Genomic DNA, 225,729 nt, shown 5'->3' with positions numbered 1-225,729 from the left:
GCGCGAGCCCGTGCCACCAGGCGACGTTGATCTCGTAGGCCAGCTCGCCGGAGAAGCTGATGCGGCACACCCTGGCCTCCATGCCGGCCACCTCGGCGTCGCGCCAGGTCATGAACGGGAAGCTCCGCGCGTCCACCGCCAGCCCGGGGGCGAGCCCGGCCAGAACGGCGCGCGAGCCGGGACCGGCCAGGGCGACCGTGGCCCACTGCTCGGTGACCGACGTGCAGCGCACCCGCAGGCCCGGCCACTCGGTCTGCAGCCATTCCTCCATCCAGTCCAGGACGGCGGCCGCGTTGCCGGTGGTCGTGGTGACCAGGAAGCGGTCGGGCGCCAGGCGGATGACGGTGCCGTCGTCGAACACCATGCCGTCGGCGCGGCACATGACGCCGTACCGGATCGCGCCGACCTTCAGGCCGCTCATGAGGTTGGTGTAGAGGCGGTCGAGGAACTCGGCCGCGTCCGGTCCCTGTACGTCGATCTTGCCGAGGGTGGAGGCGTCGAGCGCGCCCGCCGCCTCGCGCACGGCGCGGCACTCGCGCAGCACGGCGGCCTCCATGTCCTCCCCCGGCCGCGGGTAGTACCAGGGCCGTTTCCACTGGCCGACGTCCTCGAACCGCGCGCCGTGCTCGACGTGCCAGTCGTGGAGCGCGGTGACGCGTACGGGGTCGTGCAGGGCGCCGCGATCGCGCCCGGCGAGGGCGGCGAAGGACACCGGGACGTAGGGGGCGCGGAAGGTGGTGGTGCCGAGTTCGGCCAGCCCGGCGCCGAGCGTGTGGGCGATGACCGCCGTGGTGAGCGTGCCGGAGGTCTTGCCCTGGTCGTGGGCGGTCCCGGCGGTGGTGTACCGCTTGACGTGCTCGACGGAGCGCAGCCCGGCCCCGGTGGTGGCCAGCGCGATGTCGGCCACGGTCACGTCGCGTTGCAGGTCGACGAAGTGCCGCGTGTAATCCCCCGCGCCCGAGAGGGGCGGCACGATCCACACGTGTTCCGGGGGCGGCCCGGCGGGGACGGGGAGCGGCGGCGGTTCGGCGCCGGAGCCGGCGGCCTCGCCGTCGGCCAGGCATCCGGCGAGGGTGAACAGCCCGCGCGCCGCCCCGGCCACCCGCACGGCGCCGCCGGCGGCGAAGGGTTCCGCGGGACGGAAGGCCGCGAGGTGGTCGTCGTAGGCGAGGGCGCCGCCGGCCTGGCCGAACAGGTGGACCACGGGGTTCCAGCCGCCGGAGACCAGCAGCAGGTCGGCCTCGACCTCGCGGGCGCCGACCCGCACGGCGCGCACGCCGCCGTCGCCGCCGGGGCCGTCCGCGCCGAGCACTCCCGTGACCAGCCCGCCTTCCCGGGCGTCGGCGATCTCGGCGATCTCCACGCCGGCCGCCGCGAGGTCGCGTGCCGCGTCGTGGCCGCTGTCGCCGCAGGTGAAGACCACCGCGCGGCGGCCGGGCAGCACGCCGTGCCGGTTGGCGTACGCGCGGGCGGCGGAGGCGAGCATGACGCCGGGCAGGTCGTTGCCGTGGAAGGCGACCGACCGTTCGTGCGCGCCGGTGGCCAGCACGACTCTGCGGGCCCGGATGCGCCAGACCCGTTCCCGCGTGACCGCCTCCTCGCCGCGGCGCTCGACGGCGACCAGGTAGGTGTGGTCGTAGTAGCCGAGGACGCTGGTGCGGAGCAGTACGCGCACGTCCGGCAGGGCACGCAGTTCCCCGGCGACGGCCCGCGCCCACGCGGCGCCGGGACGGCCCTCCACGGCGCCGCCGGTGTCGGCGAGGGTGCCCCCGGGCTCGGGGCGGTCGTCGGCGAGGACGACGCGGGCGCCGGTGGCCGCGGCGGCCCGCGCCGCGGCGAGCCCGGCGGGTCCGGCGCCCACCACCAGGACGTCGCAGTGGGCGTGGGTGGCGTCGTAGCGCGCGGTGTCCGGTTCGGCGGACAGCCGTCCACGTCCGGCCAGGCCGGAGGCGGCCATGCCGTCGAGCAGCGGGACCGTGGTGGCCTGCGCCATGGGCTCGGAGTAGGGCCGGTCGATCTGGACGACCGCGCTGGGCTCCTCGGTCCAGGAGCCGAACACCCCGCGCGGGCGGCCGAGGGTGACGCTGGTGGCCACACGGCGCACTCCTGCGGCGAGCAGCGCCGAGGCCAGCGTGTCGCCCCGGCGGCCCTCGTAGGACCGGCCGTCGAAGGTGAACCGCAGCGTCTCCCCCGCGTGCCCGTCCTTGCGCCGCCCGGTCATCGCCCGCCTCCCGGAACGGAGGCGTCGGCGGAGGCGGGATCGCCACCAGGGGTGGGATCGCCGCCGGGGGTGGGATCGCCGCCGCCGAGGATCTCGTCGGTCGCGGTGTCCCTGGTGAGGGCGAACCAGCGGCGGCAGCCGGCGGCGTGGTGCCAGCGCTCCCGGAACGGGCCCTCGGGGTTGTCGCGGAAGAACAGGTAGCGCGCCCACTCCTCGTCGGTGAGCGCCGCGGGGTCGCCGGGGTAGGCGACGCCGGCCTGCCCGCCGTACCGGAACTCGGCCTCGTCGCGCGGCCCGCACCACGGGCAGGGGATCAGCAGCATCGGGAAAGGGAGCTCCTTCAGTGGGCCACGGCGGCGGCGCCGTGCTCGTCCACGAGCGCGCCTGTGGTGAATCGTGCGAGGTCGAAGGGCGCGTTGAGCGGGTGCGGCTCGTCGCGGGCGATGGTGTGCGCGTAGCACCAGCCGACGCCGGGCGTCGCCTTGAAGCCGCCGGTGCCCCAGCCGCAGTTGACGTACAGGCCGCCGACCGGGGTGAGCCCGACGATCGGCGAGGCGTCGGGGCTGACGTCGACCACGCCGCCCCAGGTGCGCAGGACGTGCGCCCTGGCGAAGATCGGGAACAGTTCGAGCGCGGCGGCCATCTGCCGTTCGATGATGTGGAAGGCGCCGCGCCTGCGGTAGGAGTTGGGCGCGTCGATGCCGGCGCCCATGACCAGCTCGCCCTTGTGGGCCTGGCTGACGTAGACGTGGACGGCGTTGGACATGACGACCGTCGGGTGCACCGGTTCGAGCAGTTCGGAGACCAGCGCCTGCAGGGTGTGGCTCTGCACCGGCAGCCGCACCCCGGCCAGGCCCGCGACGACCGAGGAGTGGCCGGCCGCGCTGAGCGCCACCCGGCCCGCCGCTACCCGCCCGCGGGTGGTCCGGACGGCCTGGACGCGTCCGCCGGCGACCTCGATGCCGGTGACCTCGCAGTGCTCGATGAAGTGGACGCCCATCGCGGAGGCGGCGCGGGCGTAGCCCCAGGCAACATGGTCGTGCTTGGCGATGCCGCCCCGGGGCTGGTAGGTGGCGCCGAGCACCGGATAGCGGGCGTCGGGCCGGACCTCGACGATGGGGCAGATCTCCTTGACCCGCTCGGGGCCGAGCCATTCGGCGTCCACGCCGTTCAGCCGGTTGGCGTTGACGCGGCGCACGCCGTCGCGCACGTCCTGGGCGCTGTGGGCGAGGTTGAGCACGCCGCGCCGGCTGAACATCAGCCGGTAGCCGAGTTCCTCCTCCAGCCCCTCCCACAGCTTGAGCGCGTGCTCGTAGATGCCGGCGCTCTGATCCCACAGGTAGTTGGAGCGGATGATCGTGGTGTTGCGCGCCATGTTGCCGCCGGCCAGCCAGCCCCGCTCAAGGACGGCCACGTTGGTGATGCCGTGGTTTCTGGCCAGGTAGTAGGCGGTGGCGATGCCGTGCCCGCCGCCGCCGACGATGACGACGTCGTAGGACCCGTCGGGCTCGCCGGGGCCGCGCCAGAGGGCGGCGCCGTCTCCGGGACCGGCCAGGCGGTCGGGGTCGGTCATGGTCCTCCCGTGCGGGGTCACGCGCGCAGCCGTTTCATCGCGGGGTCGAACAGCGGCTCCCGCGCGACGACGGCCGGGACGCGCCTGCCGAAGTAGCCGATGTGCACCTGCCGGCCGGGGACGGCCAGCTCGGCCGGCAGCCACGCGTAGGCGACGGCCTTGCCGACGGTGTACCCGTAGGCGGCGCTGGTGACGTATCCCACGCAGGAGTCGCCGTCGTACACCGGCTCCTTGCCCGTCACCACGTCGGCGGGGTCGTCGGAGGTCAGGCAGGTGAGGCGGCGCCGCACCGACGCCTCCCGCTCGGCGAGCGCGCTCTTGCCGATGAACCCGGGCTTGCGGGTCTTGACGGCGAAGCCGAGCCCGGCCTCGTACGGGTCGTGCTCGTAGGTCATGTCGGTGCCGAAGGAGCGGTAGCCCTTCTCCAGGCGCAGGCTGGTGAAGGCTCCGCGCCCGCCGGCGACGACGCCGTGCGCCCGCCCGGCCTCCCACAGCGTGTCCCACAGCTTCTGGCCCATGTCGGCCGTCGTGTAGAGCTCCCAGCCCAGCTCGCCGATGTAGGACAGGCGCAGCGCGGTGACCGGCACGGCGCCGATATAGGCGCGCTTGGCGCGGAAGTAGCCGAAGCCCTCGGCGGAGAAGTCGGCGGTGGTGAGCGGCGCGACGACGTCGCGGGCGAGCGGTCCCCAGACGCCGACGCAGCACGTGCCGGGGGTGATGTCCCTGACGGTGACCGAGCCGTCGGCGGGCAGGTGGCGGTGGAGCCAGTCGAGGTCGAGGTTGCCGTTGGCGCCGACCTGGAACAGCTCGCGGCCGAGCCGGGCGACGGTGATGTCGCTGCGGATGCCGCCGTCGTGGTCCAGCAGCAGGCAGTAGGTGACGGTGCCCACCCCCTTGTCGACCTCTCCGGTGGACAGGCGGGTGAGGAACGCCGCGGCGCCGGGGCCGGCGACCTCCAGCCGTTTGAGCGCGGTCATGTCGTACAGCGCCACGCCCTGCCGGGACGCCAGGGCCTCGGCGCCCACGATCGGGGACCAGTAGCGGGCCGCCCAGTCACCGGGCCGCGGGATGTCGCCGACCCCCGCCAGTGCGGCGTTGGCGGCGTACCACTGCGGGCGCTCCCACCCCGCGGCCTCCAGCGGGACCGCTCCCAGCTCGCGCTGCCGCGCGTGGAAGGGGCTGACCCGCAGCGGGCGCAGGTTCTCCGGCGGCTGGAGGGGGTGGATGATGTCGTACACCTCGACGAAGTTCTGGCAGTCGCGGGTGAGGACGTACTCGGGGGCCAGTTGGTGCGGCTCGAACCGGTTGACGTCGCACTCGTGCAGGTCGAACGACGAGCAGTGCCCGTCGACCAGCCATTCGGCCATGGCGCGGGCCACGCCCGCCGAGTGGGTGACCCAGACGGCCTCGGCCACCCAGAAGCCCTTGACCTCGGCCGACTCGCCGAGCAGCGGCATGTTGTCGGTGGTGAAGGAGAACAGCCCGTTGATGCCCCGCTCGATCTCGGCCTCGCGGGTCGCGGGGAGCAGCGCGCGGGTCTCCTCCCACGCGGGGGCGAAGTCGGCGGGGGTGAAGGGGGTCACCGAGGGCATCACCCCGGCGGCGGCGACGGCGGGGATGTCCTCGGGGCGCACGGGCATCGGGCGGTGGCCGTAGTAGCCGACGGCGAGCCGGTCGTGCCGCTCGCGGTAGTACAGGTCGGCGTCCTGGTGGCGCAGGATCGGGCGGGTCGCCTCCCTGGACGGCCGGTCCACCTCGCTCGCGGCGAGGGCGGGGACCGGGCCGGTCCAGGCGAGCTGGTGGGCGAGCGGGGTGAGCGGCAGCGTCATGCCGGCCATGGCGGCCACCTTGGGGCCCCAGATGCCCGCGCAGCACACGACGACGTCGGCGGGGATCTCGCCCCGGTCGGTGAGCACGGCGCTCACCCGGCCGTCCTCGGCGCGCACGTCGAGCACCTCGTGCCGGTCCAGGACGCGCACGCCGCGCTCGCGGGCGCGGGCGAGCTGCGCCTCGACGGCGGGGACGGCCTTGGCGATGCCGTCGGTCGGGACGTACAGGCCGCCCAGCACCCGGCCGGGGTCGAGCAGCGAGTGGCGCCGCAGGCACTCCTCGGGGGTGAGCAGGCGGGCTTCGAGGCCCCAGGAGGCGGCCCAGCCGTGCCGCCTGCGCAGGTCGGCGAGGCGTGCGGGGGTGGTGGCCACCTCCAGCCCGCCCACCTGGAGGAAGCAGCCGAGCGCCAGCAGCTTCTCGACGGTGTAGCGGGCCATCTCGGTCATGGTCTTGGACGGGTTGGTCTGGAACACCAGGCCGGGCGCGTGGGAGCTGGACCCGCCGGCGGCCGGGAGCGCTCCCTGGTCGACCACGGTAATGTCGTCCCAGCCGCGCGTGGACAGCTCGTCGGCCAGGGCCGCGCCCACCACACCGGCTCCGATGACCACGACCCGCGGGCCTGCCATACGCCGCTCCTCTGTTGCGCATGCCGAGATCGAATGCGCATTCCGCAACAAGCGTGACCGGCGGCCTGGGGGGTGTCAAGAGCGGGTCAGCCGGTCGGCAGCCAGGCCTTCACCTTGGCGGGGTTGTCGGCGACCCACTTCTTCGCGGCGTCCTCGGCGGACATCTTGTCCTCGGAGATGTACTTGGCCACGAGGTTCTGGTCGTCGTTGGTCCAGGTGAAGTTCTTCACCAGCTCGTAGGCCGGGCCGCCCGACTCGGCGAACCTCTTGCTCACGATCTTGTCGAGCTCGTACGGCGGGTAGTCGCAGGCCACCTTGGCGGCGTCGGCGTCGCAGCCGTCGGTGTAGGGCGGCAGGTTCACCTTGACGAGCTTGACCTCCGACAGGAACCACTGCGGCTCGTAGAAGTAGCCGAGCATGGGCTTCTGCTGCGCCTCGGCCTGCCGGAACCCGGTGATGAGCGCCGCCTCGCTGCCCGCGTAGACAACCTTGTAGTTCAGATGCAGGTTCTTCACCAGCGCGGCGTCGTTGGTGACGAACGAGGGGTCGCCGTCGAGCAGCTGCCCCTTGCCGCCGGACTCCGAGGTCGTGAACAGGCCGGCGTACTTGTCCAGGTTCTTGTAGTCGGTGATGCCGGGATACTTCTGGGCCATCCACGGCGGCACGTACCAGCCGATGACGCCCTTGTTGCCGGTCGGGCCGGCCTCGACGGCGACCTTCTGGTCCTCGATGTACTTCTTCTTCAGGTCGTCGTGGCCCCAGTTCTCCACGATCGCGTCGACCTCGCCGGTCGCGAAGCCCTGCCAGGCGACCTCCTCCTTGAGGTCCTTCTTGGTGACCTGGCAGCCGAGCTCCTTCTCGGCCACGTAGGCGATCACGGCCGCGTTGGCCTCGTACCCGACCCAGGGGTTGATCGCGAGGTTGACGGCGCCGCACGCCTTCTTCGCCGGGGCGGCGGCCTCCCCCGAGGCCGCCGGGGCCTCGCCGACCTTCGCCCCGCCGCACGCGGAGACGAGCAGGCCGGCCGCCGCCAGCAGCAGGGCCGCCTTCGGCCGCCCGGATCCGCAAACCGAAACACTCACCAGGGTCCTCCTGATCGCAGGGCCGCGCGGAGCGGCCGCCGTGCACCCGTGACGGGCGGCTGGTGAACTCCCCGACGCCGCGACCCCTTGGTGATCGCGGCGAGCATGGTGCCGAGCACGACGATGGCCAGGCCCGCGGCCAGGCCCTTGCCGCGCAGCTGGAGCTGCGAGAACCCCGACACGACGTCGTAGCCGAGCGCGCCCGCGCCGACCAGGCCGCCGACCACGACCATGGCCAGGACGTAGCACAGGCCCTGGCTCGCGGCCAGGGCGACCGCGCCGCGCGCCATCGGCACCTGCACCTTGGAGATGATCTGCCACGTGCTCGACCCGGCGGCCGTCGCGGCCTCCACCGCCCCGGCGGGGACTCCCCGGACGCCGTCGGCGACCAGCTTGATCGCCACGGGCGCGGCGTACACCACCGCGGCGATGATCGCCGTGAACCGGGTCGCGCCGAACAGCCCGAGGATCGGCACCAGGTACACGAACGCGGGCATGGTCTGGCCGGCGTCCAGCAGCGGGCGCATCACCCGGTCGGCGCGGTCGTCCCGGCCGATCCACACGCCCACCACGATGCCCAGCGCCATCACCAGCACGGTGGCGACCAGCGTGGAGGCCAGCGTCACCATCGCGTCCTGCCACAGGCCGAGCGCCACCAGCAGGGCCAGGCAGGCGGCGCACACGAGTGCGACGCGCGGGGTGGCGACCACCAGCGCGACCGCGGTGACCACCAGCAGCACCAGCCACCACGGCGACCCGGTGAGCACCGCCTCGAACGGGTTCAGCAGGCTGTAGGTGATCAGGTTCTTCAGGCCGTTGGTGGTGGCGTACAGGTCGGCCTGCGCCCACCGGCCGGCGGCGTCGGCGCCCCGGCGGACGTAGGAGCCGAGGTCGGCCTCGCCGGGGAACTCCGCCGCCCACACGTAGACGTGCGAGAGGTAGACCAGCACGGCGGTGACGGCGACGACGGCCGCCACCTGGAGTCTGCGCCACAGCGGCCGGCGGGCGCGCCCGGCGCGGCGGGCCGCCTCGACGCGGCGCCCGGCCGCCGAGACGCCGCGGTCCAGCACGATGGCCATGACCACGATGGCCAGGCCGGCGTTGAACGACGTGCCGACGTCCAGCGTCTCCAGCGCCTTGAGCACCGTCTTGCCCAGGCCGGGCGCGTCGATGAGCGCGGCGATCGTGACCATGGACAGCGCGGCCATGACGGTCTGGTTGACCCCGACGATGATGGTGCGCTTGGCCAGTGGCAGCCGCACCTTGGCCAGCAGCTGCCAGGACGTCGAGCCGAGCGAGACACCGGCCTCGACGCTCTCGCGGGGCACCTGCCTGATCGCGTGCGAGGTGATCCTGATCGCCGGCGGGATCGCGTAGATCATCGTGGCCACGGTGGCGCTGGCCGGCCCGATCAGGAAGAACAGCGTCAGCGGCGCCAGGTACACGAAGGTCGGCATGGTCTGCATGAAGTCCAGTACCGGGGTGACCAGGCGGTCGAACCGGTCGCTCAGCCCGGCCCAGACGCCGAGGGGGATGCCCGCGGCCAGCGACAGCAGGACGGCGGCCAGCGTCAGCGCCAGCGTGTCCATGCTCTCCTCCCACAGGCCGAGCAGCCCGAAGGAGACGAACCCGGCGACGGTCAGCGCCGCCACCCGGAGGTTGCCGTAGAGCAGGGTGAGCGCCCCGGCGATGCCGGTGACGCCGAGCCAGCCGACCACCGGCACCGGGCGGCCGAAGGAAGGCCGGCTGATCAGCGCCTGAACGAAGGTGACCAGGTCGTCGATGAACAACCGCACGTAGTTGACGAAGTAGAGGAACAGCGGGCTCTCGTTACGGCCGTTGTCGACGGCCTCGGCGATCCGGCCGATGCGCACGTGCAGCGGGGTGAGCTCGGCCCCGTCCAGCGGAAGGGTGGCCTGCCCGCGGAAGGCGGCCCACAGCGCCACCCAGACGGCCAGGATGCCGAGCAGCAGGTACGGCCGTGACCACGCCGGCCGGCGGCGGGGCGCCGTGGTCGCGGTCATCGCGCGGTCACCTCGCCGGCGCTCATCCGGCGATCACCTCCAGCATCTCGGCGCCGCCGACCAGGCCGAGCAGCGCCCCGTCCTGGACGACCCGCACGGGCCGGTCGGCGCGCAGGACGGTGCGCACGGCGTCCTTGATGACGACGTCCGGCCCGAGCTCGGGGCCGTCCAGCGCGTCGCCGTCCTCGGGCGGGCGCATGATCCAGCGCAGGGTGAGCACGTCGGCGCGGGACACGTCCCGCACGAACTCGCGGACGTAGTCGTCGGCGGGCGCCCCGACCACCTCGTCCGGGGTGCCGATCTGGACGATCTCGCCGTCGCGCATGACCAGGATGCGGTCGCCGAGCTTGAGCGCCTCGCTCAGGTCGTGGGTGATGAAGATCATCGTCTTGCCCACCTCGCGGTGCAGGCGGACGACCTCGTTCTGCATGTCGCGGCGGATCAGCGGGTCGAGGGCCGAGAACGGCTCGTCGAAGAACAGCACCTCGGGGTCCACCGCGAGGGCGCGGGCCAGGCCCACGCGCTGTTGCATGCCGCCGGAGAGCTGGTCGGGGTAGGACTCGCCGTACCCGGCCAGCCCGACCAGCTCCAGCATCCGCGTCGCGCGCGCGTAGCGCCCCTGCCTGCCCTGGCCCTGGATCTCCAGGCCGTAGGCGATGTTGTCCAGCACCCGGCGGTGCGGCAGCAGGCCGAAGTGCTGGAACACCATGGCGAACCGGTGGCGGCGCAGCTCGCGCAGCTCCCGGTCGCCGGCCTTGCGGATGTCCCGCCCGTCCAGCAGCACCTCGCCGGCGGTCGGCTCGACCAGCCGGGTAAGGCAGCGCACCAGCGTCGACTTGCCCGAGCCGGACAGGCCCATGACGACGAAGACCTCGCCGCGCCGCACGGAGAAGGAGACGTCGCGCACCGCGGCGACGCAGCCGGTGCGCTCCTTGAGCTCCGCCCGCGACAGCTCGGCGAGCGGCGTGCCCGCCACCCGGCCGGCCCGCGGGCCGAAGACCTTCCACAGGCCGCGCACGTCGAGGGTCACCGCCTCCGGGGGCGGGGAGGGCTCGGCCTGCGACGTCGCGGTCATGGTCACCTCGCGGTTCGAGGGGCGGGGGCCGGCTTCCGGGGACGGACGGCGGAACAGGGCTCCGGCACGGACCTCTCCGTTCGCGTATCTGGTTGCGTATCGCGCATCAGAATGCTCAACGAGGAACAGATCGTCCCTCCCGTACGCGCCCCGGTCAAGGCTTGCCGCGTTTCGCTTGGCGACCGGAAAACGCACCTCCACCCGGCCGCGCGCGTGAGTTCCGGCCCGGCGCTGGTCACCCCGGCGCTGGTCACCCGGCGCTGGTCACCCGGCGCTGGTCATCGGGCCCTGGTCATCCGGACGGAGCGGGCGCGGGACCGGGCGGCGCGCCGGCGCGGCCGGGGTGCCGGTAGAACTCCACCCGCTCCGGCGGCAGGGGCGTGTTGCCGAGCACGAGGTCGGCGGCCTTCTCGGCGACCATCATGACCGGCGCGTAGATGTTGCCGTTGGTCACGTACGGCATCACCGAGGCGTCCACGACCCGCAGTCCTTCCAGGCCGTGCACCCGCATGCTCAGCGGGTCCACCACGGCGCCCTCCCCGACGCCCATGCGGGCGGTGCAGGAGGGGTGCAGAGCGGTCTCGGCGTCGCGCGCGACCCAGTCGAGGATCTCCTGGTCGGTGCGCACGGACGGCCCCGGCGACAGCTCGCCCGCGTTGAACTCCTCCATGGCCGGCTGGTTGAGGATGTCCCTGGCCACCCGGACGGCCTCGACCCACTCACGGCGGTCCTGGCCGGTGGACAGGTAGTTGAAGCGCAGCGCCGGCCGCACCCGGGGGTCGGGGCTCTTGATCTTCACCGAGCCGCGCGCGTCGGAGTACATGGGCCCGATGTGCACCTGGTAGCCGTGGCCGCCGGCCGGGGCGGAGCCGTCGTAGCGCACCGCGACCGGCAGGAAGTGGAACATCAGGTTGGGGTAGGCCACCTCGTCGTTGCCCCGGACGAAGCCGCCCGCCTCGAAGTGGTTGGTGGCGCCCGGTCCGCTGCGCAGGAACAGCCACCGCGCGCCGATCCACGGCCGGTTGCGCCACTTCATCGCCGGCTGCATCGACACCGGCCGCCGGCAGCCGTACTGGACGTAGACCTCCAGGTGGTCCTGGAGGTTCTCCCCCACGCCGGGCAGGTCGTGGACGGGCCGCACGCCCGCGGCCCGCAGTTCGCCGGCGTCGCCCACGCCGGAGAGCTGGAGCAACTGCGGGGTGTTGATGGCGCCGCCGCACAGGATCACCTCGCCGGCCCGCACGGTGCGCCCGTCGCACTCCACGCCGACCGCGCGCCCGCCCTCGAACAGCACGCGGGTGACCAGGGCCCGGGTCCTGACCGTCAGGTTGGGGCGCCGTTTCACCGGGTGCAGGTACGCCCGCGCGGCCGACAGGCGGCGCCCGCGGCGGATGTTGCGGTCGAACGGCGCGAAGCCCTCCTGGCGGTAGCCGTTCACGTCGTCGGTGAGCGGGTACCCGGCCTGCCGCGCGGCCTCGAAGAAGGCGGTGAACAGCGGGCCGTCCGCCGGGCCGCGCTCCAGCGCCAACGGCCCGTCATGGCCGCGGAAGGCCGTGCCGGGGTCGGCGGTGCAGTTCTCCATGCGCTTGAAGTAGGGCAGGCAGTGGGCGTGGTCCCAGGTCTCCATTCCGGGGTCGGCCGCCCAGCGCTCGTAGTCCAGCGGGTTGCCGCGCTGGAAGATCATGCCGTTGATGCTGCTCGACCCGCCCAGCACCTTGCCGCGCGCGTGGTAGACGCGGCGGCCGTTCAGGTGGGGCTCGGGCTCGGACTCGTACTTCCAGTCGTAGAACCGGCTGCCGATGGGGAACATCAGCGCGGCGGGCATGTGGATGAAGACGTCCCAGGGGAAGTCGGAGCGTCCGGCTTCCAGGACCAGCACCCGGACGGACGGGTCGGCGGACAACCGGTTCGCGAGAACGCATCCGGCCGAGCCACCACCGACGATGACGAAGTCGTACATGTAAGCCCTCGTCTCGCTCTCAGCGCCAATATCCCGGCATATGCGGAGAAATGGCGCGCGTTGCGTTGTAGCGATTGACGCATAAGGTTGCGGCCTGCGCAACCATCGTCGGGCGGCGGCGTAAATGGACGGCGGTACGCCGACCCCCTACAGTCCGGGGCTATGGGCAACGAATCCTCGGCCGGCGTGCAGTCGGTCGACCGGGCCATCAGCGTGCTGGAGATCCTCTCCCAGCGCGGCGAGGCCGGCGTCAGCGAGATCGCCGCCGAGATCGGTGTCCACAAGTCCACCGCCTTCCGGCTGCTCGGCGCCCTGGAGGCCAGGAACCTCGTCGAACAGGCCGAGGACCGCGGCAAGTACCGCCTGAGCTTCGGCGTCATCCGCCTGGCCGGCGGCGTCGCCTCCCGGCTCGACCTCACCCAGCAGGGACGCCCCGTCTGCCGCCGCCTGGCCGAGGAGATCGGCGAGACCGTCAACATCGCCGTCGTGCGCTCCCACTACGCGGTCAACCTCGACCAGGTGCGCGGCCCGTCGGCGGTCACCGCCTACAACTGGGTCGGCCAGCTCACCCCCCTGCACGCCACCTCCAGCGGCAAGATGCTGCTCGCCCACCTCGACCAGCGCCACCGCGACCGGCTGCTGGCGGCGGCGGGCCTGGCGCGCTACACCCCCGCCACCATCACCTCGGCCGACGAGCTGCTGCCCCAGCTCGCCGAGGCCAGGACGCGCGGGTACGCCGTCACCGTGGAGGAGTACGAGATCGGGCTGAACGCCATGGCCGCCGCCGTCCGCTCCTATGACGGGGAGGTCGTGGCGGCGGTCAGCGCGTCCGGGCCCGCCTACCGGTTCAGCGAGGAGCGCATGCACGAGGTGGCCCCGGTGCTGGTCGGCGGCGCGGCCGACATCAGCCACCGGCTCGGCTACTCCGGCTGACCCGGGCCGGCCCCGCTCGGCTCGTCCGGTGACGCGGCCAGACTCGGCATCTCCCAGGCGCCCCGGGCCTACCCGGCGGGCCGGCCCGGCGGCTCGAGGCGCCCGGCGACCCACTGGTGGAACTCGGCGATGTGGTGCTCGCTCGGCACCAGGACGCCGCCGCGCGCGTAGGCCCGCGAGCCCATCGCCGGCTGGCAGCGCTCGCACGCGTCGAAGTCCTGCACGTTGACCTTGTGGAACAGCTCGACCGACGGCCCGATGTCCCGGCCGCCGGCCACGACCTCCGGCAGGAACAGCCAGTCGCACTCCACCACCGTGCGGTCGGCGGCCAGCGGGAACATGCGGTGCACGATGGCGTGGTCGGGGACGAGGTTGACGAACACCTGCGGCCTGATGGTGATCGCGTAGTAGCGGCGGTCCTGCTCCCGGCTCACCGTCGGAATGCGGTCGACCCCCGGCGAGCCGTCCACCGTGAACCCCTCGACGCCGCCGCCGAACGCGGCGCCGTGGCCCACGAAGTACTGGGCGGCGTACCCGTCGGCGAACTCCGGCAGCACCGCGGTCAGCTCGGGGTGGATGGTCGCGCAGTGGTAGCACTCCATGAAGTTCTCGACGATGAGCTTCCAGTTGGCCCGGACGTCGTAGACGATCCTGCGGCCGACCTTCAGCTTCTCCACCCCGTAGTTCTCGATCGAGGCCAGGTCGCCGAGCCGGGTCACCACCGCGCCGAGGACGTCCTGCTCGAAGGAGGGCGGCTCGTCGGCCAGGCACACCCACACGTATCCGAGCCATTCGCGCACGTGCGCCGTGACCAGGCCGTACTCGACGCGGTCGATGTCGGGCATCGTGCTGAGGTTCGGGGCGGCGATCAACGTGCCGTCCAGGTCGTAGGCCCAGGCGTGGTAGGGGCACTGGAAGGCCCGGCGGACCCGGCCGGACTCCTCGGTGCACAGCCGGGCGCCGCGGTGCCGGCAGACGTTCAGGAACGCGCGCGCCGATCCGTCCTTGGCGCGGCTGACGATGACGCTCTCGCGCCCCACCTGCACCGTGCGGAAGGCCCCGGGCCCGTCCAGGTCGTCGGCGCGGGCCGCGCAGAACCACATCGTCTCGAAGATCCGGCGCTGCTCCAGGGCGAAGACGTCCTGGTCGGTGTAGAAGCGGCCGGGCAGGGTGGCCAGCAGGCTGGGGGTGGTCACGCGCCGCTCCCCGTCCGCCGGGCCGCTGCCGCTGGGCCGATGTCGAGCCGGTGGGCCTCGCCCCGCGACGGCGCCGCGAGGGGGCAGGCGGGAATCACCGCGGTCACCCCTGAAGTTGATGATGACGGAACGGAACTCGCTATGCGCAACAGACTGCGTCCCGGGTGAGCCGCTGTCAATATGCCCGGCGACGCCTCCGCCGCGCCCGCGTCTCACCTTGGGTGACCCCCGGCGGGTCACCCTGCGTGACGCCCGCGGGGCCTCGCACGGCCGGAGTGCGGGCGCGCGTCCCTTGCTCCTGAGCCACCTTCCTGTTACCCAGGCCCGCCCGCCGCGCCCTTGATCAGGTGCCCACCGCGGCGGGCCATCCGCGAAAATGGCCCTCATGCGGCTCGAATGGCAGCTTTGGAGATATGTCGTAGTAGCCACACTTGTATTGCTGCCTGCCGCCGTCGCCGCGGCTCACCTGCTCGCCCGCCGGCGGGCGCGTCAGGGGCATCCCCACCCCGCGCGGACGGCCTACGCCGATGTGTTCATCGTCGCCGGGACCCTCCCCTGGGTGTGGATGATCCTCACCCCTGGCACCGCTCCGGGCGTCAGCCTGGTGCCGCTGCACGATCTCGCCGAGTTGGCGCGCGGGCCGTTCGGAGCGATGTTCGCGCAGGTCGGCGGCAATCTGCTGGTGTTCGCCGCGCTCGGCGCCCTGCTGCCGATCCGCTCGGCGCGCTTCGCCCCCCTCTGGCGGATCGGCCTGCTCGCCGCCGCGCTGTCGCTCACCGTCGAGGCACTGCAGTACGGCCTGCGCCTCGGCCGGGTCTCCTCCGCCGACGACGTCCTGCTCAACACCGCGGGCGCCGTGCTGGCCGCGCTGGCGACGCGGCCGTGGCGGGCCGGCCGGACGGCGGCCGGGACCGGTCCACGGTAAACGAGGCACGAAAGACCCCGGAGATCACCACACGGGCACGATTCGCTCAAAAGAAGCACGGGACCAACCTGAGTATCTGTGCGATCGTGGACAAGGCGGGGCAAGTTCTCTGGAGACGCGGACCGCGTTGGTGACTGAGGGTGATAGAGCGTGATGCAATCCCCGGTACCTCACGACCCCCCGATCTATCGCCGCATCGCCGATCGCCTGCGCCAGGCGATCCAGGCGGGCGAGTTGCGCGATGGGGATCGCCTACCGGGCGAGAACGCCCTCATGGCCGAGTACGGCATCGCCCGCGCGACGGCACGGCAGGCGCTGTCGGTGCTCATCAACGAGGGCGTGGCCGTGCCGCGCCGGGGCTCGGGGGTGTACGTGCGGCAGTTCCGGCCGATCCGCAGGCACGGCTCGCGCCGGCTGTCCCGCGAGCAGTGGGGGACGGGCCGGGCCATCTGGGACGGCGACGCCGGCGGCCGGCCGTACGCGGTGGACGACCTGCTGGTCGCCCGTGAGACGGCGGACGAGGACGCCGCGCGGGCGCTCGGCTGCGACGAGGTCTGGGTGCGGCGACGGCGCTACTCCGTCGACGGCCGGCCGGTGCAGCTCGCGGCCTCCTGCTTTCCGGCCGAGCTGGTCGCCGGGTCGGCGATCACGGAGCCGGACACCGGTCCGGGCGGGGTCTACGCGCGGCTGCGCGACCTCGGGCACGCGCCGGTGCACTTCACCGAGGAGGTGCGCGCCCGGATGCCCGCGCCGGAGGAGGCGGCCCGCCTCTCCCTGTCCGCCGGGACGCCGGTGATCGTCGTCTGCCGGACCGCGTACGCCGCCGGAGGCGCGGCTGTGGAGCTCAACACCATGATCATGGACGCCGCGTCGTACGTACTTCAGTACGACTTCGACGCCTGAGTCAAGGGGAAATGTCAAGCGTTAGGTTGACCTGTCCCACCCGAACATTGATTTCTCTAGAGATGTCCCGCAACGTGAAGGGGAAAGGTACCGACCTGGCCCCTCGCCGCGGGAAGGGTGGACGGGATGTCGTTCGACCGGCACCTCGCCGAAATCGCCCGGGAGTTCCCCGACTGGACGATCTGGAGGAGCGACGCGGGAAGGTGGTGGGCCACCCGGCACCACCTGCTCACCGAACATGAACGCGACGCGGGTGGCGCGATGACCATCGACGCCGACGACCCCGCCGGCCTGCGCGAGCGCCTGCTCGAACAGCGCCGGCTCATCCCCGGCTTCGACCAGCGGTCCGGCCTCACCGGCGAGGCGGGACCGACGCGGGCCACCACCGGCCAGGGAGGGACCGGCGAGCCCGGCGCCTCCCCGGCGTGGGGATCAGGACCGCCCGGGGCCCCCGGCGAGGGGGACCCGGGCACGGCCGCCGGCGCCGCCGACCAGGAGAGCTGATCGGCGGGCGCCGGCATGAGGGAAGCGGAAACCTCCGACCCGATCGGGGGCGGAGGTTTCCGCCACCTCAGCGCTGGTGACGATCGAGGGCGGAGGTTTCCGCCATCTCAGCGCTGGTGACCGCCGCCGGAGTGGACGTCGGAGTCCTCGAAGAAGCCGCGGATGCGGCCCTTCGGGGTCTCGTGGTCGTTGCCGCGCCGGGCGTCGTGCGCGTCATCGTCCCCCGCCGCGACCTGGACGCTCTGCTGAGCGTCCCGGACGCCGCCGTCGGCGTCGAAGACCGGGCGCCCGAACACGGCGTCCTCCGGCTGATCGTCGCCGCGGTGCCCGGCGAGGCCGCCGCGCGAGCCGCCGTGCGGAGCGAAGGCGTCCTGCGGGCCCGAGTGCGACGCGAAGACGTCCCGGGGGCCCTGCTCGGCCGCCGGGCCCTGCTCGGCGCCCAGGCCGCCCTCGTCGCGCCCGTGACGCTCGTCGCCCTTGTCATGCTCGCCGGCGCCCTCGGAGCCGTCCTGCGCGCTCTCGTGGCCCGCTGGGGCGTCCTCACCCTCGGCGGCGCCGCCCGGCCGCGCGGGGCCGTCGGGACCGTCGGCGTCGTCCAGGACGACGCGGACCGCGTCGATCTCCTCGGCGGCCGGGGCCCCGCTCTGGTGGAGGTCCTCGGCCGAGCCCACCGACGGCGCGGGCGGCAGCACGGCGGCCTCGTCGATCAGCGCCCCCGCGTTCCCCTCTCGCCGCAGCAGGTCGGTCAGCACCGAGCCCATCTCGTTGAGCCGGCGCATGACCTCGGTGTGGGTGTCGGTGAGGAAGGTCACCCTCGTGCCGGTGTGCTCGTCCAGCGACGCCGCCCGCTCGCGCGCGGCCTTCAGCGTGGCCTCGGACTCGGCCTTGGCCGAGCCGAGCGTGGCCTCGGCCTGGGCATTCGCCTCCGACACCAGCCGCTCGGCCTCGTGCTGCGCGGCGGTGAGCGCGCGGTCGGCCTCGGCCCGCGCGTTGCGCAGCGTCTCGTCGGACTCGGCGCGCGCGGCCCCCAGGGTCTCCTCGGCGTCCGACCCTGCCTGGGCCAGCAGCCGCTCGGCGGCGTTGGTGGCCTCGGCCACCCGGCGCTCGGCCTCGGCCTGGGCGGCGGTGAGGATGCGCTCGGCCTCGGCCGCGGCCTCCTCGCGCACCTTGGCGGCCTCGGTGTCGGCCGTCTCGCGCTTGGAGATCGCCTCCTCCTCGGCGAGCTTGAGGATCTGGCTCAGCCGCTGGCCGAGCTCGTCGTAGTCCTGCGGGGCCTCGGCCAGGCGGCGGCGGGCCTCGGCGAGCTCGACGCGGCCCTGCTCGGCCTGATCGATGGCGCGTGCCAGCCGTTCCTCCAGGTCACGAATCTGGTTGCGCGTTCGGACCATGTGATCGTGCACCTGGCGGCGGCTGTATCCACGCATCACCACCTCGAAGCCGAGGTCCTCGTGCATCATGTCGGGGAAGCTGTCGTGCTGGTTCGTCATGGCTGAGCCCTGGGGGTCTTGAATCGAGTGGGGGTCGTGCTTCGGTCACGTCACGTCAGGACACGACTTTCCTGCCATCTGCCCAAGTCCGCAACCCGAACGCCTGACCTGTTGCGGTCTGATGAGCGCCTGCCGCCGGTAAGGCGGGAAACCGGCCGAGCCGCACGTGAGATCATCGATGACATGAGCGAGCGTCCCCTCTCCGGTCCGGGGATCTCCCCGGCCGCGCCCTACATCGCGGCGCTCGGCGAGGCCGTGCCCGCCGTCCACCCCGAGGCCTACGTCGCCCCGACGGCCGTGGTGGTCGGCCGCGTGCGGCTCGGGCGGGGCACCAGCGTCTGGTACGGCTCGGTGCTGCGCGGCGACGCCGAGGCCATCGAGGTCGGCGACGAGTGCAACATCCAAGATCTGTGCTGCCTGCACGCCGACCCCGGCCTGCCCGCCGTGCTGGAGGACCGCGTGAGCCTCGGCCACCGCGCCGTCGTGCACGGCGCCCGCGTCGAGAGGGGCGCGCTGGTCGGCATCGGCGCGGTCGTGCTGAACGGCGCCACGATCGGCGCGGGCTCGCTGGTCGCGGCGGGCTGCGTGGTCACCCCCGGCAAGAAGATCCCCGCCGGGGTGCTGGTCGCCGGGGTGCCGGGGAAGATCGTGCGCGAGCTGACCGACGACGACCGGGCGGGCTTCGCCCGCACGCCCGACACCTACATGGCCAAGGCCGCCCGCCACCGCGCCGCCTCCCCCCTGCCCCCCGGAGCCTGAGCCGGCCTCGTCGCGCCGGGGGCGGACCGGGGTGCGACACTCGGGTCCCCGTGACCTGCCCCCAGTAGCATGGCGGCCGTGCAGTGGGACCCTTTCGAGGCGATCGAGCGGGATGTCCGCGCCATGGTCGCCGACCCGCGGTGGGCGGACGTCCCCGCACCCACGCAGGCGCAGGCGATGGCCGCGCGCCTGCTGCGCACCCCCGACGGCGCCTGCTGGCTGTTCGGGACGCACGCCCGCTGGCACCGCCACGACGCCCAGGACGGGCTGTGGCACCTGTCGGCCCCGCCCGCCGCCCCGCGCGTCCGCGCCGCCGCGACCCCGGCCCACCCGGCGCCGCCCGTTCCGCAGGAACTGCTGCCCTCCGCCGCCGACCTGGCCTTCGACCGCGGCTCCACGCAGGCGTTCGTCGGCCCCGACGTGCCGCGCGACATGACCGAGCGCCTGCGGGCGCTGCTGGACGTCGCCGGCGCGGCCAGGGAGGAGGAGGCCCCCTTCTCCACGGGGCCGCTGCGCGAGGTGTTCCACCCCGACGTCACGGCCCCGGTCGCCGCGATGTGGGGGACGATCATGTGGTGCGCGTACGCCCCCGCGTTCGACGGCAACGAGGTGCTGCTGTCGATGTTCGGGGAGTTCCTCTCCCGCCCGCTGCCGGGCGACGACTGGGTGCGCTGGCTGCCGCCGATGCCGCTCTCGGCGCTGACCGCCCTCTACATCGAGCGGCTGGCGCGCGGGGCGGGCGCGGCGGTGCGCGTGGCCGGGCAGCTCGCGGGCACCGCCCGCGTGCTGCTCGCCGACCCCCGCTTCGCGCCCCGCGCGGCCGCGCTGCTGGCGATGGTGGAGCCGCTGCGGGCGCGGCCGTGGCTGGACCACCCGGCGGGCGACGCCGAGGCGGCGCGGCGGGCGTGGCTCGCGCGCTGCCCGCCGCATCTCGGGGGCGCCCTGGAGGCGGAGTCCTCGCCCGGCCGGCACCTGCGCCACATGCTCTACGACCTGGTGGAGGCGCTGTCGTTCGTGGAGGTCCACGGCGCCGACCCGCGGGCGGTGGCCGCCTCGCTGCTCGCCGCGGACGTCCAGGCCGTGGCGCCGGGCGTGGCGCCCCAGCTCTATCCGTGGCTGGATCCGGAGTTGCGGCGCGCCTTCCACGCGGCGCTCACCGATCCGGGTCACCCGTTGCGGGGCTGCTGGCCGCGGGACGGCGAGCCGCCCGCCCCGCTTCGTCCGCCCGACCGGGCCTCGGCCGCGGCTCTGCTGGGAGCCGGGTACGCCGCGGGGCTCGCCTGGTGCCGTGTCACCGGAACGGCCCCGCCGCCGCGCGGCTTCCCCACGTCCTCGGCCACGGTGACCTGCCTGATCCACGAGCGGGACGACCCGGCGCCCTCCGTCCCAGCGACCTCAGCGGAATGGATACGCCACTCCTGATCCCGTCGGCCAGATCTAAACGGTTTATAGGGTTATTTCCTGCTTACCTCGCGTATATCATTCCCCGCCCCCTGATCTGCGGGTTTGACGGAATTGTGATCTCGGAACGGGGAAATGGTTCCACGGGGACACGGGCGGGTGTGACGAATGGTCCCGATGGGCCATGTCGTGGAAAGCCACCCGGCCGTAACCTCGAAGAGGGTGTGGGCTGCGGAAGGAAGGACGACGCGGTGGGGCACGATTATCTGGACTCAAGGGTCCATGACCGTGTCGCGTTGGACGAGATCGCGCTCTACGCGGAGGTGCTCAGCGCCGTCGCTGTCAGCGAGCGAGAGCTGACGCTGGATGAGCTCGACAACGCGCTCGGGTTGCGGACTTCGGTGAGCCACTGAAGTAGCTCTCAGAACTGGTCCCGGACTCCCCCGGAGTTCGGGACGGTTTTGTGAGCGGGCCCCTCGAGCCCCCTCACACGTCCCCCGCGGACTAGTCCACCCGGGCCGTGCGCCCACCCGCCGCACTAGCCTCACCCGTCCCGCGGACGGCCGCGTGGACGGCGCGCGGCGCCTCCGGCCGGTCTCCCCCACCCTGGACCGGGCGGGCCTTGCGCGGCGGCGCGTGCCGGTCGCCGGCCCGGCTAGGAGCGCACGAGCCGGGCGATGGCCGCCGACGCCTCCTTGACCTTCTCGTCGGCCTCGGGCCCCCCGGCGTCGATGGCGTCCCGCACGCAGTGCCCGATGTGGTCCTCCAGCAGCCCCAGCGCCACCGCCTGCAGAGCGCGCGTGGCCGCCGACACCTGGGTGAGGACGTCGATGCAGTAGGAGTCCTCCTCGACCATGCGCTGCAACCCGCGGATCTGGCCTTCGATGCGCCGGAGCCTGGTCAGATAGGCCTGCTTGTCACCGCTGTACCCATGCATACCGTCCACGATACCTGTTCGGGGTATGGCTCCCGCGCTGCTCAGACGCGGGCTCTCAGGCCCTCCACCAGCGACTCCCAGCGGGCGGCGATGGCCGGCGCGGCGTGCTCCGCGGCCGACTCGCGCGCCCCCGCCGCCAGCACCATGCGCCGGCGCTCGTCGTCGATCAGCGCCAGCAGCGCCGAGGCGTACGCGCCGATCTCGCCCTCGCCCGAGGGCACCAGCACGCTGTCGCGGCCGGGGGTCACGAACTCCCCGAACCCCCGGGCGCCCTCGAACCCCACCACCGGGACGCCGCAGGCGAGCGCCTCGATCACCGTCATGCCCGGCGTCTCGGCATGGGAGGTGACGGCCACGATGGACGCCTTGGCGAACTCCCCCTGCAGATCAGGGGTGGTGCCCATGAAGTACACGTTGTTGTGCAGGTTCAGCTCGCCGACCAGCGCCCGCAACCGCTTCTCCTCGGGGCCGCCGCCGTACAGGCGCAGCCGCCAGTCGGGGCGCTTGTCGGCCACGATGGCGAACGCGCGGATGAGCCGGTCGAACGACTTGCCCGGCAGCCACCGCCCGCCGGCCGAGACGATGCGGTTGTCCATGCGCGAGCGCGGCCAGGGCGCCGGCGGCAGCGCGTCGGGGACGACGAGCACCGGCGGATCGCCGGCGCCGTCCAGCAGGCGGATCATCTCTTCGCCGGTCGCCTCGGTGGAGGCCACCACGGCGTCCAGCTTGGGATAGAACCGCCGCACGGGCGCGGGCACCGCGGGGCGGCTCCACTCGCGGGCGATGCGCAAGGTCTCGCGGGGAACGTGCCGGGCGGCCTGGACGCTGAGGCCGGGCCTGGTGGTCACCAGCACATCGCCGCGCAGGCCGCGCAGAGTGCGCCACAGCGCCACCTCGGTGCGCATCTGGCCGCGGGGCAGCAGATGGCGCACCCCAGGGCGCGCGTCGATCAGCCAGCGCAGCGCGATGCGCGGATCCACCGGGAAGAACGGCGCCTCGCGCACCCTGCGGACGCTGATGATCTCGACCTCGTGGCGACCGGCCAGCTCGGTCGCGAGGTTGAGCACCGCGCGCGTGTCGCCGCGCATGCCGTACGCGGAGGGGACCAGAAAGCAGATCTTCACCCGCCCACCTCGAGACGGAGCTCGTCGTCCACGGTGTAGCACGGCCGGACCGGCACGCCGTCGACGCTGGTGTCGGGATACTGCACGCGGCGGCGCTTGCCGTCCACATCGTCGATGCGCGCCCCGAGCGGCAGCGGCGTCTCCAGCCCGTCCACCTCCAGGGACGGGGCCCACAGCCCCTCGTACTCGGGCGTGGCCGCGATCACGTCGCACAACGACAGCGCCGCGTGGAAACGCACGCCCTGCACGGTGGCGGCGGCGGTCACGGCCGTGTCGGGGCCGGAGGTGCTGCGCAGGGCGAGACGGGCGGTGCGGTGGGCGTCGTCGTCGTCGAAGCCGGTGTAGGCCAGCAGCCCGGTGACCTCGAAGCGGCCCTCGCGGAACCACACCGCGCGCACGTCGGCGACCGGCTCGGCGGGGGAGATCTTCAGCGCCAGGTAGCCGTTGAGGGTGCGGTAGGCGCGGTAGGCCATGGTGCGGCGGCTCAGCGCGTAGGCGTCCAGCCGGTCGAGCGAGAAGCCCGGATCGACGCAGTGCATGCGGGTGCGCCGGGCGGGCTCGCCGTCGGCGGGGCCGCCGTCGTGCTCGAGGTAGGTGTCCCACCGGCCGGGGGCCAGGCCGAGCGGGGTCAGCGACACCGCGACCGAGGCGTCGCGCGCCTCCGCTCCCGGCGTGCCGAGCACGACCTTGGCCTCGCTTCCGGTGCCCCGCTGGCGCAGGACGAGCCGCGTGCCCTCGGGGAGGGGGTGCTCGATGGACACGCGGAGGGAGAGGACGTCGGCCAAGGTGACCTCGGCATCGGTAACGACAACGCGCACCGTAGCCCCTCCCCGTCGATTGAGCCCCGCGCGTTGAGGTTACCGTGATTTCCCCGTTATGTGGAGAAAGGTTTTCCGGCCCCGCCTACCACCGGATGGGCAGGGCCGTTTCCGCAGGTCACGTCCCGGGTCGAGCGGCGTCAGGCCGTGACCGGCCGGCCCTTCACGGAGGTGACGAGGAGCTGCGCGACGTCGACCACCTCAAGGGACTCCTTGGCCTGGCCGTTGTTCTTCTTCTCGTTGATGGCGTCGCCCAGCATGACCAGGCAGAACGGGCACGCGGTCGAGACGGTGTCGGGGTCGGTGGTCAGCGCCTCGTCCACCCGCTCGGTGTTGATGCGCTTGCCGATGCGCTCCTCCATCCACATGCGCGCCCCGCCCGCGCCGCAGCAGAAGCCGCGGTCCTTGCAGCGGTGCATCTCCTGGGTCTGGACGCCCGGCACCTTGGCCATGATGTCGCGCGGCTGGGCGTACACCTTGTTGTGGCGGCCGAGGAAGCACGGGTCGTGGTAGGTGATCTTCTCCTCGATCGGGGTGATCGGGGTGAGCCTGCCCTCCTCGACCAGCTTGGCCAGCAGCTGGGTGTGGTGTACCACCTCGAACATGCCGCCGAGCTGCGGGTATTCGTTGGCCAGGGTGTTGAAGCAGTGCGGGCAGGTGGCGACGATCTTCTTGACCCCGGCCTCGTTCAGCGTCTCGATGTTCTGCTGTGCGAGCATGTTGAACAGGAACTCCATGCCCAGGCGGCGGGCCGGGTCGCCCGTGCAGGCCTCCATCGGGCCGAGCACGCCGAACTTCACCCCGGCGATGTGCAGCAGCTCGGCGACCGCCTTGGTGGTCTTCTTGGCGCGGTCCTCCAGGGCTCCGGCGCAGCCGACCCAGAAGAGGTACTCCAGGTCGTCGGGGACCTTCTCGTCGATGACCTGGACCTCGATCGGGTCGACCTCGCGCGCGGCCAGCTCCTCGATCCACTCGGCGCGCTTCATCTCGGACACGCCCCACGGGTTGCCCTTGTTCTCGAGGTTCTTGAGCATGACGCCCGCCTCGGAGGGGAAGCTCGACTCGATCATGACCTGGTAGCGGCGCATGTCGATGATGTGGTCGATGTGCTCGATGTCCACCGGGCACTGCTCGACGCACGCGCCGCAGTTGGTGCACGACCACAGCACGTCGGGGTGGATGACGCCCTCCTCGCCGACCAGCGGCTTGCCCGCCAGGGCCAGGACGTCCTCGGGCAGGTTCGCCCGCTCCTCCTCGGTGGCGAGCAGGTACGGGGCGATGGCCATGGCGTGGTCGCGCTGGTCGAGGATCAGCATCTTGGGCGAGAGCGGCTTGTCGGTGTTCCACGCCGGGCACTGCGACTGGCAGCGGCCGCACTCGGTGCAGGTGTAGAAGTCGAGGAAGCCCTTCCACGTGGTGTCCTCGATCTTGCCGCGGCCGAAGACGTCGGTGTCGGGGTCGGCCTCCTCGAAGTCGAGCGCCTTGCCGTTGCTGCGCATCTCGGGCACCGCGCCGAGGCCGTCGGGGCGCCGGGAGAACGCCACGTTCAGCGGGGCGGTGAAGATGTGCAGGTGCTTGGAGTTCACCACGATGACCAGGAACACCAGCATGACGCCGATGTGCAGCAGCAGACCGGCCTTCTCCAGCAGCTCGTTGGCGCCCGCGCCGAGGGGGCGGAGCAGGGCGGCCGCGGCGTCGGAGGCGAAGGCCCCCGACCGGTAGGGGAAGTTGCCGGTGTTGACCGCCGCGCCGCGGAACAGGAACAGCGACCAGATCACGTTGAAGATCATGAACAGGATGAGCCACGCGCCGCCGAGGTGGGAGCCGGAGAAGCGCGACTCACGCCCGAGCTTCTTCGGCGAGTTCCTGACGCGGATGACGGCGAAGGCGGCCAGGCCGGCCAAGCAGGCGACGGCGATGAGGTCCTGGAGGAAGCCGAGGACCGGCCAGGTGCCGACCAGCGGGATGTGGAAGTCGGGCCTGCCGGTCACCGCCCCCTGGATGAGCGCCCCGTACGCCTCCAGGTAGACCGTGGCGAGGATCACGAACGCCCAGAAGACCACGAAGTGCGCGACGCCCGACGGCGTCCACTTGAGCAGCTTCCGCTGGGCGAACACCTCGACGAGCTGCGCCCTGAGCTCGGCGCCGAGGTTCTCCTTGGCGTACCGCACCCGCTCCGGCGCGGGCTGGCCGCTGGTGGCGAGGCTGTAGAGCCAGCGCACGCGGCGACCTGCGAGCGTGACCGCCACGGCGGTCATCACCAGCCCGATGATCGCTACAAGGAGCACGGGTCCTCCAAACTATGGCGTCGGCTGCCCAGCGTAGACACACCGGTCATCCACGGTGACGGCATGGCCAACCCGAATGATACTCGCCGGTAACTTACCGTCGGTACGCAGGGGCCGGACATCCTTGGTGGACCCGATGCTAGAACAATGCTCTGGATAATGCTCTGCCGATCGCCGGTCAGTCGTCGCCCAGATAGCGCTGGAGCGTCGGGGCCAGGATCTCCACCAGCTCGTCGATCTCGGCCGAGGCCAGCGGTTCCAACCGGAGGACGTACCGCATCAGCACCACGCCAAACATCTGCGCGAACCCGACCTCCATGCGCACCGGCGAGATGCCGAGCCTCTCCACGACCCGGTTGAACACCGCCATGGTCATGAACTCGCGGATGGTCACCAGCACCTGCTCGTTGGTCATCGCGCTGCGCAGGATGGCCAGGATCGGCTCGCGGTTGGCGGGGTCGGCCGTCATGGTCAGCAGGAACCGCACCAGCCGCTCGCCGATCTCCTCGCGCGGCCCTTCGAGGATGAGGGGAATGATCGTGCCCGGGTCGACCGGCAGTTGCATCGCCTCGACGAAAATGCCCTCTTTGGTGTCGAAGTAGTGGTGGACCAGGGCCGGATCGACCTCGGCCTCGCGCGCGATGCCCCTGATCGTCGCCTTGTCGTACCCCTTCTCGGCGAAGATCTTGCGCGCGGCGGCCACGATCTGGCCGCGGGTGTCCGCCGAGCCGCGCCGCCGGCCCGGCCGCCGGCCGCCGGAGGCCGCGCCCTCGGCGCCCGCCTTACCCGTGGCCTCGGCACCCGGCTTCCGCGTGCCCACGGCGCCCGGTTTGCCCGTGGCCTCGGCACCCGGCTTCCGCGTGCCCACGGCGCCCGGCTTGCGCGTGCCCTCGGCGCCCGGCTTGCGCGTGCCCACGGGTTTGCCGTCCGCGCCGACCTCGCCGGCCACGCTCACCTCGGCCCCCCGCGGGGGTGGCCGGACGTTCTGTGACTCATGCCCCCCATGGAACCATCACGCGTTCGAGGAGGCGGCGAAGTGGAGCCGCGCGAAGGCCAGGCCCTCGGCCAGATCGTCGATGCGCTCGGTGCGCCCGGCCGCCTTGCGCGTGTTGATCTCAAGGACGATGAGGCCGCCGTACCCGGCGGTGGCCAGGCGTTCGAGGATGCGCGCGCAGGGCTGCGCTCCCCTGCCCGGCACCAGGTGCTCGTCCTTGTTGGTGGTGCCGACGCCGTCGGCCAGGTGGAGGTGCGCCAGGCGGTCGCCGAGCTTCTCGGCCATCTCCAGCGCGTCGGAACCGGAGACGGCGGTGTGCGAGAGGTCCAGCGTGACCTGCGGGTAGTCCTGGTCGATCGGGTTCCAGCCCGGGGAGTAGGGGACCACCTCGGCCCCGCGGGCGCGCAGCGGGAACATGTTCTCCACCGCGAAGACCACGTCGGTCTCCTCGCGGATGCGGGCCAGGCCCGTCTCGAAGTCGCGGGCGTAGTCGCGCTGCCACCGGAACGGCGGGTGGACCACGACGGTCTGCGCGCCGAGACGCTCGGCGGCCTTCTGGGCGCGCACGAGCTTGGCCCACGGGTCGCGGCCCCACACCCGCTGGGTGACCAGCAGGCAGGGGGCGTGCACGGCCAGCACCGGGATCTGGTAGTGGTCGACGAGCCGCTCGAGCACGTCGATGTCCTGGCTCACGGGGTCGGCGCCGACCATGACCTCGACACCGTCGTATCCCAGGCGCGCGGCCAGCTCGAAGGCGTCCGGAGTGCGCTCCGGATACACCGACGCGGTGGACAAGGCGATCTTGGCGTTCGGGACGCGGATGACGTCGGTCACAACTGCCAGCCTAAGCCGGGTCACGTCCAGGTGGCGCTCCGCAACCCGCGATGGAAGCAGGATCACAACGGTCCGGGGGACATCCTGCCTGGTCTACGGTGTCCCCATGGCGCGGATCGTCGAGGGGGCCATACCGAGCCCGAACATCTGGAACTCCCCCCGCACCTACGAACTGGAGAACCGCGCCGTCGACCCCGACGGGGCGGTGGACGCCGCCATCTCGGCCCTGCGGCCGTGGACCGGCGGCGTCGTGCTGGACATCGGCTGCGGCACCGGCTACCACCTGCCCGGCTACGCCGCCACCGCGAGCAAGGTCGTCGGCGTCGAGCCGCACTCAAGCCTGGCCGCGCTGGCCGCCGAACGCTGCCGCGGCCTGGACCGCGTGTCGGTCCGCACGGCCACCGCCCAGGCCCTGCCGGTGCCCGACGCCTGCGTCGACGTGGCGGTGGCGCGCTGGGCCTACTTCTTCGGGCCCGGCTGCGAGCCCGGCCTGCGCGAGCTGTCGCGGGTGGTCCGGCGGGGCGGCGCGGCGTTCGTGGTCGACCTGGACGCCACCCGCGGGGCGTTCGGCGACTGGTTCAGCCGCACGGTCCCCTCCTACTCCGCGCAGGACGTCGAGGCGTTCTGGTCGCGCCAGGGATGGCTGCGCCGCGAGCTCGACCTGCGCATGGTCTTCACCTCCCGCGCCGACCTGGAGGCGGTGCTGCGCATCGAGTTCGCGCCCGCCGTCGCCGAGGAGGCCATCGCGCGCACCCCCGGGCTGGAGCTCGACTACCCCAACGTCCTTCGCTGGCGCCTGTACTGACCCGGCCTCCGCGCCCGCGGCGACCCCTGGCCGGGACTGCCGGGCTTGACCTTGACGTTGGCGTCAAGGGTTAGCGTGAGCGCGGATCAGGGAGGGCCGATGCGCATCGGAGAACTGGCGAGGCGGGCGGGGGTCAGCACGCGGGCGCTGCGCTACTACGAGCAGCAGGGGCTGCTCGCGGCGCGGCGCGCGACCAACGGGTACCGGGAGTACGACGAGTCCGACCTGAGGCTCGTCACCGAGATCCGCTCGCTGCTGACCGTCGGGTTCACGCTGGAGGACGCCCGCCCGTTCGTGGAGTGCCTGCGGGCCGGCAACCGGTCCGGCGACGCCTGTCCCGAGTCCGTCGAGGTCTACCGGCGAAAGCTCGCCGAGATAGACGACCAGATCCGCACCCTGCTGGCGCGCCGCGCCGAGGTGGCGGCGCAGTTCGCCGAGGCGTGCCCGGGATGCGCGCTGAGAACCGGAGGAGCACGATCATGATCACATTGACCGCCGAGAACTTCGACGAGCAGGTCCTGCGCAGCGACAAGCCCGTGCTGGTGGACTTCTGGGCCGAGTGGTGCCCGCCGTGCCGCATGGTGGCCCCCATCCTGGAGGAGATCGCCGCCGAGTACGGCGAGCGGCTGACCGTGGCGAAGATCAATTTCGACGACCACCCCGAGATCGCCTCCCGATACGGGGTGCTGGGGCTTCCCACCCTGAACCTCTACCGGGACGGCGAGGTGGTGCGCCAGGTGATCGGCGCCAAGCCCAAGCGGCTCCTGCTCGCCGACCTCGAAGGCGAGTTCTGAGCCTCCACCTGTGGTGACGCGACGGGGGCCGGGGGACGGGAGACGCATCCGGTGAGGTTTGTCGGCCCCAGCCGATAACGTGCCCCGCATGACCAAGACGCAGAAGGCCGGCTACCGCTGCACCGAATGCGGCTGGCGCACCACCAAGTGGGTGGGCCGCTGCGGCGAGTGCCAGGCATGGGGCACGGTCGACGAAGAGGGCGCCCGCGCCGGGGTCCACGTCGTCCAGGGCGGCGCGGTCACCGCGCCCGCCGTGCCCATCGGCCAGGTCAAGGCCGAGTTCGCCCGCGCGCGCAGCACCGGCGTCGGCGAGCTCGACCGCGTGCTCGGCGGCGGCATGGTCCCGGGCGCCGTCGTCCTGCTCGCCGGCGAGCCGGGCATCGGCAAGTCCACTCTGCTGCTGGAGGCCGCGGCCAGCATCGCCCGCCACGAGACGGTGCTGTACATCACCGGCGAGGAGTCCTCGGCCCAGGTGCGCATGCGCGCCGACCGCATCGGCGCCATCCAGGACCAGCTCTACCTCGCCGCCGAGACCGATCTTTCCGCTCTGGTCAGCCACGTCGAGAAGGTCCAGCCGCGGCTGCTCATCGTCGACTCCGTGCAGACCATCGGCTCCTCCCAGGCCACCGGCGTGCCCGGCGGCGTCACCCAGGTGCGCGAGGTCACCGGCAACCTGGTCCGGCTGGCCAAAGAGCGCGGCATGTCCACGGTGCTGGTCGGCCACGTCACCAAGGACGGCTCGATCGCCGGCCCCCGCGTGCTCGAGCACCTGGTCGACGTCGTCCTGCACTTCGAGGGCGACCGCCACTCCCGGCTGCGCATGGTCAGGTGCATCAAGAACCGCTTCGGCCCCACCGACGAGGTCGGCTGCTTCGACCTCGACGAGGCCGGCATCCGCGGCCTGCCCGACCCGAGCGGCCTTTTCGTCTCGCGGCGCTCCGAGCCGGTCCCCGGCACCTGCGTCACCGTGACCGTCGAGGGCACCCGCCCGCTGCCCGCCGAGGTGCAGGCGCTCGTCGGCCCCACCGAGGCCCAGCAGCCCCGCCGCTCGTCCTCCGGCCTCGACCCCTTCCGCGTCACGATGATCCTCGCGGTGCTCGAACGCCGGCTCAACGCCAGGCTGAGCGGTTGCGACGTGTTCACCGCGACCGTCGGCGGCATCCGCCTGAACGACCCCGCGGTCGACCTTGCGGTGATGCTGGCCGTGGCCAGCGCGGCGGGCGACCGTCCGCTGCCGGCCGGCCTCGTCGTGCTGGGCGAGGTCGGCCTGGCCGGCGAGCTGCGCCCGGTCAGGGACGTCCGCCGGCGGGTCGCCGAGGCCGCCCGCCTGGGCTTCACCCGCGCCCTGATCCCCGCCGGCTCCCTCGACCAGGCCCCTTCCGCGATCGCCGCGGCCGGCAAGGAGTCCCTGCGGCCGGTGCCCGTCGCCCGCCCGCCCGTCCGCACGACCACCTTCTCCCAAGGTTTCGACGTCACCGAAGCCGAGAACGTATGGGACGCGCTCACCCACGTAACCTGAAGCGGCGTCCGGGTACGGCCGCCTCTTCGCCGGTAAACTGGGCGACGTCAGCGACCAGCGGGGGCCCTGTGGCAAACACCAACAAGGGGATCGACGAACGGCGAAGATCCACGCTTGCGATGCTCGCTCCGGGCACCGAGCTGCGCGACGGCCTGGAGCGCATCCTGCGTGGCCACACCGGCGGCCTGATCGTGCTCGGCCACGACCAGACGGTCGAGGAGGTCTGCACGGGAGGCTTCACCCTCGACGTGGAGTTCTCCGCGACGCGCCTGCGCGAGCTGGCCAAGATGGACGGCGCCATCGTCCTGGACCGCGCGGGCCGCAAGATCCTGCGGGCGGCCGTCCACCTCGTCCCCGACTCCTCGCTGCCGACCAACGAGTCCGGCACCCGCCACCGCACCGCCCAGCGGGTGGCGCGCCAGACCGGCTACCCGGTCATCACCATCAGCAAGTCCATGCGCATCATCGCCCTCTACCTCGAAGGCGTCCGCTACGTCCTTGAGGAGTCCGCGGCGATCCTCTCCAGGGCGAACCAGGCGCTCGCGACCCTCGAGCGCTACAAGATGCGTCTGGACGAGGTGTCCGGCACGCTGTCGGCCCTGGAGATCGAAGACCTCGTCACCGTGCGCGACGTGACGGCCGTCGTCCAGCGGCTGGAGATGGTGCGCCGCATCGCCGGCGAGATCGAGGGGTACGTCGTCGAGCTCGGCGTCGACGGCCGGCTGCTGTCGCTCCAGCTCGCCGAGCTGGTCGCCGGGGTCGAGGAGGACCGCGACCTGATCATGCGCGACTACCTGCCCGCCGGGCCTCACCGGGTCGGCGAGGCGCTGGCGGAGCTCGACCTGCTGTCCCCCTCCGACCTGCTCGACCTCACGGCGGTCGCCCACGTGCTCGGCCACACCGGTTCCGAGGCCCTGGAAAGCCCGGTGAGCCCCCGGGGGTTCCGCCTGCTGGCCAAGGTCCCCCGGCTGCCCGCGAGCGTCGTGGACCGGCTCGTGGACCATTTCGGCGGCCTCCAGAAGCTCCTGGCGGCCAGCACCGACGACCTGCAGTCGGTGGGCGGCGTCGGCGAGTCCCGTGCGCGCAGCGTACGCGAGGGCCTCTCCCGCCTGGCCGAAGCCTCCATCCTCGAACGCTACGTCTGACCCGCGCGTGGGCTCGGCGGCCGGGACGCCGAAGGGACCACTCAGCGCAGGTGGAAGACGACCTTGCGGCTTCTGAGCGCGCCCAGCCGCGCCGCCGCCACGTAGGTGCCGTTGCCGGCCCGCGAGCGGGTCGCGCGGCAGTCGGGCCCCGAGCGGCGCCGGTCCCAGCCGACCATGCGCACGTGCGGCACCCCGCGCGACAGTCGCCGCACGTCGGCGCCCTCGCCGCTCAGGCAGTCGGCGGTCGACCACACGCGGTCGGAGCCGGAGGTGACGCGCACCTCGACCTTGCGGGGCCCGACGTCCACCGTGCAGTCGAACCGGCCGATGTTGACGACGGTGAGCATGAACCTGGGGAAGCGCCCCCCGGAGTAGACCTCCGACCGCCCGCGCAGGCTGATCACCAGGTCGGCGTCGCCGCACCGGTCGCCCGGGCGGCGGGGACGGTGCGGGCTCGGCGAAGGCGTGCGCGGCCGCGAGACGTGCGGCGCTCCCGCCACCCGGGCGTCTCCCTCGTTCCCGCCGGCTCCGGCCGTCTTCCCCGCCGAACCCGGGACCGCCGCCGCCGTGGGCCAGGCCGTCGCGCTCGGGGATCGGCTCGGATCTCTGGACGCGGCCGTCACCGGCCGCCCGCCGGGACCCGCGCCCCCGGAGGCGCTGGAGCAGGCCCACGCGACCACGGCCACGACGACCAGCGCCCCGGTGAGCACCGACACCCGGCGGCGCCAGTAGACCTCCGGCCCCTCGACGCCGACATCGCCACGGAACGTGTCCGGATCCATACAGTCAGTATGGTGAGTTCAGACCCTCAGGTGGGTAACGACCCGCCGACACGGGCGGCCCCCGTACCGCACCACTCCGGGCGAACCACCCCAATCGCCCCGCGCTGGCGGCGCGAGCCGCCGCCCCCCGGGAGGGCCGTTAGGCTCGGTCCCGTGGCCACCGGACTGCACGCCCCCATCCTCGACTGGTACGCCGAGAACGCCAGGGACCTCCCCTGGCGGCGGCCGGACGCCGGCCCGTGGGCGATCCTGGTGAGCGAGATCATGCTGCAGCAGACGCCTGTGGTGCGCGTCCTGCCGGTGTGGGACGAGTGGATGCGGCGCTGGCCCACCCCCGCGGCGCTCGCCGCCGAGCCGCCCGGCGAGGCCGTGCGCCACTGGGGACGCCTCGGATATCCGCGCCGCGCCCTCAACCTGCACGCCTGCGCCCGGGCGATCACCGCCGAGCACGGCGGGCGGGTGCCGTCGAGCTACGAGTCGCTGCGCGCTCTGCCCGGCGTCGGCGACTACACCGCCGCCGCGGTCGCCAGCTTCGCCTTCGGCGGCAGCCACGCGGTGCTGGACACCAACGTGCGGCGGGTGCTGGCCCGGGCCGTACGCGGCGAGGAGTACCCGCCGAAGGCCACCACGACCGCCGAGCGCAAACTGGCCGAGTCGCTGCTCCCCCCTCTGGACGCGCCGCGCTGGGCGGTCGCGGTCATGGAGCTCGGCGCGCTGGTCTGCACGGCGCGCGCGCCCCGGTGCGCCGACTGCCCGGTCGCCGCCGCCTGCGCCTGGCGCCTGGCGGGCCGCCCCGCCTACCAGGGCCCCGAGCGCCGCGGCCAGACCTACGCCGGCACCGACCGGCAGTGCCGGGGACGCCTGCTCGCCGTCCTGCGGGAGGCACACGGCGCCGTGCCCAAGGCCGCCCTGGACGTGGTCTGGGACGACGCCGTACAGCGCGAGCGCGCCCTCGACGGCCTGGTCGCCGACGGCCTGGCCGAGGCCCTCCCCGACGACGCCTACCGCCTGCCCGCCTGACCACCGAGTCGCTCGACCACCCACCCGTAGCGGGGCTTGGAGGTCGAGGTCAGGCGGCGAGTTTGAGGCCGAGGGCGGTGAGGTTGCGGCGGGTCCAGTCGAGCTCGTCGGCGAGGGTGGCGACCAGGGCGGCGGGGCCCTTGCCCTTCGCGGGGCTGGCCAGCCCGTGCGCCTCCACCTCGATGTGGGCGCCGGCGGCCGCCGGGCCCGACAGGATGGCGGTCAGGGTGTCGGTGAGGATCGACTCGGTGGCCGGGGCCTCGCCGGTGTGGTTGTGCACGTGCCCGAGCTTGACCACCGAGGCGCCGGCCGCCGCGACCCCGCGCAGGGCCGCGCCGGGCTCCTCGACGCCGCAGGTCAGGTGGCAGGCGTCCAGGCAGACGCCGAGGTACTCGGAGTCGATGCCGCACACCCGCTCGACCGCCTGCTCGGTGGTCTCCAGCACGCAGCCCGGCCAGGGCTGGAAGCCGACCCTGATGGTCTTGCCGGTGACGCTGTGCAGGCCGCGCAGCTCGCGGGAGAGCCGGTCCAGCCGCCGCGAGGCGATGGCGTGCAGGTCGGCGGGCCAGTCGCGCCGCCAGCCGATCGGGATCGTGGAGATGCTGCCGAAGCGGACGTCCTCGGGGAGCAGGAAGGCCAGGATGCGCGCCAGGGACATCGTGTAGCGGTAGCGCTCGGGCTTGGCCCAGTCGGGCCCCGGGGTGTCCTGCCCCATGCCCCGGCCGCCCGCGCCGTTGAGGCTGACGACCTCCAGGCCGCGCTCCTCCAGCGAGCGGCGCAGCCGCACCAGCTCGATGCGGTCGGCGACGAGGTGGTCGGCCACCGCCGGGGCCAGCCACATGCCGATGCCGAGCCGGTCGACCCCGAGCCGTTTGCGCACGGGCACGGCGTACCGCGTGAGGTGGGCGATCAGGTTCTCCAGGTCCTCGGCGGGGTGTACGCCCGCGTTGTAGGACAGGTGAACGAGCGTGCCGTCCTCATGACACAGGCGCATCTCGGGTGCCTCCCAGGCGTACGTGCGTTCGCTTGTCGGGCCTCATGGCCACGGGGCGCCCGTTTCGGCGCGCGCGGCATTGCCCTCCCTGCCAGGAATCCGGCCCTGGCTCGCCCGAGTCTGCCCGGCCGGCACCCGCCGCCGCGTCCTCCCGGCAGCGGATCCCCCGCTACACCAGTGGGGGGATCTCGGCGGTGCTCACCGCACTCGGTCGATCTTGTGAGCCGTGTGGGCACGACTCTGACCCGATTCGCTCTACGGAGTGTAGTACTACTTGCGGTGGTGTCATAGCGGATACGGTCAAAGTGATCTCATGAAATGCGAAGGACCCCCCGTGAGGTGGTCTCACGAGGGGTCCCGCGGCGATGTCCTGCCTGGTGGCGGGTCGGCCCGTCACCAGATCCCGAAGCCGGCGCGCGACCGCGTGGCCGTCATGACCGGGTGGTCATCACGGCCGCGCGGTGCGAAGCCGAGCGGTCACTAGGCCGAGCGGTCCGCCGGGCGGGCGGAGGCTCCGGCGCGGCTGCTCGCCGGCTCGGCGATGGCCGCCGCGGAGTCGGGGATCTCGGGCTGTGCCTTCTGCTCACCGACGAAGGTGAACGTGGCCTCGTCACCCTCGCCCTCGGTCGCGATCTTGACGACCTGACCGGGACGGAGGTCGCCGTAGAGGATCTTCTCCGACAGCGTGTCCTCCAGCTCGCGCTGGATGGTGCGGCGCAGCGGCCGGGCGCCGAGCACGGGGTCGTACCCGCGGTCGGCCAGCAGCTGCTTGGCGGCGTCGGTGAGCTCCAGACCCATGTCGCGGTCCTTGAGGCGGGCGTCCACCTGGGCCAGCATCAGATCGACGATCTTGATGATCTCGGCCGGAGTGAGCTGGTGGAACACCACGACGTCGTCGACGCGGTTGAGGAACTCGGGCCGGAAGTGCTGCTTGAGCTCCTCCTGGACCTTGGACTTCATCCGGTCGTAGTTGCCCTCGACGTCGTTGCTCTTGGCGAACCCGACCCCGATGCCCTTGGAGATGTCGCGGGTGCCGAGGTTGGTCGTCATGATGATGACGGTGTTCTTGAAGTCCACGACGCGGCCCTGGGCGTCGGTCAGGCGACCGTCCTCCAGGATCTGCAGCAGCGAGTTGAAGATGTCCGGGTGGGCCTTCTCGATCTCGTCGAACAGGACCACGGAGAACGGCTTGCGCCGGACCTTCTCGGTGAGCTGGCCGCCCTCCTCGTACCCGACGTAGCCGGGCGGGGAGCCGAACAGCCGCGAGACGGTGTGCTTCTCCATGAACTCGGACATGTCCAACATGATCAGCGCGTCCTCGTCCCCGAAGAGGAACTCGGCGAGCGCCTTGGACAGCTCGGTCTTACCGACGCCGGACGGGCCGGCGAAGATGAACGAGCCACCGGGACGGCGCGGGTCCTTCAGGCCCGCACGCGTGCGGCGGATCGCCCGGGACAGGCCCTTGATGGCGTCGTCCTGGCCGATGATGCGCTTGTGGAGCTCGTCCTCCATGCGGAGCAGCCGCTGGGACTCCTCCTCGGTGAGCTTGAAGACCGGGATGCCGGTGGCCGTCGCGAGGACCTCGGCGATGAGCTCCTCGGTGACCTCGGCGACGACGTCCATGTCGCCGGCCTTCCACTCCTTCTCGCGGCGGTCGCGCTTGAGCTGGAGCTGCTTCTCCTGGTCGCGGAGGGCGGCGGCCTTCTCGAAGTCCTGCGCGTCGATCGCGGACTCCTTGTCGCGGCGCACCTGGGCGATCTTCTCGTCGAACTCGCGCAGGTCCGGCGGCGCGGTCATGCGGCGGATGCGCATGCGCGAGCCGGCCTCGTCGATGAGGTCGATCGCCTTGTCGGGCAGGAAGCGGTCGCTGATGTAGCGGTCGGCGAGCTGGGCCGCCGCCACGAGCGCCGCGTCGGTGATCGTCACGCGGTGGTGCGCCTCGTAACGGTCGCGCAGGCCCTTGAGGATCTCGATCGTGTGGCTCAGCGAGGGCTCGGCGACCTGGATGGGCTGGAAGCGGCGCTCGAGCGCGGCGTCCTTCTCCAGGTGCTTGCGGTACTCGTCGAGCGTCGTGGCGCCGATGGTCTGCAGCTCGCCGCGGGCCAGCATCGGCTTGAGGATGCTGGCGGCGTCGATCGCGCCCTCGGCGGCGCCCGCGCCGACGAGCGTGTGCAGCTCGTCGATGAACAGGATGATGTCGCCGCGCGTGCGGATCTCCTTGAGGACCTTCTTCAGGCGCTCTTCGAAGTCGCCGCGGTAGCGCGAGCCGGCCACCAGCGCGCCGAGGTCGAGCGTGTAGAGCTGCTTGTCCTTCAGCGTCTCGGGCACCTCGCCCTTGACGATCTTCTGGGACAGGCCCTCCACCACGGCGGTCTTGCCGACGCCGGGCTCGCCGACCAGAACGGGGTTGTTCTTGGTCCTGCGGGACAGGACCTGCATCACCCGCTCGATCTCCTTGTCGCGCCCGATCACCGGGTCGAGCTTGCCCTCACGCGCGGCCTGGGTCAGGTTGCGGCCGAACTGGTCCAGCACAAGAGAGGTGGAGGGGGCGGACTCCTGGGGACCTCCCGCCGCCGCCGGCTCCTTGCCCTGGTAGCCGTGGAGCAACTGGATGACCTGCTGGCGCACTCTGTTGAGATCTGCGCCAAGCTTCACCAGCACCTGAGCCGCAACGCCCTCGCCCTCGCGGATGAGGCCCAAGAGGATGTGCTCGGTGCCGATGTAGTTGTGACCCAGTTGCAAGGCCTCGCGGAGCGACAGCTCAAGGACCTTCTTGGCGCGCGGGGTGAACGGGATGTGCCCCGACGGCGCCGACTGCCCCTGGCCGATGATCTCCTCGACCTGCTGGCGCACACCTTCAAGACTGATGCCGAGGCTCTCAAGAGCCTTGGCGGCAACACCCTCACCCTCATGGATCAAGCCAAGAAGAATGTGCTCAGTGCCGATGTAGTTGTGGTTGAGCATCCGGGCCTCTTCTTGGGCCAGGACGACAACCCGCCGTGCGCGGTCAGTGAACCTTTCGAACATCTCGTCGCTCCTCACAGAGCGGTCAGGCAGCTCGGGATATCCGGGCCCGCCGCATCCGCATGCTAGCCCCGACCGGTGACCGCTCTAGACAGGAGACGTTCCCCGAGAGCAGGGCGTTCACGCTCCATCCAACTACTGTTGGGGGGTCACATGTTCCCGCTACGCCGCAAGCGAACGACGTTTAACATCGCCGTTTTACGTGTACCCCCGGGCCGCGCCCCGGACGATCACGCTCGGAAAACACGATCATGCGGCTATGGCGGCGATTCCTGACTGGTCACCGCCATAGCCGAGTGATCCACAAAGAGCTCGTCAGTGTGCCGCTTCGTACTGCTCGACCACAGAGGAGGCAATACGACCGCGCTCACTGACGGAGATCCCGTGGGCCTTCGCCCACGCCCTGATCTCCGAGCTCTTTTCCCGGGACGGACGCTGGCCGCCGCCCCGCTTGCGACCCCGGGTGGCGGCGCCCTCCGCCCGGCGGGCATTGGACACGAAAGCCGACAGCGCCTCGCGTAGCTTCTTGGCGTTGTCGCCGCTCAGGTCAATCTCGTAAGCGGAGCCATCAATCGCGAAGGTGACAGTCTCATTGGCCTCGCCACCATCGAGGTCGTCGATGAGTATCTTCTGGATCTGCGTGGCCATCTGGCAATCCTTTCGCAGAGCATTGTTCGATTCGCCAGCCAAAGATATACCCGGTAACCCCGGCTGACAATTCACGGAACCCACAGGTTCTCATGGAACCCACAGGTACAAGAGGAGCGGCGGCGCCGAGCCCTCCGGTCAGTCGGAAGAAGCCTCAGATGCCTCAGATGACTTCTCCGAGGACTCCGCCTCCTGACGCCGGCCCCCCGCTTCGGAACGGAACAGCTTGACGACCGCGATGATGACCACCGCGGCGACCACCAAGGGTGGTATCAACGCGGACAATACATCGTTCATTGATCCTCGCTCCACGCGGGGTGGGCATTCAGCGCCCCTCCCACGTTAATTGTCACACGAGACTCCCGCGCTCTGTACCACGGCCCGCTCATCCGGGAGTCACGGTCCGACTCTATCCCCACAGGAGGTCAGCGGGGGTTGCGGGGCCGGGGGCCAAAGCCGCGAAGGACCGTTCCACAGCATTCTCCGTCTCTCCAGGCGTCTTACCGGATGGCCCGGGAAAGGCGGATCCGCCGGAAAACACGGACGGGACGGCCGCGCCGCGGCCGTCCCGTCAATAAAGCTGATCTCAGCGGGGAGCCTTGACCACAACCGTGCCCGCGAGCTTGTCGTGCAGGCCCTGCTGTAGCGGCTTGTCGGTGAGGATAAGCACGCCGAGGACGAGGACGAAGATGCCCGACAGGACGCCGAGGAAGGGAATGCCGTACAGCACCAGCACGCCGGGGTAGATAGCCGAGCGCTTCATCAACGCCGACGAATCCACCGGAGCGCCGCCGACGCCGACGAGGCGGATCTTCATGACCTTCTTGCCGATGGTCTGCCCGTCCTTGGAATGCAGCACGTAGTCATAGGCGGCGTACGCGCCGTAGGCGATGATCGCCGAGACCAGGCCGGGGACGAAGGAGGAGGAGACCGCCACACCGGGGTTGGCGAGAATTTCCTCCGTCGACGGCACGAACATCGGGGAGAGGATGAGGTTCAGGATGAAGTAGACGACGCCGAAGATCAGCATGTCGATGATCCGGGCGACCCACCTCTCCCACCACTCGGCCAGCGGCGCGGGAGCGCCGGGAGGAAGCGGCGCGCCCTGGGGGCCGCCGTAGGGGGCGTTGTAGCCCTGGGGTGCGCCGTACCCGCTCTGGGGTGCACCGTAGCCCCCCTGGGGGGCGTCGTAGCCGCCCTGGGGAGCGCCATAGCCGCCCTGAGGGGCGCCATAGCCGCCACCCTGGGGGTTGCCGTATGGCTGGCCCGGGCCCTGCGGATCGTAACCGCCGGGGGGTGGTTCTGCCGTCATTTCGTCACCTTTCGCGACTGCGAAGGAAGCTGCGGTTCGTGCAAGGTCCTATCGCATGTAGGGGTATGTCCGTTACCTTTTCGCCGATTCGGCCGCCACGTGTGCGCCGGATCGGTCGCATATAGCAAACGAGGCCGGGGGATCACCCCCGGCCCCGATCGCGCGCCGCTTACTTGATCTTCACGACGACGGTCTTGGCGACCTTGTCGTGCAGACATTGCTGCAGCGGCTTGTCCCAGAACTGCCACAGGACGTTCACCAGGTAGAACACCCACGTGACCAGGCCCACGACCGGGACCCACGCGAGGAACTCGAAGCCCCACAGGACGCCGGCGCGCTTGATCGCGACGTCCGAGGCGAGCCCGCCCTCGACGCCGCCGCCCACTGGGACGATCTTGATGCCCATGACGATCTTGCCGACCGTCTGGCCACGCTGCTTGGTCATCAGGAACTCGTAGCCGACCCAGACCAGCCCGGCCAGGATCGCCGTCAGCAGGCTGGCCAGGAACACGCCGCCGCCCGGGCTGATCGCGCCCGTCGCGGGGTCGAAGCTCGGCGCGGTGACGATGAGCGCCGCCAGCACGGCGTTGAGGATCACATACGGGATCACGATGATGACGATGTCGATGATGCGGGCCACCAGGCGCTGCCACCACTCGGCCAGCGGGGCCGGGGCGCCCGGAGGCTGCGTGCCGGTGGCCGGGTAGCCCTGCTGGTAGCCGGCCGGGCCGTAGCCCTGCTGGCCGTACTGCTGCTGGCCGTAGCCCTGCTGGCCGTAGGCCGCCCCGTACGGCGGCGCCTGCTGGGCGTGCTGCTGCCCGTAGCCCTGCTGGTCGTGGCCGGCCTGCTGCCCATACTGCGGCTGGCCGTACCCCTGCTGCCCGTACTGCTGCTGCCCGTACTGGGCCTGCTGGCCGTACGCCTGCTGCGCGTCCTGCTGGCCGTAGCCCTGCTGGGCTTCCGGCTGGCCGTACTGGCCCTGCTGGCCGTAGCTTTGCTGGGCCTCCGGCTGGCCGTACTGCTGCTGGCCCTGCTGGGCCTGCTGGCCGTACTGCTGCTGCCCGTAGCCCTGCGGCTGGGCGTAGCCGCCGGTCTGCTGGCCGTACTGCGGCTGGCCATAGGACGACGACTGGCCCTGCTGGCCGTAGCCCTGCTGGGCCTCCTGCTGACCCTGCTGGCCGTACGCCTGCTGCCCGTACTGCTGGGGCTGCTGCCCGTACTGCTGCTGGCCCTGCTGACCGTGCTGGCCGTACTGCTGCTGCCCGTAGCCCTGCCCCTGCTGGGGGTGGGAAGGCTGGCCGTAGGCTCCGGTTCCACCCTGCTGGCCGTAGGCGCCCGGCTGGCCGTAGGCTCCCGTCCCTGCCTGCTGGCCGTAGGCTCCCTGCTGGCCATAGCCCTGCTGGGGGTAGGCGGAGTGCTCCGAGGCCGGCTGGGGACGGTGGACGACGGTCACCTCCGGATCGATGCCCGGGGGGTTCTGCTGCCCATATTGCGGAGAGCCGGTTGACGAATGACCCTCGTCCGGCTCGTCGCGTGGGTACGGCGGCTGTCCGGTGCTCACCGTGTCACCTCACTTCGGCTTCGCACGTGGCCTCTGTCAGGCGCACGTGCCGTGGTGTTGCCAAGGTAGCGACAGCGGGATCAACAGTCACCTTTCCATTCCGTCACCCCGAAGGTCAGGATCGCGGGTTCACATGCAGCAACATCCGCGTGTTGCCCAGGGTGTTCGGCTTGACGTGCTCCAGGTCGAGGAACTCGGCGACGCCCTCGTCGTAGGAGTCGAGGAGTTCGGCGTAGACCTCGGGGGAGACCGGCGTGCCCTGGATGGGGACGAAACCGTGCCTGCCGAAGAACTCGACCTCGAAGGTCAGGCAGAAGACCCGCTGGACCTCCAGCCGGCGGGCGGCGTCGATGAGCGCCGCGACGATCATGTGGCCGATGCCCATGCCGCGGCAGCCGGCGTCGACGGCGACCGTGCGGATCTCCGCCAGATCCTCCCAGAGCACGTGGAGCGCGCCGCAGCCCACGACCATGCCGTCTCGCTCGGCCACCCAGAACTCCTGGACGTCCTCGTACAGGGTCACGGTCGACTTGCGCAGCAGGCGCGGCCCGTCGCCGGAGTAGGTGTCGACCAATTTCCTGATCGTCCGCACGTCGGAGGTGCGGGCCCGCCGGACGGCGGGCGCGCCCTCGGCGGACGGGCGCTGCGCGGCCTGCCTCATGACGCGTCAGCGTATCCGCCCACCGGCGGGGCGGCGTTCGACGCCGTGCCGAGACCCCCCGATAACGGACTGTCCGAAATACCTGCCAATTCGCGCCGCCATCACGGAGCGTGATCCGGCGCACGCGGTCGGTGCGCGCCGCGGGAAGGTCTGGGAGCGTGGCGCGCGAGATGCTCTTTGACCTGCGGCTTTTCTTCGAGCCCCTGCCCCTGGGCCGGGTAACCGCAGCTCGGAACGGGTGCGGGACGTCCACCGGCGTGATCTTTCCGTGACGCGCCGGTTGTGGAACCTCAACAGAATTCGCAGTTCTGGTTGAGCAGGAACCTGAACTGGACTAATGTCCAGCGTCAATGTCGGTCGTCGTTCCGCGGCGACCGCACCGCCTAATTCCCGCCCCATCCGAACGGCGGGAAACCGGGGACCCAAAGGTGGGTCCGGGGGAGGTCCCCCGGCGACCCGCCACCCCTGGGGTGAATCCGAGAGGGAGGCATCGCGATCCTCCATGGTCACGTGCTCGGTAGGGCTGCTCCGGCCCGAACCCGTCAGCTAACCCGGTAGGCGTCCGAGGAGAGGAGCTTTTTGGTGCAGCCTAGGCGCACGCCTGGAAAGAGCGCGGGCAGGCACGCCCGCGGGCGAGAACGCGGTGCCCATTCCCGCTTCGGGAGCGCCTCCGGTGCATCCTCGCGCCTTCCCCGCCGCATCGCGCTGGTGACCGCCGCGCTGATGGCCGTGACCTTCGGCTCGCCGCTGGTGTCCGCGACGGCCGAGCCCAAGCCCAGCCTCAACGACCTGAAGAACCAGGTCGAGCACCTCTACAACCAGATCGAGTCGCTCACCGAGCAGTACAACGGCCAGAAGGAGCGCCTCAAGCAGGCGCAGCGGTCGGCCGAGCTCGCCAAGAAGACCCTCTCCAAGAGCGAGTCGGACCTGGAGGCCAAGCGCGCCAGAGCCGGCATGTACGCCCAGGACGCCTACATGACCGGCGGTCTCGGCTCGCCGCTGACCCTCGCCATGTCCGGCGACCCCGACGCCTACCTCGACCGCGTGGCCACGACCTACGCCCTGCAGCTGCAGCAGGGCGAGGAGGTCGCCCAGATCGGCAAGGCGATGGCGACCGCCGAGCGCGCCAAGGCCGGCGCCAAGGCCCGCGAGGCCGAGGTCAAGAAGCTCGTCTCCGACCTGTCCTCCCAGCGTGACAAGATCCGCGGCCTGGTCGCCAAGACCGAGGGCAGCCTGTTCAAGCGCGCGCTGTCGCAGGCCGGCGGGTACGGCCGCGCCACCAGGATCGAGATCCCGATCCCGGGCGAGGGCAAGGCCGCCCAGGCCGCCAAGTGGGCGCTGACGCAGCAGCTCAAGCCGTACGTGTGGGGTGCCGCGGGGCCGAGCACCTTCGACTGCTCCGGCCTGGTCCTGTGGGCCTACCAGAAGGTCGGCATCAGCCTGCCGCACTACACCGGCGACCAGTGGACCGCGGGGACCCACATCTCCCGCGAGGACCTGCGCCCCGGCGACCTGGTCTTCTTCTACAGCGACCTGCACCACGTCGGCATCTACATCGGCGGCGGCATGATGGTGCACGCACCGCGCACCGGCGATGTCGTGCGGGTGGTCCCGCTCGGCAACCGCCCGTTCGCCGGCGGCGTGCGCATCGCCGACTAGCGCCACGGCGCGCACGCCGGACGAGGCGGCCGTCGGTACGGTGACGCCGCCTCGCGCCGGGACGAGGTACCCCTGCCTCGGACGGTGCGACCTCAGATGAGGCGGCGCCGCGCCGCCCAGGCCACGGCCTCGATGGCCGTGGCGACGCCTATGCGGTCGCAGATGCCGCGCAGGCGGCGTCGTACGGTGCGGCCGCTCACGTCGAGCCTGCGTCCCACTCTGTCGACGGTCACGCCCTTGGCCAGTTCGGCGAGCAAGAGAAGATCATCGTCGCTCAGTCCCACACCGTCTGATCCCGAAGGAATGTCATTCCCTCGGGAAACCAGATCCGGATACGCCATCGGGTGTCCTCCCCCACGACGAACTCGGCAACATACTGAATGCTTCGGCCCGCCCCGTCAGGAACGTTAAACGCCGCGTTGAAAGGTCGTCAAGCACTGACCTCGATACCCATGACGTTTGTGATTGACATACCAGTGCATATGTGAACTACTCGTGACATGTCCCCGCACCTCCCGGTCCGGGGGGACATCGGCGATGATCATGGCCGTGGGCCGCATGATCCGCCATGGAAGACCATCGCGGCGCTGGTGGAGGCCCGGTTCCACGCGGGACGCCTCGCGGGCGCCCCGGCTCGGAGATATACGGTCGACACGCTATACGCCGAATTCGACCTGCGAAACCAGTACGCTTTCTGACTTTCTTCCGCCGGTCACGCCCGTGGGCGTAACACTCCGGCCACCCACGATTTGCCGTGGCGGATCACCGAGCCACGTCGTATTCGACGCGCGCCCCCTCCACGTCCCCGATATGGATCTCCCCGCCGCTTGATCGCGCGGGGCGCGCTCAGGCGGTGTTGCGGTTGTAGATCAGGCGCAGCCCGATGAGCGTCAGCCAGGGCTCGTGGACGTCTATCGAACGGGCCTCGTTCACCACCAGCGCGGCCATCGACCCGGTGGCCACGACGGTCACGTCGTCGGGGTCGGACGCGAGCTCGGGCGCCATGCGCTCGACGATGCCGTCCACCTGGCCGGCGAAACCGTAGATGATGCCCGCCTGCAGGGCTTCGACGGTGTTCTTGGCGATCACCGAGCGTGGGCGCACCAGCTCGACCTTGTGGAGCTGGGCCCCCGCGGCGGCCAGGGCGTCCACCGAGATCTCGATGCCGGGGGCGGTGACCGCGCCGACGTACTCGCCCTTGGCCGACACCGCGTCGAAGGAGGTGGCGGTGCCGAAGTCGACGATGATGCACGGCCCCCCGTACAGCGTGACGGCGGCGAGCGCGTTGACGATGCGGTCGCTGCCGACCTCCTTGGGGTTGTCCATGCGCACCGGCACCCCGGTGCGCACGCCCGGCTCCACGATGACGGCGGTCACGTCGCCGTAGTAGCGCCGGCACATCTCGCGCATCTCGTTCAGCACGGAGGGGACCGTCGAGCAGATGGCGATGCCGCCGATGTCGGCGTCCTTGAGCAGGGGGCTCTGACCGAGCAGCCCCTGCAGGACGACCGCGATCTCGTCGGCGGTGCGCCTGGCGTCGGTGGCCAGGCGCCAGTGCTCGATGACCTCCTCGCCCTCGAAGAGGCCGAGCACCGTGTGAGTGTTGCCGACGTCGATCGTGAGCAGCATCAAGCCCCCCGAAGGTCCAAAGCGATGTCCAGTGCGGGCGCCGAATGGGTCAGCGACCCCACAGCAAGGTAGTCAACACCGGTTTCGGCCACCTCACGAGCCGATTCCAGGCGGAGTCCGCCGCTGGACTCCAGCCGGGCCCTGCCGCCCACCAGGGCCACGGCGCGGGTCAGCTCCTCCACGGTGAAGTTGTCCAGCAGGATCTCCTCCGCTCCCTCGGCCAGCACCGGCTCGATCTGGTCCAGGCGGTCGACCTCCACCTCGATCGGCAGCTCCGGATAGGCCTGCCGGACGGCGCGGAACGCCTCGGCGACCCCGCCGGCCGCCACCACGTGATTGTCCTTGATCAAGGCCGCGTCCGACAGGGACATCCGATGATTGACCCCGCCGCCGCACCGCACGGCGTACTTCTCCAGCGCCCTGAGGCCGGGGAGGGTCTTGCGGCTGTCGCGGACCCGCGTGCCGGTGCCGCTCACCGCCTCGACCCAGCGGTGGGTCAGCGTGGCGATGCCCGACAGGTGGGTGAGCAGGTTGAGCGCGGTCCGCTCGGCGGTGAGCACGTCGCGCACAGGTCCGACGACGGTCATCAGCACGTCGCCGCGCGCGACGCGCTCGCCGTCCTTGACGTGACGCTCCACGGTCAGGCGGCCCTGGGAGGCGCCGTGGAAGACCGCCTGGGCGACCGCGAGACCGGCGACCACCCCGTCGGCCCTGGCCACCAGGTCGCCCACCGCCGCCTGGTCCGCGGGGACCGTGGCGATGGTCGTCACGTCGCCCTCCTCGGTGAGGTCCTCGGCGAGGGCGGCGCCGATCACGGCCATGACCCGCGCCGGGTCCAGGCCCGCCTCCGCCAGGTCGGCCTCGAGCTGCTGCGGCAGGCCGGCCGCCCGGTCGTCGTGGTGCTCGGCATAGCTCATGGTCAGTCCCTCCTCGGCCAGGGTCACGTCGAGATGTCCCAGCCACCAGGCGTCGTCGCGTTCGGGGAAGTCCTCCCGCCAGTGCGAGCCGCGCGTCTCCTCGCGGGCCCGGGCGGCCGCCACCACGGCGCTCGCCACGGTGAGCAGGTTCGTGGCCTCCCACGCCTCGGTGCACGGCTCGACGGCGACCGGGGTCCAGCGGGCGTCCAGCAGGCCGTGGCCCACCTCCGCCAGGCTGCGCCCGCTGCGCAGCACCCCTGCGCCGGCGCTCATGCGGCTCTGCACCCGCGGCCGGACCCGGGGGTCCACCAGGCCGGCGGCGCGGCCGTCGTCGACCGGCTCGCCCGGGGCCCGCCGCCGCGGGGAGGCGAGGTCGGCCGCGATGCGCTCGGCGAAGACCAGCCCTTCCAGCAGGGAGTTGGAGGCGAGCCGGTTGGCCCCGTGCACCCCTGTGCAGGCCGCCTCGCCGCAGGCGGACAGGCCGGGGACGCTGGTGCGTCCGCGCAGGTCGGTGTGGACGCCGCCGCTGGCGTAGTGCGCGGCGGGCGCGACGGGGATGGGCTCGCGGGCCGGGTCGATGCCGTGCTCCAGGCACACCGCGTAGATCGTCGGGAAGCGGGTGCGCCACTTGTCCTCGCCGAAGTGCCGGGCGTCCAGGCGCACGTGGCTCGCGCCGCTCTCCAGCATGCGGCGCATGATCGCCTTGGCGACGACGTCGCGGGGCGCCAGCTCGGCCAGCTCGTGCACGTCCACCATGAAGCGCTCCCCGGCCTCGTCGAGCAGGACGGCGCCCTCGCCGCGCACCGCCTCGGAGATGAGCGGCTGCTGGCCGGTGGAGTCCTCGCCGAGCCAAAGGACGGTCGGGTGGAACTGCACGAACTCCAGGTCGCGGACGACGGCGCCGGCCCGCAACGCCAGGGCCACCCCGTCGCCGGTGGACACCATGGGGTTGGTCGTGGCGGCGTACACCTGGCCCATGCCGCCGGTGGCCAGCACGACGGCGCCCGCGCGCACCGCGCCGACGCCGTCCCTGGCGCCCTCGCCCATGACGTGCAGCGTGACCCCGCAGGCGGCGCCGGAGGCGTCCTTGAGCAGGTCGAGCACCAGGGCGTGCTCGATGATCTCGATGCGGCCGCCCTCGGCGGCGCCGGCGCGGACCGCCTCGACCAGGGCGCGCTGCACCTCGGCGCCGGTGGCGTCCCCGCCCGCGTGGACGATGCGGTCGCGGCGGTGGCCGCCCTCCCGGGTGAGCTGGAGCCCGCCGCCGGGCTCCCGGTCGAACCGGGCCCCGTGCGCCATCAGCCGCCGCAGCGCGCCCGGTCCCTCGGTCACCAGCGCCTGGACGGCCCGGGCGTCGCACAGCCCCACACCGGCGATGAGCGTGTCGCTGAGGTGCTCGGACCAGGAGTCGGCCGGGTCCAGGACGGCGGCGATGCCGCCCTGCGCCCAGCGGGTGGACCCGGCCGACAGCACGTCTTTGGTGACGACGAGCACGCGCGCGTCGGGGGCCAGCTCGGCGTACCGCAGCGCCACGGTCAGACCGGCGATGCCCGAGCCGACGACGACGACATCGGCGGAGACCGTCCAGCCGGGCTCGGGCGCGGTCAACCGGCGGGGAATGGGCGGATGGGTCATGGGGGCTCCCTTATTTCGTCTATATGACGATAAGGCATCCCGCCGCACCCCCGCCACGCGGGGCTCACATAACAGGGGACAGGGTGAGCACCGCGTTGTCGATGAGGCGGGTGGTGCCCACCTTCGCGGCGACCGCGAGGATCGCCTCGCCCCGGTGGTCCTCGGCCACGGCGGTGAACGTCGCCGGGTCGACCAGGCTCAGGTAGTCCAGCAGCAGCGGCGGGTCGGCGCGGGCGGCCTCGTCCAGCACCGCGTGCGCGGCGTGCAGGATGTCCTTGGGCCGGGTGTGCCGGGTGCCCTCGCGCAGCGCCCGCGACAGCGCCAGGGCCGTGGCCCGGTCGGCCGGCGACAGGTAGCGGTTGCGGCTGGACAGGGCCAGCCCGTCCGGCTCCCGCACGGTGGGAGCCCCGACGACCTCGACCGGGACGTTCAGATCGGCCACCATCCGGCGGATCATCGCCAGTTGCTGGGCGTCCTTCTGCCCGAAGACGGCCACGTCCGGCCGCACGAGGTTGAAGAGCTTGAGCACGACGGTGAGCACGCCGTCGAAGTGGCCCGGCCGGAAGGCGCCCTCGACGATCGTGCCCATCTGCCCCGCGGAGACGCCGACCTGGCGGTCGGGAAGGTAGATCTCGTCGGCCGCCGGGGCGAACACCAGGCCGGCGCCCTCGGCGGCGCACACCTCGAGGTCGGCGTCGAACGTGCGCGGGTAGCGCGAGAAGTCCTCGTGCGGGCCGAACTGCAACGGGTTGACGAAGACGCTGACCGCCACGTGGTCGGCGCGCTCGCGGGCCAGGCGGATCAGCGAGCGGTGCCCCTCGTGCAGCGCCCCCATGGTCGGGACCAGCGCCAGCGTGCCCGCCCCGCCCGCGCGCCGGCCCGGCGCTCCGTCCAGGCCCAGGGCGGCCCGCGCGGCGAGCAGTTCTGAGCGGTCGGCGACGACGATCACGTCCATGTGTTGCCTCCCAGGGCGTCGAGCAGGCGTTCGGCCGTCTCGGGCTTGAGCAGGCCGGCGGCCAGCGCCCGGTCGGCGGTGAGCCGGGCGAGGGCCACGTAGGCGTCCGCCGCCTCCGGCGCGGCGAGGATGAGCGCGTCCACGTGTTTGCGCACCGTGCCGGCGTCGCCGCGCACCACCGGACCGGTCAGGCCGGCCAGGCCCAAGCGCAGCGCGTTGTCCAGGGCGGCCCCGAGCAGCGGGCCGAGCATGCGGCCCGGGTGCTCGACGCCGATCTTCTTCAGCAGTTCCTGCGACTCGGCGATCAGGGTGACCATGTGGTTGGCCGCCCCCGCGAGCGCCGCGTGGTACAGCGGGCGGTCCTCGTCGGCGATCCAGACCGGCTCGCCGCCCATCTCGATCACCAGGGCCTCGGCCACCGGGCGGAACGGGTCGGGGGCGGTGACGCCGAACGAGCAGCCGGTGAGGCGCCGCAGATCGTCGTCCCTGCCGGTGAAGGTCATCACCGGGTGCAGCGCGAACGGCAGCGCGCCGGCGGCCGTCGCGGGATTGAGCACGCCCAGGCCGTACGCGCCGCTGGTGTGCACGAGCATCTTGCCCCGCAGGTCCACCCCGGCGGCGGCCAGGCCCGCGACCAGGTCGGGCAGGGCGTCGTCGGGCACGGTGAGCAGCACCAGGTCGGCGGCGCCGATGACCTCCTCCGGCCCGGAGATGTCCACGCCGAGGCGGTCCAGAGCCCTGCGGCGCGAGGCGTCGGAGACCCCGGCGGCCGCGACGACGCCGTGCCCCGCCTGGGCGAGCGCCGCGCCGAGGACGGACCCCACTCGCCCGGCGCCGAGCACTCCGACCGCGAGGCGCCCGGGGCGGTCGCTTGTCTCCATCACTTTCCCGTTCAGCTTCGACGGATCAGACCAGCAGCCAGCGTAACGGTCGGCTCGCACCGGGCGCCCGACCGGCTCTACCGGCGCGTGTCCACAGCCTGTCATCGGGAGCGTCATGGGGCGGCGGCGCGGTTGGTAACGTCCGGTGTCGTGTGGGTCACGTGGCGGCAGGCCATGCAGCAGGCGCTCTACGGCGACGACGGGTTCTACATCCGCGAGCGGCCCTCGGGTCATTTCCGCACGTCGGTCGCCGCCTCTCCCGCGTTCGCGCGGGCGGTGCTGCGCCTGCTCGACACCGTCGACCAGGCCGTGGGCCATCCCCGCGAGCTCGACCTGGTGGACGTCGGCTCCGGCGACGGCGCCCTGGTGGCCCAGGTCCTCGACATCGCCGCCCCCGAGCTGGCCGAGCGGCTGCGGGTCACGGCCGTCGAGCTGTCGCCGCCGCCCGGCGATCTCGACAAGCGCGTCACCTGGGCCTGCTCCCCGCCCCCGGACGTCACCGGCCTGGTGATCGCCAACGAGTGGCTCGACAACGTCCCGCTGGAGGTCGCCGAGCAGACGCCCGAGGGGCCCCGCCTGGTGCTGGTCGATCCCGAGACCGGCGAAGAGCGGCTCGGCGGGCCGCCGGAGGAGGCCGACGCCCGGTGGCTTGCGCGGTGGTGGCCGCTGCGCCGCGCCGGGATGCGCGCCGAGATCGGCCGCCCGCGGGACGAGGCGTGGGCGTCGGTCGTCGGGCGGCTCACCCGGGGCCTGGCGGTGGCCGCCGATTATGCACACCCTGTGGATAACCGGCCGCCGTACGGCACCCTGATGGGGTACCGCGACGGGGCCTGTGTGCCCGCCATACCCGACGGGTCCTGCGATATCACCGCACACGTGGCGTTGGACGCCTGCGCGGCGGCGGGCGAGCGGGCCGGGGCGATATCCACAACCTTGACCACACAACGACAGGCGTTGCGCGATCTCGGGGTCAGCGGCGCACGCCCCGCGCTGACGCTGGCGACCACCGACCCGGCGGGTTACCTCCGCGCGCTCGCCCGCGCCTCCGAGGAGGCCGAGCTGATCGACCCCGCCGGACTCGGCGGCTTCGGCTGGCTCGCCCAGTGGAGACGCTGACGGCGCCCCCGCGCCGGCTCGGCCGGTGGACACCACGCCGGCATCCCCGGGTGCTCAGCCGATGGAGACGTTCAGGGCCTCGAGGCCACGGATGACGTAGTTCGGCTTCCAGACCGGCTCCTCGACCAGCTCGATCTTCGGGGCCGCCTTCAGCAGCGCGCCGAACGACTCGGCCAGCTCCACCCGCGCCAGCGGGGCGCCCAGGCAGAAGTGGATGCCCGCCCCGAACGAGATGTGCGGGTTGTCCCGGCGGCCGATGTCGAGCCGCCCCGGGTCGGCGAAGACCTCGGGGTCGTGGTTGGCCGAGCCGAACAGCAGGGCCACCTCGACGCCCTTCGGGATGTCCACCCCGCCGATGGTGACGTCCTCCAGCACCCAGCGCTCGAACAGCTGCAGCGGGGTGTCGTAGCGCATCAGCTCCTCGATCGCGGTGGGCAGCAGCGAGAGATCGTCCCGCAGCCGCTCCAGCTCGCCGGGATTGCGCAGCAGCGCCCACCAGCCGTTTCCCGTGACGTTCACGGTGGCCTCGTGCCCCGCGTTGAGCAGCAGGACGCACGTGCCGACGAGCTCGTCCTCGGTGAGCCGATCACCCTCGTCCACCACCTGCGCGAGCGCGCTGATCAGGTCGTCGCCCGGACGGGCTCGGCGCTCGGCGGCCAGCGCGCGCAGATAGGCGGCGAACTCCGACGCCGCGCGCACCGCCGTGTGCTGCGCCTCGACCGACGGCGCGAGCTCGTACATGCCGCACATGCCGGCCGACCACGGGCGCAGCAGGTGCCGGTCGGCCTCGGGGACGCCGAGCATCTCGGCGATCACCGTCACCGGCAGCGGCTCGGCCACCTCGGCGATCAGGTCGCCGCCCCCGCGCTCGACGAAGCCGTCCACCAGCTCCCCGGCGACGCGGCGCACCCTCGGGCGCAGCTCCTCGACCATGCGCGGCGTGAACGCCTTGGAGACCAGCCGGCGCAGCCGGGTGTGCACCGGCGGCTCGACGTCCAGCATCCCGCCGCGGGTCACCCGCCAGAACGGCTCCTGGAAGTCCGGCTCCGGCCGCCTGCCGAACTCCTCGTGCGAGGCGACGTGCAGGTACGAACGGCCGAGCCTGCGGTCGCGCAGCGCCGCGTTGACGTCCTGGTGCCGGGCCACGAGCCACTGGCCGGTCGGCTCGAAGAAGCTGACCGGCCGGCTGTCGCGGAGCTCCCCGTAGGCGTCGTAGGGATGGGCGACGAAGGCCGGATTCCACGGGTCGAAGCGCACGACGTCATGGTAATCGGGATATCCCACCACGTCTCACCTGCCCATCCAGGGATGAGCATCGCCACCGGCCAAGGGAGTGGCCGGCGCACCGCGCGGAACAGCCCTCGAGCCGCACGGAGCGCCGCCGGGGTCAGCGGGCTTCGGCGGGCGGCGCCGGGGCGGCGTCGGGCGCGCCGGTCTCCCCGTAGCGCTCGTGCAGCTCCACCGGCCGCTGGGCGCCCGCCTTCTTGCGCGCACGGATGTTGAGCAGCTCGACCACCAGCGAGAACGCCATCGCGAAGTAGATGTAGCCCTTGGAGATGTGCTGATCGAAGCCCTCGGCGATCAGCACGACCCCGATGAGCAGCAGGAACGACAGCGCCAGCATCTTGATGCTCGGGTACTTCTCCACGAACGCGCTGATCGTGCCGGACGCGAACAGCATGATCACCACCGACACGACCACCGCGGCGACCATGACGCCGATCTCGTCGACCATGCCCACGGCCGTGATCACCGAGTCCAGCGAGAAGACCACGTCCAGCAGCATGATCTGGATGATCACCGAGGTGAACGAGGCCGCCACCCGGCCGCCGGAGTGGCCCGAGGCGCCCTCCAGGCTGTCGCCGATCTCGAAGGCGCTCTTGCCGAGCAGGAACAGCCCGCCCAGGATCAGGATCAGATCGCGCCCGGATATGTCGTGCCCGAACACCGCGAACAGCGGCTCGGTCAGCCGCACGACCCACGACAGCGCGAGCAGCAGCGCCAGCCGGCTCACCATCGCCAGCCCCAGGCCGACCTTGCGGGCCAGGTCACGGCGCTCCGGCGGCAGCTTCCCCGCCAGGATGGAGATGAAGATGATGTTGTCGATGCCCAGGACGATCTCCAGGGCGACGAGGGTCAGGAACCCGATCCATATCTCCGGATTGAGCAGCCAGTCCATCGCGCCTCCTCGGGCCGGGCGTCGGTCACGTCACGGCCCCCGTCCCGGGGAGCCCGTCCCCTGTCAACGCGCGAGGGACGGTCAAAGTTCGCGATTCGTGAAACGTGTCACCCCTGCCTCATGAGGTTGCGGACAGGCGGGGGAGCCGGGTTATAGTCCCGGTAGGTCATGAGTGCCAGCGTCAAGCCCCGGCTCGCTGGCCGGCAACCCTCGCGCTCGCGGCGGGGTGCCCCGGGTGAGGACCAGGTCCGGCACGAGGTGTGCCGGGCAAGCGCGGGCTCCGTCACACCAACGCCGTGACCGGGTCCCATGACCTTAGGAGGCCGGCGTTGACCGCTCTCACCATCCTGCAGAGCTCCTCCCCCGCCGTTCACGGCACCACCCCGCCGCCCCCCGGCACCTCCCCGCTGCCCTCCGGTACTTTCTCGCCGACCTCCGGTACTTTCTCGTCGGCCGCCGGTACTTTCTCGCCGGCCGCCGGTGCCTTTTCGCCGGTCCCCGGCACGTCATCCCTGGTCCCCGGGGCGAGCGCGCGTCCGGACGCGCCCGCCGTGCTCGGCGCCGACCTGGAGGTGCCGGTCAAGGGCGGGCGCCTGCTGCCGTACGCCAACCTGGACTACGCGGCCAGCGCGCCGTGTCTGGCGCCGGTGAGCGCCGCCGTCGCCGCCGCGCTTCCGGCCTACTCCAGCGTGCACCGGGGCGCCGGGTACGCCTCCCAGCTGACCACCGCCCGCTACGAGCAGGCCCGCCACACGGTGCGCGCCTTCGTCGGCGCCCGCCCCGGGGACGCCGTGGTGTTCACCCGCAACACCACGGACGCGTCGAACCTGCTGGCCCGCTGCCTGCCCGGCGGCACCACCGTCGTGGTCTTCGAAACCGAGCACCACGCCTCGCTGCTCCCCTGGCCCGACGCCGTGCGGCTCGCGCCGCCCGCCTTCGCCGGCGAGGCGGTGCGCGCGGCCGACGAGGCCCTCGCGGCCATCGACGGGCCCGCGCTGCTGGTGGTCACCGCGGCCTCCAACGTCACCGGCGAGCTGTGGCCGATCGCGGCGCTCGCGCACATCGCCCACCGGCACGGCGCGCGCATCCTGGTGGACGCCGCCCAGCTCGTCCCGCACCGCCGGCTCAACCTGACCGCGCTCGACCTTGACTACGTGAGCTTCTCCGGGCACAAGCTGTACGCGCCCTTCGGCGCCGGCGCCCTGGTGGGACGGGCCGACTGGCTCGCCGAGGCCGAACCGTACCTGCGGGGCGGCGGCGCCTCCAAGGCCGTCACCGGAGGCGCGGGCCAGGGCGCGCCGCTGTCCACCGAGTGGAGCGCCGACCCCGAGCAGCGGCACGAGGCCGGCACGCCGAACGTCCTGGGCGCCATCGCGCTGGCCGCCGCCTGCGACGCGCTGTCGGCCACCGGCTGGACGCCCCTGGTCAAGCAGGAGGAACGCCTTCTCACGCTGCTGCGCGACGGCATCGCCGCCATCGACGGCGTCCACGAGCTGTCGCTGTGGGGGCCCGGCCACCCGCGCGTCGGCATCGTCTCCTTCGTCGTGGACGGCTGGACGGCGCGCGAGGTCGCCGAGGCGTTGTCCGCCGAGTACGGCATCGGCGTGCGCGACGGGAAGTTCTGCGCCCACCCCTTCGTCCGGCACCTGCTGGACGCCGTGGGCCGCTCCGCCGACGGTGACTGCGCGGACGGCACCACCGGCGCCGTCCGGGCGTCCATCGGCATCGGCACGACCGAGGAGCACGTGCTCCGCCTGGTCGCCGCCCTCTCAGATCTTGTCTCCCGCCGCTGACGTGACAGCATGGGGTTCATGACCGAACCTCGCGGAACCCGCGGAGGTCCCGGAGCCGGCGGCGCCGCCACGGGCGTCGAGCGGGTCGTCGCGGTCGGGACCGGCGCCAAGGAGCTCGCCACCGAGGACATGATCCTCAACATCGGGCCCCAGCACCCCTCGACCCACGGCGTCCTGCGCCTGCGGCTGACCGTGGACGGCGAGCGCATCGCCTCCGCCGAGCCGATCATCGGATACATGCACCGGGGCGCCGAGAAGCTCTTCGAGGTGCGCGACTACCGGCAGATCATCGTGCTGGCCAACCGGCACGACTGGCTCTCGGCGTTCGCCAACGAGCTCGGCGTGGTGCTCGCGGTCGAGCGCATGCTGGGCATGGAGGTCCCGGTGCGGGCGGTGTGGGCCCGCACGCTGCTCGCCGAGCTGAACCGCGTGCTCAACCACCTGATGTTCCTCGGCTCCTATCCGCTGGAGCTCGGCGCGATCACGCCGGTGTTCTACGCCTTCCGCGAGCGCGAGACGTTGCAGGCGGTCATGGAGGAGATCTCCGGCGGGCGCATGCACTACATGTTCAACCGGGTCGGCGGCCTGAAGGAGGATCTGCCGTACGGCTGGCTGGACCGCGTGAGGCGGGCGGTCGCCGAGGTGCGCGGGCGGCTGCCCGACATCGAGCGCCTCATCCACGGCAACGAGATCTTCATCGCGCGCACGCGCGGCGTCGGGGTGCTCGACCGCGAGACGATCATGCAGTACGGCGTCAGCGGCCCGATCGCGCGCGCGTCGGGCGTCGACCTCGACCTGCGCCGCGACGAGCCGTACCTGGCCTACGGCGAGCTGCCGGTCAAGGTCGTCACCCGCACGGCCGGCGACTGCCACGCCCGGTTCGAGGTGCTGCTCGACCAGGTGAAGGCCTCGCTCGACCTGGCCGACGCCTGTGTGGAGCGGCTGCGCTCGCTGCCGCCGGGCCCGGTCAACCAGCGGCTGCCCAAGGTGCTCAAGGTGCCCGAGGGGCACACCTACGCCTGGACCGAGAACCCCCTCGGCCTCAACGGCTACTACCTGGTCTCGCGGGGCGAGAAGACCCCGTGGCGGCTCAAGCTGCGCAGCGCGTCCTACAACAACGTCCAGGTGCTCAGGGAGATGCTGCCCGGGCAACTGATCGCCGACATGGTGGCCATCCTCGGCTCGATGTTCTTCGTCGTCGGCGACATCGACAAGTAGAAATCACGGCGCTGACCTGCGCGTTCGACGCGGGTTTCCGGCCGGGTGGTTTAACGGGCCTCCCTCTGCGCAGAAGGAGGGTGCGTTAAGGGACAGGGATTCAGGGGTGGCTCCGTGCGAGGCGGGGCCCGGCCGCAGGCCGGGCCCCGCCTCGTGCGTCCGGCCCCGCCTCGTGCGTCCGGCACGGTCGCGGGCGTCCGGATCCGTTCGGGACGGAGGGCGCCGCTTCGCAGCGGGCGTCCTGATCAGGCTCGGGTGTCCTCGCCGGGCTGCTTCGGCACCTTGCAGCAGTGCTCCAGGTACAGGGCCGCGCAGATGAGGATCACGCAGGCGAGCAGCGAGCCGCCCGCCAGGAAGAAGTCGCGCCGCGGCGTGTCCTGGTCCAGCATCTGCAGGACGTGGAGGACGACCCCGGCGAACATGCCGGCGAAGGCGGCCCCGACATAGGCCGACGCCTTGGCCAGGGCCGCCAGCCGGGCCACCGCGAGCGGCTCCACCGGCTTGGTGTCGGGCTTTCGCTCGATGCGCGCCCGGGTCATCCACCCGCTGTAGGCCTCGCCGACCGCGAGCAGCAGCACGGTGGGGATCGCCGTCCACGGGACGGTCGGCAGGTCGGAGTAGACCTTCTGCAGCAGAGCCCACGTCACGACCGCGAAAGCGACCAGCAGCAGGACGAGCACGCCGGGACGGCTCGGTTTCACACGATCCTCCTCGTTCGCCGGCGGCGGACCGGTCTCGGCCCCGCCGGTCGGTCCGCCGTCATCGCCGGCCGGCCCGCAACCGGGACACGACCCTGCCCACAACAACCCCGCACCATGGGGAAAACGTTCCGGCGCGCCCTGGCGGTGTCGCCACCGAGCCCAGGCGGACGCCCGCCCACCCTGTGAGAGGCGCGTGCACCACGCTCAGTCGGGCGGCTGGAGCGCCAGATCGGGGCGGAGCCGGACGCCCTTCTGGTCGAGGTCGGCGAGCAGGCCGGCGACCGACCCCCGGCCCGGGAGCACCGCCCCGGGGTCGGCCTGCGACCACGGGACGAGCACGAACGCGCGCTCGTGCGCCAGAGGGTGCGGAAGCGTGAGCTCGGGATCGTCCGACAGCAGCTCACCCACCATGATCAGATCGACGTCGAGGGTGCGCGGCCCCCATGGCTCGGTGCGCACCCGGCCGAACGCGGTCTCCACGCCGAGCGCGCGCTCGAGGATGGCACGGGGCCCGAGCGTCATGGTGCTCCCGATCACGACCGCGTTCAGATAGGGCCGCTGATCGGGCGGGCCGCCGACCGGGTCGGTCTCGTACACCGGGGACACCGCCACGAAGTCGAGCCCGGGCGCGTCGAACAGCGCGTCCACGGCGCCTTGCAGCGTCTCGAAACGGCGGCCGATGTTGCTGCCGAGCGCCAGAACGACCTTCATTACCGCCTCCTCCTGACTGTCACCACCACGTCGTCGAACGGAACGGGGATGGGCGCGGCGGGCTTGTGCACCTTGACCTCGGCCTCCTCGACCAGCTCGGCGGCCAGGCAGGCGTCCGCCAGGCGATGCGCCAGCGTCTCGATGAGGTTGACCGGCTCACCCTCGACGATGGCGGCCAGCCGCAGCGCCAGCTCGCCGTAGTCGACCGTCTTGGTCAGGTCGTCGCCGGCGGCGGCCGGGGCCGTGTCGAGGTGGAGCGTGACGTCCACCACGAACTCCTGGCCCAGCTCGCGCTCGGCGGGCAGGCACCCGTGCCTGCCACGTGCCCGCAGGCCGACCAGGCTCACGCTGTCCATGGTGCTCATCCCCCTGACCGATCGCCCATCACTATCCCCGCCACCCGGCCGCGGAACCGGCCCCGCGCGCGCCCGCCCGTGCACGACGGGACCCACGGGCGGAGGAACCCGGCAGAGCATGACGACACCCGCGCGCCGCGGAGCCCACCCGGACGCTCTGCCCGCGGCCCGCAGGCCCCCGCGGGGCCGCGAGGAGGGGGGAGGGCCGCGGGAAGGTCACTCGTCGCTCTCTTCTTCGTCGTCGTCGCCGTCGGCCTGCAGGACCGGGGACCCGTGGTGGAACCACAGCCGCCAGCCGCCGGTGGTGCGGACGAAGGTGTTGGTCGCCACCACCCGGCCCGCCGCGAAGGTGGCGTCCTCGGTGTCGGCGGCGGTCAGGATGTTCTCGGCGCAGGTCAACACCGCCACATCGCCGATCACCGTCGTGCGCACGTCGGTCAGCACGAACTGGATGTAGGGGGTGTTGGCCATGATGAGCGCCCACGAGCGCAGCACCTCGGCGCGCCCGGTGAGCATGGGCCAGCCCGGATGGACGCACATCGCCACCCGGCCCTCGCCGTCCTCGGCCCAGATCTCGGTCATGCGGTCGAGGTCGCCGCCCTCGATGGCGGTGTAGAACGCCTCGTTGAGCTTCTCGATCTCAGCGTGGGTCGTGCTCATCGAACCCCCTCCGCGCCCCGCCAGGCCGCCGCGACGCGGACGGCGTCGGCGTTGGGCCGCACCTGGTGGACCCGGACGCACCAGGCGCCGGCGTGGGCCGCCAGCGCCGTGACGGCGAGCGTGGCGTCGTCTGACCGGTCGAACGGCCTCGGCGTGCCGTCGGGACCGGCGAGCAGGCGGCCGAGGAACCGTTTGCGCGAGGCGCCGATGATGACCGGGTATCCGAGCTCGCCGAGCCTGCCGACGGCGGCGAGCAGCGGCCAGTTGTGCTCGGCCCGCTTGGCGAAGCCGAGCCCGGGATCGACGACGATCTGCCGCTCGTCGACGCCCTCGGCCAGCACGGAGTCGACGCGCTTGCGAAGCTCTTCGGTGACCTCGGTCACCACGTCGGAGTAGACGGCCCTGGCCTCCATCTCGTGGCTGTGGCCGCGCCAGTGCATCACGACGTAGGGCACCCCGGCGGCGGCGACCACGCGGGGCATCGCCGGGTCGGCCAGGCCGCCGCTGACGTCGTTGACCAGGGCGGCCCCGGCCCGCACGGCCGCCTCGGCGACCTCGGCGCGCATGGTGTCGACGCTGACCGTCACCCCGTGCTCGGCGAGCGTGCGGATGACGGGCTCGACCCGGCGCAGCTCCTCGGCCAGGGGGACGCGCGCGGCGCCGGGGCGGGTGGACTCGCCGCCCACGTCGACGATGTCGGCGCCCTGCTCGACCAGGTCGAGGCCGTGTCGCACCGCGACGTCGGGATCGAACCACTCGCCGCCGTCGGAGAAGGAGTCAGGGGTGACGTTGACCACGCCCATGACCAGACAGCGCCCCTCGTGGGGCAACCCCGGCACCCTCCATGCGGTCATGGCGTCAAGCCTAGGTGCTCCCCGATGACGATCTGTGCCATGGGTCCGGCTTGTGGATAACGAATCGACCCGACACGGACCCGCCCGGGATGTCCCCATCGTCACCTGCGCGCCGGGCGACGGCGCCAAGGGGCGGACAGCGACCCCAAGTGCCCCGCCTCGCCTGACGCGCCCGACCGGCCCGGCTGGCGTCACGCGGAAGCCTGGGTGGGCCGGAGGAAGGGATCAGTGACGGCCGAGGATGAGGGCCATGGCCTCGGCGCGGGTCTTGTCGCTCTCGCGGAAGTCGCCCCGCACCGCCGAGGTGATGGTCTTGGCGCCCGGCTTGCGCACGCCGCGCATCGTCATGCACAGGTGCTCGGCCTCGATCACGACGATGACGCCGCGCGGCGCGAGCACGCCCATCAGCGCGTCGGCGATCTGCGAGGTCATGCGCTCTTGCACCTGAGGGCGCCGGGCGTAGACGTCGACGAGCCTGGCGAGCTTGGACAGACCGGTGATCTGCCCCTTCTCGTTCGGGATGTAGCCGACGTGGGCGACCCCGTGGAAGGGCACCAGGTGATGCTCGCAGGTGGAGAAGACCTCGATGTCCTTGACCAGGACCATCTCGTCGTGGTCGGCGTCGAAGACGGTGGTCAGGACCTCTTCGGGACTCTGCCCCAGCCCGGCGAACTGCTCGGCGTACGCGCGGGCGACCCGGGCCGGGGTGTCGAGCAGGCCGTCTCGGTCCGGATCTTCACCGATCGCGAGCAGGATCTCGCGAACGGCCTTCTCGATCCGGTCCGAGTCGACCTTGAGCGGCTTCACGGACACCCGTCAGGCCTCGTCCTGGGGCGCCGGGTGGTGGTCGTTGGTCAGGCCCGTGCCCGGGACGGCCGGGGAGCCGGCCGGGAGCGCGGCCCCGTTGCCGTTGCCCGCGATCTCCTTGGGCGTCAGGATGGGCGGGCGGTCGGAGGGGAGCCGCTTGCCGTAACCGGAGTAGGACGGCCGCTTCTCGCGCACGACCACGGAGGCGAAGATCTGCAGCACCTGCTCGCGGGAGAGGGTCTCCTTCTCCATGAGCTCGAGCACCAGGTTGTCCAGCACGTCGCGGTACTGGACGAGGATCTCCCACGCCTGGTCGTGCCCGGCCTCGATGAGGCGCCGGACCTCCTCGTCGATCGTGGAGGCGATCTTCTCGGAGTAGTCGCGCTCGTGGCCCATGTCGCGGCCGAGGAAGACCTCGCTGTTGCCGGTGCCGAACTTGCGGGCGCCGAGGTGCTCGCTCATGCCGTACTCGGTGACCATGCGCCGGGCGATGGAGGTGGCCTTCTCGATGTCGTTGGCCGCGCCGGTCGTCGGCTCGTGGAAGACGAGCTCCTCGGCCGTGCGCCCGCCGAGCAGCATGGCGAGCTGGTCGAGCATCTCGGACCGGGTGGCGAGGAACTTGTCCTCCATGGGGAGGGTCATCGTGTAGCCCAGCGCCCGGCCCCGGGACAGGATGGTGATCTTGTGCACCGGGTCGGAGTTCGGCAGGGCGTGCGCCACCAGGGCGTGGCCGCCCTCGTGGTAGGCGATGATCTTCTTCTCCTGGTCGGACATGACCCGGCTCTTGCGCTCGGGACCCGCCATCACGCGGTCGATGGACTCCTCGAGGGTGTTCATCGTGATGAGCTTCTGGTCCTGGCGGGCGGTCAGCAGCGCCGCCTCGTTGATCACGTTGGCCAGGTCGGCGCCGGTGAACCCGGGCGTGCGCCGCGCGATGACGTCGAGGTCGACGTCCTGCGCGAACGGCTTGCCGCGCCCGTGGACCCGCAGGATGCCCTTGCGGCCCTCGAGGTCGGGACGGTCGATGACGACCTGGCGGTCGAACCGGCCGGGACGCAGCAGGGCCGGGTCGAGGATGTCGGGCCGGTTGGTGGCCGCGATGAGGATCACGCCGCCCTTGACGTCGAAGCCGTCCATCTCGACGAGGAGCTGGTTGAGGGTCTGCTCGCGCTCGTCGTGGCCGCCGCCGAGGCCCGCGCCGCGGTGCCGGCCGACGGCGTCGATCTCGTCGATGAAGATGATCGCGGGGGCGTTGGCCTTGGCCTGCTCGAACAGGTCACGGACCCGGGAGGCGCCGACGCCGACGAACATCTCGACGAAGTCGGAGCCGGAGATGGAGTAGAACGGCACGCCCGCCTCGCCCGCGACGGCGCGGGCCAGCAGGGTCTTGCCGGTGCCGGGCGGGCCGTAGAGCAGCACGCCCTTGGGGATCTTGGCGCCGATCGCCTGGAACTTGGCCGGGGCCTGCAGGAACTCCTTGATCTCCTGGAGCTCCTCGATGGCCTCGTCCGCGCCGGCGACGTCGGCGAAGGTGGTCTTGGGGGTGTCCTTGGTGATGAGCTTGGCCCGGGACTTCCCGAAGTTCATCACCCGGGAACCGCCGCCCTGCATCTGGTTCATGATGAACAGGAAGATCAGGACGATGATGACGATCGGCAGGAAGCTGATCAGCAGGCCGACGAGGAAGTTCTCGGTCGGCACCGTGATCTTGTAGCCGTTCGGCAGCTTCTTGGCGTCGACCTGGGCCTGGAGCTGCCGCTGCAGCTCGACGCCCTGACCCTGGACCCAGTACGCGTAGAAGCGGTCCTCTCCGTTGACCTTCTGGAGAGTCTTGATCTCTATGCGCTGGTCCTTGTCGACGATCACCGCGTTGTCGACATTGCCACTCTGGATCTGGCTGATGACGAACGAGGTGTCCTTCTGGGCATAGTTGCTGTTGCCGCTCCAGAATGTGGAGGCGAGCAGGAGCAGCACGACGATGCCCAGGATCCACAGCAGTGGCCCACGTGTAAATCGCTTGAGATCCATCCGATGCGGAACCCCTGCGGGCCCGTCCCTTCCTGAACACGGCCTGACGCCCCGGGCGAACCCGGGGTTAGCGGCATCCCGAACCGCTCCTGCAAATGACCACCCGGAGGCGATCACACCTCCGGAGACCTCCGAAGGTACACCGGGCCGCCGCGCAGGGTCACTGCTCCGGCGACACCGGCTTTGTCCTACCAACGTACGTCAGGCGGTCCCGTGTTCCCCACGGCGAGACCGATTGACGGTGTATTCCAGCACTTGGCGAGTTGGAACTTCGCTCAGGGCTTACTCGGCCCCGTAGACGTGGCGGGCGAGGGTGCCGATGAAGGGGAGATTGCGGAAGCGCTCGGCATAGTCCAGCCCATACCCGATCACGAATTCGTTGGGGATGTCGAAACCGACATATTTCACATCGATCGGCACCTTCACCGCGTCGGGCTTGCGGAGCAGGGTGCAGATCTCCACCGACGCCGGGTTGCGCGACTGCAGGTTGTGCACCAGCCACGACAGGGTCAGCCCCGAGTCGATGATGTCCTCCACCACCAGCACGTGCCGCCCGGCGATGTCGGTGTCGAGGTCCTTGAGGGTGCGGACCACGCCCGACGACTTGGTGCCCGCCCCGTACGACGAGACGGCCATCCAGTCCATCTGCACCTCGACGTGCAGGGCGCGCGCCAGATCGGCCATGATCATGACCGCACCCTTGAGCACCCCCACGATCAGCAGGTTCTTGCCCGCGTAGTCCGCGTCGATCTGTCCGGCGAGCTCCTTGATCTTCGCCTGAAGTTCTTCCTCGGGAATGAGGACCTTCTCCAGGTCCATGCCCATGTCGGCTGCGTCCACCTGCGGTTTTCCTTCATGTGAGGGTGCTGGCGAATATCAGGGTGCCATACCGCCGCACCACGCCCACCCCCCCGGGTAGCTCCACCATCCGCTGGCCCCGCCAGGCGGTGATCAGGCGGTCCACCTGCTCGATGTGCACGGCCGCCAGCGCCGAGCCCGCCGCGCCCGCCGCCAGGGCCGCCCGCTGGATCACCCGGCGGCGCACGGCGGCCGGCAGGCCGGCCAGCTCGGCGACGGCCAGCCCGGCGCCGGTGTCGCCGAGCCGCGCGCAGACCTCGTCGGCCCAGGCGTCCAGCGCGTCGGCGTCGTCCCTGCAGAGCCCTGCGGTGCGCGCCAGCGCCTCGGTGACGCCCGGCCCGAGCGCCCGTTCGAGCACCGGCAGCACGTCGTGGCGGACCCGGACCCGGGTGTAGGCGGGATCGGCGTTGTGCGGGTCCTCCCAGGGCACCAGGCCCAGCGCCTCGCACGCGGCACGGGTGGCGCGCCGGGCGACGCCGAGCAGCGGCCTGCGGTACAGCCCCGCGGCCGCCGGCATCCCCGCCAGCGACCGGGTGCCGCTTCCCCGCGCGAGCCGCAGCAGCACGGTCTCGGCCTGGTCCTCACGCGTGTGCCCCAGCAGCACGGCCGACGCGCCGAGCCGCTCCGCCGCCGACGACAGCGCCCCGTACCTGGCCTCCCGCGCGGCGGCCTCCGGGCCGCCCGCCGTGCCCACCGTCACCGTGAGCGCCTCGGCCGGCTCCAGCCCGAGCCCGGCCGCCAGGCGGGCGACCTCCTCGGCCCGCTCGCGGGAACCCTCCTGCAACCCGTGGTCGACCGTCAGCAGCCCGGCGCGCAGGCCCAGGCGCGGCGCGGCGAACCCCAGGCAGGCCGCGAGCGCCAGCGAGTCGGCGCCCCCGCTGCACGCCGCCAGCACCAGGGCTCCCCTCGGCAGGCCGGCCAGCGACAGGCGCAGCTCACGGCGGATCCGGGCGACGGCGGGATGAGGTCCCATGCGTCCTAGTGTGGTGCGCCCGGCCGGCGGCGCCGACCACCGGCCGGGTCAGGACACGCCGTGGTCAGGCGTGCCCGTTGGCGGAGGGCAGCTCGGGGGCGCGCACCACGCGCGCGATCCACGCCTCGGGGTTGCGGATCTCGCTGTGGTCGGGCAGCGTCGTGGGCGATCCCCACACGCGGTTGAACCCGTCGACGCCGACCTCCTCGACGACCTTGCGGACGAAGGCCGACCCCTCGGCGTACTGCTTGAGCTTGAGGTCGACGCCGAGCAGCCGCCTGACCGTCCTGTCGAACCGCGAGCCGCCGTGCCTGCGGTGCTGGAACTTGGCGCGGATGTCGGCCACCGAGGGCACCACGGCCGGCCCGACGGCGTCCATCACGTAGTCGCCGTGGCCCTCGACCAGGGTCATCACGGCCGTCAGCCGGTCGAGGATCTCCTTCTGCTCGGGGGTCTGGATGGCGTCGATGAGGTTGCCCTCGCCGCCCTTGATGGCGTCGGCGACGGCGTCGGAGGCCGCGCGCAGGCGCTCGAGCATGGTGCCGAGGTCGATGTCGGAGGCGAGCAGGAACTCGGTCATCTGGGCGCGCACGTACTCGCGCAGCCACGACACGCCGGTGAACTGCACCCGGTGGGTCTCTTCGTGCAGGCAGACCCACAGCCGGAAGTCACGGGGGTCGACGCCCAGCTCGCGCTCGGTGTGGACGATGTTGGGAGCGACCAGCGTGAGCCGGCCGGTGGGCGCCTGTCCGCTCGGGTCGGGCGGCAGGAACAGCTCGTACTGCCCGAGGACGCGCGTCGCCAGGAACGCCAGCACCGCGCCGACCTCGACGCCGGTGACCCGCGAGCCCACCGCGCCCACCAGGGCGGGGATCTGCGTGCGCCGGGCGTTCATGCGCTCGGTCAGGGGCTCCAGGACGACCCGGAACCCTTCCACGTTGGCGCGGATCCAGCCCGGCCGGTCGACGACCGTCGCCTCCTCGGGCTCTGCCGCGCCGTTGATGCGCGCGAATTCCTGTACGTGCCCCTCGGCCTCGCGCGAGAGCCGCCGGAGCTCGGTGACGGCGTGGCGGGCCTCCTCTCGGCTCACCTGCGGCCCGGGGCGCACAAGACGGACACCGGTCGAGACGGCCAGATCCCAGTCGATCACCTGCATGTTCACCACCGTACGTCGTGCGGTGCGATTATGGGCAACCGCATCCGCTGACGAGCGCGGCCAGCCGGTCGAGCGCCGCCACGGCCCCGTCGGGATCGCTCACCTTGTCGGCCATGAACGCGAAGGCCACCAGCCGGCCGTCGGCGGTCCTGGAGAGACCGGTCAGGGTGTTCACCCCGTTCAACGTGCCCGTTTTGGCCCGTACCACTCCCGCAGCCGACTTGCTGTCCTTTTTGTCGTACCGGTGGCCGAGCGTGCCGGTGAACCCGGCGATGGGCAACCCGCTGATGACGGCGTGCAGACGGGGATTGGCCGGGGAGGCCGACAGGGCGATCAGGCGGGCGAGCGCGGCGGGGGTGATGCGGTTGCGGGTGGACAGCCCGCTGCCGTCGAAGACCGTGACGCCTCCGGCGACGCCCAGCCGCTTCAGCGTCCCGGTGACGGCCCGGGCGACGCCCGTGAACGTGCCGGGCGCGCCTTCCTTGACCGCCACCAGGTGGGCGAGCCCCTCGGCCAGGTCGTTGTCGCTCTGGGTCAGCATGTGCTCGACCAGCTCGTACACCGGCGGCGACTCCACCCTGGCGACCTCGCGGGCGGCGGCCGGGGCGCCGGACCGCCCGGGCGACTTGGCGACCTTGATGCCGCCGCGGCGCAGCAGGGACGCGAACGCCTCGGTCGCCGAGCGCGGCGGGTCGGCGTACCGCGCCGAGCCCCGCGGGTCCTGGCGGCCCTCGTCGATGGTCAGCGCCGTCACCGGCGCGACGCTGCCCTCCGGCACGTACCCGGGCTTCCACCCCGGCGCGGTGCGGGGCCCGCTGAACAGCGAGTCGTCGTAGGACAGGCGCACGGAGGACACGCCCGCGGCCTTCAGCGCCTGCGCGGTGCGGGAGGCCAGCATGGCCAGCGAGGCGAAGCGGGGATAGGAGGCCGACAGGTTCGCCCTCGGCCCGGCGAGCGTCGGGTCGCCGCCGCCGACCAGGATGATCTCGCCGGGCTTGCGCTGGACGACGCGGGTGGCCACGCGGGTGTCGGGGCCGAGGGAGGTCAGCGCCGCGACGGCGGTCGCGACCTTGGTCGTGGAGGCCGGGGTGAGGCCGGTGTCGGCCCTGCTGCCGTACAGAGTGCCCCCGCCGACGACGTCGACCACGACCGCGCCCACGCTGCCGCCGAGCGCGGAGTCGCCGAGGGCACGGGACAGGCGGGAGGCCAAAGTACCCTTCGCGGGGAGAGGCCCGTCGGGGGCGGCGGCCAGCACCGGGCCCGCGGTCACGATGGCGGCGGGCGGGGAGGTGCGTGGCGAACCCGCGACCGGCGGCTTCACCCGAGGGGAGCCCGGCTCGCCGCGGGTGAGGAAGTACGCGCCCGCCGCGCACACGAAGAGCTGGAGCAGGGCGAGGGTCGTCACCGCGACCAAGCGCTCGCGCCGCACCACCTCACCGACCTCTTTCCCGAATGCGTCATCCTGGATATACGCCTACGAGACATTAACGCCGCCCCGGACCATCCGGGAGGCTTGAGCGGAGGAACCGCAGTGGAGTTCGACGTTGTCGTTGAGATCCCCAAGGGACAACGCAACAAGTACGAGGTCGATCACAAGACGGGCCGCATCCGGCTGGACCGCCTTCTTTTCACCTCCACGCAGTACCCCGCCGACTACGGCTTCATCGAGAACACCCTCGGCGAGGACGGCGACCCGCTCGACGCGCTGGTGCTCCTCCAGGAGCCGACGTTCCCCGGCTGCCTGATCAGCTGCCGGGCCGTGGGCATGTTCCGGATGACCGACGAGAAGGGCGGCGACGACAAGGTGCTGTGCGTCCCCGCCACCGACCCTCGCATGGAGCACATCCGCGACATCCACCACGTCCCGGAGTTCGACCGGCTGGAGATCCAGCACTTCTTCGAGGTCTACAAGGACCTCGAACCCGGCAAGTCGGTCGAGGGCGCCAACTGGGTCGGCCGCACGGAGGCCGAGATCGAGATCCAGCGCTCGATCAAGCGCCACCTCGACCACGAGGCCGCCTTCGGGAGCGAGCACCCCGGCGCCGACGGGCACTGACCGTCCCGGCACATCGCCCGGCACACGTCCCGGCGTAGGTCGCGGCACATGGCCCGGCTCGCGCCCCGGCCGCCGCGGCGGGCGGGCGCGCCCGGGCCCTCCCCGGGCGAGCGGCGGTCGCGGCGTCGTGTGGCACATCTCACGGGTTTTCCCCGCGCCGGTGGCGCACACACCCGGACGACTACGCTGAGTCACCATCCAGGCGGAGCAGGCGGGAGATCCACGGCCGCACCCCGGCCGGTGGGGGGAGCGGGGCGCGCGGGTAGGTGAAGACGGGGGCCGGGCGCCCGTACGCGGCGCCCAGCTCGGCGGCCTTGCACCAGTCGGCGAGCGTGCGGCACACGGCCCAGGCGGCGCCCAGGGCCGGCCTGGCCTCCGCGTGCCGCTCCCAGATGCGCATCAGCGTGACGGTGGCCTGGGCGGCGGTGTAGCCGTCGTCGGGATAGGCGGTGCCGGCCAGGTAGGGGGCGATGACCTGGCCGGCGAAGCGGGTGTCCAGCACCCAGGTCCAGTTGGCGACGACCAGGCCGAGCACGGGGCCGGGCACCGCGGAGGCGGCGCCGTACATGAGCTGCTGGCGCGGCCCGGCGAGGCGGCGGCCCGGCCACAGCCAGCTCACGTCGGCCGGGGATTCGCCGTCCGACAGCCAGGAGAGCACCGCGAGCCCGCGGGCGGTCTGCAGGCGGCACAGTTCGAGCACGTCGCGCAGCATGCGCGGCCCCGGGTCGAGCCAGACCGGCCAGTCGGCGCGGTGGACGCGAGGGACCAGGACGGTCAGGCCGGACGCGACGGGCCGCGGGAAGACCCGGCAACCCAGGGGTGAGTCGTCACTGACGGTGAACACGGCCCGTGCCCTGGGGCCGGGCCGCCCGGACGACCGTGCGCCCGGCCGGAGCGGACCGGCCCGACCCGGCCGACGCGGAGGAGGACGAGCCGCTCGAACCGGCCGACGCGGAGGAGGACGACCCGCTCGAACCGCTGGGCACGGAGGAGGACGACCCCGCCGAGCCGGTCGGCGCGGGGGACGACCCCCCGGTCGGCGCGGGGGACGACCCGCCCGAGCCGGTGGGCGTGGGGGTGGCGGTCGGCGCCGGGCGCGTCCTTTGGGGGCACGGGGTGCGCCTGGGGTGGTTCTGGTGGGTGTGCGACGGCCGGGGGACGGGGGGCCGCTCGCGCGGCGGGCGGGGAGGCGTGGGGGGCGCCGAGGGCGGGGCGGTGGGCGGGCCCTGCCCCGGAGGCGTGGCGGTCGGCGGGGCGGTCGGACGGGGGGTCGGGGCGGAGGGCCGGGCGGTCGGGGCGGGCGAGGACGGCCGCGGCGGCCGGGGGGCGCGCGTGGTCGGCGAGGCCGGGGAGGAGACGTGCGGCGGGGCGAAGGCGGCGGCCGTGGGCCCGATGGCCATGACCGGCGCCACCGGCAGGACCACCGACCGCCCGGGCGGGGCGGAGGAGGTGCCTGCGGCGATGGGCGTGAGCGAGGTGTGCGGCCGCGTGGAGGCGCCCGGCGAGGCGGGGACGGAGGAGGACGCGTCCGGAACGGGGAGAGCGACGAAGCCGGTGCTCACGGCCGGGCCTTCGGCGTCGCGCACCGCGCCGACCAGCGCGGCGGCGGCTACGACGATCGCCAGCGCCGCCACAGCGCCCGCAACCAGCGCAGGCGCCCGCCGAACCCTTCTGGTCTCGTGGACGGGAAACCCGGCGGGGTCGAGCAGGCCGGTGCGGCGGGCGACCAACCGGCGGTAGGGCACGAGCTCGGGATCGATGAAGCAGCTCATCACGCGCACGCGCAGCGTCTCGGGCAGCTCGGGGAGGGGCAGCAGGTTGAACACCTTGGCGGCCGAGACCTGGCGCTCGCGGTGGGGGGCGCAGACCGTGCAGTGATCGATGTGCTCCAGCAGCAGCTCGCGCGTCCGCTGGTCGAGCTCGCCGGTGAAGCCGTCCAGGACGCGCGCCCTGCCGTCGCAGTCGTGCGAGGCGTTGCGGGTGAGGATCTCGGTGGTGACGAGATCTTGCAGGCGGTGGCAGGCGGACTGGTGGAGCTGCTCTGCGTGCTCGGCCGTGGTGCCGAGCACGGCGGCGAGCTCGTCCTCGGGGATGCCGTGCCGGGTGAGCAGGTCGAGGACCTCCCGCTCGTCCTCGGGCAGGGCGGCGACGGCGTTCACGGCGACCAGCCGGAGATCGCCGTCCGCGCCGCCGGGAGCCGCCGGCGCGGCCTCGGTCTCGTCGCCGGCCTCCATCGCCCGCAGTGCCGACCGCCTGCGCACGCACTCGCCCCGCGCCAGCGCGTAGAGCCAGACGCGCAGCCGCCCGGGATCGGCCAGGGCGTGGACGTGGGCCTCCGCCGCGATCAGCGTGTCGCGCAGCGCGACCTGGGCGCTGTCGGGGCCTTCGAGCAGTGTCCGGGCGTATCTGTAGATGCTCTCGGCGTAGGTGTCGTAGAGGGCAGCGAGGGCCCCAGGATCGCGGGCGCGGAGCGCCTCGACCAGGACGCTGTCATTCATGTCACCGACAGTAAAGGCTTGGTAACTGCTCGCTCCACCGTTTCCCGGACAATGACCTGCGTTGTATTAATACCGTAATGAACACCGGCAAGATTGTCCGGGACTCCTGGCCGACGATATGCGCATCAAATTCGACAAATCACCATTAGATGGCCAGCACGGCGATGAGCTGGGCAGATGTTCGCCGCAGCGAGGTCACCCCGCGGCGCCGGACACCCTTTCATCACCTTATGACGGGTGATTTCCGGCACGGCCGAAAGACGCGTCGGGGACTCCAGGGACACGCCCGTTCAGGTCGCCGCACGCATCCCCGCCTCCTCGCAGCCGCGGGCGAGGGCGTCCAGGCCGAACGCCTCCGCCGGTCCCACCGCTCCACAGGCGCCCACGCCCCCTGTGGCCGCGGTGACGGCCGCCCACGCCAGCACGCGCGCGGTGAAGTCGTACGGGTCTCCGCCGTGCAACTCGACCTCGGCCAGCCGCCTGCCGCTGACGTCGTAGGCCTCGGCGACGATCTGCGAGGTGATCCCGTCGCCGCCCGGGACCGCCGCGCCGTGGCCCCCCGACCGGACGATCCGGTCGGCGGCCGCCTCGGTGACCCGCTTGGCGCCCGGGATCGCCGCGATGAACGGCGTCGCCTTGGACAGCACGCCCGCGGCCCTGGTCAGGCCGCCGAGCCACCCGAGATAGACGTTGACCTCCCGCAGCCCAGAATGCGTGCGAGGCAGGGCGAAGTGCTCGGAGGCGCCCACCGACAGCGCGTGCCTGTCCCGGCCGTCCACGGTGAACAGGCGGGTGCGCCCGTGCTCGCGCAGGATGCGGCCGTCACGGAAGCCGTACATCGGCTCCAGGACCATGCCGAGGGCCGAGGCCCGCGTCCCCGCACTCGCCCGGCGGGCCATGTTGCCGCGGACGAAGTACCCGACGTCGACCCGGACCGCTTCCGGGCCCGCCTTGCGCAACGCGAGCTCGGCCGCGAGGTTGCCCGGCACGTAGTCGTACCCGAAGGCCGTGAGCAGCGTGGCGCCCGACGCGGCCGCGGCCGGCCCGTACCGCTGGAAGATCCGCCGGATGAACGTCGGCTCTCCCGTGGAGTCCAGGTAGACGCCGCCCGCCTCGATGGCGGCCTCCACGGCGGGCTCGCCCCACCGGGCGAACGGCCCCACGGTCGAGATCAGCACCGTCCCCGGCTCGATGATGCGCCGCAGCGTCGCCGGCCGGTTCACGTCGGCGACCGCTGTGGGCAGTTCCACCGGCAAGGACGAGGCCAGTGCCGCCAGGCGCCGCGGGTCACGTCCGGCCAGGACCGGGTGGGCGCCGCCGGCGAGCAGGGCCTCGGCCGTGAGCCGGCCGGTGAACCCGGTGGCGCCGAAAAGGACTATCCGGGGGGATGTCATGTAAGTACCGTAACCCGCCGGTGATTTCAAGATCCATAGTGCGGCCGGGCGTCCGTCGCCGGGGACGGGTCCCGCCAGCCCGGCGCTCACGGCCGTCGGTCGACCGGCATCGCCTGGTATCCGCGATCCCTGGTGAAGGGCGGGGTCCGCGGACGGACGGTGCTCGCCGGGACGGCGCCGCTCAGGGCCAGCTCCTCGTAGGGCCTGCCGCTCGACCCCCACGTGCGGGCGGTGATGTCGGTGCTCGCCACCGCGCCGGCCCCGTTGAGGCTGTCCACGGTGAGCACGAACCGGCGGGGCGCGCCCGCGTGCACGTCGTCCACGTACGTGCTGGCGCCGCCGACCAGCTTGCCCGCCCTGTCGCGCAGGAGCGCGGTCACCACCAGGCTGGTCGCGGCCTTCGCGTACGGGTTGGCGACCGCGCCGGTCACCAGGTAGGAGCCGTTGCCGAGCTTCTCGGTGCCGGCCGAGGAGATCGGGAACGGCACGTACGCCGACGGCACGCGCGTGGCCCGCCGCCAGACGGCCGGCTTGTAGGTGAGCTTGACGTCGACGGGCCGGGCCGAGGCCGTGGCCTGGCCGGTGAACTTCAGCGCCCCCGACGGCGGCACGGCGTCCAGAGGCTGCTCCATGCGCACGACCTCCTTGCCGGCGGCGTCGCGGCCCACCACCGTCGCGGCGACGTTCTCGCCGAAGTACCAGCGGTTCGGGTTGGCGACGACGCCCGCCCACGTCACCACGTAGCCACCCGCCCCCTGGGTGACCGACGACGTCTGCTCCTTGATCACGAGTGGCTTGAGCCGGGGCCCCTCGGGCCCGCGCTCGTCGCCGCCGCACCCGCCGAGCGGCGCGGCCGCCGCCAGGACGAGTGCCAGTGCGAGTGCTGTCGTGTGTCGACTACGCTGGGTCACAAGGCCGTCATAGCCCGGCCAGTCGGGCGCGACTCCTCCGACACGCGCAAGCCGCACCAAATCTTTACGACCCGGCCACCCCGCCCACGCCTCAGCGCTCGCGGACCACCCTGGCCTCGTCCCAGACCGGCTCCGGCGCCTCGTACACCCGGCCGTCGGCGCCGAAGACCAGGAAGCGGTCGAAGTCGGCGGCGAACCACCGGTCGTGCGTCACGGCCATCACCGTGCCGTCGAAGTGGCCGAGCCCTTCCTGCAGCGCCTCCGCGCTCGCCAGGTCGAGGTTGTCGGTCGGCTCGTCCAGCAGCAGGAGCGTCGCGCCCGACAGCTCCAGCAGCAGGATCTGCAGGCGGGCCTGCTGGCCGCCCGACAGCGTCTCGAAGCGCTGCTCGGCGACGCCGCCGGCCAGCTCGTAGCGCGCCAGCGCCTTCATCGCCTCGTTCTTGAGCCTGGCGTGCTCGCTCATGACGATCTCGCAGGGCGTGCGCCCGCGCAGCTCGGGCCGGGCGTGCGTCTGGGCGAAGTGCCCAGGGACGACCCGCGCGCCCAGCCTGGCGACGCCGCTGTGCCCGACGTCGTCGCCGCCGAGCAGGCGCAGGAAGTGCGACTTGCCCGAGCCGTTCGAGCCGAGCACGGCGACGCGCTCGCCGTACCAGACCTCCAGGTCGAAGGGGCGCATGAGGCCGGTCAGCTCGAGCCCTTCGCAGATCACCGCCCGCTTGCCGGTGCGCCCGCCGCGCAGGCGCATGCTGATGAACTGGTCCTTGGGCGCGACCTCGGGCGGCCCGGCCTCCTCGAACCGCCGCAGGCGCGTCTGGGCCGCGTGGTAGGCCGGGGCCATGCCGTCGTTGTACATGGCCTTCTGCTTGAGCATCGCGACCAGGCGCTTGATCTTGGCGTGCTCCTCGTCCCAGCGGCGGCGCAGCTCGTCCAGGCGCTCGTTGCGCTCTTTGCGGGCGGCGGCGTAGGTGGCGAAGCCCCCGCCGTGGATCCACACGCTGCCCGACTCGACGGTGACGATGCGGTCGGCGGCGTTGGCCAGGAGCTGGCGGTCGTGCGAGACGAGCAGGACGGTCTTGGGCGTTTCCCTGAGCGCCTGTTCGAGCCACAGCTTGCCCGGCACGTCGAGGTAGTTGTCCGGCTCGTCCAGCAGGAGCACCTGGTCGGGCCCGCGCAGCAGGGCCTCCAGCACCAGGCGCTTCTGCTCGCCGCCGGACAGCGTGTTGACCTCGCGGTACTTGACGTTGTCGTACGGGGCGCCGAGCGCGGCCATCGTGCAGGTGTCCCACAGGACCTCGATGTCGTACCCGCCGGCGTCGGTGAAGTCGGTGATGGCCTGGGCGTAGCGCATCTGCGTCTTCTCGTCGTCGCGCTCCATCATGGCCAGCTCGGTCTCGTTGAGCCGGTGCGCGGCCTCGCGCACGCGCTCGGGGGCCACCGACAGCAGCAGATCCTGGACCGTGCGGCCGTCGCGGATGCCGCCGATGAACTGGCGCATGACGCCGAGGCCGCCGGAGGAGGCGACGCTGCCCTCGACCGGCCGCGCATCGCCGGCGATGAGCCGCATCAGCGTCGTCTTGCCCGCCCCGTTCGGCCCGACCAGGGCCGCCTTGACCCCCTCGCCGACGCGGAAGGACACCTCGTTGAGCAACGGGCGTCCGTCCGGCAGCACGTACGTCAGACGGCCGACCTCTACATGCGCCACGACGACCTCCCCAGCCTTCACCGCGGAGAGTATCCAGCGCGGGCCCGCCGGCGCACCTTCATTTCCCGCCGCCCGAATATCACTTCCGCCGGGCCCGCGCACGCGCGTATGGTCTGGGCATGAAGTGGCGACATTGATCCTCACCTGAGAACCGTCTTGCGGGAACGCTGTACGCCTACGCGTTCCTGGACGACTTCGTCCTTCTCTATCCGGTGTACGCCCTGCTGTTCGCGGACACCGGGCTGTCCACGGCCGAGATCTCCTCGCTGTTCGTGGTGTGGGCGCTCACCTCGATCCTGGTCGAGGTGCCGTCCGGAGTGTGGGCCGACGCCTACTCCCGCAGGCGGCTGCTGGCCCTGGCCCCGCTCGTCACCGCCGCCGGCTACGCCGCGTGGACGTTCTTCCCGTCCTACGGCTCCTTCGCGCTCGGCTTCGTGCTGTGGGGCGCCGGCGGGGCGATCAGGTCGGGCACGCTGCAGGCGCTGGTGTACGAGGAACTGGCCGCCCTGGGCCGGGCCGGCTCGTACGCGCGGCTGACCGGCCGCGCCGAGGCGGTCGGCATGATCGCCGTCATGGCGGCGACCGGCCTGGCGACCCCGGTGATGGCCGCGGGCGGCTACCTCGCGGTGGGCGTCGCCAGCGTGGCGGCCCTTCTCCTCGGCGCGCTCGTCGCGCGCCGCTTCCCCGAGTCCCGCGCCGCACCGGGCCCCGGCTCCTCCCCCTCCGCGGACGAGCCCGGGGCCGTACCCGCGGCCGAGCCCGGCGCCGATTCCGCGGTCGAGCCGAGCGGACTGCCCTCGGACGGGTCCGTCGCCAGGTCCGGGCACGAGGAGGGCCTTCGCGCGGTGCTGCGCGCCGGCCTCGCCGAGGTGCGCCACACGCCTGCGGTCAGGAGCGCCATGGTGCTCGTCGTGGTGCTCATGGGCGTGTACTCGCTCGACGAGTACCTCCCGCTGCTGGCCGGGGCGACCGGCGCCGGCGACGCCGCCGTGCCGCTGCTGGTGCTGCTGGTCACGGCGGCGACCGCGCTCGGCGGGTGGTTCGCCGGGCGCGGCACACGCTGGGCGGCGCCGGCGCTGGCCGTCGCCGCCGTGGCGCTGGCGGCCGGCGCCCTCAGCGGCCGTCCCGCCGGCATGGTGCTCGTCGCCGCCGCCTACGGGGTCTTCCAGTGGAGCATGACCGCCGCCGAGACCCGCCTGCAGGGACACCTCACCGACCGGTCCAGGGCGACGGTGACCTCGATCGCCGGCCTCGGCGCCGACCTGGTGACCACGCCGGTGTACGCCCTGTACGGCCTGGGGTCCACCTGGCTCGGCCCCGGCCCGCTGTTCGCCCTGGCGGCCGTGGTCTACGTGCTCATCGCCCTGGGCCTGTGGCTGGGCGGCCGGCGTCCCGCTAAGGAATGATCTCCATCTGGGCCATCATCCCGATCGAGGAGTGCTCCAGGTAGTGGCAGTGGTACACGTACCGCCCGACGTAGTCGGTGAAGGTGGCCTGGACGCGCACCGACCCGTTCGCGGGCAGGTGCACCGTGTCCTTCAGCCCGGCGTCCTGCGGCAGCGGCGCCGCCCCGTTGCGGTCGAGCACCCGGAACTGCACCAGGTGCATGTGGAAGGTGTGGTCGACGCCGATGGTGTCGGCGTTGCTGACCCGCCAGATCTCTGTGGAGCCGCGCTTGATCTGGAAGTCGACGCGGTTGGGGTCGAAGGGCTGGTTGTTGACCATGCCGATGGGGTTGGCCCCGGTCAGGTCGAAGCTCATCGCCACGTCCCGCGTGACCGTCGCCGCGGGCAGGGTGGGCAGCGGGCGCAGCGTGCCGGGCAGGCGGCTGTCGTCGGTCGCCGTCCGCGTCACGTCGAAGCGCAGCACCGGCGTGGAGCCGTTGGACAGCACGAGCTGCGAGCCGACCGGGTAGCGCGCGAAGTCGATCACGATCTCGGCGCGCTCGGCGGAGGCGAGCACCAGCTCGGTCAGCGGCACCGGCGCGGGCAGCAGGCCGCCGTCCGAGGCGATCTTCACCATCTCGCGGCCGCCCAGGTTGAGCTGGAAGACGTGCTCGTTGGAGGCGTTGAGCAGCCGGAACCGGTACTTGCGCGCGGCGACGGGGAAGTACGGCTGGATCGCGCCGTTGGCGAGGATGGTGGTGCGGTTGGCCGGGTCGTCGAAGAAGAGCAGCTCGCCGTTCTGCTCGAACTCGACGTCGCGCAGCATGATCGGCACGTCGTAGGCGCCGGAGGGCAGGCGCAGCGACCGCTCGGCCTCGTCCTCGATCAGGTAGAACCCGTGCAGCCCGCGGAAGACGTGCTCGGCCTCCGTGCCGTGGCTGTGGTCGTGGTACCACAGCGTCGCGCCCTGCTGGGTGTTGGGATAGTCGTACAGCCGCGCCTCGCCGGGCTGGATGAGGTCCATCGGGTGGCCGTCGCTGGTCGCGGGCACGTGGCCGCCGTGCAGGTGCACGTTCGCGGGCGCGTCCAGCCGGTTGCCGTACACGATCTTGACGGGGCGTCCCGTCCTGGCGCGGATGGTCGGGCCGACGAACTGGCCGCCGTAGGTGAGCACCGGGGTCTGCACCCCGGGAAGAATCTCGGCCACGGCGGGCTTGATGACCACCTTGTAGACGTCGGCGGAGCTGGTCGACTGCGCCGGCTGGAGCACCTGCGGCACCGGCATCCGCACCGAGAACGGGCTGACGGACGGGGTGAGGGCCTTGGCGGTCCCCCGGGCGCCGAAGCGGCGCGCCTTGACGGCGGGCGCCTTGACGTCGTTCGCTCCCGCCCCGGTCAGGCCGGTGAACGGGAGCAGCATCGCCCCGCCCACGGTCGTGGCACCGGCCGCGATCAATCGTCGTCGGTTCAGCATCGGTTCCCCAATCGCTGCGCGTCCGGGGCGGCCCCTGTGAACCGCCGCATCACCCCCGGCGAGACATTCGCCCACCAAGAACGTGCCATCCGCGGCTATTGGCGTGCTTCCTCCAAATTGCTCGTCCTGGCGGCCCGACGGAACGTCAACCCGGCGGTGAAGCCGGGGAACGCGGCGACGGCCCGCCGGGGCGGGCTTCGTAGGATGGAGAACGGCGGCCGCGCACGGCTTCGCAGGACGGAGAACAGCGGCCGCACACGAGCTTCGCAAGACGGAGAACAGCGGCCGCACACGGGCTCGCAGCACGGAGAACGGGCTTCGCCGGAACGCCCGGAGGGCGGCGATGCAGACCTTCCTTCCCTATCCCGACTTCACCGCCACGGCGCGGGTGCTGGACCCGCGCCGGCTCGGCAAGCAGCGGGTCGAGGCGCTCCAGGTGCTGCGCGCGCTCACCGTGCGCGGGTACGGCTGGCGCCACCACCCCGTCGTGCGCATGTGGGCCGGCTATGAGGAGGCCCTGGTCGCCTACGGCGTCGCCGTGTGCCATGAGTGGTGCTCCCTGGGCCGGGCCGACACCTGCCTGGGCACGATGACCCGCGAGCTGGCCGAGCACTGCGCCGTCGCCGCGCCCCGGCCGCAGTCGCTGCTGGGCGGGGCCGACGAGCTGCCGCCGTGGCTGGGGGACCGCGCCCTGCACCTGAGTCACCGCTCGGCGCTGCTGCGCAAGGCCCCGGAGTTCTACCGGCCGATCTTCGGCGACGAGCCCGACGATCTTCCTTATGTCTGGCCCGCCTCCGACCGGCTCCCGGCCTGCCTTCCGCCGGAGTGACCTGGCTTCCGCCGGAGTGACCTGGTCTCCGCCGGAGTGACCTGGCGCGAACGGAGCCGGGTGTGACCGCCCATCACCGCCCGCGCAGGGCGGTTGTGCTGAAAGTTTCAGCTGCGATAACGGTCCTGGAGGCGTTCTTCCTGCGGGTATGAGGGCGGGAGGCCGCCCGCGCCATATGGGGCCTTCTGGGAGGGGCACGCGGCTACCTACCATCCGGACAAAGCGGTGGGAGCGCTCCCACCTTAGACGGGAGTTATCGCATGGCTCGCAGAAAGCCCCTGTGGACGACCGTCCTGGGCGCGGCCACCACGGTCGCGGCCGGGGCGGTCGTCCTCGCCTCACCCCCCGCCCAGGCCGCCGACTCCGCCTTCTACGTCGACCCGCAGACCAACGCCGCCAAATGGGTGGCCGCCAACCCCAATGACAGCAAGACCGCGGTGATCAGGGACCGCATCGCCGCCGTCCCGCAGGGCCGCTGGTTCGCCAGCTACAACCCCAGCACCGTGCGGAGCCAGGTCGACGCCTACGTCGGCGCCGCCGCCTCGGCGGGCAAGATCCCGATCGTGGTCGTGTACGAGATGCCGAACCGCGACTGCGGCGGCGCCAGCGCGGGCGGCGCGCCCGACCACTCCTCCTACCGGGCCTGGATCGACCAGGTCGCGGCCGGCCTCGGCGGCCGCCCGGCGACGATCGTCCTGGAGCCCGACGCCCTGGCGATCATGCCCAACTGCATGAACTCCTCGCAGCAGGCCGAGGTCCAGGCGTCCATGGCCTACGCCGGCAAGAAGTTCAGGGCCACCTCCTCGCAGGTCAAGGTGTACTTCGACATCGGCCACGACGCGTGGCTGTCGCCCTCCGAGGCCGCCAACCGGCTGAGGGGCGCCGACGTCGCCAACAGCGCCAACGGCATCGCCGTCAACACCTCCAACTACCGGGCGACCTCCGGCCTGGTGTCCTACGCCAAGAGCATCATCTCGGCGACCGGCGTCTCGGGGCTGAAGGCCGTCGTCGACACCAGCCGCAACGGCAACGGCCCTGCGGGCAGCGAGTGGTGCGACCCGGGCGGGCGCGCCACCGGCACCTGGAGCACGACCAACACCGGCGACTCCGCGATCGACGCCTATCTGTGGACCAAGCCGCCGGGCGAGTCGGACGGCTGCATCGCCCCCGCCGGGCAGTTCGTGCCGCAGCGGGCCTACGACCTGGCCATCGCCGCGCCGCCGCCCACCAACACCCCGACGCCGACCCCGACGCGGACTCCCACTCCCACTCCCACGCCTACTCCGACGCCGACGCCGACGCCGACCCCCACGCCGACCCCGACCCCGACCCCGACTCCCACTCCCACCCCGACTCCCACCCCGCAGCCCGGAGGATGCTCGGCGGCCTACAAGCTGACCAACAGCTGGTCGGGCGGCTTCCAGGGTGAGGTGACGGTGACGGCGGGCAACGCCGCCATCCGCGGCTGGCGGGTCCAGTGGACCTTCTCCGGCGGCCAGTCGATCACGCAGGTGTGGAACGGCACCCTGTCGGCGAGCGGCGCCAACGTCAGCGTCACCAACGCGAGCTACAACGGCAGTCTGGGGGCCGGCGGGAACACCAACTTCGGCTTCCTGGCCAACGGCAGCGCCTCGGGCACGCCTTCCCTGACCTGCACCGCCTCCTGAACCCGGGCGGGTCCCGGCCCGTCCCGTGAACCGCCGAGCCTCTGCGCACCGCCCGCCGCGCAGAGGCTCGGTCACGTCCGGGGCCGGGCGGGCCCGGGACCCCTTCCGCGGGAGAATCGGGCGGCGCCTACGTCCGCCAGGCGGACCGCCCTTCCGCGAGCCTCCGTCAGGAGGCGCTGGGCCGGGCCGGGCCGGGGGTGTCGTAGTGGTCCGGCTTGACGGGCTCGTCGTCGGTCCATCCGGCCTTGGTGATGGCGTGCCACCAGGTGGCGGTGCCGGGCTCGGCCCAGGCGTAGGCGCCGCCGGGGTGGACGGCGACGATCTGGTCGGTCAGCAGGACCCCCGTCGCGGGGTCGATGATGATCTGCCGCTCGAAGTCGCCGCCCGACCAGTTCTCGGCCCGCGCGATGCCCTGGCCCTCGCGGCCCAGCGCGTCGGTGACCTCTCCCAGCGACCGGACGCCGCCCAGCCCGGCGAGCACCTTGTACGCCGCCGCCCGCACCGCGGGCTTCACCGGCATGTCGCTGAGCAGGCCGGAGGTGACCTGGTAGAGCCAGGAGTCGGCGTCCATCTTGTCCCCGGACTCGGTGCCGTGACCGGCGTAGCCCTGGAGCAGGCGCCGCTTCAGCGCGTCCGCGGTCGTGGGCAGTGCCTGCAGTTCGGCCACCGACACGTTGCGGCCGGCCAGGTCGGCGACCTTGTCCCCGACGTTGATGGGGTTGCCGAACGGCTTGCGCGGTTCGCCGCCGAGCTCCAGTCGCTTGGTCGCGGACTTGTCGCCCTTCTTGGGGACGGGCAGCTCGACCGTCCATCTGGACGGCGAGCCGTCCCGCTTCCACGCGTCCTCGGCGCCGGGGGCGGGCCGGGTGCCGAGGTCCTGGCTCACCCACCAGCTCGTGCCCCGCGGTGAGCGGGCCACCCAGGTGCGGCCGCGGCCGGTGCTGTGCACGATGTACCGGACGGCGTCGCCGGCCTCGTAGGCGCTGCCGTCCTCGGACTCGACGTACCAGTACGCCCCGGTCGTGGCCGGGGCCTTCAGCGACGACTCGGCCGCGGCGAGCAGCACCTGCTCGGCCGACAGCCGGACGACCGGCCCGCCGCTCGAGGTCGAGGGAGCGGGCAGGGCGAGGCTCGGCGCCGGCGCGGAGCCGCCGGCGCCCGCCACGGCGACGGCGACGGCCGTGGCGGCGGCCGCGGCGGCCAGACCGCCCAGGACCCACGCCGGCCTGCCGTCACGTGCTCGGCGCGTCCGGCCGGCCGCACGCCGCGGCGCGCGTCCCGCCATGGCGGCGGAGAGCTCGGCGGCCCGGGTGCGCGCGTCCACCGGCGCGTCGTCGAGGTGCACCGGGCGCGCCGCCCGCAGCTGATCCATCGGGTTCATGACCACTCCTCACTGAGATTGCGCACCCGGGTGGGACGGTGGGGCGCCGGCGCCGTCCTCATCGCCTGGACCAGCCGTTTGCGGGCCCGGTGCAGCCGCACGCGGTAGGTCGCCTGCGAGCATCCGACGACCCGCGCCGCGTCGCGCGGGGTCAGGCCGTGCCACGCCACGAGGATCAGCAGCTCGCGATCCTCCTCGGTCAGGGAGGTCATCGCCTTCAGGACGGCCAGCCGCTCGGTCACCTGCTCGGCGGGGTCCTCCTCGGTCCAGGCGCGCAGCTCGGCGGCGAGCGACTCGCGCCTGATCTCGGCGCGGATGTTGTCGCGCAGCACGTTGCGGGCGACGACCAGCAGCCACGGCAGCGCGGGTTCCGGCATGTCGCCGAACCTGCGCCAGGCGATGGCGAAGGTCTCGCTCACCACCTCGTCCGCGACCTGCCGGCCTGCCTGGCCTACCACGTAGGCCCATACGCGCTGGCGGCACTGGTCGTACATGGTGGTGAACCGCTGGGCGTCATCCGTCACCGCCCGCCCCCTTCGTCCCGGGTGTTCGTTCCGACACGAGGTAGTGGGCCGAGCCCGCCGAGTGTTACAAAAAACGTCAAATACCCCGAAGTCTCCCGACGCTACCAACCGCCGCCCCGTGCCAGGGATGACTTGTCCCTGGATACGGACGACATGGATCCGCCCGGCCGCGGCCGTCAGTGTGGAAGACGCCGGAAATCGCGCGGTCCGGCCGGCGGGAGCGAGGCCGAGGCCACCCGTCGCGCCCGCGCCGCACCGGCGTCATCCACACGAGGGGGAAGGAAACAGCGATGAGTGATTCGCTTCATGGGAAGGTCGTCCTGGTCACGGGGGCCTCGTCGGGCATCGGCGAGGCGACCGCGCTGGCGCTGTCCAAGGCCGGCGCCCGGCTGGCGGTGGGCGCGCGGCGGGCCGATCGGCTGGCCGGCCTCGCCGGACGCGCGCCCGGCGAGGTGCTGACGCTCGACCTGGACGTCGCCGACGAGGCCTCCTGCCGCGCGGCGGTGGCGGCGGCCGTCGAGCACTACGGCGCGCTCGACGGGCTGGTGAACAACGCCGGGGTCATGCTGAGCGGCCCGATCGCCGGCGCCGACACCTCCGAGTGGACCACGATGGTGCGCACCAACCTGCTCGGCACGATGTTCACCACGCACGCCGCGCTGCCCCACCTGCTGCGCAGCAAGGGCACCGTGGTGCAGATCTCCTCGACGTCGGGCCGGGTGGCCTCCGCCGGCGGGGGCGTCTACTCGGCGACCAAGTTCGGCGTGAACGCCTTCTCCGAGGCGTTGCGCCAGGAGGTCACCGCCCAGGGGGTACGCGTGGTCGTGGTCGAGCCGGGTTTCGTCGCCACCGAGCTGACCAGCCACATCAGCGACCCCGCGATGCGGGCCATGGCACGGCGAATGGCGGACTCCATGCGCACGCTGCGGCCCGAGGACGTGGCGGGCGCGGTGCTGTACGCCCTCGCCCAGCCCGGCCACGTCGCCGTCAACGAGATCCTGGTCCGCCCCACCGACCAGACGGTGTGACCGCCGCGGGGCGCGCCACCCGCCTCAGGAACCGGTCTCGCCCTTGATGAAGTCCAGCAGGTCGGCGTTGAGCCGGTCCTTGTGGGTGACGAAGATGCCGTGGCCGCCCGTGGGGTACTCCTTGTAGGCGCAGCCCGGCACCAGCGCGGCGGTGCGGCGTCCGGTCACCTCCACCCGCGCCGACTGGTCGGCGGCGCCGTGCACCACCAGCGCCGGCACGGTGATCGCCCGAAGCGCCGCCCGGTGGTCGGCGCGGAAGCTCGCGCGCCAGATCTGCACGGTCGCCACCGGGGAGGTGGCCAGACAGCGCTGGACGCCGAGGCCGACCAGGGCCGGGGAGACGTCGTTGCCGAGGTGGGTGGCGAAGAACCCCTGGGCCCGGTCGTGGAACCACTTGGGCCGGTCGGTGAGGAACCGCCCGACCGCCGCCTCGGACAGCTCCTCGGGAGCACCCTCGGGATTGTCCTCGGTCCGCATCAGGAACGGCAGGACGGCCGAGACGAACGCGACCCTCGCCACCCGCTCCTCGCCGTGGCGGGCCAGATAGCGGGCGACCTCCGCGCCGCCGGTCGAATGGCCCACGAGCGTCACCTCGCGCAGGCCGAGGTGCTCGATGAGCGCGGCGAGGTCGTCGGCGAGGGTGTCCAGGTCGTACCCGCCCGAAGGCCGGTCGGAGCGGCCGTGCCCCCGCCGGTCCAGCAGGACGCACCGGTATCCCCGCTCCACGAAGAACGGCACCTGGTACTCCCACATGTCGGCGTCCAGCGCCCAGCTCGCCGCGAACACGATGGGGGCTCCGGTGCCGTAGTCCTCATACGCCAGACGGGTGCGGTCGGCGGTCTCGAAGAACGGCATCGTGGTCTCCTTCCGGCCTGCCGGCCGTACGTTCGACGCGGCCTCCCGGTCCATCCGGCGGCCGATGAGGGAAGCATGGCGGCCCGGTGGGACGCCCGTCGATTACCTGGCAGGTAGCCCGCTATGGACCGTTTCCTACGGAAGCCCGGCGTGGCACGATAGGGAGTCGCCCGAGGATTTCCATAGAGAAATCTCGTGGTGTACCTGGTCGACCGGCACACGGAGTAGTGCACAGCGCTTCTGCGACCGATGTTCGTATCGATCGCATCAGTTCTCTGACCTATGGAAAGTGGTGCGACCCATGCCAGCTGCGATCGTCGGGCGTGAAGGTCCTCTCGCCGGTCGGCGATTCGTGATCGGCGACACCCCGATCACCTTCGGCCGCAAAGACGACAACAGCGTGGTGATCGCCAGCGGCCGGGCTTCGCGTCACCACGCGCAGGTCCTGCGGGAGAACGGCGAATACGTCGTCAAGGACCGCGGCAGCCGCAACGGAACCATGGTCAACGGCACTCCCGTCACCTCCCAGGTGCTCCACCCCGGCGACGTGATCACCATCGGCGACGAGACCTTCTCCTTCGAGGCGGCCGGCGACATGGAGACGATCATGGACGCCCCGCTGCCGGAGGCGTTCGCCCGATCGCGGGCGCGCATCGACCCTGGCCCCGTGCTGAACGTCACGATCTCGGGCGGCGGGCCCGTGGGACTCGGTTTCGCCCTGCTCCTGGACCACCTCATGGGCCGGCGCGTGTCGGTCACCGTCTACGACGGGCGCTGGACGCAGGACGGCCCCCGCGTCGTGTGGAAGAGCGAGAAACAGGGGAACATCCGGCGGCAGCAGGTCGTGACCGTGCAGAGCCGGCAATATCTGAACCTGCCGGAACCCGTCCAAAAACGGCTGTTCACCGAGGGCGCGTACACCGAGATGTGGCCGACCGGCCCGGACTCCATTCGCGGATACGGGCCGCGCAACATCCGCATCGCCTATATCGAGGACACGCTGCTCGATATGGCGAACGACAAACCCGACCGCATCCGGCTGGTGCCCGCCAACTTCTATCCCACCGAGCACCATGAGACCGTCGTCAAGGACCACGTTCTGGCCATCTGCGAGGGCGGGCGCTCGGGAACGCGCGACTTCTTCACCAACAAGTTCGGCAACGCCGACAAATCCATTTACTCGCTGGAGGGCACCCATATCCAGGACGTCGTCCTCGGTTTACGGGTGAAGTCCGACCTGTCGGACCCGATGACCGTTCTGCTGACCGTGGCGCAGAACCGCTTCCTGCTGAACGCGCTGCGCGGCGAGGGCTTCCTCAACATGCGCCTCACCGACGAGGAGGCCAAGGAGGTCGTCGGCATCGACCCCGTGCGGCACGTGTTCACCGAGTGCATCGCCTCCCGCCCGTGCCTGATGGGACGGACCGACCAGGGCGAGTACCTCTGCTCGACCCACAGCACCCTGTTCCTGCCGGCGCTGATCAGGAGCTCGGCGCTCTGGAAGCGGGTGATGGAGGGGCTCGCGCTCTTCGGCGTCGCCGAGGAGAACCTGCGGGCCGTCACGGCGTTCCGGCTGGACATGGTGCAACGGCCGAGGTTCACCGCGCAGCTGTACTCCGCGACGTCCAGCACGCCGGGGACCTACGGCTTCCTGCTCGGCGACGCCGCCAACGCCATCCACTTCTGGCCGGGGCGCGGGCTGAACAGCGGGCTGGCGTCGGCCATCTCGCTGGCCCGCGCGCTGGACCGGGCATGGCGCGGACGTCCCTTCCGCGACGCCGACTTCCTGCGCCACGAAGCGGCGATGTCGATGCTCCAGTACCGGCACAAGAGCCGCGCCTGGAAGGCGATGGTGACCACCGACGAGAACGGGGTCACCTGCGCGATCAAGGACAAGATCGTCGAGGGCATCGAAGAGGGGAGCGCCGGTCCGGACCGGGACGCCGACATCGAAGCGCTCATGGAGCGGCTGCGGCAGATCAGGAGCCGCCTGGCGCCGCGCATCCCCGGCATGCCCGACGACGAGACCCTGCGCGCCCACCTGGGAGGGCTCAAGGACGAGACCTTGCGCACGCTGCTGGTCAGCGGCCCCTGGGAGACGCTGATCGTCGGCGGCGAGGAGGTCGACATCGACATCTTCGACCAGGACCCGCCCACCGCCCCCCAGCCGGAACCGGCCCCGGTGGCCGGCTCGGTGGCCGGCTCGGTGGCGGCCCCGGTGGCGGGCTCGGCGCGCGCCGAGGAGCTTCCCGAGCACACCAGGCTGATCTCGCGGGGACCGACCGACTCGGTCACCCCCGGCTGACCCTCCGACCTGGGCATCCGACCTGGGCATCCGACCTGGGCATCCGACCGCCCGTCTCCCGGTGAGCGTCCTGCCGTGATTTCCCTTTGGGATACTTAGGGGGGAATGCCGGGTAGCAGGGTTGACGTCACCCTGGTCGCGTCTTGGGGTGAGCGTCCGAATAGGCTCACTCGGGCGTGCGGTCATCCAGGGAGGTCGAGGCGAGGCCGGTGCCGGTGAGTTCACCTCGGGTGTCCCTCATGAGCGTGGCGCCCGCGGTCTTCCTGCCCGCGCTGGTCTTCGAGACCGGGATGGGCGCGCTCACCCCCATGATCGCGCTGAGCGGGCGCGCGCTCGGCGCCTCCGTCGGCGAGGCCGGGCTGGTCCTGGCGCTGCTGGGCGTCGGGCAGATCCTGGGAGACGTGCCCGCGGGAGCCCTCGCCGCCCGGCTCGGCGACCGCAGGGCGATGCTCGTCGCGGCCGGGGTGGCGATCGTGACGCTCACGGGGTGCGCCATGGCCCGCACGGTCTGGCAGCTCGGACTGGCGGTCGCGGCCACCGGGGCGACCAACGCCGTGTTCGTCCTGGCCCGGCAGGCGTACCTCACCGAGATCATCCCCATGGCGCTCCGGGCCCGCGCCCTGTCCACTCTGGGCGGCATGAGCCGGGTCGGGGCCTTCATCGGGCCGTTCATCGGCGCCGTGGTCGTCCACGACCGGCCGGTGGGCGCCGTCTTCTGGCTCACCGTGGGGTGCACGGTCCTGGCCGGGCTGATCGTCCTGCTGGTCCCCGACGTGGCGGGCCCCGCCGCGGACCGGGCGCGCCGTTCCCCGCCGGTCTCGGTCCGGTCGCTGGTGGCGCGGCATCACCGGGTGTTCCTCACCCTCGGCGTGGCCGTGTTCCTCGTCGGGTCGGTGCGCGCCACCCGGCAGACCGTCCTGCCCCTGTGGGCGGAGCATCTCGGCCTGAACCCCTCGATGACGAGCGTCGTGTTCGGCATCGCCGGCCTGGTGGACACCCTGACGTTCTATCCGTCCGGAATGATCATGGACCGGGCCGGCCGGCTGTGGATCGCCGTCCCGTCCATGCTCGTGCTCGGGATCACCCAGGGCCTGCTGCCGCTGACCTCCGGACCGGTGTCGCTGACCGTCGTGGCGATGCTCATGGGATTCGGCAACGGCATCGGCGCGGGCATCCTGATGACCCTCGGCGCGGACGTCGCGCCTCCGCAGGCCCGTTCGAAGTTCCTCGGCGTGTGGCGCCTGTGCGCCGACTCGGGGAGCGCCGGGGGGCCGCTCATCGTCTCGGCCGCGGCCGGGCTGGGCAGCCTGGCCGCCGGCATCACCGCGATGGGCGCGGTGGGAGTGCTCGCCGCCGGCGCCCTGCTGCGCTGGGTCCCGCGGCACTCCCCCTTCGCCACCCGGGGGACGAGGTCGACCGGCCCGGCGCCCAAGGACGCCGACCGCGCGCGAGTTCGGTGAACCGCGCCTGTTGAGGCGAGGCCCTGCCACGATTGCGGGATGTCACGAGAACGGCTGCGAGCCACCTTCGACAGTGCGGCGTCCCTGTACCAGAGGGCGCGCCCCGACTATCCGGACGAACTGTACTCCGACCTGCGCGCGATCACGGGCATCGAGCCGCCCGCGCACCTTCTCGAGGTCGGATGCGGCCCGGGGACGGCCACCCCGCCGCTGGCGCGCGCCGGTTTCCCCATCACGGCGGTCGAGCTCGGCGGCGCCCTCGCCGAGGAGGCGCGGCGCCGGCTGGCCGCGTTCCCCGGCGTCTCGGTGATCACCGCGCCGTTCGAGGAATGGGAACCGCCGGCCGGCGTCCGCTTCGACCTCCTCTACGCGGCCACCGCCTGGAAATGGGTCGATCCCACGGTGAAGTACGCCAAGGCGGCCGCTCTCCTGCCCTCGGGCGGCCACCTGGCCGTGTGGGACGCCCAGCACGCCTTTCCCGCAGACTTCGACCCGTTCTTCACCGAGATCCAGCAGGTGTACGACGAGATGGGCGAAGGCGACGGCTCCCTCTGGCCACCGCCGACGCCCGAGGACCAGCCCGACTCCACCGCCGAGGAGTTCGAGGCCTCGGGACACTTCAGCGTCGTCGCCACACGGCGGTACGTATGGGCCCTGCGCTACACCGCGGAGGAGTACATCGCCCTGCTGGACACCTTCTCCGGGCACATCGCCATGCGACCGGACCGGCGCGACCACCTCTACCGCGAGATACGCGCCCGGCTGGCCGCGCGTCCGGACGGGCGGCTCACCCGCCACTGGCTGGCCGTCCTCACCGTCGGCCGGCGCCGGTGAGGTCGTCCCCGGACGCACAGGTCCGCGCGGCGACGTCCGGCCTCCTCCTGGGCCGCACGCCCCTCGGGGGCTATTCCATCAAACCGGTTTGATGTATCGTCCCGACCATGGTGCCGCAACGTCAGCCCGTACCGCCCGCTCCGCCGTTCCTGGGACTGGTGGGTCATCCGCTGCGCTGGCGGCTGCTGGCCGAGCTCGCGCGCAGCGACCGGAGGGTCGCGGAGCTGGTGCGCCTGACCGGCCAGCCGCAGAACCTGGTCTCCTACCACCTCGGCAGGCTGCGGGCGGGCCGTCTGGTCACCGCGCGGCGCAGCAGCCTCGACGGCCGCGACAGCTACTACCACCTCGATCTGGCCCACTACGCCGAGGAGCTCGCCGCGACCGGCACGGCCCTCCACCCCGCCCTCCACCCCGCCCTCCACCCCGCCCTCTGGCCGCGCCCCGGGCAGCACGCGACGCCCTCGACCGGCGCGCTCCTTCCGGCCGGTCCCCCGCCGCCCCCCGCACAGACCGCCACGCCCACGGCCGGACCGCGCCGGCCCCGCCGCGCGGTGTTGTTCCTGTGCACCGGCAACAGCTCCCGGTCACCGATGGCCGAAGCCCTGCTCCGGCACCGGGCGGGCGACCGGGTCGAGGTGACCAGCGCGGGCACCCACCCCAAGCCGCTGCATCCCCACACGCTGCGCGTCATGCGCGACTACGGCATCGACCTGACGGGGCGAGGTCCCCGGCACCTCGACACGCTCGCCGACCGGAGGTTCGACCAGGTCATCAGCCTGTGCGACAAGGTACGCGAGGCATGCCCGCCCTTCCCCGGCGACCCGGTCCTCACCCACTGGAGCCTCCCGGACCCCGCGGCGGCGGCCGAGGACGAAGCGGCCGGCCATCCCGCGTTCCAGCGCACCGCCGCCGAACTGGACGCCCGCATCCGGTTCCTCCTGCCCACCCTCACCCTCGAAGGAGAAGCACGATGACGGCGACCGACACCGAACGGCTGGCACACATCCGCTACATCGTCGACGACGTGGAAGCGGCCATCGGCTTCTACACGGGGCATCTCGGCTTCGCCGTGCGCGTCAACGCCGCGCCGGCCTTCGCCGACGTGGTCCGCGGCCCTCTGCGGCTGCTGCTGTCCGGCCCCGCCAGTTCAGGGGCCCGTCCGATGCCGGACGGCGCCCGGCCGGTCGCCGGCGGCTGGAACCGCATCCACCTCGTCGTGGACGACCTCGAGGCCGAGATCGACCGGCTGCGCGCGGCCGGGGTTTCCTTCCGCAACACCGTCGTCACCGGTCCCGGCGGCCGGCAGATCCTCCTCACCGACCCCGCCGGCAACCTGGTCGAACTGTTCCAGCCCGCCCCGCACCCCCGGCCGGCCACCGCCGCGCCCTCGCTGTAGCGGTCGCGCCGCCGGGGCGCGGAGTCAGCGGCAGGTGGAGCCGTTGAGCTGGAAGGTCGACGGGGAGGGGTTGGCACCCTGGTTGCTGCCGTTGAAGCCGATGGTGACCGACCCGCCGGGCGCGATGACCTGGTTCGACGCGAGCGCCGTGGCCGTCACCGTCGAACCGGACTGCGACCAGTCCGCCGACCATCCGTTGGTCAGGTGCTGCGCCGCGTCGGGGAAGGCGAAGGTGAGCCGCCACCCGGCGATCGTGGTCGCGCCGGTGTTGCTGATCGACACCTGCGTCGTCATGCCGCCGTACCAGCCGTAGGAGTAGTAGCCCACGTGGCAGGCGATCGAGGGCGTGGGGGTGGGGGACGGAGTAGGCGTCGGGGGCGGGATGGCGTCGTTGTAGATCGTGACCTTGACCGACCCCGACGGCGGGCTCTCCGCGCCCCACCGGTCGAGGGCCACGACGTACAGGGTGGCAACGCGTGACGCCGTGCCGTACGGCGGCCAGTCCACGTAGAACGTGCCGTCGGTGACGTTCGGCCCGAACGTGGCGACCTTGATCTTGACGCCGTTGCGGTCCTCGAACACCTGGTAGCACGCGAGCCCGTCCGGGTCGGAGGAGGCGGCCCAGCGCAGGTGCACGTAGGGGCTGGCGACCTGCACCACCTGCGGGGTGCCGGGCGCGGTCGGCGGCGTCGGCGGAGGCATGCTCGGCGGCAGGGTCCGGGGGTCGTAGCAGGGCCACAGCAGCGACGGCGACGGGGTCGGCGTGCGCGGTGGCGTCGTCGTCAGGGCCGAGGTTCCCGCGCTCCCCGCGCCGCCCGCGGCCCCGGAGGACGCGCTCGCCACCGCGGGGATGAGGAAGGCCGCGGCCACCACCATCGCGACCGCCCAGGAGACAGCCCAACGTCCATTCATGGATGCGCCCTTCCACGTGGCCCGGATGCCGTCCGAATTCGAGCATGAGAGAGGGACGCGACCCGGTCAACGCACGCGCGCGGCGGACGGACGGGCCCGGCGGAAGATGGGCAGGTCGCGGGGCACGGCGAGGACGCCGCACCCCGTGGCCGCGTGAACTTTTCAGCGACCGCCCGCTCCCGCGTGGCCGGTGCCCGTCGCTCAGGCCTTGCCCTCGTCGGGCAGCAGGTACCGCCAGGAGAGCACGAACAGCGACCCGGATCCGGTCTTGTAGAGCGGCCGGCCGTGCCCCTGACCAGCGGGAACCGCCTTGGTGACCGCGCTCGCCGCCGTGCCCTCGAGGTCGGTCCGCCAGACCGGGTCCACCGCGCCCGAAGGCTCAGGCACCCCCGCGGGCCACGGCGACGGCCTGCCCTCCGCCGACGCCGCGCCTTCGGCGACCATCCGGACGCGGGTCGCGACATAGTCGGTGCCCTCGGCCCCGGTGGCACGCGTCCCCAGGCCTTCCATCAGCTTCTTGGCCTCCAAGAGCTCCTTGGGGTAGAAGGCCGCGACCTGGTCCAGAGCCTCTGCCCGCACCTGCGACATCTTCCCGTCCTTCCCCCGCACGGCGAGGACGGTGGTCGGCACGTCCGTGACCATCGGCGCGCCCGGCCTGGGCTGCGCGGTGGGCGGCTGCGCGCGCAGGTACTTCTCCATCGAGGCGACCGTCGCGGCCGTCTCGGCGTCGCTGAGCCGCACCTGCCTGGTCGCCTCCGCGATCACCAGGCCGTCGCTGTACAGCACCACCCTCGGGGGACGCAGCACGTTGGTGGTGGCGGTGACGTACCCGCCTTCGGCACCCCACAGGGCCACCGGCTCGGCCGGCCCGTCGTCGGCCGTGGCCGCCGACATATCGGATTCCGCCCGTCCACAGGCCGCCGTCAGCGACAGCACCGCCACGAGCAGGGTCATTCGTAGTCTCACGATACGACAACGTAAGCCCTGGTCATGTGGTTCATCCGGCGGCGTCCGGGTGTGCGTGACCCGTCCCGCGAGGGCGAGCACCGCCGCGGATGCCATCGCCGGCGCCGGACCCGGGGGCCGGGCGCGGTCAGGCCGTCGTCAGCGCGGTTCCGCGGCGGTCTCACGCGGGTGCGTGGCCGCACTCGCCGGTGACAGACCGGTGTACTCGCCGGCGAAGGCCAGGATGTCCGCGGTCAGGGCGCGCTCTTTGCTCGCCGGAGAGGCGGCGTGGGCGGTGTCGGGCTCCCGGCGCATGAGAACCGGCCGGTCACCGTCGCCGGCGTGCTGGAGGGCCGCGCACATCTTGGTGACGTGGGCCTCCCCGGTCTGCAGATCGGTCACGGCGCCGGTGAGCAGGAACGCGGGGTAGGAGGTCCCTGGGGTGATGTTGTGATACGGCGAGTATCCCAGCAGCCATCGGAGTTGTTCGGGCTCGGCGGCCGTGCCGAATTCGTCGACCCACGTGCATCCCAGGCCGAATCTCTCATAGCGCACCATGTCGCACAGCGGGCCTTCTGCGATGACCGCGGCGTACAGGTCGGGACGCCGCATGGCGGCGGCGGTGACCAGCAGGCCGCCGGCGGACTGGCCGTGGACGGCCAGTTGGCCGGGGGTGGTCCGGCCGGTGTCGATGAGCCAGGCGGCGGCGTCGTTGAAGTCGCTGATCGCCCGGTGCTTGTACGGCCCGCGCCCGGCGTCGTGCCAGTGCCGTCCCTCTTCGCCGCCGCCGCGCACACCGGCCATCGCGTAGACGCCGCCCGCGCTCACCCATGCGGCCGCCATCGGCAGGAACCACGGGCGCATCGGCATGCCGAAGCTGCCGTAGCCGTAGAGCAGGGTGGGCCGGGGGTCGTGACGGTCCTCGGCCGGGGTGAACAGGAACATCGGGATCTCGGTGCCGTCCCCGGCCCGATAGCGGACGCTGTGGCTGCGGATCCGCGGCGGGTGGCCGGCCGTCGTGGCGCCGGTCTCCCGTTCGGTCGTCCCGCTCATCGCGTCGTAGCGGTAGATCGTGGGAGGTGTGGTCGCATCGCAGTAGGCGAACCACGCGTGCCGTGCGTCGGGCACGCCGGTGCGCAGGGATGACACGACGCCGGCGCCGGGAAGGGGCAGCTCGGCGAGCGGTCGGCCGTCGGCCAGGTCGTGCAGCGTGAGCGTCGAGGTGCCGTGGCGGGCACGCGCCACCAGAAGCAGGCCGCGCGCGAGCGCCGGGTCCTCCAGCACCGCGCACTCGTCCACGGGCGCCTCGGGATCTTCGGCCACCAGCTCCCGCCATCGGTCCGGGTCGGTCTCGTGCCGGGATGCCCGGCAGACGCGGCCGTACGGTGCGCGGTGGTCGGTGACCAGCAGGAGATCGCCGTCCGCGAGGAAGCGCGGAAGAACGCGGGCGCCGGTGGTCGCTCCGTCGACGATCTTGGTGAGCCGCGGGGCCGCCGGATCGCCGAGCTCCGCGAGCTCCGCGAGCTCGGCCACGTACACGTCGTTGTGCGAGGCGGGCCCGGCCGTCGCGGTGATCGCCAGCAAGCGGCCGTCGGCGCTCACGGTGAGCCCGTAGTAGTGGTCGGGGGCATCCTCGCCGCCGAACACCACGGTGTCCGCCTGCCAGGGCGAACCGATTCGATGCAACCTCACCCGCCGCTGCAGGCGCGGGTCGCCGGGGGCAAGCTCCTCATCGGGAACCCGGCTGACGTAGTAGAACGCCTCCCCTCCCGGCAACCAGGCGAGCGAGGTGTTCCTGGCGCGCGGCAACGGCCCGTCCACCCTCTCCCCGGTGCGCACGTCCAGCACCAGGATGTCGCTGCCGGGCTGCTCGGCGACCTCCAGTTGGACGGCGACCCGCTCGCCCTCGCGCGACGGCCACCAGGCGTACAACCCGGTATGGCCGGACGGGTCGACCTCGACGGGATCGACCAGCACCCGCCTGTTCCCCTCGGCGTCGACGACGAGCAGGCGCCGTTGCTCATCCCCATGGAGCTGCTCGGCGAGGAACATCAACGAGCCACGCGCCATCGGCGGCTCCACCACGCCGAAGGACGACACCTGGTCGAGCAGGGAGGTCCACGACGGCGTGTCCCGCCATCCGGCGCGATACGCGCGGAAGAGGCGATCTTGGGCGGCGGCCCAGTCGCGCACACGCGGGTCGTCGCCGTCCTCCAGCCACCGGTAAGGATCGCGGACCAGGATTCCGAACAGATTCTCGACCCCATCGTCGCTACGCGGAGCGGCAGGGTAGAACAATCGCGCCACAAACGCCCCCCGGTGTGTCGTCGCGCCGGTGACAGGTCGAGGCACTGCGGCATGAACGCACCGCAGCACCTCGCCTCACTCAGTTATGACTGACCGCGAAGAATATCGGCCTGCCAGCCGCGCACGCCGCCGACACGGGCAGCCGGACCGGTCTCGCGATAGGGCAGATATCCGGTCATTTCAACCTCCGGATGTGGACGTTTCGCCCCATTTGGGCGATTTCCACAACAGCCATCCCCTCGCCTCACGGCCGATAAACACCCAGGTCACCGCGCCCCCGGCGAGCGCGGGTCCTCCGAAATGCCCGGCACCCAAGGGCACGCGAGCCGGCACCGCCATACCGCCCATTGTTCTGCATAATCTCGTTCAACGGCGGCGGGCGCCACGGAATGCCAGGGGAAGACCGACCCCATACAACAGCAAATCCGCGGCCGTTCAGAACCGAATGTCGTGACTTCCGTCAGGCGACGCTCACACCGGCATGGCGCTCCACGCCGTCCACGGCGCTGCCCGTGTGGTCCGCGCCGTCCCCGTGGTCCGCGCTGCGGGCGTGGTCCGCACCGTGCGTGTGGTCCGCGCTGCCGGTGTGGTCCACGCCGTCCTTGTGATCAGCGCCGCCGGTGTGGTCGGCGCCGTCCTTGTGATCAGTGCTGTCAACGTGGTCGGCGCTGCCGGTGTGGTCGGCGCTGTCGGCGTGGTGGTCGCCGCCGGTGTGGTCCGGGCCGTCGGCTCGGGCCGGGAGGAGGATGGCGGTGACGATCACGACGATGGACAGCACGGCGCCGATGATGAAGGCCAGCCGCATGCCGCCGAGGGTGGCGACCACCTCCGTGGCGCCCGCGGATCTCAGGGCATCGGCTCGCGCGCTCATCACGGTGATCACCAGCGCGGTGCCGATGGCCGCGGCGACCTGCTGCAGCGTGCTCAGGATCGAGCTGCCGTGGGAGTAGAGCGACGGCGGCACGGCTCCGAGCCCGAGGGTGAACACCGGGGTGAAGGTCGCGGCCAGACCCACCATCAGCAGCGCGTGCAGCCCGAGGAGCTGCCAGAACGGCATGGTCATCGTGACCTGGGTGAAGCCGGCGAGGGCGAGCGTGATCGCGACCGCGCCGGGGATGACCAGGACCCGGCCGCCGAACCGGTCGAACAGGCGGCCGACGGTCGGGCCGAGCAGCCCCATCGCCAGGCCGCCCGGCATGACCAGCAGCCCGGTCTGCAGGGCGGTGAGCTGACGGACGTTCTGCAGGTACAGCGGCAGCAGGATCATCGAGCCGAGCATCGCCATGAACGACACCGCCATCAGGATCAGCGCGATCGTGTAGGTGCGGTGGCGCAGAGTGCGCAGATCCATCAGCGGCACGCCGCGCTTCTGCAGCGACAGCTGGCGCAGGACGAAGACGGCGATGGCGGCCAGGCCGCCCGCCACGATCGCGGAGGCGACCCCGGCGTCACCGCCCTCGAACCGGCTGAGCCCGTACACCAGGCCGCCGAACCCGGCGGCGGCGGTCACCACGCTCAGCCAGTCGATGGTGCCGGCCTGGGTCTCGCCGACGTTCTTGAGCTGCTTCAGCCCGAACCAGGTGATCACGCCGGCGATGGGGAGCACCACGGCGAACAGCAGCCGCCAGGAACCGAACTGCAAAATCACCCCCGAGACCGTGGGGCCCATGGCCGGCGCCACCGAGATGGCCAGGCTGACGTTGCCCATCACCCGGCCCCGGTCGGACTCGGGCACCACCTGCATCAGCGTGGTCATCAGCAGCGGCATCATCACCGCCGTGCCGGACGCCTGGATGATGCGGGCGCCCAGCAGCACCTCGAAGGTCGGCGCGACGGCGGCGAGCGCCGTGCCGAGCAGGAACAGGCCCATCGCGGTGGTGTAGGCACCGCGGGTGGACACCCGCTGCAGGAACCAGCCGGTGATCGGGATGACGGCGGCCATGGTGAGCATGAAGGCGGTCGAGAGCCACTGTGCGGTCTGCTCGGTGATGTGCAACGCGTCCATCAGCCGCGGGATCGCGTTGATCATGATCGTCTCGTTGAGGATGACCACGAACGTGGCGAGCACCAGCAGCCGCACCACGGCCGGGGTGCGGCCCGCGACGGCGGCCTGGGATGTGGCGGGCGAGTCGAGCTGTCGAACGGACACGGCTCCTCAATCGGGTCGTCGGACGTGACGTCGTCACGGCTGGGTGCCCAGCCTTTAGGTCTCACAAGAAGTTGCGGTCATGCTCAGCCTGACCGACACCACCGACAAAACTGGTCGGCCCGGCCCAGCATTCCGGCAAGTGATGCGAAATGTCACCCGGTTTTCGCCGGGCACCGAAGCTTCATCTCCGCTCCGACCTGCGGCAATACGAATTTTCCGCTGCGGAGGGACGTCCGCGCGTGCCTCCGCGTTCGCGGTGCGGCCATCCGGGCCCGCACTCGAGGAGCGGCCGCCCCCCTCGGCACGGGGGCCGCTCCGGCAACCGGTGAAACCCGGCCGAGGGCGCCGTGAAACCGTCGCCGCCGAGAGTGGGGCCATGAGCATCACAGAACTCGGACCCACGCGGAGCGGCCCGGCCCCCGGCGGGGGCGGCGAACCGGCCGTTCGCGCGGCGGGGCTGGTGAAGACCTTCGGCGGGCATCGCGCCGTCGACGGGATCGACCTGGAGGTCCGCCCCGGTGAGATCTTCGGCGTCCTCGGCCCGAACGGCGCCGGCAAGACCACCACGCTACGGATGCTGGCCACCCTGTTGAAGATCGACGCGGGCCGCGCCGAGATCTTCGGGGTCGACGTGGCCGGCAATCCGCACGTGATCCGCCAACTGGTCGGCGTCACCGGACAGTACGCGTCGGTCGACGAGAACCTGACCGCCCGCGAGAACCTCTACCTCTTCAGCCGCCTGCAGGGCATCGGCGCGCCGCGCGCCCGGCGCATCGCCGCCGAACTGCTGGCCCAGTTCGGCCTGGAGGACGCCGCCGGCAAGCCGATCTCGCAGTTCTCCGGCGGCATGCGCCGGCGGCTCGACCTGGCGGCCAGCCTGATCACCAGGCCACCGCTGATCTTCCTGGACGAGCCGACCACCGGCCTCGACCCGCGCACGCGGGGCCAGATGTGGGACACCATCCGCGGTCTGGTCGCCGGCGGCTGCACGGTGCTGCTGACCACCCAGTATCTGGACGAGGCCGACCAGCTCGCCGATCGCGTCGCCGTCATCGACCACGGCCGCAAGGTCGCCGAGGGAACTCCCGACGAGCTGAAGACCGCGGTCGGCAACTCCGCCCTCCAGCTCATGCTCGCCGAGCCGGGCGAGGTGCCCGCCGCCGTGGAGGTCGTGCGGCGCGTCCTCGGCACCGACCCGATCGTCAGCCCGGAACAGGGCCGCCTCAACGTCGCCCTCGACCAGGCCGACCTGGCCGCGGACGTACTGATCGCGCTGCGCACCGCCGGAGTGTCGATCTCCTCGGTGAGCGTGGCCAAGCCCAGCCTTGACGAGGTGTTCCTCGCCCTCACCGGCCACGAGACCGACGGGGACCGCGGGACCGGCACGCAGGAGGACCGATGAGCACCATGACCGCACCCGCCCCCGAGGCGGTCAGGGCCGCCGACCGCGTGGCGGCCGCCCGGCGGCGCGTCTCCATGCGCGAGACGCTCGGCCAGACCATGATGATGGCGTGGCGGGCGCTGAAGAAGATGCGCCGCAACCCGGAGCAGTTCTTCGACGTGGCGCTGCAGCCCATCTTGTTCACCGCGATGTTCGCCTTCATCTTCGGCGGCGCCATCGCCGGCGACGTGCAGAGCTACCTCCCCCTGATGATCCCCGGCATCCTCGCCCAGACGGTGCTGACGACGTGCATGGCCACCGGGACGCAGCTCCGCGAGGACATGGAGAAGGGCGTCTTCGACCGGTTCAAGTCGCTGCCGATCGCCCGCATCGCGCCGCTGGCAGGCCCGATGGTGGCCGACCTGCTGCGCTACACGATCGCGGCCACCCTGACCTTCGGCATGGGCCTGGTGATGGGCTACCGTCCGGGCGGCGGGGCGGGCGGCCTGCTCGCCGCGATCCTGCTGGCGATCTTCACGGGGTGGTCGCTGGCGTGGGTCTTCACCTTCGTCGGCACGATCGCCCGCAGCGCCCAGGCCGTGCAGGGCATCTCCATGATGATCCTGTTCCCGCTGACGTTCCTGTCCAACGCGTTCGTCCCCGTCGAGACCCTGCCCGGCTGGCTGGCCGCGTTCGTCCGGATCAACCCGGTCTCACACCTGGTCACGGCCGCCCGCGACCTCGCCAACGACGCCCAGGTCAGCGGAGAGGTGGCCTGGACGCTCCTGGCGTGCGTGATCGTCATCGCGATCTTCGCGCCGCTGTCGGTGCGCAGCTACAAACGGCACATGTGACCCTCGCCGCCCCCGGCCGGAGACCCGCTCGAGGAGGCGCCGCGCCTCGTCGAGCAGGTCGGAGCCGCGCCGATCGCCGTACTCGGCCCGTACGGCGGCGATCATCCCCGGCGCGGCCCGCTCGGCGTGCGGCTCGATGCGCTCGAAGGTCAGACCGGGCATGCTGCTGATGTACGCGAACCGCTCGGCCAGCACCAGGAGCCTGATCGCGTCGTCGGGGGCCAGGGCGTTCCGCAGCACCCCCCAGGTGCCGAGCGCGAACAGCATCAGGCCGCACATCGGATAGTCGAGGACGGGGCTCTGCTCGGCCAGCACGTCGTGATCCCGGAGGGCGGAGAACAACTCCTCGCCGTACCCGGCCTCCTCCGGCGGGGCGTGGTAGGCGTACGCCGTCAGGGCGACCGACACCGCGACGGTCGTCCACGGCGTCAACTCCGCGGGCGGCACCCCGGGCAGCCGCATGTCGCGTGCTCGCCGGACGGCCAGGCGGTACTCCGCGAGCGCGGCGGCCGTCTCGCCACGGGCGAGGGCGAGCTCGGCCGCGTACAACGAGACGATGGACTTCCCGCCGAGCACCACCTCGCCGTCGTTGATCCCGACGATCTCGGCGAGCTCGGCCTGCGCGGCGCCGAGGTCGCCGTCGGCGAGCGCGGAGACCAGCAGCACCGCGCGTAGCTGGGTCTCGTCGTCGGTGGCGCCGAGCCGGCTCAGCACCGGGATGGCGGTGCGCGCGTGCGCGACCGCGCGCCTGCGGTCGCCGCGCTGCATGACCAGATGGGCCAGCTCCGCGTGCATGATCGCGCTGAACCACGGCCCGTCCTGCTCGGAGAGCATCGCCAGGGTCCGCTCGGCGGCCTCGATCGCCCCGGTCACCTCACCCGCGTTCTCCAGCACGTGGACGCTCATGTGCGTCGCCGCCAGGACGACGTCGGGGTCGGTGCTCAGGCACAGCTCCTCCAGCCGGCGGCGCACCTGGACACCGTCGGCCGCGTCGCACGCGAGCAGCACCGTGGCCATCGCCGCCACCCGGCGATCGGTCGCCTCACCGGTGGGCAGCCTGCGCAGCAGAGCGCGCAGCGGATCGCCCCGGCGGTCGCCCATGATGACGACGTTCATGAGCGTGACCAGCATGGCCGCCCTGGTCACCTCCACGAGGTGCGGCGGCACCGTCCAGCCGTCGACCACCTCGGTGATCGCTCCCCAGTGGACCAGGAGCCGGAAGTGCTCGCCACGGATCGACCAGAGCGCGCCGGCACTGGCCAGCAACTGGACCGTCATGACCGGATCGGACTCGCCGAGAGCCTGCCGGAGCAGGTCGGCGAGGTTGCCCTCTTCGGCGCGCAACGCGTCGACGGCCGCGAACTGCGCCGGGCCGAACAGCTCGAAGGCGTGCTCGAAGGCGTACGCCGTCGCCCAGGCCCGCTGCGCCGCCCGGGCGGGCGCCTCCTCGCCGGCCTCCCCCAGCCGCAACCGGCCGAACTCCCTGACGGTCTCCAGCATCCGGTAGCGCAGGCCGTACGCCGTCTCGCGGACGCTCAGCATCGACTGCTCGGTCAGCGCGTCCACGACGCGCAGGGCGTCCTGGCCGAGTATGCGCTCGGCCGCGGCCAGCGTGAAACCGTCGCCGAACAGCGACAGCCACCGCAACGCCCGCCGTTCGGGCTCCTCCAGCAGGTTCCACGACCAGTCGATGACGGCGAGCAGCGTCTGGTGCCGGTCGGGGGCCGTACGGTTGCCGCCGCGCAGCAGGGCGAACCGGTCGGCCAGGCGCCGGGCGATCTCCTCCACCGACATCGCCCGCACCCTGGCCGCTGCCAGCTCGATGGCGAGCGGAAGGCCGTCGAGACGGGCGACGACCTGCTCGACCACTCCCTCGTCGATCCGCACGCCTGAGCGTGCGGCCGTGGCGCGCTGGCGGAACAGCTCCACCGCGTCACCCGTGGGCAGCTCGCCGAGCAGGTAGACGCGTTCGGCGGGGATCGACAGAGGGGCGCGGGAGGTGACCAGCACCCGCAGGTCGCGGGTCGTGACGGTCAGGAACGCCACCAGGTCGGCGACGGCCTCGATCACGTGCTCGCAGTTGTCCAGGATCAGCAGCGCCGGAGCCTGGTCGAGGTGCTGGGCGATCCGGGCGCGGACATCGGAGCGCTGCCTGGCGGTCAGGGCATGGCGCCCGCTGACCGAGTCGCGGACCCCGAGCGCCGACCCCACCTCGCCCACCACGCCCTCCGGCGAGGAGACGCCGACCAGCTCCACGAAGTGGGCGACGGGCTGGGCGGCGTTCCTGCCGACGACATGGGCCAGCCGCGTCTTTCCCAGCCCGCCGGGGCCGACGATGGAGACCACCCGGGTGGAGGCCAGCAGGGCGTGCACCGCGCGGATGTCGGCCTCGCGGCCGAGCAGCGAGGAACCGTCGAACAGGATGCCCTCGCGCACCGGCCGATCGGCGAGGAGGAGTCCGGCGTACACGCGGGCGAGCTCGGGCCCTGGTTCGGTGCCGAGCCGCGCGGCCGGACCCGCTCGATAGCGCTCATAACGCTCCAAGGCGGCGGCGACCCCTCGGACGGCGGCCTCGCTGCGCAGCAGGCAGGCGAGCACCTGCTCGTCGTGCGGCCGTTCGGCCGCGGCCTCCTCCAGCAGCGGCAGCGCGGTCTCGTGGGCGCCGCCGCGGCCCCAGGCGATCGCCGCGACCCGTCGCGCCTCGGCCACCCACCCCGCGGCCATGCCCCTCAGCTCGTCGAGCGCGCCCGTACCGCCGTCGGGGCCGCCCACGACACCGGTCGATCCGCCACCCGAGACACCGGTCAGGCCGCCGCCCAGGCCGCCGCTCAAGACACCGCCTGAGACGCCGGCCGGCCCGCCGGCCGATTCGGGGATCGGACCGCGGGCCGGGCCGCCGTCCGATCCGCGCGCCGCGCCGCCGGTCACCAGCTCCATGGCCTCTTCGGCGCGGCGCCGCGCGAGCGCCACGTCGTCTTCGCCCAGCGCGGCCCGTGCCTGCTCCACCAGCGCGCCGAGCAGCAGCGCGTCCACCTGATCGGCGGGCAGCCCGAGCCGGTAACCACGCGGCATCCGCACCACGACGTCGGCGCGGGTCGCAGCCCTGGTGCGCGAGACGACCACCTGAAGCGCCTTGGTGGGGTTGGCCGGCGGCTCGTCCGGCCACAACTCCTCGACCAGGCGCTCGTCGGCGACCCCCGCACGCCCGTGCATGGCGAGCACGGCCAGCAGGGTCCGCGCGCGATCGCCGACCACGCGGGCACCCTGCCAGCGGACGCCGTCGAGCAGGACCAGTACGGGGGACACACCCCCAGCTTACGGACGAGTCCCACCCCGGGAGCGTGTCCGCGCGCACCCCTGCGAGCGGATCCGGACGAGTCTCACCGCGGAAGCGTGCCCGCGCATACCCCCGCGAGCGGATCGGGGACCCACCCGCCGGAACGCGATGGAGCGACGGGCGGTCCGAACGGCCAGGCGGGCGAATCCGGGCGGGCCCTTCACAGAATCCGCCCTACCGGGCTACTCCAGCCACCGCAGGGCCGCCTCCAGGCAGTCTTCGGGGGTGCTGTTGAAGGCGATGGCCGCGTCGGGCGCGTGCCGCCGGACCAGGTTCACCACCTTCTCGAAGAGGCCGAGCATCGACTCGTCCTTGCGGATGCCGCCCCCGATCACCACGCAGGCGTAGGCTCCGCGGATCAGCGCCTCCCCGATCGCTCCTTCGGGGTTCTCGTCGGGTGCCACCAGGCACCAGTCGGCATCGACGCCATGATCGACGAAGCGGGCCCGGCCGCGTGCTATCCCCGTCTGGATGGGCTCGGGGTCCCAGCCCTCAAGCTTCGCGGGGTCCAGACCGATCACCAGCACTCGCGCGTCCGTCACGCGTCCTCCTCATCGCAGAACCGGCACACCGGCACACCGGCTCGTCGCAGAACCGGCACACCGGCACACCGGTTGATCGCAGAACCGGCACACCGGCACACCGGTTGATCGCAGAACCGGCACACCAGCGGCCCCCGCCCGCTTCACCTTCCGCGCCGTCCGAAGTCCTCACGGCCACGGGATCCCCACCCTCGCGATAGTTGCCCGCCGATGTCCACTCCGTATCGTCCCCCTCAGTGATCCCGGTCGCGCGCGAAAGGACGGGCATGACGGACGAAGTGGTGCGACACGTGTTCGAGCGGGTCGATTCATTCGACCCTGAGAGGTTCACCCAACTGCTGGCCGAGGACGCCACGCTGGTGTTCGGCAACGCCGAGCCGCTGGCGGGACGCGAGGCCATCCTCGCCGAGCTGCGGGCCTTCTTCTCCACCATCGACGGCCTGCGGCACCGGATCGTCAGGAACTGGCAGGCGGGCGCCGACATCATCGCCGAGACCGAGGTCACCTACCGCCGGCTCGACGGCAAGGACGTCAGCGTCGTGGCCGTGTCGATCTGGCGCACCGGCGACGACGGCCTGATCTCGGACTACCGCATATTCGTCGACCTCGCCCCCGTGTACGCGGCCTAGGGACCGAACTCGTCCACCTCGCCCCCGCGAGCCCCACGCGAGCCCCCGCGGAGCGCATGTCGCCCCACGTCCCGTGAGCGTGGCCGACCTCAGCATCGAAGACTTCGACGCTGAGGGTCACAAGCATTCACGAGTCTTGGGATTCTCCCCTCCCGTCGCCACCATATGCACAACCACTGCGCGAACTGGGAGTTTGCATGACAAAGCGCCTTTACGCGGTCGCCGCAGCCGTGCTCGTCGTCACGGCGCTCGCGGGCGGGTGCGGCCGCTCCTCGTCGGGGACGAGCGCGTCCCAGGGCGCCGCGACGGCCAAGGGCACGACCGCCGAGGACCTCGTGCCGGCCGATCTGCGCGAGCGGGGCGTGCTCCGGCTGGCGACCGCCGAGGGCTACCCGCCGATGGAGATGTACAAGAAGGGCACCCAGCAGCTCACCGGCGTGGATCCCGATCTCGGCGCGGCCATCGCCGAGAAGCTCGGGCTGAAGTGGACCATCACCAACGCGGCCTTCGACGGGCTCATCCCTGGCCTCCAGAGCGACCGGTGGGACCTCGTGCTCTCCTCGATGAGCGACACCGAGGAACGCCGGGCCGCCGTCGACTTCGTCGACTACTTCAACGCGGGCGGGGCCGTCATGGTGAAGAAGGGCAACCCGGAGGGCGTCAAGGACCTCGCCGACCTGTGCGGCCGTGCCGTCGTGCTCGCCAAGGGCAGTTCCAACCTGGCCATCGGCGAGAAGCAGAACGAGAAGTGCGGCAAGAAGATGACGATCATGCAGAGCGAGGACGCCCCCACCGGCCTGCTCGGCATCGACTCCGGCCGCGCGGTCGCCACCATCGTCGACTCCCCGGTGGCCGCCATGTACGCCGGCGAGACCGGCAAGTACGAGGTGCTGCCCGGCCAGTACGACGCCGGGCCGTGGGGCATCGCCGTCGACCGGCGCGACACCGGCCTGCGTGACGCGGTGGCCGGGGCCATGCGGGAGCTGATCGCCGACGGCGGCTACAAGAAGGTCCTGGACACCTACGCCGTGGCCGCCAACGCCGTGCCCGAGGCGATGGTGAACACCAAGCCGTGGAAGTGACCGAGCTGCCCGTGGACGCGGTACGGCCACCGCGCCCGGGACGCTGGCTGGCCGCGGCGGCGGCCGGGCTGTTCCTGGTCTGGCTCGCCTACACGATCATCGTCAACCCGAACCTGCACTGGGACGTGATCGTCGCCCTCCTCGGCGACGGCAGGATCCTCGGCGGGCTGTGGGTCACCATCCAGCTCACCGTGCTGTCGATGGTGATCGGACTGGCCCTCGGCGTGCTCACCGCGGTGACGCAGCAGTCGGGCAACCCCGTGCTGCGCGGGTCCGCCGCGCTGTACACGTGGTTCTTCCGCGGCACGCCGCTGCTGGTCCAGCTCATCTTCTGGTTCAACATCGGCCTGGTCTTCCCCACCATCGCGATCGGGGTGCCGTTCGGCGGCCCGAAACTGGTCGAATGGCAGGCGAACGAGCTGGTCACGCCGTTCACCGCGGCGCTGCTCGGGCTCGCGATCAACGAGGGCGCCTACATGGCGGAGATCGTCAGGGCGGGCATCCGCTCGGTCGACGCGGGCCAGCGGGAGGCGGCCGAGGCTCTCGGCATGTCGCACGGCCAGGTGCTGCGCAGGGTGGTGCTGCCCCAGGCGATGCGGGTGATCGTGCCGCCGACCGGCAACCAGTTCATCTCCATGTTGAAGACGACGTCGATGGTGTCGGTCATCGCCGGAGCCGAACTGCTGACCGTCGCGCAGCGGATCTACCTGGGCAACTTCGAGGTCATCGCGCTGCTGGTGGTCGCGTCGATCTGGTACGTGGTGCTCACCACGATCGCCAGCGTCGGGCAGCACTTCATCGAGCGGCGGTTCGAGCGCGGCCACGACACGCTGCCCGCCAGGATGCGCCGCAACCTGCGGCCGTTCGCCGGAGGTGGGGTCTAGTGGACCGTCCCATGGTGGAGATCCGCTCGGTGCGCAAGCGCTTCGGCGCGCTGGAGGTGCTGAAGGGCGTGAGCCTCGACGTGCCCGAGGGCGGCGTGGTCTGCGTGGTAGGGCCGTCTGGGTCGGGCAAGTCCACCCTGCTGCGCTGTGTCAACCGGCTGGAGACGATCGACGCCGGCCGGATCCGCGTGGACGGCGAGCTGATCGGGTTCGAGGAGCGCGACGACAGGCTGCGCCACCTTCCCCCGGCGCGGCTGAACCGGCAGCGCCAGGACATCGGCATGGTCTTCCAGCGCTTCCACCTCTTCCCGCACCGCACGGCGCTGGAGAACGTCATGGAGGGGCCGCTGGTCGTCGGCCGGGTCCCCCGGCGGGAAGCCCGGCGGCAGGCCGAGGAGCTCCTCGACCGGGTGGGCATGACCGACCGGGCCGGCCACTACCCGGCGCAGCTCTCCGGCGGCCAGCAGCAGCGGGTGGCGATCGCCCGCAGCCTGGCCATGCACCCCAAGGTGATGCTGTTCGACGAGCCGACCAGCGCGCTCGACCCCGAGCTGGTGCAGGAGGTGCTGGCGGTGATGCGCGACCTGGCGGCCAGCGGGATGACCATGATGGTGGTGACGCACGAGATGGGCTTCGCCCGCGAAGTCGGCGACCACCTGGTCTTCATGGACGACGGCGTGATCGTCGAGCGGGGCGACCCCCGTGAGGTCCTCGCCCAGCCCCGCAACGAGCGCTTCCGCGCGTTCCTCGGACGGGTGCTGTGAAGCTCGACCTGCTCGTCCGCGGCGGGCTGCTGGTCGACGGCACCGGCGCCCCGCCGCGGTCCGCCGACGTGGGCGTGGCCGGGGGGCGGCTGGCCGTGCTGCCCGCCGGGTCGGGCGCGGACGCCCGCCGGACCCTGGACGCGGCCGGGCTGGCCGTCGCCCCCGGATTCATCGACGTGCACACCCACTCCGACGGCATCGCGCTGCTCGGCGGCGATCGGGAGATGGTCCGGGCCCCGGTGCTGGCCGGGGTGACGACCGAGATCTGCGGCAACTGCGGCTCCGGCCTGTTCCCGGCGCTGCCCGGACGGCTGCCGGAGCTGCGGGCCGAGGCGTCCGTCGGGTTCGGCGGCGACGTCGGCTTCTGGGAGGACTTCGCCGGGTTCGCCGCGGCGCACGCCGCCGTGCCGCGCGCCAACCACATCGCCTCGCTGGTGGGCCACGGCACTCTGCGCGCCGGGGTGCTGGGGCCCGTGGACCGTCCCGCGACCCCGGGCGAGCTGGCGGCGATGTGCTCGCTGCTCGACCGGTCGCTCGCTCAGGGGGCCGCGGGCCTGTCCACCGGGCTGATCTACACGCCCGGCACCTACGCCGACACCGGCGAGGTGGTCGCGCTGGCCGCCGTCGCGGCCCGGCACGGCAAGCCGTACGTCACCCACCTGCGCGACGAGATGTCGCGGGTGGAGGAGGCCCTGGAGGAGGCCGTGGAGATCGCCCGCCGGAGCGGCGCGGCCCTGCACGTCTCGCACCACAAGACCGCCGGCAAGTACGCCTGGGGCCGCACCGAGCGAACCCTGCCCAGGCTCGCCCGGCTGCGCGCCGAGGGCCTCGACGTGACCTGCGACGTCTACCCCTACACGGCGGCCAGCACCCATCTGTCGGCGATGCTGCCGCCCTGGGCGTCCGACGGCGGCACCGCCGCGCTGACCGCGCGGCTGGCCGCCCCCGGGCAGCGCGACCGGATGCGGGCCGCGATCGCCGAGGGCGTGCCGGGCTGGGAGAACACCGTGGGCAATGGCGGCTGGGACCGCGTCGCCATCGCCCGCGCCCCCCGTCATCCGCACACCGAGGGCCGCACGGTCGCCGAGCTGGCCGCCGCGCACGGCCGCGACCCCTTCGACGTGGCCGCCGACCTGCTGCTGGCCGAGCGCGGCGAGGTCATGATCATCAGTCACTCGATGGTGGAGGACGACGTGCGCCGGGTACTGGCCGCGCCGTACGCGATGATCGGCTCGGACGGCGTGCCGAAGCCGGGCGGGCGCCCCCATCCCCGCTGGGCGGGCACCTTCCCCCGCGTGCTCGGCCGCTACACCAGGGAGCTCGGGCTGCTCGACCTGGCGACGGCGGTGCGGAAGATGACGGGCATGGCGGCGAAGCGGTTCGGGCTGGCCGGACGCGGGGTGATCGCGGACGGGGCGCACGCCGATCTGGTGGTGTTCGACCCGGCCACGGTGCGCGACGGCGCGACCTTCGCCGAGCCGCTGCTGCCGCCGGAGGGCGTGCACACCGTCGTGGTGGCGGGCCACATCGTCGTGCGGCAGGGCGAGGAGACGGCCGCGCGGCCGGGAACGGTGCTGACGCCATGATGATCGCGATCGCGGTGCCCGGTGAGATCGCGGTCGGCGAGGACGCCGAACTGCCGCTCGCCAGCGTCGGCAAGCTGCCTTTGCTGGCGACGGTGGCGCGAGCCATCTGCGCGGGCACGCTGGACCCCGCCGAGCCGGTCGAGCTGCGCGAGGAGGACCGCGTGGGCGGGTCGGGGCTGCTGCGAGCCCTGTCGGGACGCCGGTGGCCGGTCGCCGACCTGGCCGTGCTGACCGCCGCGGTGAGCGACAACATCGCCACCAACGCGCTGCTGCGCCGCGTCGGTCTCGACCGGGTCGCCGAGGAGTCGCGGGCGCTGGGCCTGCGGCGTACCCGCGTCCTGGACCGCATCCGCGAGCCGCGCCTGCCCACCGACCCGCCCGCCTTCGCCGTCGGCACGGCCGGTGAACTGGCCCGGTTCGCCGCCTCGCTCGACGGGCGGGAGGAGTGGACCCGGCTGATGCTGGGCTGGCTGGCGCACAACACCGACCGCTCCCTGGTGCCCGCCCTCCTGCCGCACGATTCCGAGGAGCGCCGGCCGGCGACGACGGCGCCGCCCGGCACCGTGTGGGTGGCCAACAAGACCGGCACCGACGACGGCGTGCGCGCCGACGTCGGCGTGATGGTCGGCGACCGGCGCATCGGCTACGCCGTCCTCGCGTCCGGGCCGCCGGGAAGCGACCACGAGTTGGTCACCCGCGTCCGCGAGGCCGGCGTCGGCATCGGCCGCCTCGTCGGAGCCGCCCCGGCCGCACCGCCCGGGCCTGTTCCCGGCGGATAGCGGACTCCCCGGCGGCGCCGCGCCCGGCGGAAGCGGACACGGCGGAAGCGGACACGGCAGCAGCGGGCACGGAGGCAGCGGGCACGGCCGCAGCGGGAACGGAGGTCCTCAGGCCGTGGTGCTGCGCAGGCGGCCGGCGGCGTCGCGGAGGTAGTCGAGGAACGACCGCAGGGCCGGGTTCGGGTTGGTCGGCCGTACGGCGGCGCCGATCTTCCGGTGCAGCCGGAGCCCCTCCACCTGGCACACCTGCACGCCGGCGGCCCCGTGGGCGCCGAGGCTCGGCACCAGGGCGACGCCGAGCCCGGCCCTGACGAGGCCGAGGGTCACCTCGTAGTGGTCGCTGCGGCAGCGGATCCGCGGGCTGAACCCCTCCAGCGCACCGGCCCGTTCCAGCACCGAGATGGGCGCGTCGGTGCCGTAGGTGGTGATCCACGGCTCGTCGGCGAGGTCCGCGAGCCGTACCCTGGCGGCCCGGCCCGCGGGATGCCCGAGGGGCAGAACGAGGAACTGCGGCTCCTCCAGCAGCGGGGCGATCTCCACGCCCTCGGGAGGCGGCCACGGATCCAGGGCGTGCTCGAACACCACCAGGACGTCGAGGGCGCCGCGTTCCAGGTCGGGCATCAACTCGTGCGGCTGTCCCTCCACCAGGTCGAGGTCGACGGCGGGGTGGCGGGCCACGAACGCCGACAGCGCCAGCGGCAGCAGCCGGTAGCCCGACGAGGCGAAGAAGCCGATGCGGAGCTGACCGGCGTCGGCTCTGGCCTGGGCCAGCAGGTCCTTCTCCGCGGCCTCGATGAGGTCGAGCACCTCCTGCGCCCTGGTGGCCAGCCGCCGCCCGGCCGCGGTGAGCCGCAGGCTCTGCGCCCCCCGCTCGACCAGCCCCACCCCGGCCTCCTCCTCCAGCCGGGACAGCTGGTGCGAGACGGCGGACGGCGAGAGCCGCAACGTCCGCGCGGCTCCCGCGATGCTCCCCGTCCTGAAGACCTCCCTGAGCACCCGCAGGCGGTGACTGCTCAACACGCCACCAGTATCCGCCCGATCGCCGGAGCATCCCTTCCGGGCATGGCCGGATGTCCGGCGACTCGCCGCGTCGGGCTCGGGCGCACACCCGGCCGGGCCGGGAGCCGTCCCGCTCAGGCCGGCATCCGGGCTCGCCTTACTTCGCCCGCCCTTGTGGGTCAGAGCGCCAGTGAACACCGGGGGCGCTGTGTTAGCTTGCCCCGGTGGACGACATGCGTGCACGAGCGGAGGCGATCGAGGAGTTCGCGGCGGCACTGCGAGAACTTCGCAAATCCGTCGGCAACCCACCTTTCCGGGAGATGTCCGGCCGGTCGAGGGCGATCTCGCACACGACGTTGCACGAAGCCACGAAGGCCAACCGGCTCCCCAGTTGGGAGACCACCGTCGAGTTCGTCAAGGCCTGCGACGCCGACCCCGCCGCGTACCGTGAACGCTGGGAGAGGGCGAACCTGGCGGTCAGATCCGCCGGGGCCGCAGGCCCTTCGGTCCACCCGGACGCCCTGGCGGCCGGTTCCTCTTCAGCGGCCGGTCCGTCTTCGGCGGCTCGTCCGTCCGGTGAGCTCGGGGCCTCCACCGCGGGCGCCGCAGAAGGCCGCGTCGTGGCCGTCATCACCGGATCATCGGCGCCACGGTCGGCCGGTGAGACCTCGGCGCCTGTGCCCGGCCCCCCGGCCGCGGGCGACGCGCGGCCCGTCCTCCCCGCACCTGGGGGCCGAGGGCGATTCCGGCCGAGCCGCCCGGTCGTGGCCGTGCTCGCGACCGTGGCCGCCGGTGCGGGAATGGCGGTCCTCATCATGGCCGTCGTCGATCGCGGTCCCGGGGTCGACGGGCACGGCCTGACCCCGTCCGGCGGCCCATCGAGGGCCGCGCTGTCGGCGGCCGACTGCCCGGTGCGCCCGACCAGCCCGCCGTGGGCCCCGCCGGCGAACAAGGGTGACTCGGCGGCGTTCCTCGGAGACATCACGCTTCCCGACTGCACGCGCGTCCGCGCCGGCCGCACCATGACCAAGGTGTGGCGGCTCAAGAACGCCGGCGCCGTGCCGTGGAAGGGATATTCGCTGCATCGCCTCGATCTCCCGCAGCGACCCGATCAATGCCAGACCATCTCCGACGTCCCGATCAGGGACACGCCGCCCGGAGAGACCGTCGACATCCCGACCGACGTCACCACGCCGAGGAACCCCGGCTTGTGTTACGTGCGGTTCAAGATGATGGACGGTGCGGGACGGGTCGCCTTCCCCGGAGGCCGGCCGCTCAACTTCCAGGTCATCGTGGGCTGACGCCCGTTCCCCGCCGTGCGTCACACGGCGGGGAACCTGGTTCAAGCATTCGACGGAGTGGCGGTTCGCCACAGGCCGCCGTGCGCTAGCGGACGTTGTAGCCCTGGGAGACCCAGAACGAGTTCGGGTTCGGGTTGCTGAGGGTCGAGTCGCCGACGCTCTTGGCGGCGAGCTTCTGCCGTCCGGGGCGCATCTCGACGTGGGTGTGCGCGGCCCCGCTGGACGACACACCGTGCCACGCCTCGTCCGCGATGACCTGGCCGCGCGCGATCTGCTGCCCCACGCGCAGGGAGGCCAGCGGAGCGGAGTGCAGGTAGATGATGGTCTTGTTCAGCGAGGCGTTGTAGACGGCGATCGTGGACAGCCCCGAGCCGCCGTTGCGCCCGCGCGCCAGGTAGATGAGCTGACCGGCGACCAGGGCGTGGACGTCGGAGCCCACGCTGCGGCGGATGTCGATGCCCTCATGCCGGCCCGAGGTGTGCACGTACCCGTCGAAGCCGCAGCTGATACCGCCGCCGCCGGTCTTGTACAGCGCGTACGACATGTTGACGCGCGCCGACGACGACGGGCCGAACTGGTGGGAGGCGTTCTGGTTCTTCAGGCCGGCCTTGAGGTTGCCCTTGGCGCCGGGCGCGAAGTCCTGGTAGACGCTGCCGCCGTAGTTGCTGTTGAAGTAGACCCGGACGGTCTTGGCGCTGCGGTTCCAGACCGAGGCGGCCGCGTTCTTGACGCACTTGCCCTTGCCGGCGCCGGGCCCCTTGAAGTCGAAGCAGGAGGGCTGCTTGGTGCCGTAGTCGCCGACCGATCCGGCGAAGTCGGAGACCGACCCCTGGTTGCCGCTGTTGAAGTAGTAGCAGAACTCGCCGCTCTCGCACACGCCGTTGCGGGTCGCCGCCGAAGCGGGCGAGGCGGTGGCGAGCGCCGTCCCACCGAGCGCCGTCACGGCGGCCGCAGTGGCGAGGATCTTGTTGAGCGTTCCCATGGTGTTCTCCTTATGTCCGTGCTGTCCGGTGTCGTGGTGGTCCTGGGGTGGGGGCGGTGTCCGCGGTGCCCGTCGCGACCTGGTCATGTCGGTGCGACCTGGTTTCGGATGGTCAGCGGCGCCGGTACTCCTCCCAGGTGCGGATGGTCACCCGCGGACCGTCGTCCGGGCCGCGGCCGGCGAGCCCGTTCAGCCCGAGGTAGTAGTCACCGATCTGGTGCTGGGCCTGGCTGGAGAGGTCGGTGTCGTTGATGGCGGCGGCGTGGACGTGCCATGGCCATTCGGCCTGATCGGGGCTGCGCACCCATGCCGCGAAGCCGACACCCCGCAACGCGCGGACGACCGCGGTGCGCGTGGCGGGAGTCATCCCCTTGACCGAGATGTCCACGACGCCGCCGCCGTCGTGGGTGCCCGCGGAGGTGGGGTCGCCGCCACGGTTGTACGAGCCCTGCAGCAGCACGAGGTCGCGGCCGAGCAGCCGCTTCGCCTCGGCCAGCATGCTCCGCGTGCGCGTGTCGATGACGCCGCCGCCGACGGACACCCGGGCCCCCGGGCCGATGGTGCGGGTGAGGGTGAATCGACCGGCTCCGAGCCTGGTGAGGGACGCCTTGCCCGGCAGGCCGTTGGCCGCCAAGCCGGTGAAGCCGAGCGACTTCTGGTACTTCGCGAAGGCGGCGATCGTCGTGCTGCCGAAGTACCCGTCCACCCACTTCGCGTCGAGCAGGTGCCGGTCGCGCAGCGCCCGCTCGACGAGCAGCACGCTCGCCTTGGCTCCCGGGGTCAGCGCGTCGTCGGATCGCCGCGGGTCGATCTGAGCCGCCTTGACCGTGGCTTCCATGTCCACGCTCGGAAGGGCCCTGGCGTCGGCCGCCTGCGCCGCCGGCATCCCGGACGCCGCGGTCAGGCAGGCGATCAGGGAGGGCGCCACGAGCGCGGCGGCGCGTGAAGGCAGCTTCATCGATTCTCCTGGTTCGGACGGTGAGGGGGTGGTTCCTGCGGAGGAGTCCACCGTCGTGGATCACTCACGCCGTCCGCGAGGGAATCGTGTTGTCAGCCTGTCCGAACAGGCTCCGTACAGGCGTACGCGCCGCCTGACAGGTGATCCGGGGGCACGCTTCCTGCGGCCCTCCGGCCGCTCCGCCGGCTGAAACGCTGGTGAGCAAGATGCGCGACTACTCCCACCAGCTCGACCCGACGCGCAAGGCCGGGATGGGCGGCGTGCAACGCAACTCCCTCGACCCCCGTTTCCCGCGGAAAAGCCACCGGGAAACGGCCCGGCCATCGTCCACCGACACGCGACCGTGTCCGCCGAACCTGCGTCTCACCCGTCCCAGCGGACACATCGCGAGGCGTGCTTACGCGGGATCGCGCCATCCATCAGGTGGGACTATCTTCGCCTGCACTCCAGCGTGTTCCTCGAGCAGGTAGAGAAGGTTGGCTCCGTCGATCAGCTCGATCGGCTTGTTCTTGGCGAACTCGAAAGACGCCTGACCGTATCCGGCCGTCGTCACGAGAATGCCCTTGCTGGCGCCCTCGTTCTGCAGGGTGCCGTACAGGTCGCGAACCGCCGACACTCCTACGGTGTTCTTGTACCGCTTTGCTTGAATCACCACCTTGCCACCGAAGATACTCGACGACCAGCTGACGCGAATCCGGAACGAAAGCGACCTTGAAGTGCTGGGGGAAGCCTTCGGGATAACTTGAACGCTGTAAGACCATGTCGTAGTAAGAAACGACCGCGTCCGGATCTCCTGACTCGTATTCGTTGCGGAAGGCGTCTATCTCGGCATGCTGCCGGGCGGCTTCGGCCTTCCGGGCGTTCACCATGCCCTCGTAGGCGGTCCGCGCTTCCGTCAGCGCCTGCGTCCGGGCGCGCTCCTGCGCTTGATGTTGCGCAACGGCCTGCTGGAACCGTCCCTGCGCAGCGGTCAACTCCTGCTGGAACTTGGATTTCCCGAACAGCTTTCCCATGCCCGTCGGCTCGGCCGGCGCGAACCGCTCCCACTGCGGCGCCGGAATGGGGTGTTCCAGGTGTCCATGCCGCCAGGCCGGGATCACGGCGGGTCTCTTGAGCGACGCCAGGTCGATGTGGTCATCGACCTGCAAGGTCATCTGCAGGAGCCTGGCAAGCGCCTGCATGCGCAAATCCACGCTCTCATTCATCGCCGCGACGTCAGTGGCGCGGGACTCCTGGTAGAGAACAGGGTATCCGGCGTTCCGCGCCCAAGGTCTCCCCACATCGACAGCCGCATATACGGCCTGCTCCTTCTCGGCTCCTGTGACCTGCACAATAGGCGGAATCGCGCCGCGATCGAGGGCGGTTCCGCTGTGCTGCGGCTGGACGCGAATGCTCTTTCGCAGGTGGGAACCTCGCCCTGCTCGACGGCCATTGTCGCGTTCCAAAAAGTTCCGTTGAGCGCATTGACTCTGGTCTGCGCAGCGTCGAGCATCAGGGGTCGAGCATCCGGGGGGGTGCCGTCACCATCATCGGTTCGTCCCAGCGCATGGGACGGGGGGAGCAAACATGTCCGTCATGTCCAGTGAGTCTTCGGCTGGTGCGGCGTTACCCAAGGGCTGGCAGGCCTTCGCCGCCAAGCCCGACGAGACCACGGCCAAGGCCGTCGCCAAGGTGCTGCAGGAGGAGATGAACCCCTCCCAAGCCGGCGCCTCCATGAAGCTCATCGCCAAGACGCTGGCCGAGCGTTCGGCGCGCGAGCGCAGCAAGCTGTCCCGGCTCATCGCCTCCCAGCTTCGCGGCGACATCGCGCGCGGCTTCGTCAAGGCGACCGCCGCCACCCGTCTGGCCCACTCGACGGTGGAGACGCCCAAGGAAGAGGTGCCACAGGACAAGGACGTGCTGCACTACCTCGACCTCCAGCTGCCGAAGAAGGTCAACGAGCTACCCGGGAAGACCCCCGGAGGACGTAACCGGCTCGTGCTGGAAGGGCTCGACCTCGCCGCGGCGGGCAAGGTCACCGTCGACCTGATCGCGCTGGAGGAGCGCATCGCCGACGAGTCCGACGCCTCGACGATGGGCCACCTGCGCAAGGCGCTGGAACTGGTCACCACCATCGGCGGCAAGCCGGCGACCTACTCGGAGGAGCGCCGCACCGAACTCGCCTCGACGGTGAGGGACACGACGCAGGAGCACATCGTCGAGCAGATCGGCTTCCGCGCGGCCAGGACCCAGCGCGCCGGCGAGGGCGGCCTGTCGACCCAGAACGAGCTCGCCGCCACCTACTGGCGGACCAACTTCCTCGACACCCTGCAGAAGTTCCTGGTCAAGCTGAAGACGACCACCATGCCAGGGCCGGACGACATCCTGGTCAACAGCCCGCGCGTGCTGAAGAAGCTGGCCATGATGGTGGACCCGAAGGTGCTGGCCGGGCTCACGATCACCCCGCTGGTCGGCACGACGGGCATCAGCGTCCTGAGCGGCACCGCCCAGTTCGCGAGCCTGGACATCGACTGGAAGTCGATCCTCCAGGAGCTCGGCGCGACTCCGTCGGCGTACCAGCTCTACGAGCTCATGGACAGGGGCAACGAGAAGCCCACCACCGACTTCACCGTCGACACGCGGGCCGACTTCGTCGCGCTCATCACCGACAGCCCGTTCTGCCGCCTGCAGGAGATCGCGAGCCGGAAGAGCGAACCCCTGGCGCCGGTGTGCGCCATGGTCGAACACCTCGTGCTGGGCCTCGCCGACGAGCTCGGCCCGCAGATCTTCGACACGCTGACCGCCAACGCCCTGCGCTCGCTCGGCCGGCTCCTCGACATCGTCGTGGCGCACCAGCACAACCCGTCCACGGCGATGCGCGCGGTCGACCTCATGATGGACGAGATCGGCATCCTGGTCGCCGCCGCCGGCAACTACACCTGGACCGACTACCGGGAGACCATGCTGCAGGTCATGCTCGAACGCGCGCCGAGCATCGCGCCGCTGGCCGGCAAGCGGATCGAGCTGGACAGCCACCTCATGACCAGCGGCATGGAAGCGCTCGGGACGGCGCTGTGGATCGCCCTGTCGTCGCGCCACCACGACGAGGTCTCGCGTTCCACCGAGAAGATCGACTACTACGAGACCGGGGAACTGCTCGCGCGGCTCAGGAAGGGCGAGACGACGACGCCGCACCCGCAGGTCCTGGTCGCGACGCTGAACCCGAGCACGCCCTTCGACCCGCCGTCGCCGGATGAGCTCGTGGCCACGGTGCGCAAGAGCCTGCTGACGCACACCAAGGGCGCGGCGCCGTACGCGCTGATCCTCGACACCACCATCCAGCTCACGCCCTCCTCGACCGGGGGCAGGAGCCAGCTCGACGTCGTGCTCGGCGGCCTGAAGGAGGACATCGCCGACGGCAGGCTCGAGGTCTTCCTGTGCAAGAGCTTCCAGAAGTACGCCTCCTTCGGCACCGGCAAGGTGGCCGCCGGCGACCTGACGATGCTGTCGATGAAGGGCAACCTCGCATCGGCGTTCGCCCGGGCCGAGGCGCTGCTGCAGGATCTCGATCTCGACCTCACCGGGAACGACGAGGCGCAGCTCGTGATCCACATGCTCAGGCACGGTCATCGCGACGAGCTGGCGCTGGTACACCACGCCGCCGGCAACGCCAAGTTCGTGGACGAGTTCTGCTGGCCGATCGACCCGAAGAACCGCAAGCTCGGGTCCTCGTACGTGGAAGGCATCCCCCTGCTCCTGCGCGGAGCGCCCACCGGCAGAGTGGACAAGCTGTTCGAGACCCTTGCCATGATCGACCGGCGCGACAGCTTCTCGTTCCTGCGGACGTCCTACGTCGGCGGCATCCCGGGACCGTATGCGCGCATCAACACCGGCCACGAGTCCAGGGAGTCGATGGTCGAGTACTTCTACGCGTTCGGCCACCTGGCGACCAGCACCCTCCCAGGCGCGAAGGCGCCGGGCACGACGCCGGTCGGCCTCGACCCGCTGAAGCTCGACTCGGTGAAGGAGCACCTCACCGCCCTGTCCCTCATCAAGGACACCGAGGGCTCCCTCATCACGCGGTATCGGAACAACATCGTCGCCTCGTACTGTGCGTTCGGGATCCAGAACGTGCGGCCCAAGCCGCACATGGTGCCTCTGCTCATCGACTTCTTCGCCGGGTCGACGGGCGGCGTCACCATCGAGACCCAGCGCTACCTCGCCCGCGAGCTGTTCCCCTGGGTGCAGAAGGACCCCGTCCCGGCGGACCCCAAGATCCTCACGGCGCTGTACCACGCGGCGCTGATCCTTCCTTCATGGTCCTTCAAGCCCTTCGCCGCACAACTCAAGCTCGACACGATCGGCGACTCGGAACAGGCCCGCCGCCTGCGCGCCCTCGTCGGCAAAACCCTCACGGGTTGACCGCGGCGTGAAGAACGGTCATGACGAGGCCGGCGCCGCCGCTCCGGACGTCAAGGCCGCCTGGACGATGCGGATCGCCTCGCTCGTGTCGAGGCCGACGCTGGCGATCACGGCCGCGTAGTCGGCGGCGGCCCGGCGGGCCCGCTCGCGGCCCTCCTCGCCGGCGGCCGACACGAACGAGCCCGCTCGCCCGCGCGTCTCGATCAGCCCGGCCTCCTCCAGCTCACGGTAGGCCCGGCCGACCGTGTTCACGGCCAGGCCGAGGTCGGCCGCGAGGTGACGGATGGTCGGCAGCCGGGTGCCCACGGCCAGCGTGCGGTCCTGGATCTGCCGGGCGAGCTGGGCCCGCAGTTGTTCGAACGGCGGCACCGGCGAGGCCGCGTCGATGACGATCATCGGACGCTCATGGCCCGCCGGGCCACCGTCGCGCTCGACGGCGTCCTGGCGTGCAGGGCGGCGCACGTGGCCACGCCCAGGAGCAGGTAAACCACCGCGGCGGCGCTCCACCACCCGGGCGCGGTGCCGAACAGCAGCACCATGGGCAGCGCCCACTGCGCGCTCGGCGTGGAGAGCTCGCGGGCGTCCTCGACGCGCATGATGACGTCGGCGGTCAGCGACTCCTCGTCCTCCGCCACGACCGGGCGCCGCAGCAGGTGGCGCAGTTGCACGGCGAGGATGGCCGTCACGCCGAGCATGCCGATCAACAGGACGACGGCCAGTCGCCGCACGGCGGGGTCGGGAACGGCCAGGGCGCTCCCGGTCAGCACCATCGCACCGGCGAACGTGGCGACCATGAAGACGGCGTACGGCCGGCCGAGCACGGCCCGCCAGCCGGGCTGGATCAGATGGGCGGCCCTGCGCGACAGCGTCGCGCCCGCCCGCTGGTCGACGCGCCGCACCCACCAGTCGAGCAGCGACTGTGCCACCAGCAGCCCGGCCACCAGCGCGGACAGGGCCACCAGCGGCAGCGGGCCACGCGACGGGAAGCCGCCACCGGTGAACCCGCCATAGGTCGCGGCGAGCGCGCTACCGGTGATCAGCACGGCCAGCATGACGCTACCGGCGATACGGGCGCGCCGCCGCGCCGCCAGGCGGCTGGCGAGCAGCGGGGTCGGACGGGCGCCGGCCAGGTCGTGCCGGGCCAGCCACTCGCCCGCCAGTCGCAGATCGGCCGAACGCGCCGATGGGCCGGCGTCGGATAACGGTTCACGAGTCACAGCGCCTCCTTTGTCGCAATGTTTGTATCAAGATGATGCGTCATACCTTGCGACAAAGTCAACGTCCCACGCTCGGACGCCGTCCAGACAAAGCAGAAGGCCCGCCCCGGGTTTCCCTGCAGAAAGCCCGCCCCGGGTTTCCCTGATGACGGGCCTTCCGGCCGGCGCGGCCGACAGGACTCCACTCCCTGACCTTCTGATCCGTGGAGGAACCTCAGTCTGTCCCTGACAGGCCTTTCAGATGGGCGGCGACCTCGTCCGCCTCGGGGACGTCGAGCGCCTGGTAGAGGGCCAGTGCCTTTCGCCAGTGATGGCGGGCCTCATCGATGTCGCCATCGGCCTTCCTGGCGTGGGCGAGGCCGTTGTGGGCGCGGGCCTGCTGGTACCGATCGCCCAGCTGGCCGGCAAGGTCGAGCGCGAGGATGTACTGGTGGCGGGCCTGTTCAGGCCGGCCGCCGGCCAGATGTGTCTCCCCCAGGTCGTTGCGGACGTCGATCTCCCCCATGGGATTGCCGATCTCGTGCCAGAGGGCAAGGGAACGGTGGAGATGGTCCACCGACTCTTCGAGATGGCCCTGCCTTCGGTACACCGCGCCCAGGTTGTTCAGCGCCGCCGCCTCGCCGGAGCGGGTCGCGATGTCCCGGGCCACGGTCAACGCCTGCCGGTGATGGTCGAGGGCCTGCTGGTACCGGCCAAGTCGCTGGTGCACGTAGCCGAGCTCGTCCAGCGCGCTCACCTCACCGATCCGATCGCCCAGTTCGCGAGCCAGAGTGAGGGCCCACCGCTGGTACTCGAGGGATCGTTCATAGTGCCCGAGCCGCTCAGCGACCACGCCGAGGTTGCCGAGCGCCCGGATCTCACCGACCCGATTGCCGATCTTGTCGAACAGGCTGCGAGCCTGCTGGTGGAAGTCGATGGCCTCCCGGTAGCGGCCGGACCGCTCGGCCACCACACCGAGGTTGCCGAGCGCGCGAGCCTCCCCGGCAGGGTCGTCGATCTCCCGGGCCAGGTCGAGAGACCGCCGAAGATGTTCCGCCGCCTGGGGGTGCCGGCCCTGACGGAGACAGCCGATGCCGAGGTAGGTCAGCGCATGGACCTCGGCGGCACGGTCGCCGCTGCTGTGGGCGGCATCGCGCGCGTGGGTGTGAGCGGCGACGGAATCGGCATAGTGGCTTCCGGCATCGAGGTAGCGGAACAGGGTGGTGGCGATGCGGGTGGCGTGGGACGGCCAGCCCTGTGCGGCGGCATGACCCGCCGCGGCGATCAGATTCGACCGTTCGTCGTCGAGCCATCCGCGGGCGGCCGCAAGATCTTCCAGGGGCGGAATGGACATGGCGGAGGGGGGTACGCGTGGCCGGCTGTGCTGTTCGGCCGGGATCAGCAGGTCCATCGCGGCCGACGCCGTGAACAGGTGGTAGTCGAAAAGGCGGGTGAGAGCGGCGCGGCGGGCGGCCGGGCGATCCTCCTCGTCGGCGCGATCGGCGGCGTACGCACGAACCAGGTCGTGGAAGACGAATCGTCCCGGGACACTCTGCTGCAGAAGATGATCGCCGCATAACTCGTGCAGCCGCCGGCCGGTGGTCCGCACGTCGTGGTCGGTCAACGCCGCGGCGGCGTACGCGTCGAAGTCCTGGCCAGGGTGGACGGCGAGGAGGCGCAGCAGCCGTTGGCGGTCGGGCGACAGCCCCTGGTAGGACAGCCGCAGCGCCATTTCGACGCCGGTGTCCAGCCGATTGTGGCGGTGCCGCGCCTCGAGCCGGTCCGCGTGGTCGGTGACCGTCCAGTCGGCCTTGGCCCGCATGTGCCCCGCCAGCAGGGCCAGCGCCAGCGGCAGGTGCCCGCAGCGACGCGCCACCCTCTCCAGGGCGGCGGGATCGTCCCCCATGGCGACGCCCGGCACGGCCGAAAGGAGGTAGTCCTGTGCCTCGCCGGGCGCGAACACGTCCAGCGTCACCTGCGTCGATCCCGGAAGGGTCGTCAGACTGCGCCGGCTGGTGACCAGGGCGACGCATCGGGGGTCGTCGGGCAACAGGGGCTCGACCTGCTGCTCGGTGGCGGCGTTGTCCAGTACGACGAGAGTCCGGGTGCCGGCCAACCGCCTGCGGTAGGCGGCCGCGCGATCCGCGAGGCGGGGTGGGATCAGCGTGGCCGGCATGCCGAGGAGCCGGAGAAACCCGTCCAGAACCGCATCCGGCTCGGCCGGTGGCTGAGCCGGGTCGGGGTGGAAGCCCCGGAGATCCACGAACAACACGTGGTCGAACGGCTCGTCGGCGGCCAGCACCCGGCCCACCTGGAGTGCGAGCTGCGTCTTCCCGACGCCGGCCATGCCCTGGATCGCCGAGACGACCGAGGCCGCGCCGGCGTCGCCGCCCTGTCGTAGTGACCGACGAAGCCGGTCGATCTCGGAAGAACGCCCGATGAAACCGGAAACGCTCCCGGGCAAGCCGCCCTGCACTCGTACCTGACGCGCGGCCTGCGTCTCACCGTGGATGACGCGGAGCACCTGACGCCACTGCGCGAGATAGCCGGCATCGTCGTGCAGCGCCTGGACCACCGCGAGCAGCAGGTCGTCGTTCACCCGCCGGCGTCCGGGCCGGAAGCAGTCCGCGATGGTGCTCCTGCGTGCCAGCTCACCGGAGGGCCGGCCCGCCGCGAGCCAGGCGGCGTTGATACGGTCCTTGATCACGTTGTACGACGGGTTGCCGGCCCAGATCTTCAGCCGCTGGACCTTTTCGATCAGTTCGTCCAGTGACCGTGCCTCACCCGGATCCGGTAACGGGACACCGTCTGCGGCGGCGGATGTGCGCACCCACTCTCCTCATGACCTCCGCCGCCCCCCGCGGCGTCCGATCTTCGCAACGGTAGTGCGCGCCTTGGCGCCCGCCAAGTGCGAGCGTCCGGGATCGTCCGGGAATCCGGGCCACTGACCACCCGCACGCCACCATCGGTGTCGTGCCGGCCGTGCCGGCCGGTGTGAAGGACGACGTCTGGGGTGGACCACCCAGCCCGAACGGGGAGAGAACATGCGACGAAGCATCCGGATCACACGGACGCACTGCCGACGCCGTACGTCGGCGACCTGATGAACGACGATGTGCTGACAGTCAAGATCTGGCGGGGCTGACCCGTTGCACCGGATGGCTCACCGGCCCGCCAGGCGGTGAGCCATCCGCGCGCCCGCCGACGGCTTACTCGGAAACAACACACCAAGTGAAGCCAGGCCGCCACCGCGGCTCGCTTCACGTGACGACACGGTAGGCCCAGCCGTCAGCGGTCGTCCCGGTTAGGCGGAGCAGTTCGACTCGCACGAAAGCCGATTCGGACGGAGCGGCATCGACGTAACTTCCAACGCCAATCACCTACTTATTGACATCAACAAGACTTCCTCGACCAGAGAGGTCGCAGAAAAAAAGCAGATAAGTCCTCGCAGAAATAGGTAAAGTCGGCGCGACCGCACTGCTTGACCATCGAATGGGAACAACATGCGTCCGCACCCTCTGTCACTTGCCCTTCTGCTGTCCTCCCTGACCGTTGCGGCCTGCGGCAGCGGCGAGCCCGAAGGCGCGGACACACCGCAGGAGACATTAACGAGACTCACCGCGTTCATCGCCGACGACAAGGGCGAGGACGCTTGCGATCTGATGTCGCCGGCCGCGCAGGAGTTGTTCGCGCGGGAGAATGAGATGAGCACCTGTGAGCAGGCCGTCAACCTGTTCCACGGCAGGATCACCGATGCGGACGCCTATCGGAAGATGGTTCCCTCCGGCCTCAAGACAGAAGGCTCCAAGGCCGAGGTCAGTGGATATTGCGGCGAAGGATGGACCCTCTCCGCGGGCACGAAGCCATCGGAGACCCCCAACAGGCTGGGAACCTTGACACTGCGCAAGACCGAGAAGGGCTGGCTGATCCACGACTACGTCAGCAGCAGGAGCTACTCCAGCTGCGGCGGGTGAGCCGACACGATCACCTCCGCGACGCCAAGCCGCCCTCGCGCGACCCCTCGGCCACACCGGCAACGAGCCCAGCAGCGCCGACTCCGACCGCCCCTGGCGCGCCCCGGCACGCGATCATGCCATAACCGGAGGCGAGCGCCGAAGAACCTGCCTTACCTCCATCAGAGCGAACCCCAGCAGGTTCAGTCCGTGCCACGACTCCGGATTCTCGGCTTCCTCGTCGTCGGCCGCCAATCCGATCCCCCATACACGATCGACGGGACTCGCCTCCACCAGCACCCGCTCACCAGTGCCCAGCAGGAACTCCCGCAAGTCGGCATGCTGCTCGAACTTGGCGAGATTGCCGCGCACCACCAGGTCAAAGCGAGCTGCCGCCCACCTGCCCTCGTCGAAACCCCGCACTGATCGGCCGAGATCCTTGGCCTGCTTCGGATGGCCGGCCGCCACGATCGCCGCGACGGAATCTTCGTCACCGAACAACCGCGCCTTCTCCGCCATCATGAAGTGCTCCGCCGTGCGGTAGACCACGCCGTCCACGACGAACTCCGCCGGCCACCACTGCGACAGACACCCGGCCCCGGCCCCACCGGAACGCGGAGGTCGATGCCCCCAGAACATCAAGTACTTGATCCGCTCACCCCGCTTCGCCACCTCGACCAGTCCAGCCACATCCCGCACATCGACCGCCTCCGCCATGCCCGCACCCTCCCAAACCATGAGGGTTCACGCCAACACCTTTCCGAGTGATCGCGTACGTCCGCTTTTCAGCCGGAACAACCACGCTGCTGGCGTACCGCAGACCATGGTCAGAGGGTTGTGACCAACTGTCGAAAGACGCTCCCATGCGGAGATGTTGCTATCACTGCAGCCATGGTCATCCCGTGACGAGGCGTGCGGCAGCCTACCTTCGCCCGCGGAAGATCAGTGGCGGACGGCCGGTCGAGCCGTCCGCCACCCGCCACCGCACCCGTGGAGGAACTCGACGCCACCACACCCTTGTCTCTCTCACCCGCTGCCCTTTCGTGCCGTCATCGACGATGTGCCAGCGCCCGGCTCAGCAGCCGCGCCGCCCTGCGGGGCACCCCCATGCTCTCCGGGATGGTGACTCCTCTGTCATTCAGCATTCCCCAGCACGACAGGTGAAGTCCGTTCTCCCAAGAAGAGACGGCACCCTCGGAAAAGCAGGCGAGAAGACCGCTCCGCACGGCGGGCGCGTCGGCGAGAAGCCGATCCGAGACGAACAGATCGCCGGGTAACACCGTTTCGGTGTCCTTCATCAGCGTGTGCGGCGTAGGCGTGGAGATTTCGACACCGATCTCTCCGTACAACGGGTCGGCATTCTCGATGATGCGGCGCACGAGGTCGACGAAGTCACCCCCGCGTTTGCGCGCCCTACGCAGCTCGGCGCCGGACTGCAACTCCTGCGGAACTCCGAGTGATTCCGCCGCTGTGAGCAGGGAAACGGCGTGATCGTCATCGCGGTCCGCGAAATCGTAGCCGACCACGATGAGACCCGACGGCTTGCGCCGGAAGCCCATCCGGATGGCGCGTTGTCCGGGATCGGCGTCGGAGGCGATGGCCAGCAGGCGGTCCGGCTTCAGGCCGAGCTCTTGGTAGTCGGCTCCGAGATCACTGACCATCTTGAACCCCTGCGCGCGGGGGGCCACCCCTATCACGCCGGTCGGCTCGGCTCCCGCGGCGATCAACGCCACGCACACACGCGAGAAGAGCGCCCTTTCTCCATATTCCGCATAGAGCCCTGCACTCAGATGCGGGGGTTCCGGGTAAAGGTCACTCCTGTCCATCGCCTCACCTTACTTCAGCTGCTCGCGTATTCTGCGAAGCCGCGACGTACAGACTTGGCTCAGCTCATTGACCACCCTCTGCATCTGCTGCGATCCAAAGAAAGATCACAAGCATCCGGGATCCAACGCCGCAAAGGCCCTTTGGGATCACCCTAAAGGGCCTTTTTCACATGCAAGAGTCTTCGGCTATAGCCAAACAGCCGTGTGGAACTGACTACCAGGGCAATCCAACTGCCCGTTGTTTGTGATTTAAAAAGAGTAAGTCTCCCGCGAGCCGTCCAGTGCATCTTCACGCCGAACGTATGGAGGGCGAATGGCACACCCCGTGAGTTGCGAGCGCGCCAAGCGGCATCAATGCCGATGTTCCGACTGCGGCGGAGCACAGCACGGCTGGCCCTACGGCATCACCTTGGCCCGGGACCCATCTCCTACAGGGCGCCAGGAGGCGAGAGAGCACAGCGACTACGCGTGGGCAGCCACCCAGCCACCCAGCCACCCAAGGGGCGACGTGGTCCGTCCAAGCCCAGACAGGCGGCCGCCACCGATAGCGCAACAGTGGATCTCATCGAGTGGCTGTCCGAAAATCCAGGCACCATCGACCACATTTAGGAAGTGGGCGATCTCCTCACCGGCCCCGTCATCGCAGAACTGGATAAAAGGTTCGGCGGCAGGAAGCCACAGGAAACCAGAAGAAGTCTCACCAATCATTTCTGGTGTGACCTCCTCGTCGCTCTGGCCGAGGGCATCGAGAAGTTATCGGAGGCGATGGACCAAGTACCCGACCATGTGACGGCGGCCATCATGAGGTGCCGGAAGGTCGAGGGTCGGAGCCCTCTTCTCAGACCACTCGTGGCTCTTGCCGTACGGACAGCGTGGGAGCCCATCAAGAGCATGATCCACATCAGTGGGGTTGAAAATCTGCAGCGGACGTGCCGGATCCTCGCCGTCCTGATCTGTCCGGCACCCGAGAACCACGCAGCAGTGCAGAACGGCGCCCTCCTTCCCCTGGCGAAGGAAGGGCTGTTGGAGATCAGCAAAGAGCGACTGGAGCAGGCCTTCCCCGCCGACTGGGTTCGCCGCCTCCGAGATGACCTCGGCGGCGCCTGAGCGAGCGCCGGCCTCGGTCGCCCCGAGGAGTGTTTTCAGCTCCCACGAAAGCCGCATGTCTCAACGAGCGGTGTCCGCCGACGACCGTCTGTGGCCGCGTTGCTGTACTTCGCTGCTGTACGCATAGCAAAAGGGCCACTTCCGGTGACCGGAAGTGGCCCTTGAGCTGCTGCGCGGCCGGGAGGACTCGAACCCCCAACCTTCTGATCCGTAGTCAGATGCTCTATCCATTGAGCTACGGCCGCCTGCTTGCCTCGACAAGCATAGCGGGTCTTCGGGGGTGCGCCGAACCGATATCGGGGGCGAGTTCGCGTCCGGTGGGAGTGGCCGCTGGGAGGGCAACCGGACGGGCGCGGCGGTTACTGGGAGGGCGACTGGATGGACGCGGTGGTTGGGGAGATGGTGGGGGATGGGCGCGGTGGCCGGGGTGGGGGTCAGGGGGCGGTGATCACGTGGATTTCGAAGCCGTCGCCGCTGACCACCTGGCCGGAGCGGATCTTGGCGCGTTTGCGTAGCTCCACCTCACCGTCGACCATGATCTCGCCATCGACGATGAGCAGCCCCGCCACCCCGCCGGTCTCGGCGATGTCGCAGATCTTCAGCAGGTCGCACAGCGGGATGTACTCGGTGTGCAGGCGGAAGGTCTCCTCCCGGAATCTCGCGTTCACGTCATCAGCATAGGCATCACCCGGCAGGCCGGAGACATCGGTGATCGCGAGCGGGCGGGGCCGCCAAACCGGACAATACATCTGCAAAGTTTCGCGTTCGTGGGCGTGGCGCGATCCGGGGGCGGCAATGAACCACCTCGATCACATGAGGTGGCTCTGAGGGTCAGGACCTGCGGATTGAAGGCATGAACCATCAGCCAGGAATGTTCGGGACAGGCGGTCTCTCGGCGCAGGTCGCCGTGGCCATCGCGCTGACCTGCCTCGGAGCCGTGGTCGTCGTCGCGGCGCTGCTCATGCGACGGCGCCACAAGGCGGTGGTGGCGCAGGCGCACACGGAACACGTCACCGAGCTGACCCGGAGCCTGCTCCGCACCCAGTACGACTATCCGCGCCCCAGCCTGGCCGACCTGGTGCAATCGAGCCGGAAGAGCGGCCTGACGATACGCCTCCACGTGGCCGGCTCGCCGCAGATGCTCCCCGACCCCGTCGACCTCGCCGGCATGCGGATCATCCAGGAGGCGCTGACGAACACCGTCAAACACGGGACGCCGAACGCGACCGTGGTGCTGGGGTACGGGCCGGGGCTGCTGACGGTGACCGTGGACAGCCCTATGAACGGCAAGACGCCCGCCTCCCGGGGTCCGCACGAAGGACTGGCGGCCATGCGCCGCCGCGCCGAGAAGATCGGCGGCTGGGTGTCGGCCGGGCCGTACCAGGGCGGCTGGCGGGTCCACGCGGAACTTCCGTTCCGATAGGTGCCAGCTGCCACGCTCAGTCGGCGACCCCGTAGGCGGGCCCGTGAGGTGACCGCGCTGCGAGGTCAGTCGGTGATGTAGAGGGAGAGGGACTCGGCGACGCAGGCCGGGCGGCGTTGGCCTTCGACCTCGATCGTGATGCGGAGGTTGGACAGCGTGCCTGAGGGGGTGCCCTTGACGTCCACCAGCTCGGCTCCGGCGCGGATGCGGCTGCCGACGGGCACCGGCGCCGGGAAGCGGACCTTGTTCAGCCCGTAGTTGATGCCCATCTTCAACCCGTCGACGCGGAACATCTGCGTCATGAAGGACGGGAGCAGGGCCAGGCTGAGGTACCCGTGGGCGATCGTCCCGCCGAACGGCCCGTCCTTGGCCCGTTCTTCGTCGACGTGGATCCATTGGTGGTCGTCTGTCGCGTCCGCGAACAGGTTGACCTGTTCCTGAGTGACCTCGCGCCATTCGGTGTACCCCAGGTGTTCACCGACGGCGGCTTTCAGCTCGGCGACTCCGGCGAAGATCCGCATGCCCGAATCTTATTCGGCCTTCTCGGGCACGGCCAGAGCCGACCAGCCCGAGTAGCGCGTCACCTCGACCAGGATCACCGGCCCCTCCGGCACGCGATCACGATATTGCGGGTACTTCGCGACAAGCGGGGCGAGCAGTGCGGGGAGACGCTCGTCCCCCCTCTCCACGACCGTCGCGAAGCCGTCGGCCCGCACCCACCACAGGGTCGTCCAGTCTTCGTGGTAGTGGTCCACGAGGACGCACACGTTCGGATTGACCTGGATGTTCCGCAGGCGCCGCAGCCGCGCGCCCGACTTGGGCTTGTGGTCGACGGCGGTGACGAGGCGATCGCCGTCGAGGGCGAAGGTGACCGGCACGAGATGCGGACGGCCGTCATCGCCGACGGTCGCCAGCCTCGCCACCCGGGCCTCGGCCATCCTGCCGCGGGCCCATCCGGCGCCGGCCCCGTCCGAACCGATCTCGACCGTGCTCACCCGCGTATCCAAGCACGTCCCGCCCACGCGGACGGTGACCGCCACGGGCGGGCCGGCTCAGACGGACGAGCGCACGCGGCGGCGCCGTCCGGGTCTCAACCCGACGAGGTGGGGTGGGGTCAGGCCGTCCGCGACCGGGGCGGGTAGACGTGGTCACCGAGGTGATCGATGGGCAGGACGCAGCGACGGCCGGATTCGGCGGTCGCGCATCGTTCGGCTTCGTCTCGGCGGGGCAACGGAGGTGAGTCGAGGGGGCGCGTATCCATGGGATCTGCCTGTTCTCCAGGGCGGGGGCACCCGGAAGTCACGGCCAGGCGGCGGATTCCCGGCCGTTACAGATGCTCTCATGTAGCCGTTCGCGGCTTCCATACTGAAGTGTGCCGTCTACGGTCTTTTCGCGATCGCCGCGGCGAGCACGACCAGGGACACCGAGTCCGTGCGTCCGAGTTCGACGTGCTGCGCGTCGAGGACGGGAAGATGCCCCGATCACGACGTTCGGCGCGCTCTGCGAGGTCCCCGGCCCCTCCCGGCCGTCCAGCGGCCAGGACGGTCAGGAGGGGTCGGGGCTTCAGAACGCGGCGATGGTGGCCGGCGCGCGCTCGGCTCTGCTCAGGGCGCGCAGGACGGCCGTCGCACCGTGGCGGCGCACCGCGAGGCGGGACAGCAGGCCGACCACCGTCTCGACGGCGCTCTCCGGAAGTTCCGGAGTCGGGACCCCGACGCTGACCGCCAGGTCGTCCGAGTGGACGGCGAGCTCCATCAGGCGGGTGACCAGCAGGTCGTCGAGCGTCAGCGACCATGGCCCCCAGATCGGCATCCGGACCGTCCGATCCGCCGTCCCCGGCAGGACATCGGCGAGCTCCTCGACGGCTGAGGCGGCGCGATCGGCCAGGGCCGCCGCTCCTTCGGCCGCGACCTCCTCGCCGCCGAGCCGGATGCCGACGTTGAACTCGTCGTCAACGCTCGCGCCGACCCACCGCGCCCGCTTGTAGTGCTCCAGAAGCGGGATGGTCTCCTCCGAAGGGACCGGCCCCGCGAGGACCTGCCGGACGACGAAGATCTGGTAGGCCAGGTGGCCGGCGAGACCGCTCACGGCGAACTCGGGCAGTGCGCTCGGCTCCTTCCAGGCGCCGGCGACGGCCGGTTCACGCAGCAGTCCCACGGCCGCGCGCGCCGCGGACAGGAAGTCGTCTTTGATGCCGCTCATCCCTGTGCTCCCTTCACGAGCCCATACCGCCTCACGATCTTGTCACGCCCGGTATGGGCGGTGAAGCCGAAGCTCCCTTCCGACCGCCGAACGGGAGCGACCGCCGACACGAAGCGACCGCCATCACGGAACAGCCACGGCCGTCGCGCTCAATATGCGCGGCGCAGAGGTGGGCGGCGGGCCCAGGTGGCCCAGCGCCAGAGCCATTCGAGTGGGCCTTGCCGGTACCGGCGCAGCCACAGCGTGGACCACGACCACTGGACGGCGAGGATGGCGCCCGCGAGCGCGAACACCGCCGTCCACGACGAGCCGGCCGGCACTCCGAGGACACGGACGGCGAACAGCACCAGCACCGTCGCGGTCAGGTAGTTGGTCAGCGCCATCCGGCCCAGCGGCTCGAACACCGCCCGCAGCGCCGGCCGGAGCGGCGTCCTGAGCAGAAGCAGCAGGACGCACACGTACACCCCCGCCAGCAGCAGTCCAGGTACGGCCAGCGCGAGGGCGGGGCTCAGACCATGGGAGTCGCCCGCTCGGGAACGCCCCTGCCACCACAGGGCGGGCGCCGCCCCCGCCGCGAAGACCAGGCCGAGCACGGCCGGACCACGCGCCGACCGCTCGACCCGGTCGACCACCCCGTACCGGGTCAGTGCGGAACCCAGCAGGAACAGCGCGGGGACGAGCATGGTCCCGCCGCCGTAGAGGGTCAGTGCCACCGCGGCGAGCACGGCGGCAAGGGCGGCCACCGCCCAGCGCGGCAGCCAGGTCGAGGGCAGCAGCACCAGCAGGCCCACGACGGCGTAGACGGTGAGGATGTCGCCACGCCACAGCAGCATGTGCGCCAGTCCGAGGCCGGACAGAACCAGCAGCCGGCGCAGCAGGACCACCCGCGGATTGGCGGTCCGGTCATGGGCCGATCGCAACAGCAGCGAGAATCCGACGCCGAACAGCAGGGAGAAGATGGGAAAGAAGCGCTGCTCGACCAGCATTCCCATCCACGGGCTCTCCAGGGCGGCGGACGAACGCCGCATCGCGTCGTCCACGTTGGCGATCGGCTGGACGTTCGCCAGCAGGATCCCGCACAGTGCGAACCCGCGCACCACGTCCAACGCGACGATCCGCGTCCGACGCGGGGCAACCGTCGCGGGGGCACGACCGGCGCCGAGCGTCGAGGGGGCATGACCGGGGCCGAGCGTCACGGGAGGATGATCGGCACCGGACGTGGCAGACGTTCGACCGTCGATGGGCGCCGCGGACGGACGACCGGCGCGGGGCCACGCGGGCCCCGCGCCGACGTGGGACGCCGAGGGTGGGGGATCTTCAGGGGGCATGGTGTCATCCTGCGGTCCCCCGCGAGCGCGGACATGAGCCGAAAGCCCGGTTCACCATCGCCACGGCCGTACTTTCGGCCGACCGGACACCGAGGCGACAACCACCGTGGTCGCCAGTCGGACACCGAGGCGACCACCATGGTCGCCGGTCGCACACCGAGGCGACCACCATGGTCGCCGGTCGCACATCAAGACGACCACCGTGGTCGCCGGTCGCGCACCGAAGCGACGACCAATGGTCGTCTTGCTCACAGGAGGTCGACCAGGCGGCCGGCGACGCCGGACTCCAGCACGATCACCGCGCCGATCGCGACGAAGACGAGCGGCACCAGCCAATGTCCGAACCGCTCCACAAACGCGATGATCTTCTTGTGGGAGCCGAGCCAGTACCCGGCCGCACACCACACGGCGATCAGGACGGCGAACGCGGCGATGGTGACCAGACTCGCCGTCAGGCCGATGGTGCGGAACATCGGCGTGTACACCGAGAGGTTGTCCGCGCCGTTGGCGATCGTGACGCCCGCGACCGAGAAGGCCCCGCCGGCCACGGCCACCGGCGCCCCGCCCTCCTGTCCCCCCTCACGCCCGGCACCCCGTCCACCGTTCCGGTCGCGATGGCGGGTGCGAAGGGCGGAGATCAGACCGCGGATGCCAAGGGCGAGCGGTACCAGGCCCAGCAGCCCGACCCAGCGGTCGGGGATGACGGTGAGGCCGAGGGCGGCGATCGCGGAGACGGCGACCAGCACGGCGATGCCCGCGTACTGCCCGGCGACGATCTGCCGTGCGCGGGGCTCGCGGCCGGCGCGGGCGGACAGGAACAGCACGGTCAGGATGATGATGTCATCGACGTTCGTGCCCGCGAAAACAGCGCAGGCGGTGCCGAGGGTCGCGACCAAGCCATCCATGAACGGCCAGCCTATGGCGAATACGATCGCGCACTCGACCCGGTCGCGGCCCAGGCCGCAACGCCGACCACCTCGCTTTCACCGGGCATGGAGGACCAACCGGATCTCCCATGACCGGCAGGGCTGCAGAGGTACCCTCTGCGTCTCAACGTCGGCAGACGCCGTGGCCGCGGGAACCGGCGCACGACTCCACCAGCGGCGAGCCTGGGTCGCCACCTTCTACTTCAGCTCGTACGGTGGCCAGGTGGACGATCCAGATCTCGCCTTCATCGCCGGCCTGCCCCGCGTGCGCGCCGCCGCCGGCGCGCTCATCCGCGACGACGCCGGCCGCGTCCTGGTGGTGCGTCCGACGTACAAGCCGGGGTGGGACATCCCGGGCGGCATGATCGAGTTGGACGAGTCTCCCCGGGCCGCCTGCGCACGGGAGATCAAAGAGGAGCTGGGCATCGTCGCGTCGCTCGGAGCGATGCTCAGCGTCGACTGGGTTCCGCCGCGCCCTCCGTGGGACGGCGGCCTGATGTTCGTCTTCGACGGCGGGGTGATCACTGCGGCTCAGGCGGCAGACATTCGGCTCGCCGCCGACGAGCTCGACGGCTTCATGTTCGCCGCATCCGAGCAGTTCGATGACCTGCTGCCGTCGTCCCTGGCGCGGCGGGTGACCGGTTCCCTGCATCGGCTGGGCGCCGGCGCCTGTTACCTGGAGGACGGCCTCCCGGTGGACTGACCGGCCACGCCGCCCGGCTTCACAGGGGCGTGGCCCTCGGCTCAAGCGGAGACGACAACGGGCCGGCTCCGCGCTCGAGTGCGTCGCGGGTCGCGTCATCCCGCGCGGCGCCCGAACGGCCGCCTTGCCCGTCGGTCACTCTGGCGGTTCTCGCAGGCTTTCGAGTTCTACCTGCTGTGCCGCCAGGATGCGGGCGATGGCCAGCTGGACGACGGTTTCTATGCCCTCGGGGTCGGCCGCGGCCGTCGACTCATAGTGCGTCAGCGCTTTCCGGCAGGCTTCGACGGCACGGAGCTGTGCTCGTGCTTGTTCGGCCTGTGCGCGTTCTCGCAGGGGGATGACCCCTCGTGCCCTGTGTTCTCGCAGGTCCGTCAGGGCGTCCAGTGCGGCTTGTTCGGTGAGGTCGAGTTGGGCCTTGATGAGCTCTACGGAGGAGTTCATGGTGGTGCCTTACGTCCTTGACCGGCGCTCGGTGCGCCCCGTTCGTCGACAGCGTGGTCCTTGCGGTCCCTAATCCCCGTTCAGGTTGGACGCAGGGCCGAGGCACATGGTTGTCCTGCCGTGTCTGGGAATTCCATGAGAACCGCGTGATGCCGCCGGCGACCGGATCCGCCTGCCATGTCGAAGTGCCGAGTCACCGACACCGCCCGGCGACACCTCCACAGCCGGTGTCCGACGTCGGCGTCCCCGCTGTCGGTTCTTTCCGCATCCGAGGTCCCCACTGCTGTCCTTTCCCACATCCGGCGTCCACGCATTGGGGCTCACCACCCGACGTCCGCCCGTCGGACCCGAACATCCGTCGTCCATGCATCCAGCGTTCAGATTTCGTGGCCGGGTATTCGGGATCCGCGATCCCTGGTCTTCGTCTCCGGATCCTCACATGATGATCTCCACCCTCCACATTACGGCGGCACGATCTTCATCCGCCATTTTCCTAACGCCCTAAACATCGATAAGAGCCGACATAAACCCTTAACTCGGGCGCATACCGTCACCGGCTGGATACCATCGGATCACCGGGCCGGACGAGCTTTTCCGATGGTCCCCGAATCTCATGCGAGGGCCTTTCTGGCCCTGTAGTACGGGCAGGAGCCGCCGTGAACCCCGCCTCCACGCCTTCCCCGCCGGAAAATCCGCCCCAGCCCTCTCCGGAAAACGGCGGCGAGATCCGCCCGAACCGTTGGCGGCCGAGCTGGAAAGCCATCTTGGCTCTGCTGGCCGCCACCGTCACCGGGGCCGCGTCCACGTTGCTGGTCGACGGAGTGAACTCGGGCGTACGTTACGTCACCCAGCCGAAAGACCCCTTCGGCTGGACGGTCGGCCTCAACCCCGAGGACGCGGACTCCTGCCACAAGTACGTCATCGACCACGACCTCAAGGAGGTCGGCCCTCGCCCGGAAAGCTGGGGCATGCTGTACGGCTGGGCACGGGACCTCAAGGCCGCCGACGGCGAGACCTCGACCGTGGACGTCTACGTGCAGGGATTCACGAGTTCCGCCGTGGTCCTGCGCCGTATCCGCGTCGTCGTGGATCGGCGCCTTCCTCCCGCCCCGGGTCACACGTACTGGATGGGGGCCGGCTGCGGCGGACCGCTCGAAGTGCGGGAGTTGGCGGTGGACCTGGACGCGGCCACTGCCGTGCTCGAACAGGTGGCCTCAGAAGGAACGCCCGCGGCCAAGTTCCCTTACAGCGTCTCGGCCGAGAGCCCCGAGGCGTTCCGCGTCAAGGCCACGACCACGCGGAACCTGTATGAGTGGCATATCGAACTCGACTGGTCGAGCCAGGACAGGACGGGCACCACCCGCATCGACGATCTCGGCCATCCTTTCCGCACGACCAGGGCCGCCGAAACCGGTTACATCTGGGCGGCACCCAATGCGGACACGGCGGAAACCTGGTGTGAGAATGTCCACGACATCGTCTGCCCGAAGTCCTGAACCGGCGCGGACCGGCACTCGTCATACCCCGAGTTCGCGGAATCAATCGAGTGCGAGGGTCAACGAGGACGCGTGTAGCGGCTCTGACTCGCATGCGGGCGACTTTCCCGGGGAAGCCGCGATCACCATTCGGCCTCAGGACAGAAAGCGCCGCGCACCGCGCAGTACGGTCCGGATTCGTCGCTGGGTCATGTCGCATTCCAGGCGCACGTCCGCCGGGCCGGACAGGCCGGTCTCCGCTCTCCGGCCCGCGGGCAACCGGTCCGCGTCGAGTCCGTCTCGTCGGGCGATGAGCAGCCCCAGCTCGTACCGGGTCACCGCGTCGGTCCCGGCGACATGATGGACGCCGTGGTACTCGGACGCGGCGAGTTCGAGGAGCGCCGCGGCGAGATCGACGACATGCACGGGACATCGGACGACGTCGGTGAACAGCATTCCTTTCACCTGGCCGGTGGCCAGTGAACGCACCAGCGCCTCGTGCGGAGAACCACCGTCACCGATGATCAGGGACGTCCGGGCCAGCACCGCGGTCGGCGCGATCGCGCTCACGGCCGTCTCGGCAGCGGCCTTGGCCGCACCATACGGGGTGATCGGGTCGGGAACACACGTCTCGTCATAGCGAATCGCGGCCCCGGAGAACACCGCGTCGCTGGACACGTGGACCAGGCGCCCGCCTGTCGCAGAGGCGGCGAGGGCCACGTTCGCGGATCCGGTCGCCGCGGTCGCCCAGTCTGTCTGCCGGTACGCGGCATTGATGACGACCTCCGGGCGAACCGATCGGACCAGCGCGTCGACGTCCTCTCGTCGGCGCACGTCAAGCGGCAGCCACTCGACACCCGCTGTCTCTCCGGACCGGCTCGAATAGGTCGCGGTCACCTCGTATCCGGCGCTCGAACTCTGCCGGACGAGTTCGCCGCCGAGGAATCCGCTGCCACCGACGATGAGGACTCTCATGGCCGGTCACCCTAGCCCGGGCCCTCTTCGGCCAGACTGAGCCCATGGAGTACGTCGGCCGGGTGCCCGCACCGCCGCTCGACCGATTCATCGACGACATCTACTGCCTGACCGGAGTGCCACGTCACCGCCTGATGAACGTCCCGCCCATGCCGTCGGCACACCTGTTCATCAACCTGGGCGGACCCACCCGCCTGTGGGATTCCGACCCTGCGGTACCGCCGGCGGTGTTCGCCGGTGGGTGGTTCATGGGTGTATGGACCAGGCGTTTCCTTTTCGAATACCCCGAACGGGTGCGACTCGTCGGCGTGCACTTCAAGCCGTGGGGGATCTCGCCGTTCGTGGACATGCCGGCGGACGAACTGCGGAACCGATGGGTGCCGGTCGACGCCGTCTGGCAGCGGTCCGTGGACCGGATCCGCAATCAGGTCGGTGACCTCGCATCCGCCACCGAGACGTTGCGCGCACTGGAGGAGGAACTGCGATCGCGGCTCGCCGAGGTACCATCGCGCGGTCTCGACCTGGTCCAGCACACGGGTGGACGTCTGGAGTCCTCCCACGGCGTGGTCCCGGTCAGTGTGCTGGCGGATTCCGCCGGGGTGAGCGGCAATCATTTGGCCACGCAGTTCAGGTCCCATGTCGGGGTCACCCCCAAGCGGGTGGCGCGGATCTACCGCTTCGCGCGGCTGATCGTGTCCGTGAATGCGCTGCGTCCGGTCGACTGGTCGGAGCTCGCCCACACGGCGGGCTACTTCGACCAGGCCCACTTCATCAGGGAGTTCAAGGACTTCACCGGCCACACTCCGACGGAATACCTGGCCCTGCGGCGTCGATTCCCCGCCGAGCCGGGATTCCCGCCGGACAGCGGTCCGATGCCCGCTGATTGATTTTTTACAAGCTCGCTCGTGCCCGGAGACGACACGATCGGAGGCGAACGCGCACGGCGAATCAAGGAGAACCAGTGGGCACAGTGATCATGCACAACGTGGCGTCGGTCGACGGCTTCATCGCCGACGAGAACGACGAGGTCGGGCCGCTCCACGATTGGTACTTCAACGGGGACACCCCGGTCACCGGAGGCGGTGACCAGCACTACGACCATTCCGGATCCGGAAGCCGCATCAAGGTCCCACGCGCATCGGCGGAGTACGTCCGGTCGGTGTGGGACGCGATGGGCACGATCGTGATGGGCCGTACCCTTTTCGACCTGGTGAACGGCTGGGAGGGCCGGCCGCCCGCCGGCGAGCACGTGGTCGTGGTGTCCCACCGTCCCAAGCCCGAGGGGTGGCATCCCGAGGCGTCGTACCACTTCGTGGGTGACGTGACGGCTGCGATCGACAAGGCCCAGGAACTCGCCGGGGACCGCATCGTCGCCGTGAACGCCGGCGATGTGGGCGGCCAGATCCTCGCGGCCGGCCTCGTGGACGAGGTGGCGATGGACGTGGTGCCGGTGGTGTTCGGGTCGGGCAAACGCTTCTTCGGCGGCATCGACAAGCAGCACCTGCTGGAGGACCCCCACGTGGTGATCCAGAGCGAGCGGGTCCTCCACCTGAGGTACAAGGTACGCCGCTAGATCCCCGGCGCCGTCGATATCGGCGAGCTCAACACCACACTTCTGTGGACGACTCTGGGCTCCCTGGACTACAACTCCGCGTCAGAAGTGCATGGTTCGCGGCTAGCTCGACGTCTGAGGCCTGTCCCTGCTCCTGGGTGGGTTCGCCGGCCGTCTGAGGAACACGGTCGGGGCCGCCGTCGCGGATGGCCGCGTGGACCGCATCACCCCTGCCTGAGCCGTGACTAGGGTGCTGTGGTGGGCACATCCCGATCCTCTTGGCGTAACACCACCCATGACTGGGCGACCGACGTCGATCTCGGTCACCTCGCCGGTATCCGAGGGAACCCGGCCGAGTTCGCCCCCGGCGGCGTCCGGCACCTGATCCTCGAGGTCCTCGCCTACGCGGCCGACGAGGCGGCGAGCACGGGCGCCGGACGCTGCACCGTCACCCTTCACCCCGACGGCTCGGTCTCCGTGGCCGACGAGGGGAGAGGCACCGACACCCGCTTCGATGAGCACGGGCGGCCGGTGAAGAAGCCCGTCATGGCGTCCAAGGACCTGCGTTTCTTCGACGACCCCGGCACGGAGACGCTTCCCGACGGGCATCCGCGCCGTGGCATGTCCGTCGTCGCCGCGCTCAGCGAGTGGCTCGTCCACACCAACCGCCGCCTGAGTGGATCTTGGATCCAGCGGTACGAGCAGGGCGTCCCTGTCTCCGGCCTGGAGACCGTCGCCGGCGATGGTGCCACAGGGACGACCGTGCACTTCCTGCCCGACCTGCACCTCTTCCTGCCCGACCTGCACCTACCCCCACTCGCCGACGACCTGCGCCGCTTGGCGGACGGCCGGCCCGGCCTGGTCGTGACCGTCGACGACCGCCGTGGTGGCTGACCGATCGAGGTCTGTGCCATCTGGCAGAACCACGACCCTGACTGTTCGGGCAGCAGAAAGGCCCCCGCCCGACAATCGGGAGAGGGCCTCTGAAGTGCGGAGGCTCGGGGATTTGAACCCCGGATGGGCTGTAGACCCAAACCGCATTAGCAGTGCGGCGCCATAGACCTGACTAGGCGAAGCCTCCTGGTGCCCGACCGGCCTGTTGAGGGCCTGACTGGCTCAGCACAGAGTACCGGCCTTGATGCTAAGCGGCAAAGTGGATTCGGCGTGGCAACCGAACATGTCGCGCGAGAGCGGTTCGTCGGCCTTCATGCCCAGGCCGCGGGATGTCCGGATGCCGGGGCGGAAGACGGCCGAGCGCCCGAGTCGCGGGGTGTCCGTGTGCCGGCTGCCGACAACGGCCGTTGTGCCGGTGTTGAGGCCGGCCGTGTGCCGGGGTTCGCGGTGTTGGATGGGGGGTGGAGGACCGATGGCCAGGGCCGGGGAGTGGGCCGGCCCTGGGGGTCCATGGGGAGAAGAAGGTTTCCCACACACTCTGTCCACAGGCTGTGGACACAGGGTGTCGCGACACCGGCGGTCAGGCGCGGCGCTGGGCCTCGCCCTCGATCTCGATCTTGATCTTCTTGCCGACCAGGACGCCGCCGGTCTCCAGGGCGACGTTCCAGGTGAGGCCGAACTCCTCGCGCTCGATCTCGGTCTCGATCTCGAAGCCGAACAGCTCCTGGCCCCACGGGTTGGTGCCGGCGCCGCCGTACTCGACCTTCAGCGTGACCTCCTTGGTGACGTCACGGATGGTGAGGTCGCCGACGACGACGAGCTCGTCGCCGGAGTGGCTGACGACGCGGGTGCTGCGGAAGGTCAGCTCGGGGAACTTGTCCACCGCGAGGAAGTCGTCGCTGCGCAGGTGGTTGTCGCGGTCGTCGCTGCCGGTGTCGATGCTGGCGGTCTTGATGGTGAGCTCGGCCGAGGACTCCATCGGGTTCTCGGCGATGGTGACGGTGCCGGCGAAGTCGCCGAAGCGGCCGCGGACCTTGCTGACCATCATGTGCTTGGTGACGAATCCCACGCGGGTGTGGGCGACGTCCAGGTCGAAGACGCCGGGGGTCGGGATGGCGATGCCTTCCCAGGTGCGAGTGCTCATGTTCCATCTCCCGTGGACTAGTGGATCGCTGGGCTTGATGCTTGCTCCAACAGATGTCTACCTGAGGAATATTCCACCCGTCAACTAACGTCGTCTAGAGTATGAGCGTGACACCAGCTGACGACCCCAGGCTCACGGCGATGGGCCTGATGGCCGAGGTCTACTTGGGCCTTACCGCGAAGATGAACGCCGCATTCACCGCCTCAGGATTGTCCGAGATCGACTTTGAGACACTGATCCGCCTGTACCGGTCCCCCGGCCGCAGGCTCCGCATGAGCGACCTCGCGGCCCAGACGTCGTTGTCCACCAGTGGGGTGACCCGCGTCGTGGACCGTCTGGAGCGCGAGGGCCTGGTCGAGCGGGTGGCCTGCGCCACCGACCGCCGGGCCTCCTACGCGACGCTGACCGACGCCGGCGCCGCCCGCCTCGAGACCGTGCTCCCCCAGCACATCGAGGACATCGAGACGTGGTTCACCGGCCTGCTGCCCCCCGAGCGACTGGAGGACTTCCTGGCCAGCCTGCGCATCATCCGCGACGTCGTGCGGCCCTGTGCCACCGCCGGCGCGATGGACCTCTCGGATCTCAGCTCTCGACAATCGTGAGCTCCCCGCGGGCGTGCATCTCGCGCAGGCTGCGCTTGGCGAACTTGCCGACGCTCGTCTTGGGCACCGCATCGATGAAGGCCCAGCGTTCGGGCACCTGCCAGCGCGCCACCTTCCCCGACAGGAACTCCCGGAGCTCCGCCACTCCGGTCGTTCCGTCGAGCACGACACATGCCAGCGGACGCTCGCCCCAGCGTTCGTCCGGCACCCCGATGACCGCCGCCTCCACCACGGCGGGATGCCCCATGAGGGCGTTCTCCAACTCGACCGACGAGATCCACTCCCCGCCGGACTTGATGACGTCCTTCGCGCGGTCGGTCAGCGTGACGTAGCCGCGCGCGTCCAGGCGGCCCACGTCGCCCGTGCGCAGCCAGCCGTCGTGGAACCGCGAAGGATCCTCCTCCAGGTGGTAGGACGCGGTGACCCACGGCCCGCGCACCTCCAGCTCGCCCACCGCGACCCCGTCGGAGGCCAGTACGACGTCGCCCGCGCCGACGATGCGGGCCTCGACGCCCGCCAGCAGCCGCCCCTGCGTGGCCCGCAGCTCCCAGGAGTCCCCGTGGGCGACCGTCGCCAGCGGCGAGGTCTCGGTCATGCCCCACGCCTGCACGACCTGGACCCCGAACTCGTCGGAGAGCGCGCGCATCAGCGACTCCGGCACCGCCGATCCGCCGCACGGCACCAGACGCAGGGACGACAGGTCCGCCCCGTGCCGGCGGGCGTGGCGCAGCAGGTCGCCCCAGATCGTGGGGACGGCGCCCGAGACCGTCGGCCGTTCCTCGGCGATGATCCTCGCCAGGTGCTCCGCCTGCAGGAAGCGGTCGGGCATGACGAGCGAGGCCCCGGCCATCAGCGCGGCGTACGGCAGTCCCCAGGCGTTGGCGTGGAACATCGGCACGATCGGCAGCACCCGGTCGCGGCTGGACAGGCCCATGGCGTTGGCCGTGCACACGCTCATGGAGTGCAGGTAGGCCGAGCGGTGGCTGTAGGCGACTCCCTTGGGGTTGCCCGTCGTGCCGCTGGTGTAGCACATGGCCGCGGCGGCGCGCTCGTCCAGGTCGGGCCAGTCGAACGCGTCCGGGGCCTGGTCGAGGAGCGTGCGGTAGTCGTGCACCTGCTTGCCCGCGGAGGCGAGCGGCGCGGTGTCGGCGGCCCCGATGACGATCACGTGCCGCACCGTCTTCATCTCGGGCAGGATCGGGGCGAGCAGCGGGACGAGCGAGGCGTCCACGATGACGACGTCGTCCTCGGCGTGCCCGGCGATGTAGGCGATCTGCTCGGGAAACAGGCGGATGTTCAGGGTGTGCAGGACCGCTCCCATGCTGGGCACGGCGAGATAGGCGGTCAGGTGCTCGGCGCTGTTCCAGCCGAAGGTCGCGACCCGCTGGTCGCCGTCCACGCCGAGGGCGCGCAGCGCGCCCGCCAGCCGCGCCGCCTCCCGGGCCAGTTCCCCGTAGGACATGCGGCGGTAGCCGTCGCCGGTGTACGTCACGACCTCGCGGTCGGCGAACAGTCCGGTGCCGTGCCGCATGATCGAGGTGATCGTGAGCGGATGGTCGGGCATGGTGCTGCGCATCTGACGGACCTCCGCTGGCGAGCCCCGGCCTGGGCGCCGGTTCGTGATTGTCGTCCGGCTCCGAGTCTCGTCCGCTCCCGCGTCTCAGACAAGCGCTCGTTCACACCGGCCCGCGCCACAGAGCCACTCGTTCGCCTCCTCCCGCCGCGGAGGGCGACTGGTTCAGACGGGCTCGCGCCCCATGGACACGTGCGGCCGGGCGTCAGGGCGGCAGGGCTCGACGACGACGAGGTCGCCGCGCAGTTTCGCCATCGCGCGGGACACCGTGCTCTTCACCGTGCCGATGCTGATGCCGAGAACTCTGGCGATCTCCGGCTCGGTCATGTCCTCGTAGTAGCGCAGCACGATCGCCGTGCGCTGCCGGACCGGGAGCCGGTTGATCGCCTCTTCCAGCAGTTCGTGGATCTCCCCGGGCGTCGGCCCGTCCCTGGACGGCGTCTCCGGCAGCTCCTCCGAGGGGTACTCCTCCAGCCTCCTGCGCCGCCACCAGGAGATGTTGATGTTCACCATCGCCCGGCGGACGTACCCGTCCAGCGAGGCCCGGTCGTTGATCCGCTCCCACGCCAGGTAGGTCTTGGTCAGGGCCGCCTGGAGGAGGTCCTCGGCGTCCGCGGGCTGGCCGGTGAGCTGGTAGGCCATGCGCAACAGTGCCGGACCGCGGGCAGCCACGTACTCGCGGAACTCCTCGTCTTTACCGCTCATGCGATCACCGGTGCCGTGACGAAGGCCATGATGAAACGATCTCGACGTCAGAATCGCAGCCGGACGCCCTGATACGGCTGATCCGTCATCCAGGTTTCGTCCCGGCGACGGCAAAGATCACCACAGGGTCATGACATGCTGGGGCGTCGACGAGTTCCTCCTGGAGTGGGAAATTTGCTACGCAGGTCGTCGCGGAGGAAAAATCCTCGTCCCGAAATGAGCGGCGGCGGCGACGATCTGTGTGACCCTAGGGGACGACGAGGAGACTCGCGGCGGCGACCGGGGAGGGGCCGATGGGAGTTGAGCGTCGCCATGCGCTGGCGTCGGCCGCACTCGGCAGGACCACCGTCCCCGTGAGGGCCGAGGCCGAGGAGCCCGCCCCGCTCACCGGCGTCGCGGGTCAAATCATCGACATCAGCCCCCACCTGGTGATTCTGGAGAACCCGGACGGCGTGGAGGAGCGGCTGGTCATCGCGCCTTGGGCGACCGCCTGGCACGGCAGCCCCGTCAACCCCGTGGACCTGCCCGCCGGCACCCGCGTGATGATCCGCGCCCGCCAGTCCGGCCGGGTGGCCGAGCGCCTGTGGGGCGACATCACCCGCGTCACCGGCATCGTCCGCACCCTGGGCAAGGACGGCAGGGACCTGACGATCGAACTCGACGGCGGCCCGCACCGGGGCCGGCGGGTGGTCGTCGTCCCCTACGGCGCGTCGGGACGCATCCGGGTGCGCCATCCCCAGCTCGAACCGGGATACCTGTTCGACGCGATCGGCACGCGGCGCGACGGGGTGACCCACGCGCGGCTGCCGGCGACCTCGCAGCCCACCTACCGCGCCGCCTCCGTCCCCGCGCCCCCGCACGCCTACCGGGCGGTCCAGTCGAAGATCTCCGGGGCGGCCGCCTGGTCGGACGCCTTCGACGACGGCGAGGCCGGGGTGGCGTACCCGATGCTGGAACGTGCCGATTCCGAGTGCGAGGACGCGGGCGTGTCCTGCAGCGGCCTTCCCTACCTCGCGCTCGGCTCCATGCTGTACGTCGGGAACGTGTGCGAGAGCCGCTCGTCGGTGCTGCCGATCGTCGCCTGCGGATGCATGGCCGGGCGGTTCTGCGACCGGTGCGTGGAGTGCGGCACCTCGCCGCGGGGCCGCATCGCCGAGTTGTCGCCACTGTCGTACGTCGAGCTCGGGGGGGAGCTCACCAACGGATGCTTCAACGCCCGGGTCGGATTGGGGTGACCGTGGACACCGTGACAATCGCCGCCGCCGCGCTCGCGCTGCTCGCGCTGCTCCTGGTGCTCGGCGGCGGGGCGAAGCTCGCGACCGCCGGGAGCGACGCCGATCCGGGCGGGCTGTCCCGCCTCGGCCCCGGTGTGCTGGTGCCCGAGCGGTGGCGCGGGCAGTTCATGATCTTCTGTGCCGCCGTTGAGATCCTGCTGGCCGCGGGGCTGATCTTCACCCGCCATCCTCTGCCCCGCTGGGGGACGGTCACCTTCTTCTCGGTGTCCACCTATGTCCTGTGGGAGCTGCGCCGACGGCGCCCGGACGTAGGCTGCGGCTGTTTCGGCGAGGCGAGCAGCTCCCCGGTGGGGCTGCGCTCCATCGGCCGCGCCGCCGTCCTCGCCGCGATGGCGGTGCTGGTCGCGCTGGTCCCGGTGTCGGGCGCGGACCTGCTGATGCGGGCCTCCTGGAACCTGACGTCGGCGCTCGGGGCCGGCCTGGCGCTGCTGGTGGCGCTGTCGCCCGAGTGGGGCGAGGCGATCGCCCGGATCAGACACCGCGCGCCGTGCGAGCAGCGTGCCGTCCCGGCGGCGCGGGCCGTCGCGCGCCTGCGGGCGAGCGCCGAGTGGCGCTCGTACGCGCCGCTGCTGGTGACCGACGAGCCGTCGGACTCCTGGCGCGAGCTGTGCTGGCGCTTCTTCGTCTACCCCGGGCGCACGGCCGTCGGGGCGCGGGCCGAGGTGGTCTTCGCGGTGTACCTCAGCGGCCGCCGGCCGCCGGTGCGGGTCGCCGTCGTGGGCGCGGAGAACCCGGCCGGGGCGGACCTTCTCCGAGAATCTAGCGGTGTATCGGTCGGAGGCTAGAAAGCCCTAGACGACCGGAGACGAACCGGCGAACGGGTGACCCGGCCGAACCGGCGGACGGGCGAACCGGCGGACGGGGTCCGCGAACCGACCTGGACGTGCCGGAGAACGGGCTGGAGAAACGCCGCCCGTTTCACCAGGGGGCGGTGAGGGTGACCATGAAGGCGGCGTGGTCGGTGTGCGACATGCCGTACTTGTCGGTGCGGACAAAGGCGAACGAGGTGGACGCGATGACGTGCTGGACGTCGCCGTCGCCCTTGCGGAAGTAGCCGGCCGGCACGCAGTTCTGGGCGTTCTCCGGGTCGGACTTGTCGTACTCGAGGTTCAGGTCGCCGCCCACGACGGTGGGCAGGGCGCCGTATTGGGCGTGCGACTGCGGGATGTACTCGTTCATCAACTGCTTGCACTGCTGCAGCGCGACCGGCTCGTCGGCGGCCGACAGGTGGGTGGTGCACGCCCAGAACCCGCCGAACCGGCCGCACCCCCACGCACGTCGTTCGCTGCCGGAGTCCTGGGTGGAGTACCACCCGCCGGCGCTCGCGGTCTTGCCGTAGCGGGGGACGCTGAAGACGGCCACCCCGTACGCGCCGCGGCCGCCGGTGCACTGGATGGCGGCGGCGACGCGCTCGTCCTGCACCTGCCGGAACTCGTAGTCACCGTTGCCCATGGCGGATCGGAGCGGGGCGACGTCGCCCTCGCAGATCTCGTTGGCGGTGAGGACGTCCGGCCTCACCCGGCCGATGAGCGACTGGGCCTCGGGCACGGCGGCGCCGCCCTCGTAGCAGCCCGCGTATCCGCTGTTGCAGAGGTTGACCTGCAGAACCTTGAACGTCGTGGCGGCCCGCGCCGCGGTGGAGCCGGCCGGCCCCACCAGCGAGCCGAGGAGGACGACGACGGCGGCCGCGCGGAGGCCGCCTCTCACGCCGATCATGCGCTTCATACGGCCCATCACCCCGTGCGGTCGCGTAGCCGACTCCGGATCATCACCGCGTTCCATGGTCACGGTAAAACAGCCCTGAATGCTTGTCGATGCCCCGATGTGAGACGCACGGCGGCGCGTGGTGACCGGCCACGCCGACCGGCCACCACGGCCGCACACCGCGAATTCAACTCTCTACGGCTCTCTAGCTTCCCCTCTAGAAAGCCGTAGAGAGGTCAATGGGGGCGCAGGGACGCTGCGCCCTGTCTCGGGGTGCGGGCGCGGCCTACAGCGGCTGCGCCCGGAGGAACCTGCCGAAGTGCGGCACGGTGAAGGCGATGAGGCCGCGCTCGGCGCTGAAGATGAGTCCTTTCTTGATGAGGCTGTCACGGGCCGGCGAGAGGCTCGACGGCTTGCGCCCGAGCAACTCGGCGACGTCGGCCGTCGGCACGGGCTCGTCACCGACCGAGGCCATCGCGTGCATGTAGTCGCGTTCGGCGGGGGTGGCGCGCTCGTAGCGGCTGCCGAAGAAGCCCACCGCGAGCTCCTCTTCGGCCTCGGGGGCGGCCACCCTGATGTCGTCGGCGGTGATGGGGCTGCGCGGGGCGAGATCCCAGGCGACCTTGCCGTAGGCCTGGACGAAGTACGGGTAGCCGTCGGCGGCCTCGTAGAGGGCGTCGAGCGCCTCGGGGGTGAACTCGACCTCCTCACGCGCGGCGGGGGCGATGAGTGCCAGGTCGGCGGCATCGCGGTCGAGCCGGTCGATGCGCGCGTAGCGGAACAGGCGCTCGGAGTAGCTCTTGCTCGCGCTGAGGACGCCCGGCAGGTGGGGCAGGCCGGCGCCGACGACGATCAGCGGCCCGCCGCTCTGCGACAGCTCGTGACAGGCGGCGCACAGGGCCGAGATGTCGGCCGGCTGGACGTCCTGCATCTCGTCGATGAACAGGGCGACCCCGACGCCGAGGTCGGTGGCGACGGAGGCGGCGTCGACGAACAGCTCGGTGAGGTCGATCTCGAGATCGCCCGAGTCGGCCCGGCCGCGGCCGGCCGGGACGTCGATGGCGGGCGACCAGTGCGAGGTGCCCTTCGCCGCGCCGGGATCGCGCATGGCGAACGCCTTGAGCACGCCGAGGAACTCCTCGATGCGCTCGGGGGCGCGGTGGCGGGGGGCCAGCTCGCGGATCGCCATGTGCAGCGCGGCGGCGACCGGACGGCGGATGGACTGCTCGGGACGGGCCTCGATCTTGCCGGTGCCCCAGAGCCGCTGCATGGCCATGGACTTGAAGGTGTTGAGCAGCACGGTCTTGCCGACGCCGCGCAGCCCGGTGAGGACCATGCTGCGCTCGGGACGGCCACGGGCCACCCGCTCGAGCACGACCTCGAACTGTTGCAGCTCACGATCACGCCCGGCGAGCTCCGGAGGGCGCTGCCCCGCACCGGGGGCGTAGGGATTGCGCACGGGGTCCACGCTCTCGGACTTTATGACCGGATATAGAGGCCGTCCTAGATTTCCGTAGAAAGCGCTACGGCGTGTCGCCGATCGACGGGAGGCGGAGGGCCGCCCGGACGCCTGCCGGACGGGGGGCGAGAGCAACGCCACCTCACACCACCCTTCGCCTGGACCCTGCCGGACCGAACCCGTGTTCGATCCGATGCCGAAGACTGTAGCGCCTCCTCGAACATGTGCGCGAGCACTTCCGGGTAAAACGCGCGGCACACCTCCGACAGGGCCTCGCCCGGCGGGCCCGGACGCCGGACATCACAATTGCGTCACGAGCGGCGTCAGGATGGCCTTACTCTGGCGTATGCGCCACACAGCCAAGCACCGCCACCTGGGCCTCGCGGTCCTGGCGTGCGCGTCCGCCACCTTGACCGCGTGCGGCGGCTCCGGCTCCGGCGTCGTCGCCGAGCCCGCGCCTCCGTCCGTGGCCGCGCCGCCGTCGGCCTCCCCGGAGAGTCCTACGGCCGGCCCGACGGCCAGCCCCGCGCCGCCGTCCGCCACGCCGTCGCCATCGCCCACCGGACCGCCGCGCTTCGCGGCGAAGGTCACGGCCGTCACGGCGGCCCAGCTCCGCCATTCCTGGCGGCCCGGCTGCCCGGTCTCCCCGAGCGGCCTGCGGAAGGTGACGATGACTTACTGGGGCTTCGACGACAAGGCCCACACCGGCGAGCTGATCGTGAACCGCTCGGTCACCGACGACGTGGTGGCGATCTTCGGGCAGCTCTACCGGTGGCGCTATCCGATCGCCCGCATGGAGCCCGTCGACGTCTACAGGGGCAGCGACTTCGACTCCATCGAGGCCGACAACACCTCGGCCTTCAACTGCCGCAGGACGACCGGGGCGAGCAGCTGGTCCAAGCACTCGTACGGCAACGCCATCGACCTCGACCCCCGGGAGAACCCGTGGGTCGAACCCGACGGCTCGGTCGCGCACGACAACGCGCGGCGGTTCGCCGACCGGCCGCTGCGCAGGCCGGGTGTCATCAACCCGGACGACCGCGTGGTGCGGCTGTTCGAGCAGCACGGCTGGGAGTGGGGCGGCTACTTCAACGGCGCCAAGGACTATCAGCACTTCAGCAAGGGCGGCGGCTGATCTCCGCCGAGGCCGCGGGCCGCCACGCGGGCCGATCTTCCCGTGAAGAACGGCAACGGCGGAGGAATCATGACATTCGCGACCCTCGCCGGGTTTTGCCGGATAAGATCGCTGGCCGTGACGACTCCGGTGCCCGACCCCGGACGGACGGAGTCACGCCGGGGACCGCTGCGGCCGTGGATCGCCCTCACCGCCGTTGTGTTCGCGCTGGCCACGGTGCTCGCGCTGTCCTGGCCGGCGGGCGGCCTCCAGGAGGCCAAGCCGGAGATCCCGCACCACCGGCTCGGTGAGACCACCGTAGGCCACCGTTTCGCGATAAAGCCGTACAAAGCCACTTACGTCACCAAGGATCCGGCTCCCGGACTTGGTGAGGCCAAGGCGGGCCGGTTCCTGTTGATCGAGATCCAACTGGAGAACGTCAGCGACCAGACCGGCACGGTCAACGACGTTACTGGGAAGCTGGACATCAAGATCTCGCCCGGAAGCGTGGCGATCGACCGGCTCAAGGACAAAAAGGCCGGTTTCGTCATCCGCGACGGCCGCTCTGACCGTGAGCAACTCCAGCCCGGCCTGGTCGAGCGCGTGATGGCCGTCTACAACATTCCCCCCGGAGCGCCCGACCCCACGAGCCTCACCGCCACCTTCCAGGACGAGGAGTTCAAACCCTGGTTCACCTCGGAGCTGTCCGACTGGCTCCCTGGCGAGGATTTGGCGATCTACGACCTGGAGGTGGGCCGGTGATACGGACGATCGTCGCCGTGCTGACCGGTGCGCTGCTGCTCGGAGGCATCTTGGGAGTCCTCCGCTCCACTCCTGACGTAGAGGAGAAGTACGCGCCGATCGCGACGTCAGGCGAGATGGGCGAGCAAGTGGACACCACCGCCTTCCAGCTCCGCGTGGACCGCCTTCAGCTCGGCAGGTCGGTACGGCTGGAGGACGCCTTCGGCTTCCTGGGTGAGCCCAGGACGACTGCGGGCATCTGGGTGGTCGTCTGGGCCACCGTCGCCGCCACCACTGAGGAGACGCTGGTGCGGGGAGCCCGGCTGCGCACGGCCGACGGGATGGAGTACCTGGCCAGCTCGCTCATCGGCACGCTCGACAAGGTTCCCCTCCAGCCGGGCATCCCGGCCTATGGCCCCATCCTGTTCGAGTTGCCTCCCGACAGGCTGACCGGCGCGACCCTTCACGTCACGGTCCACAGCCCCATAGAGGGCGACTACCTCGGTCCCGCCGCCGATGTGGACCTGCGGCTGTCCGCCCCGTACACCAAGAAGCTCATCGAGCAGGCGCCGCCCACTCTCGTGGTCGGGCCGGTGCGCGAGCTGTGAAGTGGAACGAGCCGTGAACTGGAAGCGGAACCTCGGATACGGCCTCGGCCTGCTGGCGGTCGTCCCCGCGATGATCGCCGCCGAGGTGCTGCCGTGGCGGGAGATGTACGAGACCCGCGCGCAGAAGGGCGGCCCCGAGGTCGTCGCCGCGCCAGGGCGGGCTGCCAGGCTGAACGGCATCGAGTGGCGTCTGAGGAGCATCACCGAGGGCAAGCCTCCGAACGACGTCTATCGTCCCTTGCCGCCCCGCACGAAGATCGCCATCGTGGTGATCACCCTCAAGCCGCTGACCGGACAGGCGAGCAGGTGGTCAGGTGACGTCGGCGGCAGTTGCAAGATCAAGGTCACCGACGCGGCCGGGCGTTCATGGGGGCCGTCGTTCCGCAGCGACCTGGGGCCGAAAAGCGGCCTGTCCGCCTCCTGTTTCAACATGGGCGCCGACTTCAAGCTCGCCCCCCTGCCCGTCGGCAAGGAGCTGGCGGTCCAGACGGTGTACGTCGTGCCCACCGACGCGTTCAGGACCCTGCGGGTCGAGGTGCGGGTGACCCCGGAGCCGGGAACGGTACGGCTGCTCCCATAGGCGGAGGTGACGCTGGAGCTGGGCCCGTCCGCACGGCCGACCGGGCGGAGGCCCGCCGCAGCACCAGATCGAAGGCGACCGCGAGCAGGCAGATGCGCAGCACCTCGTGCAGCAGGGCGACGGGGAAGATGAACGCGCCCTCCCACATCAGCCACCACAGCTTTTCGTGGGCCCCGGCGAGCCGGGTGATGCCGATGAAGCCCACCGCCGCGAGCGCTTCGAGCGCCACGTAGATCAGGCAGAACGTCAGGTAGAACAGCACCCCGCCGCTGAGGACGAACCGGAAGCCGTTCACCAGCGGGACGTACTTGTCGCGGACCCCTCGGGAAAAGAACTCCGCGACGGCCTGGACCGGGGTCGGCAGCCACTGCCAGAGCCGTGAGACGTGCGGCTCGACCCGGGTGCCCTCGATGACCTTGGCCTCCTCGGTGATCGAGGAGCTGTAGACGACGGCCGCCATGGCGAGCCAGACCAGCGGCTGGACCAGGCCGTCCTTGAACTCGGGCAGGTACGGGGCCGCGTACTCGCCGAGCTGCCGGAGCGTCTGCAGCAGGGGGACGCGTTGGAACAGGCCCGTGAAGTCCGCCCAGACGACCCGGCCGGTCAGCCAGTCGACGCCGTCGCCGGTCCAGTTGCCCAGCGAGATGATGCCGAAGTACATCCACATGCATTCGAACGTGCTGTTGGCCACGCCGAAGACGCGCCTTCCCGTAGCGCCGTAGAGGCGCTCGAACGCCACCTTGACCGCGAAGATCACGGCGGTGATGACCATGATCAGGACGTTGACGTTGAACAGGTCGTTCAACAGGCCGATGTAGCTGAGGTCGATCGTCGGGTGGAGCTCGTTCAGCAGCCGCTGGAAGGCGCTGAGGTCGTCGGTGAACAGGCCCCACGCGCTGTAGAAGATCAGGAAGGGCAGGAGGGTGTGGGCGATCGCGTCGACCAGGTCGCGTTCGCGCTCGTCGGCCGTGCGGGCCTGCACCGGGCGCGCGCCGAGCGCGCGACCGGCGATGTTCAGCATCGCGATGTAGGCCGTCAGCGTCACCAGGACGCCGAGGCTCAGCACGCCGAAGGCCAGGTAGGCCCGCCATCCCGTGGGCTCGGCGACGCGCACGGCGGCCAGCAGCACGCCTTGGTGGACGAGCCGGCCCAGGGTGTAGTAGAAGGCCAGGGGCAGGAAGAGGCGCCCCGCGAGACGGAAGGTGTCGTAGGGCAGTCGGACCGGAGAGAGTGAACCGTCCATCGCCGTTGGATGCTAGCGGTCCGAAGGCCGACGAACGGTGCGATTCGGGCATGGCGCCGTAAGGCAGGATGGAGACATGGCGGCGAAGGACGGCGACGGCTGGGCGCTGTGCGAGCGCGGCCACCGGCACTGGGGGCTGCACGGCGCCTCAGGGCTGCTGGCCGTCCATTTCGACGCCGGGGGCACGCCGCACGTCCTGATGCAGAAGCGCTCGTGGTGGAGCCATCACGGCGGCACGTGGGGGCTGCCCGGAGGCGCGCTCGACAGCCATGAGGACGCCGTCACCGGCGCCCTGCGCGAGGCCCTGGAGGAGGCCGCGCTGAGCGGTGAGAGCCTGCGCGTCCTCGGCGTCCACATCGACGACCACGGCGGCTGGGCGTTCCAGACGGTGATCGCCGAGGCGGACGCGCTGCTGCCCGCCGTCCCGGCCAACGACGAGAGCACCGACATGCGGTGGCTGCCCGCCGACGAGGTGGGCGGCGAGACGCTGCACCCCGGGTTCGCCGAGACCTGGCCGGCGATCAGGCCGTCGCTGCCGCCCTCGGTGGTGGTGCTGGACGCCGCCAACATCGTCGGCGCGCGCGCCGAGCACGGGTGGTGGCGCGACCGGGCGGGCGCCGCGCGGCGCCTGCTGGAGGACGTCGAGCGGCTCGTGGAGCACGGCCTGCGGCCTCCGGAGGGGTTCCCGGCTCCGGCGATGTGGTTCCCTCGCGTGGTCATGGTGCTGGAGGGCGCGGCCAAGGGCGTGCGGTCCGACGGCACGGCGAACACGGCGGACGTGGCGGACACGGCGAACACGGCGGACGTGGCGGACACGGCGGGCGTGGTGGGCGTGGTGGAGGCGCCGGCCAGTGGGGACGACGCGATCGTGGACACGGTGCGGGAGAACCGCGAGGTCAGGCCGTGGCAGCGGGTTCTGGTCGTCACCGCCGACCGCGAGCTGCGCCGGCGCGTCGCCGAGCTGGGCGCCGCGGCCGTGGGTCCGGGATGGCTGCTCGGCCAACTCCGGCGGGTGTAGCGTCGGACCGTCGAACCGCCACCCCCCACGCCTTATCCGCGCATATCCCCCAATATCCAGAAAAATCTCCAAACCTTGATGAGCGACCGAACCGCACTCGACTGGACCGCCGAGCCCGACAGTCCGGTCCCTCCTCCGACATGGGGACGGCGCGCACCCGAGGCACACGTGCTGCCCTGGGTGTTCGCGGCGCTGGCGGGTTTCCTGCTGATCGGCAACCTGCTGCTGTCGCCGCACCTCACCGCGCCGGCCGTCACCACCTGGTCGACGATCTTCGTGACGATCTGCGTACAGGCCATCCCGTTCCTGGTGCTGGGGGTCATGCTGTCCGCGGCCGTCACCACCTTCGTGCCGCCGTCCTTCTTCGAGCGCGCGCTGCCGCGCCGGCCGTACGCCGCCGTGCCCGTCGCCGGCGCCGCCGGGCTCGTGCTGCCCGTCCGAGAGTGCGCCTCCGTCCGGGTGGCCGCCCGCCTGATGGCCCATGGCGTCACCCCGTCGGACGCGCTCGCCTTCCTGCTCGCCTCTCCGGCGACCAACCCGGTCGTCCTGGTGGCGACGGCCGTGGCCTTCCCCGGCGAGCCGCTCATGGTCCTGGCCCGCTTCGGCGCCTCCCTCGTCGTCGCCGTGCTCGCCGGCTGGGCCTGGCAGCTGCTCGGCCGCCCCGGGCCGCCACGCGTCACCACCGCACCGCCCGCCCCCGAGGGCGCCACCCGGCGCGCGGCGTTCCTGGCGGCGGTGCGCCACGACTTCCTGCACGCCGGCGGCTTCCTGGTCATCGGCGGGCTCGCCGCGGCGACCCTGAACGTGGTGGTCCCCCGCTCGTGGACCACCTCCCTCGGCGAGGTCCCCTGGTTGTCGGTGCTGGTGCTCGCGCTGCTGGCGGTCGTGCTGTCGGTCTGCTCCGAGGCCGGCGCCTTCGTCGCCGCCTCGCTCACGACCTTCTCCCCGACCGCCAAACTGGTCTTCCTGGTCGTGGGGCCGATGGTCGACCTGAAACTGATCGCCCTGCAGGCGGGGACGTTCGGGCGGGCGTTCGCCGCGCGGTTCGTCCCGCTGACGCTCACGCTCGCCATCGTGGTCGGCGTGCTGGTGGGGCGGGTGCTGCTGTGAACCGCATGGCCCAGAACCTGGTGCTCGCCCTGGTGGGCGGCGCGCTGCTTCGCGTGTCGGCCCTGTCCACCGCCTACCTGAACTACGTCAGGCCGGGGTTCCGCGCGCCGCTCGTCGCGGCCGGCGTGATCCTGTTCGCGCTCGGCGTCTTCGGCCTGGTCCAAGAGTGGCGCAGGCCCTATCCGCCCTCGGGAGAGGCGGCCACGCGCCGCCGGTCGCGCGGGCCGCGGGTGGCCTGGCTGCTGTGCCTTCCGATCGTGGCCGTCTTCCTGATCAACCCGCCCGCGCTCGGCTCGTTCGCCGCCGCACGGGACCAGACGCCCCAGCCGCGGCCGGCAGGGGGGTACGGCGCCCTGGCCGGGGACGCGCCCACGGCCATGCCGGTCGGGGAGTTCATCGGCCGCGCCTGGAGCGACGGAGGCCGCACGCTCGCCGGGCGCCGGGTCAAGCTCACCGGGTTCGCCGTCCCGTCCGGGAACAAGGGCCAGTGGTACCTCGCCCGCATGCGACTGCGGTGCTGCGCGGCCGACGCCTTCCCGCTGAAGGTCGCCGTGCTGGGCGTGCCCGCGCCCCGTCCGGACACCTGGGTGGAGGTGACCGGCGCCTGGGTGCCCGTCCCCTACGACCGCCTCCCCAAGGGCACGGCCGCCCCCGCGTTGACGGCCACCGCACTGGCCAAGGTCGCCCGGCCGGCCGAGCCGTACGAATAGGCGCGGGGCCCGCCACTCGCGCGCGAACGCCCGGCGGGCAACGCTATCGTTGGTGTCGCACTGGAGGGTTCGCATAGTGGACGAGTGCAGCCGCCTTGAAAGCGGCCAGGTCGGCGACGGCCTCGTGGGTTCGAATCCCACACCCTCCGCCACCGGCCTCCCGTGATCCACTCAGACGCGGGCGGCCGACATGCGGCCTCCGCCTCGGAATGCGACCGCCGCCTCGGACGCGGCCCGCTCAGATATGGCCCGCTCAGATATGGCCGCCCTGCGCGCCGCCGAAGCCGTCGCCCACCGAGGCCGCCAGCAGCAGGTACGCCTCCCGCGTGGCGGGCTGCAGCCGGTCGAGGTCGATCTCGGCGCCCTCCTCCAGGTGCGGGTCGTACGGCACCCTGATGACGGCACGGCAGCGCGCCGCGAAGTGCGCCTCCAGCCGGTCGAGATCGACGGTGGACTTCGACCTCGGCCGGACGCTGCACAACACGACCGTCGCGGCCTTGACCAGGTCGGCGTAGTGGTGCGCCTCCAGCCAGTCGAGGGTCGCCGACGCGGCCCGAGCGCCGTCCACCGACGGCGAGCTGACCAGAACGAGCTGGTCGGCCAGGCCCAGGACGCCCGACATGGCCGAGTGGAGCAGGCCGGTGCCGCAGTCGGTCAGGCAGATGGAGTAGAAGTTCTCCAGCACCTGCGCGACCGCCTGGTAGTCGGCGGCGCTGAACGCCTCCGACACCGACGGGTCGCGGTCGGAGGCGAGGATCTCCAGCCGCGAGGGCGCCTGCGAGGTGAAGGCGCGGATGTCGACATATCGCTTGATCTGCTGCCGCTCGTTGAGCAGGTCGCGCACGGTCGCCGAGGTCTCCAGCTCGACCTTGTCCGACAGCGTGCCGCGGTCGGGGTTGGCGTCGACGGCGATCACCCGGTCTCCGCGCACGGAGGCCAGCGTGGCGCCCAGCCCCACGGTCGTCGTGGTCTTGCCGACGCCGCCCTTGAGGCTGAGCACGGCCACGCGGTGGTGGCCCGTGGCGACGGGGGTGCGCGCCCGCGAGACCAGCTCGCGGCGGCGGCGCACCTCGGGCGACTCGCCCGGCTTGATCAGGCCCGCGGACGCCTTGAACACGATCTTGCGCCAGCCGCCCGCGGGAGCGTTCCTGCGCCCGCGCAGCAGGGACACCGGGTCGAGGCTGTCGGCCGTCGGCCGCACGCCCGTGACGCCCTTCGCGCCCGCCGCCTTGGCTCCCGGCTGCTGCCGCGCCGGGACGCCGAACGCCGGCTGGGCGGGCTGCGGCGTCGCGGCGGTCTGCCTGCGGCGCGGCCGGTACGGCTCGCGCTCCTCCGGAGCCTGGTCGGGCACCAGCGACTCGCCGGGCGGCGCCGAAGGGGCGTGCGTGGCGGCCGACGACCCGTGGGCCGACCGGCTTGGGGAGGCGGCGGGGAAGGCGGGGGCCGGGGCCGCCGGGGCGGCGGCCGGCGGCTCGGCGGCGGGGGGCGGCACGGCCTGCCGGCCCTCCTGCGGCGCGGGCAGGCCGAGGTTCTCGGTCGGCTGCTCGTACATCGGGCGCTCGACGCGGGGGACCACCACGTCGTCGGTGTCCGCGCCCGCGGCGAAGGCGTTGAAGCGCTCCTGCTCATGGTCGGGCTCGGACGGCTCGGCGGCGGGCACCGCGGCCTCCAGCCAGCCGCGCACCGGCTGCTCCGGGGCCGTGTCGGGCTCGGGGTCCTCACGCTGCTTGGACGGCTCGGCCTTGCCGCCGCCGAGCGGGTCCTTGGAGAGCCAGTCGGCGCTCGGCGCGGCGCCGGGCTTGTCGGTGAGCGGCCCGAAGGTGAAGCTGTCGGTGTCGTCGCTCACGGCCTCGGCGCCGGCGGCGGCCGAGACCCCGGCGCCGGAACCCTCAGGGGCCTCTGAGCCCGCCGAGGAGCCCGGGCGCTCGCCCAAGGCCCCGCCGGACCCGGCCGGACGCTCGCCGAACGCCGCGAACGCCCCCGTGCCCGAGGCCGGACGCTCGCCGAACGCGCCGGCGCCGGACGAGGAGAGCCCGCCGAAAGCGCCCGCACCCGACGACGACGCGGGACGCTCTCCGAAGGCGCCCGTGCCCGACGAGGCCGGACGCTCGCCGAACGAACCCGTATCGGAGGAGCCTGGACGCTCACCGAACGAACCCGTGTCCGAGGAGCCTGGACGCTCACCGAACGAACCCGCGCCCGGGGAGGCGGGGCGTTCACCGAAGGCGCCGGCCCCCGTCCCCGCGGGGCGCTCGAACGTTCCCGTGCCCGAGGACGGCGGGCGCTCGCCGAAGGCGCCGGCGCTGGAGGAGTCCGGCGGCGGTTCGGCCTTGGTGTCGGCGCGTGACAGCGGCTCGCCGGGCGCCGTGATCGGCGCGGCGAACGCGGGCTTGCCGGGCGCCGCGGACGGCGGAGGGTCCAGCGGGCCGGTCCAGGCGCCGGTGCCCAGACCCTGAGTCGAAGGCGGGCGCACCTCGCGCGTCTCGCCCTCGGCGCGCCCGGCGAGGCCGTCGTCGTGCTGCCCCGCGCCGTTCGCGGGGTCGCCCGCGGCGCGGAACAGCGGGGACGCGGGCGCCGGAGGCTCCGCGGGCACCATGCCCCACGGGTCCTTCGGGTACGGCGAGGCGGCGGTGTCGTCCGGGGTGACGCTCACCGCGAGGGGGGTGTCCTCGTTCTCCTTGATCGCGTCGAGCCAGGCGAGCTGCTCTTCAAGGGAATGAGGATCCTCACGATCGTGTCTTGCCACCGTGTTCCCCCTCGGGACTGGGCTAAAGGGGCAGCAAATAGAAGGAAGATTACCGCCCGCTATCACGACCAACGTGGTCAACCGCCGACTTGGCTACCCGGATAGTTTGGTCACATGCACGCGATCGCTGTTACCCGGCCCGGCGGACCAGAGGTGCTGGAGTGGCGGGAGGTCCCAGATCCCCGCCCCGCACCAGGGGAAGTGCTGATCGAGGTGGCCGCCGCGGGCCTCAACCGCGCCGACCTGCTGCAGCGCCAGGGGCACTACCCGCCGCCGCCCGGCGCGTCGGAATTCCCCGGCATGGAGTGCTCCGGAGTCGTCGCCGAGGTGGGCGAGGACGTCGAGGGGTTCCGGGCCGGCGACGAGGTGTGCGCGCTGCTCGCCGGCGGCGGGTACGCCGAGAAGGTCCCCGTCCCCTGGGAGCAGGTGCTCCCGGTGCCCGAGGGGGTCTCGCTGGTGGAGGCGGCGGCGCTCCCCGAGGTCGCCTGCACCGTGTGGTCCAACGTCTTCATGGTGGGCAGGCTGCGGCGCGGTGAGACGCTGCTGGTCCACGGCGGCGCCAGCGGCATCGGCACCTTCGCCCTCCAGCTCGCCAAGGCCTTCGGCTCCCGCGTCGTCGTCACGGCCGGCTCGGCCGACAAGATCGCGCGGTGCCTGGAGCTCGGGGCCGACGAGGCGGTCAACTATCGCGAGGAGGACTTCGCCGAGAAGGTCACGGCGGACGTCATCCTCGACATCATCGGCGCGAAGTACCTCGCCAGGAACATCTCGGCGCTCGCGACCGGCGGCCGGCTGGTGGTGATCGGGCTCCAGGGCGGCGCCAAGGGCGACCTCGACCTCGGCAGACTGCTGGCCAAGCGCGCCTCGATCCACGCGACCGCCCTGCGCACCCGTAGTGTCGCCGAGAAGGGCGTCATCGTCCGCGGCGTCCGCGATAACGTGTGGCCCCTGGTGGGCGCCGGTTCGGTCCGGCCGATCGTCCACGCGGTCATCCCCATGGCCGACGCGGCCCATGCCCACCGCGTGCTCGAATCAGGGGAGCACATCGGAAAAGTCCTGTTGGTCAGGTGAGCTAGGTTGAATGACATGAATGCTGAGGAGAGCACCCCGCACATCGTGGTCGTGGGCCCCAACGGTCTGTCGGTCGAGGGTGACGGCGGCGAGCAGCACGAAGAGCGCTCGGTCGCCGAGCTGGTGGAGCAGCCCGCCAAGGTGATGCGCATCGGCAGCATGATCCGTCAGCTGCTGGAGGAGGTCCGCGCGGCGCCCCTGGACGAGGCGAGCCGCAAGCGCCTGAAGGACATCCACCAGAGCTCCATCAAGGAGCTGGAGGACGGCCTGGCGCCCGAGCTGGTGGACGAGCTCGAGCGGCTCACGCTGCCCTTCACCGGCGACGACAGCGCGCCGAGCGACGCCGAGCTCCGCGTGGCGCACGCCCAGCTCGTCGGCTGGCTGGAGGGTCTCTTCCACGGGATCCAGACCACCTTGTTCGCCCAGCAGATGGCCGCGCGCGCCCAGTTGGAGCAGATGCGCCGAGCCCTGCCCGGCGGCATGTCCGGCGCCGTGGCCCCGGAGGACCAGCCCCACCGCAGTTCCGGTCCCTACCTGTAAGACCTTGTAAGACCTGTCAGCACGTGTGAGATCCCTCAGGCGATGCCGCGCGGCCGCCCCCGGCGTCCGGGGCCGCGGGGCGCGTCAGCCGAAAAGCTTCTCCAGGACGATGGCGACGCCGTCCTCGTCGTTGGCCGCCGTCACGTGGGTGACGGCGGCCAGCACGTCCGGGTGGGCGTTCGCCACGGCGTAGGACGTGCCGGCCCAGCCCAGCATCGGCAGGTCGTTCGGCATGTCCCCGAACGCGATCACCTCGGCCGCGCCGACGAGGTGCCGCTCGGCGAGGGTGGCCAGCGCGCTCGCCTTGGTCACTCCCTGGGCGCTCATCTCGATCAACGCCCGGCCGCTCGAATGGGTGGCCGTGAGCAGGTCGCCCACGATCTCGTCCACGAGGGCGTGCAGGATGTCGGGGTCCATGGAGCGGTGGAAGGCCAGCAGCTTCGCGCCCGGCCGGGAGATCAGCCCCGAGACCCCCATGCGGAGCCCTGAGACCTCTGTGCTGTCCCAGCCGCCGAGCCGGAAGCTCGTCTCATGGGCGAAGCCCCCTTCGTACTCCACGGAGAAGCTCAGGCCCGGGACGCGGTCCTTCAGCCGGCCGACGGCCTCGGACAGCACGTCGGGCTCGATGAGATGGGACTCGACGATGCGCTCGGCGTGCAGGTCGTACACCAGCGCCCCGTTGGCGCAGATGGCCAGCCCGCGGTTGCGCACCGCCCCGGCGACGTTGCCCATCCACCGGGGCGGCCTGCCGGTGACGAACACGAGCGTCGCGCCGGCCTCCTCCACGAGCGCGAAGGCGGCCGCGGTGCGGGGCGAGACGGTGCCGTCCGAGCGCAGGGCGGTGCCGTCCAGGTCGGTGGCGACGAGTCTGGGGCTGACCATAACAAGCTCTAGTTTGCCCTGTGTTGCCCCGAGCTCGGGTGTCAGCCCTGGGAGTAAAAGATTCTCGCCAGGAGGGGGGAACAAAGGCCCTCTGATGGTGTTAGATGTGGTGGCGTTGTATTAGCTGAACCCGATGTGCAGAACCAGCTTGACTGTCTGAGCGGCCCCGGGAAGCTGTGCGACACAACCCGGGGTTCGCGAGGTGTGAACCCCAAGATCAATTGCAGGGAGAGCTTTAATGGCTCAGGGAACCGTCAAGTGGTTCAACGCCGAGAAGGGCTACGGATTCATCGCCCCGGACGGTGACGCTCCGGATGTCTTCGTGCACTTCTCCGAAATCGTCGGCAACGGCTACCGCAGCCTCGAGGACGGCCAGCGCGTCGAGTTCGAGGTCACGCAGGGGCAGAAGGGCCCGCAGGCGTCGCAGGTCCGCGCCGTCTGACCACTGACACACAGAAGGCGGGGTTCGCGTCAGGCGAACCCCGCCTTCGTGTTTGTCCAGACCCGAACGTCCTGACAAACCGGACATACGTCTCAGACAGTATGAGAGTAAGCCGCTTATCCTCATCAGGGGATAAGCGGCTTACTCAGCAAGAAATGGCTACTTGACCGGCTCGAGGACGTCCAGTCCGACATAGGGCCGCAACGCCTTGGGGACCACGACAGAGCCGTCGGCCTGCTGGTGGTTCTCCAGGATGGCCACGATCCACCGTGTGGTCGCCAGGGTGCCGTTGAGGGTGGCGACGTGCCGGGGCTTCTCGTCGGTGTCCCTGTAGCGAACAGCGAGCCGCCTGGCCTGGAACTCGGTGCAGTTGGACGTCGAGGTGAGCTCCAGATAGCGGTTCTGCGTCGGCAGCCACGCCTCGCAGTCGAACTTGCGGGCGGCGCTCGACCCGAGGTCCCCCGCCGCGGTGTCGATCACGCGGTACGGCAGCTCGACCTTGGCCAGCATCTCCTTCTCCCACGCGAGCAGGCGCTGGTGCTCCTCGGCGGCGTCCTCCGGACGGCAGTAGGAGAACATCTCGACCTTGTCGAACTGGTGGACCCGGATGATGCCTCGCGTGTCCTTGCCGTACGAGCCCGCCTCGCGGCGGAAGCAGGACGACCAGCCGGCGTAGCGCCGGGGCAGCGACCCGCCGTCGAGGATCTCGTTCCAGTGGTAGGCCGCCATGGGCGCCTCGGAGGTGCCCACCAGGTAGAGGTCGTCGGCCTCCAGGCGGTACACCTCGGAGGCGTGCGAGCCGAGGAAGCCCGTGCCGGCCATCGCCTCGGGCTTGAGCAGCACCGGGGTGATCATGGGCGTGAAGCCGGCCTCGATGGCCTGCTGCATGGCCATGTTGAGCAGGCCGAGCTGCAGCCGCGCGCCGGCCCCCGTCAGGAAGAAGAACCGCGCCCCGGAGACCTTGGCGCCGCGCTCGGCGTCGATCGCGCCCAGCATCTCGCCCAGTTCGAGGTGGTCGCGCGGGGTGAAGTCGAACCGCGGCTTCTCACCGACCTCCTCCAGCACGACGTAGTCGTCCTCGCCCCCGGACGGGGCCTCCTCGATGATGTTGGGGACGGCCGTCAACAACTCGTCCAGCTCCTTGGCGAGCTTCTCGGCCTCGGCCTCCGCCCCCTTCACCCCGGCGGCGAGGTCTTTCGCGCGCGCGAGGAACGCGGCCCTCTCGTCGCCGGAGGACGAGGAGACCGACTTGCCCACGCTCTTCTGCTCGGCGCGCAGAGACTCATAGGCGGTCAGCGCGCTTCGGCGGCGCTCATCGAGGTCGAGCAGCGTGTCGACGACCGAGTCGTCCTCACCGCGGGCACGCTGCGACGCCCGTAGCCGGTCGGGGTCCTCACGAAGGGTACGCAGGTCAATCACGTAACAAAGGCTACCGATGTCCGAGCGGCGCTCGCGCGCCTATCGCCCCGACAGGTGACCCGTCACACCCGGCCGCGACGCGCCGCCGGGCGCGCCGTCACATCCCGCCGGTGCGGATCTTGTCGATCCAGCCGGAGGCCTCGGTGAAGTCGGACTCGGAGGTGCCGTGCTTGAGCTGCGGCGACACGCGGTCCGCTCGAGGGTAGCTGCCCAGGAATCGGACCTCGGCGCACAGCCGGTGCAGACCCGACAGCGCCTCGCCCACGCGGGCCTCGGCGACGTGCCCCTCGGCGTCGAAGTGGAAGAAATAGCGCCCGATGCCGTCACCGGTCGGCCGCGACTCGATGCGGGTCAGGTTCACCCCGCGCACCGCGAACTCGCTCAGCATCTCCAGCAGCGCGCCCGGGTGGTCGTCCCGCAGGAACGCCACCAGGGACGTCCGGTCGGCGCCGGTGGGCACGGGCGGCGGGCCCGGCCGCGCCACCTGGACGAACCGGGTGACGGTGTCGTCGCGGTCGCCCATGCGCGCGGCGAGTTCGTCCAGCCCGTAGTGCTCGCCGGCGATCGCCGGGCCGATGGCCGCGTCGTACGGAGAGTCCTCCATGGAGACCTCCAGCGCCGCGGCGGCCGTGGACGGCGCGGCCACCACCACGGCGTCGGGCAGCTCACGGGCCAGGAAGTTGCGGCACTGGGTGATCGCCGCCGGATGGGTGTAGACGCGCTTGATGTGCGTCATCTCGGTGCCCGGCCGCACCAGCAGCGAGAACTCCACCGGCAGCAGCAGCTCGGCGGTGATCAGCAGCGGATCGCCCCAGGCCAGCTCGTCGAGCGTGACCGTGATCGCGCCCTCGACGGAGTTCTCCAGCGGGACGACCGCCCCGTCGGCCTCCCCCGAGCGCGCCGCGTCGAGCGCCGCCGTGACATTGGCACAGGGCAGCCGCTCGGCATCCGGGGCGAGGATGCGCAGGGCGGCTTCGCAGAACGTCCCCTGCGGCCCGAGGTAGGCGATTTTCGGCATACCAGAAGGCTACCTGTCGCAGGTCACCGCCCACCTGGCATATTTACCGGTTTCTTGCCACGCCTTCCCCGAACGATCCGAAATGATCCGGAACGACCCCGCGTCCCGCGCCAGGACCCGGCCCGGAGACGGGCACCGCTAACGCCGGAGACGCTGCGGGGCGACATCGGGGCCGATGCCGAGGCGCGCGGCGCGGACCGCCTGCTCCTCCTCGGGGGACAGCGGCTGCAGCCCACGGCCACTGCGCACCGGCCGCGCGTACGTGCGGGTCTCGGTGCGGCCGTTTATCGAGGTGAGGACGATGCCGTCGCCCAAGCCGTCGATCATGGCCACCGAGAAGGACAGGCGGCCGGTCATCTCGGCCAGCGCGTCGTAGCGGAACACCGCCACATCGCGGATCGCCTTGACGTCGACCACGCCGTCGATCGCGCAGCGGCGGCCCAGCACGTCGAGGCAGTCTTCGACGGCGCCGCGCGCGCTGCGCAGCGCCAGCAGGCCGATCGCCACCCCGGTCATGCCGGCGATGCCGCCGATCAGCGCCATTACAGTTCCGAGCACATCACGAAGAGTAATGGATCAGTCACGGAATCGCACGCGAACCCAGACGCCGCCCATCGCCCGGGCTCGTTTCGTCCGGGCTGGTCTCGTCCGGGCTGGTCTCGTCCTGGCCGGGTTCGGCCGGGCCGGGTTCGGCCGGGCCGGAAACGCCGGCAGCGGCCGGACGGCGGCCGAGCAGCCACACCAGGGCGACGGCGCCGAGCCCGAAGGCGTCCTGGACGACGCGCCCCGCCACCGGGCTGAGCACCGGGATGCCGGCGGCGCGCAGCGACACCCCCCACCAGGGGATCGGCAGCACGTAGTACAGCCAGACTCCGGCCACGACCGCCGCCCCCGTCAGGCCGGACGACACGGAGGCTCGGGCGCCGGCACCGCGCCCATCGGCGGGCCCGCCGGCGAGGGCTCCGCCGGCCGGCGCCCCGCTGATCAGTGCTCCGCCGGCCAGTGAACCGCGGGCCAGCGGACCCTCGGCCAGAGGGCTGCCGGCCAGAGGGGTGCCGGCCAGAGGGGTGCGGTCGCCGAGTGCGCGGCCCGCGAGCGCGGCGAGGACCACGACCAGCCAGGCGAGATGGTGGATCCAGGCCACCGGCGAGACGAGCACCGCCATCAGGCCGGTCAGCGCCACCGCGGTCATCCGGTCGCCCCGCAGCAGAGCCTCCCGGGCGCGGCGGAAGCCGTACCAGGCCACCACGGCCACCAGCGCGAGCCAGATCAGCGAAGTGAGCCACCCCGGCAGGTAGAGCCGCAGCAGCATCCCGCGGATGGACTGGTTGGTGGTGGCGTTGTTCGCCCCGACGCGGTCGCCGTCGAGCAGGGCCGAGAACCAGAAGGACGCGGCATCGTGCGGGATCACCAGGAAGGGCAGCACCGTCAGCAGCGTGGCGGTGAAGACGGCCATGAAGAACGCCCGGCGCTGCTCGGGCACCGCGTCGCGCCCGAACCCCGTGACCAGCAGATAGACCAGGAAGACGCCGGGAGTGAGCTTGATCGCCGTCGCCAGCCCGATCAGCATGCCGCGCGGCCACCACGGCCGGCGCGCGACGCAGTCGGCCAGGCACAGCATGACCAGCAGGATGTCCACCTGCCCGAACCGGATCTGGTCGCGCAGCGGCATCAGGTACAGGCATGCCGCCGTCACCACGCCGAACACGACGGGCCCCGCCCAGGCGGGCCGCAGCCGCGCGAGCGGCTCACGGAAGCCGAACCAGGCCGTGACGCCCAGGCAGGCCAGCACGCCGGCCGTCCACACCCACTGGGCCGCGGGCCACGACATCACGGCCAGCGGCACGGCAAGCAGCGCCGCGATCGGCGGATAGGTGAACGGCAGGAGCTGCGGCGCCGGCGTGACCGCGTCGTAGACGGGGAGCCCGCGCAGGAGGCTCTCACCGCCCGTACGGTAGACGTCCAGGTCGACCAGGCGCTGGTCGGCGGGGTTGGTCAGCCAGTAACGCACCAGCGGGACCGCGGCCACCCCGATGATCAGCAGGGCGATCGGCCACCCCCACCACCGCCCGCGCCCCCCACCAGTCCTCACGACGTCGCAGGCTACCCCCTTCCCCACACCCCCCGCCGCCCACGCCGACCAGCACGCCCCACCACCAGTACCGCTCTCCGGCCGTGACCACCACCTGCACCGCTCTCCGGCCGGTGACCACCACCTGCACCGTGCTCCAGCCGTGACCCACCACCCGCACCGCTCTCCGGCCGTGACCACCACCTGCACCCTTCCCCGGCCGTGACCCACCGCAGAAGGCCACCGGCATCGCCCTGCCTCCAACCACTTCGGGGCGCCCGAGCGCCGGCCGTCCACAGGCCGATCGCACGTGGGAGAGGGGGGTCGGGGTTCTGGCTATGGTTTGCAGGGCGGAGGTGGTCGGCGCACGTGGAGGCGAGGTTCCCGGTGGACAAGCGAACGACGGTCCCAGGGGGCCGCGCGTCCGGAACCGGGCGGCGCCCCTGGCGGCTCCCGGCCGCAGCGCTGCTCGGCGCCATGGCCCTCGCCGTCCTGCCCACCACCGCCCACGCGAGAACAACGCCCCCGCAGGCCACCACCACACCTACCGAAACGACAGACACAAAGACCACCCACGCGGGCACAACGGACCTCCACGCCACCACCCACGCGGGAACAACCGGCCCCCAGGCCACCGCCGCCCATGCCGGGGCAGCGCACACCCAGGCCGTCCACGCGGAGACGACGAACACGCGCACAACCGCCACCCATGCGGGGACGGCCGGCCCGCGGGCCGCCGGGCGGGCGCAAATGGCGGACGCGCCGGCCGCCGGGGCCGGGGTGAGTCCTCGCGCGCCGGGTCACACCCGTACCGGCGGGGCTGCCACCGGGCGGGTCGTGCTCGTCGGGGTCCCCGGGTTGCAGTGGGCGGACATCAGCCAGAGTGGAACGCCCAACCTGTGGAAGCTCGTCGCGAACGGCGCTTCGGCGTCGATGTCGACCCGCGCCTACCCCCGGCCCGACCACGCCAGCACGTGCCCGGTCGCCGGATGGCTGACGGTGTCGGCGGGCAGGCGAGCCGGCTCGGCGGCGAGCGAGTGTGCGCCGCTCCCGGTTCCCCAGGTGAGCCCGGACGGCTCGGCGAGCGTGCCCGGCTGGCCGGCGCTGGCGTCGTTCAATGCCGCCACGTCCTACCGTGCGACGATCGGGTCCTTGGGCCAGGCCGTGCGCGACGCCGGGGGCACGGTCGCCGCCGTCGGTCCGGGAGCCGCGCTCGCCGCAGCCGACAAGACCGGAAATATCCAGCGATATGCCGATGATGCGGGATCGCTCGGTGACCTGAGCCGGTACAACCTGGTCGTCGTCGAAGCGGACGACCTGGCGCGCGCCTGGATCACCCGGCCGCCGGCCGCCGCTAACGCCCCCACTACTGACCTGGACGCCGACGCTCGCGCCCGAGCGGCCGCCGCGGCCGACGGCGCGATCGGCCGTCTGCTCCCCCTCGTGCCCCCCGGTGCCACCATCCTGGTCGCGGGCCTGTCCGACACCTCCACCAGCGCCCACCTCCACGTGGCGATCGCCCAGGGTCCGTCCCCGCAGGCTGAGCCGTACCGCCACGGCCACCTCACCGCCACCTCGACCCGCCAGGACGCACTGGTCGCGGTCACCGACGTCACCACCACCGTGCTGCGCCTGCTCGGTGCTCCGGTCCCCGCCGAGGCCGTGGGGCGCCCCTGGACCTCGGGTGGCTCGGCCCCGGACGACGTCTCACGCACCGTCACCGAACTGGCGGACGCCGATCTCGCCAGCCGGGTGCTGGTGCAGGTGCGGGCGCCGTTCTTCGCCGTCTTCGTCTCCGTCCAGCTCCTGTTCTACGGGCTGACCGCCCTGGCCATGCGCCGCCGCTGGCCCGGCTCAGGCATGCCGGCCACCACCACACTCCCTTCCACAAGCACGGGGCCAGGCACTGAACCGGACGCCGGACCGGGCGCTGGGCGGGACGGGAAAGCGGGGAGCGCTCCGGACGCGCGTGGGGTTCCCGTAGGGGCGCGTGCCGGCGCCGGTATCGGCGCGCGTCGCATGCTGCGCGGCTGGGCTTCATGGGTACCGGTCGCCACACAGGTCATGGCCGTGCTGAGCGGGGCCGTGGCCGTGTCCACCTTCCTCGCGCAACTCGTGCCCTGGTGGAGCCTGAGCCGTCCGATGACCGCGCTCATCGTGACGATCATGGTGTTCACCGGCCTGCTGGCCGGCCTGGCGTTCGCCGGGCCCTGGCGGGCTCACCCGCTCGGGCCGCTCACGGTCGTGGCGGCGGTGACCTCGCTCGCCTTGCTGGCCGACGTGGTGACCGGCTCGCGGCTCCAGGTCAACGCGGTCACCGGGTACGAGCCGGTGACCGGCGGCCGGTTCTACGGTTTCAGCAACATCGCCTTCGCCGTGTACGCGACCGGCACCCTCCTCGCGCTCGCCGGGGTGGCGCAGGTGCTGGCCGAACGGGGCCGGCGCGTGCTCGGCCTGTCGGTCTGCCTCGGGTACGGGTTACTGGCGATCTTCGCCGACGGGTGGCCGGGGTGGGGCGCCGACTTCGGCGGCGTCCCGGCGTTCGTGCTGGGGTTCGCGGTGTTCATGCTGCTGTTGTCCGGGCGGCGGGTCACGGTGGTCAGGCTGGCGGCCGTCGCCGTCGCCGGTGCCGTGCTGATCGGCCTCATCGCGGTGGCCGACTGGCTGCGGCCGAGCGACCAGCGCACCCACCTGGGCGCGTTCGTCCAGCAGGTGGCCGACGGGGAGGCGCTGCCGGTCGTCGGCCGCAAAATCGGCGCGATGCTCGGCACGCTCGGCAACTGGCAGCTCACCGTGCTGTCGCTGGCCGCCCTGGCGTTCCTGTTCCTCGTCCTGGCCAGGCCGTCGCGGTGGGGGGCCCCGGCACTCGGGCTGGCCTACGCGCAGGCGCCGGCGCTGCGGGCGGGGCTGTTCGGCGTGCTCACCACGGCGCTGGCCGGGTTCCTGGTCAACGACTCGGGCATCGCGATCCCGGCCATGGCGCTCACGGTGGCGGTGCCGCTGACCCTCGCCGCGTCGATCCGCGCGCTCCAGAGGTCAGTGCCCACCACGCCAGAGCGACCGTCAGCGCCAGCAGGATCCACGGCACCACCTGGGACCGCAGCACCGTGACGAGCAGGTTGTGCAGGTCCTGCGGCTGATACTCCTGGCGGGCCGGCAGGTAGGCCGCCGAGAGCACGGCCAGCCGCGCCACCAGGAAACCGTCCAAGAAGGTCGCCGGGACGGCCGCCAACAGCGCGAACCCGAGCCCGTCGTACCAAGGCAGGGCATAGGGCGTCGCGAACAGCCAGGCGGCCACAACGACGACCGCGACCCCGGCTTCTTCCCTCCAGATCGCCCGTGTCTCTTCTCTCCAGGCACCCCGCGACCCACCATCGGCTTCGGCACCGGCAACCCGCGAAAGCGACCCATCCTCGTCCCCGCCGTCCGCCACCCGCGAAAGCGACCCATCCTCGTCCCCGGCCTCCATCACCCGCCGGAGCGGCCCGCCGTCGTCCTCGCGGCCTGCCTTCTGCTGGGGCAGGTCCCGGGCGCTTGCCGTACGCGGGAGCAGGCCCGTGGTCAGGCCGTACGGCTCCCGCAGGGCCCGTGACAGCGTGAGGGCGAGGAAGACCAGGAACGCCACGGACCCCACCTGGATCCAGACCCGGTACCCCCCCGACCCGAAGGTCGCCTGTAGTCCGCCCAGGACCACGTGCCACGGAGAGGCCAGCGAGATCGACTTGGTGGCGTGCAGGACGGGGTCGAGGGCGTGCGGCCCGGCCAGGGCGTACGCCGCCAGGACGGTCGCCGTCGCCGTGCCGGCCACGACCGCGAGCGACCTCGGACGCGACCGCAGCGCCCATGCCGGCCCGAGCGCGACCAGGCCGGCGTTGGCCTTGACCGCGATGCCCAGGCCGAGCAGCGGCCCCGACGCCCAGCGGCGCCCGCTCGCGCCGGCGGCCAGAGCCGCCACGACCAGGGCGATGGCGAGGGTGTCGACGTGCATTCCGGCGACCAGTTGGTAGATGACGGGCGGGTTGGCTGCCCAGAGCAGCGCGGCGCGCGCCTGCCGGGACCGGTCTCCGCGCACCGTGCGGTGCAGCAGCCACGCCGTCACGACGAAGGCGGCGGCGTTGACGGCGGCGAGCGCGAACACCGTCAGCCGCACCGAGCCGCCGCCGGCCAGCGCGGCCAGCGCCTGCACGGCCGTGGCCACCGGCCCGTAGACGCTCGGCTCCTCCTGCCACGGACGCTCGACCGCGGCGGCCAGCGGGTCGCCGGGCAGGGTGTCCGCGCCCATGGCGTACGGGTCGTGCCCGAGGACGGCCATCCGGCCGTAGGCCGCGTAGTTGAGGTGGTCGGCCGATCCGGAGGGCGGCAGGAAGGCCAGCACCACGGCGGCCAGGCAGCCGCCGAGCAGCAGCAGACGCGGATCGGGCGCCCACCCGCGCCGCAGGGCGAGCAGCCCGGCCGCCAGGCCGGCGGCGCCCAGCAGCACGGCCAGCGCCTCCATGGCGATGACCAGGTGGTCGCCCGGCCTCAGGGAGAGCGAGTACGGCGGCTGCCACCCCGGCCCGGGAAGCGGCGGCACGGCGGCCGAAGGCCCGAGCGCGCCGATGGCGACGGTGACCAGGACGCTGAGCGCGACGCCCGCGACGGCGACGACCGCCAGGACGCCGGGCGCGGCGCGCGTGGCGCTGACGCCCCCCCACCCTTCACGGCCCACCGGCCCGACCCGAGTCACCGCACGATTCCAGCACATCCCCGCCCCCACCCGAGCCACCTCTCACCGAACCCCCGGACCCGCCCGGACATCGGTAACGCGGCGGCACTGCTCACGCCGAGACAGTGGCCACGCAAACGACACCGGCCACGGAACCGGCACCAGCACCGGCATCGGCATCGGCATCGGAAGCGGCACGGAAGCGGCATCGGCCACGCCGGGACACTGATCACGCAGATCGCGGGCGGTGATGGTCATGCGGGTGTGGTGGAGATCAGCGGCGGGGGCCGCGTACAGCGCTTGCGATGTCAGCGACGACTCGCTCGCGAGCGGTGTTGGTCATGCCGGTGTAGTGGAGATCAGCGGCGGGGGCCGCGTACAGCGCTTGCGATGTCGGCGACGACTCGCTCGCGGGCGGCGATGGCAAGCGCTACGTCCCGGAACTGGCGAGCCCGGTGGATCTGGGCGTGCCAGTCGGTGCCGGTCGCCCGGTGGGACATCTCGACCTCGACCTCCATGACGCGAAACCCTTTGCGCACCAGGTCGATCGTCATACCGGTCTCGACCCCGAACCCGTGCGCGAGCGGGCGGGCCGCCTCGAAGGCCGCCCGGGTGAGGCACCGCTGCCCGTTGAGCGGCTGGCCGGCCTCCCAGCCCGAGGCACGCCTGATGCCCTCGCGGGCGAGACGCACGACGAAGCCGTGCCCGCCCAGCTTGACCCGGGTGGCGAACCTGGCGATGGTCATGTCGGCGGAGCCGGCCCGCACCGGTTCGACCAGCGGCGCGGCGCGGCCGGCGGTCTCGGCGAGGTCGGCGTCCAGGAACAGCAGGTGACGAGCCCCCTGCTCGTCGAGGAGACGCACCGCCTCGGCGCCGCTCTCCATCGCCGCGGCCTTGCCGCGGTTGCGGCTGTGGCGCACGACGCGCGCCCCCGCCGCCTTGGCCACCCGGCCCGTGGTGTCGGCCGAGCCGTCGTCGACCACCACGACGAGGTCGACGCCCGGGATGGCCAGCGCCGCGGTCACGGTGGCGCCGATGCGGTCGGCCTCGTCCTTGGCCGGGATGATCACCGCGGTGTCGGGCTGTGCGGATGGGTCGCTCATCGCTCCTCGTCCGGTCGGCTGCCATGTGACGGTCGACCGACGCTAGCACCGATCAGCGCCGGCGCGAGGCCCCGTCACGCCCCTTGTGCAGTGCCACGCCCGTATCACCGAGCCCCAGCCGACCCGTGCGCGGCCATGCCGTAACCCGGTGCGAGCCCCTGCCGGAGCTTCCACGCCAGACCCCGCCAAGCCCTTGCCCGGACAATCCACGCCAGACCTTGCCAGGGCCTCCATGCGAAACCCCGCCGAGGCCCTACCGCGGCCCCCGTGCCAGACCTTGCAGGACCTGCCGAGCCCTCGTGCGAGTCCCTGCTGGACCTGCCGAGCCCCCGTCCGAGACCCTTCGGGGGACTCCCGCCGGGACCATGCCGAAGGCTCCCGCCGCGTCCCTTGCCGGGATTCCAGGTGCGAACCCTGCCGAGATCCCGCTGGGTCCTACATACGAGCCCAGTCGGACCGCCGTGGCCCCTGTGCGGGGTCCTGTTGGACCTTGCCGAGCCCGTGCGGGACCTCCTGCGGGACCCGCATGCGACTCCCGGCGAGACCCTGATGAGGACCCCCGCCGAGAGCCCTGCCGGGACTCCCGCAAGCACCCCGCCAGAACTCCCGCAAGCACCCTGCAGGGACTTCCGCCGAGAACCTGCCGGGACTCTCGCAAGCACCCTGCAGGGACTCCCGTCGGGGACTCTGCCGGGGCTTTCGCCGAGACCTCGTTGAGACCGGGGCGAGACCTGGGTTGAGGCTCGCCGGGGTCCCCGTGCAGGGGGCCGCGGTGGGAGGCTCGGCCGGGGCCCTGTGCTGAGGGCACGGCTGCGCTGCGCGCGCGGTCACGTCCCGCCGGCCGGGCCGGGGGCCAGGGCGGCGGGAGGTGGCGGCGCGGTCAGCCCGGGTGTTCGGCGGTGAGCAACTCGGCCGGGATGGTGTCGTGCACGGTGAACACCGAATCCAGCCCCGTCACCTGGAGGATCTTGCGGACGGCGGGACGCGGCGAGGCCACCTCCAGCACGCCGCCGCGTTCTCGCATCCTCTTGAGCGCGGACAGCAGGACGTTCATGCCGGTGGAGTCGCAGAACTCCACGCCGGACATGTCTATGACGACCCTGTCGGGCCCGGTCTCCAGCAGGCGGGCGAACTCCGCCTGGAGACGAGGCGCCGTATATAGGTCGATTTCGCCGGCGACCGTCAAGATGGCGTGTCCGGCATGTGATCGAGTCGAGACCTTGAGCTCCACAGCGGGCACACTAGCGCCGTACCGCCCCCGGGTCACGCTCTACCGCTATAACCGAAGAGTCGTCCGCCCTTTGTTCCCCGTTTCGGCCTCATGGAAACGCTCCGTGCGCAAAGCTTGACGCTATGCGACACCGGCTCGGCCGGAAGGGGGGGAGGCCCGGAACCTCCGCGTCCGGTCGTCACTTCGAGAGGGAGGGACGGGCGTGGAGCGTGACGAGCCCGACATCGCCGATGAACAGTGACATACCCGAAGATCCTGGACGACAATGCATGCGCGAGCGGCTGGAGAGCATTCTCGCCCGCACCGAGAAGGCGCGCGCCTGGGGAGCCGCCGCCCTCCCGCTGCAGTCATTGCTCAACCGGGAAGGCTACGTTCCGATCAAGACGCGGCTCACGGTCGACGACCTCGACCTGCTCATGGCCGCGCGCGAGGAACTGCTGTGCTTCGCCGAGCTGGGCCTGCGCCTGCTCGACCTGCACCAGCCCCGTGACGCCGGCGGCATCACCAGCGACGCCGCGCATCCGATCCTGCGCTGCCGCAGCTGCATGTGGCGCTGGCCGTGCCCGACGTTCCGCGCCATGTCCGACGCGCTGGAGTCCCTGCCGCCCGCCATGCCGCGGGAGGAGGCCGTTCCGGCCGGCGTCCCCCTCGGCGGCTTCTCCGATGTGGACGCCCCCGCCCCGCTGGAGGCGGTCGCGCCCGGCCGCCCGGTGCCCGCGCACCTGTGAACCGCCGGCGCGCCCGTCCGGTCAGGCGGTCGACTCCGAGATGGGCAGGCTGATCTCGAAGCGGCAGCCCGGGCCGTCGTTGACGACCGCGATGGCGCCTTCGTGGGCCTCCACGATGCCGCGGGCGATGGCGAGGCCGAGGCCGGCGCCTCCGTCCTTGCCCGGGGTGCGCGCGGTCTCGCCGCGGAAGGCCACGTCGAAGACGCGCGGCAGGTCGTCCTCGGGGATCCCGCCGCAGCAGTCGGCCACCGACAGCCGCACGGTGCGCTCGTCGGCCTCCGCCCGCACCACCACGGCGCCGTCCTCGGGGGTGTGCCTGATGGCGTTGACGACCAGGTTGCGCAGGGCGCGCCCGAGTTCGGCCGCGTCGGCGTAGATCGGCAGCACCGGCTCGGCCTCGCCGGTCAGCCGCACGCCCTTGGCCTTGGCCAGGGCCTCCACGCCCGCGAGCGCGTCGGCCACCAGGTCGCCGAGGCCGACGCGGTGCGGCGAGAGCCGCAGCGTGCCGGCGTGGATCCGCGACAGCTCGAACAGGTCGTCCACCATGTGCGACAGGCGGTCGACCTCGTGCCTGATCTGGTTGTGGTAGCGGCGCACGGTCTGGGCGTCCTCCACGACGCCGTCCTCCAGCGCCTCGACCATGGCGCGCATGCCGGCGAGCGGCGTGCGCAGGTCGTGGCTGACCCAGGCCACCAGCTCGCGCCGCGCCCCTTCCAGGGCCCTCTCCCGTTCGCGTCCCTCGCGCAGCCGCTCGTACGCCTGCGCCAGCGCCTCGGCGATGGTGGTGAGCTCGGCCGGTAGCGGGCCGGCGGGCGGGACGAAGTCGCTGGAGGGGCTGACGTCCTCCACGGCCGCGACCAGGCTCCGGCTGGCGGCGACGACCTGCCGGGCCACCGCCAGCGCGACGCCGAGGCCGACGAGCCCGGCGACGGCGACGACGGTGAGCACGACGTTCTTGGGGTGGCCGTCGATGATCATCTCGATGGTGATGGCGACCACGCCCGCGAGCGTGGCGGCGACGGTCACGACCGCGACGACGGCCAGCATGACGCCGATCGACCGGCCGCGCAGCAGCCGGAGGACTGCGAGGCCCAGCCCGGCGATCACCAGTCCGAGGCCGCCGGTGACGGCGACGATCTGCAGGATCATCCGAGGCCGCCTCCGCACCGGCACGTCGACGGACGGCCCAGGAACCGGCCCGCCCCGGTCACGAGTCCTCCGTGGTGGGCGCGTCGTCCACGGGCTCGTACCGGTATCCGACCCCCCACACGGTCACGATGCGGCGGGGCGCGGCCGGGTCGGGCTCGATCTTCTCGCGCAGGCGGCGGACGTGGACGGTGACCGTCGAGGTGTCGCCGAACGACCAGCCCCACACCTGGTCGAGCAGGGCGGCGCGGCTGAACGCCTGGCGCGGGTTGCGCATGAGGTGGGCGAGCAGGTCGAACTCGCGGGCCGTGAGGGTGATCTCGCGTTCTCCGAGGCGCACCTCGTGGGCGCCCACGTCGACCAGCAGGTCACCGTCGCGCAGCACGCCCGTCCCGGAGGTGACCAGGGCCCCTCGGGCGCGCCGCAGCACCGACTGGACGCGCAGTGCGAGCTCGCGCGGGCTGAAGGGTTTGGTGACGTAGTCGTCGGCGCCGGTCTCCAGGCCCACGACGCGGTCGATCTCCTCGCCGAGGGCGGTCAGCATGATCACCGGGACCGGCCAGCGTTCGCGCAGCTTCTTGCAGACCTGCAGGCCGTCCATGCCGGGGAGCATGAGGTCCAGGACGAGCAGGTCGGGCGGGTCGGCGAGCGCCCTGCGCAGCGCCTCGGCCCCGTCTCCGACGCTCTCGACGGTGTGCCCGTCACGTTCCAGGTATCTGACGACGACCTCGGCCACGGTCGGATCGTCGTCGACGACGAGGATGCGCGGCGGGGAAGCGGTACTCATCATCGGCCCCCCAGCTCGCCCAATTTGTCACATTTTATCGCCACAAAGCACCTGGAATAACAGAATCGACTACCCGGTAAACAGACATAACGAACGACACGCGAAATGGACCGTCCCCCACGGACAATGACACCGCACAGTGGGCCCGTCCGGGAGGGCGCCACCACACCCGTCATCACTTCGTAAGAGCCGTGTGGTGCGTTGCCGTCTGGAAGGTCACGATCCGGGGAAAGATCGGTGTCGCCTCGCGGCCGGGGCCGGTGCGACGTACCTTCTGCATATGGCCCGCATTGTGCTCACCATCCTCGGAGTCCTCCTCGCGCTCTACGTAGTGTTCGGGCTCCTCATCCCCCTCATCACCGGCATCCTGAAGATCTTCCTGATCATCGCCGTGATCGGTGTCGTCGCCGTGGCGGCGGTCACGGTGGTGGGCAAGCTGACGAAGTGACATGACCGCCCTCCACGCCACCTTCGCGCTCCTCGCGCAGCTCCTGGCCGGTCAGACCGGCCCGGGGACGCTGGCGACGGTCGGCCTGGTGGGCGTCACGCTGATCCTGTTCGCCTGGGCGCTGACCCGGCCGGCCGCGCAGCCCGCCGTGGCGGTGGCCGCCGGCATGCGCCCGCGCGCCGCGCACGCGGTCTTCGTCCGGCTCAGCCACCCCGCCGCACCCGGCCGTCCCCGGCCCAGAGCCCCTTCGCCGAGCCCCGCGCCCGTCTAGCGCGCCGGCCACCACAGCGTGCGCCGCGCGAGCGGCGTCCCGCCCGCCACCGGCGGCGCCGGACGCCTGACGGGCGCCTCGTCACGTCCGCACACCGACGAATGGGGCTCTTTCATGCTTTCACTGCTCGACACCCTCATCGACTTCGCCTACCGGCTCATCGGCGCCGTCGGCTCGTTCACCGGGCCGGTCGCGGCGATCGTCCTGTGCACCATCGCGGTGCGCCTGCTGCTCCTGCCGCTCAGCGTCCGGCAGGCGACCGCCCACAAGGCGCGGCTGCGCCTGGCGCCGCAGGTGGCCAAGCTGCGCGAGCGCTTCGCCCGCGATCCCGAGCGGCTGGTCCGCGAGACCTCCAAGCTGTACGCGGCCGAGGGGACCTCGATGTTCGCCGGGCTGCTGCCCGGCCTGGCGCAGGCGCCGTTCTTCATGGTCGTCTACCGCGTCTTCGTCTCGGCGACGATCGCCGGCCATGCCAACCTGCTGCTCGCCCAGAGCGCCCTCGGCGTGCCGCTGGGCGAGCACTTCGCCGCCGCGCTGGCGTCCGGCGGCCTGTTCAGCGCGCCCGTCCTGGTCTTCGCGGGGCTGTTCGCGCTGCTGGCGGTGGTCGCCTGGCTGACCTGGCGGCGGATGGACGACACCGTGGCTCCGCGCGCGCTGCGCCTGCTGCCGTTCGGCACGATCGCCGCCGCCGCCGTCCTGCCGCTCGCGGCCGGGCTGTACCTGCTGGTCAGCACCGCGTGGACGGCCGCTGAGCGCGCGGTCCTGTACCCTCGGCCGGCCTGACCCGGCGGTCCCGCGCATCCCCTGCCGACCCGATACGGCGACCTCGCGCCCTCATGGAGATTTGTGCGCCATTAACGTGGAATGCCGGGAACGATGACCGCACGCCGACCGGGAGGTCCGAACGATGAACGGTGCCGACAGCGAGGTCGGACGGCTGGAGACGGTGCTCCTGCACCGTCCCGGCGCCGAGCTCAAGCGGCTGACCCCCCGCAACAGCGACAAGCTGCTCTTCGACGGCATCCCATGGGTCGGCAGGGCCCAGGAGGAGCACGACGCCTTCGCCCAGGCGCTGCGCGACCACGGCGTCGAGGTGCTCTACCTCACCGAGCTGCTCCAGGACACGCTGGAGTACGACGCCGGGCGTGAGGAGATCATCGGCGCGGTCCTCCAGGAGCGCCAGCTCGGCGACCGGCTCGCCGAGCTGGCGCGCCGCCACCTTTCTGAGCTGCACCCCGAGGACCTGACCCAGACTCTGATCGCGGGCCTGGCCCGCGAGGAGCTGAAGACCGGCCGGGGTCTTGTGTACGAGCTGATGGACCGCCACGACTTCGTGATCGACCCGTTGCCGAACCTGCTGTTCACCAGGGACTCCAGCGTGTGGATCGGCGACCGGGTGGCCGTGACGAGCCTGGCCATGCCCGCCCGCACCCGCGAGAGCCTGCTCACCCGGTTGATCTACACCTACCACCCGAGGTTCTCCGGCACCGGCCACCTGTACGAGCCGTGGCTGGAGCACGTGGAGGGCGGGGACGTGCTGCTGATGGCGCCCGGGGTCCTCGCCGTGGGCACCGGCGAGCGCACCACTCCGGCCGGGGTGGAGCGGCTGTGCCGGCGGGTCTTCGCCGCGGGGCTGGCGCACACCGTCCTCGCGGTGCCGATCGCCCAGCAGCGGGCCACCATGCACCTGGACACCATCTGCACGATGGTGGATTTGGACACCGTGGTCATGTACCCGCCGGTCGCCTACTCGCTGCAGGCCTACACCGTGACCTCGGCGGAGGGCGGTGAGCTGCGCGTCTTCGAGCCCCGGCCGTTCCTGGAGGCGGCCGCGCAGGCCATGGGGGTCGAACGGGTGAAGGTGATCGACACCGGGCTGGACCCGGTGACCGCGGAGCGCGAGCAGTGGGACGACGGCAACAACACTCTGGCGCTGGCGCCACGGGTGGCGGTGGCCTACGAGCGCAACGTGGAGACCAACGCCCGCCTGGAGGCCGCGGGTGTGAAGGTCATCCGAATTGCGGGCAGCGAACTCGGCAGCGGCCGGGGAGGCCCACGCTGCATGTCATGCCCTGTAAGCAGGGAGCGTCTAGCCGCACTCGCGTAGGGCCCCTATTTCGGGCGTCCGAACTTGCGAATTAAGGACAGCGACCGGGGCGTGGATGACCGCCCACACCGTGGTCACGTCTTCGTCGTGACGCACCCCCCAGCGCTCGGCGAGGAACTCGACGATGCCGAGCCCCCGGCCGCCCAGTGAGGACAGGGCCGGCCGGCCCGCGCGGGGCTCCGTGGCCGCTCCCCCGTCACTCACCGTGACCTCGAGGTGGTCCTCCGCCCACTCCCAGGTGGCCATGATCTGGCCTGATGGGAGGGGGTGGGCGTGACGCAACGCATTGCTCAGCAACTCGCTCACCACCAGGACGGCGTCCTCTATGGCGGTGGCGAACACCCCGCATGCCTCGAGATCGGCGCTGAGACGCTGGCGTGCGACGGCGACGCTGGTCGGCGCATACGGCAACAGCACGACGCCCTCACTTCCCCGTTCTCCTGCATTTCCCCCTGAGGAAAACACATCCCAGTACGACCGAAATGCCCCGTTCGATGGTTCTGGAAACCGCGCGGCGATCATTGCTTGTGCAGATTCGACAATAGGCGCGGCCATCTGTGACCAGCTCGTTACCGCTTCGGTGTGTCGGATCCGATATAGGCGTCGGCGATGCTCAAAACGAATCGCATTCGGGTGCCGCCGCCGGGACGCGCGTGCGCGGTCACCTCGCCGCCCTGCGCACGGGCGAGGGTGCGCGCGATGTAAAGCCCGAGCCCCACGCCGCCGAAACGCCGGCGGTCGCCGCTGTCGGCCTGGACGAACCGCTCGAAGACCCGCTCGCGGTCCTCCGGCGCGATGCCGACGCCCTCGTCGTCGACGGCCAGGACGACGCGGCCGTCCTCCGGCCAGGCCAGCACCCTGATCAGGCCGCCGTCCGGCGAGTACTTGAAGGCGTTCTCCAGCAACTGGCCGAGCAGGATGTCGGTGGCCAGGGCGTCCCCGTCGACCAGCGGCAGGTCGCCCGGGATGTCCACCTCCACGTGGTGCCGGTCGGACAGCACCGGCATGCCCAGCGTCGCCGCGCGCACGCGCTCGCCCAGGTCGAAGCTCTCCAGCCTGATCTTGAACTTCTCCCCGCCCGCCCGCGCGCCGAGGAGCAGATGGTCCATGAGCCGGCCGAGGTCGCGCGCCCGCTCGGCGATGGTGCGCACGGCCGAGCGCCGCTCGACGTCCGACAGCTTGTCCCACCGCGCGTCCAGGGTGCTGGCGAAGCCCTGGACGACCGTGATCGGAGTGCGCAGCTCGTGGCTGGTGGTGGCCAGGAACAGGTCCTTGGCCTCCTCGAGCTCCTTGGCCAGCGTCACGTCGCGGAAGTCCACGACGACCTCGGCGGTCTCGCCGATCCCGGCGCTGACCACGTCCAGCCAGCGGCCGGAGGGGAGCTGAGTGGTGAGCTTCTCGCCGGGCCCGGGCAGCGGGAACGGCGGGTGGACGCCGATCACCTCCGCCGCCGCCAGGCCGGTCAGCTCCTCCGCGGCGGGGTTCCACTGGGTGACCCGACCGCCCCCGTCGAGCACGGCGATGCCGTCCGCGCTGGCGTCGACGACGGCGCGCTCGTGCGCCCGCTGCCGCACCGCGTCCTGGTAGGCCATGGCGTTGGCGAGCGCGATGCCGGCGTGCCCGGCGAGGAGCTCCAGCAGCTCCAGCTCGATGTGGCCGGCCTTGTGCTCGGCGAACAGCGCGTACAGGGCCCCGTAGGGCCGGCCGCCGACCGCCGCCACGCCGAGCGCGATGGTGTGCAGGCCGGGCAGCTCCGACCAGATCAGCTCGTCCAGCACCGCCTGGTCGCCGGTCTCCAGCAGCACCGTCTTGCCGGTGCGCAGCAGCTTGCCGACCAGGCTGCTGTGCAGGTCGGCGGTCGCGCCCTTCACGCGCTCCGGCAGGCCGTGGGTGCTCACCAGCCGCAGCCGCTCGTCCTCGATCAGCACGAAGCCGCCCGCGTCGGCCCCGGTCAGCTCGGTGAGGCTCGCGGCGATGCGGTCCAGGACCGGCTCCAGCTCCAGCTCGGCGTTGATGTCGCCCACCACGTCGGTGAGCCGCCGCACGAGGCGCGCGCGGCGGGCGGCCCGCTCGCGGGCGACCGCGTCGTTCTCCGCCGGGTGGTAGACGCTCACGTACCCGAGCAGCGCGCCGGCCTCCGACCGCAGCGCACTGATGTCCACGCCCACGTCCAGCAGTGAGCCGTCGCAGCGCAGGCGTTTGGTGCGCAGGGAGACCGGGCCGCCGGTGCGCACCCGTTCCAGCACCGCGTTGTGCTCGGCCACCAGCTCGTCGGGCACGAGCGGCGCCCGGCGCCCGGTCATCTCGGCCGCGGACCAGCCGAACAGGCGCTCCGCCGCAGGGTTCCAGATCAGTACGGTAAGATCACGATCGAGGGTTACGACGGCATTGGGCGAGCTCGCGATGACAGCGCGGGCAAAGCCGTCATCGAGGTTCTCTCCCCTGTCGTCACTCATGACCCCCATCGTGCCCGTTTTTGCCCCCGCGCCTTGGCACTTTCGATGTGCGAATCATCGCATTCGGCGCAGCGGCCGATGACATGGGCGCCACTCCCTCCGGCACGGCCGGGAGCAGGGCTCCCTCCGATACGCTGCCGGTAGGCGAGAGGGGTACGGCCATGACGACAGGGGATCTCGAGGCCCTGGTGCGGGTGACCGCTCCCGGCTATGTGGGCGAGACCCCGCCCGAGGTGGCCTTCGGCACCACCGACACGCCGGTCGGGGCGCTCGCGCTCGCCGTCACCGCGCGCGGCGTGGTCGCGTGCAGCTACGAGAACGAGCACGTCATCTTCGCCCGCGTCTCCCGCGAGATCGGGACGTTCATCGGCCCCGACCCGCGGCGCCTGGACCCGGTCCGGCGCGAGCTGGACGCCTACTTCTCCGGCAGGCTGCGCGCGTTCACCGTTCCGGTCGACCTGCGGCTGGCCACGCCCTTCGCCCGCACGGTGCTGCAGATGACGATGGCCGTGCCCTACGGCCGCGTGACGACCTACCCCGAGATCGCCGAGCGCATCGGGCGTCCGCAGGCGCTGCGCGCGATCGGCAACGCCCTGACGGCCAACCCGGTGTGCGTCATCGTCCCCTGCCACCGGGCGCTGGAGGCGCCGGGACGGCCGGGAGGTTACGCCGGCGGCCCCGCCGCCAAGGAGGCCCTGCTGCGCCTGGAGGCCGCGGCGGACTAGGCGCGGGCGCGCCGCCTCAGCAGGCCCACCAGCAGCGTCGCCAGCGCCGAGACGACGAACGCGGCCAGCGCCGCGCTCATCCACGGCTGCCGCTCGAACCCGATCAGCTCGCGAAGCGCCGCCCAGCGCTCGTCCCACCACTCCAGCGTGGCCGCTCCGGTGAACACCCAGTACGCCACGAAGCCGAGCAGCCAGGGAACGAGCATCGCCCAGCGCGAGGGCGCGTCCTGCGAGGTGTCCCACCGCGCGGCCCCGCCCAGCACGAAGTAGTCGACCACGAGCACGGCGAACATCGGGACGAACACCGCGCCGATCACCCCGAGGAAGGCCCCGTAGGAGTTGACGTTGGCGAACAGCGCGACGCCGGTCGTCAGCACGCCCACTCCGACCGAGAAGACCCGCCGGTCGACCCGGGGCAGCAGGTTCTGCAGGGACATGGCCGTGGAGTAGACGTTGGCGAACGACTGGTCGGCCTCCCGCAGCACCAGGACGCCGAAGAACAGCGCGCCGAGCGGCACCGCGACGAACGCGTTCCAGACCCGGTCAGGGTCGTTGCCGACCAGGGCGAGGGCGACGATGCCGAGCACCAGGCACGCCACCTGGGCGATCGTGTAGCCGGTGACCACCCCGGCGAACGCCGCCCGCCCGGACCGCGAGTGCCGGGCGTAGTCCGCCGCGACCGGGACCCAGGAGACCGACAGCGCGATCACGTAGTCCACGGCGGGGGCGAACGCGTTCCAGCTCCCGCCGCCCAGGTGCGGCGCCTCGCGCAGCAGCGCCACCGCGAGCCACACCATCGCGACGACCACGGCGGCCGTCACGAAGCGGCGCAGGAGGCGGATGGCGCCCAGCGGGCGGAGGGTCAGGGCGATCGTCAACGCCCCGGCGGCCAGCACCCAGACCGCGTACGGCACGGAGTCGCCGAAGACGGCCTGTGCCCCGTTGGCGATCACCCACAGCTCGAAGGCCCCCCAGCCGAGCATCTGGACGATGTTCAGCACGGTCGGCAGGTACGACAGCCGGGCCCCGAACAGCCCGCGCAGCAGCACCATCGCGGGCGCGCCCGTGCGGGCGCCGGGGATGGCCGCCAGGCCCACCATGACGGTGCCGACCAGGCTGCCCACCACGGCGGCCAGCACGGCCGCGACCATGCTCAGCGGCGCGCCGCCCAGCGGGTCGAGAAGGTACAGGGCGCCGGAGAAGCCGAGCAGGCTCACCCCGAGGTTGGCCCAGAAGGCGCCCTGGTCGAGGAATCCGAGGGTCTTCGGAGGGGCCTCGCCGAGGGTCAGGGGGACTTCATCGACGGCGGACGTCATCGCACGCTCCCTACGCCGGCATTACCCGGACAGGTTCCGGCGGTCGGCGGCGCGCCCAGCCTTCGCTGGGAACCGCCCTCTCAGCCCGGTGACGCCCGAGCTCCCGCGCTATGTATTTTGCGCGATTATTACATCCGGCCGTCAGGCGACGTAGGGCTGCCCCCCGTTCTCGGCGACCATGGGACGCCCGGCCGCCTCCCACGAGTGCATGCCGCCCCCGACGTTGACGGCCTCACGGCCCACGTGGTTGAGCCAGGCCGTGGCCTGGGCGGACCGGCCGCCGACGCGGCACACGACGTACACCGGGACTCCGGCGGGGATCTCCTCGACCCGCTGCTGCAGCGTGCCGAGCGGTATGTGGACGGCCGTCGGGGCGTGGCCCGCCTGCCACTCGTCGGGCTCGCGCACGTCGAGCAGGTAGGCGTCGTCGGGCACGGCCCCGGCCTGGATCTCTGGGACGGTCATGCCGACCATTGTCCCCGCTTCGCGAGCCTTCCGCCCGCTAACGGAGGGTTGTCGCGCCGTGACGCCGGGAAGTTTTCCCTTCGCGCACCGGCGAAGCACCGCAAAACACCTCAGAGCCACCGCGCGGCCGGCCACCTGGGACCATCACTCGCGCGGCGGGAACGGCCCCGGGGCGAGCGGGCCCGCCGGACGAGCCGAGGCCGCCTCACTTGAGCAGCCGGGACATCCTGCGGTCGGCCAGCGGCTTGCCGCCGGTCTGGCAGGTCGGGCAGTACTGCAGGGAGGAGTCGGCGAAGGAGACCTCCCTGATCGTGTCCCCGCACACCTCGCACGGCTCTCCGGCGCGCCCGTGGACCCGCAGGCCGGACTTCTTCTCGGTCTTGAGGTCCTTGGCGGCCAGACCGCGCGACCGCTCGACGGCCTCGCGCAGGGTGGTGACGATCGCCTCGTGCAGGTCGGCGACCGCGGTGTCGCTCAGCGAGTCGGCGATCTTGAACGGGGACATCTTGGCCGCGTGCAGCACCTCGTCGGAGTAGGCGTTGCCGATGCCCGCGATGATCTTCTGGTCGCGCAGCAGCCCCTTGATCTGCGTGCGACTGCCGCTCACGATGCCCTTGAGCACGTCGGGGGTGAAGCCGGGCGCCAGCGGATCGGGGCCGAGGCTCGCGATGCCGGGCACCTCGACCGGGTCGGTGACGACGTAGAGGGCCAGGCGCTTCTGGGTGCCGGCCTCGGTGAGCTCGAAGCCCGGCGCCCGGCCGTCGTCGTCGGGGGCGAACCGCAGCCGCACGGCCAGCGGCCCCTTGCCCGGACGCACCGGCCTGGCTCCCGACAGGTCCTCCCGCCAGCGCAGCCAGCCGCCGCGGGCCAGGTGGGTGACGAAGTGCAGCCCGTCGCAGTCGAGGTCGAGGAACTTGCCGTGGCGGGCCACGGCGGTCACCGCCAGGCCGCCGAGCGAGGTGACCGGCGGCCGCACGGTCTTCAGGGCCTGGAAGGCCACCACGTCCACACCGGCGACCACGCGGCCGACGGCCCGCTCGCGCAGGAACTCGGCGAGCGACTCCACCTCGGGAAGCTCGGGCATGCCATCACACTAACCGCTGACCGAGGGTCCGCCCGGTGAGCGGCCGGCGGGTGCGCGCGGCCGCTGACCGCGGGCCTACTTGGTGAGCACGTCCTTGGGCACCGGCTTGTCCTCGGCCAGGGAGCCGAACAGCCGCAGCGCGCGCTGGGTGTCCCACTTGACGACCGCGGCGCCGTTGATGGTGGGCAGCGAGCCGATGGGGACGGCGGTGGCGACCGGGTCGCCGCTCATGGCCATCCCGAGCGACAGCAGGTCGAAGGTGCCCGTGCCGCCGTCGACGGCGACCGAGTCGGTGGCGGCCATCGCCAGCGGCACCGATCGGAAGGGGTTGACCAGCACGCCGGGGCTCGCGGCCTTCTTGACCACGGCCGAGAAGAACTGCCGCTGGCGCTGGGTGCGGTCGAAGTCGGGGATCGCGCCGGTCGCCCGGGTGCGGACGAAGCCCAGCGCGGTGCCGCCCTCCATGTCCTGGCAGCCCTTCTTCAGGTTGATGCCGGCCTTGGGGTCCTTGATGTTCTGCTTGACGCAGATGTTCACCCCGCCGATCGCGTCGACGATGCCGACGAAGCCGCCGAACCCGATCTCCATGTAGTGGTCGAGGCGGATGCCGGTGACCTTCTCCACGGTCTTGGCCAGCAGTTTGGGGCCGCCGAAGGCGTAGGCGGCGTTCAGCTTGTCGCTGCCGTGCCCGTCGATCGGCACGAACGAGTCGCGGGGCAGGCTGACCAGGGTCGGCCGGCCGCTGCCGGCCGGCACGTGCAGGAGCATCATCGTGTCGGTGCGCTTGCCGACGGCCCGGCCGGTGGCGAGCTTCTTGCGCTGGGCGGCCGTCAGCCCGGCCCGGCTGTCGGAGCCGACCAGCAGCCAGTCTTCGCCCGGGGTGGCCGCCGGGCGCCCGGCGTAGTCGGTGAGCGAGTCCACGACGTTGAGCCGGGAGTTGATCCAGAAGAACCCGCCGACGGCGAGCACGATCAGCAGCACCAGCACGACCGCGAGGACGCGGAGCACCAGACGGCCGATGCGCCGGGGAGGACGAGGCGGACGAGGCGGCTGGTCGCCGCCCGAGCCGCTTCCCCCGCCGGGCGGCTGCGTGCCGGGCAGCGGACGCACCGGCGCCTGCCCCGCGCGCGGCTTGCCGTACACGCGCGACGCCCTGCCCCGGCCCTCGCCCGAGGGCGCGGTGGGCAGGGCCTCGCCTCCCGCGCCGTACTGCTGCAGGACGGTGGCGTCGTCGTCCGGCCCGCCGCCGCGCCCGCGCTCACCCTCGTGAGCCGGCGCCCCCTGCGGGAAGCGGTGCGCGGGCTGACCGGCGGAGTACCCGCCCGCCGCCTGACCCTCCGCCCGGCCATCCGCCCGGCCCGCGGCCGGCGCGCCGTACGCGCCCTCGCCGCCCGCCCCAGCAGGGCGCCGGAGAGCCCGCGTCGGCCCCTCCAGGGTCTCGTCGGATCCCCCCGACCCGCCGTTTCCCGGCCAATCGCCCACTTTCCCGTCCCCGTCCTGTGCCAAGAGCCATCTCTGCATCGAAGCTACGCCGTCGCGGAGGCGACGGTAGCTCTCTCACCAAGGTTTTCTCCGGTAAAAGTACGCAGAGTCACAGTAAGTCACCAATGTTGGGTCGCGGGAAACATTGCCCGCCCCCCGGCCGTTAGCGTGTACGACGACATCTAGCGAAAGGACAGTCGTGTCCGCTCCGGACCCATGGAGTACCTGCCCGTGCCACGGCACGGGCCTCGTCAAATATCGGACGGTTGAGCTGTGACCATCGTTCTCGGTCTGGCCGCCGTCCTTGTTCTCACCCTGGCGACCGGTTTCTTCGTCGCCCAGGAGTTCGCGTTCGTCGCCTCCGACCGGGCGGCGCTCCGGCAGCAGGCCGCCGCGGGCGACGCCGCCGCCGAGCGGGCCCTGAAGGTCACCGGCAGGCTCTCGTTCATGTTGTCGGGCGCCCAGCTCGGCATCACCGTGACCACCTTGCTCGTCGGCTTCATCACCGAGCCCGCGCTCACTCCGCTGATCAGCCCCGGACTGGCCGCCGCCGGAGTGCCGCAGGCCGCGATCCCGGGCGTCGCCGTGACCCTGGGGCTGGTCGCCGCCACGGTCGTGCAGATGGTGCTCGGCGAGCTGGTGCCCAAGAACTACGGCATCTCCCGGCCCGAGCCGGCGGCCAAGTGGCTGGCCCGTCCCACCCTGGCCTACATGGCCGTCGCGGGACCGGTCATCCGCTTCTTCGACACCTCCGCCTCCCGCCTGCTCCGCCTGGCCGGCGTCGAGCCGGTGGAGGAGGTGGAGCGCGGCGCGACCCCGGAGGAGCTGTCGCGCATCATCGCCGAGTCCGAGGCGGCCGGTGAGCTGTCCGGGCGCCTGTCCGACCTGCTGGAGCGCGCCCTGGAGTTCGGCGACCGCACCGCCGAGGACGTCATGGTGCCCCGTCCCCGCGTGGTCTCGCTGCGTGCGGGACGACCCGCCTCCGACCTGCTGGACGCCGTCAAGTCCTCCGGCCACTCCCGTTATCCCGTCCTCGGCGCCGACGGCGGCGACGTCGTCGGCGTGACCGGCCTGCGCGAACTGCTGCGGGCGCCCTCGGACGACGTGCCCATCGAGCGCATCAGCGTCACGCCGCTGCTCGTGCCCACCACGCTCCCGCTGCCCGCGCTGCGGGAGCGCATGCGCGCCTCCGGCCGCGAGCTGGCGTGCGTCATCGACGAGTACGGCGGGCTCGCCGGCGTCGTCACGATGGAGGACCTGGCCGAGGAGCTCGTCGGCGAGCTGGTCGACGAGAACGATCCCGACCCGGCCGAGGCCGTCGCGCTGGAGGACGGCACCTGGGACGTGCGCGGCACCCTGCGCCTGGACGAGGTGGAGCGCGCGACCGGTCTGCGCCTGCCCGAAAGCGACGACTACGAGACCGTGGCCGGGCTGATCATGTCGCGCCTCGGCCGCCTCGCCGAGCCCGGGGACGAGGTGAGCGTCCCCCTGACCGACGAGCAGGACCTTCTGGAGGCCGGCGAACCGGCCGGGAGGGAGGCGGTGGTCACCGTGCTGGACGTCCAGCGCAGGATCCCCGACCGGGTGCGGCTCGTGCCCCGGGCCGCCGACGCGGCGGTCATGAGCGGTGAGGCCCGGTGAACTCCGTCACCGCCCTCCTGCTCGGCGTCGTGCTGCTCGTCGGCAACGGCCTGTTCGTCGCGGCCGAGTTCGCCGTGGTGTCCGGCAGCCGGCACCGCCTGGAGGAGGCCGCCGCGGGCGGAGGCCGCCTCACCAAGGCGGCCGGCCGCGCCGCCCTCCGCAACGGGCGGGAGCTCTCGCTCATGCTGGCCGGCGCGCAGCTCGGCATCACGCTGTGCTCGCTGGGCCTGGCCATGGTCACAGAACCGGCGATCGAGCACCTGCTCGAGCCGGTGTTCGGGCTCGTCGGGCTTCCCGAGTCCGCGCGCGTGGGCGTGGCGTACGTCATCGCCCTGGCGGTCATCACGTTCCTGCACATGGTCGTGGGGGAGATGGCGCCCAAGTCCTGGGCGCTGACCCGCCCTGAGCGGACGGCCATGGGCCTGGCCCTGCCGTTCCGCGGCTTCACCTGGATCGCCCGGCCGGTGCTCGCGGCGCTCAACGGGCTGTCCAACGGCCTGCTGCGCGCCTTCGGCGTCCGGCCGCGCGACGAGCTCGCCACGACCCGGACGCCGCCTCAGCTGGCCATGCTCGTCGGCGAGTCGGCCCGCATGGGGCTGCTGGACCGGGACGAGCACGACCTGCTCACCAGCGCGCTCCGCGTCCAGTCGCAGACCGTGGAACGGCTGACGGTGCCCATCGCGCGGGCCACGGCCGTGCCCGCCGGCGCCCCGGAGGCGGTCGTGCGGCGGACGGCGGCGGCGTCCGGCCACCTGCGGCTGCTGGTCAACGGCGGCGCCCCGGAGGACGTGCTCGGCGTGCTGCACGTCCGTGACACGCTCCTGAACCCCGGCACGCCGCCGGAGGAGCTCATGAGCCCCGCTCCGCGCCTTCCGGCGTCGGCGACCATCCCGGAGGCCGTGGAGCGCCTGCAGGACGCCCACGCCCATCTGGGCCTCGTCGTGGGCCGGGACGGGCGGGTGGCCGGCATGGTGAGCCTGGGCGACCTGGTCGGCGAGTTGCTGAACGCTCGTGCAAGCACCCCGAAAGCGGGCTGAAAGCCAGGACGGCTAGACATCCGTGAGCGGATCGACCACATCGGATGTGAAGAACGGGCCATCGGGCGCCCGGCGGGGCTTCTCTCGCCGGGCGCCGCGGACTACCTTGATCGAAGCCCTTTCATCACAGGGGTGTCTTGCGCCTCCTGCGGGGTAACGCCCATCGGGAGCCGCGGGACCTCGAACCTTCGGGGGTTCCAGGGGTCGACTCCTTGGACGACGCAACCCCGGAGGACCGATGACCACCACCGAACCACCCAGGCGCGCAAAAAAGGCCCCTGGGAAGAAGCATCAGCTTCGACCATGCGGGGCTCGGGGGTTCCAGGGGGTGTCCCCCTGGGGTAACACAAAGGCCCCGAGGGAAGAAGCTTTGCTTCGACCATGCGGGGCTCGGGGGTTCCAGGGGGTGTCCCCCTGGGCTAACACAAAGGCCCCGAGGGAAGAAGCTCTGCTTCGACCATGCGGGGCCCGAGTGGGCGAGGAGGGATTTGAACCCTCACATCCTTTCGGACACACGGACCTGAACCGTGCGCGTCTGCCATTCCGCCACTCGCCCTTGTTGAGTGCGGTCCAAAGGCTAGCACGGATCCGTGCATGCCACCGAACCCGGATACGATCCTCCTAGACGATGGAGGAAGGGAGGTACCCGGTGGGAGTCCTTCAGCGCTTCGAGCGAAGGCTCGAAGGCTTGGTCGAGGGGGCCTTTGCGCGGGCGTTCAAATCTGACCTTCAGCCGGTCGAGGTCGCCAGCGCGGTTCAGCGGGAGATGGACGAACGGGCCGCGATCGTGGCGCAGGGCCGCACGCTTGTGCCGAACGACTTCGTGGTGGAGCTGTCCACGACCGACAGCGAGCGGCTGGAGGTGTACGCCGACAGCATCGGCCACGAGCTCGCCAACCTCGCCAGGGAGTACGCCAAGGAACAGGGGTACTCGTTCGTGGGACCCGTCCGGGTGCGCTTCGAGACCGCCGACGATCTGGCGGTGGGCCTGTTCCGCATCCGCTCGGGGGTGATCAGGGGGGCGACGGTCGAGCAGGACGAGATCCGGCAGCCCGTCAGTGATCTCCCGGCGAGCAAGCCGAGCGCGTTCGCCGGCCGTCCGCGCCTGCTGGTGTCCACCCAGGACGACCCGCAGGGGCAGCGGTCCTTCGACCTCACGACCCCTGTGACGCTCCTCGGGCGGGGCACCGACTGCGATCTGCGGCTGGTGGACCCGGGCGTCTCCAGGCACCACGCCGAGCTCAGGGTCGAGGGGCCGACAGTGGCCCTCGTCGATCTCGGTTCAACCAACGGCACATTCGTCAACGGCCAGCCGGTTCGCCGGATCGAGCTCCAGGACGGCACCCGCGTGACCTTGGGGCGCACGACTCTGGTGTTCCGGCGCGATTAAGGGTAGACAGACGGTCCATGTCCGAGCTCACTCTGCTGCTGATCCGGCTCGCGTTCCTCGCGGTGCTGTGGTTCTTTGTGATTGCCGCGGTGGGAGTGATCCGGACAGACTTGTTCGGATCACGCTCGACCGCTCCCGCGGCCGCGCGCAAACCCGTCAAGCCCGCTCGCCAACCAGCCAAGCCGAAGAAGGGGGAGCCGAAACAACTGGTCGTTACGGGTGGTCCCCTGCAAGGAACCATCATCAACCTCACGGAGACGCCAATCACTATCGGTCGGGCGAATGACGCCACGCTGGTTCTCAGCGACGATTACGCTTCCAGCCGGCACGCCCGGCTGTTCCCCCAGGACGGTCAGTGGATCGTGGAAGACCTCGGCTCGACCAACGGCACCTATCTCGACCGCTCCAAAGTGACCCGCCCGACTCCGGTGCACCTCGGCCAGCCGATCCGCATCGGTAAAACCGTCATCGAATTGCGCAAATGACAATCGCACTCCGCTACGCCGCCCGCTCGGACGTCGGCCTCCTCCGCGAAGGAAACGAGGACTCGGCGTACGCGAGCCCGCGCCTGCTCGCCGTCGCAGACGGCATGGGCGGGCACGCTCACGGTGAGGTGGCCAGTTCGGTCGCCATCACCGCCATGTCGTCCCTCGACCGGGACGCCTCCGGGGGTGACCTGCTCAGCGCCATCGAGGCCGCGGTGCGCGACGCCAATCGCAAGCTGCACGAGATGGTCGGCCGTGATCCCAGCCTCAAGGGCATGGGCACCACACTCACGGCCATGCTGTGGTCGGGCACCCGCGTCGCCCTCGTCCACGTCGGCGACTCCCGCGCCTACCTTCTCCGCAACGGCGAGCTGTACCAGATCACCCACGATCACACCCTGGTGCAGTCGCTCGTGGACGACGGGAGGATCACGCAGGAGGAAGCCGCCAGTCATCCTCAGCGCTCGATCTTGCTGCGCGCCCTCGACGGCAGCGGCGAGGTCGATCCAGATCTGTCGCTTCGCGAAGCGCAGATCAACGACCGCTATCTGCTCTGCTCGGACGGCCTGTCCAGCGTCGTCAGCGCCGAGACCCTGCACCACACCCTGACCACCGTCGACGAGCCGGACCAGGTCGTCCGCCAGCTCATCGACCTCGCCAACCGGGGCGGCGGCCCCGACAACATCACCTGCATCGTCGCCGACGTCGTCGAGATCGAGGAAGGCCAGGTCGTGGCGGGTGACGCCGCGGTCGTGGGCGCCGCCGGGTCCAACCGGCTGCGTTCCCAGCCTCCCGACACGCCGGCGGGGCGCGCGTCCACGATCACCGCTCCCCAGCCTGTGATCGTGGACGACGACCTGGATGACGAACCCGCGGGCGGCCCGGCGGCGAACGCCGTGGCCGCCCCGCGGCGTGTCAAGCGGCGGCGCGCGTGGCCGATGGCCGTGGTCGTGGTGGGGCTTCTCGCGGTGGCCGTGGGAGGTGGTGGCTATTTCGGGTACCGCTGGACACAGGACCAGTACTACGTCGGCGCCAAAGGCGACGAGCTAGTCTTGTTTCGCGGGGTTGACACCACCATCGGACCGATCCAACTGAATTCCGTCGCGCAGAGCACCGGCCTTTCGGTGTCGTCCATCCCCGAGCCGGAGCGCGACCAGGTGCGGCGGGGCATCCCCGTGGCCGACCTCCAGGCAGGACAGACGAAGATCAACGACCTCAAGGCCAAGTCCGGCGGCGACCAGAAGACCACGCAGCCGACGGCTTCCCCGACCCCCACGGAGTCCTCGTAAGTGAGTGCCGTAGACGACGCGGCCGTCCCCATGACCGCGAAACGGCGCGGGGCGCAGCTTGTCATGCTCGCCTTCGCCGTCGCGATCGTCATGGTCGCCTACGCCAACGTCGGTCTGGGTGAGGGCGGCAAGGTTCCCGCCGGCATGCTGGGCTACGGGCTCGGCCTCGGCGGCCTGATGCTGGCCGCCTATTTCGTGCTGGCCAAGTTCGCCCCCTGGGCCGACCCCCTGATTCTTCCGCTGGTGACGCTGGTCAACGGCCTCGGCCTGGTGATGATCTACCGCCTCGAGCTGGCCACGAAGCTCGCCTCGGCCAACACCCAGCTCTTCTGGACCGCGCTCGGCGTCGTGATGTTCTCCGCCACGCTCATCGTGCTGCGCGACCACCGGGCGCTGCAGCGCATGACCTACACCGCGGGCTTCGTGGGCCTGGGGCTACTGATCCTGCCCATGACCCCCTTTCTGGGCAAGCAGATCAACGGCGCGCGCATCTGGGTCCAGGTCGGCGGCTTCTCCATCCAGCCCGGCGAGTTCGCCAAACTGGCGCTGGTCGTCTTCTTCGCCGGCTACCTGGTGGCCAAGCGCGACGTGCTGGCGCTGGCCGGCCGCCGTCTGCTCTTCATCGACCTGCCCCGCGCCCGCGACCTCGGCCCGGTGCTCATCACCTGGGTCGTCAGCGTCGGGGTCCTGGTCCTGGAGAAGGACCTCGGCACCTCCCTGCTGCTGTTCGGCGCCTTCATCGCGATGCTCTACGTCGCCACCCAGCGCACGTCGTGGGTGCTCATCGGCGTGCTGCTGTTCGCGGGCGGCGCGTTCGTCGCCGGGCAGCTGTTCAGCCACGTCGGCGACCGCTTCCAGGTCTGGCTGAACCCGGGCGACCCCGAGCTGTTCAACCGCGTGGGCGGCAGCGAGCAGCTCATGCAGGGCCTGTTCGGCATGGGGTCCGGCGGCATCCTCGGCACCGGGCTCGGCCAGGGCCACCCGTACCTGATCCCGCTGTCGTTCTCCGACTTCATCTTCGCCGCCACCGGCGAGGAGCTCGGGCTCACCGGCCTGATGGCGCTGCTCATGGTGTACGCGCTGATCGTCGAGCGCGGCCTGCGCACCTCCATCGCGGCCCGCGACCCCTTCAGCAAGCTGCTGGCGGGCGGCCTGTCGTTCATCCTGGCCTGGCAGGTCTTCATCATCGTCGGAGGCGTGACGAACCTGATCCCGCTGACCGGCCTGGTCACGCCGTTCATGTCGCAGGGCGGTTCGGCCCTGCTGGCGAACTGGATTCTTATCGCGCTTCTGGTACGCATGTCTGACGCGGCACGGCGGCCGCCGCCGCAGGCGATCCAGGACGAGGGGCTGACGCAGGTGTTCCAGCGATGAACGGCACGCTCAAGCGGGCGGCGGTCGCCTGCCTGGCCATGTTCGCCCTGTTGATGATCAACGTGAACTACCTCCAGGCGGTCAAGGCCGACCAGCTCCGCGCGGACAACCGCAACAAGCGCAGCTTCTTCGCCCGCTACGAGAGCGAGCGCGGCATGATCACCGCGGGCGGCGAGACGCTGGCCAGGTCGGTCGACACCGGCGCGGGGAAGGACTTCCGCTTCCAGCGCAAGTACGTCGACGGCCCGGTCTTCGCGCCGGTCATCGGCTTCTTCGCGCCCGAGAGCGAGCGCGGCATCGAGAACGCCGAGAACGAGTACCTCAACGGCAGCCACCCCGACCTGTTCGTCCGCCGCACGGTCGACCTGATCACCAGCAAGCCGACGCGCGGCGCGGCGATCGATCTGACCCTGGTGCCCAAGGCGCAGCGGGTCGCCTACGAGGACATGCAGAAGAGCGGCAAGCGCGGCGCGGTGGTGGCGCTGGACCCGAAGACCGGCGCGGTGCTCACGATGGTGTCGGTGCCGAGCTACGACCCGGGCCCGATGGCCGTGCCCGACAAGGCGAAGGCCGCCAGGGTCTACAACAAGCTCGAGGCCGACGACAACGAGCCGCTGATCAACCGGGCCACCAGCAAGACCTACGCCCCCGGCTCGACGTTCAAGGTCATCACCTCGGCGGCCTATCTCAGCGAGGACGAGTCGCGCGACGTGAACACGACGGTGGACGCGCCGGACGTCCTGCCGCTGCCGGGCACCACCATCGGCCTGCGCAACTACCACGGCGAGTCGTGCGGCGGGCGGGCCACGCTCATCGACGCGCTGACGATCTCGTGCAACACGGCGTTCGGCACGATGGCCCTGGAGATGGGGTACGACAAGCTCCAGGAGCAGGCCGCGAAGTTCGGCGTCGGCCAGGAGATGAACATCCCGCTGAACGTGGTCAAGAGCGACATCGGTCCTGACAAAGGCAAGCCCGGCCTGGCACAGACGGCGATCGGGCAGCTCAGCAACCAGATGACGCCGCTGCAGATGGCCATGGTGGCCGCCGGCGTGGCCAACGAGGGCAAGGTCATGAAGCCCTATCTGGTCAACAAGATCGTCAGCCCGGACAACGACGAGATCGCGAGCGCGCGCCCGCAGGAGCTCGACGAGGCGGTCACCCCCGACGTCGCCGACAAGCTGCGCCAGATGATGATCAGCGTGGTGCAGAACGGCACCGGCACCGCCGCCCAGCTTCCGAACATCACCGTGGCCGGCAAGACGGGCACGGCCGAGACCGCGAAGGGCGCCGCGTCGCACGCCTGGTTCATCGCCTTCGCCCCCGCCGAGGACCCGAAGGTCGCGGTCGCGGTGTTCGTCGAGTCCGGCAGCGCCGGCAACGACGCCACCGGCGGCGTCGTCGCGGCGCCCATCGCGCACGACGTGATGCAGGCGGTGCTCGGCCAGTGAGCTTCGCCGACCGGGTGCTGAACGACCGCTACCGGCTGACCGGGCGCATCGCCGCCGGCGGCATGGGCGAGGTCTGGCGCGCCACCGACCGGCTGCTCGCCCGCGACGTCGCGGTGAAGCTGCTGCGCCGGCACGTGGCCGCCGACCCGGAGTTCCGCGAGCGCTTCCGCAACGAGGCGCGCATCACCGCCGCCCTGTCCGACCCCGGCATCGCCCAGATCTTCGACTACGGCGAGCAGGACGACCTGGCCTACCTGGTGATGGAGCTGGTGACCGGCGAGCCCCTGTCGGCGATCCTCGGCCGCAACGGCACGATCAGCCCCGAGGCCACCCTCGACGTCATCGGCCAGACCGCGCGCGCCCTGCACACGGCGCACCGGGCGGGCATCATCCACCGCGACGTCAAGCCGGGCAACCTGCTGGTCACCGAGGCCGGGCTCATCAAGGTCACCGACTTCGGCATCGCGCGGGCCCTGGAGGGCTCGCGCATCACCATGACGGGCACCGTGCTCGGCACCGCGCAGTACGTCAGTCCCGAGCAGGCCTCCGGCAGCACGCTCACCCCCTCGACCGACCTGTACTCCCTGGGCGTGGTGGCCTACGAGTGCCTGACCGGGCAGCCGCCGTTCACCGGCGGCAACCAGGTCACGATCGCCCTGCGCCACCTGAACGAGCAGGTGCCCCCGCTGCCGGAGACCGTGCCGCGGCCGGTGCGCGACCTGGTCGCGGCCATGCTGGCCAAGGCCCCCGAGCACCGCCCGCCCACCGCCCGCGAGCTGGCAGACCGGGCGATGGTGCTGCGCGACTCGCTGGTGAAGGCCCACGACTCGCACCTGAGCATGCTGACCGATCCGTCGGGCTTCGCCGTGCGCAGGGCCGTCGAGGAGTCCGGCCGGCCGTCCGGGCCGGGCGCCGCGCCCGTCCCACCGGCCGGCGCCGCGTTTCCGGCGACCGGCGCGGTCCTTCCGGGAGCCGGCGCGGTCACTCCGGCGGCCGGCGCGGTGACTCCGGTGGCCGACGGCTTCGGCGGTCTGTACGACGACACCACCGCGGACGTCCCGCCCGCCACGCCCACTCGCATCGGCCGTCCTCCGGCGGGCCCCGGCCCCGGGCATCCCCGGCCGCTTCCGCCGCCGGGGCGCCGCCGCCGGCGCCGGGCGATCGGGCTGTTCGCCGCCGCGGGGTGCGCGGCCGCCGTCGGGTTCGGCGCGCTGGCGACCGGCGGGATCCCCGAGCTGGGGACCGACGGCGGGCCGAGCGCGCCGTCCGATCCGGTGACCGGCGGCCCGGTGTCGTCGTCGCCGACGCGCACGTCAGCGGCATCCGTTCGACCCAAACCGGTGAAGTCTGTCAAGCCGTCGGCGTCACGGTCGGCTACGGTAAGCACGTCGGCCACGCCCACCCGGCCGCGCACGCCGACGCCGACCCCGTCCGCTACTCCGACCCCTACTCCGACGCCCACACCGACCCCCACGCCGAGTGAGACGCCAAGCCCCAGTGCATCCGCAAGCACCACAATCCCCCCGAACGGGGAGACGTAATGCGGTGGGGGGTCGATGATGGACACCGGCAGCCGCACCGCGGGCCGGTACCCAAGATGAACGGCAAGGGACTGTGCAGGAAATGACTCAGCCTCGGCTACTCGGTGGTCGCTATGAGCTCGACGGAGTCGTCGGGCGCGGCGGCATGGCCGAGGTGTATCGCGCCCGGGACATCCGGCTGGACCGGGTTGTCGCGATCAAGACACTCCGTTCTGATCTGGCGAGGGACCACACCTTCCAGGCCCGTTTCCGCCGCGAGGCACAGTCCGCGGCGTCTTTGAACCACCCCTCGGTCGTCGCGGTGTACGACACCGGCGAGGACATGACGGACGCCACCCCCGTGCCGTACATCGTCATGGAGTTCGTCGACGGGCGCACCCTGCGCGACCTGCTGCGGGCGGACCGGCGCCTGCTGCCGGAGCGCGCGGCCGAGCTGGTCGACGGCATCCTGCGCGCGCTGGACTACAGCCACCGCGGCGGCATCGTCCACCGTGACATCAAGCCGGCCAACGTCATGATCACGCTCGCCGGCGACGTCAAGGTGATGGACTTCGGCATCGCCCGCGCGATGGCCGACTCCGCCGCGACCATGACGCAGACCGCGCAGGTCATCGGCACGGCCCAGTACCTCTCGCCCGAGCAGGCCCGCGGTGAGCGCGTGGACGCCCGCAGCGACATCTACTCCACCGGTTGCGTGCTGTACGAGCTGCTCACCGGCCAGCCGCCCTTCACCGGCGACTCCCCCGTGGCCATCGCCTACCAGCACGTGCGCGAAGACCCGATCCCGCCGTCGCAGATCGACCCCGACATCCCCAAGTGGGCCGACGCCATCGTCCTGAAGGCCATGGCCAAGGACCCGGCGCACCGCTACCAGAGCGCCGCCGAGATGCGCGCCGACATCCAGCGGGCCCTGAGCGGCATGCCGGTCGACGCCGCGCACACGATGGCGATCAGCAACAACAACTACACCGGCCAGCAGACCCGCACGCTGCAGGCGCCGGGCGGGCCGGCCACCCAGCGCACGAACGCGGTGCCGCCCTACGAGTACGCCCCGACGCAGGCGGGTGGCGGCGGCGGCCGGTACGAGCGCCGACGGGCCGCCTCCGGCGGCAACACCGCGCTCAAGACCGCCGCGTGGATCCTCATCCCGCTGCTGGTGATCGGCGCCTTCATCGGCATCGGCTACGCCTTCCTGAGCTCCGACGGCGGCGGGCAGCAGACCGCGAGCGAGGTCTCCATCCCGCTGGTGAAGGGGCAGACCGAGGACGCCGCCAAAGCCAAGCTGGAAGACCAGGGCCTGAAGGTCGAGGTCGTCCAGGAGTTCAGCTCCGACGTCGACAAGGGCACCGTCATCGGCACCGAGCCCGCGGCCGGCGAGAAGGCCGCCAAGGGCGCCACCGTCCAGCTGAAGGTCTCCAAGGGCATCAAGCAGGCGGTCGTGCCGGACGTGGTCGGAACCACGGTGGACGAGGCCACTGAGACGCTCAAGAAGAACAATCTCAACGTGCAGGTGGTCAGCGTCGTCTCCGGCAAGGAGCAGCAGAAGGTCTTCCAGAGCAAGCCGGCCGCGGGCGAGAAGGTCGACGAGGGAAGCATCGTCAAGATCTACGTGCCCAAGGCGCAGACCGAGGTGCCGGATGTGACCGGCCAGACCGCCAAGGAGGCCACGGCCACCCTGCGCGGCGCGGGCTTCAAGGTCAGGACCGTCGAGCAGACCAGCGCGGACGTCCCCCAGGGCAACGTCATCAGCATGAGCCCGAAGCCGGGCTCCAAGCTCACCCCGGGCATGACGATCACGCTGGTGGTGTCCTCGGGGCCGCCGGAGGAGACCTTCCCGACCGACGAGCCCACCGACCAGCCGACCGACCCCAACCAGCAGCCGACCGACCCGAACGAGCAGCCCACCGACGACCCGTTCAGCGACCCGCCGCCGGACAACTTCGGCAACTGACGCGCCGTCCGCTCAGCGCGGTGTGAGCCCCTTCCCAGCGCCGGGGAGGGGCTTTCCCGTGTGCGCGAACGCGACCGACAGAGGCGAAGGGGCTGCCGGAGATGGCGGGGCCGCCCGATGGGGCGGGGAAGGCGGCCGGCGGCGAGGGCGCGCGCGGGGCCGGACATGAGAAGAGGGTCTCCGCCGCTCGGGGGCGACGGCGGAGACCCTCATTCGGTAGTCGTCTCAGACCCGCCCGGCGTTACACGATTTGGGCGAGCCAATTTCCGAGAAGTTCGTGCCCGTGCCGGGAGAGGACGGACTCGGGGTGGAACTGCACGCCTTCCACCCGCGCGGTGGCGTGCCGCACGCCCATGATGACGCCGGTGCCGGTGGCGGCGGTGACGGTCAGCGTCTCGGGCAGGGTGCCTGGGACCACGGCGAGCGAGTGGTAGCGGGTCATGGTGACCGGCGAGGGCAGCCCGGCGAACACGCCCTCGCCGTCGTGGACGATCTCGCTCGTGCGGCCGTGCATCAGCTCGGGGGCCCGGGCCACGGCGGCCCCGTAGGCGACCGCGATGGCCTGATGGCCGAGGCAGACGCCGAGCAGGGGGAGGTCGCGCTCGGCGCAGAAGCCCACCAGGGGCACGCTCACCCCGGCGGCCTCCGGTGTTCCGGGGCCGGGGCTGATGAGCACGCCGTCGAAGCCCTCGGCGTCCTGGAGGCGCACATGGTCGCGTGGCCGGACGTCGCAGTCGGCGCCCAGCTCGCGGAGGTACTGCACGATCGTGTGGACGAAACTGTCGTGATTGTCCACCACGAGCACGCGGCTCATCGGCCTACGGTCGCCCGGTCGACGGGCATGTGCGGCTCCAGGGAAGGGAACACGAAATACCAGAGTACGACCCCCGCCGCACCGGCCAGCACGAGCATCGTCGCCAGCTTGACCCCGGTGCCGCCGGGGATCACCCGCCAGAGCCATCCGTACATCGGCCGCCTCGCTTCCTGGAAAGATCCGGTGGGAGTGTCGGGCAAGGGCGCCGCCGTCAGGTGCGGCGGTCACGCTTGGCGGACAGGACGCCGTAGACGACCAGCCGCTCCCGGGCGGAGTACTCGGGGTGGCAGGTCGTGAGGGTGATGACGGCCTCGGTGGGACGCGCGCCCGGGCGGCCGGGCACCGGCGCTATGACGTCCACCTGGTCCGGCGTGACGACCTGCTTGCCGGAGACGCGGTAGGTGTAGCGGGCCTCGGGGGCGTCGATGACGATGGCGTCGCCCCGGCGCAGCTCGTCGATGCGGTTGAAGGGGGCGGCGTAGGTCGTGCGGTGGCCGGACAGCACGAAGTTGCCGACCTTGCCGGGGCGGGCCGTGCCCGGATAGTGTCCCGGCCCGCGGCGCAGGTCCTCCTGGCCGACGCCCTCCAGGACGGCGTACTCGTAGTCGCGCCCGAGGCGGGGGATGCGGATCATCGCGACGGCGTCGCCGAGGTGGATCTTGCCGAGCTTGGCCACTTTGGCGGTCTGCCGGAGCTGCTGCTTGAGGATGTGCTGGTACCACTCGGTGTAGGAGCCGGTGCCCCAGAGCAGGTAGGCGCAGAAGAGGAGCATGGCCACCCCGGCGGTCACGCTGAGCTCGCCGCAGGTGCGCAGCAGGGTCCTCATATCCACCGCCAGAAGGCATAATCACGACATATCCGGAGTAGCGGAGGAGGCGTGCGGACCACGCCTGCGCAAGCCAGCGTAGGCAGGACCCCTCGCGGCGTCCCGGCGACGATCGGCGCTTGACTTACTTTTTGCGCGTGAATCGCCGTTCGCCGCTTACGCCGACTAGGCTTACTGCGGTCTTCACAGGCCAGCGATTACGCTGGCTGCCAGTGCCCGCGACACCGCGCGGGCCCCACCAGGAGAGCTGCCGTGCCCAAGTCCAACACCCGCAAGAAGGCGGTCTACACCCCGCCGCAGAAGTCGCAGCAGGTCAAGGTGAGCCCCCGCTGGCTGGCGCCGACGATGGTCGTCGCCTGGATCATCGGCATCCTGTGGATCGCGGTCTTCTACATCGCCCCGACCACGCCCGGCATCGCCGCACTGGGCAACTGGAACCTGGGCGTCGGTTTCGTCCTGATCATCTTCGGTGTGGTGCTGTCCACCCGCTGGCGTTGAGGCGTGTCCACTCGCCGGCGGCCGAACCGGTCACGACCGGACGCGCACGGCGAGTGACGTTTTCCACAGGTTTTATCCACAACCTGGGGAAGCAAGCCCGGGGCTCCTCCGGGAAGCGTCCCCCGCTCAGGCCCCGAGCGGGGGCATGAGCGTCACCAGGGCGACGCAGGCCGCGAGCACCACCAGCACCGTGCCGAGCTGCACGGCCTTGCGGTTTCCCGAGGGCGCGTAGGCGAACAGCGCGGTCACCAGCGTTCCGGTGACCAGGCCGCCGAGGTGGCCCTGCCAGCTGATGCCCGGGATCACGAAGGTCAGCACCACGTTGATCCCGATCAGCCAGATCACGCCTCTGGCGTCGTAGCCCAGACGCCGGGCGACGACGAACATCGCGCCGAACAGCCCGTAGATCGCCCCGGAGGCGCCGACGGCCGCCGAGCCGAACAGGTAGACGGCGACCGAGCCGCCGAGCGCCGCGAGCAGGTAGACGCTCGCGAAGCGCACCGAGCCGAGCATCCTCTCGAGCTGCGGGCCGATGACGAACAGGGCCCACATGTTGAACAGGATGTGCCAGTAGGACGGCGGGGGCGCGTGCAGGAAGGCCCCGGTGATCAGCCGCCACCACTCGCCCATGGCGACGTCGTAGGACGACATCTCGAAGCGGCCGAGCACCTGGGCCGGAGCGACGACCTCGCCCAGGTAGGCGAGCACGTTGATCGCCAGCAGGGCCCACGTCACGATCGGAGTGGTCACCGGCCTGCCGCCGAAGGGCGCCTCGGCGCGGCGGACCGTGCGGCCGCCCTCGCGCACGCACTCGACGCACTGGTGGCCGACCGCCGCCTCGCGCATGCAGTCGGGGCAGATGGGCCGCTCGCACCGCTGGCACCGCACGTAGGTCTCGCGGTCGGGGTGCCGGTAACAGGTGGGGACCGCGTCAGAGGGACCGGGCTCGGAGTGGTCCTGCGGCCGGTCGGACGGACTGGGGTGGTCTGGCTGAGTGGTCATCGCCTGTTCGAGGCCCCTTCACCTGTGCGCGCCTATCCACAGACTGCCACCCTACGCACGCCGGCGAGCGCGTGGTGCCATGGATCGCCGCATCCGAGTGCGGCCATGGATCGCCGCATCCGAGTGCGGCCATGGATCGCCGCATCCGAGTGCGGCCATGGATCGCCGCATCCGAGTGCGGCCATGGATCGCCGCATCAGGGTGCGGCCGTGGAGGTGTGCCCCTGGCGGCCTCGCGGCCGAGGCCGCCGGGGCGCGGCCGCCTCAGGACTGGACGCGCTCGATCACGACCTCCTGGATGACGACGTCGGTGAGCGGGCGGTCCTGCCGGGTCGGCGTCTTGACGATGGCGTCCACGACGTCCTGCCCCTCGATCACCTCGCCGAAGATGGTGTGCGCGCCGTTGAGGTGCGGGGTGGGGACGACGGTGATGAAGAACTGCGAGCCGTTGGTGCCCCGGCCGAAGCGCTTGCCGGCGTTGGCCATGGCGAGCAGGTAGGGCCGGTCGAAGCGCAGGTCGGGGTGGATCTCGTCGTCGAAGTCGTAGCCGGGGCCGCCGATGCCCTGGCCGAGCGGGTCGCCGCCCTGGATCATGAAGCCCTGGATGACCCGGTGGAAGATCGTGCCGTCGTACAGCCTGTCGTTGGTCTTCTGCCCGGTCTCGGGGTGGGTCCACTCGCGGGTGCCCTCGGCGAGTTCCACGAAGTTGCGCACGGTCTTGGGCGCGTGGTCGGGGAAGAGACGGAGCTTGACGTCACCCAGAGTGGTGCGGAGTTTTGCGATGAGATTCTCAGCCACGGGGGCTGCCCCCTTCGATATGTCGGATTACCCGTCGGATTTGCGTTGTTTCGTCCACTATGGCGCAATGGCCTACCCCGCATCCTCCCATGCCGCGTCAGGATTGAGCCGCTTTCGATCGGGAAGGTGAGCCTGCGGGGCCCCGAGGACAGGGGAGGTTATCGTGTCCCTGACACTGAGAAGACGCCGTGTGAGCATGGTCATACCGATGGCGGCCACGCGGATGGATCGGATGAAGACCCAGGCCATGCGGACGGCCGACCAGGTCCGTCCGATGGCGCACACCGCCCGCGAGGTCGCCGCGCACCGCATCGAGGACGCCCGCGTCTGGGCGGCGCCCATGCTCGACCGTGCGGCTCATTCGGTCGAGGACGAGATCGCGCCGAAGGTCAGCGCGTTCCTCGCCCGCGCCGCCGAGCGCGTCGATCCGGCGCCGTCGATCAAACGGCGGAGCCGCTGGTCGATGCTCGCCCTGGCGGCCGGCGTGGCGGCCTGCGCGGTGGGCATCGTGCTCTACCGCAACAACAGCCGCCAATGGGCCGACACCATGAAGGACACCGGAGCCGATGCCAGCAGGTGGCCCGGCGAGAGGGTGGACGACATGGGCGGCGCCGAGGAAGGCGGCATGAGGGCCGACGACACCTCGCGCAAGATGTACTGAACCGAGCGGCGAGGCGCCCTCCGGAGCATCCGGGGGGCGCTTCCTGCCGTCCTGGGACGGTAACGCGCCGCAGCCGATAGTCCAGATCGCGAAATTCCGGCATTTATCAGGCAGGGAGCGGGACTGAACCCGCCTCCGCCGGGCAGCAAGGACGCGTGTCCGACACTGGCAGCTCCGAGCGCGCAGACATCTCCAGCGTGTTCCCCTCGTTCCCCGCGGAAGGCGCCGAGAACCCTGGCGCGTCCGACGCCGCACCCACGGACGCGGGCGTGGCCGGCGACCCCCGCCCCGCGGCGCCCTCCGGTTCCTCCGAGGTGTCCCGCACGGCCGGCGACCCGGCCGGCGACGGCGCGGGAGAACCCCGCAAGATCGACCCCAAGGAGTACGAGCAGCCGTTCGGCCGGCCCGGCCGTCCGTTGCGGAGCAACCCGTTCATGTTCGGCCTGACCGCCGCCCTGGGCGTGCTCACCGCCTGGCTGCTCGTGCAGTCCATCGCCTCCGCCGGGTCCGCCATCGTGCTGATCATCGTCTCGCTGTTCCTGGCGATCGGGCTCAACCCGGCCGTGGAGGCGCTCCAGCGCCGCAACCTGTCGCGCCGCCTGGCGATCACGATCGTGTTCGGCGGGGTCATCGCGTTCTTCGTGGCCTTCGGGCTGGCGATCGTGCCCCCGCTCACCGACCAGACCACCGGCTTCATCCAGCACCTGCCGGAGTACGTCCAGCAACTGCAGAACCACCCGGTGATCCGCTCGGTCGACCAGCGCTACCAGGTGCTGGAGAAGCTGCAGCAGTACGTGACCAGCGGCGGTCTGGCAAGCCAGATGTTCGGCGGCCTGCTCGGCGTGGCGAGCGTCGTGATCAGCGCGCTGTTCAGCGGGCTGACGGTGCTGGTGCTGACGCTCTACTTCCTCGGCTCGCTGCACTCGATCAAGGAGACCGGGTACCGGCTGGTCCCGCGTTCCCGGCGGACGCGCGTGCGGCTGCTCGGCGACGAGATCCTCAGGCAGATCGGCGGCTACGTCGCCGGCAATCTGATCATCTCCCTGATCGCCGGCGGGGTGACCTTCGTCTTCCTGTCGGTGCTCAAGGTGCCCTACGCGCTGGCCCTGGCCATCTTCGTGGCCGTGACCGACCTCATCCCCATGGTCGGGGCGGTGGCCGGGGCCGTGGTGGCCTCCGGCGTCGGATTCCTGACCTCGGTGCAGGTCGGCATCGCGTGTGTGATCTTCTTCATCGTGTACCAGCAGATCGAGAACTACGTGATCTCGCCGCCGGTGTTCAAGTCGTCGGTCGCGGTGCCGCCGGTCGCCACGATCATCGGCGCGCTGCTCGGCGGGGCGCTGCTCGGCATCGTCGGCGCGCTGCTCGGCATCCCGCTGGCGGCCGCGGTCCTGCTCCTGGTGAGAGAAGTGGTCTTCCCTCGCCAGGAACGGGTGTGACCGCGGGAGCCCGTGCCCCTTACCGGCGGCCGCCCGCCACGGGACGCCGCCCGGCGTACGGGTTGCGGGACGAGCGGCCGGGCTCGCGCAGCGCGTCGCGACGCTCGCCGGGCTGGTCGCCGCGGCGCTTGCGCATCAGCCACCATCCGACGCCGAGGACGACGAGCCCGAACGGCGTGCGGGCCAGCCAGCGGGTCACCACGAGTTTCAGCAGTTTCTTCATGCGTTCTCCTCGGTCCGGTCGTTGCGCCTGCCTCTACCCTCCGGACCGGTGAACATGCTGGTGCGGGGCCCGCGCGGTCACAGCCTCCACTTCTGGTTGCTCCAGCGGTTGCAGTCCCACAGGTGGACGCGGGCGCCGTTGCTTCCGACGCCCTTGAGGTCGGCGTCCAGGCATCGCCCGCCGGCCAGGCTGTAGATGGCGTGGCTGTGCCGGTCGTACAGCCACTGCTGGTTGGCGCCGCCGTTGCAGTCCCACAGTTGCACCCGGGTGCCGTTCCTGACGAGGTTGCCGCGGTCGGCGTCCAGGCAGCGGCCGTTGACCAGGTTCCTGATGGTGTGCGTGGCCGGGTCGTAGCTCCAGGTCTGGTTCGCCCAGCCGTTGCAGCTCCACAGCTGGATGCGGGTGCCGTTGCTGCCGATGCGGCCGAGGTCGGCGTCCAGGCAGCGGCCGTCGGCGCGGTTGTGGATGGGGCCGCTCCCGGCGCCGCCGCCGGCGGTCGCCGAGGCGGCGGTGGCGGTGGCGGCGAGGCAGCCCGCCGCGACGAGGAGCGTCCTTATCGCTGCGAGAAGGTGGCGTCGCATCTCAGGCCCCTCAGATGGTCCACTTCTGGTTGGCCCAGCCGTTGCAGTCCCAGAGCTGGACCTTGGTGCCGTTGCCGCCGATGCCGTTCAGGTCGGCGTCCAGGCACCGCCCGTTGTACATGCTGTAGATGGTGTGGCTGATGGCGTCGTAGATCCACTTCTGGTTGCTCCAGCCGTTGCAGTCCCAGAGCTGGACCTTGGTGCCGTTGCCGCCGATGGTGTTGAGGTCGGCGTCCAGGCAGCGGCCGTTGTACTGGCTGCGGATCGTGTGCGTCCGCACGTCGTAGGTCCACTTCTGGTTGTTCCAGCCGTTGCAGTTCCACAGCTGCACCTTGGTGCCGTTGGGGCCGATGGTGTTCAGGTCGGCGTCCAGGCATCGCCAGTTGGCGTGGTTGCGGATGGGGCCGGGCGCCGCGGCCGCGCCCACGGCGGGCGAGGCGCCCGTCGCGGCGGCGAGGACCGCCGCGCAACCGGAGGCGACCGCGAACGTCCGAGCCGCTCTGATGAACTTCCCCCGCATGATGTCCGATCCCTTTCACGTGTACGCGTCGCTACTCTCGGTAGTCGAAGCTACACGCCAAGTGATGACACCGGTGCGGTTGACACGTCGGCGCGTCCCGGGGAATCACATGTTGATCATGTGGCCCGCCAGCCCGTGGATCGCCTCCTTCACCGCCTCGCCGAGCGTCGGGTGGGCGTGCACGTTGCGCGCCACCTCGTTGACGGTGAGGTCCCACTGCTGGGCCAGGGTCAGCTCCGGCAGCAGCTCGGTGACCTCGGGGCCGATCAGGTGCGCGCCGAGCAGCTCTCCGTACCGGGCGTCACTGAGGATCTTGACGAACCCCACGGCGTCCCCGAGCCCGTGCGCCTTGCCGTTGGCGGTGAAGGGGAACTTCGCCACCTTGACCTCGAAGCCCTTCTCGCGCGCCTGGGCCTCGGTGAACCCGAAGCTGGCGATCTGCGGCTGGCAGTAGGTGGCGCGCGGGATCATGACGTAGTCGAGCTCCATCGTCTCGGCCTCGGCGATGGTCTCGGCGGCGACGATGCCCATGGATTCGGCCGCGTGCGCCAGCATGAGCTTGGCGGTGACGTCCCCGATGGCGAAGATGTGCGGCACGCTCGTGCGGCAGAGCCCGTCGATGTCGATGGCGCCGCGCTCGGTGAGGCGCACGCCGGTGTTCTCCAGCCCGTAGCCCTCGACGCGCGGCTGGAAGCCGATGGCCTGCATCACCTTGTCGGCCTCGAGCGTGCGCCGCTCGCCGCCGCTCGACACCGTGACCTTGACCTTCTCGCCGGACTCGTCGATGTCCTCCACCCGGGTGGAGGTGAGCACCTCGATGCCGAGCCGCTTGTACCTGCGCGCCAGCTCGGCCGAGACCTCCTCGTCCTCCAGGGGCACGATGCGGTCGAGGAACTCGACGATCGTCACCTTGACCCCGTAGTTGCGCAGGACGTAGGCGAACTCGACGCCGATGGCGCCGGCGCCCGCGATGACGATGCTCTCGGGGAGGGCGTCGCTGAGGATCTGCTCCTCGTAGGTGACGACCCGGTCGCTGACGGAGGTGCCTGGGAGCAGCCGCGTCGTCGCGCCCGTCGCGATGATGCAGTGGTCGAACGTCACGGTCTCGGCGCCGCCGTCCGAACGGGCCACCTGCAGCGTGTGGGGGTCGGTGAAGGTCCCCCGGCCGTCGTACTCGGTGATGCCGTTCTTCTTCATCAGGAAGTGGACGCCCTTGACGCGTCCGTCGGCGACCTTGCGGCTGCGCTTGAACGCCTCGCCGTAGTCGAAGGTCACCTTGCCTTCCACGTGGATGCCGAAGGTCTTGGCCTCCTGGGTGAACAGGTGGGCGAGCTCGGCGTTGCGCAGCAGCGCCTTGGAGGGGATGCAGCCCACGTTGAGGCAGACACCGCCCCAGTAGCGTTCTTCGACGACGGCCGCGCTCAGGCCGAGCTGGGCGGCCCGGATGGCCGCGACATACCCACCGGGGCCGGCTCCGACCACCACGACGTCATAATGAGCAGTCATGCACCGGACCATATGTGGTACCGGCGCGTGCTGCCGCACCGGGGTCCATGGGCCCAGAGATCCGGCCTGACGGACATGACAGCCCTTGTCCCGATATCCAGGCACTTCTCCGCGCGATTACCAGTCGCGGCTTTCCGCGCAAGAAAGCATCCTTCTTCCGTACGCAACGGACACTAAGCGGGAAACGCCCTTATAAGGATTAAGGGCTAGGTTCCCCGAAATAGCGGTTCGAGCGGCGGGCGCACGGGCCGCCGAGGGTGCCGAGTTATAGCAAGATCAAGACGAGCAAGTCCGCTGAAGTCGGGAAATATGGAACCGAAGACCACAACAAGAGATTAAGCACATCGCAAAAGTGGCAGTTATTCGTTTGTCCGACGTCGCCCGAGGAAAACAGACAGATAGCGAGACTCACTGAGTCACCACAGCATTCACCGCGATGCCGCTGAATGCACCCTTCAAGCACCCGAAGTCGTCCAAGGGGGATATGCAATGCCCAACGCCAAGAAGTTCGTGAGCACGCTGACGATCTGCGCAGCGCTCACCGGGGGCATGCTCGGCCTGGGGGCCGCGACCACGATCACCGGCGCGAACGCGGCGACCACCGTCACCAAGGGGGGCGGGGGAGACTACCGGGACTGGTCCCGTCACCGTAACCGCAACCGCAACTGGAACCGGAGCTTCGCCCGCAGCTGGGCCCGCAACTGGGCCCGCCACCTGAACCACAGCCTCAGCCGCAGCGCCAACGTCAACCGCCAGGCCCAGTCCATCAACATCCGCCTGGTCTTCCCGAGCCAGCTCGGCACGCCGGTCAGCGCGACGGCGACCTCCACCCCGAGCACGACCTCCATGCCGGCCACGATCACCTCGACGCAGCAGCCCCACGTTTCCTGACGCGGCGACCACCGGCTCGTCCCGCGGACCGTGGCCCCGCCGGGCCACGGTCCGGAAGGGCGTGACGTCCAGGTCATTTCCCGGATATCGGCCCGACAACTTCCTGCGTCTTGACAACTAATACTTTCGGCTGAGACCGTGTAGTCATGTTGGATGTAGCGGTCATCGAGGACCCGGCGGCGGCCGAGGTCTCGCTCGATCCGGTGCGCGCCCGTCTGCTGGCCGAGCTGGCCGTCCCCGGGTCGGCCACCACGCTGGCGGCCAAGGTCGGCCTGCCGCGGCAGAAGGTGAACTACCACCTCAAGACCCTTGAGCGGTACGGGCTGGTCGAGCTGGTGGAAGAGCGGCGCAAGGGCAACGTGACCGAGCGGGTCATGCGCGCCACCGCGGCGTCCTATGTGATCTCGCCGGTGGCGCTGGCCGCCGTCGCCCCCGACCCGGCGCGCTCGCCCGACCAGATGTCGGCGCGGTGGCTGCTGGCGGTGGCCTCCCGGCTGGTGCGCGACGTCGGGCAGCTGATCACCGGGGCGGCCAAGGCGCGCCAGAAGGTCGCCACCTTCGCCATCGACGGCGAGATCCGCTTCTCCTCGGCCGCCGACCGCGCCGCGTTCGCCCGCGAGCTGGCCGAGGCGGTCACCACGCTGGTGGGCAAGTACCACGACGAGGGGGCCGCGGGCGGGCGCGACCACCGGGTCATCGTGGCCGTCCATCCGAGCACCCGGCCCGACACCGGCACGGCGGAGTCCTGAGGGTCCTGAGCGCGGCGGGCGGGGCCGAGACTGTCGGCCCCGCCTGGCATGCTGCGGAGCCATGACTCAGATCCCCGCCGAGAACTTCTCGCCGTCCTGGGACGACGGCTCCCGCGCAGACCCTCCCCTGGTGGGCGACGAGCGCGAGATCCTCACCTCCTATCTCGACTGGCATCGCCACACCTTCGAGCTCAAGTGCTCCGGGCTCCCGGCCGAGCGGCTGTCCGACAGGAGCGTCCCGCCGTCCGCGATGAGCCTGCACGGTCTGATCCGCCATCTCGCCGCGGTCGAGCGCTGGTGGTTCCGCCTGCAGTTCGCCGGCGAGGACGTCCCGATGCTCTACTACTCCGACGACGATCCCGACCAGGATTTCGGCTCCCTCGACGGCGATCCCGCCGAGGCGCTGGAGGTCTGGCGCGCCGAGTGCGCCCACTCCCGCCGCATCGTCGAGGCGGCCTCCCTGGAGGCGACCGGCACACGCCGCTCGACCGGCGAGCCCGTCTCGCTGCGCCGCATCCTCGTCAGCACGATCGCCGAGTACGCCCGGCACAACGGCCACGCCGACCTGCTCCGCGAGCGCATCGACGGAGCCACGGGCTTCTAGGCCGCTTCGGGCCCGCGTCCGCCGGCCGGCCTCAGGAGCACGCGTCCGCACCAGCCCGCCTCAGGAGCGCGCGTCCGACCGGCCGGACGGCGCGGAAGCGCTCGAACCCGAGCCGGGCGAGCAGTTCGGCCCTGGGGGCGTCGCAGTCGAACACGTCGGTCAGCACGTGAGCGCCGTCGTGAGCGCCGTCGTCCATGTGCCGGGCCGTCGTCTCGTACGCGTCCCACAGCTCGGTCCGCGATGACGGCACGCGCCGAAGACAACTTTGTTCTTGACAACTTTAGTTTTCGGTGGCACCGTAGGAAGTGCGGCGGGCGGTGACCGCGAAAACGGGACCACCGCCTCCCACCCGAACGGCACCCACCCGCATCCGACCGGATGACGTCCATGGAAAGAGTGATCACAATGCAGAAGGTCACGTCGGCAGACGGCACCACCATCGCCTACGACCGCTCTGGCACCGGGCCCGCGGTCATCTTGGTCGGCGGCGGCTTCGCCGAGCGGACCAACCCCCTGTTCGTGGCGGTCGCCGAGGAGCTGTCGTCCCGGTTCACCGTGTTCAACTACGACCGCCGCGGCCGCGGCGACAGCGGTGACACCGAGCCCTACGCCGTGCGGCGCGAGATCGAGGACCTCGACGCCCTCATCGAGGAGGCCGGCGGCTCGGCCCTGGTGTTCGGCGGCTCCTCCGGCGGCGCCCTGGCCCTGGAGGCCGCGCACGCCGGATCCAAGATCAGCAAGCTGGTGGTGTTCGAGCCGCCGTACGTCACCGACGGCAGCCGGGCCGCCCTGCCCAGCGAGAAGGAGATCAGCGACCTGGTGCGCGCCGGCCGCCGCGGCGACGCGGTCGAGCTGTTCATGGTCAAGGGCGCCGACGTCCCCGCCGAGATGATCGGGCAGCTGCGCGAGCAGCCGTTCTGGGCCGGTATGGAGGACGTCGCCCACACCCTGGCCTACGAGGCCGCCATCGTCGGCCCCGGGCCGGTGCCCGCCGAGCGTTTCGCCTCCGTCACCGTTCCGACGCTGGTGCTGGTCGGCGCCGAGAGCTCCCCGCGCATGCAGGACGCGGCGCGCGCGGTCGACGCGGTCCTGCCCGACTCGCGGCTGGCCACCCTGGACGGCATGGCGCACGGCCAGCTCGACACCAAGGTCCTCAGCGCCGAACTGGCGGACTTCTACTCGGCATGACCGGCCGTGAGCACGGCGAGGGGGCGGCGTCCGCGCCGCCCCCTCGTCGCGAGCCGGGCGGTGGAAGCGCCGGTCGTCCAGGGATCACCACGCATGACCTGCGTGCCCTCGGCGCCGTCAGGGATCTTCACGCACGATCTGTGTGTCCTCGGCGCCCTCCAGGCATCACCACGCACGACGTGCGAGCCCTCGGCGCACCGAATCAGCACGCACGATCTGCGTGTCCTCGGCGCCGTCCGAAGATGACCACGCGTTACCTGCCGGCTCCCGCGCCGTCCGAAGATGAGCACGCACGACCTGCGTGCCCTCGGCGGCGTGCGGCCCGCCGGCGGTCGCTCGCCACCGCCGTGCACCCCGCCTGGACCGGTGTGGACGGGGAACCGGCCATCCGCGACGGCGAAGGCTACGAAGAGTTCATTCGGCTTTCGGCGACCGTTGTCGTTATTTGACAGCATTTGTCGGTGATCATTACAGGGTCCGTTCGCGCATCCCCCGCAAGGAGGCCACGTGCACACCCTGCAACGCCCGCGACCTTTCTGGCCGGCACGGCTGACCGTCGTGCTCGCCGCCCTCGTGTCCCTGACCGGCCTGGTCGGCATCACCCCCGCCGACGCGTCGGTCTACGGCTCCTGCACCATCTCCCGCTGCGCGGACGCGCGCTCGGCCGACTCGATCTGGGCCTCCAAGGGCTACCCCACCACCAGCGGCTGGTACTCCTGGCCGGACGGCCGCTACAACTACACTGGCGGGCGCTTCTACAACCGCGAGGGTCAGCTCCCCAGCGGCGCGACCTACTACGAGTACGACGTGTACTCCCGCGCGAAGGGCGCCGCCCGTGACGCCTACCGCATCGTTGTCAACCGCAGCACCGGCGTGACCTGGTTCTCGCCCAACCACTACACCGACTTCTACCGGCTCTAGGAAACCCATGACACCCGCCGAACGTCCGCTGCCCCGATGGCTGACGGTGTCCACCGGCCCGGCGCCGGCGGTCGTCGACGGGAGCGCGTGCCGCACCCGCGCCGCCCTCTTCGAGGAGGCGGCGCGGGTCCTGCGCTTCCCCGGCTACTTCGGCCGCAACTGGGACGCCTTCGCCGACTCCCTGCGCGACGCCACCGGCTCCGGGCCGGTCGCCCTGACCGTGGAGCACGCCGAGGACCTGCTCGCCGCCGAACCGCCCGCGCAGCTCGCCACCCTGCTCGACGTCCTGGCCGGGGCCGCCGGCGACGGGCTCACCGTGACCCTGCGCACCGACCCCGCCCACGAGGCCGCGCTGCGCGACCGCCTGTCCGCCGCCCTCACCTGAGCCGCGGCGGGGCGCTGGGACGACGCGCTAGAACGACGACGCGCTAGAACAGGGTCAGCGGCTCGGCCGGCAGCGGGTCGGGCAGCGGCTCCAGGGCCGGCACCTGGGCGCGCACGTCGTCGTGGAAGCGGCGGGCGAGCATCAGCGCGTCGGCGTTGTCGGGGGTGTGCACGAACACCGTCGGCGCACGGCCCTCGCGCAGCCATTCCGCCACCGTGGTCACCCACGGCCGCCACCCCTCCACCGTGCGGGCCGCGTCGTCCCGGCCCAGGTAGCGGACGATCGGACGGTCGGTGAGCGCGGCCGTCCGGCGCGGGACCCGCGGTTTCCTCGTCCACGCCTCCCGTTCGGCGTCGCTGCTCGGAGGGCTCTGGAACAGGACCGTGGTGTCGAAGGGCACCCACTCGGCCCCGGCCCCCGACAGCACCCGTTCGAGCAGCCCCGCCGACCTCTCGTCGTCGAAGAACGCGCGGTGGCGCACCTCGACGGCGTAGCGGTACCCGCCGGGAAGCCCGCGCAGGAAGCCCGCGAGCGCGCCGGTGTCGCCCGGGGCGAAGGACCCGGGGAGCTGGATCCACAGCGCGTGGGCACGCGGCCCGAGAGGCTCGATCGCCGCGAGGAAGGCGCGCAGCTCCTCCTCGGCGCCGGACAGCCGGCGCTCGTGCGTGATCGACTTGGGCAGCTTGACCACGAAGCGGAAGTCGGGGCCGGTCTGCCGCGCCCACGACTCCACGGTGCTCCGCGCCGGCGTCGCGTAGAACGTGGTGTTGCCCTCCACCGCGTCACACCAGGTCGCGTACGCCCGCAGGCGCTCGCCGGGGGCGAGCGGGTGGGGGAGATATCGTCCCTGCCACGGCGTGTGCGTCCACATCGCGCATCCCACATGAAGCCGCATGCTCCGACGCTACCCTGCGGGCCGTCCTCGGCCGCCTGCCGCGGAGGGACGGCCCGGGTAGGATGCGGCGTCATGACCGACGCGCACGCCGTGGTGCGGCAGGTGTCCTCCAAGGTCGTCTACAGCAACCGGTGGATGACGGTGCGCGAGGACGCCATCGAGCATCCCGACGGCTCCCCCGGCCTGTACGGGTACGTCGTCCGGCCCGACTTCGTGCTCGTCGTCCCGCTGGAGGACGACGGCTTCCACCTGGTCGAGGAGTACCGCTACCCGATCGGCCGCCGCTCGTGGAGCTTTCCGCAGGGCTCCGCGCAGGCCACCACCCGCGAGGAGGAGGCCCGCAGGGAGCTGGCGGAGGAGACCGGCCTGCGGGCCGCCGACCTGCGGCACATCGGCCGCCTGGACAACGCCCACGGCATGACCGACCAGGGCCTGCACGTGTACCTGGCCACCGGGCTCACCGAGGGCCAGGCCGAGCGGGAGCACAGCGAGCAGGACATGCGCCAGCGCTGGGTCTCCCGCTCGGAGTTCGAGCACATGATCCTCACCGGCGCCGTCACCGACTCCTCCTCCGTGGCCGCCTACACCCTGCTCCTGCTCCACGAGCGCGCCTGACGGGCCGATCAGCGGACGGCGTGCGGGCGGTAGGCCAGGAAGCCGGCCGCCGGGGAGATGCCGTCGCTCAGCCGCCGGTGGTCGGTGCCGTAGCCACGACGCTGCTGGTACGCCCAGTACGAGGTGTGCCGGGCGTCCGCCCACCGTTCGAAGATGATCACCTGCCGGCCGGCGGCCGGGCCGGTGGCCCTGATGACCAGGTCGCCGGGCCGCAGCGCGGCGACCGCGACGCGCGTGCTGTAGCGGGCCGAGACCAGCCCCCGCGAGTCGGGGCCGGGCCCGCCGAGCCGCAGCGCCATCGCGGCGTAGCCGGAGCCGTCGGCCCGGTAGCCGCCGTACCGCTTGACCTGGCTGTAGGGCACCCGTTTCACGGTCCCCGGGTTCCAGGTCAGGGCCCTGGCGATGACCTGCGCCGGCGTCAGGCCGGGGACCGGCCACAGCTCCTCGACGATCAGCCGCGCGTCCGCCGCCTGCGGCTGGTACCGCTCCGGGTACTTCGAGACCTGGACGCGCTGGCAGACCTCGCCCACCACCGCCGAGCGCCACGAGCCGTCGGGGTACTTGCGCAGCATCTTGTCCAGGAACGCGCCGGTCGCCCACGCCACGTCCAGCCGCTGGGCGGCGGTGCCCCACGTGGCCCGCTGCTGGAACACGCCCAGGCTGTCGTGGTCGACCTCGCGGTCGATGTTCCGCACGCCCGACTCGACGATGGCCGTGGTGACGGCGATCACCGCGGCCTCACGGGGCAGCCCGCGGGCGCGGACGGCCGCGACGACCGCCCGGGCGCAGGTGACGCGGTAGCCGTCCAGGTACCCGCGCATCTTCATCGTCATCCGGGTGTCGAGCCGCGCGGCCAGGTCCGCGTCCCCCGCCGTCACCGCCGCGCCCCCGCAGGGCGCGGTCGAGACGGCGGCCCGCGTGGTCGAAATGGCGGCTCGCGCGGTCAGGACGGCGGCTCGCGCGGTCGAGACGGCGGCGGCCCGCGCGGGTGTGCCGGGAGCGGTCACCGCCATCGCCGCCGCGATCAGGACCGCCGTCCCGGCGCCCGCCGCGCGGCCCCCCGCGTGCCGGGACGATCCGGCACGCGGGGGCGTCCTGCGCATCAGGTGTGGCCTGGGCACTAGCGGATCCTCGTGGGACGGTAGGCGTGGAACTGGGAGCCCGCGGTGAGCCCGTCCTTGACCACGCGGTGGTCGGTGCCGTATCCGGCGCGCTGCTGGTAGGCCCAGTAGGAGGTGTGCGCGGCGTCGGCCCACTTGTCGAAGATGACCACCGCGCGCGCGGTGTTGCCGCCCACCGGATCGATCACCAGGTCGCCTTGGAGCAACTGCGCCATCGCGATGGGACGGCTGTAGGCGCTGGAGGCCAGGGCGGTGGTGAGCGGTCCGGGCTTGGGCAGGCCCAGCGTCATCGACACGTAGCCGGAACCGTCGGTCCGGTAGCCGCCGTACTGCTTGGCCTGGCTGTAGGGCACCCGCTTCGCGGTCCCCGGGTTCCAGGACATGGCCCGGGCGATCACCTGCGCGCGGGTGACCGTGGGAGGGGGCGGCGGCGGCGCGTCCTCGCGGATGTTCAGCGCGCGGTAGGGCTTGTACTCACTTCCCGACGACAGGCCGTAGGTGCGCGTGCGGTAGTCGGTCCCGTAATGGCCGCGCTGTTCGTAGGCGTAGTAGGAGCTGTGCGCCGAGTTGGCCCACTTGTCGAAGATGACCACATGACGGGTGGTGTTGGAGCCGATCGCGTCGATCACCAGGTCGCCTCTGCGCAGCTCCGACATCTGGATGCGGCGGGTGTAGGCGCTCTTGGCGAGCCCCACGGTGATCGGTCCGGGCTTGGCCAGGCCCAGCGCCATGGAGGCGTAGCCGGAGCAGTCGGTCCGGTAGCCGCCGTGCGTCTTGGTCTGGCTGTAGGGCACCCGCTTGGAGGTGTGGGGATTCCACGTCTTGGCGCGGGCGATCACCTGCGAGCGGGTGATCGGCGCGGCGGCCGCGGCGGCCGCGAGTTGGGGCACCGCGGTGGTGCCGGTGCCCACCACCGCGGCCGGGACGCCGGGGGTGGGGGACGCCGCGTGCGCCGCCGCCGCGGGGGCGAGGCCGCCGCAGGTGACCACGGTGATGAGTGCCAGGTGTCCCGCCGTGATCCTGAAGCTTCGGTCCGAGGGCATGTGCTCTCCTTGTCCCTGCCGTTCGATCGTTCGGTTGGCCGGCCGAGCACACACGCTGACAGGAAATTCCTGAAACGCTTCGTGAAATTGGTGAAGTTGGGACAATAGCCGCCTAGGTGTCGACATGACCTGCGATGACTCAGACCGCTGGGACAAGGTTGGGACGAACCACCGTGGCGAATGGAACCGGAAACCCGAGCCGGAGCCGACGGCTGCGCCCGCTCCCCGACGATCTCCCCGAGCCGACCCGCGTGCTGCTGCGGGAGCTGAGAGCGCTGAAGGAACGGGCGGGACTCGACCTGCGGGCGCTGGAACAGGCCACCCACGCGAGCCGGTCGTCCTGGGGGCGATGGCTCTCCGGGGAGACGTGGATCCCGCTGGACGCCGTGGAGGGGCTCGCCCGGCTGTGCCGTGCGGACGGGCGTCGCTTCCGCGAACTGTGGGAGTCGGCCGAACAGGCGCGACGCTCGGCGGAATGGGACCCGCCCGCCGACACCGCCACCGACACAGCCACCGACACAGCCACCGACACAGCCATCGACACCGCCACCGCCGCCGTCCTGGACCCGGCTCACCCCGGCCCCCTGAGCGACGGGTCGCCGGACCCGGAAACACCCGTCGGCGCGACCACGGCCCTGGAGACCCGGGTCATCGAGGGTCAGGCCGTCCGGGAGGCCGGGCCGGCGCCTGGCGCGGTGGCGCCGCGCGGGCCGGCGGAGCGACTGAGGCGGCGGTTCATGGTCGGTGCGGCGGCGGGCCTGGTCGTGGGCATGGCCGCCGGCGTGGTGCTCGCCATCTCGGCCCTCGGCGGCGACGCGGGCGGCGAGGCGCGGCCCACGGCCACGCCGAGCACCGCGCGCACCACGGGAGCGGCGGGCGGAACGGTGACTCCGCCGCCCGTCATCGCCCGGACGGCGATGATCGCCCGCGCGGGCGGCTGGCGCCCGGCCACCGCTCGGCGCGTCCCCTACAGCCAGTTCAAGACCTACGAGGGGTACCGGACCGACGGCTCCGGCTACGTCTCCATGGCGCTCGGGCTGCCCCGGCCGGGCCCGAACACCATCAGCCTGGCCTCGCGTGCCTACAGCCGTCCCATCAAGATGGCCGAGCTGCGCCGGGGCGACCTGGTGATCGATCCGGTGGGCGGCAACACCGCGCGCGCGGTGGTCATCTTCGACAAGTGGGCCGACGCCGCGCACACCTCCTACTGGGCCTACCAGCAGCGCGCCGGCTACGGCACCGACCACCGCGTGGTCAAGGACGGGCTCACCGCGGGCTCCCAGTTCCACGCCTACCGTCCGGTCAACCTCCGCGACGACGCCGTCGCCCCCGCGACCGCCGCCTCCCGCACCGCGACCGCGATCCCTCTGCCGGACCGAGGAACGAGCGTGTCTAGAGTTGCCCCATGACTCCTCGGGATATTCCGGTGCGCACACTTGCCGATGCGCCGACCACGCTGGCGGAGCTGACCGGCGACGCGGTGACCCTGGTGGTCAACGTCGCGTCGAGATGCGGCCTCACCCCTCAGTACGCCGGTCTGGTCCGGCTCCAGCAGCGCTTCGGCGAGCGTGGTTTCACGGTCGTCGGCGTTCCCTGCAACCAGTTCGCCGGGCAGGAGCCGGGGTCGTCCGAGCAGATCCAGGACTTCTGCGTCACGACCTACGGCGTGGACTTCCCCCTGCTGGAGAAGCTCGACGTCAACGGCGATGACCGCCACCCGCTCTACACGTCCCTGGTGGAGACCCCGGACGCCTCGGGCGACGCGGGCGACGTCCAGTGGAACTTCGAGAAGTTCCTGCTCGACCGCGACGGCGCCGTCGTCGCGCGGTTCCGCCCGCGCGTCGAGCCCGAGGACCCGTCGGTCATCGAGGCCATCGAGAAGACGATCGGACAGAACTGACGCACGGCCTCTTGGCGGCGCATGGCCGCGTGGTGACAATCGGGTCATGGACCTGCGCATCACCACGCTCGCGGAGCGCCCCGAGTTGGAGTCCCGGTTGTGGGCGATGCCCGACAGCTGGCCGGTCTTCATGAAGGAGGACCCGGTCGCCGACCTGTTCTACCCGGTGGTCGGCGCCGAGTACGCGGAGTTCGCGCTGGTCGCCGAGGACCGCGACCAGCCGGGCGAGCTCGTCGCGCGCGCCTTCTCGGCGCCCTTCCTGCTCGAAGGCGACGAACTGCCCGACGACGGCTGGGACGGCGTGCTGTGGCGCGCGGCGAGGGCGCGACGCCGCGGGCGGGCGCCCGACGCGATCTCGGCGCTGGAGATCACGATCAGGCCCGACATGCAGGGGAAGGGCCTGTCGGCGGTCATGCTCGGCGCGCTGCGCGACCAGGCGGCACGCCTCGGCTTCGGCGAACTCTTCGCTCCGGTGCGCCCCAGCGGCAAGCACCTCCAGCCGCGCACCCCGATGGCGGACTACGCCGCCCTGCACAGGGAGGACGGCCTGCCGGCCGACCCCTGGCTGCGCGTCCACGTGCGGGCCGGCGGCGTCATCGAGAAGGTCGCCCGGCGATCCATGGTGGTGCCGGGCACCGTGGAGGAGTGGCGAGGCTGGACGGGCCTTGCTTTCGACGACTCCGGCGAGGTGGAGGTCCCGGGCGCGCTGGTGCCCGTCCACTGCGACGCCGACCACGGCCACGCCGTCTACGTCGAGCCCAACGTCTGGGTGCGCCACCGGCTCCCCTAGCCGCCGTCATCGGTTCCGGGACATGAGAGAACAGGGCCGGGCGACCCCGGGGAGGGAGGTCGCCCGGCCCTGCCGTCGCGGCGGGGATCCCTGACGATCTAGCCCTTGTACTCCGTCTTCAGCTTCTGCTTCTCGGTGAAATCGGGGTCGTTCTTGGGGTCGGTCTTGGGGTCGTTGTTCGGGTCGGCCTGGTCCGGCTTGCCCGTGGGCTTGCCTCCGTGCCTGGGGTCGCGCGGCGGGCCCTTCGGGACGTCCGTGGAGCAGGTCAGCGGGGCGTCGTTGGGCACCAGGACCATCGAGACCGCGACCCGGCTGGTGGATTCGGGCTGGTAGTCCTCGGTCCGCATGCCGATGACCAGCTTGGTCGCCGGGGGCATCGCCGAGGGCGTGAAGATCATCACGGGTTCCCCGTTGGGCTGGCGCCCGTCGTGCAGGACCTTCCTGAAGTCCTTGTCCAGGTTCTGCGAATGGTCCGTCGGCTCACACCACTTGTTGATCGTGATCTGGGCGGGGATGCCGGCCTGGGCCAGGGTCCGCTCCATGGTCGCCGGGTCCAGCGACTGCCGCTTGGTCATCTTCACGGTGACCGTGCCGTCGGGGTTGCTGTCGACGGAGAACGCGGCCAGGTGCACGTGCACCTGGTTGCCGGACGCGAGTGGCGGCGCGTTCACCTGCGGGTTGTCGAGCACGGGCGTCAGCGCGAGGCCGGCCGCCAGCGCTGCGCCGCCGGCGACCCCCGCGATCCTGCGGCGGCGGCGCGCCCGGCCCGCCGCCACGACCTTCTGCACCGGCGTGCGCATGTGCACTCCGGCCATCGAGTCCCGTACCGCGTCCAGCACGTCGTTGTCGTTCATCGTTCGCCCTCCTGGCTGTTGACTGGTGCGAGGTGACCGCGCATCGCCGCGACGGCGCGCGACAGATGTGCGGTCACGGTTCCTGGAGCGATCCCCAGCGCGCCGGCGGTGGTCTCGGTGTCCAGATCGAGGAACACGCGCAGCGCCACCACCTCCCGCTGCCGCCGTGGCAGGCGCCGTAGCGCCACCAGCAGAGCGGGGTCCACGCCGGCCACGTCCGCCCCCGCGGGATCCACGGCTTCGTGGTCGGTCAGCGCGACCTCGTGACGGCGGCGCCGCCACCAGGTGACCCGGGTGTTGAGCGCCACGCGGACGATCCAGGCGTTCGGCGCCGGATGCCTGCTCACCTTGCGCCAGGACGTCCACGCGCGGGTGAACGCCTCGGCGACCAGGTCCTCCGCCAGCTGCCGGTCGCCGGTGGCGGCCAGCACCGCGCGGAGGCAGGCATCCCGGTTCTCCCCGTAGAACTGCTCGAAATCCAGATGCTCCACGTCCCCTATACGCACCAGCCCGCCCGGACGCTTACCTGCTTCGCGTCCCGCTCCGACCTGTGCCCTGGGCGGGCACGGGCGCGGTCATCGGGGCGTGCCGAGGTCGCGGGTGGTTCCCCCCGCGACGGCGTGGAGTTTGTCGGGGTTGGCGACGTTGTGGATGGCGGTGATCCGGCCGTCGGCGTCGAAGTCGAAGGTGACGGTGGCGATCACCCGGCCCGGGCCGCGGAACACCATTCCCGGACCACCGTTGATCTCGGCCGGTTCCGCGGTCATGTCGGCCGGCTCGACGCCCTGGTAGGCGACCTCGCCGATGGCCGCGAACCAGGCGGCGACCGTCCGCGCGCCCACGACCGGACGCAGTGCCTGGCGCACCTTGCCGCCGCCGTCGGTCCACAGTGTGACGTTCGGGGACAGCAGCTCCATGAGGGTGTTGATATCGCCTCCGGTCGCGGCGGCGAGGAACCGCCCGGTGACCTCGCGCTGCCGCGACCGGTCGGCGGTGAAGCGCGGCCGCCGGGCTCGCACGTGCTCGCGGGCGCGATGCGCCGCCTGGCGCACCGCGGGCTCCGAACGCTCGACGGCCACGGCGATCTCGGCGTGGCTGAAGCCGAAGACCTCCTTCAGCACGAACACCGCGCGTTCGAGCGGGCTCAGCGTCTCCAGCACCACCAGCATGGCCATCGACACCGAATCGGCGCCCGCGACGTCGTCGGCGGTGTCGCCGCTGGTCAGCAGGGGTTCCGGGAGCCACGGCCCGACATAGGTCTCGCGCCGGCGCCGGGTCGAGCGCAACCGTTCCATCGCCAGATTCGACACGATGCGCGCCAGGTACGCCTTGGGGTCGGCCACCTGCGAGCGATCGGCGGCCGACCATTTGATCCAGGCGTCCTGCACGGCGTCCTCGGCGTCGGCCACGGTGCCGAGCAGACGGTAGGCCACCGAGAACAGCAGGTTGCGATGCTCGTCGAACACCTGCTGGTCGTGGTCGGCGTACGGGTGCGTCATCGCACGCCCCGAGTGCGGGTGAAGCGGCCGCCGCGCGGCCAGAAGGCGCCCGAGGCGGGCATCTTCTTCATGCGGCCGTAGGTCGGCCAAGGGGAAGCGCTCACCGTCTCCTTATAGCGCGCGGCCAGGCGGCCGGTCAGATACACCCGTCGCGGGCTGTCGTCGGGGTGGGTGAACTGGACGACCGCGTCGTGCCGTCCGAGGCTCACCGGCGTGTGGTAGTAGCCGAAGCGGAACGGCTTGGGCCGCCTGCCGTCCAGCGCGCGGACGATGGACACCGCGGCGTGTACCCCGGTGGGCATGCCGCTCTGGCAGGTGCCGTGCATGACGCCGTAGCCCTGGCGGATCGCGGCGGCGTCGCCCACGGCGTACACCTCCGGGTGCGACACCGACCGGAGCGCCTCGTCGGTGACCACGCGGCCGCGCTCGTCGACGGTCAGGCCCGCTGCGGCGGCCAGCGGCGACACGCGGGTGCCGCCGGTCCACAGGACGACGTCGGCGGCGACGCTCTCCCCGCCCGCCAGTTCCACCGCGCCGGGCAGCACCTTCACCACCTCGGCCCCGGCGCGCACGCGGACGCGGAGGCGTTCGAGCGCCGCCCGCAGGTACGCCCCGGCTTTGGGGTGCATGGCCGCTCCCGGTTCCTGCCGGCCAAGGAGCACGACGTCCAGCTCGGGGTGCCGCTCGGCGATCTCGGCGGCCGACTCCACGCCGGTCAGCCCGCTGCCACAGACCGCGACGGTGCCGCCGCCGAGCCGGGCCAGCCGGCCGGCCAGCGACTCGGCGTCCCGCGCGCCGGCGAGCGTGTAGGCGTGGTCCTCGGCGCCCGGCGCCGCCTCGGTGTCGGGCAGGCCGCCCAGCGCGTACACCAGCGTGTCGTAGCGCAGCACCCGTTCGTCGTCCACGCGCACGGTCCTCGCCTCCGCGTCCACGGCCGTCACCCGGCCGCGCACGAACCGCGCGCCCGTGCCGGCCAGCAGTTCGGGGATGCTCATCTCGGGGAGCCGCCGCCCGGTCGCCGTCATGTGCAGCCGCAGCCGCTCGGTGAACCGCTCCTGGGCGTTCACCAGCGTCACCCGGACGTCCTCGCGCCGCTTCACGCGGGCCGCGAGCTGGATCGCGGCGGACATGCCCGCGTACCCCGCCCCCAGGATGAGTACGTGGTGGGTGGCCGTCCTGCCCTCTGGTGCGCTCATGGTCGCCGCCTTTCTCCTCGTGCCGACCACCCCGAGACGCGAGCCGCCCGCCCGCACGTGACACGCCCTCGATGTGACCTGTGACACAGTGACCGAGCACACAGCCGGTCGCGGCACTGGTGTCGGCCCGACGGCCAACAAGTCGGCCCTAATGTGCGTCCAATCTGGTGTGAAGATGCGCACACCACTTGTCCTGACGGCCGCCCTGCTCGCGGCGGTCGCCGGCTCAGGCGTCCAGGCCCAGGCCGCCACGGGGTCCACCGCCGCCGCGAAGTCCGCCACCGCCGGCGAGTCCGCCGTCGCGCGGTGCCGTACGACCCAGCTCAAGGCGAGCGTCGGACGGGTCGACGCCGGAGCCGGCCAGCGGTACGCGCCGCTCGTGTTCACCAACACCTCGGCCAAGACGTGCTGGGTCTACGGCTTCGTCGGGCTCGTCATGATCGACGGCAGGGGCGACGCCCTGCGGACCAGGACCCGCAGGGAGAGCGTCACCCCGCACCGGGTCACCCTGCGGCCCGGGGGCCAGGGGCGGGCACGGCTGCACTGGACGGTCATGAAGGTGGGCGCCGAGAAGGCCTGCCAGCCGGCCGCCCGTCTCATGATCATCCCGCCCGACGAGGTCGCCCACCTGGAGATCCCCTTCAAGGCGAACGTCTGCGACGACGGCCGCGTCGACGTCACCCCCTTCCGCTGACCGGACCGCCCACGCCGGCCGAGGCCCGCGCCGGCGCCCCAGGCGGCGTGGCCGGACGTCGGCGTGGTCCGCGCGGGAGGCCGTCCGCAGGCCGGACGTCGGCGTGGTCCGGGCGGGAGGCCGTCCGCAGGCCGGACGTCGGCGTGGTCCGGGCGGGAGGCCGTCCGGCAGGCCGGACAGGTCTTCCCGTCCGAGGGCGTCGTCCCCTCTGGTTCTTCCTGTTTCCTCCCAGTACCACGCCAACGATTCCGCCGCTTTCTCGTCCGGCATTTTCCGCCCCTGTGGCGCCGCTTTGAATTCCCCGGGGAATCGCCGTCCGGACTTCCGCCGGAGACACGGTTCCCCTGGTGGACGGCGCCTGCACACTCTCGGAGGCGCGATGCCGTATTCCTCTGACGCATTCGAGGTATCGCGTTCACGCGGCCATCCGCCAAAAGCGATATTTGCCGCCGCCTGGGCGATTTCGCCAGATATCGGGATTAGTGTGGGTGGTGTTCAGCGCCGCATCGGCGTGTCCCGAGACCCGGAACCGGCGCCGGTCATCCCGCCATCCGGGCTCGGCTCTCACCTCAGGGAGTGATCTCTGATGCTCAAACGTCTCCTCTTCGCCGCCGCGCTGGCGGCCTCCACGCTCGTCGTCACCGGCGCCGCCGAGGCGTCCAGCCCAAGTGTCTGCGCATCGGCCGGACACCGCGCCCCCTCCTCCTCCGACCTGTGCAAGTGGAGGGACGACGGCTGCTACTACTGCTACAGCTACAGGACCGCGCGGTGGGACCAGCAGTATTGCGGCGGCGGCGACGACAGCGGCGACAGCGGCGACGGGGAGTAGCCGCATCGGCGACCGGCCGTCACGGCGACGGCGGCCCTGCGGAGCATCGCCCGACGGGGCCGCCCACGCATCCACGGACGCGAGCTATGGCGACATATGGCTACAACTGTCCGCATTGCCGCGAGGTCGAGGTCACTTTTCCGATCGGCACCGCACCGGCGGAGGCGTCCTGCCCCGGCTGTGGCGCGGCGTCGGCCCGGGCGTTCTCGGCGCCGACGCTGGTGCGCACGCGGGCCGCGGTGTCGGCTCACGTGCGGCGGGCCGAGCGCAGCGCCTCCGAGCCCGAAGTCGTCACCTCCCTGCCGGGGCGCCGCCCCAGTGGCGCGGTGGCCCTCCATCCCGCCACAGGCCGCCTGCCGCGGCCGTGACCGTCCCTGTCGCGCGGCGCCGAAAGGAGCCCAGCCGTGCCAGAGTTGATCTTCCCGCTCGACTCGGACAAGAGGTTCACCGACCAGGCCAAGATCGGCCACAACCGCTGGCACCCCGAGATCCCGCCGGTGGCGTGGGTCAAGCCCGGCGACGCCTTCCGGGTCCACTGCCGGGAGTGGTTCGACGGCGCGATCCACAACGACGACTCCGCCCAGGACATCCGTGACGCCCCGCTGACCACGGTGCACGCGCTCAGCGGCCCGTTCGGGGTCGAGGGAGCGGAGCCGGGCGACCTGCTGGTCGTGGACATCCTCGACCTCGGCGCCATCCCGCAGGAGGACAGCGGCCCGCTGGCCGGTCAGGGCTGGGGCTACACCGGCATCTTCGCGACCGAGAACGGCGGCGGCTTCCTCACCGAGCAGTTCCCCGACGCTTACAAGGCGATCTGGGATTTCTCCGGGCAGACCGCTACATCGCGCCACGTCCCCGCGGTGTCGTTCACCGGCATCGTCCACCCCGGGCTCATGGGCACGGCGCCGTCGGCGGCGCTGCTGTCCAGGTGGAACGCCCGCGAGGGGGCCCTGAGAGCCACCGACCCGCGAAGAGTGCCGCCGCTGGCCCTGCCCCCCGAGCCCCGGGACGCCGTCCTCGGCTCGGTGCCCCGGTCCCACTTCGACCGGATCGCGGCCGAGGCCGCCCGCACCGCGCCTCCGAGAGAGAACGGCGGCAACCAGGACATCAAGAACATGACCAAGGGCTCGCGGGTGTTCTATCCGGTGTTCGTGCCCGGAGCGAACCTGTCGGTCGGCGACCTGCACTTCTCCCAGGGCGACGGCGAGATCACCTTCTGCGGCGCCATCGAGATGGGCGGCTTCGTCGACCTGCGGGTCGAACTGCTCAAGGACGGCATGCGGACGTACGGGGTCGGCGAGAACACCATCTTCATGCCGGGCCGCACCGCCCCGCAGTACAGCGAGTGGCTCGCGTTCTCCGGGGTGTCGGTCACCCTGGACGGCGAGCAGCGCTATCTGGACTCGCACCTGGCCTACCAGCGGGCCTGCCTGCACGCGATCGACTACCTGACGGCCTTCGGCTACCACCCCGAGCAGGCGTACCTGCTGCTCGGCGCCGCGCCGATCGAGGGCCGGCTGTCGGGGGTGGTGGACATCCCCAACTCCTGCGCCACCGTCTACCTGCCCACCGCGATCTTCGACTTCGACGTCCGTCCGGGCGCGTCCGGCCCGGTCCGCGCCCCCCGGGGCGCGGCGCCGCACGCCCGCTTCGAGTGAGCCCGCGGACGGCGCACCGGCACGGCCCACCCGGGCCCCTGTCCACGGACGAGCCCGAACAGGCGACGGCCCGCCGGGATCACGGCGGGCCGTCGCGTGAGGTGCCCGCAGGTCAGCCGTCGTTCTCCGACGACGGAATGGCCGCGCCCGGCACCTGGTCCGGCGTGTAGAACTTCGTCTCACCCGGGTAGGGCTTCTTGAAGTCGTGCGCCTCGTACCACGAGAAGTGGTCCATCTGCGCCGGACTGACGGAGTCGGCCCGGGCGGCGGGCCCGCTGAACGGCTGCTTCGACTTCCAGTCCGCCCACTTGTCCGCGATCTCCTTCTTGTCCGCCGGCACCTTCGCCGTCGGCGCGGCCGGGGCGCTCGGGTTCTGCGGCGCCGGGGTGTCCGCACCGCAGGACGGCAGGTTCGCCGCCGACAGACCCAAGGTCAGCGAGGTGCGGTTCGGCAGGAAGGTGAACGGCTTGTAGTCGGGCTTGTTGGTGAAGGCCCGGCTCATCGGAGTGGCGGCGGTGTCCTTCTGGTTCATCGGGTGGATCCCGAGGATCTGCTCGATGGTGCGCATCATGTTGATCTGCGTGTAGTACCGGCTGTCCACCGTGCCGTGCTGGGCCCAGGGGCTGATGATCTGGATCGGGGCACGGTGGCCGTCGACGTGGTCGGTGCCGGCCTGGGAGTCGTCCTCGACCACGAAGATCGCGGAGTCCTTCCAGTACGGGCTGTGCGAGATGGTGTCCACCATCTTGCCGACGGCCAGGTCGTTGTCGGCGACCTGGGCGGCGCCGTTCACCGGACCACCGGTGTGGTCGCTGGAGAGCCAGAACATGTTCAGGTTCGCCGGACCGTTGGCCTCGAAGTCACGCTTCCAGATCTGGTACCGGTAGATGTCCGGGACGCTGGTGTCGAACTTCGGGAAGCCGTGCACCGACACGTCGTTGAGCGACGGGATCGGAGAGGAGGAGTTCAGGGTGTACTTGGTGTCCTGCCCCGTCGACTCCATGTCCTTGGTGTCGCAGTACAGGTTCTGCCAGGTCGCGCCGGCCGGCTTGGTGAGGAACTGGTGGAACTCACCGAAGTCGCGCACGGAGTTGCCCACCGCCTGCGCGCCGCTCCAGATGAAGCCGGTGCGCTGGTGGCCGAGAGCGTCGTCCTCGGTGTCGTAGCTGCGCAGGTACTCACCGGCCGAGGACTCGGTGTACTCGGGGTTGTTGGCCTGCATCAGCCAGTTGTGGCCCTCGGCGGAGTTGGTGCCGATGTCATAGGTGTTGTCGTACAGCCCGAACTGCTTGGCCAGCGCGTGCTGGTTCGGCGTCACGTTGTCGCCGTACTGGGCCAGCGCCGGGTCGCCGTTGCCCTCAGGGATGTCGCCGAAGACCTGGTCGTAGGTCCGGTTCTCCTTGACGAGCAGGAAGACGTGCTTGATCGTCGAGGGGTCGCCCAGACGCTTCGGGACCGCCTCGGCCTTCTGCTTGTTGCCGTGAGCGATCTTGAGGTCGTTCTTGCCCCAGCCGTTCTGGGCGAAGACCTTGGCCGTGTACTCGGCGATCTTCCTGTCGTCCGGCAGCGTGAACCGCTGCAGGCTCGAGGTGGTGTCGTGGGTGCCGTGCCCGGCCGCGGTGGTGGGGCGGCGGGCGTCGATACCACGGGTGTTGGAGACCAGCACCTGGTCGCCGATGGTGGTGATCTCGGCGGGGAAGTAGTCCGTCGGGAGCAGGCCGACGTAGCTGACCGGCTCCTGCGGCGAGGTGTAGCGGTAGACGGCGACCGCGTTGGCGCGGCCGAGGGTGACCAGCAGGTGGCCGTCGTCGGTGAGCGTCACCGCGTCGGGCTCGTAGCCGACCTGGGCCTCCGGCCACGGCTGGGTGGCGATGGTCTGGACGACCTTGTCGCTGGCCGTGTCGATGACCGACACGTCGTTCGTAGCGGTGTTGGCGACGAACAGCGCCCCGTTCTTGGCGTACAGGGCGGTCGGGTGCAGACCGGTCTCGATGCTCGCGACGGCGGCGGCCGGGTTGGCCAGGTCGATGACGCTGACCGTGCCGGTGGTGGCGGCGCCGGTCTTCGGGTCGGCCGGCACCTGGGTGCCGTAGGAGTTGATCGTCGTCTCGCCGGGGTTGGCCGGACGGCCGCCCTCGTTGCTGACGTAGAGCTTGGTCCCGACCGCGACCATGTCACGAGGGGCGTTGCCCACGGCCCAGCTCTGCTGGATGGCGCCGGTCGCCGCGTCGAGGGCGACCACCCGGTTCTGGCCGTTGACGGCGACGTACACGGTCTTGCCGTCGGCGGAGAACACCGGCTCACCCACCAGCGCGCGCTTCGAGCCCTGCGCGGCGATGGTGACGTTCACCGGGTTGGCGAGGCTGCCGTCCGGGTTCACCGTGAATCTGGTGAAGCCGTCGGCCCGGCCCAGCCACAGCTGCGAACCGTCGGGCGAGTACGTGGGGCCTTCCTGGCCCACGTCGTTGCCGCTGATGCGCAGGTTCGCCGCCGCGTTGTTGCCGACGAGCTGCTGCACCTTCCAGTTCTTCAGGTCGACGATGACGAGCGCCATCCCGCCGTCGGTGATGTTGGCGGCCAGGTGGGTGCCGTCCGGGCTGACCGTGGACGACATGATCTTGCCGTTGTCGATGACGAGGCGCTCGCCGATCGGGTCGAGGTACTGGGCGCCGGAGACGACCAGGCCCTTGTCGGTGGTCTGGCCGACCTGGTCGGTGCCGAACATCTCGGTGGAGGCGTAGGCCATGCCCCCGCTGGCGACGACGAGGGCGGCGGTGCCCACCGCGAGAAAGCGGCCGGTGTGCCGGCCGGAGAGACCGAAACGGGCCTTCTCCACGCGCTGGCGTTGGACGTGCATGAATCATTCCTTAGAAGTGCTGCCGAGCAGGTCGACGTTTCCGTCGAACTGCCACAGGGGGTTGGGCGCGTCTCCGGTGGGGGTACGCACCTGGAAAAAGCCGTTGACCTCCTTGGGTCCGTCTCCGTCGGCGACGTACCGCCCGTCCGCGGTGACGTCGAGCTGGTAGATGGCCGACCCCACGGCGGTCGTGCCGGGGAGGTGCCAGGACACGACACACCGCCAGTCGTTGCCCGGCCCCTCGTCCGGCACCCGAGAGCCGCCCTTGTCGCAGGAGGCGGTGGCCCCCACCTGGGCCTCGGTGACGTCGGGGCGATTGAGCTCCCGTGTCTGCAGCCGGTAGAGGTGGGCGAACGCCGTGGCAAGCGAGTCCTGCAGCTTCGCCTTCCCGATCCCCGAGCCGGTGGCCGGGGTCGCGACGGCCACCACGCCGACGGTCAGGGCCACCAGCGCGACCAGCGGCAGGGCCGCCGCCACGATGACCTGCCGGCCGGAGCCGTCGTAGGTCAGGTCGGTGAAGTCGCGGCGCAGGAACAGGCGGTAGGCCAGCGCGGTGGCGGTGACCGCCCACACCAGGCTCACCGCGAGGCCCATGAGCAGGGGACCCGTCTGCGCCGGATCGGTGAACAGCCCGCGCCAGGCGATGAAGGCGTTGCTCGGCAGGGCCAGCCGCACGGCCACCGGCAGCGGGAGCAACTGCGCGAGCTGCAGCGCGAAGGCGAGCAGCGCGGGCACCAGCAGCCCCATGGGCGAGCGGCCCAGGGCCACCGAGCCGAGCAGGCCGACCGCGGCGAACGCCAGCGTCGGCGCCAGCGCACAGGCCCACGCGAGCAGGACCGTTCCGGCCGCGTCCGCCGGGGCCAGGAGATGGCCGTCCAGGCCGGCGAGCTGCCGACCGCCGACCGCGGCCAGGCCGCCGGCGATGCCCGACGCGGCCAGTCCAGCCACCAGCAGCAGGATCACGGTGAGGCTGGCCAGGGCCTTCGCCACGAAGATCCGTCGCGGCGAGCGCACCGCCATCAGGAGATGGCGCCAGGTGCCCAGCCGATCCTCGGCGGCGAAGACGTCGCCGGCGACCAGCGCCGTCAGCAGCGGCAGCGCCCAACTGCACGAGAAGTCCAGCACGACCAGCGCCCCCGCCCAGCCGGTCGCGTTCATCCAGCGGCCGAAGACCGTGTCGGAGGGCAGCGTGCTCTGCAGGCTCACCGCGGCCACGAAGGCCGCCGGGCCGATCCAGCAGGCCGCGAGCAGCAGGCGGATCCGCCACTGCGAGAGCAGCTTGACCAGCTCGAACCGGTAGGCGCGCGTCACCGGCGCCGCATACGCGTCGGCGCGGGGTTGGGTGAGGGTTGTCGCGGTCATCGCGCGTCCTGCCGTCCGGCGCCGGTCATGGCGGTCCCTTCTTGGTCGGTCCGCCCGGGCACGGTCCGCGCGGGTGCCTCCTGATCGGCCCGTGTGGGCGCGGTGCCGGTCAGAGCCAGGAACGCGGCCTCCAGGGGCGCCACCACGGGTCCGAGCTCACGGAGCGCCACGCCGGCTCCCACCAGCCGGACGACCAGTTCGTCCAGGGCCGTCACCGGCCCGCGGACGACGACGTCGGCGGCGTCCGCCCGTGGGCCGAGGTCGCGGCCGGGCACGACGCGGAGCCCGGGCGCCTGTGACGCCAGCCGGCGAGCGGCCTCCGGGTCGGAGGTGACCAGCCGGTAGTCCAGCTCGCCGCTCTCGGCGGCGAGCCTGCCCACCGGCCCGGTGAAGACGACGCGGCCGGTGGCGAGGATGGTGACCTCCGAGCACAGCACGGCGAGGTCGTCCATCCGGTGGCTGGACAGGACCACGGCGGCCCCGTCCTCGGCCAGTCCGGTGATGACGCGGTGCACGTGCTGCTTGCCCGCGGGGTCCAGGCCGTTGGCGGGCTCGTCGAGAACGAGCAGTCGTGGCTTGGTGAGCAGCGCGGCGGCCAGTCCGAGCCGCTGGCGCATCCCGAGCGAGAAGCCCCGGACACGGTCGTCGGCGACGTCGGTGAGTCCCACCTGCTCCAGCGCGTCGTCCACGCCGGCGGCGCCGCCGGACTCCTGCCGGCGCAGGGACGCCAGGGCCGAGAGGTTCTGCCGAGCCGTGAGCGAGGGATAGAGCCCGGGGCCGTCCACGAATCCCGCGACGCCGTCGGGGACGGCGAGCGTCCGGCCGACCGGCGTGCCCAGGATCTCAAGGCCGCCGCTGTCGGCGACCGCCAGGCCCAGCAGCAGACCGAGGAGCGTCGTCTTGCCGGCGCCGTTCGGGCCGACCAGACCGTGGACCTGCCCGCTCGCCACGTCCAGGTCGATGCCGTCGAGTGCGATCACCTCGCCGAAGGACTTGGTGATCCCGCGCGCCCGGACCGCGGGGCTGCTGTGCATGTCGGTCTCCCTTGGCTTGATCCCCAGCCACCTGAACTTAGAGATCGCGGTTGACCCTGGAGCGGCGCACAGTCAAACGTTGCGTAAATCCCACACAACCCGCCGATATCCCCATAAACCACCGAAACCCGCCTCAATCCGGCGATCTGCGTAATCGCCCTGGTCAAGGCCACCTACGACCTCCCCGCCATGGCGAGGGGAGGTCGCCGGTCCGAAACGGGACAACACCGGCCGCGCGGCGGTGAACGGCCGCATCGTCACTCCGGCCCGGCTCTCGACGGGCTCTCCGTCGCACTGAACGGCGATTCCGGCCGTCCTGTGTGTCGTTGTGCACGCTCGCGGTCGAGTGTGCATTCGTACGCAGAAGACCCCCTTGCCCGGCTCCTAACGTGAGCGTCGTCGCCGGCGAGCAGCACACTCACCGGCGGCGCA

General features: G+C 71.5%; 206 protein-coding genes, 4 tRNA genes, 2 pseudogenes and 3 riboswitches (1 of these 215 only partly in view). Of the genes and pseudogenes, 92 read left to right on the top strand and 120 right to left on the bottom strand.

The genetic code is table 11. The features are described 5' to 3' along the window. From ACFQSB_RS17785 to betA, 8 genes are all read right to left on the bottom strand, one after another. Positions 1–2,221 carry the 5' portion of a 2Fe-2S iron-sulfur cluster-binding protein gene (locus ACFQSB_RS17785; RefSeq protein ID WP_380827668.1) on the bottom strand. 506 nt of this gene lie to the left of the window's left edge, so the window shows 2,221 of its 2,727 coding nt (coding positions 1–2,221); its start codon is at positions 2,219–2,221; the stop codon falls past the left edge of the window. Continuing rightward, positions 2,218–2,544: a sarcosine oxidase subunit delta gene (locus ACFQSB_RS17780; protein ID WP_380827666.1), complete on the bottom strand. Its 327-nt coding sequence runs from the start codon at positions 2,542–2,544 to the stop codon at positions 2,218–2,220. Before ACFQSB_RS17780 ends, ACFQSB_RS17785 begins: the two co-directional genes overlap by 4 nt. A 17-nt stretch (positions 2,545–2,561) precedes the next feature. Beyond that, complete coding sequence (locus ACFQSB_RS17775) at positions 2,562–3,794, bottom strand: sarcosine oxidase subunit beta family protein (protein WP_380827664.1); 1,233 nt, start codon at positions 3,792–3,794, stop codon at positions 2,562–2,564. Between the two features lie 17 nt (positions 3,795–3,811). After that, positions 3,812–6,250, bottom strand: coding sequence for a GcvT family protein (locus ACFQSB_RS17770; protein WP_380827662.1), 2,439 nt, complete (start codon positions 6,248–6,250; stop codon positions 3,812–3,814). Positions 6,251–6,336: 86 nt separating this feature from the next. Further along, entirely contained in the window at positions 6,337–7,332 is a 996-nt protein-coding gene (locus ACFQSB_RS17765) for an ABC transporter substrate-binding protein (RefSeq protein WP_380827660.1), read from the bottom strand. Next, entirely contained in the window at positions 7,329–9,356 is a 2,028-nt protein-coding gene (locus tag ACFQSB_RS17760; RefSeq protein WP_380827659.1) for an ABC transporter permease subunit, read from the bottom strand. Before ACFQSB_RS17760 ends, ACFQSB_RS17765 begins: the two co-directional genes overlap by 4 nt. 22 nt (positions 9,357–9,378) lie before the next feature. Beyond that, complete coding sequence (locus ACFQSB_RS17755) at positions 9,379–10,431, bottom strand: quaternary amine ABC transporter ATP-binding protein (RefSeq protein WP_380827658.1); 1,053 nt, start codon at positions 10,429–10,431, stop codon at positions 9,379–9,381. 292 nt (positions 10,432–10,723) lie between these two features. Next, positions 10,724–12,391 (bottom strand): choline dehydrogenase, encoded by a 1,668-nt coding sequence (gene betA / locus ACFQSB_RS17750; protein WP_380827656.1) that lies wholly within the window; start codon positions 12,389–12,391, stop codon positions 10,724–10,726. A gap of 162 nt (positions 12,392–12,553) precedes the next feature. Between betA and ACFQSB_RS17745 the strand changes: the two genes are divergently transcribed. Then, the gene (locus ACFQSB_RS17745; protein ID WP_380827655.1) at positions 12,554–13,324 is read left to right on the top strand and encodes an IclR family transcriptional regulator; all 771 of its coding nucleotides are present in this window, start codon (positions 12,554–12,556) and stop codon (positions 13,322–13,324) included. A gap of 68 nt (positions 13,325–13,392) precedes the next feature. Here the strand turns inward: ACFQSB_RS17745 and ACFQSB_RS17740 are convergent, their stop codons facing one another. Continuing rightward, positions 13,393–14,520 (bottom strand): aromatic ring-hydroxylating oxygenase subunit alpha, encoded by a 1,128-nt coding sequence (locus ACFQSB_RS17740; RefSeq protein WP_380827654.1) that lies wholly within the window; start codon positions 14,518–14,520, stop codon positions 13,393–13,395. Positions 14,521–14,905: 385 nt separating this feature from the next. On the opposite strand from ACFQSB_RS17740, the gene ACFQSB_RS17735 reads away from it, so the two are divergent. The 3 genes from ACFQSB_RS17735 (at position 14,906) to ACFQSB_RS17725 (ending at position 16,852) form a co-directional block, all read left to right on the top strand. Next, positions 14,906–15,445 carry a VanZ family protein gene (locus tag ACFQSB_RS17735; RefSeq protein WP_380827653.1) on the top strand — a complete coding sequence of 180 codons (540 nt, stop codon included), beginning with the start codon at positions 14,906–14,908 and terminating at the stop codon, positions 15,443–15,445. Between the two features lie 153 nt (positions 15,446–15,598). After that, the gene (locus ACFQSB_RS17730) at positions 15,599–16,348 is read left to right on the top strand and encodes a GntR family transcriptional regulator (RefSeq protein ID WP_380827772.1); all 750 of its coding nucleotides are present in this window, start codon (positions 15,599–15,601) and stop codon (positions 16,346–16,348) included. Positions 16,349–16,474: 126 nt separating this feature from the next. Further along, positions 16,475–16,852: a hypothetical protein gene (locus ACFQSB_RS17725; protein WP_354925430.1), complete on the top strand. Its 378-nt coding sequence runs from the start codon at positions 16,475–16,477 to the stop codon at positions 16,850–16,852. A gap of 107 nt (positions 16,853–16,959) precedes the next feature. On the opposite strand, the gene ACFQSB_RS17720 is transcribed toward ACFQSB_RS17725, so the two are convergent. Continuing rightward, positions 16,960–18,339, bottom strand: a complete 1,380-nt coding sequence (locus tag ACFQSB_RS17720) for a coiled-coil domain-containing protein (RefSeq protein WP_380827652.1) — start codon at positions 18,337–18,339, stop codon at positions 16,960–16,962. Between the two features lie 183 nt (positions 18,340–18,522). Between ACFQSB_RS17720 and ACFQSB_RS17715 the strand changes: the two genes are divergently transcribed. Further along, positions 18,523–19,098 (top strand): gamma carbonic anhydrase family protein, encoded by a 576-nt coding sequence (locus tag ACFQSB_RS17715; protein ID WP_380827651.1) that lies wholly within the window; start codon positions 18,523–18,525, stop codon positions 19,096–19,098. A gap of 69 nt (positions 19,099–19,167) precedes the next feature. Then, positions 19,168–20,520 (top strand): hypothetical protein, encoded by a 1,353-nt coding sequence (locus tag ACFQSB_RS17710; RefSeq protein WP_380827650.1) that lies wholly within the window; start codon positions 19,168–19,170, stop codon positions 20,518–20,520. 634 nt (positions 20,521–21,154) lie between these two features. Here the strand turns inward: ACFQSB_RS17710 and ACFQSB_RS17705 are convergent. The 6 genes from ACFQSB_RS17705 to ACFQSB_RS17680 all read right to left on the bottom strand — a co-directional run bounded on the left by ACFQSB_RS17705 (position 21,155) and on the right by ACFQSB_RS17680 (position 27,494). Continuing rightward, the gene (locus ACFQSB_RS17705; protein WP_354844393.1) at positions 21,155–21,436 is read right to left on the bottom strand and encodes a metal-sensitive transcriptional regulator; all 282 of its coding nucleotides are present in this window, start codon (positions 21,434–21,436) and stop codon (positions 21,155–21,157) included. 41 nt (positions 21,437–21,477) lie between these two features. After that, on the bottom strand, positions 21,478–22,560 hold the full coding sequence (locus tag ACFQSB_RS17700) for a glycosyltransferase (protein WP_354844390.1): 1,083 nt from the start codon (positions 22,558–22,560) through the stop codon (positions 21,478–21,480). Beyond that, complete coding sequence (locus ACFQSB_RS17695; RefSeq protein ID WP_380827648.1) at positions 22,557–23,378, bottom strand: hypothetical protein; 822 nt, start codon at positions 23,376–23,378, stop codon at positions 22,557–22,559. The genes ACFQSB_RS17700 and ACFQSB_RS17695 overlap by 4 nt, the downstream gene beginning before the upstream one ends. Before the next feature lie 140 nt (positions 23,379–23,518). Continuing rightward, positions 23,519–25,666: a heterodisulfide reductase-related iron-sulfur binding cluster gene (locus tag ACFQSB_RS17690; protein WP_354844384.1), complete on the bottom strand. Its 2,148-nt coding sequence runs from the start codon at positions 25,664–25,666 to the stop codon at positions 23,519–23,521. A 178-nt stretch (positions 25,667–25,844) separates the two neighbouring features. Further along, the gene (locus ACFQSB_RS17685) at positions 25,845–26,615 is read right to left on the bottom strand and encodes a TetR/AcrR family transcriptional regulator (RefSeq protein WP_380827646.1); all 771 of its coding nucleotides are present in this window, start codon (positions 26,613–26,615) and stop codon (positions 25,845–25,847) included. Positions 26,616–26,678: 63 nt separating this feature from the next. Beyond that, positions 26,679–27,494 carry a sugar phosphate isomerase/epimerase family protein gene (locus tag ACFQSB_RS17680; protein WP_354925450.1) on the bottom strand — a complete coding sequence of 272 codons (816 nt, stop codon included), beginning with the start codon at positions 27,492–27,494 and terminating at the stop codon, positions 26,679–26,681. Between the two features lie 106 nt (positions 27,495–27,600). Here ACFQSB_RS17680 and ACFQSB_RS17675 point away from each other — a divergent pair, with 106 nt between their 5' ends. The 5 genes from ACFQSB_RS17675 to disA all read left to right on the top strand — a co-directional run bounded on the left by ACFQSB_RS17675 (position 27,601) and on the right by disA (position 31,757). Beyond that, complete coding sequence (locus ACFQSB_RS17675; RefSeq protein WP_380827644.1) at positions 27,601–28,299, top strand: class I SAM-dependent methyltransferase; 699 nt, start codon at positions 27,601–27,603, stop codon at positions 28,297–28,299. 99 nt (positions 28,300–28,398) lie between these two features. Next, complete coding sequence (locus ACFQSB_RS17670; protein ID WP_354844372.1) at positions 28,399–28,782, top strand: MerR family transcriptional regulator; 384 nt, start codon at positions 28,399–28,401, stop codon at positions 28,780–28,782. Further along, entirely contained in the window at positions 28,779–29,093 is a 315-nt protein-coding gene (gene trxA / locus ACFQSB_RS17665; RefSeq protein WP_380827643.1) for a thioredoxin, read from the top strand. The genes ACFQSB_RS17670 and trxA overlap by 4 nt, the downstream gene beginning before the upstream one ends. A gap of 88 nt (positions 29,094–29,181) precedes the next feature. Further along, positions 29,182–30,612 carry a DNA repair protein RadA gene (gene radA / locus ACFQSB_RS17660; protein WP_380827642.1) on the top strand — a complete coding sequence of 477 codons (1,431 nt, stop codon included), beginning with the start codon at positions 29,182–29,184 and terminating at the stop codon, positions 30,610–30,612. A 68-nt stretch (positions 30,613–30,680) separates the two neighbouring features. Further along, entirely contained in the window at positions 30,681–31,757 is a 1,077-nt protein-coding gene (disA, locus tag ACFQSB_RS17655) for a DNA integrity scanning diadenylate cyclase DisA (RefSeq protein ID WP_380827641.1), read from the top strand. Between the two features lie 41 nt (positions 31,758–31,798). On the opposite strand, the gene ACFQSB_RS17650 is transcribed toward disA, so the two are convergent. After that, positions 31,799–32,539, bottom strand: a complete 741-nt coding sequence (locus ACFQSB_RS17650) for a hypothetical protein (RefSeq protein WP_380827639.1) — start codon at positions 32,537–32,539, stop codon at positions 31,799–31,801. Between the two features lie 153 nt (positions 32,540–32,692). On the opposite strand from ACFQSB_RS17650, the gene ACFQSB_RS17645 reads away from it, so the two are divergent. Beyond that, a complete protein-coding gene (locus ACFQSB_RS17645; RefSeq protein WP_380827638.1) occupies positions 32,693–33,559 on the top strand; it encodes an HhH-GPD family protein in 867 nt (288 codons plus the stop codon). A gap of 49 nt (positions 33,560–33,608) precedes the next feature. On the opposite strand, the gene ACFQSB_RS17640 is transcribed toward ACFQSB_RS17645, so the two are convergent. From ACFQSB_RS17640 to ACFQSB_RS17610, 7 genes are all read right to left on the bottom strand, one after another. After that, on the bottom strand, positions 33,609–34,553 hold the full coding sequence (locus ACFQSB_RS17640) for a sugar phosphate isomerase/epimerase family protein (RefSeq protein WP_354844354.1): 945 nt from the start codon (positions 34,551–34,553) through the stop codon (positions 33,609–33,611). Positions 34,554–35,033: 480 nt separating this feature from the next. Then, positions 35,034–37,580 carry an ATP-dependent Clp protease ATP-binding subunit gene (locus tag ACFQSB_RS17635; protein ID WP_354925462.1) on the bottom strand — a complete coding sequence of 849 codons (2,547 nt, stop codon included), beginning with the start codon at positions 37,578–37,580 and terminating at the stop codon, positions 35,034–35,036. Between the two features lie 312 nt (positions 37,581–37,892). Next, positions 37,893–38,225, bottom strand: a complete 333-nt coding sequence (locus ACFQSB_RS17630; protein WP_354844348.1) for a histone-like nucleoid-structuring protein Lsr2 — start codon at positions 38,223–38,225, stop codon at positions 37,893–37,895. A gap of 138 nt (positions 38,226–38,363) precedes the next feature. Then, positions 38,364–38,522, bottom strand: coding sequence for a hypothetical protein (locus tag ACFQSB_RS17625; protein ID WP_354844345.1), 159 nt, complete (start codon positions 38,520–38,522; stop codon positions 38,364–38,366). 289 nt (positions 38,523–38,811) lie between these two features. Then, positions 38,812–39,537, bottom strand: coding sequence for an RDD family protein (locus ACFQSB_RS17620; RefSeq protein ID WP_354844342.1), 726 nt, complete (start codon positions 39,535–39,537; stop codon positions 38,812–38,814). Between the two features lie 169 nt (positions 39,538–39,706). Next, positions 39,707–41,098, bottom strand: a complete 1,392-nt coding sequence (locus tag ACFQSB_RS17615; RefSeq protein ID WP_380827636.1) for an RDD family protein — start codon at positions 41,096–41,098, stop codon at positions 39,707–39,709. A 115-nt stretch (positions 41,099–41,213) separates the two neighbouring features. Beyond that, positions 41,214–41,759 (bottom strand): amino-acid N-acetyltransferase, encoded by a 546-nt coding sequence (locus ACFQSB_RS17610; protein ID WP_380827634.1) that lies wholly within the window; start codon positions 41,757–41,759, stop codon positions 41,214–41,216. A 381-nt stretch (positions 41,760–42,140) separates the two neighbouring features. Further along, positions 42,141–42,336, top strand: a riboswitch (cyclic di-AMP (ydaO/yuaA leader). A gap of 131 nt (positions 42,337–42,467) precedes the next feature. Between ACFQSB_RS17610 and ACFQSB_RS17605 the strand changes: the two genes are divergently transcribed. Further along, positions 42,468–43,418: a C40 family peptidase gene (locus ACFQSB_RS17605; protein ID WP_380827632.1), complete on the top strand. Its 951-nt coding sequence runs from the start codon at positions 42,468–42,470 to the stop codon at positions 43,416–43,418. 92 nt (positions 43,419–43,510) lie between these two features. Here ACFQSB_RS17605 and ACFQSB_RS17600 read toward each other — a convergent pair whose 3' ends face one another. The 5 genes from ACFQSB_RS17600 to ACFQSB_RS17580 form a co-directional block, all read right to left on the bottom strand. Continuing rightward, positions 43,511–43,675, bottom strand: a complete 165-nt coding sequence (locus ACFQSB_RS17600) for a helix-turn-helix domain-containing protein (RefSeq protein ID WP_307837838.1) — start codon at positions 43,673–43,675, stop codon at positions 43,511–43,513. A gap of 589 nt (positions 43,676–44,264) precedes the next feature. Continuing rightward, the gene (locus tag ACFQSB_RS17595; RefSeq protein ID WP_354844329.1) at positions 44,265–45,047 is read right to left on the bottom strand and encodes a type III pantothenate kinase; all 783 of its coding nucleotides are present in this window, start codon (positions 45,045–45,047) and stop codon (positions 44,265–44,267) included. Then, positions 45,047–47,599, bottom strand: a complete 2,553-nt coding sequence (locus ACFQSB_RS17590) for an L-aspartate oxidase (RefSeq protein WP_380827629.1) — start codon at positions 47,597–47,599, stop codon at positions 45,047–45,049. The genes ACFQSB_RS17595 and ACFQSB_RS17590 overlap by 1 nt, the downstream gene beginning before the upstream one ends. A gap of 64 nt (positions 47,600–47,663) precedes the next feature. Further along, on the bottom strand, positions 47,664–48,554 hold the full coding sequence (gene panC / locus ACFQSB_RS17585; RefSeq protein ID WP_380827626.1) for a pantoate--beta-alanine ligase: 891 nt from the start codon (positions 48,552–48,554) through the stop codon (positions 47,664–47,666). After that, positions 48,545–49,435: a Rossmann-like and DUF2520 domain-containing protein gene (locus tag ACFQSB_RS17580; RefSeq protein WP_354844320.1), complete on the bottom strand. Its 891-nt coding sequence runs from the start codon at positions 49,433–49,435 to the stop codon at positions 48,545–48,547. The genes panC and ACFQSB_RS17580 overlap by 10 nt, the downstream gene beginning before the upstream one ends. A 150-nt stretch (positions 49,436–49,585) precedes the next feature. Between ACFQSB_RS17580 and ACFQSB_RS17575 the strand changes: the two genes are divergently transcribed. Continuing rightward, positions 49,586–50,551, top strand: a complete 966-nt coding sequence (locus ACFQSB_RS17575) for an SAM-dependent methyltransferase (protein WP_380827624.1) — start codon at positions 49,586–49,588, stop codon at positions 50,549–50,551. A 54-nt stretch (positions 50,552–50,605) separates the two neighbouring features. Here the strand turns inward: ACFQSB_RS17575 and ACFQSB_RS17570 are convergent, their stop codons facing one another. Together ACFQSB_RS17570 and ACFQSB_RS17565 are read right to left on the bottom strand one after the other, a co-directional pair. Beyond that, positions 50,606–51,835, bottom strand: coding sequence for a cytochrome P450 (locus tag ACFQSB_RS17570; RefSeq protein WP_380827623.1), 1,230 nt, complete (start codon positions 51,833–51,835; stop codon positions 50,606–50,608). 103 nt (positions 51,836–51,938) lie between these two features. Continuing rightward, the gene (locus tag ACFQSB_RS17565; protein ID WP_380827621.1) at positions 51,939–52,730 is read right to left on the bottom strand and encodes a TerC family protein; all 792 of its coding nucleotides are present in this window, start codon (positions 52,728–52,730) and stop codon (positions 51,939–51,941) included. Positions 52,731–52,894: 164 nt separating this feature from the next. Then, positions 52,895–53,010: riboswitch (SAM riboswitch) on the top strand. 232 nt (positions 53,011–53,242) lie between these two features. Between ACFQSB_RS17565 and ACFQSB_RS17560 the strand changes: the two genes are divergently transcribed. Continuing rightward, positions 53,243–54,523 (top strand): aminotransferase class V-fold PLP-dependent enzyme, encoded by a 1,281-nt coding sequence (locus ACFQSB_RS17560; protein ID WP_354844634.1) that lies wholly within the window; start codon positions 53,243–53,245, stop codon positions 54,521–54,523. A gap of 18 nt (positions 54,524–54,541) precedes the next feature. Continuing rightward, positions 54,542–55,741: an NADH-quinone oxidoreductase subunit D gene (locus ACFQSB_RS17555; protein WP_380827620.1), complete on the top strand. Its 1,200-nt coding sequence runs from the start codon at positions 54,542–54,544 to the stop codon at positions 55,739–55,741. A gap of 245 nt (positions 55,742–55,986) precedes the next feature. Here ACFQSB_RS17555 and ACFQSB_RS17550 read toward each other — a convergent pair whose 3' ends face one another. The 11 genes from ACFQSB_RS17550 to dacB all read right to left on the bottom strand — a co-directional run bounded on the left by ACFQSB_RS17550 (position 55,987) and on the right by dacB (position 66,277). Then, a complete protein-coding gene (locus tag ACFQSB_RS17550; protein ID WP_354844308.1) occupies positions 55,987–56,442 on the bottom strand; it encodes a DUF3180 domain-containing protein in 456 nt (151 codons plus the stop codon). Positions 56,443–56,646: 204 nt separating this feature from the next. After that, the gene (folK, locus tag ACFQSB_RS17545) at positions 56,647–57,153 is read right to left on the bottom strand and encodes a 2-amino-4-hydroxy-6-hydroxymethyldihydropteridine diphosphokinase (protein WP_354844305.1); all 507 of its coding nucleotides are present in this window, start codon (positions 57,151–57,153) and stop codon (positions 56,647–56,649) included. Further along, a complete protein-coding gene (folB, locus tag ACFQSB_RS17540; protein ID WP_354925488.1) occupies positions 57,153–57,509 on the bottom strand; it encodes a dihydroneopterin aldolase in 357 nt (118 codons plus the stop codon). Before folB ends, folK begins: the two co-directional genes overlap by 1 nt. Before the next feature lie 216 nt (positions 57,510–57,725). Continuing rightward, positions 57,726–58,169 (bottom strand): nuclear transport factor 2 family protein, encoded by a 444-nt coding sequence (locus tag ACFQSB_RS17535; protein ID WP_354844300.1) that lies wholly within the window; start codon positions 58,167–58,169, stop codon positions 57,726–57,728. After that, positions 58,166–59,023, bottom strand: coding sequence for a dihydropteroate synthase (gene folP, locus ACFQSB_RS17530; protein ID WP_354844297.1), 858 nt, complete (start codon positions 59,021–59,023; stop codon positions 58,166–58,168). The genes ACFQSB_RS17535 and folP overlap by 4 nt, the downstream gene beginning before the upstream one ends. Before the next feature lie 225 nt (positions 59,024–59,248). Then, positions 59,249–59,836, bottom strand: coding sequence for a GTP cyclohydrolase I FolE (folE, locus tag ACFQSB_RS17525; protein ID WP_354844294.1), 588 nt, complete (start codon positions 59,834–59,836; stop codon positions 59,249–59,251). Between the two features lie 3 nt (positions 59,837–59,839). After that, complete coding sequence (ftsH, locus tag ACFQSB_RS17520; protein WP_354925491.1) at positions 59,840–61,858, bottom strand: ATP-dependent zinc metalloprotease FtsH; 2,019 nt, start codon at positions 61,856–61,858, stop codon at positions 59,840–59,842. 282 nt (positions 61,859–62,140) lie between these two features. Next, complete coding sequence (gene hpt, locus ACFQSB_RS17515; protein WP_354844288.1) at positions 62,141–62,698, bottom strand: hypoxanthine phosphoribosyltransferase; 558 nt, start codon at positions 62,696–62,698, stop codon at positions 62,141–62,143. Between the two features lie 13 nt (positions 62,699–62,711). Beyond that, complete coding sequence (gene tilS / locus ACFQSB_RS17510; protein ID WP_380827618.1) at positions 62,712–63,689, bottom strand: tRNA lysidine(34) synthetase TilS; 978 nt, start codon at positions 63,687–63,689, stop codon at positions 62,712–62,714. Between the two features lie 64 nt (positions 63,690–63,753). Then, positions 63,754–64,845, bottom strand: coding sequence for a zinc-dependent metalloprotease (locus ACFQSB_RS17505; RefSeq protein ID WP_380827616.1), 1,092 nt, complete (start codon positions 64,843–64,845; stop codon positions 63,754–63,756). Between the two features lie 28 nt (positions 64,846–64,873). Continuing rightward, the gene (gene dacB / locus ACFQSB_RS17500; protein WP_380827615.1) at positions 64,874–66,277 is read right to left on the bottom strand and encodes a D-alanyl-D-alanine carboxypeptidase/D-alanyl-D-alanine endopeptidase; all 1,404 of its coding nucleotides are present in this window, start codon (positions 66,275–66,277) and stop codon (positions 64,874–64,876) included. Between the two features lie 99 nt (positions 66,278–66,376). Between dacB and ACFQSB_RS17495 the strand changes: the two genes are divergently transcribed. Further along, positions 66,377–66,901: an inorganic diphosphatase gene (locus ACFQSB_RS17495; RefSeq protein ID WP_354844277.1), complete on the top strand. Its 525-nt coding sequence runs from the start codon at positions 66,377–66,379 to the stop codon at positions 66,899–66,901. Between the two features lie 181 nt (positions 66,902–67,082). Here ACFQSB_RS17495 and ACFQSB_RS17490 read toward each other — a convergent pair whose 3' ends face one another. The 5 genes from ACFQSB_RS17490 to ACFQSB_RS17470 form a co-directional block, all read right to left on the bottom strand. Continuing rightward, complete coding sequence (locus tag ACFQSB_RS17490) at positions 67,083–67,745, bottom strand: hypothetical protein (protein WP_380827613.1); 663 nt, start codon at positions 67,743–67,745, stop codon at positions 67,083–67,085. Further along, on the bottom strand, positions 67,729–69,399 hold the full coding sequence (locus ACFQSB_RS17485) for an RNA polymerase sigma factor (protein WP_380827612.1): 1,671 nt from the start codon (positions 69,397–69,399) through the stop codon (positions 67,729–67,731). The genes ACFQSB_RS17490 and ACFQSB_RS17485 overlap by 17 nt, the downstream gene beginning before the upstream one ends. 290 nt (positions 69,400–69,689) lie before the next feature. Then, complete coding sequence (locus tag ACFQSB_RS17480; RefSeq protein ID WP_380827611.1) at positions 69,690–70,793, bottom strand: saccharopine dehydrogenase family protein; 1,104 nt, start codon at positions 70,791–70,793, stop codon at positions 69,690–69,692. Positions 70,794–70,879: 86 nt separating this feature from the next. Next, positions 70,880–71,704 carry an FxLYD domain-containing protein gene (locus ACFQSB_RS17475; protein ID WP_354844266.1) on the bottom strand — a complete coding sequence of 275 codons (825 nt, stop codon included), beginning with the start codon at positions 71,702–71,704 and terminating at the stop codon, positions 70,880–70,882. A gap of 91 nt (positions 71,705–71,795) precedes the next feature. Next, positions 71,796–73,406 carry an ABC-F family ATP-binding cassette domain-containing protein gene (locus ACFQSB_RS17470; protein ID WP_380827610.1) on the bottom strand — a complete coding sequence of 537 codons (1,611 nt, stop codon included), beginning with the start codon at positions 73,404–73,406 and terminating at the stop codon, positions 71,796–71,798. A gap of 167 nt (positions 73,407–73,573) precedes the next feature. Here ACFQSB_RS17470 and ACFQSB_RS17465 point away from each other — a divergent pair, with 167 nt between their 5' ends. Then, positions 73,574–74,812 carry an MFS transporter gene (locus ACFQSB_RS17465; RefSeq protein WP_380827770.1) on the top strand — a complete coding sequence of 413 codons (1,239 nt, stop codon included), beginning with the start codon at positions 73,574–73,576 and terminating at the stop codon, positions 74,810–74,812. Here the strand turns inward: ACFQSB_RS17465 and ACFQSB_RS17460 are convergent. Then, positions 74,802–76,265 (bottom strand): multicopper oxidase family protein, encoded by a 1,464-nt coding sequence (locus ACFQSB_RS17460; RefSeq protein WP_380827609.1) that lies wholly within the window; start codon positions 76,263–76,265, stop codon positions 74,802–74,804. The genes ACFQSB_RS17465 and ACFQSB_RS17460 overlap by 11 nt on opposite strands. 343 nt (positions 76,266–76,608) lie before the next feature. Here ACFQSB_RS17460 and ACFQSB_RS17455 point away from each other — a divergent pair, with 343 nt between their 5' ends. Both ACFQSB_RS17455 and ACFQSB_RS17450 read left to right on the top strand, forming a co-directional pair. After that, on the top strand, positions 76,609–77,094 hold the full coding sequence (locus ACFQSB_RS17455; protein ID WP_354844260.1) for an MSMEG_6728 family protein: 486 nt from the start codon (positions 76,609–76,611) through the stop codon (positions 77,092–77,094). A 260-nt stretch (positions 77,095–77,354) separates the two neighbouring features. Then, complete coding sequence (locus ACFQSB_RS17450) at positions 77,355–78,761, top strand: glycoside hydrolase family 6 protein (RefSeq protein ID WP_380827608.1); 1,407 nt, start codon at positions 77,355–77,357, stop codon at positions 78,759–78,761. Between the two features lie 166 nt (positions 78,762–78,927). Here the strand turns inward: ACFQSB_RS17450 and ACFQSB_RS17445 are convergent, their stop codons facing one another. Next, a complete protein-coding gene (locus tag ACFQSB_RS17445) occupies positions 78,928–80,142 on the bottom strand; it encodes a CU044_5270 family protein (protein WP_380827606.1) in 1,215 nt (404 codons plus the stop codon). Further along, complete coding sequence (locus ACFQSB_RS17440; protein WP_380827605.1) at positions 80,139–80,666, bottom strand: RNA polymerase sigma factor; 528 nt, start codon at positions 80,664–80,666, stop codon at positions 80,139–80,141. Before ACFQSB_RS17440 ends, ACFQSB_RS17445 begins: the two co-directional genes overlap by 4 nt. Positions 80,667–80,956: 290 nt before the next feature. Between ACFQSB_RS17440 and ACFQSB_RS17435 the strand changes: the two genes are divergently transcribed. Further along, entirely contained in the window at positions 80,957–81,694 is a 738-nt protein-coding gene (locus ACFQSB_RS17435) for an SDR family NAD(P)-dependent oxidoreductase (protein ID WP_380827604.1), read from the top strand. 24 nt (positions 81,695–81,718) lie between these two features. Here the strand turns inward: ACFQSB_RS17435 and ACFQSB_RS17430 are convergent, their stop codons facing one another. Then, complete coding sequence (locus ACFQSB_RS17430; protein WP_380827602.1) at positions 81,719–82,549, bottom strand: alpha/beta fold hydrolase; 831 nt, start codon at positions 82,547–82,549, stop codon at positions 81,719–81,721. A 301-nt stretch (positions 82,550–82,850) separates the two neighbouring features. On the opposite strand from ACFQSB_RS17430, the gene ACFQSB_RS17425 reads away from it, so the two are divergent. The 5 genes from ACFQSB_RS17425 (at position 82,851) to ACFQSB_RS17405 (ending at position 88,544) form a co-directional block, all read left to right on the top strand. Continuing rightward, positions 82,851–84,854, top strand: a complete 2,004-nt coding sequence (locus ACFQSB_RS17425) for an FHA domain-containing protein (protein WP_380827601.1) — start codon at positions 82,851–82,853, stop codon at positions 84,852–84,854. 239 nt (positions 84,855–85,093) lie between these two features. After that, complete coding sequence (locus ACFQSB_RS17420) at positions 85,094–86,314, top strand: MFS transporter (RefSeq protein ID WP_380827600.1); 1,221 nt, start codon at positions 85,094–85,096, stop codon at positions 86,312–86,314. A gap of 39 nt (positions 86,315–86,353) precedes the next feature. Then, positions 86,354–87,148 carry a class I SAM-dependent methyltransferase gene (locus tag ACFQSB_RS17415; protein WP_380827599.1) on the top strand — a complete coding sequence of 265 codons (795 nt, stop codon included), beginning with the start codon at positions 86,354–86,356 and terminating at the stop codon, positions 87,146–87,148. 107 nt (positions 87,149–87,255) lie between these two features. Next, entirely contained in the window at positions 87,256–88,122 is an 867-nt protein-coding gene (locus ACFQSB_RS17410; RefSeq protein ID WP_380827597.1) for an arsenate reductase/protein-tyrosine-phosphatase family protein, read from the top strand. Continuing rightward, the gene (locus ACFQSB_RS17405; protein ID WP_380827596.1) at positions 88,119–88,544 is read left to right on the top strand and encodes a VOC family protein; all 426 of its coding nucleotides are present in this window, start codon (positions 88,119–88,121) and stop codon (positions 88,542–88,544) included. Before ACFQSB_RS17410 ends, ACFQSB_RS17405 begins: the two co-directional genes overlap by 4 nt. 24 nt (positions 88,545–88,568) lie before the next feature. Here ACFQSB_RS17405 and ACFQSB_RS17400 read toward each other — a convergent pair whose 3' ends face one another. The 4 genes from ACFQSB_RS17400 to ACFQSB_RS17385 all read right to left on the bottom strand — a co-directional run bounded on the left by ACFQSB_RS17400 (position 88,569) and on the right by ACFQSB_RS17385 (position 94,857). After that, a complete protein-coding gene (locus ACFQSB_RS17400; RefSeq protein WP_380827595.1) occupies positions 88,569–89,456 on the bottom strand; it encodes a cellulose binding domain-containing protein in 888 nt (295 codons plus the stop codon). Positions 89,457–89,657: 201 nt separating this feature from the next. Then, entirely contained in the window at positions 89,658–90,422 is a 765-nt protein-coding gene (locus ACFQSB_RS17395; RefSeq protein WP_380827594.1) for a hypothetical protein, read from the bottom strand. Positions 90,423–90,560: 138 nt separating this feature from the next. Further along, the gene (locus ACFQSB_RS17390) at positions 90,561–92,708 is read right to left on the bottom strand and encodes a prolyl oligopeptidase family serine peptidase (RefSeq protein ID WP_380827593.1); all 2,148 of its coding nucleotides are present in this window, start codon (positions 92,706–92,708) and stop codon (positions 90,561–90,563) included. A 460-nt stretch (positions 92,709–93,168) separates the two neighbouring features. Then, entirely contained in the window at positions 93,169–94,857 is a 1,689-nt protein-coding gene (locus ACFQSB_RS17385) for an MDR family MFS transporter (RefSeq protein ID WP_380827592.1), read from the bottom strand. A gap of 376 nt (positions 94,858–95,233) precedes the next feature. Between ACFQSB_RS17385 and ACFQSB_RS17380 the strand changes: the two genes are divergently transcribed. Beyond that, a complete protein-coding gene (locus tag ACFQSB_RS17380) occupies positions 95,234–96,259 on the top strand; it encodes an ATP-binding cassette domain-containing protein (RefSeq protein ID WP_354924750.1) in 1,026 nt (341 codons plus the stop codon). Beyond that, complete coding sequence (locus ACFQSB_RS17375; protein WP_380827590.1) at positions 96,256–97,092, top strand: ABC transporter permease; 837 nt, start codon at positions 96,256–96,258, stop codon at positions 97,090–97,092. Before ACFQSB_RS17380 ends, ACFQSB_RS17375 begins: the two co-directional genes overlap by 4 nt. Before the next feature lie 1,689 nt (positions 97,093–98,781). On the opposite strand, the pseudogene ACFQSB_RS17370 reads toward ACFQSB_RS17375, so the two are convergent. Next, positions 98,782–99,816, bottom strand: a pseudogene (locus ACFQSB_RS17370) (ATP-binding protein); the annotation flags it as partial. A gap of 795 nt (positions 99,817–100,611) precedes the next feature. Then, the gene (locus tag ACFQSB_RS17365) at positions 100,612–100,971 is read right to left on the bottom strand and encodes a hypothetical protein (RefSeq protein WP_380827588.1); all 360 of its coding nucleotides are present in this window, start codon (positions 100,969–100,971) and stop codon (positions 100,612–100,614) included. Between the two features lie 266 nt (positions 100,972–101,237). Here ACFQSB_RS17365 and ACFQSB_RS17360 point away from each other — a divergent pair, with 266 nt between their 5' ends. From ACFQSB_RS17360 to ACFQSB_RS17335, 6 genes are all read left to right on the top strand, one after another. After that, entirely contained in the window at positions 101,238–101,600 is a 363-nt protein-coding gene (locus tag ACFQSB_RS17360) for a nuclear transport factor 2 family protein (protein ID WP_380827587.1), read from the top strand. 197 nt (positions 101,601–101,797) lie between these two features. After that, positions 101,798–102,682, top strand: coding sequence for an ABC transporter substrate-binding protein (locus ACFQSB_RS17355; protein WP_380827586.1), 885 nt, complete (start codon positions 101,798–101,800; stop codon positions 102,680–102,682). Continuing rightward, positions 102,673–103,566, top strand: a complete 894-nt coding sequence (locus tag ACFQSB_RS17350; protein ID WP_380827585.1) for an amino acid ABC transporter permease — start codon at positions 102,673–102,675, stop codon at positions 103,564–103,566. Before ACFQSB_RS17355 ends, ACFQSB_RS17350 begins: the two co-directional genes overlap by 10 nt. Before the next feature lie 11 nt (positions 103,567–103,577). Further along, complete coding sequence (locus tag ACFQSB_RS17345) at positions 103,578–104,330, top strand: amino acid ABC transporter ATP-binding protein (RefSeq protein WP_354844625.1); 753 nt, start codon at positions 103,578–103,580, stop codon at positions 104,328–104,330. Then, entirely contained in the window at positions 104,327–105,916 is a 1,590-nt protein-coding gene (locus tag ACFQSB_RS17340) for an N-acyl-D-amino-acid deacylase family protein (protein ID WP_380827584.1), read from the top strand. The genes ACFQSB_RS17345 and ACFQSB_RS17340 overlap by 4 nt, the downstream gene beginning before the upstream one ends. After that, entirely contained in the window at positions 105,913–106,695 is a 783-nt protein-coding gene (locus tag ACFQSB_RS17335) for a serine hydrolase (RefSeq protein ID WP_380827583.1), read from the top strand. Before ACFQSB_RS17340 ends, ACFQSB_RS17335 begins: the two co-directional genes overlap by 4 nt. Before the next feature lie 108 nt (positions 106,696–106,803). On the opposite strand, the gene ACFQSB_RS17330 is transcribed toward ACFQSB_RS17335, so the two are convergent. Beyond that, the gene (locus ACFQSB_RS17330; protein ID WP_354844195.1) at positions 106,804–107,715 is read right to left on the bottom strand and encodes a LysR family transcriptional regulator; all 912 of its coding nucleotides are present in this window, start codon (positions 107,713–107,715) and stop codon (positions 106,804–106,806) included. Positions 107,716–107,927: 212 nt separating this feature from the next. Between ACFQSB_RS17330 and ACFQSB_RS17325 the strand changes: the two genes are divergently transcribed. After that, positions 107,928–108,995 (top strand): NBR1-Ig-like domain-containing protein, encoded by a 1,068-nt coding sequence (locus ACFQSB_RS17325; protein WP_380827767.1) that lies wholly within the window; start codon positions 107,928–107,930, stop codon positions 108,993–108,995. An 85-nt stretch (positions 108,996–109,080) separates the two neighbouring features. Here the strand turns inward: ACFQSB_RS17325 and ACFQSB_RS17320 are convergent, their stop codons facing one another. From ACFQSB_RS17320 to ACFQSB_RS17310, 3 genes are all read right to left on the bottom strand, one after another. Next, on the bottom strand, positions 109,081–109,977 hold the full coding sequence (locus tag ACFQSB_RS17320) for a peptidase inhibitor family I36 protein (protein WP_380827582.1): 897 nt from the start codon (positions 109,975–109,977) through the stop codon (positions 109,081–109,083). Between the two features lie 112 nt (positions 109,978–110,089). Continuing rightward, entirely contained in the window at positions 110,090–110,935 is an 846-nt protein-coding gene (locus ACFQSB_RS17315) for a peptidoglycan-binding domain-containing protein (RefSeq protein WP_380827581.1), read from the bottom strand. Between the two features lie 397 nt (positions 110,936–111,332). After that, a complete protein-coding gene (locus tag ACFQSB_RS17310) occupies positions 111,333–111,551 on the bottom strand; it encodes a restriction endonuclease (protein WP_380827764.1) in 219 nt (72 codons plus the stop codon). Between the two features lie 214 nt (positions 111,552–111,765). Between ACFQSB_RS17310 and ACFQSB_RS17305 the strand changes: the two genes are divergently transcribed. Continuing rightward, a complete protein-coding gene (locus ACFQSB_RS17305) occupies positions 111,766–112,521 on the top strand; it encodes a hypothetical protein (protein ID WP_380827579.1) in 756 nt (251 codons plus the stop codon). Further along, the gene (locus ACFQSB_RS17300) at positions 112,511–115,336 is read left to right on the top strand and encodes a hypothetical protein (RefSeq protein WP_380827577.1); all 2,826 of its coding nucleotides are present in this window, start codon (positions 112,511–112,513) and stop codon (positions 115,334–115,336) included. Before ACFQSB_RS17305 ends, ACFQSB_RS17300 begins: the two co-directional genes overlap by 11 nt. A gap of 18 nt (positions 115,337–115,354) precedes the next feature. Here the strand turns inward: ACFQSB_RS17300 and ACFQSB_RS17295 are convergent, their stop codons facing one another. From ACFQSB_RS17295 to ACFQSB_RS17285, 3 genes are all read right to left on the bottom strand, one after another. Next, positions 115,355–115,732 carry a GntR family transcriptional regulator gene (locus tag ACFQSB_RS17295; RefSeq protein WP_380827575.1) on the bottom strand — a complete coding sequence of 126 codons (378 nt, stop codon included), beginning with the start codon at positions 115,730–115,732 and terminating at the stop codon, positions 115,355–115,357. Continuing rightward, the gene (locus ACFQSB_RS17290; protein ID WP_380827574.1) at positions 115,729–116,553 is read right to left on the bottom strand and encodes a hypothetical protein; all 825 of its coding nucleotides are present in this window, start codon (positions 116,551–116,553) and stop codon (positions 115,729–115,731) included. The genes ACFQSB_RS17295 and ACFQSB_RS17290 overlap by 4 nt, the downstream gene beginning before the upstream one ends. Before the next feature lie 214 nt (positions 116,554–116,767). Continuing rightward, positions 116,768–119,362 (bottom strand): tetratricopeptide repeat protein, encoded by a 2,595-nt coding sequence (locus tag ACFQSB_RS17285; RefSeq protein ID WP_380827572.1) that lies wholly within the window; start codon positions 119,360–119,362, stop codon positions 116,768–116,770. Between the two features lie 673 nt (positions 119,363–120,035). Here ACFQSB_RS17285 and ACFQSB_RS17280 point away from each other — a divergent pair. Continuing rightward, positions 120,036–120,506 (top strand): hypothetical protein, encoded by a 471-nt coding sequence (locus ACFQSB_RS17280; protein ID WP_380827571.1) that lies wholly within the window; start codon positions 120,036–120,038, stop codon positions 120,504–120,506. A 114-nt stretch (positions 120,507–120,620) separates the two neighbouring features. Here the strand turns inward: ACFQSB_RS17280 and ACFQSB_RS17275 are convergent, their stop codons facing one another. Next, positions 120,621–121,202, bottom strand: coding sequence for an NADAR family protein (locus ACFQSB_RS17275; RefSeq protein WP_380827569.1), 582 nt, complete (start codon positions 121,200–121,202; stop codon positions 120,621–120,623). A 332-nt stretch (positions 121,203–121,534) separates the two neighbouring features. Further along, positions 121,535–122,311 carry a hypothetical protein gene (locus ACFQSB_RS17270; protein ID WP_380827568.1) on the bottom strand — a complete coding sequence of 259 codons (777 nt, stop codon included), beginning with the start codon at positions 122,309–122,311 and terminating at the stop codon, positions 121,535–121,537. Positions 122,312–122,923: 612 nt separating this feature from the next. Between ACFQSB_RS17270 and ACFQSB_RS17265 the strand changes: the two genes are divergently transcribed. Further along, positions 122,924–123,418, top strand: coding sequence for a hypothetical protein (locus ACFQSB_RS17265; protein ID WP_380827565.1), 495 nt, complete (start codon positions 122,924–122,926; stop codon positions 123,416–123,418). A 172-nt stretch (positions 123,419–123,590) separates the two neighbouring features. Here ACFQSB_RS17265 and ACFQSB_RS17260 read toward each other — a convergent pair. Continuing rightward, a tRNA-Arg gene (locus tag ACFQSB_RS17260) sits at positions 123,591–123,663 on the bottom strand. Between the two features lie 189 nt (positions 123,664–123,852). After that, a complete protein-coding gene (locus ACFQSB_RS17255; protein ID WP_354844155.1) occupies positions 123,853–124,086 on the bottom strand; it encodes an RNA-binding S4 domain-containing protein in 234 nt (77 codons plus the stop codon). A 185-nt stretch (positions 124,087–124,271) separates the two neighbouring features. Between ACFQSB_RS17255 and ACFQSB_RS17250 the strand changes: the two genes are divergently transcribed. Next, positions 124,272–124,841 carry a sensor histidine kinase gene (locus ACFQSB_RS17250; protein ID WP_380827564.1) on the top strand — a complete coding sequence of 190 codons (570 nt, stop codon included), beginning with the start codon at positions 124,272–124,274 and terminating at the stop codon, positions 124,839–124,841. Between the two features lie 65 nt (positions 124,842–124,906). Here the strand turns inward: ACFQSB_RS17250 and ACFQSB_RS17245 are convergent, their stop codons facing one another. The 5 genes from ACFQSB_RS17245 to ACFQSB_RS17225 all read right to left on the bottom strand — a co-directional run bounded on the left by ACFQSB_RS17245 (position 124,907) and on the right by ACFQSB_RS17225 (position 129,276). Beyond that, complete coding sequence (locus ACFQSB_RS17245; protein ID WP_354844150.1) at positions 124,907–125,362, bottom strand: MaoC family dehydratase; 456 nt, start codon at positions 125,360–125,362, stop codon at positions 124,907–124,909. A gap of 9 nt (positions 125,363–125,371) precedes the next feature. Next, a complete protein-coding gene (locus tag ACFQSB_RS17240; RefSeq protein WP_380827762.1) occupies positions 125,372–125,779 on the bottom strand; it encodes a TIGR03668 family PPOX class F420-dependent oxidoreductase in 408 nt (135 codons plus the stop codon). A 625-nt stretch (positions 125,780–126,404) separates the two neighbouring features. Continuing rightward, complete coding sequence (locus tag ACFQSB_RS17235; RefSeq protein WP_380827563.1) at positions 126,405–127,043, bottom strand: maleylpyruvate isomerase N-terminal domain-containing protein; 639 nt, start codon at positions 127,041–127,043, stop codon at positions 126,405–126,407. Between the two features lie 149 nt (positions 127,044–127,192). Next, positions 127,193–128,239, bottom strand: a complete 1,047-nt coding sequence (locus tag ACFQSB_RS17230) for a DUF418 domain-containing protein (protein ID WP_380827562.1) — start codon at positions 128,237–128,239, stop codon at positions 127,193–127,195. A 380-nt stretch (positions 128,240–128,619) separates the two neighbouring features. After that, positions 128,620–129,276: a cadmium resistance transporter gene (locus tag ACFQSB_RS17225; protein ID WP_380827559.1), complete on the bottom strand. Its 657-nt coding sequence runs from the start codon at positions 129,274–129,276 to the stop codon at positions 128,620–128,622. Positions 129,277–129,520: 244 nt separating this feature from the next. Here ACFQSB_RS17225 and ACFQSB_RS17220 point away from each other — a divergent pair, with 244 nt between their 5' ends. Continuing rightward, positions 129,521–130,000 carry an NUDIX domain-containing protein gene (locus ACFQSB_RS17220; RefSeq protein ID WP_380827557.1) on the top strand — a complete coding sequence of 160 codons (480 nt, stop codon included), beginning with the start codon at positions 129,521–129,523 and terminating at the stop codon, positions 129,998–130,000. A 135-nt stretch (positions 130,001–130,135) separates the two neighbouring features. Here ACFQSB_RS17220 and ACFQSB_RS17215 read toward each other — a convergent pair whose 3' ends face one another. After that, a complete protein-coding gene (locus ACFQSB_RS17215) occupies positions 130,136–130,441 on the bottom strand; it encodes a hypothetical protein (RefSeq protein ID WP_380827555.1) in 306 nt (101 codons plus the stop codon). Between the two features lie 656 nt (positions 130,442–131,097). Between ACFQSB_RS17215 and ACFQSB_RS17210 the strand changes: the two genes are divergently transcribed. Beyond that, positions 131,098–131,937 (top strand): hypothetical protein, encoded by an 840-nt coding sequence (locus ACFQSB_RS17210; protein ID WP_380827553.1) that lies wholly within the window; start codon positions 131,098–131,100, stop codon positions 131,935–131,937. Between the two features lie 135 nt (positions 131,938–132,072). Here ACFQSB_RS17210 and ACFQSB_RS17205 read toward each other — a convergent pair whose 3' ends face one another. Further along, positions 132,073–132,891, bottom strand: coding sequence for an SDR family oxidoreductase (locus tag ACFQSB_RS17205; protein WP_380827550.1), 819 nt, complete (start codon positions 132,889–132,891; stop codon positions 132,073–132,075). Positions 132,892–132,935: 44 nt separating this feature from the next. Here ACFQSB_RS17205 and ACFQSB_RS17200 point away from each other — a divergent pair, with 44 nt between their 5' ends. The 3 genes from ACFQSB_RS17200 (at position 132,936) to ACFQSB_RS17190 (ending at position 135,337) form a co-directional block, all read left to right on the top strand. Further along, positions 132,936–133,778, top strand: a complete 843-nt coding sequence (locus tag ACFQSB_RS17200; protein ID WP_380827549.1) for a DUF6597 domain-containing transcriptional factor — start codon at positions 132,936–132,938, stop codon at positions 133,776–133,778. A 74-nt stretch (positions 133,779–133,852) separates the two neighbouring features. After that, the gene (locus tag ACFQSB_RS17195; RefSeq protein WP_380827548.1) at positions 133,853–134,464 is read left to right on the top strand and encodes a dihydrofolate reductase family protein; all 612 of its coding nucleotides are present in this window, start codon (positions 133,853–133,855) and stop codon (positions 134,462–134,464) included. A gap of 237 nt (positions 134,465–134,701) precedes the next feature. Continuing rightward, positions 134,702–135,337, top strand: a complete 636-nt coding sequence (locus ACFQSB_RS17190) for a hypothetical protein (protein WP_380827547.1) — start codon at positions 134,702–134,704, stop codon at positions 135,335–135,337. Between the two features lie 97 nt (positions 135,338–135,434). Here the strand turns inward: ACFQSB_RS17190 and ACFQSB_RS17185 are convergent. Further along, positions 135,435–135,524, bottom strand: a tRNA-Ser gene (locus ACFQSB_RS17185). Between the two features lie 393 nt (positions 135,525–135,917). Next, the gene (locus ACFQSB_RS17180; protein ID WP_354844122.1) at positions 135,918–136,481 is read right to left on the bottom strand and encodes a YceI family protein; all 564 of its coding nucleotides are present in this window, start codon (positions 136,479–136,481) and stop codon (positions 135,918–135,920) included. A gap of 101 nt (positions 136,482–136,582) precedes the next feature. Here ACFQSB_RS17180 and ACFQSB_RS17175 point away from each other — a divergent pair, with 101 nt between their 5' ends. Beyond that, entirely contained in the window at positions 136,583–137,083 is a 501-nt protein-coding gene (locus tag ACFQSB_RS17175) for a MarR family winged helix-turn-helix transcriptional regulator (protein WP_380827545.1), read from the top strand. Here the strand turns inward: ACFQSB_RS17175 and ACFQSB_RS17170 are convergent. After that, entirely contained in the window at positions 137,064–138,659 is a 1,596-nt protein-coding gene (locus ACFQSB_RS17170) for a long-chain fatty acid--CoA ligase (RefSeq protein WP_380827543.1), read from the bottom strand. The genes ACFQSB_RS17175 and ACFQSB_RS17170 overlap by 20 nt on opposite strands. Before the next feature lie 162 nt (positions 138,660–138,821). Then, a complete protein-coding gene (locus ACFQSB_RS17165) occupies positions 138,822–139,361 on the bottom strand; it encodes a SigE family RNA polymerase sigma factor (protein ID WP_354844113.1) in 540 nt (179 codons plus the stop codon). Between the two features lie 293 nt (positions 139,362–139,654). On the opposite strand from ACFQSB_RS17165, the gene ACFQSB_RS17160 reads away from it, so the two are divergent. Both ACFQSB_RS17160 and ACFQSB_RS17155 read left to right on the top strand, forming a co-directional pair. Next, on the top strand, positions 139,655–140,596 hold the full coding sequence (locus tag ACFQSB_RS17160) for a hypothetical protein (RefSeq protein WP_380827541.1): 942 nt from the start codon (positions 139,655–139,657) through the stop codon (positions 140,594–140,596). A gap of 2 nt (positions 140,597–140,598) precedes the next feature. Next, on the top strand, positions 140,599–141,441 hold the full coding sequence (locus ACFQSB_RS17155; RefSeq protein WP_380827539.1) for a MauE/DoxX family redox-associated membrane protein: 843 nt from the start codon (positions 140,599–140,601) through the stop codon (positions 141,439–141,441). A gap of 133 nt (positions 141,442–141,574) precedes the next feature. On the opposite strand, the gene ACFQSB_RS17150 is transcribed toward ACFQSB_RS17155, so the two are convergent. Together ACFQSB_RS17150 and ACFQSB_RS17145 are read right to left on the bottom strand one after the other, a co-directional pair. Further along, a complete protein-coding gene (locus tag ACFQSB_RS17150; RefSeq protein WP_354924696.1) occupies positions 141,575–142,372 on the bottom strand; it encodes an endonuclease/exonuclease/phosphatase family protein in 798 nt (265 codons plus the stop codon). Positions 142,373–142,646: 274 nt separating this feature from the next. After that, positions 142,647–143,828, bottom strand: coding sequence for an ATP-binding protein (locus tag ACFQSB_RS17145; protein WP_354844101.1), 1,182 nt, complete (start codon positions 143,826–143,828; stop codon positions 142,647–142,649). Positions 143,829–144,165: 337 nt separating this feature from the next. On the opposite strand from ACFQSB_RS17145, the gene ACFQSB_RS17140 reads away from it, so the two are divergent. From ACFQSB_RS17140 to ACFQSB_RS17125, 4 genes are all read left to right on the top strand, one after another. Continuing rightward, positions 144,166–144,954, top strand: a complete 789-nt coding sequence (locus tag ACFQSB_RS17140) for a M15 family metallopeptidase (protein WP_380827537.1) — start codon at positions 144,166–144,168, stop codon at positions 144,952–144,954. 117 nt (positions 144,955–145,071) lie between these two features. Next, positions 145,072–145,695 (top strand): hypothetical protein, encoded by a 624-nt coding sequence (locus tag ACFQSB_RS17135; protein ID WP_380827536.1) that lies wholly within the window; start codon positions 145,072–145,074, stop codon positions 145,693–145,695. Continuing rightward, the gene (locus ACFQSB_RS17130; protein WP_380827533.1) at positions 145,692–146,282 is read left to right on the top strand and encodes a hypothetical protein; all 591 of its coding nucleotides are present in this window, start codon (positions 145,692–145,694) and stop codon (positions 146,280–146,282) included. The genes ACFQSB_RS17135 and ACFQSB_RS17130 overlap by 4 nt, the downstream gene beginning before the upstream one ends. Before the next feature lie 13 nt (positions 146,283–146,295). Further along, positions 146,296–146,862, top strand: a complete 567-nt coding sequence (locus ACFQSB_RS17125; RefSeq protein WP_380827532.1) for a hypothetical protein — start codon at positions 146,296–146,298, stop codon at positions 146,860–146,862. Here the strand turns inward: ACFQSB_RS17125 and ACFQSB_RS17120 are convergent. After that, complete coding sequence (locus ACFQSB_RS17120; protein WP_380827530.1) at positions 146,798–148,105, bottom strand: hypothetical protein; 1,308 nt, start codon at positions 148,103–148,105, stop codon at positions 146,798–146,800. The two genes, ACFQSB_RS17125 and ACFQSB_RS17120, sit on opposite strands and share 65 nt — an antisense overlap. Positions 148,106–148,181: 76 nt before the next feature. On the opposite strand from ACFQSB_RS17120, the gene ACFQSB_RS17115 reads away from it, so the two are divergent. The 4 genes from ACFQSB_RS17115 (at position 148,182) to ACFQSB_RS17100 (ending at position 151,095) form a co-directional block, all read left to right on the top strand. Next, the gene (locus ACFQSB_RS17115) at positions 148,182–149,123 is read left to right on the top strand and encodes an NUDIX hydrolase (protein ID WP_380827528.1); all 942 of its coding nucleotides are present in this window, start codon (positions 148,182–148,184) and stop codon (positions 149,121–149,123) included. A gap of 78 nt (positions 149,124–149,201) precedes the next feature. Next, positions 149,202–150,233, top strand: coding sequence for a permease (locus ACFQSB_RS17110; RefSeq protein WP_380827526.1), 1,032 nt, complete (start codon positions 149,202–149,204; stop codon positions 150,231–150,233). Positions 150,234–150,238: 5 nt separating this feature from the next. Then, entirely contained in the window at positions 150,239–150,943 is a 705-nt protein-coding gene (locus tag ACFQSB_RS17105) for a TIGR03943 family putative permease subunit (RefSeq protein WP_380827760.1), read from the top strand. A 62-nt stretch (positions 150,944–151,005) separates the two neighbouring features. Continuing rightward, positions 151,006–151,095, top strand: a tRNA-Ser gene (locus tag ACFQSB_RS17100). Between the two features lie 101 nt (positions 151,096–151,196). Here the strand turns inward: ACFQSB_RS17100 and ACFQSB_RS17095 are convergent. Further along, complete coding sequence (locus ACFQSB_RS17095; protein ID WP_380827524.1) at positions 151,197–153,689, bottom strand: nucleotide-binding protein; 2,493 nt, start codon at positions 153,687–153,689, stop codon at positions 151,197–151,199. A 114-nt stretch (positions 153,690–153,803) separates the two neighbouring features. Here ACFQSB_RS17095 and ACFQSB_RS17090 point away from each other — a divergent pair, with 114 nt between their 5' ends. Then, positions 153,804–154,760, top strand: a complete 957-nt coding sequence (locus ACFQSB_RS17090; RefSeq protein WP_380827522.1) for an NAD(P)H-quinone oxidoreductase — start codon at positions 153,804–153,806, stop codon at positions 154,758–154,760. A 15-nt stretch (positions 154,761–154,775) separates the two neighbouring features. Next, positions 154,776–155,300: a bacterial proteasome activator family protein gene (locus ACFQSB_RS17085; RefSeq protein WP_354924677.1), complete on the top strand. Its 525-nt coding sequence runs from the start codon at positions 154,776–154,778 to the stop codon at positions 155,298–155,300. Positions 155,301–155,384: 84 nt separating this feature from the next. Here ACFQSB_RS17085 and ACFQSB_RS17080 read toward each other — a convergent pair whose 3' ends face one another. Then, a complete protein-coding gene (locus tag ACFQSB_RS17080) occupies positions 155,385–156,182 on the bottom strand; it encodes an HAD family hydrolase (RefSeq protein ID WP_354844071.1) in 798 nt (265 codons plus the stop codon). A 238-nt stretch (positions 156,183–156,420) separates the two neighbouring features. Between ACFQSB_RS17080 and ACFQSB_RS17075 the strand changes: the two genes are divergently transcribed. Then, positions 156,421–156,624 carry a cold-shock protein gene (locus ACFQSB_RS17075; protein ID WP_189164413.1) on the top strand — a complete coding sequence of 68 codons (204 nt, stop codon included), beginning with the start codon at positions 156,421–156,423 and terminating at the stop codon, positions 156,622–156,624. A 159-nt stretch (positions 156,625–156,783) separates the two neighbouring features. Here the strand turns inward: ACFQSB_RS17075 and serS are convergent, their stop codons facing one another. From serS to ACFQSB_RS17055, 4 genes are all read right to left on the bottom strand, one after another. Continuing rightward, positions 156,784–158,043 carry a serine--tRNA ligase gene (gene serS / locus ACFQSB_RS17070; RefSeq protein ID WP_380827520.1) on the bottom strand — a complete coding sequence of 420 codons (1,260 nt, stop codon included), beginning with the start codon at positions 158,041–158,043 and terminating at the stop codon, positions 156,784–156,786. A gap of 97 nt (positions 158,044–158,140) precedes the next feature. After that, positions 158,141–159,061: a prephenate dehydratase gene (pheA, locus tag ACFQSB_RS17065; protein WP_354844064.1), complete on the bottom strand. Its 921-nt coding sequence runs from the start codon at positions 159,059–159,061 to the stop codon at positions 158,141–158,143. A 138-nt stretch (positions 159,062–159,199) separates the two neighbouring features. Continuing rightward, positions 159,200–159,619 carry a DUF4446 family protein gene (locus ACFQSB_RS17060; RefSeq protein WP_380827518.1) on the bottom strand — a complete coding sequence of 140 codons (420 nt, stop codon included), beginning with the start codon at positions 159,617–159,619 and terminating at the stop codon, positions 159,200–159,202. A 22-nt stretch (positions 159,620–159,641) separates the two neighbouring features. Continuing rightward, entirely contained in the window at positions 159,642–161,153 is a 1,512-nt protein-coding gene (locus ACFQSB_RS17055; protein ID WP_380827517.1) for a glycosyltransferase 87 family protein, read from the bottom strand. A gap of 729 nt (positions 161,154–161,882) precedes the next feature. Here ACFQSB_RS17055 and ACFQSB_RS17050 point away from each other — a divergent pair. Next, complete coding sequence (locus tag ACFQSB_RS17050) at positions 161,883–164,243, top strand: hypothetical protein (protein ID WP_380827515.1); 2,361 nt, start codon at positions 161,883–161,885, stop codon at positions 164,241–164,243. 478 nt (positions 164,244–164,721) lie between these two features. On the opposite strand, the pseudogene mptB reads toward ACFQSB_RS17050, so the two are convergent. The 3 genes and pseudogenes from mptB to ACFQSB_RS17035 form a co-directional block, all read right to left on the bottom strand. Next, positions 164,722–165,627: pseudogene (gene mptB / locus ACFQSB_RS17045) on the bottom strand (polyprenol phosphomannose-dependent alpha 1,6 mannosyltransferase MptB); the annotation flags it as partial. Positions 165,628–166,196: 569 nt separating this feature from the next. Then, positions 166,197–166,940 (bottom strand): glycosyltransferase family 2 protein, encoded by a 744-nt coding sequence (locus ACFQSB_RS17040; protein WP_380827513.1) that lies wholly within the window; start codon positions 166,938–166,940, stop codon positions 166,197–166,199. 880 nt (positions 166,941–167,820) lie between these two features. Then, positions 167,821–168,171, bottom strand: coding sequence for an STAS domain-containing protein (locus ACFQSB_RS17035; RefSeq protein ID WP_354844049.1), 351 nt, complete (start codon positions 168,169–168,171; stop codon positions 167,821–167,823). A 269-nt stretch (positions 168,172–168,440) separates the two neighbouring features. On the opposite strand from ACFQSB_RS17035, the gene ACFQSB_RS17030 reads away from it, so the two are divergent. Continuing rightward, positions 168,441–168,899 (top strand): hypothetical protein, encoded by a 459-nt coding sequence (locus ACFQSB_RS17030; RefSeq protein WP_380827511.1) that lies wholly within the window; start codon positions 168,441–168,443, stop codon positions 168,897–168,899. 21 nt (positions 168,900–168,920) lie between these two features. On the opposite strand, the gene ACFQSB_RS17025 is transcribed toward ACFQSB_RS17030, so the two are convergent. Together ACFQSB_RS17025 and ACFQSB_RS17020 are read right to left on the bottom strand one after the other, a co-directional pair. Next, positions 168,921–170,048 (bottom strand): sensor histidine kinase, encoded by a 1,128-nt coding sequence (locus ACFQSB_RS17025; RefSeq protein ID WP_380827509.1) that lies wholly within the window; start codon positions 170,046–170,048, stop codon positions 168,921–168,923. Positions 170,049–170,106: 58 nt separating this feature from the next. Further along, on the bottom strand, positions 170,107–170,832 hold the full coding sequence (locus ACFQSB_RS17020) for a response regulator transcription factor (protein WP_380827508.1): 726 nt from the start codon (positions 170,830–170,832) through the stop codon (positions 170,107–170,109). Between the two features lie 280 nt (positions 170,833–171,112). On the opposite strand from ACFQSB_RS17020, the gene ACFQSB_RS17015 reads away from it, so the two are divergent. From ACFQSB_RS17015 to ACFQSB_RS17000, 4 genes are all read left to right on the top strand, one after another. Further along, positions 171,113–171,280, top strand: a complete 168-nt coding sequence (locus ACFQSB_RS17015; protein WP_354844038.1) for a hypothetical protein — start codon at positions 171,113–171,115, stop codon at positions 171,278–171,280. Position 171,281: 1 nt separating this feature from the next. Next, positions 171,282–171,551 (top strand): DUF6412 domain-containing protein, encoded by a 270-nt coding sequence (locus ACFQSB_RS17010; protein ID WP_380827507.1) that lies wholly within the window; start codon positions 171,282–171,284, stop codon positions 171,549–171,551. Between the two features lie 114 nt (positions 171,552–171,665). Next, positions 171,666–172,334, top strand: a complete 669-nt coding sequence (locus ACFQSB_RS17005) for a YidC/Oxa1 family membrane protein insertase (protein ID WP_380827506.1) — start codon at positions 171,666–171,668, stop codon at positions 172,332–172,334. Positions 172,335–172,458: 124 nt separating this feature from the next. Next, complete coding sequence (locus ACFQSB_RS17000; protein WP_354844029.1) at positions 172,459–173,658, top strand: arginine deiminase; 1,200 nt, start codon at positions 172,459–172,461, stop codon at positions 173,656–173,658. Here the strand turns inward: ACFQSB_RS17000 and ACFQSB_RS16995 are convergent. After that, positions 173,641–174,075: an ATP-binding protein gene (locus tag ACFQSB_RS16995; protein ID WP_354844026.1), complete on the bottom strand. Its 435-nt coding sequence runs from the start codon at positions 174,073–174,075 to the stop codon at positions 173,641–173,643. The genes ACFQSB_RS17000 and ACFQSB_RS16995 overlap by 18 nt on opposite strands. A 152-nt stretch (positions 174,076–174,227) precedes the next feature. After that, positions 174,228–176,114 (bottom strand): PAS domain S-box protein, encoded by a 1,887-nt coding sequence (locus ACFQSB_RS16990; RefSeq protein WP_380827505.1) that lies wholly within the window; start codon positions 176,112–176,114, stop codon positions 174,228–174,230. Positions 176,115–176,275: 161 nt separating this feature from the next. Between ACFQSB_RS16990 and ACFQSB_RS16985 the strand changes: the two genes are divergently transcribed. After that, complete coding sequence (locus ACFQSB_RS16985) at positions 176,276–176,839, top strand: methylated-DNA--[protein]-cysteine S-methyltransferase (protein WP_380827503.1); 564 nt, start codon at positions 176,276–176,278, stop codon at positions 176,837–176,839. Here the strand turns inward: ACFQSB_RS16985 and ACFQSB_RS16980 are convergent. The 4 genes from ACFQSB_RS16980 to ACFQSB_RS16965 all read right to left on the bottom strand — a co-directional run bounded on the left by ACFQSB_RS16980 (position 176,836) and on the right by ACFQSB_RS16965 (position 181,186). Then, positions 176,836–178,155, bottom strand: coding sequence for a purine-cytosine permease family protein (locus tag ACFQSB_RS16980; protein ID WP_380827502.1), 1,320 nt, complete (start codon positions 178,153–178,155; stop codon positions 176,836–176,838). The genes ACFQSB_RS16985 and ACFQSB_RS16980 overlap by 4 nt on opposite strands. After that, a riboswitch (TPP riboswitch) is annotated at positions 178,146–178,272 on the bottom strand. (Overlaps the previous gene by 10 nt.) 24 nt (positions 178,273–178,296) lie before the next feature. After that, positions 178,297–178,629 carry a rhodanese-like domain-containing protein gene (locus ACFQSB_RS16975; RefSeq protein ID WP_354844016.1) on the bottom strand — a complete coding sequence of 111 codons (333 nt, stop codon included), beginning with the start codon at positions 178,627–178,629 and terminating at the stop codon, positions 178,297–178,299. A gap of 196 nt (positions 178,630–178,825) precedes the next feature. Then, positions 178,826–179,704: an Fpg/Nei family DNA glycosylase gene (locus ACFQSB_RS16970; protein ID WP_380827501.1), complete on the bottom strand. Its 879-nt coding sequence runs from the start codon at positions 179,702–179,704 to the stop codon at positions 178,826–178,828. 75 nt (positions 179,705–179,779) lie between these two features. Further along, entirely contained in the window at positions 179,780–181,186 is a 1,407-nt protein-coding gene (locus tag ACFQSB_RS16965; RefSeq protein ID WP_380827500.1) for an LCP family protein, read from the bottom strand. A 273-nt stretch (positions 181,187–181,459) separates the two neighbouring features. On the opposite strand from ACFQSB_RS16965, the gene ACFQSB_RS16960 reads away from it, so the two are divergent. Beyond that, on the top strand, positions 181,460–182,827 hold the full coding sequence (locus ACFQSB_RS16960) for a hemolysin family protein (protein WP_380827498.1): 1,368 nt from the start codon (positions 181,460–181,462) through the stop codon (positions 182,825–182,827). Then, complete coding sequence (locus ACFQSB_RS16955; RefSeq protein ID WP_380827496.1) at positions 182,824–183,864, top strand: hemolysin family protein; 1,041 nt, start codon at positions 182,824–182,826, stop codon at positions 183,862–183,864. The genes ACFQSB_RS16960 and ACFQSB_RS16955 overlap by 4 nt, the downstream gene beginning before the upstream one ends. A gap of 473 nt (positions 183,865–184,337) precedes the next feature. Here ACFQSB_RS16955 and ACFQSB_RS16950 read toward each other — a convergent pair. After that, positions 184,338–184,420 (bottom strand) — tRNA-Leu (locus ACFQSB_RS16950). Between the two features lie 93 nt (positions 184,421–184,513). Here ACFQSB_RS16950 and ACFQSB_RS16945 point away from each other — a divergent pair. The 7 genes from ACFQSB_RS16945 (at position 184,514) to pknB (ending at position 193,345) form a co-directional block, all read left to right on the top strand. Further along, the gene (locus tag ACFQSB_RS16945) at positions 184,514–185,254 is read left to right on the top strand and encodes a DUF3662 and FHA domain-containing protein (protein WP_354844003.1); all 741 of its coding nucleotides are present in this window, start codon (positions 184,514–184,516) and stop codon (positions 185,252–185,254) included. A 17-nt stretch (positions 185,255–185,271) separates the two neighbouring features. After that, complete coding sequence (locus tag ACFQSB_RS16940; protein ID WP_354844001.1) at positions 185,272–185,739, top strand: FHA domain-containing protein FhaB/FipA; 468 nt, start codon at positions 185,272–185,274, stop codon at positions 185,737–185,739. After that, positions 185,736–187,028: a Stp1/IreP family PP2C-type Ser/Thr phosphatase gene (locus tag ACFQSB_RS16935; RefSeq protein WP_354843999.1), complete on the top strand. Its 1,293-nt coding sequence runs from the start codon at positions 185,736–185,738 to the stop codon at positions 187,026–187,028. The genes ACFQSB_RS16940 and ACFQSB_RS16935 overlap by 4 nt, the downstream gene beginning before the upstream one ends. A gap of 30 nt (positions 187,029–187,058) precedes the next feature. Beyond that, positions 187,059–188,402: an FtsW/RodA/SpoVE family cell cycle protein gene (locus ACFQSB_RS16930; protein WP_354844615.1), complete on the top strand. Its 1,344-nt coding sequence runs from the start codon at positions 187,059–187,061 to the stop codon at positions 188,400–188,402. After that, a complete protein-coding gene (locus ACFQSB_RS16925; RefSeq protein ID WP_380827492.1) occupies positions 188,399–189,853 on the top strand; it encodes a peptidoglycan D,D-transpeptidase FtsI family protein in 1,455 nt (484 codons plus the stop codon). The genes ACFQSB_RS16930 and ACFQSB_RS16925 overlap by 4 nt, the downstream gene beginning before the upstream one ends. After that, positions 189,850–191,394 (top strand): serine/threonine-protein kinase, encoded by a 1,545-nt coding sequence (locus ACFQSB_RS16920; protein ID WP_380827489.1) that lies wholly within the window; start codon positions 189,850–189,852, stop codon positions 191,392–191,394. The genes ACFQSB_RS16925 and ACFQSB_RS16920 overlap by 4 nt, the downstream gene beginning before the upstream one ends. A gap of 82 nt (positions 191,395–191,476) precedes the next feature. Further along, a complete protein-coding gene (pknB, locus tag ACFQSB_RS16915) occupies positions 191,477–193,345 on the top strand; it encodes a Stk1 family PASTA domain-containing Ser/Thr kinase (RefSeq protein ID WP_380827488.1) in 1,869 nt (622 codons plus the stop codon). 241 nt (positions 193,346–193,586) lie between these two features. Here pknB and ACFQSB_RS16910 read toward each other — a convergent pair whose 3' ends face one another. From ACFQSB_RS16910 to ACFQSB_RS16900, 3 genes are read right to left on the bottom strand one after another with little or no spacing between them, the layout of a single operon-like run. Continuing rightward, positions 193,587–194,159, bottom strand: coding sequence for an anthranilate synthase component II (locus ACFQSB_RS16910; RefSeq protein WP_380827487.1), 573 nt, complete (start codon positions 194,157–194,159; stop codon positions 193,587–193,589). Next, positions 194,156–194,314 (bottom strand): hypothetical protein, encoded by a 159-nt coding sequence (locus ACFQSB_RS16905; RefSeq protein ID WP_354843988.1) that lies wholly within the window; start codon positions 194,312–194,314, stop codon positions 194,156–194,158. Before ACFQSB_RS16905 ends, ACFQSB_RS16910 begins: the two co-directional genes overlap by 4 nt. A 56-nt stretch (positions 194,315–194,370) precedes the next feature. Beyond that, complete coding sequence (locus ACFQSB_RS16900) at positions 194,371–194,985, bottom strand: class E sortase (RefSeq protein ID WP_380827757.1); 615 nt, start codon at positions 194,983–194,985, stop codon at positions 194,371–194,373. A 252-nt stretch (positions 194,986–195,237) separates the two neighbouring features. Here ACFQSB_RS16900 and ACFQSB_RS16895 point away from each other — a divergent pair, with 252 nt between their 5' ends. Further along, complete coding sequence (locus ACFQSB_RS16895) at positions 195,238–195,483, top strand: cell division protein CrgA (protein ID WP_354843986.1); 246 nt, start codon at positions 195,238–195,240, stop codon at positions 195,481–195,483. 126 nt (positions 195,484–195,609) lie between these two features. On the opposite strand, the gene ACFQSB_RS16890 is transcribed toward ACFQSB_RS16895, so the two are convergent. Then, positions 195,610–196,485, bottom strand: coding sequence for a rhomboid family intramembrane serine protease (locus ACFQSB_RS16890; RefSeq protein ID WP_380827485.1), 876 nt, complete (start codon positions 196,483–196,485; stop codon positions 195,610–195,612). Between the two features lie 263 nt (positions 196,486–196,748). After that, on the bottom strand, positions 196,749–197,282 hold the full coding sequence (locus tag ACFQSB_RS16885) for a peptidylprolyl isomerase (protein ID WP_354843980.1): 534 nt from the start codon (positions 197,280–197,282) through the stop codon (positions 196,749–196,751). 190 nt (positions 197,283–197,472) lie between these two features. Between ACFQSB_RS16885 and ACFQSB_RS16880 the strand changes: the two genes are divergently transcribed. Next, entirely contained in the window at positions 197,473–197,943 is a 471-nt protein-coding gene (locus ACFQSB_RS16880) for a hypothetical protein (protein ID WP_354843977.1), read from the top strand. Between the two features lie 155 nt (positions 197,944–198,098). Beyond that, positions 198,099–199,382, top strand: a complete 1,284-nt coding sequence (locus ACFQSB_RS16875; protein WP_380827483.1) for an AI-2E family transporter — start codon at positions 198,099–198,101, stop codon at positions 199,380–199,382. A 19-nt stretch (positions 199,383–199,401) separates the two neighbouring features. Here the strand turns inward: ACFQSB_RS16875 and ACFQSB_RS16870 are convergent, their stop codons facing one another. From ACFQSB_RS16870 to lpdA, 4 genes are all read right to left on the bottom strand, one after another. Next, entirely contained in the window at positions 199,402–199,605 is a 204-nt protein-coding gene (locus ACFQSB_RS16870) for a DUF6203 family protein (protein WP_380827482.1), read from the bottom strand. A gap of 77 nt (positions 199,606–199,682) precedes the next feature. After that, entirely contained in the window at positions 199,683–200,186 is a 504-nt protein-coding gene (locus tag ACFQSB_RS16865; RefSeq protein ID WP_380827480.1) for an RICIN domain-containing protein, read from the bottom strand. A 10-nt stretch (positions 200,187–200,196) separates the two neighbouring features. Beyond that, positions 200,197–200,706: an RICIN domain-containing protein gene (locus ACFQSB_RS16860; RefSeq protein WP_354924632.1), complete on the bottom strand. Its 510-nt coding sequence runs from the start codon at positions 200,704–200,706 to the stop codon at positions 200,197–200,199. A gap of 105 nt (positions 200,707–200,811) precedes the next feature. Further along, entirely contained in the window at positions 200,812–202,212 is a 1,401-nt protein-coding gene (lpdA, locus tag ACFQSB_RS16855) for a dihydrolipoyl dehydrogenase (RefSeq protein WP_354843962.1), read from the bottom strand. A 489-nt stretch (positions 202,213–202,701) separates the two neighbouring features. On the opposite strand from lpdA, the gene ACFQSB_RS16850 reads away from it, so the two are divergent. The 3 genes from ACFQSB_RS16850 (at position 202,702) to ACFQSB_RS16840 (ending at position 204,456) form a co-directional block, all read left to right on the top strand. Further along, positions 202,702–203,103, top strand: a complete 402-nt coding sequence (locus ACFQSB_RS16850; RefSeq protein WP_380827477.1) for a hypothetical protein — start codon at positions 202,702–202,704, stop codon at positions 203,101–203,103. A gap of 146 nt (positions 203,104–203,249) precedes the next feature. Further along, complete coding sequence (locus tag ACFQSB_RS16845; protein WP_380827476.1) at positions 203,250–203,852, top strand: ArsR/SmtB family transcription factor; 603 nt, start codon at positions 203,250–203,252, stop codon at positions 203,850–203,852. Between the two features lie 61 nt (positions 203,853–203,913). Continuing rightward, positions 203,914–204,456, top strand: a complete 543-nt coding sequence (locus tag ACFQSB_RS16840; RefSeq protein ID WP_380827475.1) for a DinB family protein — start codon at positions 203,914–203,916, stop codon at positions 204,454–204,456. 31 nt (positions 204,457–204,487) lie between these two features. Here ACFQSB_RS16840 and ACFQSB_RS16835 read toward each other — a convergent pair whose 3' ends face one another. Continuing rightward, positions 204,488–204,706 carry a hypothetical protein gene (locus tag ACFQSB_RS16835; RefSeq protein WP_380827473.1) on the bottom strand — a complete coding sequence of 73 codons (219 nt, stop codon included), beginning with the start codon at positions 204,704–204,706 and terminating at the stop codon, positions 204,488–204,490. Between the two features lie 155 nt (positions 204,707–204,861). On the opposite strand from ACFQSB_RS16835, the gene ACFQSB_RS16830 reads away from it, so the two are divergent. The 3 genes from ACFQSB_RS16830 to ACFQSB_RS16820 all read left to right on the top strand — a co-directional run bounded on the left by ACFQSB_RS16830 (position 204,862) and on the right by ACFQSB_RS16820 (position 206,950). Beyond that, positions 204,862–205,644 carry an alpha/beta fold hydrolase gene (locus ACFQSB_RS16830; protein ID WP_354843951.1) on the top strand — a complete coding sequence of 261 codons (783 nt, stop codon included), beginning with the start codon at positions 204,862–204,864 and terminating at the stop codon, positions 205,642–205,644. 507 nt (positions 205,645–206,151) lie between these two features. Further along, positions 206,152–206,565 carry a ribonuclease domain-containing protein gene (locus ACFQSB_RS16825; RefSeq protein ID WP_354843948.1) on the top strand — a complete coding sequence of 138 codons (414 nt, stop codon included), beginning with the start codon at positions 206,152–206,154 and terminating at the stop codon, positions 206,563–206,565. A gap of 7 nt (positions 206,566–206,572) precedes the next feature. Further along, positions 206,573–206,950 carry a barstar family protein gene (locus ACFQSB_RS16820; RefSeq protein WP_354843946.1) on the top strand — a complete coding sequence of 126 codons (378 nt, stop codon included), beginning with the start codon at positions 206,573–206,575 and terminating at the stop codon, positions 206,948–206,950. Between the two features lie 43 nt (positions 206,951–206,993). Here ACFQSB_RS16820 and ACFQSB_RS16815 read toward each other — a convergent pair whose 3' ends face one another. Further along, positions 206,994–207,845 (bottom strand): DUF72 domain-containing protein, encoded by an 852-nt coding sequence (locus ACFQSB_RS16815; protein WP_380827471.1) that lies wholly within the window; start codon positions 207,843–207,845, stop codon positions 206,994–206,996. Between the two features lie 72 nt (positions 207,846–207,917). On the opposite strand from ACFQSB_RS16815, the gene ACFQSB_RS16810 reads away from it, so the two are divergent. Then, positions 207,918–208,460 carry an NUDIX domain-containing protein gene (locus tag ACFQSB_RS16810; protein WP_380827469.1) on the top strand — a complete coding sequence of 181 codons (543 nt, stop codon included), beginning with the start codon at positions 207,918–207,920 and terminating at the stop codon, positions 208,458–208,460. Between the two features lie 8 nt (positions 208,461–208,468). Here the strand turns inward: ACFQSB_RS16810 and ACFQSB_RS16805 are convergent, their stop codons facing one another. Continuing rightward, on the bottom strand, positions 208,469–209,581 hold the full coding sequence (locus ACFQSB_RS16805; protein ID WP_380827467.1) for a hypothetical protein: 1,113 nt from the start codon (positions 209,579–209,581) through the stop codon (positions 208,469–208,471). Next, positions 209,581–210,624, bottom strand: coding sequence for a hypothetical protein (locus tag ACFQSB_RS16800; RefSeq protein ID WP_380827465.1), 1,044 nt, complete (start codon positions 210,622–210,624; stop codon positions 209,581–209,583). Before ACFQSB_RS16800 ends, ACFQSB_RS16805 begins: the two co-directional genes overlap by 1 nt. 173 nt (positions 210,625–210,797) lie before the next feature. Between ACFQSB_RS16800 and ACFQSB_RS16795 the strand changes: the two genes are divergently transcribed. From ACFQSB_RS16795 to ACFQSB_RS16785, 3 genes are read left to right on the top strand one after another with little or no spacing between them, the layout of a single operon-like run. Further along, complete coding sequence (locus ACFQSB_RS16795; RefSeq protein ID WP_380827463.1) at positions 210,798–212,033, top strand: helix-turn-helix domain-containing protein; 1,236 nt, start codon at positions 210,798–210,800, stop codon at positions 212,031–212,033. Next, a complete protein-coding gene (locus tag ACFQSB_RS16790; protein ID WP_354843928.1) occupies positions 212,030–212,524 on the top strand; it encodes a glutathione peroxidase in 495 nt (164 codons plus the stop codon). Before ACFQSB_RS16795 ends, ACFQSB_RS16790 begins: the two co-directional genes overlap by 4 nt. 46 nt (positions 212,525–212,570) lie before the next feature. Next, on the top strand, positions 212,571–213,314 hold the full coding sequence (locus tag ACFQSB_RS16785) for an N-acetyltransferase (protein ID WP_380827462.1): 744 nt from the start codon (positions 212,571–212,573) through the stop codon (positions 213,312–213,314). 98 nt (positions 213,315–213,412) lie between these two features. On the opposite strand, the gene ACFQSB_RS16780 is transcribed toward ACFQSB_RS16785, so the two are convergent. The 4 genes from ACFQSB_RS16780 to ACFQSB_RS16765 form a co-directional block, all read right to left on the bottom strand. Continuing rightward, entirely contained in the window at positions 213,413–214,168 is a 756-nt protein-coding gene (locus ACFQSB_RS16780) for a hypothetical protein (RefSeq protein WP_380827460.1), read from the bottom strand. Then, a complete protein-coding gene (locus ACFQSB_RS16775) occupies positions 214,165–214,659 on the bottom strand; it encodes a sigma-70 family RNA polymerase sigma factor (protein WP_354843920.1) in 495 nt (164 codons plus the stop codon). Before ACFQSB_RS16775 ends, ACFQSB_RS16780 begins: the two co-directional genes overlap by 4 nt. Before the next feature lie 84 nt (positions 214,660–214,743). After that, on the bottom strand, positions 214,744–215,667 hold the full coding sequence (locus ACFQSB_RS16770; protein ID WP_380827458.1) for an RNA polymerase sigma-70 factor: 924 nt from the start codon (positions 215,665–215,667) through the stop codon (positions 214,744–214,746). Then, a complete protein-coding gene (locus ACFQSB_RS16765; RefSeq protein WP_380827456.1) occupies positions 215,664–216,863 on the bottom strand; it encodes an NAD(P)/FAD-dependent oxidoreductase in 1,200 nt (399 codons plus the stop codon). The genes ACFQSB_RS16770 and ACFQSB_RS16765 overlap by 4 nt, the downstream gene beginning before the upstream one ends. 175 nt (positions 216,864–217,038) lie before the next feature. Here ACFQSB_RS16765 and ACFQSB_RS16760 point away from each other — a divergent pair, with 175 nt between their 5' ends. The 4 genes from ACFQSB_RS16760 to fmdA all read left to right on the top strand — a co-directional run bounded on the left by ACFQSB_RS16760 (position 217,039) and on the right by fmdA (position 220,044). Next, positions 217,039–217,557: a DUF4232 domain-containing protein gene (locus ACFQSB_RS16760; RefSeq protein WP_380827454.1), complete on the top strand. Its 519-nt coding sequence runs from the start codon at positions 217,039–217,041 to the stop codon at positions 217,555–217,557. Positions 217,558–218,143: 586 nt separating this feature from the next. Continuing rightward, positions 218,144–218,386 carry a hypothetical protein gene (locus tag ACFQSB_RS16755; RefSeq protein WP_354931488.1) on the top strand — a complete coding sequence of 81 codons (243 nt, stop codon included), beginning with the start codon at positions 218,144–218,146 and terminating at the stop codon, positions 218,384–218,386. Between the two features lie 86 nt (positions 218,387–218,472). Continuing rightward, complete coding sequence (locus tag ACFQSB_RS16750; RefSeq protein WP_380827452.1) at positions 218,473–218,754, top strand: FmdB family zinc ribbon protein; 282 nt, start codon at positions 218,473–218,475, stop codon at positions 218,752–218,754. Between the two features lie 36 nt (positions 218,755–218,790). Further along, positions 218,791–220,044, top strand: a complete 1,254-nt coding sequence (gene fmdA / locus ACFQSB_RS16745) for a formamidase (protein ID WP_380827450.1) — start codon at positions 218,791–218,793, stop codon at positions 220,042–220,044. 112 nt (positions 220,045–220,156) lie between these two features. Here the strand turns inward: fmdA and ACFQSB_RS16740 are convergent, their stop codons facing one another. Genes ACFQSB_RS16740 through ACFQSB_RS16730 form a run of 3 tightly spaced genes read right to left on the bottom strand, consistent with a single transcriptional unit; the run spans position 220,157 to position 225,297 of the window. Then, positions 220,157–222,901 (bottom strand): bifunctional YncE family protein/alkaline phosphatase family protein, encoded by a 2,745-nt coding sequence (locus ACFQSB_RS16740; RefSeq protein ID WP_380827448.1) that lies wholly within the window; start codon positions 222,899–222,901, stop codon positions 220,157–220,159. Positions 222,902–222,904: 3 nt separating this feature from the next. Then, entirely contained in the window at positions 222,905–224,263 is a 1,359-nt protein-coding gene (locus ACFQSB_RS16735; RefSeq protein ID WP_380827446.1) for an ABC transporter permease, read from the bottom strand. Then, on the bottom strand, positions 224,260–225,297 hold the full coding sequence (locus ACFQSB_RS16730; protein WP_380827444.1) for an ABC transporter ATP-binding protein: 1,038 nt from the start codon (positions 225,295–225,297) through the stop codon (positions 224,260–224,262). The genes ACFQSB_RS16735 and ACFQSB_RS16730 overlap by 4 nt, the downstream gene beginning before the upstream one ends. Positions 225,298–225,729: the final 432 nt, after the last annotated feature.

The organism is Sphaerisporangium rhizosphaerae (assembly GCF_042665155.1).
GTDB classification, from domain to species: Bacteria; Actinomycetota; Actinomycetes; order Streptosporangiales; family Streptosporangiaceae; genus Sphaerisporangium; species Sphaerisporangium rhizosphaerae.
The sequence above is the reverse complement of the archived record's forward strand: the minus strand, read 5'-3'. Positions and strand labels throughout refer to the sequence as shown.

Bases quoted from the DNA above. Each gene is read 5' to 3' on its own strand.
- ACFQSB_RS16980 (WP_380827502.1), bottom strand. From the start codon at position 178,155: ATGACGTCCGCCGTCGATGAAGTCCCCCTGACCCTCGGCGAGGCCCCT.
- ACFQSB_RS17430 (WP_380827602.1), bottom strand. From the start codon at position 82,549: ATGCCGTTCTTCGAGACCGCCGACCGCACCCGTCTGGCGTATGAGGAC.
- ACFQSB_RS16905 (WP_354843988.1), bottom strand. From the start codon at position 194,314: ATGTACGGATGGCTCTGGCGGGTGATCCCCGGCGGCACCGGGGTCAAG.
- ACFQSB_RS17270 (WP_380827568.1), bottom strand. From the start codon at position 122,311: ATGGACAGGAGTGACCTTTACCCGGAACCCCCGCATCTGAGTGCAGGG.
- ACFQSB_RS16890 (WP_380827485.1), bottom strand. From the start codon at position 196,485: ATGACCACTCAGCCAGACCACCCCAGTCCGTCCGACCGGCCGCAGGAC.
- ACFQSB_RS17315 (WP_380827581.1), bottom strand. From the start codon at position 110,935: ATGAAGCTGCCTTCACGCGCCGCCGCGCTCGTGGCGCCCTCCCTGATC.
- ACFQSB_RS17775 (WP_380827664.1), bottom strand. From the start codon at position 3,794: ATGACCGACCCCGACCGCCTGGCCGGTCCCGGAGACGGCGCCGCCCTC.
- ACFQSB_RS16800 (WP_380827465.1), bottom strand. From the start codon at position 210,624: ATGCCCTCGGACCGAAGCTTCAGGATCACGGCGGGACACCTGGCACTC.
- ACFQSB_RS17345 (WP_354844625.1), top strand. From the start codon at position 103,578: ATGGTGGAGATCCGCTCGGTGCGCAAGCGCTTCGGCGCGCTGGAGGTG.
- ACFQSB_RS16750 (WP_380827452.1), top strand. From the start codon at position 218,473: ATGGCGACATATGGCTACAACTGTCCGCATTGCCGCGAGGTCGAGGTC.
- ACFQSB_RS17295 (WP_380827575.1), bottom strand. From the start codon at position 115,732: ATGATCGTCATCGACGCGGCCTCGCCGGTGCCGCCGTTCGAACAACTG.
- ACFQSB_RS16865 (WP_380827480.1), bottom strand. From the start codon at position 200,186: ATGCGACGCCACCTTCTCGCAGCGATAAGGACGCTCCTCGTCGCGGCG.
- folK (WP_354844305.1), bottom strand. From the start codon at position 57,153: ATGAAGGTCGTTCTGGCGCTCGGCAGCAACATCGGCCGCCGTTTCGAG.
- ACFQSB_RS17780 (WP_380827666.1), bottom strand. From the start codon at position 2,544: ATGCTGCTGATCCCCTGCCCGTGGTGCGGGCCGCGCGACGAGGCCGAG.
- ACFQSB_RS16990 (WP_380827505.1), bottom strand. From the start codon at position 176,114: ATGAGTGACGACAGGGGAGAGAACCTCGATGACGGCTTTGCCCGCGCT.
- ACFQSB_RS16780 (WP_380827460.1), bottom strand. From the start codon at position 214,168: ATGAACGACAACGACGTGCTGGACGCGGTACGGGACTCGATGGCCGGA.
- ACFQSB_RS17085 (WP_354924677.1), top strand. From the start codon at position 154,776: ATGAATGCTGAGGAGAGCACCCCGCACATCGTGGTCGTGGGCCCCAAC.
- ACFQSB_RS17160 (WP_380827541.1), top strand. From the start codon at position 139,655: ATGGGAGTTGAGCGTCGCCATGCGCTGGCGTCGGCCGCACTCGGCAGG.
- ACFQSB_RS17090 (WP_380827522.1), top strand. From the start codon at position 153,804: ATGCACGCGATCGCTGTTACCCGGCCCGGCGGACCAGAGGTGCTGGAG.
- ACFQSB_RS17075 (WP_189164413.1), top strand. From the start codon at position 156,421: ATGGCTCAGGGAACCGTCAAGTGGTTCAACGCCGAGAAGGGCTACGGA.
- ftsH (WP_354925491.1), bottom strand. From the start codon at position 61,858: ATGGATCTCAAGCGATTTACACGTGGGCCACTGCTGTGGATCCTGGGC.
- ACFQSB_RS17170 (WP_380827543.1), bottom strand. From the start codon at position 138,659: ATGCGCAGCACCATGCCCGACCATCCGCTCACGATCACCTCGATCATG.
- ACFQSB_RS17720 (WP_380827652.1), bottom strand. From the start codon at position 18,339: ATGACGAACCAGCACGACAGCTTCCCCGACATGATGCACGAGGACCTC.
- ACFQSB_RS17445 (WP_380827606.1), bottom strand. From the start codon at position 80,142: ATGAACCCGATGGATCAGCTGCGGGCGGCGCGCCCGGTGCACCTCGAC.
- ACFQSB_RS17360 (WP_380827587.1), top strand. From the start codon at position 101,238: ATGACGGACGAAGTGGTGCGACACGTGTTCGAGCGGGTCGATTCATTC.
- ACFQSB_RS17150 (WP_354924696.1), bottom strand. From the start codon at position 142,372: ATGATCGGCGTGAGAGGCGGCCTCCGCGCGGCCGCCGTCGTCGTCCTC.
- ACFQSB_RS16735 (WP_380827446.1), bottom strand. From the start codon at position 224,263: ATGACCGCGACAACCCTCACCCAACCCCGCGCCGACGCGTATGCGGCG.
- ACFQSB_RS17610 (WP_380827634.1), bottom strand. From the start codon at position 41,759: ATGAGGCAGGCCGCGCAGCGCCCGTCCGCCGAGGGCGCGCCCGCCGTC.
- ACFQSB_RS17730 (WP_380827772.1), top strand. From the start codon at position 15,599: ATGCAATCCCCGGTACCTCACGACCCCCCGATCTATCGCCGCATCGCC.
- ACFQSB_RS17025 (WP_380827509.1), bottom strand. From the start codon at position 170,048: ATGATCCTGCAGATCGTCGCCGTCACCGGCGGCCTCGGACTGGTGATC.
- ACFQSB_RS16830 (WP_354843951.1), top strand. From the start codon at position 204,862: ATGCAGAAGGTCACGTCGGCAGACGGCACCACCATCGCCTACGACCGC.
- ACFQSB_RS17630 (WP_354844348.1), bottom strand. From the start codon at position 38,225: ATGGCCACGCAGATCCAGAAGATACTCATCGACGACCTCGATGGTGGC.
- ACFQSB_RS17335 (WP_380827583.1), top strand. From the start codon at position 105,913: ATGATGATCGCGATCGCGGTGCCCGGTGAGATCGCGGTCGGCGAGGAC.
- ACFQSB_RS17175 (WP_380827545.1), top strand. From the start codon at position 136,583: ATGAGCGTGACACCAGCTGACGACCCCAGGCTCACGGCGATGGGCCTG.
- ACFQSB_RS17245 (WP_354844150.1), bottom strand. From the start codon at position 125,362: ATGCGGATCTTCGCCGGAGTCGCCGAGCTGAAAGCCGCCGTCGGTGAA.
- ACFQSB_RS16845 (WP_380827476.1), top strand. From the start codon at position 203,250: ATGTTGGATGTAGCGGTCATCGAGGACCCGGCGGCGGCCGAGGTCTCG.
- ACFQSB_RS17425 (WP_380827601.1), top strand. From the start codon at position 82,851: ATGCCAGCTGCGATCGTCGGGCGTGAAGGTCCTCTCGCCGGTCGGCGA.
- ACFQSB_RS16755 (WP_354931488.1), top strand. From the start codon at position 218,144: ATGCTCAAACGTCTCCTCTTCGCCGCCGCGCTGGCGGCCTCCACGCTC.
- ACFQSB_RS16940 (WP_354844001.1), top strand. From the start codon at position 185,272: ATGTCCGAGCTCACTCTGCTGCTGATCCGGCTCGCGTTCCTCGCGGTG.
- ACFQSB_RS16860 (WP_354924632.1), bottom strand. From the start codon at position 200,706: ATGCGGGGGAAGTTCATCAGAGCGGCTCGGACGTTCGCGGTCGCCTCC.
- ACFQSB_RS16925 (WP_380827492.1), top strand. From the start codon at position 188,399: ATGAACGGCACGCTCAAGCGGGCGGCGGTCGCCTGCCTGGCCATGTTC.
- ACFQSB_RS17565 (WP_380827621.1), bottom strand. From the start codon at position 52,730: ATGGACTGGCTGCTCAATCCGGAGATATGGATCGGGTTCCTGACCCTC.
- ACFQSB_RS16975 (WP_354844016.1), bottom strand. From the start codon at position 178,629: ATGGTCGGCATGACCGTCCCAGAGATCCAGGCCGGGGCCGTGCCCGAC.
- ACFQSB_RS17620 (WP_354844342.1), bottom strand. From the start codon at position 39,537: ATGACGGCAGAACCACCCCCCGGCGGTTACGATCCGCAGGGCCCGGGC.
- ACFQSB_RS16870 (WP_380827482.1), bottom strand. From the start codon at position 199,605: ATGAAGAAACTGCTGAAACTCGTGGTGACCCGCTGGCTGGCCCGCACG.
- ACFQSB_RS17105 (WP_380827760.1), top strand. From the start codon at position 150,239: ATGGCCCAGAACCTGGTGCTCGCCCTGGTGGGCGGCGCGCTGCTTCGC.
- ACFQSB_RS17040 (WP_380827513.1), bottom strand. From the start codon at position 166,940: ATGAGCGACCCATCCGCACAGCCCGACACCGCGGTGATCATCCCGGCC.
- trxA (WP_380827643.1), top strand. From the start codon at position 28,779: ATGATCACATTGACCGCCGAGAACTTCGACGAGCAGGTCCTGCGCAGC.
- ACFQSB_RS16770 (WP_380827458.1), bottom strand. From the start codon at position 215,667: ATGACGCACCCGTACGCCGACCACGACCAGCAGGTGTTCGACGAGCAT.
- ACFQSB_RS16760 (WP_380827454.1), top strand. From the start codon at position 217,039: ATGCGCACACCACTTGTCCTGACGGCCGCCCTGCTCGCGGCGGTCGCC.
- ACFQSB_RS17705 (WP_354844393.1), bottom strand. From the start codon at position 21,436: ATGCATGGGTACAGCGGTGACAAGCAGGCCTATCTGACCAGGCTCCGG.
- ACFQSB_RS17650 (WP_380827639.1), bottom strand. From the start codon at position 32,539: ATGGATCCGGACACGTTCCGTGGCGATGTCGGCGTCGAGGGGCCGGAG.
- ACFQSB_RS17280 (WP_380827571.1), top strand. From the start codon at position 120,036: ATGCGTCCGCACCCTCTGTCACTTGCCCTTCTGCTGTCCTCCCTGACC.
- ACFQSB_RS17555 (WP_380827620.1), top strand. From the start codon at position 54,542: ATGACCGAACCTCGCGGAACCCGCGGAGGTCCCGGAGCCGGCGGCGCC.
- ACFQSB_RS16765 (WP_380827456.1), bottom strand. From the start codon at position 216,863: ATGAGCGCACCAGAGGGCAGGACGGCCACCCACCACGTACTCATCCTG.
- ACFQSB_RS17710 (WP_380827650.1), top strand. From the start codon at position 19,168: ATGGCGGCCGTGCAGTGGGACCCTTTCGAGGCGATCGAGCGGGATGTC.
- ACFQSB_RS17480 (WP_380827611.1), bottom strand. From the start codon at position 70,793: ATGACATCCCCCCGGATAGTCCTTTTCGGCGCCACCGGGTTCACCGGC.
- ACFQSB_RS17110 (WP_380827526.1), top strand. From the start codon at position 149,202: ATGAGCGACCGAACCGCACTCGACTGGACCGCCGAGCCCGACAGTCCG.
- ACFQSB_RS17275 (WP_380827569.1), bottom strand. From the start codon at position 121,202: ATGGCGGAGGCGGTCGATGTGCGGGATGTGGCTGGACTGGTCGAGGTG.
- ACFQSB_RS17215 (WP_380827555.1), bottom strand. From the start codon at position 130,441: ATGAACTCCTCCGTAGAGCTCATCAAGGCCCAACTCGACCTCACCGAA.
- ACFQSB_RS17305 (WP_380827579.1), top strand. From the start codon at position 111,766: ATGCTGCCGGGCGGCTTCGGCCTTCCGGGCGTTCACCATGCCCTCGTA.
- ACFQSB_RS17735 (WP_380827653.1), top strand. From the start codon at position 14,906: ATGCGGCTCGAATGGCAGCTTTGGAGATATGTCGTAGTAGCCACACTT.
- ACFQSB_RS17410 (WP_380827597.1), top strand. From the start codon at position 87,256: ATGGTGCCGCAACGTCAGCCCGTACCGCCCGCTCCGCCGTTCCTGGGA.
- radA (WP_380827642.1), top strand. From the start codon at position 29,182: ATGACCAAGACGCAGAAGGCCGGCTACCGCTGCACCGAATGCGGCTGG.
- ACFQSB_RS17755 (WP_380827658.1), bottom strand. From the start codon at position 10,431: ATGACCGCGACGTCGCAGGCCGAGCCCTCCCCGCCCCCGGAGGCGGTG.
- folB (WP_354925488.1), bottom strand. From the start codon at position 57,509: ATGGACAGCGTGAGCCTGGTCGGCCTGCGGGCACGTGGCAGGCACGGG.
- ACFQSB_RS16820 (WP_354843946.1), top strand. From the start codon at position 206,573: ATGACACCCGCCGAACGTCCGCTGCCCCGATGGCTGACGGTGTCCACC.
- ACFQSB_RS17180 (WP_354844122.1), bottom strand. From the start codon at position 136,481: ATGAGCACTCGCACCTGGGAAGGCATCGCCATCCCGACCCCCGGCGTC.
- pheA (WP_354844064.1), bottom strand. From the start codon at position 159,061: ATGCCGAAAATCGCCTACCTCGGGCCGCAGGGGACGTTCTGCGAAGCC.
- ACFQSB_RS17715 (WP_380827651.1), top strand. From the start codon at position 18,523: ATGAGCGAGCGTCCCCTCTCCGGTCCGGGGATCTCCCCGGCCGCGCCC.
- ACFQSB_RS17590 (WP_380827629.1), bottom strand. From the start codon at position 47,599: ATGACCCATCCGCCCATTCCCCGCCGGTTGACCGCGCCCGAGCCCGGC.
- ACFQSB_RS17725 (WP_354925430.1), top strand. From the start codon at position 16,475: ATGTCGTTCGACCGGCACCTCGCCGAAATCGCCCGGGAGTTCCCCGAC.
- ACFQSB_RS16935 (WP_354843999.1), top strand. From the start codon at position 185,736: ATGACAATCGCACTCCGCTACGCCGCCCGCTCGGACGTCGGCCTCCTC.
- ACFQSB_RS17415 (WP_380827599.1), top strand. From the start codon at position 86,354: ATGTCACGAGAACGGCTGCGAGCCACCTTCGACAGTGCGGCGTCCCTG.
- ACFQSB_RS17745 (WP_380827655.1), top strand. From the start codon at position 12,554: ATGGGCAACGAATCCTCGGCCGGCGTGCAGTCGGTCGACCGGGCCATC.
- ACFQSB_RS17355 (WP_380827586.1), top strand. From the start codon at position 101,798: ATGACAAAGCGCCTTTACGCGGTCGCCGCAGCCGTGCTCGTCGTCACG.
- ACFQSB_RS17325 (WP_380827767.1), top strand. From the start codon at position 107,928: ATGCGTGCACGAGCGGAGGCGATCGAGGAGTTCGCGGCGGCACTGCGA.
- ACFQSB_RS16810 (WP_380827469.1), top strand. From the start codon at position 207,918: ATGACCGACGCGCACGCCGTGGTGCGGCAGGTGTCCTCCAAGGTCGTC.
- ACFQSB_RS17080 (WP_354844071.1), bottom strand. From the start codon at position 156,182: ATGGTCAGCCCCAGACTCGTCGCCACCGACCTGGACGGCACCGCCCTG.
- ACFQSB_RS17050 (WP_380827515.1), top strand. From the start codon at position 161,883: ATGGCGGACGCGCCGGCCGCCGGGGCCGGGGTGAGTCCTCGCGCGCCG.
- ACFQSB_RS17380 (WP_354924750.1), top strand. From the start codon at position 95,234: ATGAGCATCACAGAACTCGGACCCACGCGGAGCGGCCCGGCCCCCGGC.
- ACFQSB_RS17770 (WP_380827662.1), bottom strand. From the start codon at position 6,250: ATGGCAGGCCCGCGGGTCGTGGTCATCGGAGCCGGTGTGGTGGGCGCG.
- ACFQSB_RS16850 (WP_380827477.1), top strand. From the start codon at position 202,702: ATGCCCAACGCCAAGAAGTTCGTGAGCACGCTGACGATCTGCGCAGCG.
- ACFQSB_RS17435 (WP_380827604.1), top strand. From the start codon at position 80,957: ATGAGTGATTCGCTTCATGGGAAGGTCGTCCTGGTCACGGGGGCCTCG.
- ACFQSB_RS17595 (WP_354844329.1), bottom strand. From the start codon at position 45,047: ATGCTGCTCACGATCGACGTCGGCAACACTCACACGGTGCTCGGCCTC.
- ACFQSB_RS17760 (WP_380827659.1), bottom strand. From the start codon at position 9,356: ATGACCGCGACCACGGCGCCCCGCCGCCGGCCGGCGTGGTCACGGCCG.
- ACFQSB_RS17240 (WP_380827762.1), bottom strand. From the start codon at position 125,779: ATGGCCGAGGCCCGGGTGGCGAGGCTGGCGACCGTCGGCGATGACGGC.
- ACFQSB_RS17675 (WP_380827644.1), top strand. From the start codon at position 27,601: ATGGCGCGGATCGTCGAGGGGGCCATACCGAGCCCGAACATCTGGAAC.
- panC (WP_380827626.1), bottom strand. From the start codon at position 48,554: ATGGACGTGATCGTCGTCGCCGACCGCTCAGAACTGCTCGCCGCGCGG.
- ACFQSB_RS17670 (WP_354844372.1), top strand. From the start codon at position 28,399: ATGCGCATCGGAGAACTGGCGAGGCGGGCGGGGGTCAGCACGCGGGCG.
- ACFQSB_RS16985 (WP_380827503.1), top strand. From the start codon at position 176,276: ATGACGACAGGGGATCTCGAGGCCCTGGTGCGGGTGACCGCTCCCGGC.
- ACFQSB_RS17030 (WP_380827511.1), top strand. From the start codon at position 168,441: ATGCGCGAGCGGCTGGAGAGCATTCTCGCCCGCACCGAGAAGGCGCGC.
- ACFQSB_RS17625 (WP_354844345.1), bottom strand. From the start codon at position 38,522: ATGAACGATGTATTGTCCGCGTTGATACCACCCTTGGTGGTCGCCGCG.
- ACFQSB_RS17115 (WP_380827528.1), top strand. From the start codon at position 148,182: ATGGCGGCGAAGGACGGCGACGGCTGGGCGCTGTGCGAGCGCGGCCAC.
- ACFQSB_RS17535 (WP_354844300.1), bottom strand. From the start codon at position 58,169: ATGAGCACGACCCACGCTGAGATCGAGAAGCTCAACGAGGCGTTCTAC.
- ACFQSB_RS17635 (WP_354925462.1), bottom strand. From the start codon at position 37,580: ATGTTCGAAAGGTTCACTGACCGCGCACGGCGGGTTGTCGTCCTGGCC.
- ACFQSB_RS17250 (WP_380827564.1), top strand. From the start codon at position 124,272: ATGAACCATCAGCCAGGAATGTTCGGGACAGGCGGTCTCTCGGCGCAG.
- ACFQSB_RS17165 (WP_354844113.1), bottom strand. From the start codon at position 139,361: ATGAGCGGTAAAGACGAGGAGTTCCGCGAGTACGTGGCTGCCCGCGGT.
- ACFQSB_RS16730 (WP_380827444.1), bottom strand. From the start codon at position 225,297: ATGCACAGCAGCCCCGCGGTCCGGGCGCGCGGGATCACCAAGTCCTTC.
- ACFQSB_RS16910 (WP_380827487.1), bottom strand. From the start codon at position 194,159: ATGAGCCGCGTGCTCGTGGTGGACAATCACGACAGTTTCGTCCACACG.
- ACFQSB_RS17455 (WP_354844260.1), top strand. From the start codon at position 76,609: ATGCAGACCTTCCTTCCCTATCCCGACTTCACCGCCACGGCGCGGGTG.
- ACFQSB_RS16815 (WP_380827471.1), bottom strand. From the start codon at position 207,845: ATGCGGCTTCATGTGGGATGCGCGATGTGGACGCACACGCCGTGGCAG.
- ACFQSB_RS17235 (WP_380827563.1), bottom strand. From the start codon at position 127,043: ATGAGCGGCATCAAAGACGACTTCCTGTCCGCGGCGCGCGCGGCCGTG.
- ACFQSB_RS17505 (WP_380827616.1), bottom strand. From the start codon at position 64,845: ATGCAGGTGATCGACTGGGATCTGGCCGTCTCGACCGGTGTCCGTCTT.
- ACFQSB_RS16930 (WP_354844615.1), top strand. From the start codon at position 187,059: ATGACCGCGAAACGGCGCGGGGCGCAGCTTGTCATGCTCGCCTTCGCC.
- ACFQSB_RS17000 (WP_354844029.1), top strand. From the start codon at position 172,459: ATGAACGGTGCCGACAGCGAGGTCGGACGGCTGGAGACGGTGCTCCTG.
- pknB (WP_380827488.1), top strand. From the start codon at position 191,477: ATGACTCAGCCTCGGCTACTCGGTGGTCGCTATGAGCTCGACGGAGTC.
- ACFQSB_RS17225 (WP_380827559.1), bottom strand. From the start codon at position 129,276: ATGGATGGCTTGGTCGCGACCCTCGGCACCGCCTGCGCTGTTTTCGCG.
- lpdA (WP_354843962.1), bottom strand. From the start codon at position 202,212: ATGACTGCTCATTATGACGTCGTGGTGGTCGGAGCCGGCCCCGGTGGG.
- ACFQSB_RS16840 (WP_380827475.1), top strand. From the start codon at position 203,914: ATGACTCAGATCCCCGCCGAGAACTTCTCGCCGTCCTGGGACGACGGC.
- ACFQSB_RS17300 (WP_380827577.1), top strand. From the start codon at position 112,511: ATGTCCAGTGAGTCTTCGGCTGGTGCGGCGTTACCCAAGGGCTGGCAG.
- tilS (WP_380827618.1), bottom strand. From the start codon at position 63,689: ATGGGACCTCATCCCGCCGTCGCCCGGATCCGCCGTGAGCTGCGCCTG.
- ACFQSB_RS16785 (WP_380827462.1), top strand. From the start codon at position 212,571: ATGGACCTGCGCATCACCACGCTCGCGGAGCGCCCCGAGTTGGAGTCC.
- ACFQSB_RS17375 (WP_380827590.1), top strand. From the start codon at position 96,256: ATGAGCACCATGACCGCACCCGCCCCCGAGGCGGTCAGGGCCGCCGAC.
- ACFQSB_RS17640 (WP_354844354.1), bottom strand. From the start codon at position 34,553: ATGCGCCTGTGTCATGAGGACGGCACGCTCGTTCACCTGTCCTACAAC.
- betA (WP_380827656.1), bottom strand. From the start codon at position 12,391: ATGTACGACTTCGTCATCGTCGGTGGTGGCTCGGCCGGATGCGTTCTC.
- ACFQSB_RS17485 (WP_380827612.1), bottom strand. From the start codon at position 69,399: ATGAATGACAGCGTCCTGGTCGAGGCGCTCCGCGCCCGCGATCCTGGG.
- ACFQSB_RS17020 (WP_380827508.1), bottom strand. From the start codon at position 170,832: ATGAGTACCGCTTCCCCGCCGCGCATCCTCGTCGTCGACGACGATCCG.
- ACFQSB_RS17005 (WP_380827506.1), top strand. From the start codon at position 171,666: ATGCTTTCACTGCTCGACACCCTCATCGACTTCGCCTACCGGCTCATC.
- folP (WP_354844297.1), bottom strand. From the start codon at position 59,023: ATGACCGCATGGAGGGTGCCGGGGTTGCCCCACGAGGGGCGCTGTCTG.
- ACFQSB_RS17450 (WP_380827608.1), top strand. From the start codon at position 77,355: ATGGCTCGCAGAAAGCCCCTGTGGACGACCGTCCTGGGCGCGGCCACC.
- ACFQSB_RS17460 (WP_380827609.1), bottom strand. From the start codon at position 76,265: ATGCTGAACCGACGACGATTGATCGCGGCCGGTGCCACGACCGTGGGC.
- ACFQSB_RS17400 (WP_380827595.1), bottom strand. From the start codon at position 89,456: ATGAATGGACGTTGGGCTGTCTCCTGGGCGGTCGCGATGGTGGTGGCC.
- ACFQSB_RS16900 (WP_380827757.1), bottom strand. From the start codon at position 194,985: ATGAGGACCCTGCTGCGCACCTGCGGCGAGCTCAGCGTGACCGCCGGG.
- ACFQSB_RS16740 (WP_380827448.1), bottom strand. From the start codon at position 222,901: ATGCACGTCCAACGCCAGCGCGTGGAGAAGGCCCGTTTCGGTCTCTCC.
- ACFQSB_RS17205 (WP_380827550.1), bottom strand. From the start codon at position 132,891: ATGAGAGTCCTCATCGTCGGTGGCAGCGGATTCCTCGGCGGCGAACTC.
- ACFQSB_RS17200 (WP_380827549.1), top strand. From the start codon at position 132,936: ATGGAGTACGTCGGCCGGGTGCCCGCACCGCCGCTCGACCGATTCATC.
- ACFQSB_RS16970 (WP_380827501.1), bottom strand. From the start codon at position 179,704: ATGCCCGAGCTTCCCGAGGTGGAGTCGCTCGCCGAGTTCCTGCGCGAG.
- ACFQSB_RS16790 (WP_354843928.1), top strand. From the start codon at position 212,030: ATGACTCCTCGGGATATTCCGGTGCGCACACTTGCCGATGCGCCGACC.
- ACFQSB_RS17140 (WP_380827537.1), top strand. From the start codon at position 144,166: ATGCGCCACACAGCCAAGCACCGCCACCTGGGCCTCGCGGTCCTGGCG.
- ACFQSB_RS17120 (WP_380827530.1), bottom strand. From the start codon at position 148,105: ATGGACGGTTCACTCTCTCCGGTCCGACTGCCCTACGACACCTTCCGT.
- ACFQSB_RS17320 (WP_380827582.1), bottom strand. From the start codon at position 109,977: ATGGGAACGCTCAACAAGATCCTCGCCACTGCGGCCGCCGTGACGGCG.
- ACFQSB_RS17420 (WP_380827600.1), top strand. From the start codon at position 85,094: ATGAGCGTGGCGCCCGCGGTCTTCCTGCCCGCGCTGGTCTTCGAGACC.
- ACFQSB_RS17010 (WP_380827507.1), top strand. From the start codon at position 171,282: ATGACCGCCCTCCACGCCACCTTCGCGCTCCTCGCGCAGCTCCTGGCC.
- ACFQSB_RS17405 (WP_380827596.1), top strand. From the start codon at position 88,119: ATGACGGCGACCGACACCGAACGGCTGGCACACATCCGCTACATCGTC.
- ACFQSB_RS17580 (WP_354844320.1), bottom strand. From the start codon at position 49,435: ATGGAGACAAGCGACCGCCCCGGGCGCCTCGCGGTCGGAGTGCTCGGC.
- ACFQSB_RS17015 (WP_354844038.1), top strand. From the start codon at position 171,113: ATGGCCCGCATTGTGCTCACCATCCTCGGAGTCCTCCTCGCGCTCTAC.